This window comes from Acinetobacter sp. YH12106 (genome assembly GCF_013418995.1).
GTDB classification, from domain to species: Bacteria; Pseudomonadota; Gammaproteobacteria; order Pseudomonadales; family Moraxellaceae; genus Acinetobacter; species Acinetobacter pseudolwoffii.
Window position 1 is genome coordinate 1 of the sequence record NZ_VPAV01000005.1, and the last position, 162,705, is coordinate 162,705.

A 162,705-nucleotide genomic window follows, 5' to 3' on the forward strand; every position below is an offset into this window, starting at 1 on the left:
CTCATGAAATACGGTATTCTGATGTGACAAAACCTGAATCCTGGTCGTTAAAGTGTTTGTTTGCACTCATATTTTAACTGTTAGGACTCAGGTTTTTTTATTTAAAGCAAACTATGGGACAGCAGTGGCACTTTGGCTGCTTTTTCTACAATAAAATTTAGGATTTATACATCGGTCGATTGTCATTCAAGCGCATGATGCCACGAATCGCCCGATACACAATCCAGATCCAGGCCAGAAAGACCACCAACAAACAGAAAGCGGATGCACCAAATGCCACGCCTGCAAACAGGTTCGGATCTTCGCCAGTAAAGAACAGAAACAAAAATGGAATAAAGGCAATGATATTCCAGACCAGATACCACCAGAAACTGCGGATCTGCCAGGTGAAGTGGCTTTCAAAAATTGAACCACGCACATCGCGACGTTTGACATAGTTAATGATCAACGCCACGACAGCCAAAAGGCCAGCACTAAAAATGGCCACAATATATAGAATGTACAGTGCAAAAGTCAGTGTGCGATTTGGGTCTTTATCAATGGAATAGTTCACGTCCCCTCCCGATCTTTCCCCTAAATATTTAAACTGTTAAATGGGGAAATTAGCCATATAATCAAAATGATGTTAAAGGCTATAGTACAAAAATATATCTGTCGGAACGGTTGTTTTTGTGTTTTATGTCGCAGTTTTTGCTGGGCTAACCAGGCTGCTGGCCAACCACCTAAAAAAGCCACCAGATGCAGGGTATTTTCCGGAATACGTTGCTTACCCGATTGCGCCGCTTCCTTGTCCTGCGCATACAACCAGTAACTCAATGCATTCATCAAACTGATCAGCAACAAGACCAGTCCGCTGAGCAGACCGCCCAAAGTCAATGCGGTCAGCAACAGAATATAAACCACACAGGCAATCTGCATCGGTTGTAATTTCTGTGACTGCTGTTGCTTGGAGGGTTTGAATTTAGCCTGAGACGTTTTGGTTTGCGATGCTTTCAGATACATGACCTGCTGTGCTTTGTATCGTCCGCGCTCATCTAAAATGACCGTGTAATCTAAGGCACAGCCGACAATCGGACGCGGACCTTGCTTGGCAAAGTCCTTGATATGCAGAAATACGCGATCTTTGGCCGAATCATTGGGCTGAATAAAGCCATAACCCTTGTCATCAAACCACTCCACTAAACGCCCCTGATCGCGCATATCCCCTGTCCTTTTGTCTTTATAAATTTTAAATATTTAAGCTGTAACGAATTTTAATCGCTCAATCAACATATTACGCATCTCGACTGGATTTTTTTGCAAAATATCTTCGCCAGTACGACCCAAGGCCGCGTTACGCTGTGCCACCTGTAACCGCATCATCCAGAAGCGACCTGCGGCCATGGCCAAGTACAACTCTAAACATGATTTTTCATCTGCTGTTAAGGGGCGGACGCTTTCATAGGCATTTAAAAAGACAATGGCTTTTTCTTCGTTTAAAGTGACATCCGGATAGTTGGTGCAAAAGTCATTTAAAGTAATCGCGATATCAAATAAAAATTCATCTTTGTTTAGTTCATAAAAATCCAGAATACCGTTGAGTTGATCACCCTCAAATAAGGTATTGTCCCGGAACAGATCGGAATGAATAAAGCCACGTGGACGATCTGGATAGACTGCTGTTAAAGCGTCATACAGGCCTAAAAGCTTGCCGAGCAACACTTTATCGGCCGGACTTAAACTTGGTTTGATTTCTTGGGACACTGCCAGCCAATACGCATGATCACGCACGAAATTACGTTCTAATTTGAAGTCCTGCAATGCCACATGCATTTTTGCCTGAGCGATAGCAATCGCTTCAACTTGTGCCACGGTCGATGGCATGGGATGCTCACCCAACAGGCGCGGTGCAATCTGTGCCGGTTTATCTTTAATACTGTGAATAGCCTTGCCTGAATGCGATAAAGGCACCGGAACGGCCAAGCCTGCTTTGCCCAAATGTTGTAATACAGGCACAAGTTCCCCTGCCGCCTGTTCATCCATATCCTCAAACACCGTTAGCACATAGTGTGCGTCTTCGCAGACCAAAAAATAGTTGGTATTTTGAATACCGCCTTGAATCGGAATCAGATCAACCGCCTTTAAACCGTAGGGCGCTGCAAAATCCTGAACTTCCTTTAAAGTCAAAGTGGTATAAACCGACATAGAAAACCTGCGAAAAAACTTACATAATTTTGCTAGAATACCGTTTCCATCTGCCAAGGTGTAGCGCTTGCGTGGGTGAGTTTCATAATCGGCTGTAATAATTGGAAAAATTTATGCTAGCTAAACGTATTATTCCTTGCCTCGACGTTGATAATGGTCGTGTGGTCAAGGGTGTTCAATTCCTTGATATTCGTGATGCAGGTGACCCAGTTGAGGTCGCACGTCGTTATAACGAACAAGGTGCCGATGAAATTACTTTCCTTGATATTACCGCTACACATCATGGACGCGACACCACTTACCGTACTGTAGAACGTATGGCTGAATCGGTTTTCGTCCCCCTGACGGTCGGTGGCGGTGTGCGTAAAGTCGAAGATATCCGTTTGCTGCTCAATGCTGGTGCAGATAAAGTCAGCATCAACTCGGCAGCAGTATTTAATCCGGAATTTGTCCAGGAAGCATCACAACGTTTTGGCGCACAATGTATCGTGGTCGCCATTGATGCCAAAAAAACCGGCGAAGATAAATGGGAAATTTTCACCCACGGCGGCCGTAAACCGACCGGCATTGATGCCTTGGAATGGGCAGAACAAATGGCCAATTACGGCGCAGGTGAACTCCTGATTACCTCAATGGATGCTGACGGCACCAAAGCCGGTTATGACATCGCCCTGATGCGTGCCATCAATGACCGCGTCACTGTACCGACGATTGCTTCCGGTGGTGTGGGTAATTTACAGCATTTGGCGGACGGCATTATTCATGGTGGCGCCGATGCGGTACTGGCAGCTTCAATTTTCCATTTTGGTCAACACACCATTCCGGAAGCCAAAGCCTATATGGCAGCCCAAGGCATTGAAATGCGCCTCTAAGCCGTTTTAGATGATGATTTAATTAAAGAGTGTTTTTATAAACACTCTTTTTTATGTCGTAGATAAAACAACCAAACAAATACAGGACAAAAAAAAGGAGTCTTTCGACTCCCTATAAAACCAAGATAAGACTACAGCACTTGGTATTCAAAATAACTCATTACACCCAGAAATATATCAGTATGAGGCTTTGCTCACCGACAGGAGCAAATATAGGTGAAATCCGCAGGACAATATTGACAGTACAACAGTATTTTATTGACAAATCACGACAAAGCCCTGTTTTAGTCCATAACCTGCGTATTTAACTGCTTCATTACCGTATTTTTTGCAGTATTTTTCGTCATTTTAGTGGAAGCATTGGCCGATTTAACCGGAAAATATGCTCTGCCCAGCGGTTCAGTTTTTTCGAGATCGGTCCAGGCAATACCATACCTAAAGGGTTCTGCTCCTGTAAATCTGCGGAGGAAATCACCCGGGTACCCAGCAGATAGTCGAACCAGGGTTTGGTCACACACCAGTTGGCATCCTGATTACTATTCATGTGATGATCATAATGCCAAGGCAGCTTTTTTTTGGCCCATTCTGGCTCCAGATGGGCACGACGATGCCGATAATAATAATTGCCTGCACTATATAATACGGCCAGCGTCATCCCTTTGGAAAAAGGATAAAACGTCAATCCAAAGACTGTAGCAACCACGGCAAGAGAAGCAATTTCATTGCGGGTACGCCAGTTGTTCAGTCCTTCTACATAACCGAAATCGGAAAATTCCGTTTTACGCACAATGCGGTGATGTTCCCAATGCGAACACATGCTTTCTGGAACCGGACTATAGCGGCTCTGTCCTTGGCGGTGAATTCCATGTAACACATATTTATGCGCAAACCATTCAAATCCATTGGCAACGACGAGTCCTGCCAGAAAACCTTTCCACATGATCTTTTACCTCTTGGTCTATTTTTCAATATAGGCTAAGTAAAAGACTAGATATTGACCAAAATATTCAATATGATTGACAAAATACGACAAAATAAAAGAATTAAAAAATGCTGGTTCTAAAAAACTACGTAGGCTCGATATACGGTGGTTTAGGACATTTACTTTTGGACTATTATCAGCTGAAACAGCTCGAAGTCCCTGAGAAATTATTGGCCATTCAAAATCTGGAACGCTTTGATTTTACTCTGTGGCGTGATCTGCTGACGACACTTGATCAACAGCTGCAGCGCCCGGCTTTGGGCCTGGAAATTGCGCAACTGGTCGAGACTAAACATCTCGGGATTATCGGTTATCTGGCACTTTCCAGTGACACGCTGGGTGAAGCCTTCATGCGCTATCATGACTACCATCGCCTGATCTATGATGGCAGCCCGCTACAAATCCAGGGGCAAGGAGATCATCTTTCGATTGCCTGGGGTGAGGTTCCTTTTAAGATGAGTACGCAACTGACCGATGAAATCGCGATTGCACTCATGATCGAATTTATTAAATCGAATATTCTGGATAATAATCATCTGCATCTGCATGAAGTGCATTTTCAGCATCCAACACCCAAAAATATAGCATTGTATGAACAGTATTTCCGCTGCAAGGTTCGTTTCGGTCAAGCCAAGACTCAAGTCCTGATGCCGGTCAGCGAGCTGTCTACACCTTTAAAACAGGGTGATCAGACCCTACAAAAGCTTCTGAAACAACAAGCTGAAGCTTTACTGGAAAAATTCCCCAATTCCACCCAGGTTGACCAGCAGTTACAGCAGGCGATTCTGGTGGGCCTGCAAAAAAACCAGTTCCAGATTGAACATATTGCCCAGCAAATAAAATTCTCTGTCCGTCAGTTACAACGACATTTGCAAAAGCAGGGTAAAACCTATCAGCAACGCATGCAGGAAATCCGCTCTATGATGGCAATGCAATATCTGAAAGATCCGCATTTAAGCTTACAGGAAATTTCCATGCTGCTTGGTTACTCCGAGCAGAGTGCATTTCAGCGGGCATTTAAGCAATGGACCCAGCTGACGCCACAACAATGGCGCTTAGAATCTTTGGCTCAGACAGCTTGAGACGCTGCAATGCTGAGACTAAAAATAGTAAAAAGCCCAATAGGAATATTGGGCTTTGTGTCTGGTTCCAGATGGAACATTCTCCAACAAATGAAAAAAATCTTATAAAAATGGATTTTCGATTTCGTCCAGATCATCCCGCTGCAGCTTTTCTGGCAGATCTACAGTATTTTCCAGTTGCTGCACCACATCATTTACAAAAGCCTGCAAAACCTTGGCAGCCTTAAGACCTTCCTGATCCTTGGTGATCTGCAAGTTTCCATACAGGCTGACGCAATCCAGATCATTTTCCAAGGTCAGATCATGAATGGCATGGGATTCACTGCCATTTTCAAATGCTTTAAACATATCCTCTCCACCTGTCTTTGTTATTTTCAATAATGGGCGAGATCGATGCTACTCGAATCCCACTTTTTTCAGCAAGTTTATTTCAATAACTGCAAAATATATTGCAATAGCGCATCTATCAGCTGTTTTACAATCGTATTTTGGGTGTCGTTATCGATTGCACCACCAGTCGCTGAGGACGTCGAGGTATTTGAACCTGAAGATTTAAACTCACGTTGCAGTGCCTGCAAGTTTTCTTTAGAGACGTCTTCCGCACACTGGCTTTCTGCATCCCAGTTAGAATATTCGATTTTCTGATTGGCTTTGACCGCCTTGGCCGTCAATGGCAAACGATAGGTATTGCGCTTCTGCTCTTCGGTCAATTGTGGGAACAGGTTAATTCCGAGCTGTTCCTCCAGATAACAGACACTAACAATACGCACTTTGAGCGAATTATCATTCGGCGCATAATAAGCACCAATCGCACCGGTTTTCGGCAGGTAAACTGCCTTATACACCGCCGTCGGTACAATCACGCCATTACCAATGGTTTTTAGTTTTTTCGCCGCAAATACCGGCCCGGTAACAACATAAGCATCCTGCTTCTGTTTGGTTACAATGGCACGGGTCGCTTCTTCCAGTTCACGCCAGACCTGCTGATTGTTTTTCGGTGCTTGCGGCACCATATTGGCCAGTGAGAAACTGTCCGACTGTGCAGCCTTATTGGGCATATCCGCATTTGGCGCCATATGCCCGCGATCATAACCGGAACCACGATAATCCGCCAACGTCGCCCGATGCGCAGGTTTAACCTGGGTCTCTTCATGAAAATTATCTTGACGCGGAATTTTCTGGCTTAAGCGTGCCGGTGTGAGTGCTTCAGCCACCCAAAGTGGGGTTTTCGAAACACCGGAATAACCAACGTTAAAGCCATTAAAGCACAGTGAATAACTGTCTTTTTTCAGGCTGTCTTTCATCAGATACGGCGGAACATCACGATAAAACTGTGTCAGACAGGCGGAATTGGATGAAGATGGCAGAGACACCCATTGACTGATTTTTTCCTGACCAAAGGCGATGGCAAAACTACTCGAAGCCACCACACCCAGAATGACTTTAGTACTATTTTTACTTAAAAACTGAAAAAGAGAGTTCTTGGATTTACGCTGCTTCTTGGCCATTATTACACGTACTTTTTAGATCAATACCGATTTTTCCCGAGCTTAACAAGCTGTGTATATGAAGTATATCTTGACCCTGCCATTCGCTTAACAAATAAACAATAATGGCTTAAAAGCCACGAAAGCTGTAACAAACTGTCTATTTTTTATTTCATTTTAAATGAGGTTTCGCAGTCTTTGAGTAGCTTTGATTGGAGCTGCCGGATGAGTATGTAAAGCTAAGCGCCTATCCCAATTCGTACAATTATTAGCAGTGGTGTCAATCATGAATTCCAAACTCTCTAAAATATTAGGTTTAGGATTATTCACAAGTGTAATCAGCGCAGGCGCATTTGCCGAGCCACCGGTTCAACCGGGTGAAACACTTGAAAGCTTGTCTAAAGCTAAAATTAGTACCACGGTAAATGGTCAGGAAGGCTCTTTAGAAACTCTAGTCAACTCTGGTCAAATCCGCCTTGTCGATCCGCGTACAGCTGCGCCACAGCAACCAATGCCAAATACGCAGCCAGCGATGATGCAGGCGCCCGGTAATTCAGACATGGTTTCTCCACAACCTCCTGTGGCAGAACCGGGTATGAATCAATCAGACATGCCGGCCAATCTGGCTGAACCGGCCAACAGTACTGAAGTCGAGACAACTACATCTATGGCTGCACCAGAACAACAGCCTGTGCTTGAAGAGCAACAGCAAGCCGCTGTAGTTGAAGCCAATATGAATGCACAAACTGAAATTGCAGCTCAAGCCGATGCAGAACCAGTGCTGATGGAACAGTCTTTGAATGCTGCACCTGAAGTGCCGGCTGCCGTAGAACTTGAGCAATAATCCGAAGCTCAGTTATTTACTGTTTCTCCCATAAAAAACCAGAGTGTGTCTCTGGTTTTTTATGCTTTTTAATTTTATTCACATCTGAATCTGGGTGCCTAGCTCGACCACACGGTTGGGTGGAATCTGATAGAAATCACTGACCGGACTGGTATTGCGCTGCATGGAAATAAACAGTTTTTCCCGCCACGGTGCCATGCCCTCACCCACAGTATGCATAATCCGTTCACGTGAAATAAAGAAACTGATCTGCATCAGATCATATTCAAAACCCCATTTTCGATAAGCCTGTTGTAAAGCTACTGGAATATTGGGCTGATCCTTAAAACCATAATAGATAAATACCCGATAAAAATGCTCACTCAATTGTTCCAGTTCAACCCGATCTTGCTTAGCTACAAAGGGAACATCACGGGTAATGACCGTGAGCATAATATTACGTTCATGCAAGACTTTGTTGTGCTTGATATTATGCAGCATGGCATGCGGGACAATATTCGGTGTACCCGTCAGGAAAATGGCCTCACCTGGCACATATTTGGTACCTTCCCCCATTGAGATACTTTTAATAAACAGATCAATCGGCAAGGCATCCTGTTCCAGACGCTTCAAAACCAAAGCGCGTCCATCTTTCCAGGTCATCAAAATGGTAAACAGCACGGCACCAATCAGAATCGGCACCCAGCCACCCGAGGTGATTTTTAAAGAAGTTGAGGCTACAAAGACCAAATCCAGAGCCAAAAATGGCACAGCAAACAATGCCACTTTCCAGACCGGCCAACGCCATAAACCATAAGCCAGAATCGAGATCAGAATAGTACCGCAGAGCATGGTCATGGTCACTGCAACACCATAAGCACTGGCCAGATTGGCACTATTTTCAAACAGTAAAATCAGGATCAAGACCGAAATAAACAGCAGCCAGTTAATAAAGGGCAGATAAATCTGGCCACGTTCGACTGCCGAGGTATGCTTGACCGATAGACGCGGCAAATAACGCAGTTGAATGGCCTGATTGACCATCGAAAATACCCCGGTAATCACCGCCTGCGAGGCAATGACCGCTGCAGCCGTGGCCAGTCCAATCATCGGGAATAAAGCCCATTCTGGCAGCAGCATATAGAAAGGATTGGCCAGCGCTTCTGGACTGCGCAACAACAATGCGCCCTGTCCGGCATAATTCAGCAATAAACAGGGCAAGACAATAATAAACCAGGCCAGACGAATTGGCAGACGACCGAAATGCCCCATATCGGCATAAATTGCTTCCCCCCCGGTCATGGTCAGAATCACCGCGCCCATGGTCAGGAAAGCCACGTAGGGCTGATCAACCACAAAGTGATATGCCCAGTACGGATTCACCATCCAGAGGACAGATGGGGTCTGGATAATGCTCCACAAACCAAAACCGCCAATGGACAGGAACCAGAGCATGGTTAAAGGCCCGAAAAATTTCCCCATGGTGGCTGTACCGTGGCGCTGCACCATAAACAGCCCCGCCAGAATTCCAATCGATAGCGGTACCAGCCATTGATTGAAAATAGGTGTCGCAATACTCAAGCCTTCAATGGCAGACAGCACAGAAATTGCCGGAGTAATAATACCGTCACCAAAGAATAGCGATGCACCAATAAAACCCAAGGCAATCAGGAAAATTTTCTTTTGATCAGCAATTCGTGTGGTACGCAGATTTAATGCCAATAATGACATGATTCCGCCTTCGCCGTTGTTATCGGCACGCATGATGACCGTGACATATTTAAAGCTGATGGTGAGCATCATGCACCAGAAAATCAGCGACAGGATACCGAGTACAGAGGCCTCGCTAATGGCGAGATGTGCGGTGAGGAAGCATTGGCGCAGTGCATAGAGTGGACTGGTGCCAATATCTCCGAAAACGACCCCAAGCGCAGCCAGTGTAATCACCGGGAGAGCTGCTTTTTGTGCAGTGCTTTGCATATATTGTCTTCGTTTTTAACAAGCATTTTTGCGAATCATAGCACCACATTAAAAGTTTTTCTGCAAATCAATTGTTTCAGCTTGGCACAGCTGGTTTTTTTCGCTATTATCCTCGGCCTATGGTGAGGTGTCCGAGTGGCTGAAGGAGCACGCCTGGAAAGTGTGTAAACGTTTATAGCGTTTCGAGGGTTCGAATCCCTCTCTCACCGCCAGAATTTAAAAACCCGAATCACATGATTCGGGTTTTTTTATTGCCTGAAATTCAAATTCGCATCTGCTTAGAATCATTAAACAATCCATCACCACCATGATTAAAGTTACTATGACCTAAGGAATATGGCTGTTCTAAGACGATTATTCCACCATATTTAAATTTTTCTTAAGCTTCCGTGCTTTTCTAGGTTCAATTTAAAAACTGGCATAAAAATAGCTTAACTCTATTGTCATCAAAGCTATGTTATGGTGCCTACAGAGGTGCTGAGAGGAGAATAAAAACCATAAAATAGAAAGAAATACAGGATTGATCGAGCCATTTAAACTTAAAGCTAAATAGATACACTGCTATTCGGAGAGCGAACATGAATAACAGCGCAAACTATGCAAAACAGATCAAAAATGCAAAACGTGGCGGTTATACCCCAACCATTGCCAAAGACATCAATAAACATAAAATTCAAAAAGCTCTGAGACTCATCGAACAGTGGAGAAGCCTCGCTCAAGAACTCAAACCTCAAATGCAGTTTGATATGGCCTTTACTTTAGAGGAATGTGCACAAGAATTAGACCAGATCCTAAAAAAGCGATAATCCCTTTTAAGCGATTGACCCATACTAAACCCTGTACATTCACCCTCGCCCATATCTGCCTATATGGGCGTTTTCTTGATCTTTCGATAAAAGACAGTTTAGATAGAATGAACCGGAAAAACGGTAAATCGTACCAAAATAGCTTGAACGGTTATTTTTTGGCTTGCGTAGCGAATGAATTTCTGTAAAATGCACTCCACCATGCCGGCATAGCTCAGTTGGTAGAGCAACTGACTTGTAATCAGTAGGTCCACAGTTCGAATCCGTGTGCCGGCACCATATCTTAGCCTCGCTTTTTAGTGAGGCTTTGATGTTTCTGGGCCTTATGTTTTCAGCTAAGTATGCTGGCTTTTTCTAGTGCTTCGCTTGTGCCGTTACTTGCACATATCTCACGATCCCTTCCTGGTATAGCTTCTGGCATAGCTTCGCTGTCATTTGAATTTTAAAATGATCCAGGCTTGAACCTTGAGCATGCAGAGCAGCATGTTTTGAATTTAAAGTTTGCCCAACATAATTTGCAAAGCCTGAAAATACAGCTTCGGACAAATCCTGAATCTGAATATTTTTAAATTCAAAACGATCTAGACACTCATACAGTGCACCGACAGACATTAATTCTTTTAAATTTATATCGGCAGATTTTAATAAAAACTGATATTTGCGCCGTTGCAAGGCATTCAGATTGTGCCAGCGTTCCGATAACACCAGATGGTGAAAACCAATCCGCGCCTTTGAATTTAAAACACTGCTGATCTGTTCCAGCAGTAACGGAACCGGGCTGTGATAGGCCGCATCCAGACACAGCACCACATCAAAACGCTGAGAAAACGGCAATTCCTTTAAACGCAAGAATGAAGCCTGATAAATGGCATTCAATTCTGGCAAATGCTGCTGGATATTGGCCACACACGCTGCTTGTAGTTCGACACCGGCCAGATATTGCACCTGATACTGCTGCTGCCAGTGCAACAAACTTGCACCCTGACCACAGCCCAGATCCAGCAATTTATCTTTTGAATTTAAATTGACGCCATCTGCGAGCCGATCGGCCAGCGTACGACAGGCAGTGACATAATCCTGCTGCCCTGCCTGCCAGTAGCCCAGATTGCTCCAGGGCAATTGCGCCTGATCCCCCAGCACTGCTGCATGAATAGCATATTTATGCTGAGGAAGACGCTGACGCAGTGCCTGAAGCCATTGCATCAATTAATAACCCAGTTGCGGAGCAACCTCAACTACAGGTTTTAAACCTTGAAACGGCAAAGGCGCACCGAAAATTTCCGCAATCTTCATCGCTGAGGTCACAGCCGATTCTAGAATGGGCAAACCGTCACATGACCATGAACCGCAGAAAAAGACTTTGCGATTGGCTTCCAGATGACGCTGCTGTAATTCCTTGTTCAGCGCCACGGTATTGGCATCGACCACTGCACGCGTCAGCATGACCGAGGTAATCACCTTTTTCGGGTCAATCTCGGTCACCGGACGCCAGGTCTGGAACACTGCCGACTTGCCGACCAGAGAAGGTTCAATCGAGTTGAGCCACACTGTAAATTGCTGACGGGTAAACTTACGATCCATCATATAGCTAAGCACGGCCCAGTCTTTACGTTTTGGCGGCATCACGCTGGAGTCGGTATGAATCACCAGTTCGCCCTGTTCGAATTTGAATTTCTTCAATAATTCAATTTCGCTGGCAAACTGGGTTGGATCCAGGAATTGCTCAATTTTAGTGGTTGGCGTCGCGACAATGACCCGGTCAAACAGTTTTGAATAACCGGCCGCATTTTCAACTTTGACCTGATCGCCCTGCTCTTGAACCAGTGTAATCGCTGAACCATCTTCAATATGAATACCTTCCACCAGTTTGTCGACCAGCGCCGGTGTTCCGCCTTGCAAGCGTAGTAAGGCATCGCCATCAGTCAATTGACGCAGGAAAATCAATAAAGGTTTCGCCGGCCATTCACCAATGGTTTTCGGATTGCAGGTACAAATGGTATACAGTACCGGCATTACGGCGCCATGCCAGAACACTTCTTCAATCTCGTTACGATTGATAAATTCTGCCAGGCTGATGTCCTGATTTTTCGACTTAAAAAATTTGGTTAATGCCACTTTGAGCTGCAACAGGCCCTTGACCAGACGCCAGCCGTACTGCTGCAAGCCTTTACGGTTATTGATAATTGGAATATTGCCGATACGGCTACGCGATGTGGTCAGCCAGGTTTCAGTTTTATCTTCAAATAACCAGCTGCAGGCCATATAGGTACGCACCGGATAAGTTTTAATGCCCAGATGCGTGGCCAGACTCAGGGTATTTTTCCACAGATAAGGATTCATCACACGTAAAGGTGCATCAATCAGCCCCCCTTCAAATTCAAGGCTATGACTGTCCATGCCACGACCTGGAAGTGCTTCAAAAATCGTGATGTGATGTCCTGCATCCTGGAGAATTCTGGCTGTTGCCAGTCCGGCCATGCCACTACCAATTACTGCGATATCCAAACTGATCATCCATCATTGAAAAACTACAGAAATTATGTACCATCCGCCAATCAAACAGGTTATTAAAATCTTCCAGAATATATGTTTTTCGTAAAGGCAATTGGACGGGATAAAATCTGCTTTTCACTATTTTTTAAACATGTTACAAAATTCACCAAACTCAGGATTTTATTCATATTTTTTCCACATAACCAGAAAAATCACTTTAAAAACAAACATCTTAATTAACCATTTTTATAACCTTTGGTTGACAAACGCCCTTGAAAAATCTATGATTCACAGCATAATAAAACCATAAACCCATCAGATTCCACCAAGATGAGTTTATGCGTAAATTATTTAAAACGACAAGAAACTACAGCGCCTTATAAAATAAAAGCCTCTGCGAAAGCAGAGGCTTCTTTGTTTAACCGCTCGGTGTACTATTCAGCCTGCACCGCAATTTCACCAAATTTACCCTGATTAAAATCTTGAAATGCCTGCATAATTTCTTCCTTGCTGTTCATTACAAACGGGCCATAACCTTGAATGGGCTCATTGAGTGGCTCGCCTGTCAGTAACACAAACTGGGTATCCTGATAGGCTTGCAACTGAATCGCCGGATCTCCATCACGGGCAAACATTATAATTGAGCTGTCCAGGACTTTCTGGCTCGCATTGACCACCAGCTCACCCTTCAGCACGACTAACAGTGCATTATGCCCAGCAGGGATATGCAAGGTGGTTTCATATTCCGCTTTCAGTTCACCATCCCAGACATTGATCGGACTAAAAGTATGAGCAGGACCTTGATGACCAGCAAACTCACCTGCAATCACCCGAATATGCCCCGCCTCTTCATCCATTTCAATCCGCGGAATAGCTGCCGCAGTGATCGCCTGATAACGTGGTGTGGTCATCTTGTCTTTGGCCGGCAGATTGACCCAGAGCTGTACCATTTCAAAGAGACCACCATGTTTGGCAAAATCTGGAGAATGAAATTCTTCATGGACCACACCTGAGCCTGCGGTCATCCACTGCACATCACCTGCCTGAATCGTGCCGCCACCGCCACTTGAATCTTGATGCGTCACTGCCCCCTGATAGGCTAACGTCACTGTTTCAAAACCGCGATGTGGATGTGAACCCACGCCATGTTGTACAGTCGTCGGATCAAAATGATAGGGCGCAGCATAATCCAGCAACAAAAACGGACTGATCGCCTGACCTAAACGGTCATAGGAAAACAGATTTTTGACCGGAAAGCCATCACCGACCCAATGCATGTTTTGATTACGGTAAACACCAATTACTTTTTTCATCTTTTAACTCCTATTACGATAGGATGAACATGCAGCCATTTTATGCCGGGCCAAGATGCGTTGATAGTCCTAAGCTGGAATACAGTATCTTATATATAAGACAATCTCTGCTTTAACTTCCCGAATTCAACACAAATAAACTAAAATTTTGGTCTAAATTTTTAATTATCCTATTTTTAAGATTATTTATCCCAGAATTTGGGCTTATTTTGTCCTGTTTTTAGCTCTAATATAAAAATCACCACGTCCCGGAACAGCCTGGGTTTGATCCAAGACGGGATGCTAATTTTATAGAGAGCAACAGAGAAATGGCAAAACCTTATGTACGTTTAGACAAAGACAATGCAGCCGTATTACTTGTAGACCATCAGACTGGTTTGTTGTCACTGGTTCGTGATATTGACCCAGATAAATTCAAAAATAATGTATTGGCACTTGCGGCAGCAGCAAAATATTTCAATTTACCGACCATTTTGACCACCAGCTTCGAACAAGGCCCAAATGGTCCGTTGGTTCCTGAGCTGAAAGAGCTATTCCCGGACGCACCTTATATTGCTCGTCCAGGGCAAATTAATGCCTGGGATAATGAAGATTTTGTTAAAGCGGTAAAAGCCACGGGTAAAAAACAGTTGATCATTGCTGGCGTGGTGACTGAAGTGTGCGTTGCCTCCCCGGCGCTGTCTGCACTTGAAGAAGAATTTGACGTATTCATCGTGACAGATGCATCTGGTACCTTTAATCACCTGACACGTGATGCTGCATGGAACCGCATGTCACAGGCTGGTGCACAGCTGATGACCTGGTTTGGTCTGGCTTGTGAACTGCACCGTGACTGGCGTAATGATATCGAAGGTCTCGGCAGCTTATTCAGCAATCATATTCCTGACTACCGCAACCTGATGAATAGCTATAGCCAGAATACTGCACAGGAATAAACCATACACCTCTCTAAAATAAGCGGCCTTCGGGTCGCTTTTTGTTGGAACAATTAAATTAATCTGGCTTGGAAACAGTTTAGCCTGGCCCGGATTTCCCCTATGATGGGCATTGTATGAACGCAGGGCGATTGAGGTGAAAGGTGCATTCTTTTGATGATTATTATTATTTTTATCTGGTGGTCAAGCATGGCGGCTTTAGTGCAGCCAGTGACATCTCCGGAATCACCAAGTCCAAACTCAGCCGACGTATTTTAGAGCTGGAAGCCCGTTTCAATGTCACCCTGATTCAACGCTCAACCCGACATTTTAAGGTGACCTCACTGGGCCAGGAATTTTTTGAGGAATGCGAAAAGCTGATTCAACAGGTGGACTGTGCCCGTAATGTCTTGCTCAAGCAGAAAAGTGAACCACAAGGCCTGGTCAAGCTGAGTTGTCCTTCGGTGATAATGCGCTACCAGATCCGCAGCCTGCTGAATGAATTCCTCAAGACTTATCCCAAGGTTCAGGTAGAAATGGAAATTACCAGCCGGCGTGTCGATGTGCTGCACGATGAGATTGACCTGGCGATCCGCACCAACTTTGAAGCCAATGAAGATTCCAGCATTGTCGTTCGCGATGTGATTAAAACCACGCATTGTCTGGTTGCCAGTCCGGAGCTGTTACAAGGCCGTTCGATACACTACCCCACTGAGATCAATGACTTTCCGACCATCGTTTTAGGCACGCAGAAAAACCACTATCAATGGCATCTGCATCGTATCGACAGTCATGAACAGATGGATATCCCCCTAGAACCCCGCATCAAAAGCAATGACCTGGCCGGCGTATACTATTCTGCCCTGGATGGCCTGGGTATTGCCGATCTACCCTTGTTAACCGTGGAAGCAGATCTCAAAGCTGGTCGCCTGATCCATCTGCTGCCAGACTGGTGTTCCAATATGGGAACCGTACAACTGGTCTATGCCTCACGCAAAGGTCAGCGTCTGGTGATGGAAAAACTGATTGAGCATCTGGTCGAGGGCTTACGTGCCCGGGCAGAAGGCCATCAGGGCTATACCATTTGAATTGCGCTTTCATGTTGAGCAACCAATAAAAAAATCCAGCACTGAGTGCTGGATTTTTTGCTTTGAAATAAAGTGAGCGAATTAGATTTTACCCACTAAGTCAATTGAAGGAGCAAGAGTTGCTTCGCCTTCTTTCCATTTCGCAGGACATACTTCACCTGGGTGAGCGTGTACATATTGCGCTGCTTTCACTTTGCGAAGCAGTTCAGCTGCATCACGACCAATACCACCGGCATTGATTTCAACGATCTGGATTTTACCTTCTGGATCGATCACGAAAGTACCACGATCTGCCAGACCTTCAGCTTCAATCAATACTTCAAAGTTTTTCGCCAAAGTCCAGGTTGGGTCGCCGATCATTGGGTACTGGATTTTACCAATTACGTCAGAGGTATCATGCCAAGCTTTATGGGTGAAGTGCGTATCGGTTGATACACCATAAATTTCTACGCCCATTTTCTGGAATTCAGCATATTGATCAGCAAGATCGCCTAATTCAGTTGGACAAACAAAAGTAAAGTCAGCAGGATAGAAGAATACAACCGACCATTTACCTTTCATGTCCTGCTCGGACACTTCCACAAATTGACCCTTGTGGTAAGCAGTGGCGTTGAATGGTTTGATTTCAGTATTGATTAAACTCATGAGACCTTTCCTCGTATATTGGTGAGATTGTTCATTCGATGAAGATAGAATACGAAAATTTCTTAAATAGGTAAAACCGTAAGTTTTTATAAAAATAATCGTTTTTTTAGATTTAAGATTTCTATGAGAATTACTGATCTGATTGATTTGCTCAATATGGAACCTAGAATTTGGAACATAAGCCGAGCAGTTGAAATATAATTTTTTGCAACTTAGATTAGCAATCATAAAGCTCTGAGCTCTATCAAAACTAAACAAAGCAAATTCAAGATATAAAAAAACCCACCGGATTCAGGTGGGTCTTGGATGAAGATTTACCGTTCTGATAAGTTAAAATGGAAGATCATCATCTAAATCAGCTGCAGGCGCTGCTGTTGGTGCAGGTGCAGATTTCGGTGCAAAACCACTCGGGTTATTGTTGCCATAACCGCCACCCTGATTGTTGTTGAAACCGCCTTGCTGCGGCGCTGAACCATAACCCGACTGCGGATTATTGCCATAACCGCCACTTTGGTTGTTACTCGCCTGATTATTGTTATTAAAACGTGGCTGGTTAAAACTGTTGTCGCCCTGCTCGCCTTGTGAACGATTCGAGTCCAGCATCTGCATTTGATCACCACGGATTTCCGTTGTATAGCGCTCCTGACCATTTTGATCAGTCCACTGACGGGTACGTAATGAACCTTCAATATATACTTTAGAACCTTTACGCAGGTATTGCTGCGCAATTTCGCCTAAACGGTTATGCAACACGATACGGTGCCATTCCGTTTGTTCTTTACGTTCACCGGTACTTTTATCTGTCCACGAATCGCTGGTAGCAATCGAAAATTGAGTGAGAGAACCACCATTTGCAAAAGTTTTGGTTTCCGGATCTTTACCCAAAGTACCCACTAAAATGACTTTATTTACACCACGCATTTGCTGTTTACTTCCTATATATTTCTGTATTTTACTTTATAAGAGTTATGCTTAAATGGCTACCTCTTTACCTAACAAGTGCGTTAATTGTTGTCGCGAAGCATCATCAATCTGCTGTTTATCGACTTTTATATAGGCAACTTGCTGTTCAGCCATCACCACGACTTCTTCAATACCACGAATCGCCAAAAGCTGAGAAGTCCATTCGTCAGTTTGTCTGCTTTCCGGCAAACGCAGCACCAGTGATGAAAGATAGCGTGGCTGAGCTAGCCCGAAACTCATCAGCAGCCAAACAATCGCAATCCCGGTCAGGATACTCCAGCCCATCGAGGTATTATTGAGCAGCAACAATTGACCACCGATCATCCCACCAAAGAAGGCACCCAAAAACTGGCTGCTGGCATTCACGCCCATTGCCGTCGCTTTAGACTGGATCGGTGCAGCTTTAGACAGCCAGGAAGGCAATAAGGCCTCCATCACGTTAAAGGCAATAAAGAACAGGCCCAGGCCAATGAGCAAGATATATTTGGATTCAAAACCAAAGACCATCACCATTAAACCCAGAATAATACCGCTAATCGCCACCAGAAAAATCGCGCGCATTTTGTGGTATTTTTCTGCCAGAATGATACTCGGAAAAGCAAAGAACAGACTTAGCACCAACAGGGGTAAATAGACCAAACCATGACTAGAAAGTGGCAGATCTGCAAACTCGATCAGCTGCGAAGGCACATAAATAAACATGGCTGTGAGCAATAAATGCAGGGTAAACACAGATACATGCAGACGATTCAGATCGCCAATCTGGAGCACCTGTTTCAGTTGGGTCAGATAACCCTGTTGAAAGTTTTTATGATGGCGCGTGACTTTAGGCACCATAAACAGCATGGCAATGGCAGCCAATCCCATCACCGTGGTGACCCAGAACAATCCCGAAATGCCAACCAGACCTGTCAGCCAAGGCCCGAGACTAAATGCCACCACAAAAGACAGACCAATACTCATGCCCATGATTGCCATGGCTTTCATGCGGTTTTCTTCACGCGTGACATCGGCCAGCAAGGCCATGACGACAGCGGATACTGCGCCACCACCAGCAATGGCACGACCGATAATCACGCCATAAATGCTGTCAGACATGGCTGCAATCGCACCACCCAAGGCAAACAGCAGCAGTCCTAAAACAATCAAAGGCTTACGGCTATAGCGGTCTGCAATCAGGCTAAATGGTATCTGTAATAAGGCCTGAGTCAAACCATAGACCCCGACCGCCAAACCGATCAGTGCAGGCGTTGCATATTGATATGCCTGCCCTGCCACAGAAAACACCGGGATAATCATAAACAACCCCAGCATGCGCAGTGCAAAAATACTGCTCAGGGCAAAGGTTGAACGACGTTCTAAAGCATTCATCATAAATTATGGCGATTGGGTTAATTAATCTGGAGCCCAGATTATAGGACATTCAGCTCATGAAGAAGACATGAATTTTATTTGAAATAAAGATGATGCCAATCTAAAAATAAAAAAGCGCAGCCGGAGCTACGCTTTTTATTCAGGAACAGCGCTTTATTTGTCTAAAGCTGCCTGACGTTTTTTGTATTGAATCGAGGCGAATACTGCCCAGACAATAAAGGCTACACCGATCAGACCGGTCACCACTTCTGGTACATGCAGACCGGTTCCGCTGGCAATCATGATAAAAGCCAGTGCACCGATGGCATAATGCGCACCATGTTCCAAGTAAATATAGGCATCCAATGTGCCCTGTTCAACCAGATAAATCGTCATTGAACGGACAAAGATCGCACCAATGGCCAGACCCAGCATGATGATGACCACGTCTGAGGTAATCGCAAAGGCACCGATCACGCCATCAAAACTAAAAGAGGCATCCAGGACTTCTAAATAGAGGAAACCACCAATACCGGCTTTCACTACACCCGTCGGTACGCCATTTTCATCATGACGAATCGCATTGCCTTCTTCATCGACTTCCGGTTCACCACCGAGCATATGGCTCAAGACCTGCACCCCAATATAAATTACGATGCCCCAGATTCCCGCCATAGTCACTGCCAGACGCTTGGCTTCATCGACATTGGCTGCCATGATTAACAAGGCCACCAGTGCGATAAACACCGACATCGCTGGTACATTAGCCAGATTGGACAGACGGCGTTCCACCCGTCTGAACCAGTGCGTGTCTTTTTCTTCATCCAGGAAGAAGTTCAGGAATACCATCAACAGGAAAGCACCACCAAAAGCTGCAATTTCGGGATGATGTGCCATTAAACGTGCTGAATATTCTTTCGGATCATTCAGGGCCAGACGTACCACTTCCATAAAGCCCAGGTCTGCAGTCACTGCAACAATGACCACCGGGAAGATCAAACGCATTCCGAAGACTGCAATCAGAATACCGACTGTCAGGAACAGCATTTTCCAGAAATGATCCCAACCCCGTAGGACTGAGGCATTGACAACCGCGTTATCAAAGGACAACGACACTTCCATAATCGCCAGAATAGCGGTAATGGTCAGCGCTGTGAGCATGGTTTGCAGGCCTGCGTCAGGACCATGGGTATAACCCCAATACGCAGACAAACCAAGACACACGATCGAAAATGCAATCGAGAAACCAAAATGTTTCAACATACACAACGACCTTGGATAAATTAAATAAATGTATGGCTGCGAGAGAGCAGCAATACGAATAGGAAAAGTTAAGCTAATTATGAAACTTTTAGCGCATAAACCAAAGCACTTCCTGAGCTGTTTTATCTTATTTTCTGTTTTTAAAATTTGCCGATCTTTTAAACAGCCCGATCTTTGCTATAGTGCCGCATGGTTTAACTTGAACTGCGAAGGATTTTCAGCATGAGTTTTTCACAAGAGCTATGGCAACGCAATCTCGGACTTTATCAGAAGACCCTGGCCCTGCCCTTTAATCAGCAACTGGCGCAAGGTACTTTAAGCCGTGAAGCCTTTAGTCATTATGTGATTCAGGATGCGCATTATTTACTGGCCTATGGCCGTGCACTGGCCGTATGTGCTGCCAAAGCTTTTGAAGCGGATGATGTGATCCAGTTTGCCGAGGCAGCCAAAATTGCGATTGTGGTGGAACGTAGCCTGCATGATGGCTTTATGCAGGATTTTGGCATTAGCAAAGAGCAGTTTGAAAATACCCCGCTGACTCTGGCATGTCATCACTATACTTCTTACCTGACTTCGACCGCTTGGTCAGAAAGCTACCCAGTAGTACTGGCCTCGTTGCTGCCTTGTTTCTGGATTTATGCTGAAGTTGGTAAAGATATTGTCGACAACTCTGCGCCGAATAATCCGTATCAGGCTTGGGTGGACACCTATTCAGGAGAAGAGTTCCACACTGCGGTACGTAATGTGATTGCGACTGTTGACCGTGTTGCGGCGCGTGTTGATGCCGATACACTAGAAAAAATGCATGCAGCTTATACCCATGCTGCCCGTCTGGAATGGTTGTTCTGGGACAGTGCCTTTGAGCAACGCCAGTGGCCTGGTCTGGATGAATAAGACGAATAAAAAAAGCCCTGTTTAAGACAGGGCTTTTTGGTTATAGCCGTTTAAAAAATTTCTGCTGTCATAAACTGATCATAAAAACGGCTTAGTCTGAAAAAACAAGGATAGAACGGGCCGGTATGCTAGACCTAGCTATAAGCCCAAAATTGCCGCACAATAATTGAGAATAATTATCAATTAATAAAATCAATCCCGGAAAGAGGCAGATAATATGGACACTTTAGGCACCGAAGCGATTCGGGCATTTTTTACGGTGCAATGTTGCTGGTTGAATAATGAAGAAATTTATCTGGAACAGGGCTGTCTGGATTGTGGTTCAGCAGCAACTTACCTGATTTACCATACCAACACGCATATCCAGAAACATCTGCTGAAATTTATTGAAAAGTACCGCTGTCATCAGGCCCGTCGTAATGATTTGCTCGACCTGGATTTTTTCGAACAAGACTATGAGGGCTTTTTGCAAATTCTGGAAAATGAAGTTAATTTCTATGCGCGACTGCATCATGATATACCACGTGACACCTGCTTTGAGGATGTTGAATCGATCTTTGAACGCCGCTATGCAGCGGCTTGTTAAGAACGTCCCTCACGTCTAGTCATTCTGAACAGTGAAGCGATCTACTGTGATATTTCTCGGTATTGTGATGAATTGACCAATCACCGACATAACTTGACGTTTAAAATACTTTTATTTGCACTTGAACATTTTTCATCCGGTATCATATAAGGGTTTTTGATGAATATTCTAGGATCCTTGCATGAGCCAAAGCCACATCCGTATTCGAGGCGCACGTACCCATAACCTGAAAAATGTGAACCTTGATATACCACGCGACAAGTTTGTGGTGATTACGGGACTGTCTGGTTCAGGTAAGTCCTCGCTTGCCTTTGATACCTTATATGCCGAAGGTCAGCGCCGTTATGTGGAATCGCTGTCAGCCTATGCACGCCAGTTCCTTTCACAAATGGAAAAACCGGAAGTCGATTCGATTGAAGGTCTCAGTCCAGCCATCGCGATTGAACAGAAATCGACCAGCCATAACCCGCGTTCTACCGTGGGTACCATTACCGAAATTTATGACTACTTACGTCTGCTGTATGCACGTGTCGGTACGCCCTTCTGTCCAGAACATGACCTGCCGATGGTGGCACAAACCGTCACGGAAATGGTCGATGCAGTCAAAGTGCTGGAAGAAGGCACAGCCTTGATGCTGCTTGCCCCGGTGGTGCGTGAGCGTAAAGGTGAATATACCGCCTTATTTGAGCAGTTACAGAGTCAAGGTTTTGTCCGTGCCCGCGTCGATGGCGAGATTATGGAAATTGATCCGCCACCAGAACTGGACAAAAAGAAAAAACATACCATTGAAGTCGTGGTCGACCGCTTTAAAGTCCGTGATGATCTGGGCAACCGTATTGCAGAAAGTTTTGAAACTGCACTGCGCCTCGGTGGCGATATTGCGATTTTATCCTGGATGAAGGATGAACATGATGATCGGGTATTTTCTGCCAAGCATTCCTGCCCGGAATGTGACCGCGCTGTCGCAGAACTGGAACCGCGTTTATTCTCGTTCAATAACCCTTTTGGTGCCTGTCCGGTCTGTGATGGTCTCGGCACCCGCAGTCATTTTAGTGCCGATAAACTGATTCCCAATCCTGAAGTCAGTGTCAGTCAGGGTGCGATTCGTGGCTGGGACCGTCAGCGTCCTTATTATTACGGCATGATCCAGAAAGTCGCCGAGCATTTTGGTTTTTCTTTAGAAACGCCGTGGAATGAACTGGATGCCGACACCAAGAAAAAATTCCTGTACGGCACCGGCAAAGAAAAAATTGATCTAAGTTATATCGATGAGCGTGGCCGTCGTCATAATCGGGTGATTCCGTTTGAAGGGATTTTGCCGCATCTGGAACGCCGCTACCGTGAAACTGAAAGTAATTATGTGCGTGATGATCTGGCGCAGTATCTGTCCAATGCTGCCTGTGATGCCTGTGATGGTTCACGGCTGAATGAAATCTCGCGGAATGTGAAAATTCTGGACAAGACCATTGCCGACATTACCCGCATGTCGATTGGTGATGCCGAAAGCTATTATCAGGACATTAACCTAGAAGGCGCACGCGGAGAAATCGCCGACAAGATTTTCAAGGAAATCCGTGAACGTCTGCACTTCCTGGTCTCAGTCGGTCTGAATTATCTCAGCCTGTCGCGTTCTGCCGAAACATTGTCGGGCGGTGAAGCACAGCGTATTCGTCTGGCTTCCCAGATTGGTGCCGGCCTGATGGGCGTGATGTATGTGCTGGATGAACCCTCAATTGGTCTGCATCAGCGTGACAATGACCGTCTGCTGCAAACCCTGATCCGTCTGCGAGACTTGGGCAATACCGTCTTGGTGGTCGAGCATGATGAAGATGCAATTCGTGCCGCCGATCATATTATTGATATTGGCCCGGGTGCAGGTGTGCATGGTGGACATGTGATTGCTGAAGGAACTTATGATGAAATTCTGGCCAATCCTGACTCGCTGACCGGACAATATTTGTCTGGCAAGTTAAAAATTGAAGTGCCGAAAAAACGGATTCAGCCACCTAAACCTGAAGAACAGATCAAGCTGATGGGTGCATCTGGGCATAACCTGAAAAAAGTCGATCTGACCATTCCTTTGGGCATTATGACTTGTGTTACCGGGGTATCGGGTTCGGGTAAATCGACCTTGATTAACCGGACATTGTTACCTTTGGCGGCGACCCAACTGAATGGTGCAACCACTTTAACATCGGAAAAGTTTGAATCGATTGATGGCTTGCAGTTCCTCGACAAAGTCGTCGATATTGACCAGAGTCCGATTGGACGAACCCCACGTTCTAATCCGGCCACTTATACCGGTTTATTTACCCCCATCCGTGAACTGTTTTCACAAACTCCGGAAGCCAAAGCACGTGGTTATGCCGCGGGTCGTTTCTCGTTTAACGTGAAAGGTGGGCGCTGTGAAGCCTGTGAAGGCGACGGCATGATCAAGGTGGCGATGCATTTCCTGCCGGATATGTATGTGCCTTGCGATGCCTGTCATGGCAAACGTTATAACCGTGAAACGCTGGAAGTGAACTATAAGGGCAAGAATATTTCCGACGTGTTGCAGATGACCGTTGAAGATGCCATGCATTTCTTCGATGCCATTCCCGTCATTCACCGTCGTCTGGAAACATTGCATCAGGTCGGTTTGGGTTATATCCGTCTGGGTCAGTCTGCGACCACGCTTTCCGGTGGTGAAGCGCAGCGTGTCAAACTGGCACGTGAACTGGCCAAACGCGATACCGGTCAAACCTTGTATATTCTGGATGAACCGACCACGGGTCTGCATTTCCATGATATTGCCAAGCTGCTGGACATCCTGCATCAGCTACGTGATAAGGGTAATACCATTGTGGTGATTGAGCATAATCTGGATGTGATTAAAACTGCTGACTGGGTGGTAGATTTGGGACCTGAAGGTGGTTCGGGTGGCGGTATGATTGTCGCGGAAGGTACGCCTGAACAAGTCGTGAAAGTGAAAGCATCACATACGGGTAAATTTTTGAAGCCGTTGTTGAAGTGATTTATTTTTTTAAATCCTCCCCAACCCTCCTTTGAAAAAGGAGTGATTTTTCTTCTTTATCTGACGTCCTATAGGACTTAGGGTTAGGGAAGATTTTATCCATCTAATAAGTATGATAAAACGGTGATTTATTCACCGTTTTTTTATTTGGGAAAGTAATGTCAAAAATTAAAGATAATGAGTCCATTAAACCTTTTTTAGCTTTTAGCAAACTGATAGAAACTGGATGTAATTTTCTCGATACTATTCCTTTTATATATACAATTAATCCAAAATTAAAAGAACATCGAAATCAACTCATACAAATTGTGCAAGATAGTCGGGTCTTAACATTGCCAGATCAATTTAATGACCTTTTCTCTAAAGATGGATGGATCTGTTACGGTGGGTTAAGTCAGACTATTTTAGAAAAATGTGTATATTTAGGCTCAATCAATAAGTATGAAGAAGCAAAAGAACTACTCATAAACTATATTGATCAAAATAAAATAGATTTTATTTTGAAAAAGTGCACTTCTCGTGAACATTTCAAAGATCGTTTAGATTTGCTCAAATTATTAAAAATAGACTATTTAGATGAACGTTATCACGCTTGTATTCCTCTTTTACTCGCGCTGATAGATGGCTTAGTAAATGACATTTCAAGACACGTTGGATTCTTTGCCGAAAAGTCTGATCTAGAACTCTATGACAGTATTACATCACATGAAACAGGATTGCCTTTTCTAAAGGTAATCATGAATACGTCAAGAACAAAAACAGCAAAAGAAAGAATTCTAATTCCTTATCGAAATGGAATCCTACATGGACGAGATTTAAATTTTGCTAATAAAGAAGTAGCTTCTAAGTGTTGGTGGGTTTTGGATTGTCTAATTGATTGGGCTGATGAAAAGGTAGTAAACAAGCAACCTGTAGAGCCTATATCCTTAAAGGAATCATTAGAAAAATATCAGATGACTCAAGAACTTTCTCAACGAATAAATGAATGGAAAATGCGACCCATAAAATCCGAAAACTATTGGGAAAATCAAATGTTGGAGACTCTAGACAGTTTAACCCCTGAATATACTCTACTCATTTTCCTAAATGCTTGGAAGGAACAACAGTGGGGTAAAATGTTTCCTATACTTTTACATACCATTGGTAAGCATCAAGGTAAAACTATGCTTGAAATTAAGAATGATTACCAAAAAATTAAGCTATTAAAGTTCAGAATTAAATCTTCCGAAGATCAAACACCTTCAAGCACAAAAATCTCTACTCATCTTGAATATGTTAAAAATGATATTACTCAATCTTTATACATTGAAATAAGTTTAAATTATGCCAATGCAAAGAATGGATACCCTGAGCTCAGAGGTGAACCAAATGGAAATTGGTATATCTTACAGTTATCTCTTAGACAGATTCTTTTCAACTAAAAGTATTGAATTGTCCGACATGAGAAAAAGATATTTTAAACAATAAAAACAATCAAACCTCAGCCACCGCATTGCGTCCTTTGGCCTTTGCTTTAAACAAAGCATCATCGGCATTTGACAACAAAGCCATCCAGGAAACCGCCCCAATCGCCACCCCGATACTGACCGAAACCTGAATCTCGTCTCCTGCTGCAGTCACAATATGACGCTCAGCCACTTCAGCCCGGATTTTATCAGCCACAATCAGTGCCTGCTGCATCTGGATATTTTCAATCAATACCAGAAATTCATCGCCGCCATAACGCACCAACAAATCTGTAGCACGGACATTGGCCTGTAAACGCTCGGCCACCAGTTGAATCACCTGATCGCCAATAATATGCCCATATTGATCATTCACCTGTTTAAAATGATCAATATCAATAATCATCAAACAGGTCTGGCTCAATTGACCCGGCTGATTTTCCATAAAGCGGATATATTCTTCCAACGCAAAACGGTTGGCCAGCCCGGTCAAAGAATCGGAATGAGCAATATTTTTTAAACGGAATTCTAGCGCATCGCGTTCTTGCAACATTTGTTGCAATTTCTGAATGGCAGCGAATAAGGAATCAGAATGATTCACTTCACGCAGCCGCATATCAATTTTCTGACGACCCGAGTTTTTAGACAAACTCAACAACATGCGGCGTGCCTGAATAAGTGGCAAAAATACTTGTTTGCGTGCAAAGATCATGGTGGAAATCGCGGTCAGTAATGAAATCAACGATACCAACACGCTCCAGATCAAACGCTGCATATTGCTGTTCATTTCCTGAATAGCGGCATCTCTGCTGTATTGCAGCAGATAAGTTTGCAGGTCTACCACAGTCGCAAATTTATCTACGATCGCTTCAGTCAGCTCTGTTCCGCTCAAACGGTAGTCACGTTGTTCCAGACTGTCACTGATCAGCTCACTCACAATCGGTAAGCCTTGCTGAATAAACTCGGTTTCTACCCGCCGATGTAAACGGATGAATTCCTCAGTCTTATCTTGAACAGGTTGAATGGTATCAATCAAGGCCCACAAATAACGCACCTGATGTTGGGTCTGTAAAGAGCGGGTAATATTTTCAGTGGGAAGCGGAGCTTCAAAAGTCACATGTGCCATGATAGACGAGGCCACACGACCGGCCTGATCACGTAAATCTGATAAAAATAGAATCTGGCTAATATAGTTATTCAGAGGGGTCGATGAGCTATCTGAAGCCACCGCCACGTCACGCAAAAGTTCACGGCAACTTTCCCAGGCAGCAAACATCGCCAGAATCGCCTGATCAAGTTCCTGAGCACTGCGCAGCTGACGCGGCATCTGGGTATAAGCATCAACCTGTGCACGCCCTTTTTTCAAACTATTCTCAAGCTGTGAAAGTTGCTGACTCAGGTTGTTAAAACCGACCTCCGTCAATACATCCGCGGTCTGGGACAATTGCCGATCCACCTGTTGACGGTAGCTGATTAACTCTTGCTGATGCTGGGCAAATTCCTGCACCGAACTGGACATGGCCTTATTGGCAGGCGCACGCTCACGCGAAATTTTATTTGCCAGGTCAGCGACCTGCTGCAATGCATTCAATTGTTGATAGGTTTGTCTGGATTTTAAATAACTTTGACTGCTACTCACAATTAAGGGAATACAGATACAAAGTAAACATAAAATAATAATCGACATCGACCAGTACAAACGTTTACTGATCCACTCAGAGCGTAAGGTATTCATGCTGTTGTATTACGCCCCAATATGACAAGCAAAGCTAAATAGATTGATTATTATACAAATAAAATGAAATACTCTTAAAGTAGGTAATTCAACTTAGTTAATGTTTTTTCTATATTTTTTTGATTTTAATTTTTAAAAGCGCTACTTTTTAAATTCAGGCTAAAGTTTTATGGGTTTTATCCTACAAAAAATACAACACAAATACAGGACTTTTAAGCATTAAAAAAAATATCAAAACTTGCTTTCCGCACTATTTACACATGCAACAATTGGGTGCATAATGCACCGCATTAGGGCGAGTTAAATTATTCCTCAGCAGATATTTTAGTTTACCCGCAAATTTTGGCGAAAAAACCCCAGTTTTCTATGAAAACTGGGGTTTTTTTAGTGCTTATATTTTTAGGTCATCTATTAATGAATTAATATGCACCATTTTAGTGCTTTATTTTTACTATTTTTATTGCTGAAGTTCATTGCTACAGAACAGTTTCTATCTTAGAAGATGAATAGAAAGTAAATAAAAAATGCGGATAAAAAAAAGCCCAACCTTGGGGAAAGCTGGGCCAATAAAAAAATTGTGGAGAATCACGTTAAATCATAATGAAACATGAACTTTAACCTGATACTGATATTATGTAAAAATCTATTAACAATGTAAAGCCGATTGGCCTAGTCGAGATTAAAAAGCATCACATTTTGGTTCAAAAAAGAGACACCTATTACAATTCTAGAGGAATTCTGCATTAAATTTGTACAATTTATAATAAAGCGTGATGAATTATATAATTCATCTTATATTTTTTGACATATTTATGAATTTATCCTTAAAACATCAATTGAATTTTACGATAAAAAATCAATAATCAATTTAATTAATGAATAATAATATCCACACATTTTCTTCTTAATCTTTGACGTAGTGTTCTATTTTTAAGCTCTAGCTTTTTGTTATAAAACAAATTTTACATAAAATTCAATTTCAAGCTAAATAGATGAATATTACACAAAACTAATACATTATTTTAAGACGAAAAAATACTAAATTCGAAGTGGATTGACTTAATAAATTGTTACAATACAATATGTTCTATGTTGTACATCTTTTGTAACAAAATGGTAAATATCATGAAAAAACTAGGTTTAGCCACTGCTGTATTATTAGCGATGACCGGTGCTCAAGCATATCAATTCGAAGTTCAAGGTCAGTCAGAGTACATCGATAACACTGCAAATGACAAAGACTTCACTGGCGCTGTTCAAGGTACTTATTACTTTAAAGATGTAGATGCGTCTAAAGGTCCTTTAGCTGAAGCTGCTTTTTTAAACCAAGCATCTAATGTTTCTGCTGCTTATACATACGGCGAAGACGGACAAGAATTTGGTGATCGCACTGTGCACCATACTTTCGGTGTAAAAGGTGAAGCGTATATCCCGACTAACGTTGTTCCTGCTTATGCAAGCGCTTCTTATAGCCATACCATCGCGGATAACAAAGCGGGCGACGTAGACGGCAATGGTGACCGTTATGCATTAGAACTAGGTGCATTACTAATCCCTAACTTCTTGGTTGCTGTGGGTTATACCAGCGTTGCTGACCAAACTTCTTATGATGCTTTCAACATGTTTAACAACGGTGTTGCTAAAGCTGCTCTTGAATCTCGCACAATCAATGAAGACCAAGACGCAATCACTGCCCGCACTAAATATGTAGGCGCGATTGACGGTACTAACATGTCAATTGGTTTTGAAAGCGGTTTAGTTTATGGTGAAGATACTGCCTACAACTTAGGTACAACTCTTTTCCTTAACCCACAGTTAAGCGTTGGTGCTTCTTATATGGAATCTAGCTATGCTGGTTCTCCAGATAAAGCTTGGGGCGCAAACGTAAACTACTTCGTTACTCCAGCTGTCTCTGTTGGCGCTAGCTATGTAAATGCTAACTTTGAAGCTGTTAAAGCTGCTGAAGAAGATGCAGTTGCTTTAGACACACAAACTGTTGGCGTAAATGCTAAATTCCGTTTCTAATTTTTAATTAGATGCTGAATAGAAAAAAGGACGCTTGATGCGTCCTTTTTTATTATTGCTTGATTTTCAGATTTAGATACGCTTATTCTGGTGTACGCACCAGACTTAAAAAGTGCAAATGTCGCTCATATTGATCAATAATATCCTGGAGCAGATCTTCTTGCGTCCATTCCATCACATCATAGCCCTGCCCGCCTTCTCTTAAAAAGACTTCTGCCTGATAGGAATCTACGCCCGCATTCTCCAGTTCAGACATAAAGCTTGGACTTAAAGTCTGGGTCGCATTGACCTGATAGATAAAATTAATTTCATCCTGATGATCAACACGGAGCTGTATACCGTCTTCTAGCGGACTAATCGTCACGTGTAATCGGCGCCGTTTCAATTCACTCTGAAAGCTGAGAAATGCCTTATTCACTGTATTTTGAATATACTGCTGCACCTCTTCCTGAGTGTGCGGATAATGCATAATCAGGCCTAATCGCTGTTGCCAGCTGCGCGGATTCTGGATCGCACGCGGGGTAATCCGTGCGGCTTGCAGCGCATGCATTTTGGTGACATCCAGATGTAAGGCTTTGATTAATCCCCAGCACATCAGCAGCATAATGAAGGTAAATGGCAAAGCACTCATGATCGTGGCCGATTGCAAAGCCTCTAAGCCTCCTGCCAGTAAAAGGATGATAGCCAGTAAAGCCATGAGTACGGTCCAGAACAGACGCTGCCAGGTCGGTGAATTTTCACTTTTTGCTGTCAGATAATCAGTCACCAATGCTCCTGAATCGGCAGAAGTCACAAAGAACAGCATCACCAGTAAAGTCGCAATGATACTGGTCACTGAGCTGAAAGGCAGATTAGCTAAAAATTCGAATAGAGCCACAGAGGAATCACGTTGAACTGCTTCTAGCAAGCTGGTATTGGCTTCATGCATAATGCTATACAGCGCAGCATTGCCCATAAAGCCCATCCAGATCAGGGTAAATCCAGTCGGGATCAGCAATACACCCACGATAAATTCACGAATACTGCGCCCTTCCGAGACCCGGGCAATAAACATCCCGACAAATGGCGACCAGGAAATCCACCAGGCCCAGTACATGATGGTCCAGCCCCCAATCCAGCCACTTGGCTGATAGGCATACAGATTAAAGGTCATACTGAACAGATTTGAAACATACTGGCCGGCATTCTGAATAGTCGTCTGTAACAGATAAATACTCGGACCTGCCACAAAAACAAAAATCAGCAACAGCAGTGCAAGTACCAAATTTAGTTCAGATAAACGTTTAATTCCTTTGTCTAATCCAAAAAATACGGAAGTCGCCGCCATGGCACTGACCACAATAATCAAAATGACCTGAGTACTGGGTGCCTGTTCAATGCCAAACAAATAGTTCAAACCTGAATTGATTTGGGTCACCCCGAAACCAAGCGTGGTGGCCACACCAAATACCGTACCAATGGTGGCAAAGGTATCGACGCCATCTCCAATCGGACCATAGATCTTTTGACCAATCAGTGGATACAAGGCCGAACGGATTTTTAAAGGCAATTGATGCCGGTAAGCAAAATAAGCCAAGGATAGGCCAACAAGCGTATAAATAGCCCAGGCATGTAAGCCCCAGTGGAAAAAGGTGACCCGCATAGATTGTTGTGCAGCCAGTACAGTTTCCGGTTCACCGGCAGGTGGCGTGACATAATGCATCACCGGTTCGGCCACGCCAAAGAACATCAGTCCAATCCCCATTCCTGCGGTGAATAACATCGCAAACCAGGAGGCACTGCTATATTTCGGCTGGCTATGGTCGGGTCCCAGTTTGATTTTGCCCATATCCGATAGGGCAATATAAACCAGAAGGATGAGAAATATCGCCACCGACAATACATAGAACCAGCTAAAGGAGGTGGTAATCCACTGGTTCAGTTGCTGGGTGAAAACTGAAAAAGCATCGGGTGCAAATACGACCAACGCTAAAAATATCGCAATAATGGCGACAGTACTAATAAAAACATTTGGATTGATATTGGCAAACCAGGATGGTTTTGTGGAAGGCATACCTCCTCCATTTTTTAAAAATTGGATCGACAAACAGCGTCAAATAATTATTGGTAAGGTCAAAATGATCAGACAGATTCAGTCTATGGAAGCTAGATCTCCTGCTATTTTAGGATGTTACACAAAATAAAGCCGTTAAGTTACTGTAACCCGATCATTCCAAGGGTTGTCTCTTACTCATCCGGACTTCTATGTTGATTTTCTGCACTATTTTGTTTAGGCAGATGGGAAATATAATGTAAGGCAATCAGGCGAGAAACAATCAGGGCCAAATACATCACCCCGACAAACATCTGGATAATTGCCAGCATCCGTGCCAGCGGACTGACCGGCATCACATCCGACAAGCCCGTGGCGGACTGGACACTAAAGCTGAGAAAGATCAAATCCAACCAAGGCTGATGGGCTTGCAAGTCAGGATCTGAAAAGCTATAAGGCACCCATAACTGGCAGACACTATAAAGAAAAGCAAAGCCCCAGGCCAGTAAGGTAAATACCGCTCCAGCTGCAAAGAGTTCATCTTTGGTAAGATAGCGGTCATGAAACATATAACGCAACAGGCCATAAGCAGCACTAAAATATGCACTGGCTTCAAACAGATTCGCCGTCACATAGACCCAGGTATAGCGCAGGCCCAAAACAATCAGTGAAGAAAATAGAATTGCGCCGGCCACAAAGCTGAGTCCTAAAATGGTAAACATCGGCGTCTGGCGAATGACCTTGGCAATGACCAGTAACACCAGGACACCGAGCATCCAGGTGATTGCCCGATAGGGCAGGTTTTCATAACTCAACATGGACAAGATCAAAATCAGCAATTGTAAACAAAGCAGCCATGCTGAGGGCAGATGGGTAAAACTGTGCCAGAACTGCTGCAAAGATTGCTTCATACTGCCCTTCTTGTTGCTATTCTTGTTACTATCTTCATGTAGGGAACACATTGTTATGGTTAGCCGCTTTTAACATAGCATGCTCAAAGTCGCTTGCAGATATGCGATTTGTATGAAAATTACTGAAATAACGCTGCACAAATCCAGCCAGCTCAATTCAATACGGCGTTTATACTAAAGAAAAAACTTGATGATATCTCCATAAAAAAAGCCCCTGACGGGGCTTTTTTTAGCGTAGCGGAGATCTTAGTGATCCGATGCGCCTGAGATACCAATACCAGTTTGTGAGCGTACAAACTGCGCATCAAAGGCTTTGCGTTCTGCCTGAGCCTGTGCCGAATTATCCGTCACAGAGAACAACCAGCAGCAGAAGAATGACAATGGCATCGCGAAGATTGCAGGACCATTGAACGGGTTTACTGGCGTATCAGAAATACCCAAAGTATCGACCCATACTGCTTTAGACAGCACAATCAAGGTTACTGCTGTTACCAGACCTGCAACACCACCAATCACTGCACCACGTGTCGTCAAGCCTTTCCAGAACATAGACAATACCAGTACCGGGAAGTTGGCACATGCTGCAACCGAGAATGCCAGACCGACCATGAAGGCTACGTTTTGTTTCTCGAATAGAATCCCGAGAATCATTGCAAAGATCGCAAGACCTAAAGTCGCAATCTTAGACATACGTAGTTCAGAGGCAGGCGTAGTTTGGCCTTTCTTCAACACGTTGGCATACAAGTCATGCGAAATAGCTGAGGCACCTGACAGAGTCAAACCAGCAACGACTGCAAGAATCGTGGCAAATGCAACTGCAGAAATGAAGCCCATGAACAGGTCGCCGCCCACTGCATCAGACAGGTGCACCGCCGCCATATTGTTACCACCAACAAGCTCCAGCTTGCCAGTCACCGCCATTTTTGCAACATCAAGGAATTGCGGGTTGTTCGATACATACAGAATCGCACCGAAACCAATGATGAAAGTGAGCAGGTAGAAATAACCAATAAAACCTGTCGCAACTACGACTGATTTACGCGCTTCTTTGGCATCTTTTACCGTGAAGAAACGCATCAGGATATGTGGAAGACCTGCTGTACCAAACATCAATGCCAGACCTAAAGAAATCGCATCAATCGGATTAGACGCTAAACTACCTGGACCCATGATTTTGGTTGCATCGGCAAGACTCAGGTCATGCACTTTTGAATAAACACCAATTGCCTGTTCAAACATGTTGGTAAAGCTAAAGCCCACACCTTTCATGACCATAAATGCCATGAAGGTCGCACCGGACAATAACATGACTGCCTTGATGATCTGTACCCAAGTGGTTGCCAACATACCACCGAAGATGACATAAGCCATCATCAACAAGCCAACAATCACGACTGCAATGTTATAGTTCAGACCGAATAGAAGTTTGATCAGCTGACCTGCACCCACCATCTGTGCAATCAGGTAGAACGCCACCACAACCAGTGAACTTAAAGCAGCCAAGGTACGTACCGGTTTTTCCTGCAAGCGGAAAGATACTACGTCTGACAGGTTGTATTTACCCAGGTTACGCAGACGTTCTGCCACCAGGAACAATACGATCGGCCAACCCACCATAAAGCCCAGTGAGTAAAGTAAGCCATCAAAGCCTGACAGGAACACCATCGCGGAAATACCCAGGAAAGAAGCTGCTGACATATAGTCACCGGCAATCGCCAGGCCATTCTGAAAACCGGAAATACCGCCACCGGCCGTATAGAAGTCTTTGGTACTGGTGGTTTGTTTGGCTGCCCATTTGGTAATAAGCAATGTTGCCCCAACAAAAATCAGGAACATGATAATCGCAGGCCAGTTGGTTGCCTGCTGTTCTGCTGCACCCAGATCAGGTCCAGCCAGGGCCAGACCTGAGGTCATTGTGGTTGCAGCAAGGGCGATAAGAGAATTCCATTTCATCTTAATGTGGTCCTTTTTCATGAGCAATTGCTTCTACTTCACGTATGGCTTCTGCCGTCAGTTGGTCGAGAGTGTTATTTGCAATATAGGAATACACGCCACACAAAATGAATGACAAGACAATGATGCTCAGACCCAGCGGTATCCCCCAAGTCGTTACACCACCTGAAAGCGAAGACAATAAAAACTCTTTGTTGTAGCCGACCAGCAACATGAAACCCACATAGACAAATAGCATAATGCCGGTTAAGGTCCAGCTCAGCATACTTTTCTTGCGGACCATTTCTTTGAATTTTGGATTTTGTAGAATTCGATCTACTTGTGCCTCATCCATAGTTACACTCCTGTAGCCCAACCATGGGCTAACTATTTTTAATTCGAATTATCACTATTACAACTTAACAAGAATCCTATGTTCTTGTAATTTAGACTTTGGTCGTTAAAAAATGACCAATTTAAACTGCAGCGTTCATGATGCGCTATCATAGCGGCATGCTCAGCACACATCAGGCTATATGAACAGTTGGCTCATCATAGGGGTACTTGCCCTCTATATCGCATTGCTCTTTATCTGCGCTTTTTACGGGGAAAAACATGCCAGCCGGCTGAGTACCCGTGGGCGCATGCTATTGTTTAGTTTAACTTTAGGGGTGTACTGTTCATCCTGGACCTTTTATGGCGCTACCGGCGCTGCGGTACGGGAAGGCATTATTTTCCTGCCGATCTATCTTGGCCCGCTGTTATTCGTTGCCGTCGGTTATGATATCTGGCGCCGATTAGGACGGGTACGACAGCATCATGCGATTTCCTCAATCGCGGACTTTGTCGCGGCGCGCTATGGTAAAAGTGGCCCGCTGGCATCGCTGGTCACCATTCTGGCAGTGGTCGCGATTGTGCCTTATCTGGCTTTACAGCTACGCGCCATTGCCCTGAGTGCCGCAGTCATTCTGGAACCATCTGCCGGAATTGCCAACACCACCAATGGGGTGCTGTTTTTGACCGGTGTACTGGCCATTCTGGCGATGATCTTTGGCACCCGGCAGATTGCCAATACTGAACAGCATGGCGGTCTGATGCTGGCCGTGGCCTTTGAATCCTTTGTCAAGCTCTTTGCCCTGCTGGCAGTCGCCTGTTTCTTTATGTTTGAAGCACCAGGAAATATGGCACAGATCAGCACAGATATCAGTACCACCTTCCGTGATGTCCAGCTGTTTGGGGTTCCGCAAAGTTTCTGGGTTCAGACCTTGCTGGCAGCCCTGGCAGTTATCTGCCTGCCACGCCAGTTCCATGTGGCAGTGGTGGAGCTGCGTGATGAAAAACATATCCGCGGTGCACGGCGCTGGTTTGCGGTTTATCTGATTCTGACCACGCTGGCGATTATTCCGATTGCCAGCTGGGCATTGCATGCGGCGCCGCAATATCTGGCAATTCCAGATGTGGCGGTCCTGTCCTTACCCCTCAGCTATAATCAGGACTGGCTCACTTTATTGGCATTCTTGGGCGGCTTTTCCGCATCTACCGGGATGCTGCTGGTGTCTTCTGTGGCACTTTCCATCATGCTCAGTAATGATCTGATTATGCCAGCGCTATGGCGTTTGAAACTGATTTCCCGACATGATAAACGCTTGCCGCTGGTACTGAAATTTACCCGCCGGATCTGTATTCTGGGCGTGATGTTAATGGGCTTCCTGTTCTTCAACTTCTTTAATGATATTGATCAGCTTTCTGTTTTTGGCCTGTTGGCCTTTAGTGCGGTAGCACAATTCGCCCCTGCCCTGATCGGTGGCCTCTACTGGCGCGGTGGTAGTAAGCAGGGCGTATATGCGGGTCTGTTGACCGGTTTTGCCTTGTGGTCCTATACCCTGCTATTTCCCACCATTCTGCGCAGCCTGCCAGAAGCCTATCACCGCTTTAGCCAAAATCTGCTCACTAACGGCCCTTTTGGCTGGAACTGGTTACGTCCTGAAGCGCTGATCGGTTTCGAATCGTTTGATCCGCTGACGCATGGGGTGGTCTGGGCACTGGGCCTGAATACAATCCTATATATTTGGATCTCGCGGATTTTCCGTCCGAGTATTGCCGAACAGATTCAGGCTGAAAGTTTCTTCTATTATGAAACCAAGCCACTGCCATCGCAGAGTCCCTCAACTGAAGTCAGTTATTCGCATCAGGATGTGGCGCGTTTAAAAGTCGGCGATCTGATTACCCTGGCCAAGCGCATTACCGGTGAAGGGCCCACTACCCGCGCTTTTCAGCAATTTTGTACCCAAAACAGTGTCGAACTGAATGAAAATAGCAGCGCCAATGGCATGTGGTGGCGTTTTACCGAACAATATCTGGCCGGTACCATCGGGGCAGCTTCGGCACGTACCCTGCTGACCACGGCCATGGTCAATAATGGCCTGGCCTTGGGTCAGGTCGCCAACATTCTCGATCAGGCCTCACAATGGCAACGTTTTAACCAGAATCTGATCATGACCATGATTGATCACATGACCCAAGGGGTCAGCGTAGTCGATGAAAACATGTGTCTGGTGGCCTGGAATAATCAGTATCTGAAACTGTTCGATTATCCGACCGATATTGTCTATGTCGGCTGTCCAATCGCAGATCTGATCCGTTATAACGCCGAACGTGGTGAATGTGGGCCGGGTTCGGTCGAAGAACATGTCCGCAAGCGTATTCACTGGATGCAGGTCGGCAGTGCCCATGAATTTGAACGGATTCGTAAAGATGGCCGGGTCATTCAGATGCGTGGTAATCCGATCGAAGGGGGTGGTTTCGTTACGACTTTTGCCGATATTACTGCCTTCCGTGAAAATGAAGCCGTCTTGGAAGCCCGGGTTCAGGATCGTACCCAACAGCTGGCAGATGCCTTGTCCGAACAGCAACTGGCGCGTGAACAGGCCGACAAAGCCAATATGTCGAAAAGCCGCTTTATTGCCGCCGCCAGTCATGACCTGTTGCAGCCGATGCATGCGGCGCGTCTGTTCAGTACTGCCTTGGAACAAAGCGTCCAAAATGACGAAGACCGCAAGACCTTGCAGCAACTGGATCGTGCCCTGCATGGTGCAGAAAGCATGCTGTCTGCGCTACTGGATATTGCCCGACTGGAAGGCGGTACCATTCAGCCGAAACGTCAGGCCTATCCGCTACATGACTTGCTGAGTGATCTGGAACTGCAGTTTAAATCCATTGCGGCACAACGTGGCATTCAATTCAGTGTGCATGATGCGCAGTTCTGGATTGATACCGATCCACAGTGGATTCGCCGGATTATCCAGAACTTTGTCAGTAATGCGCTGCGTTATACCGCCAAAGGTAAAGTGATGGTCGGGGTCTTACGCTCCAGTACCAAACCGAATCATATCCGCATTGGCGTCTGGGATACCGGACCGGGGATTGCCGAAGAACAACGTATCAAGCTGTTTCAGGAGTTTGAACGTTGCGGCCATACCTCTCCATGGGGTGAACAGGGCCTTGGACTGGGTCTGGCCATCGTGCAACGCATGACCAGCATGCTGGACTATCCGGTGCATGTGTATTCGGCGCTGGGCAAAGGCTCCTGTTTTATGATTGAAGTGCCTGTCATTGCAGCACCCAAAGTCGTCGCTGCACCTGTTCAGGCCGTACCACTAAAAACCAAGGCGTTTAAAATCCTGTGTCTGGATAATGATGAAACCATTCTGGAAGGGATGGCGACCTTGTTGAGCAAATGGGGTTATCAAGTCTTTAAAGCCACCGAACCAGAGCAGGCATTGAGGCTGATTCAGCAGGAAAATATTCAGGTCTGGCTGGTCGATCAGCATCTCAATCAGAACAAGATCGGTTTAGACTTTATTCTGGAACAGCGCCGCAATGATGTTCCGGTGGCGCTGATTACTGCCGATTCCGATCCGGAATTGCCACAGCGCCTGAAAGAGCTGAATATTGTATTGCTGAAAAAACCACTGAAACCTGCATCCTTACGATCATGGTTATCCGGACTGAAAATTTCTGATTCCTAAGATTGTATTGCATTCATGAATGCCCATTTTAAAGCTTAAAATGGGCATTTTTTATACTCAACTGCCACAGAAAATCACCTAGCTTGCATAAAATTTATTCTAATGTGCTAAAAGCAGCAAATATGCCGAAAATACAGCCGAATAAATTGACCAAAATGTTCATTTTCTAATTCACCATGGCAAAAAATGACCAATCTGTACCTGTACAGCAGTACACTTATTTACAATTAATTATCTATTTGTTTTAACTCATAATTAAAGGGTAGTTTTCCAGCACTATAACTTTAGTCGTATTTTTTATCAGCTATGCTTGGCTCTAAAAATAGAGGAATAAGAAACGATCAGTTTCCATCTCATACATGCCTTGATTGTTTGGGTAGCTGATCTTTCTGCATATCGGAGTTCTTCACATGAACATAGATCAAAACCATGGCCTGAATCAGGCCCAGCAGTTCCACCGTCAATATGGCGCCAATGCCTTATTGCCAAGCATTGACTGGGCACAGATCTTTAAATACAGCAAGCTGAATGATGCCCAGTATCAGGCGCTGGAAACGCTGTATCAGAGTGCAGTCCCGCTGGCACTGCAAGTTTTTGATGAATTACATTTTGATGTCTTTGAACCTTATGCTTACAAGCCGCAAGGACTGGGTCTGTTTGAACGGATTGCCGAGCAGGAAGACAAACTGCTTCAGTCTTTAGAAGCTGAAACAGCGGATCTGCCGGCGCAAACTCGTCATCAGATCTGGAGCATGTTGCTGCGTGGTGGTGCCGTCCTGGTGTTTAAGGCCTGGCTGGGTAAAGTCAAAAACGAAGATAACTGTCTGGATACCAGCCAGTTTGACGAGCTGTCTGATTTACTATTTATTAAAACCTGCCCGCATGAGCTAGCGCAGCGTTTACATGTCGATCCGAACACGCGCGATGATCATATCTTCCTGATGTATGACAATGAAGTCTATCTGGACCGTTTTAACAGTCTGGAAACGGCTGCACTCTTTGTCGATCTGGGTGTTTATGATGCGACTTTCCTGAGCCTGCGAGATGATCGCGTGGCAGAGTATCTGAAATCCAAGGGTTATGTCACCGAAGATCAGATCGATGAATTGCAATGTGCCTTAAATCCATTATTCTGCGATGATTTCACCCGCAAGCAGGATTATATTGCTTAATATATGCATGCTTTTTCACTGAATTATTCAGATAAAAAAAGACCTCCAAGGAGGCCTTTTTCCATGCGGATATACAGAACTTACATTTTCCGGTCTTCAATATTCAGTGCATTAATGGCCAATACCGCTTGTGTCCGGTTTTGTACGCCAAGCTTACGGAAAATTGCAGTCACATGCGCTTTAATGGTCGCTTCTGACACGTCCAGTTCATAAGCAATCTGCTTATTCAGCAAGCCTTCGGCCACCATCATCAATACTCGGAACTGTTGTGGGGTCAAAGACTGGATCCGTTCCGCCAAAGCCGTTTCATCGGCAGCACGCGGGTCAAAGTTCATGTTGGCTGGCAGATTTGGCGGTAACCAGATCTCACCTTCCAGCACTTCGCGAATCGCTTCACCAATATGGCTTGGATGGGCAGATTTTGGAATATAGCCCATGGCACCATGCGCAATGGCACGCTGGATAATACTGACTTCTTCATGCGCAGACACGACAATGATCGGCAGCGACGGATATTGCGCGCGGACGTGTACCAAGGCAGAAAAACCTGATGCGCCTGGCAAATTTAAATCCAGCAGCACAAGATCAGGCTCGGGGCCATTTTCTAGACGTTCATAAAATTCATTGACTGCCGCAGTTTCATGAATCTGGGCTTGTGGCAGGCTATAACGTACAGCCTGAATCAAAGCATGACGAAATAGTGGATGATCATCAACGATTAAAATATTCATAGGCAACGTGAGAGAGATCTTGGCACGGTAGACCCTATTCTAACCACACAACCCGGTTAAGGATATGCAAGACTCTACAATTTTTAAAATAATATGCAGTTTTTCTTCAAAATCACCATTTTTCGCGGTATTTCAATAATTATTTAATTCTCATCACTTTTTTATATATAACGTATTCCTAAATTAAAAAGCTTAGCTATATTCGATATAAATCTACATATCAAAAACTTATATTAAAATTAATGCTTATAAACCAGGCTTTTTTCATATATCGAAAAATCAGATAACTTTTCAGCTTTTCGTTATTTTACAGCCCGGCACTGAATCGGGATTAATAAGGTCATTCCGAGATTATCCCTATTTTTCAGGTTCTAAATATGTCTAATTTTAATGCGCAAAAACCCTTAAATATTGTTGCCGTATCTGGCGGTTTAAATCATCCTTCAAAAACCGAAGCCTTGGTTCAGGCCATTATTGATGAACTGGGTGAAGCGACACCAATTCATGTACATTTTATTAAATTTAGTGAAATTGGTTCGCTCTTGGGTGGTGCGATTTATCGTAATCAATTACCGCAGCGCGTTCAGGATGATCTGGCCGCCGTCGAAGCTGCAGATGCACTGATTGTTGGTACACCCGTATATCGCGCTTCATTTACCGGCTTGTTTAAACATTTCTTTGATTTTGTCGAGCAGACTGCACTGGTCGATGTACCGGTACTTTTAGCGGCTTCAGGTGGTAGTGACCGACATGCGCTGGTGCTCGAACATCAATTACGTCCATTATTCAGCTTTTTCCAGGCTCAGACTTTACCGATTGGCGTGTATGCGACTGATCGTGATTTCACTCCTGAATATACCATTCACAGTGAATTGCTCCGCGATCGTATTACCCTGGCAGTAGCACGTGCCCTGCCTATTCTGGAATGGGCACCGGCCAAAGGACAACGTGCCGAAGTCATTAAAGCAAAAACCCAACAGGCCAACCAGAACTTGAGCATCAATAAACAAATCGAACAAGAAGAAGTGTTGCCCTCTGCGGCTGTACCAAGTCTGGATGCAGCAGAATCCCGCTTGCACAGTAAAAAATCAGCGCAAACGCAAGTTGCTTGATCAGCGATTTTCACTTCGAGGGTTGAAATATGTCACAACAGCAAATACAGCAAGACATCAAATTTGCATATTGGGTTCCGAATGTCAGTGGCGGTTTTGTCGTCAGTACCATCGAACAGCGTACCGACTGGAGCTATGAATATAACGTGCGTCTGGCACAAGCAGCAGAAAAAAGCGGTTTTGAATATGGCCTGACCCAGATTCGTTTTGCGTCAAGCTATGGTGCAGAAAACCAGCATGAATCTGTCAGCTTCAGTCATGCCTTGCTCGCACAAACCAGCAAGATCAAGTTAATTGCAGCAATTTTACCCGGGCCGTGGAAACCTGCGCTTGCGGCAAAACAATTGGCCAGCATTAACCAGCTCAGCAATGGCCGGATTGCGATTAACGTGGTCAGTGGCTGGTTCCGTGGCGAATTTGATGCGATTGGCGAAGCATGGCCAGAGCATGACCAGCGTTATGCCCGTTCAGAAGAGTTTATTCGCAGTTTGCGCGGAATCTGGAATACGGATCACTTTAATTTTGATGGCAAGTTCTATCAATTTAAAGACTATACCTTACGCCCACAACCGCTCCCGGATAAACCGGTCGAGATTTTTCAGGGTGGCAGTTCACGTGCGGCGCGCGATATGGCTTCACGTGTTTCAGACTGGTATTTCACCAATGGCAACACCCCTGAAGAGCTGAAAAAACAGATTGATGATATTCGCGAAAAAGCCCGGGCCAATAATCACACTGTAAAAATTGGGGTCAATGCCTTTATCATCGCACGTGATACTGAAGAACAAGCCAAAGCGGTGTTACAGGAAATTATTGATAAGGCCAATATCAAAGCAGTGAAAAATTTTGCTGAAGCGACACGTGAAGCCGGTGCCTCGACAACTGAAGGCGAAGGCAACTGGGCAAAATCAAGTTTTGAAGATTTAGTCCAGTATAACGACGGTTTCAAGACCAATTTAATTGGCACACCGCAGCAAATTGCTGAACGTATTGTAGTTTTAAAAAATATTGGAGTCGATCTGGTGCTTTCCGGTTTCTTGCACTGTGTTGAAGAAGTCGAATATTTTGGAGAAAAGGTGTTGCCATTGGTGCGTGAGCTAGAAGTACAACAACAGCAGGTTGTGCAGGCTAAATCCGCTTAAATCTAAGTGGTGCTTATGCCCAAATATTATAATAATGACGGCACATTGCAAATTTTCCCCTCAAGGCTCGGCTTGAGGGGTTTTTTATCCGGACAGAAACCAAGCAGTCCAGTAAAGCGCTAGCCGGATTTAGCTTTCCTGCCTACAATGGGATGCAATTGCAAGAATAGACGTTTTAACTATGTATACCGGTATTGTCCAAGGCCTGGAACAGGTCATCGAGATTCGCAAAGGCGATGGTTTTATTACCCTGTTGGTCAGTGATCAGCACGGCTTTTTTGCAGATGTGTTTATTGGCGCCAGTGTGGCAGTAAATGGTGTCTGTCTCACGGTGACCACGATTGACCGGGCGCAGAAACAGATTCATTTTGATATTTCCAATGTCACCTTGGCGCTTACCACCTTGAAAGCCTTAAAAATTGGTGATGAAGTGAATATTGAACGCTCTGCCAAAGTCGGTGCAGAAAACGGTGGACATAATCTGTATGGCCATATTGAAGGCAGGGCTAAGGTCATCCAGATTGAAGCTCGCGGTGAAACCCTGCATATCGATTTACAGATTCCAGAGGGTAATATCAAGTACTTCTTCCTAAAAGGCTTTATTGGGCTAAATGGCTGCAGCCTGACCGTGAACCGTGTCGATCGTGCCCACAGTGAAATTTCGATTGACCTGATTCCAGAAACCTTGCGTCTGACCACCTGGAAGCACATCCAGGTGGGCGATACAGTGAATTATGAAATTGACCAGATGACCCGTACTTTGGTGGATACTCTGGAAAATATTTATCAAGCCAAAGCTTAATGGTATAAAGAGACTGATACGTGCAAAAATCAGTCTCCTATCATATTAATATTTTAATACTATTCCATCGGTAGCAGATTGCCTAAAATGCAGGCTAACTCCCTGATTTAAGAAAGTACCATGCATCTGATCTGGTTTCGCCAAGACCTTCGAATTCAAGACCATGCCGCTTTGTGGCATGCCACTCAACAAGGCCCCTGTGTGGCTTTGGTGGTGCTTTCTCCTGAGCAATGGCAGTTACATCAAGATGCGCCGATCAAAATCGATTTTTATCTGCGACGGCTACAGGTTTTCAAACAGCAACTAGAACAACTGAATATTCCTTTAATTGTGCGAGAAGTCGGCTTGTGGCGTAATCTTGCTGATGAGATGTTAGCACTCTGCCAAAACTTGCAGATTGATAGCTTGCATGCACATATTGAAGTTGGGGTCAATGAACTACAGCGTGATTTCAAGGTTCAGCAACGACTAGAACAGCAGCAGATTCGGGTCGAGCTGTATCATGATCGCACCCTCTTTCCATTGGCGAGTATCCGCAATCAGTCCAATCAACCCTATCAAGTCTATAGTGCCTTTAAGAAAAAATGCTATGAGCGGCTGATTCTCGATGTGCCTTCTGCTTATCCTGTGATTGCGTCTCAGGACTTGCTCGAATTGCCTGCAGAGCTGACACATTTTGATCTGGAAAAGTTTGCGGGTCGCTATTCAATAGAAAATTCTGAAAAACTTTGGCCCGTAGATGAAACTCATGCCCTACAGATGCTGGATGATTTTATCGAAGACCGCTTAAGCAGCTATCAAACAGATCGTGATATTCCAGCGCTTAATGGCACCAGTCAACTCTCGCCTTATTTAAATATCGGCATTCTCTCGATCCGCCAGTGCATTCAGGCGCTGTTTAAACAACATCATGGCTATTTCCAGATCGATGATCTCGGTCAACAAACCTGGCTGGATGAACTGCTGTGGCGTGAGTTTTATCAGCATACCCTGTTCGATTTTCCCCGCGTTTCCAGACATCGCCCGTTTAAAGAAAATACCGATAAAATCCAGTGGCGGCATGCACCTGAAGATTTGGCAGCCTGGCAACAGGGCCAAACCGGGATCCCGATTGTAGATGCCGGGATGCGGCAGCTACTGGCCACCGGCTGGATGCATAATCGGGTGCGCATGATTACCGCAATGTTCCTGTGCAAAAACCTGCTGATCGATTGGCGTTTGGGAGAAAGCTGGTTCATGCAGCAGCTGATTGATGGTGATCTGGCAGCCAATAATGGCGGATGGCAATGGTGTGCTTCGACGGGTATGGATGCGGTGCCTTATTTCCGGATTTTCAATCCGGTCAGCCAGTCACAGAAGTTCGACCCGAATGGGGATTATATCCGTCAGTGGGTGCCTGAACTGGCGCATCTGGATGCCAAAAGCATTCATGAACCCTACGCCAAAAACCCTGACCATGAACTGGACTATCCAAAACCGCTTGTGGATTTAAAATCTTCCCGTGTCCGGGCAATCGAGGCTTTTAAGCAGCTTTAAAAAAGACCCGTCATCTTAAAAATAATAAAACAGCTTCTCATATAGAGGCTGTTTTATTATTAGGATCAGGAATAAAAACTTGGATCAGGCACTTTTCCGGTCAGCACCCATTCCCCCACTTCCTGATATTTATAATCCACCGGATCATGCAAGGTTTGAGTCCGAACATTACGCCAGAACCGGTCCAGATTCAGTTGCGCAGTCGTTGCCCGTGCACCCATGACCTGAAAAATATTCTGGGTGATATATAAAGAGCTATTGGTCGCGGCAATTTTGGCGGTGGCAATCGCAATCGAGACGTCACCACGCTGCTCGGCAGTCAGATCAGGGCCGATATTCCAAGCTTTCTGCAAGGTCTGAATGGCTTGATCTGCCAATAAACGCACGCTTTCCAGCTGCACATAAAACTCGGCAAAATGCTTTTGGGTAAAAGGATCATTCACTGCATGTTCAGCCAAGGATTTTGACCAGGCTTTTTGGGTTTGTACGGTCTGTTTGGCAACTTCAAAAGCCCCTTCGGCGACACCGAGAAACATATGCACAAATATCAGCTGCGCAATCAATGGACGTAAACTGGAATACGGCGTACTCAGTGGCCCCGGATTGAGCAGCAATTCATCCCGGTGAATGTTGACCTGTTCAAAATGACTGGTGCCGCTGTCAGTCTGGCGCTGACCCATATTGTTCCAGTCGCCTAGAAAGCTCACACCCTGTCGCTGGGTAGGAATCACGCCAATCAGCAATTTTCCTGCTTCGTTATAACCTGAACACAGCAACATATCCGAATCGATCGAACCAGAACAAAAGCTTTTATCACCATGGAAAATATATTCATGCTCTGAGACTTGAGTTGCCGTGGTACGACGATCCAGCGGATTGAGAGTATTGCCCCAGAACAAATTATTTTGCGCAGTCTGTGCAAACCATTTGCCATATTGCTCGGGTTGGGAAAATAGCTGTACGGTGGCAATCAATAAATGATGAAATCCATAAACATGCGCCAGAGAGCTATCGACCTGCGCCAGGGTCTGAATGGTTTTAAAAATTGTCCGCCAGTCTGCACCCTGTCCACCATAGGCAACAGGAATAGACAAGCCGAGCAGACCACTGTTACGGATCAGGTCTCGTTCATGCTTGGGATTACCGCCCTGCTTGTCTCGCACTGCGGCAGTTTGGGCAAATTGTTCTGCCAGTTTCTGGGCAATATCGACAGGAGATTGATCTAAATATGGTGATCGTACATTCATTATTTTAACTCATGTTCAGCATGTGGGCAGCTTAGCAGATCAAGACGTTGCGCTATATTCGAAAGCATGCAGAGCTTATTCCTGATCTAAAAATACCGGCTGCGTGCAGCCGGTATTTTGCTTGTGGACTTTAGCTATTTAACGAGGATTGGCTTGTACTTCTGCAATCAGATGATCCACCACTTGCGGTTCAGCCAATGTCGAGGTATCGCCCAGGCTATCCAGCTCATTGGCTGCAATCTTTCTCAAGATCCGGCGCATGATTTTCCCTGAACGGGTTTTGGGCAAAGCGGGTGCCCAGTACAGTGCATCGGGTGTCGCCACTGGCCCCAAAATCTTGCGCACCCAGCTCACCAGTTCAGCACGCAATTCATCTGAACTGGTCACGTCGGCCTGTAAGGTGACAAAGGCACAAATTCCCTGCCCTTTAATGTCATGCGGCATACCCACCACAGCAGCCTCAGCCACTGCTTCATGGGCCACCAACGCACTTTCAACTTCAGCTGTGCCTAAACGGTGTCCGGACACATTCAGCACATCATCGACCCGGCCAGTAATCCAGTAATAACCGTCTTTATCGCGACGCGCGCCATCTCCGGTAAAATAAGTACCCGGATAAGTCGAGAAATAGGCTTCGATAAAACGTTCCGGATCACCCCAGATGGTTCGCATCTGGCCCGGCCAGGAATCTTTAATCACCAGATTGCCTTCAGCTTCGCCTTCCAGCTCCTTACCATCCGCATCGACAATCGCAGGTTGTACCCCAAAGAAAGGCCGTGTTGCAGAACCCGGTTTCAAATCAGTCGCGCCTGGCAATGGCGTAATCATAAAACCGCCGGTTTCCGTCTGCCACCAGGTATCAATGACGGGACAGCGACTTTCACCGACCACGGTGTAATACCAGTTCCAGGCTTCAGGATTGATCGGCTCACCCACCGAACCTAAAATTCTCAGGCTGCTGCGGTCACTTTCCCGCACAAAGGCATCGCCTTCACGCATCATGGCGCGGATGGCTGTCGGTGCGGTATAGAGAATGGTGACGTTATGCTTATCGACAATGTGTCCGGTACGCGCCCAGCTCGGATACTGCGGAACACCCTCGAACATAAGAGTCGTGGTGCCATTCGACAATGGGCCATACAGCACATAGGAATGTCCGGTAATCCAGCCGACATCTGCGGTACACCAAAAGATATCATCCTGTTTGATGTCAAACACTTCGCGGAAACTGCAATTCACATAAGTCAGATAGCCGCCCGTGGTATGCATCACGCCCTTGGGCTTGCCGGTCGAACCTGAGGTATACAGGATAAATAGCGGATCTTCGGCATTCATCGGTTCCGGTGGGCAAATGTCATTCACCGACATGATTTCCATGTGATACCACAGGTCGCGCCCCTCTTGCATTTCAATCGGGTTGCCGGTGCGATGCACCACTATTACATTTTGAATGGAGTCTGTACCAGCCAGTTTCAGAGCTTCATCAACATTGGCTTTTAGCGGAATCGGTTTCCCGCCACGCATACCGGAATCGGCCGTAATCACCATTTTGGCCTGACAGTCTTCAATCCGGCTGGCCAGAGAATCAGGTGAAAATCCACCAAATACCACGCAATGCACCGCCCCGATGCGTGCGCAGGCCAGCATGGCAATCGCGGCTTCAGAGACCATGGGCATGTACAGCATCACCCGGTCGCCTTTAGCAATGCCATTTTTTTTCAGCACATTGGCGAAACGGCAGGTTTCGTCATGCAACTCGGCAAAAGAAATAATCTTGTGCCGTGAAGGATGATCCCCTTCCCAGATAATGGCCGGCTTATAGGGATGTTCTTTCAGATGACGGTCCAGACAGTTGGCGCTGACATTGAGCTGACCATCAGCAAACCATTCAATTTTAAAATTGTCGGGATCGAAACTGGTATTTTTGACTTGGGTAAAAGGCTTGATCCAGTCCAGACGTTGTGCCTGTTCTGTCCAGAATGCTTCTGGCTGCTCGATGGAATGTTGATAACGTTCGAAATACTGGTCTTCAAGCGTACGTGCTGTTTTTTTAAAATCTTCGGGTACTGGATAGATCTCTTGCATATTTCACTTCCTTGATTTTGTTCTATCTCATCACGAGAGGTTAATGCTGTGTTGTTGATTGTTTTTTATGCATAATGGCAGTATGGCCTGCTTATTTCGAATCCGGCAATCATGCTTTCGTCGTAGATTATTTATTCAAATTCAAACAAAATAAAGCACAACTTACAGTACAGAATATTCTGCATAACTGTGTATGATCTGTAGCAATGCCCTTTAAAAAATAGAATTTAGCTCTCGCTCTTATTTCATTTTGTTCAGTTCAGGATCATATTTATGAAATCGCCAGAATCTCCCTATTTCACCCCTCCCGCTTTAGTGGCAACGGATCATCCCTTGTCGATAAAAGGCCGTTTCGGGCGTCTGAGTTTTATTGCGTGGTCAGCATTTCTACATTTCATCTTCCTGTTTAGCAGTATTGCGCTGGGCTTAAGTATTGATATTGTGAATATTGCAGTCCATTCAATGGATTCTAACTGGCTGCTTTCACTACAAGGCTTGGCCGGTATCGGCGTGCTGATCATGATTCTGGCCTATGCCTATTTCGCTTTAGTGGTGACCGTTCGCCGTTTGCATGACATGAACCGCAGTGGCTGGTGGGCGCTGCTGCTGTTGCTGCCCTTGGTGAACATTTTTGTATGGCTTTATATCGTTTTTGGTTCGGGAGATCGCGGCATAAATGACTACGGTCCTGCGCGGATGACCCTGCTCTGGGAAAAGATGCTGGCCTGGCTGATGATTGTCCTGATACTACTGAGCCTATTTGGGTCGCTGGCTTTATTGGGTTATATGAGCGGTGGAGAACAGCCACATATCCCGCCTGAGATCATGCAAAAAACCACACAATATTTTTAACAGCCGTCTGCTTATTTTTAGGAAATATCCATTCCTGGCGGATAGCGCTTCTTAATTTTTTGCTCAACATCAGGCAAAATAGGCAAAATTTAAATGCGGGAAATTTCGTGGCAGAAAAAGAAAACACTTTGAATCAGGTCACTGAAGGCACGACTGAGCTGTTGCACGAGGCAACTGAAAAAACAGCACAGACCGTAATTGAACATACCGCCAAGTATAATGATGCTTATAGTGCCATTGACAAGATCATAGAAGGCTTTTGGGAGCGTGTGCCCTATTTCTGTATTGCGCTGGTGGTCATTGTCATCTTCTGGCTATTGTCAAAACTGTTTAAGTTTTTTGTGCGCAAAACTTTAGAGAACCGCTCTTATACCCGCCAGAATCTGGTATTGGTCCTGAACCGTGTCGGCAGTACCTTTATTATTTTCTTTGGTGTTTTGATTGGACTGGTCATTGCCGTGCCTGGCTTTACCCCGGGTCAGCTCATGAGTGCCCTCGGGATTGGTTCAGTCGCCATTGGTTTTGCCTTCAAGGATATTTTCCAGAACCTGCTTTCTGGTGTGCTGATTTTACTCGGTGAACCATTCAAGATTGGCGATGATATTATCGTCAATGGCATGGAAGGTACAGTCGAAGATATCCAGATTCGTGCGACCTTTTTGCGTTCACCGGATGGCCGCCGTATCGTGATTCCCAATGCCACGGTCTATACCAGTGCCGTGACGGTAAACACGGCCTATACCCGCCGTCGCTGTGAGTTTGTAGTGGGCATTGGCTATGAAGATGATATCCAGAAAGCCAAAGACCTGATTACCGCCATTTTAGATAAAGACCCGACCATCCTCAGTCAGCCGGGCTTTAGTGTCAATGTCACGGCGCTGGCTGATTTTTCCATTACCTTAAAAGCGCTCTGGTGGGTCGATACCACTGAGACAGGCACAGGAACCTCGATCAGTGCGGTGCAGGAACGCGTGATTCAGGCGTTTGCCGAACATCATATTTCAATTCCTTATCCGGTACAGGAAGTCAAAGTCTATCGCGGCGAAGGCAATGAAGATGCCTCAGCTCGTGCTAAACAGACGACCTAGGACGTAGGGAATCACGGTTTCAGTGCGGAGAATACGGTTGCCCAGACTCACAGCCTGACAGCCGTTTTTAACCAGTAAATCTACTTCATACGGAATGAATCCGCCTTCCGGGCCGATGATCATCGTACAAGGATGCGGAATCGCAAAAGGCATGGATTGTTCGGCATAAGGATGTGCCACATAAGCGGGTCGGTCAGCCGTAATCAAGTCCGGCAAAACATCTTCAACAAAAGGTTTAAAACGTTTATACAGCTCGATTTTCGGAGCTATTGTATCCCCGGCCTGTTCCAGTCCCAGCTCAATATAATGATTTAACTGCTGTAAAAATGGGGTTTGCCAGTAGCTTTTATCGACGCGGTAGCTATGCAGTAAAATGATTTTTTCCACGCCCAAAGTGACACTGTCCATGATCAGACGGCGCAGCACTTTCGGCCGTGGCAAGGCCACGATTAAAGTTACGGGTAATTTTTTTGGAACAGCATCCTCTTGAAGCGGTTTTAGTCGCACTGCCTTTTCAGAAATCTCGACAATCTCGGTGAGATAGCGCTGACCTTCCAGCACCCCTACTTTTAAGGTATCTCCAACTTGAATCTGCACATGCTGTTGTAAATGTTCCAGTTGACGTTTCGCTGAAATCGTCCAGAGATCCGATTGTGTTTGTCGATGGTCAAGCAGGACAATATTCATAGAAGATTTTATACCGAAGAACTGTTGAATGACCTCTATCCGCTAGAGGGTGGCGACATGGATGTCGCGCGTATCCCTGAGGGATAAGGACATCCCTTCAGTGATACAAAAGATTTTTGCTACTTTTCATCTTTGAAAAGTAGGCTAGATAAGCCAGCTTAGAAATATTGAAAAAACTTCAATCCACACAGCCTAACGACGGCATCCTTGCCGTCTTGGTAAATCCAATATCTGTTACTTATCAATATCAATTAAAGATACTGATCAATCACCTGAATATGCTTGGCAAGCGATCCCGTATTTAACTGCATAATTCTCTGCGCTGCTGTATTTAAACGTTGTGCCTTGATTTGATCTTGCAAAAGTTCCAGCAATACCTCTGCCGCCTGCTGCGCATCCTGCACAACTTCTACTGCATCTGCTTGAACGAATTCATCGACAATGGTCTGAAAATTAAAATAGTTTTTGCCTAAAACAGTCGGTACATTCAAAGCAATCGGCTCCAGAATATTATGCCCGCCACCCGGCTCATTCAGTGAGCCACCGACATAACAGGCCTGACTCAAAGCATACCAGAGCCACATTTCCCCCATCGAATCCGCCAGATAAACCTGGGTATCTGCTTCAATGTTCTGGGCCAAACTACGGCGCTGAGTTATTAAATTTAAACTCTGTGCAGCCTGAAACACCTCATCAAAACGTTCCGGATGACGGGGTACGACGATACATAAAAGTTTTGGGTTGCTATCTAAAGCCGATTTTAAAGCGCTTAGAATTTCTTTTTCTTCAGGCGCATGGGTACTGGCCAGTATCATAATTTTGCGACCTGCCAGTTGCCATTCTTGCTTCAAGTTTGCAGCATGTTCTACAAAACTTTGTGGTGCAGTAATATCAAATTTGATATTGCCCAAAACCTGGGTTTTTTCGGCGGTGATCCCCAACTCGATATAACGCTGCTGGGTGGCAGTATCTTGTGCCAAAAGCTGACTTAACTGCTGTAGCATGCTCCGGGTCAGACCTTTAACCCTGGCATAGCCCTTGGCCGACTTTTCCGAAAGACGCGCATTTAACAAAATCGTGGCTACATCAAACTCTGGTGCCTGATCCAGCAGATTCGGCCAAAGCTCGGTTTCCATCAGCAATAACAGTTTTGGCTGATACTGCTGATAAAAATCACGGATCAGTACTTTCTGATCAGCAGGTAAATAGACCGCTTGAAATAAATCCAGATAAGGTGCTTTTAAAAAAAGTGATTTGGCCCGTGCCTGACCGGTTTTGGTGGTATTGGTGACCAGCACCGGATGACCCGATTTTAAATAATGTTCGATGAGAGGCTGGGCAGCATTGGTCTCACCGACCGAGACCACATGAAACCAGATGGCATGCAGATTTTTGGGCGGCTGAAATGGGCCGAAACGTTCTGTCAGTTCTTGTTGTAATTGTTCAGGATCGGTCGCACGTTTACGAATACGCGATTGATATAAGGGTTTAATCAGAGCTAACGCTGCGTTATACCAAAATGGAGTAGCCAAATGCGCCTCGAAACAGATTCAATCGACAAAATATAACAGAGCCACATCGACATGTTAATCGATGTGGCTCATTTTTAGATTATTCTACAGTAGTTAAAGCGTCTGCTTCAGCCAATGTCGGATAATCAATATAGCCTTCTGCGACATTGGTTCCGATCATATTTTCCAGCTTTAGTTCATTTAGCGGTGCATCTTCGAGTAGGCGCTCGTATAAATCCGGATTGGCAATATAAGCCTTACCAAAAGCTACCGCATCTGCTTTGCCTGAAGCCAGCAATTCAATCGCATCGTCACGACTTAAACGCATATTGGCCATATACGGCACGCCGTTTGAACGCTGTTTCATATACTCCGAGATACTGTCTTCCGCCAGATATTCACGGGTAAAGAAGAACGCGATCTGGCGCTTGCCCAACTGTTCCATCACATAACCAAAGGTTTCACGTGGATCATTGTCGCCCATATCGTGTTCATCGCCACGCGGTGCCAAATGAATTCCGACACGGCCTGCACCCCAGACATCAATCAGTGCATCCATGACTTCCAGCAGGAAACGGGCACGGTTTTCGACTGAACCACCGTATTCATCTTCACGCTGGTTGGTCTTGGTTTGCAGGAACTGGTCAATCAGATAACCATTGGCGGCATGCAGTTCAACTCCATCAAAACCGGCAGCTTTGGCGCAAATTGCCGCCTGTTTATATTGTTCGGTAATCGCATGAATTTCAGAAATTTCCAGCGCGCGCGGCAACACATAAGGACGTTTTGGACGCAATAAACTGACATGACCGGCCTGTTGTACACTGCTCGCCGATACTGGCGTTTCACCATTTAACAGTTCTGGATCAGACACACGACCCACATGCCACAGCTGCGCCACAATCAGGCCACCTTGGTCATGTACCGCTTGAGTCACCTGCTGCCAGCCTGCTACCTGCGCATCAGTAAAGAGACCAGGAGTATTACGGTAACCATTGGCTTCTTCAGAAATCACCGTGGCTTCAGAAATGATTAAACCGGCACTTGCACGTTGTGTATAATATTCGGCCATCATTGGCGTTGGTACGCGGTCGTCAGTTGCACGACTACGCGTAAGCGGCGCCATGATGACACGGTTTTTAAGTTCTAACGCGCCAAGCGTTAAAGGAGAATTTAATTCAGCCATCGGTACTCCCACCTGTTGGATTAAAGGTGTTGTTGCATATAGTCGATATATTGCTGAATCAAAGCTTCATTACGCGAGAAATAAGACCATTGTCCGTGCTTGGTCGCGGTGATTAAACCGGCCTGCTGCAAGACAGACAAATGATTGGACATGGTGGACTGAGAGACTTGTCCTAACTTTTCAATCTGCCCTGCACAGACCCCGCGTTGAAAGCCGCCACACTCTTCCACAGACAGATATTGTTCTGGCGATTTCAACCATTCCAGAATCTGCCGACGTATCGGATTGGCTAAGGCTTTAAAAATTAGATCAAGATCCATAGGTACATCACAATCTGTGGCGTAACAAAACTTGTTTCAGCATCTAAACCGATTATATCGTATTTTATCGATTTATATATCGATAAATTTAGATATAAGAGTCACAGTCTGTACTAACTTGGTTACGCCAGCTATTTAAACGATTTCTTACAAGCCCTGTTTCAAGCTTGCTTCGATAAATTTATCCAGATCGCCATCCAGAACCGCGCCGGTATTGGAACTTTCGACACTGGTACGTAAGTCTTTAATACGTGAATCATCCAGAACGTATGAACGAATCTGGCTTCCCCAGCCGATATCAGACTTGGTATCTTCCAGCGCTTTTGCAGCATCATTACGAATTTGCATTTCACGTTCATAAAGTTTGGCGCGTAACTGCTTCCAAGCATGGTCGCGGTTGGCATGCTGTGAACGCTGGTTCTGACAGGCCACTACAATCCCGGTCGGTGCATGCGTTAAACGAACCGCAGAATCCGTTTTGTTAATATGCTGACCACCGGCACCCGATGCACGATAGGTATCGGTACGCACATCTGCCGGATTAATTTCGATCTCAATATTGTCATCGACTTCAGGCGAAACAAACACAGCCGAGAATGAGGTATGACGACGGTTGCCCGAGTCAAATGGCGATTTACGCACTAAACGATGTACGCCTGACTCGGTACGTAACCAGCCATAGGCATATTCACCGTCTACACGAATCGTCGCTGATTTAAGCCCTGCGACATCGCCGTCCGATTCTTCCATGATTTCTGCTTTAAAGCCATGGCGTTCAATCCAGCGCAGGTACATCCGCATGAGCATCGATGCCCAGTCCTGCGCTTCAGTACCACCCGAACCGGCCTGAATTTCTAAATAACAAGGATTAGGATCCATCGGATTGTTGAACATACGACGGAATTCAAGTTTAGCCAGTTCTTCTTCAGCTGTAGTCAGTTCAGCCTGTACATCTTCCAGTAAGCCTTCATCATCCGCTTCCACTGCCAGATCAAGCAAGGCCTGCGCATCTTCAAGCTGTGTGGTCAAACCATCCAGCACATTTAATACGTTCTCAAGTTCGCCTTTTTCTTTGGCCATGGCCTGGGCACGACTTTGGTCATTCCAGATGGTGGGATCTTCTAATTCACGCAGGACTTCTTCTAAACGCTCTTTTTTCAGATCGTAGTCAAAGATACCCCCGTAGTGTTTGACCACGTTCGTTTAAGTCTTTTAATTGGTTTAGATACGGATTAATTTCCACGTGAATTACTCTCAATCAAAATTAGGCACAAATTATTTAGCCCCATATTATAGCACAGTCTATTTCTGCTATTTCAGTGTGATGGATCCAGTCCAAAGCTCGAATGTCATCCCAATTTAGAGTTATGTTTTCGTCAGGAAATTTTTGACAATTGAATCGGTTATTAAATGTCATTTTGATCTGAAGCTTGATCGGATTTCGCATCTCGCATTCATTATCAAAATATAGTTTTTCATTTAATTTTATCGTCTAAAAATATCTACCAAATTGAATAAAAAATCAGCAAATTCAATACATTCCACAATATCTACACAGTTTTAATAAAACACTACATTATAAATTTAATTTTATTATTCAGTTACTTATTTAGAAAAGATTACATAAGATTACGCTATTCACATTGCTGTAACTTTCCTTTGATTGACGATCTTTGAAATTGCTCTAGACTGAAAGTTGTAACAAAAAGTGTAATGTTTTTAACTAAAGATTTGAGGGGTAGTAACCATGAAAAAATTAGCGATTGCTTCGGCACTACTTTCAGCAATAGCAATGACAGGTACAGCAGCACATGCTTACCAGGCAGAAATTGGTGCATCAGCAGGCGTATTTGATCCTGATAACGGTGGAACCAGTGGCTCTTTCGGTGTTGATGGTACATATTACTTCAATCCAGTTCAAACACGTAATGCACCATTAGCAGAGGCAGCTTTCCTTGATCGTGCCAGTAACGTAAATGCTCACTATCAATATAATGAGATTGGTGACAGTGAAGCGCATCGTTATGGTGTAGGAGCAGAGTACTTCGTTCCAAATTCTGACTTCTACTTAAGCGGTAATGTGAATGGTCATGATCTGCAAGACAACAATAATGTTGATAATGACTTAACGACTTACGGTGTAGAAGTTGGTTATTTACCAGCTCCAGGTCTATTGATTGCGGCGGGTGTAAAAGGTTGGGATAACGACAATGATGATGGTGTAGATCCAACACTTCGCGCCAAATACGTGACTACACTTAGTAATGGTAAAGATATCAACCTAGAAGCAGGTGCAGCTTTTGGTGATCTAGATGAATACAATCTGGCAGCAGATTATTTCATTGACAAAACCTTCAGTGTCGGTGCTGATTATCACAACAATGATATTACGGATCGCAGCGAATTCGGTATCAATGCACGTAAGTTCATTAACCAGCAAGTGAGCCTGGAAGGCCGTGTCGGCTTTGGTGAACAGTTCAACAATGACTATAATACTTTTGGTGTAGCAGCGAAATACCGCTTCTAATCTAAAACCACAGATTAGTCATTTATAAAAAACCCATCCTCGGATGGGTTTTTTTATTGCACTCTTAACCAGCATTTAGGTATTTTTTGCACATTGACTGAACGAATATAAACTGTACAATTTGTTACAACTGTTAATAATACAGTCATATTTTTATAACAAAGAGAGAAAATCTAAATGTTTAAGAAACTTGCTCTTGCTACAGCACTTCTTGCTGGCCTAGGAACTGCACATGCTTACCAAGCTGAAATCGGGGCTTCTCTTGATCTTATTGATCGTGACCAAGGTGGTTCAGATGTAGGTTTTGCGATTGATGGGACTTATTATTTCAATCCAGTTCAAGTGAAAAACTCTCCTTTGAATGAAGCAGCTTTTTTGAATCGCGCTAGTAATGTCAATGGTGCTTTAAGCTATAAGGATGATTCTGACACCTTTGGTATTGGTGCAGGTATTGAGTACTTTGTTCCAAATTCAGATTTTTACTTAAGTGGTAGTATTGCTCATTTTGACAATGATTTTGGTGATGAAACCAATTATAGCGCTGAAGTGGGTTATTTACCGGTTCCAGGCTTATTAGTCGCGCTTGGTCTTGTTGGTATCTCTCAAGATGATGCAGATGATGAAATTGACCCAACTTTACGTGCTAAATATGTGACTCAAGTCGGCCAATACGACATGAATTTTGAAGGTGGTGCAAGCTTCGGTGATATCGATGCATATAATTTAGGTGCAGACCTATACCTCGACAAAACTTTCAGTGTTGGCTTAGGATTCTCTGACTCAGATCTAGAAGGTAAGGATGTTTTTACTATTCGTGCCAAGAAATTCTTTAACCAACAAGTTAGCTTAGAAGGCTCAATTGATTTTGGTGACAATACTGATATCTTCGGTGTACGTGGTGCATACCGCTTCTAATCGCTCCGATTAAAAGCAAAAAACCGCTCACTTGAGCGGTTTTTTATGGTCTATTGTTCTAAATGTATAATTCGCATCTGCAAGCTGACATTACCATTAAAGACATTTTTATCCAGCTCATAGACCAAACGCGTATCTTTCATCGGATCAAATTCATATTTATCGGCTGCATTGAAGGCGATCGCATCAATCACCTGCCCATTTTCCAAAGCCACGCGTAATTTAAGATGTACATCTTTGAGCCAACGATAGTCCATAATCTTGAAGATCCCTTCAAAAATAGGTGGAGGGAATTTTTGCCCCCACGGACTTAAATGTTGCAGGATATCGACTGTTTCGATCTGGAAAGCCGAAGCGGATAGCTCCCCATCCGTCCATAAAGTCGCAGTGAATAAATCCGCGTCCATCGTAGCAATCAGTGCTTCAAAGACCTGCTTAAATTCAGCAAAATTTTCTTTTTTCAGGGTTAAACCCGCTGCTGCTGCATGCCCGCCAAAATGACTGACTAAATGTGGATATTGCTCCGCCACCTGTTCAATCGCATCACGGATATGAATCCCGTCAATCGAACGCGCTGAACCCTTGATATGTATTCCATCTTCATCTGCCGCAAAGACAATACTCGGACGATGAAATTGCTCTTTTAAACGCCCCGCCACAATACCAATGACACCTTGATGCCAATGCTGTTCAAACATGATTAATGCAGCCGGCAATTCAGTTTCGTCCAGCTGGATTTTCTCAAGTTCGTTTAAAGCGTCCTGCTTGATTTTAGCTTCGACCTGACGGCGTTCAACATTCAGTTGATTCAACTGTTCGGCCAGTGGATAGGCGTTTGCCAGATCCGGCGCCAATAGACACTCGATCCCGATGTCCATGGTTTCCATCCGTCCGGCTGCATTAATTCGCGGCCCTAAGACAAAACCGAGATCTTGCGCTTTTAGACCTGCCGGATCACGTTTTGCAATATCCAGTAGCGCACTGATCCCTGCGCGGCACTGCCCTTGCTGAATCCGTTTCAGGCCCGCATCGACTAGAATCCGGTTGTTATAGTCCAGACTGGCGACATCGGCATAAGTACCGAGTGCCACCAGATCAAGATAATGAATAATTTGAGTGGTCGATTTTCCAAGTTTTTTGCGATGGGTCGACAGATTGGCCAGCACATAAAACGCCACCCCGACCCCGGCCAAGGCTTTGCTGGGGAAATCACAACCCAGCTGATTCGGATTGACCACCGCTTCGGCTTCAGGTGTCGGCTTGGTGGTCAGGTGATGATCGGTAATAATCACCTGCATACCATGATCTTGCGCCTGTTTCACTCCTGCATGGCTGGAAATACCATTGTCCACGGTAATCAGCAGATCAGGTGTGAAATTGACGAAAGCCAGATCGGCAATGGCAGCAGTCAGACCATAGCCATATTTAAAACGGTCTGGTACCAGATACTCGACATTCGCCCCCATATCACGTAGAGTCAGCACCATGAGTGCAGTACTGGTTGCACCATCGGCATCGTAATCGCCGACAATCACGATTTTCTGCCCACGATCAATTGCCTGATCGATCAACTGAATCGCATCTGTCAGGCCTTTCATGGTCGGTGCCAGCAGATGCTTTAGTTTAAGCTCAAGTTCCTGCCCGGACTCCACCCCACGACGGGCCAGAATTTCAGCCACAAATGCTGGAACACCCTGAAAATTTTCAGGACGGGTCAGAAAGGGGCGCTGTTTGATGTCAAGTTTTGGCATGATTTTTGGCATAATCAAGGCATCAAGCGTTGCAATTGCCATGCACCGTCAATTTTCTCATAGCTTAAACGATCATGCAGACGGTTCGGACGACCCTGCCAGAATTCATAATAATCGGGTTCGAGACGATAACCGCCCCAAAACTCCGGTTTATCCAGCTGTTGCTGATTCGCCACCTGATTATGCAAATCCCAGAAACGCTGTTGCAGCTCTTCACGGCTGGCAATTACCCCACTTTGCGGGGTGCTGATATGCGCAGCAATCTGGCTGTCACGTGGGCGTTTATGATAGTAATCAGTCGACTCCTGTTCAGAAATCTTAATGACTTTACCACTCACCCGAATCTGACGTTCCTGATCCTGCCAATAGAACAATAATTCAGCATACGGATTTTCGGCCAGATCCAAACCTTTTTGGCTGTCATAATTGGTATAGAAGTCATAGCCGGCTTCAGTCGCCCCGCGCAGTAATACGGTACGCACATGCGGACGACCTTGAGCATCCGCCGTTGCCAATGACATGGCATAGGGTTCATGCAGCTTCGCTTCTAGTGCATGGTTAAACCATTGCAAGAACTGCATATGCGGATTCGGGTTGACCTGCTGTTCTTGCAGCTCGCCTTTCTGATAATTCAGGCGTAGCTCACTCAGATCTTTGATCAGATCACTCATTCTTTCTTCCTCTAAGCGGCATTGGCACGTACAGCATCAGCTAATGAATTTGCCAGTGCAGTCACTTCACTTAAATCTTCGCCTTCCACCATGACACGAATCACCGGTTCAGTGCCTGATTTACGAATCAACAAGCGGCCACGCCCTTTAAGCTGCTGTTCGGCTTTTTCAAATTCAGCGGCCAAGGCCGGTACTGAATAAGGATCAAACATGGCATCTAAACGCACATTGACCAGGACATTTGGCAACAGTTGAAAATCAGCCACCAGCTCATGCAGGGCTTTCTTCTGTTCAACCATGACTGTCAGCACTTGCAAGGCGGCAATAATCGCATCGCCGGTGGTGCTCTTGTCCAAGGTCAGAATATGCCCAGAAGGCTCGCCACCAATCGTCCAGCCGTTTTCTTCCAGACCTTGCAACACATAACGGTCGCCGACTTTGGCACGTAATAATGGCACTTGAGCTTTTTCCAGTGCCAGTTCCAGTGCCATATTGCTCATTAAGGTACCGACGATACCTGCCGGCTTTTTCGAGCTTTGCGTGGCAAGAATATACAGAATATGGTCGCCATCAATCAGCTTTCCAGACTGATCCACCAGAACTACACGGTCGGCATCGCCATCAAAAGCAACACCTAAGTCGGCCTGATGCTGGATCACGGCTTGTTGCAAGCTTTCAGGATGAGTCGAACCACAGTCTTTATTGATATTTAACCCGGTCGGTTCATTATGAATGGCAATCACACGTGCGCCCAGCTCACGGAACACAGCAGGCCCGACGTTATAGGCGGCACCATTGGCACAATCCACCACAATGGTGAGTTCATTCAAGTCCAGATGATAGGGGAAAGTCGATTTACAGAATTCAATATAGCGACCATTGGCATCTTTGACCCGGATACTTTTACCCAGGCTCGCGGTATCTTCAATGATAAAATCTTGTTCGAGTTCCTGATTGATTTCTTCTTGCAAGGCATCCGGTAATTTCTTGCCTTCCGCCGAGAAAAACTTAATACCGTTATCGAAATACGGATTATGCGAAGCAGAAATTACAATTCCCAGGCTGGCATGCAAGGCGCGGGTCAAATGGGCAATCGCCGGTGTTGGTAATGGGCCTAAAAGATGAACATAGACGCCAGCCGCATTTAAACCTGCCTGCAAGGCGGCTTCCAGAATATAGCCAGACAAACGGGTATCTTTACCCAAAACCACCAAGGGCTTGGCTTTTTTACTATGACGCTTTAAAACCTTACCGGCTGCAAACCCCAATTTCAGGGCAAACTCAGGGGTAATCGGCAATTCGCCAAACTTTCCACGAATACCATCCGTACCAAAATAACTCATCTTTATCTCACTTCTTAGCGGATGATTGATCTCACCCATTTTTTCCCTGTGCCACACTTTACACCAAAATAAAAAAGCCGTCATTTGCATGACGGCTTTTAAAAATTTTAAATCACAGGAGATTAACCCACGCGATAGTTGGGTGCTTCTTTGGTAATGGTCACATCATGCACATGTGATTCCGACATACCGGCAGAAGTGATTTTCACAAACTTGGCATTTTGACGCAGGTCTTCAATCATCGCAGAACCGGTATAACCCATCGAAGAACGTAGGCCGCCCATCATCTGATGCACGATATTACCCATTGGACCTTTGTACGGTACGCGACCTTCAATGCCTTCAGGAACCAGTTTCTCGGCACCGGCTTTAGAGTCCTGGAAGTAACGGTCAGCCGAACCGGTTGCACCCGCCATGGCACCCAACGAACCCATACCCCGGTAGGCTTTGTAGTAACGGCCCTGGAAGAATTCAACCTCACCCGGTGCTTCTTCAGTACCGGCCATCAATGAACCAACCATAATGGTACTTGCACCCGCACCAATCGCTTTGGCCATATCGCCAGAGAAACGGATACCACCATCAGCGATCAACGGAATCTGATCTTTCAGCGCATTGGCTACAGAATCGATTGCAGAAATTTGCGGCATACCAATACCGGCCACAATACGTGTGGTACAGATTGAACCCGGACCAATCCCGACTTTAACCGCATCCGCACCTGCATCAAGTAAGGCCAATGCAGCATCACCAGTTGCGATGTTACCGCCAATCACCTGAACTTGTGGATAGTTGGCTTTCACCCAACGTACCCGCTCGATCACACCCGCAGAATGACCATGTGCTGTATCGACAACAATCGCATCGACTCCAGCTTCAACCAGTGCTTCAACACGGCTTGGGGTTTCTGCACCGGTACCGACTGCAGCACCGACACGTAGACGACCTAAATCATCTTTACAGCTGTTTGGATAAAGTTCAGCTTTACGGAAATCTGTCACCGTAATCAAGCCTTTCAGCTCTTGCTGATCATTCACCACCAATACTTTTTCAATACGGTGCTGCTGTAATAAGGCTTGGATATTTTCTTTCGATTCGCCTTCGCGAACTGTTACCAGACGATCCTGACCAGTCATGATGTTGCTGACTGGCTGCTCAAGATTGGTTTCAAAGCGTGTATCGCGACCGGTGACAATACCGACCACTTTGCCATCTTTCACCACTGGTACACCACTGATATTGTTGGCTTGAGTCAAAGCAATCAATTCACGTACTGTGGTTTCAGGAGTAACTGTAATCGGGTCTTTGACCATACCCGCTTCGAATTTTTTCACACGGCGCACTTCTGCAGCCTGAACAGCGATATCCATGTTCTTGTGCAAAATACCGATACCACCGTTTTGCGCCATTGCAATTGCCATACGGGACTCAGTCACCGTATCCATCGCTGCAGACACAAGAGGAATATTCAGGTTAATGCCACGGGTCAGGCGTGTCTTTAGAGAGACATCTTTTGGGAGAACAGTAGAATAGGCAGGGAGTAATAGGACATCATCGAAGGTTAACGCGTCTTGAACGATGGTCAACATAACAGTCTCACTGGTAATTTCCGTGCACTATTATAAACAAATATCGACTTAAATTTCATTGCAATTGCAAAATTATTTTTGCATTAAAATAGTTTTGAGGGCTGGATTTTTCCAGTGAATCAATTTGAGAACTACGACATCAGAAAAGAACTGACCACAGTAGTCTGATGCTTGAACTCAATCCCGATACTTTGAAAAGCTAAAAAGCAGAGCCTAAACTCTGCTTTGGGTCGATTTAGCTGACGTATTCAAAACTGTCATCATTGTCAGCTTCATCATTTTCAATCTGAATAAAAGGCAACATATTATGTGCCAAACGGGCTTTATTGCATTGATCATCGGCGATCTGTACTTCTTTGCAGGATGAACTGCGCAGCTCGTACATACCGCAACTGACCTGCTGGCCAATGGTGCCATCCAGTGCAATACAGCGTGGATTTTTTTGATTGGTTCCAGCCATACATGAATAAACTGCTGTTACAGGTTCCGTATAATGCTCAGGCATATGAATCCCTTCTGCCCAGTAAAACGAAACCCTGAAATAGGCGCAGCACGCCCCGCAGCTTAAACATGCATCTGGTGTTGGAACTTGAGATAACATTTCTTATAAGTTCTCATGATCAAAAAAAAGTTTTTTGGAGAAGAAATATAAAAAATGTTGTTTTTCTACACAAGAAAAATTTTATTTTTCTGTGAACTATTCAGGACAGGTAAAAACAGTTTCGTCCATCAGGTCGGTGCCACATTGCAGCGTTTCAATCCAGTCCAGAAACTGGGTGATCTGCTCTTTACCCATAAAAGGCGTGCCATGCTGCGGCACAATCATCTCGATATCCATGCCCCGCACCATGTTCACCCAAAGACGAATCACCTTGTTATTGCACATATAACGCTGATGAAAGCTTTTCATTTTTGGGATATGCGCCGCAAAATTTTCCAATGGTTTGGCAGCATCATCGACCATCGATGCGCCCATATCTCCCGAAAACAGGATCTTGGCAATCGGATCATAAAACTGGAAATTGCCGACTGAATGCAGAAAATGCGCTGGTACCGCCACAATATTGGCATTACCCAGAGGAATGATCTGACCATGATCCGGGAGCTCGACCAGCCGATCTAGCCAGTTGCCTTTCATCCGGTCACTCATAAAAGCCGAGTTTAAATGTGGCAAGAAACGCGCCCAGAGCTTGGAAGCCACCACTTTGGCATCGGTATATACCAGCCAGCGTGGCATCGAAGTAATGATGTCAGGATCCTGATGCGAAGCCATGACATAATCCAGATTGGTCAACCGGGTGTATTTATTCAGTTCCATGGTTAGCGGAACATAGGTGAGATCACCACCCGGATCGAGTACCGCCGCCCGCTCGTTATCAATGATTAAAAACTGGTTTGCCTGAACGCCTTCACCTTTGACCAGACTGGTAAAACTGATGCATTTATGTGTCCCGTTATCAAACAGGACCTGCGATGTGGTGCGTTCAAAAACCATGTATATATTCCCCGATTTAAATTTAAAAGTGCTGTTTTATACCCATATAACATATAAGTATTTAGTTGAACTTACAATCAATAAAACTGGCCATATCACACTACTTATCAAAGTTTTAAGCTTATTTTAGGCATAAAAAATCCTGAGTTTTTAGCTCAGGATTCATGCAATTATTACTGCATTTTTAAAATAAATAATATTGAAGCAGAGTGGCGACACCAATCACCAGGAAAATGGCCGCGCCAATTTTATGAATCAGGCTGATCGGCAGCCTGTTCGCCAGTTTATCTCCTAGAAATACCGCAGGTGCATTGGCCAGCATCATCCCCAAAGTGGTACCGAGCATCACCCAGAATATACTATCGAAACGTGCTGCCAGCGCGACTGTGGCAATCTGGGTTTTATCGCCAATTTCTGCCAGAAAGAACAAAATGAAGGTTGCAGCAAATACCCCGAATTTTTGCCATTTATTGATACTGGCATTTTCATCTCCGAGTTCATCCGGAATCAGCATCCAGGCCGCCATCGCAATAAAACCAATCGACACAATCCACAGCAACACTTCCGGCCCAATCACCGTGGTGATCCATTGCCCCAATACCGCAGAAAGGCCATGGTTAATCAGCGTCGCCAATAAAATAGCAACTAAAATAGGAATGGGTTTGCGAAAACGTGCGGCAAGCAGCAAAGCCAGCAGTTGGGTTTTATCACCCATTTCAGCCAGTGCCACGATTGCGGTCGACAGTAAGAATTCATACATGAGGTCTTTCTCTGGCTAGCATCCAATACCAATGACTCACCGCTCCTGCTAGCCAAAATCTGCAGAGTGGTAAATCAAAGGTCTTGCCAACAAAAGAAAGCTTCGAGAAGCTCATTTGGTTCTTTGCTATGATGACCATGTCCGGTTCAGGACAAATATGTTGACCATCACCCTTCTGCTTTGCGCAAAAGGCGGCTACTCCCCAATGAAGTGCGCCAAGTATAGAATCAAATCCATTATTTTTCAATGTGGCAAAAATAAACCCCGCCGAAGCAAGGTTTATGATTGAAATGATCTGATCAGATTAGATCAATAAAGTACGAATATCTTTAAGCAGCTGGGTCAGCTTGTTGGTGAAACGCGCAGCATCTGCACCATTAATCACACGGTGATCGTATGACAAAGACAACGGTAGCATCAAGCGTGGATCAAAACCTTCACCATTCCAGACCGGTTGCATGGTGGCAGGTGAAATTCCCAGAATTGCCACTTGCGGCCAGTTGACCAACGGTGTAAATGCCGTACCACCAATTGAACCCAGGCTAGTAATAGTGAAGTTCGCGCCTTGCAGATCTTTTGGCGACAATTTCTTGTCACGCGCTTTTTGACCCAAGCTTCCCAGCTCAGTGGCAATCTGTTTAATCGACTTCTGATCGGGATGACGCAATACCGGAACCGTTAAACCATCTGGCGTTGCCACCGCAATCCCCATATGGATCTCGTTACGTAGCAGGACTGACTTGCCATCATCGGCCAAGTGACCAGCAAACTCGCGTTCTTCTTTTAACAAGTGCGCAACTGCTTTGATGATGAAGGCCATAATGGTCAGGCTCAGGCCTTCTTTCTTGAAGTTGCCTTTCAGCTCATTACGCCACGCTTCCAGTTCAGTAATATCGGCTGCATCAAACTGGGTCACTTGCGGAATGAAATTATTCAGCGACAACTGCGGAATAGACACTTGTTGCAAACGCGTCAAGGCTTTTTCTTCCACACCACCAAAAGCACTAAAATCTGGCAATTTTGGTAGACCTGTGGCTTGAGCAGCAGCGGCTACAGGAGCCGCCTGTGGCGTAGTCAGGCGCGCTTTGACATAAGCCTTCAGATCTTCTTTCATCACCCGGGCATTGGAACCTGAAGCCTGAACTTCTGACAATACTACGCCCAGTTCACGTGCCAGTTTACGTACAGCAGGGCCAGCATAGACTTTCGAGTTGGCGACATTCTGCTCTTTGGTCAGCTTGTCGGCATTGTCAGAGGTCGCCACCGCTGGAGTAGAAGATGCCGCAGGTGCTGCTTTGGTGGTCTCTACTGGTGCAACAGCTGCTTTCGGTGCTTCCGCTTTAGCCGCAACAGGTGCAGCCTCTGCTTGCGCTTCAGCTTGAATTGTCATCAGTGCAATGCCTTCAGAGACATTTTGTCCCAGCTCAACATGAATCGCCTTGATCACCCCAGCAGTTGTGCTTGGCACTTCAACCGTGGCTTTGTCTGATTCCACCACAATGATGCTCTGGTCTTTTTCAACCGTATCACCGACAGAAACCAGAATTTCAGCCACAGCTGCTTTGTCTACCCCGAGGTCAGGCACCATCACTTCAACCTCACCCGCAGGTGCTGCTGCGGCTTGAGCCACTGACTCCGCTTTAGCATCTTGAACTGGCGCAGCTTCAGCTTTTGGCGCTTCTGCTGCAACAGTCGGGGTCGATCCTGAAGTTTTCACTTTTAGAATCACCACACCTTCTTTAACCGTGTCGCCTTCTTTAATGTCGATGGATTCCACCGTGCCTGTAACCGTACTTGGCACTTCAACAGTCGCCTTGTCCGATTCCACCACCATAATGCTTTGATCCACCTCGATTTCATCACCGACAGAGACCAGAATTTCACCGACAGTGGCTTTCTCTACACCAATATCAGGGACTTGAACATCGACCACTTGTGAACTTGCTTGAGCCTCAGGCGCAGCAGAAACTTTTGGCTGATGTGATGCCAGTTCTTGCATGATTTCCTGATCAGGCAAAGACGTCGGTGTATTTTCTGAGGTTTTTTGTGAGGCATCTGCTTGCTGTGGCTCGACCACATCCGTACTGCCATCTTCAGCTTGCAGTTCAATCAGTACCGCGCCTTCAGTCACTTCATCACCCTGACTGACCAGAATGCTTTTCACCACCCCTGCTGAAGTGCTGGGCACTTCAACAGAGGCTTTATCGGATTCAAGCAACACGATGCTGTCATCAATCGCAATCGTATCACCGACTTTGACCAGAATTTCGGCCACGGTTGCCTGATCTACACCAATATCGGGAGTCGTAATTTGCATGCTTAGTTCTCCTCTTTGTAGTCAGCAACAGCATGTACAGATGGGGTGTCTTGCGGTGCCCAAGCCACCGGACGATCGGTATCCAGCTCAAACGTCGAGATCGCGTCTTTCACCAGGCGCGGATCAACTTCACCTTCATCTGCCAGTTTTTTCAGAGTTGCCACCACAATATGGGCAGCATCGACACCGAAGTAGCTACGTAAATTACCACGTGTATCTGAACGGCCATAACCATCGGTACCGAGTGCCACAAATGGGCGGCCATCTGGAAGATAGGCACGAATCTGTTCGCTATAGGCACGCATATGATCAGTTGCAGACACCACAATACCTTCGGTACCGCGTAGCTGTTTCGATATCCATGCTTCTTTCACATCCTCAGCCAGTGGATGCAGGCGGTTGTATTCTTCACATGCCATACCATCACGTGCCAGTTCATTGAAGCTGGTGACACTGTAGACATTTGAGTGAATTTGATATTCCTCACGCAGAATCTTCGCCGCCTTGATCACTTCACGCAGGATCACACCCGAGCCCAGTAACTGAACCGTGGCTTTTTCATCTTCTTCCAGTAAGTACATACCACGCTTGATGCCTTCTTCAACACCTTTTGGCATTTCCGGATGCTCGTAGTTTTCGTTCATCACGGTCAGGTAATAGAACACACGTTCCTGATTGACATACATACGTTGTAAACCGTCATGCACGATCACTGCCAGTTCATAACCAAAACATGGGTCATAAGAGACACAGTTTGGAATGGTATTGGCCAGAATATGGGAATGACCGTCCTGATGCTGCAAGCCTTCGCCGTTTAGTGTAGTACGACCTGCAGTTGCACCGAGCAAGAAACCTTGTGCCTGTGCATCACCGGCTGCCCATGCAATATCACCGATACGCTGGAAACCGAACATCGAGTAGTACATGTACATCGGGATCATTGGCAGGTTATTGGTTGAATAACTGGTGCCTAACGCGGCCCAGGCACTCATGGCGCCGGCTTCGTTAATTCCTTCTTGCAACATGTGTCCGTCTTTGGCTTCACGATAATGCATCAACTGTTCTTGGTCTTCAGGCGTATATTTCTGACCATGCGCAGCATAGATACCGAGCTGGCGGAACATGCCCTCCAAACCAAAAGTACGTGCTTCATCTGGCACAATCGGAACAACACGGTCTTTAATTGCTTTCTCTTTAAGAAGCGCAGAGATTAAACGTACCATCACCATCGTGGTCGACTGTTCTTTACCATTTGAACCCGCCAAGACCGAATCAAATACCGAAAGTTCAGGAATCGCCAGTTGCTCGCTTTCCTTCCGACGTGCAGGCAGATAACCACCCAATGCTTCACGACGTGCTTTCATGTATTTCAGCTCAGGCGAATTTTCGCTTGGACGATAGAATGGTACTTCTTCCAATTGCTCATCGGTAAATGGCAGGTTGAAGCGGTCACGCACGTATTTCAAAGAGTTGATTTGCATCTTCTTGATTTGGTGTGTTTTATTGACTGCTTCAATTTCTTCTGACAAACCATAACCTTTGACGGTTTTCGCCAGAATCACGGTCGGTTGACCTTTGGCAGTACAAGCTTCAGCATAGGCAGCAAAAACTTTGTACGGATCGTGGCCACCGCGGTTCAGATTATCAATATCTTCATCGCTTAAATCCTTGACCAGCTCTTTGGCTTCTGGATATTTACCAAAGAACTTTTCACGTGCATAGGCCCCACCTTTGACCTGGTAACGCTGGAAGTCGCCGTCAACCGCTTCTTCCATCACGGCTTTGAGTGCACCAGATTTATCTTTATCCAGTAATGGGTCCCAATGACGGCCCCACACCACTTTAATCACACGCCAGCCTGCGCCGCGGAATAGTGACTCAAGTTCCTGAATGATCTTGCCATTACCACGTACCGGACCATCCAGACGTTGCAAGTTACAGTTCACCACCCAGATCAGGTTGTCGAGTTTTTCACGACCTGCCAGCGAGATTGCACCGAGGCTTTCTGGCTCGTCCATCTCGCCATCGCCCAAATAAGCCCAGACCTTACGATCTTCTTCTTTGATCAGGCCACGGTTCATCAGGTACTTTTGAATATGCGCCTGATAAATCGACATGATTGGGCCCAAACCCATCGATACCGTTGGGAACTGCCAATAATCCGGCATCAAATAAGGATGCGGATAAGATGGCAAACCTTTGCCGCCTACTTCACGACGGAAATTATTCAGATGCTCTTCAGTCAAACGGCCTTCTAAAAATGAACGCGCGTAAATACCCGGTGCACAGTGACCTTGATAATAGATCATGTCGCCGCCAAAGCTGTCGCTGTTGGCACGGAAGAAGTGGTTAAAACCGACATCATATAAAGTTGCGGAAGAGGCAAAGCTGGCCAAGTGACCACCGAGGTCATCACCGGTTTTATTTGCGCGCAATACCATTGCCAAGGCATTCCAGCGAACCAGCGCACGAATCCGGCGTTCCATATCCTGGTCGCCCGGCATTGCCGGTTGTTCTTCAACGGAAATCGTATTTAAGTAGGGAGTATTTAAACGCTGAATAGGAACATGCTTTGCAATTGCGCGTTGATAAAGTTTTTCTAATAAAAATGCTGCACGCTCGGTACCCATGTGTTGCAAAACAGAGTCAAATGCATCTTGCCATTCTTGGGTTTCTTGCGCGTCTGTATCGCCATAAAACGCCATAATCTACAGTTCCTAAAAGCCTAATTTAATGTCTTATATGTACCATATTTGAGACCTCAGCAGGTATGGCTCTGGCTGAATGCGATTTGGCAGTACTATTTAGGAACTAAATGATTGGTGACGTTTAATTACACAACATAACAAAAAATAGTCAATATAGGAGATTTATTATACATTCATTATAATAGTTGGTGATAATATCAGACTTAAAAGCGATTATCTGAAGAACCCTTCAATGTGGGTTGAAGAGCCTTAGCTTAATCGCTTTGAAATGCTTATTGGAGAGATGCTTATGTATAAAGAGCCTAATAGAAATTCAGGTCTATACTTAAGGTAACATGGCCAAATAAGTAGATGGGTTTTTACGTTGACCGTCTTTTACAACTTCATAATGCAAGTGTGGACCGGTACAGCGGCCAGTACAGCCAACGTTGGCAATATGATCACCTGCCTGTACCTGTTCTCCCACACGTGCAATAAGACGTGAAGCATGAGCATAACGTGTTAAATAGCCATTGCCATGATTGATTTCAACATATTGACCATAACCCGTACCCCAACCTGATTTGGTTACAATACCTGGGCCTGTGGCATAAATTGGTGTACCACTTGGCGCTGCAAGATCAAGACCTGAGTGATTTTCAGCACGGCCACCCATGGTACGACCACCGTAATTTGAACTTACGCGAGAATTGGGTAAGGGATGAGCGATCAGCCAGGAATAAGCACTATTTGCAGCAGCTCGATTAGATGAGGTATTTGCATACTTCTGTGCCAGCGTGCGATTGTTAAGCTCAACTGGCTTTTCACGTAGCTGGACATTCAATTTGGTTTGCGCTGGAATATCGATATCATCTGGATGAGTATATGCACCCTGTGCCAGAGTACGCGTCAATTGCTCGATACGATCTGTTGAACCATTTTCTTGATTTAGATTGACTAAATCTGCAAACGCTACCGAAGCAGCTGAAACTGATAAAGAAAATGCCAACAAAATACGTCGCATATGCATAAAAAACCTCTCTAAACTGCTTTAATCGAGTTCCTTGAAGATCTCTATCCTTGATATCCACTAAAAGAAGCGCATAAGATTAAGACATAAACATGTAGGAATTATGTATGTCGGAACCTGTCAACGTTTTTCAACAAACCAGAAAACAGATAAAAACAGGAAACTTTTCGTTTCTCTCATCACAAGTTGCTGCCTGGCAGAAACTTACGAAACTCGTACAACCGCTATTGCCCCAACCGGAACGCTGGCAAGTTGTGTGCTATCAAAATGGTGTGTTAACGATTACCGGTGAAAACCAGGCCATGATCAGTCAATTGGCCTATCTTCAAAAGCAATACATTTCACAACTCTCTCAAATAAATGAATTAACAGATCTTACAAAACTTCAAGTTTGCTTGCGGAATCCTTCACAAACGCAACCTGTTGCAGCAACACCTGAAAGAGCCTTAAATGCAGAAACACAGGAATTACTTCGTGGTGCAGCTGACTTTATAAGCGACCCTAAGCTTAGCCAAGCTTTGCTACGTTTGGCAAGCAATAAAAAGTAACATAGCAATCAAATGTAATAAATTAGAAAAGCAGTATTATGCGACACATGTCACACTATTGACGCAATAACTAAAACATAAAGACACAAACACAATGACTTATGTCACATTCACATACATGATTGGACAATTGGCCTCGTCATCAAATGTTACAATTTCATAGCAGCTTGGATCACTTTTCACATTGCGCAACAGCTGATTATTCAAAGCATGTCCAGATTTATAACCATCAAATTTGGCAATGATCTGATGTCCAAGCAGATACAAATCCCCGACTGCATCCAAAATTTTATGGCGTACAAATTCATCAGAGAACCTTAGACCCTCTTCATTCACCACTCCGGTTTCATCCACACCAATGGCATTCTCCAAACTGGCTCCCAGTGCCAGATTATTGGCTTTGAGATAATCCAGATCTTTCATAAAACCAAAGGTACGTGCTTCACTAACCTCATAAACAAAAGTTTCAGTCGAGAAATCGATACTGGCGGACTGATGTTCTTTTTTAAAAGCAGGATGATCAAAATCAATGGTGAAATTCAGCTGGAAGCCATGGTGCGGACTAAAAATGGCACGCTTATCATCAATCAGTGCTTCAACCGGTTTAATAATCTTGACGAATTTTTTCGCAGCATCCAGTTCTTGCAGACCACCTTGCATGAGCAAATAGATAAACGGGCCTGCACTGCCATCCATAATCGGCACTTCCGAGGCAGAGACTTCGATAATCAGGTTATCAATTCCTAAACCGGCAATCGCACTCATGACATGTTCAATCGTACCGACTTTGGCATTTTCCTGAACCAGATTCGAGCACATGAAAGCTTCCTGAATCAGCATCGCATCGGCAGGAATGTCGACCGGCGGATTCAGGTCAATACGACGAAACACAATTCCCCCATCGGCATGGTGCGGCACAAAGTTAATCATGACTTTTTGCCCACTGTGAAGACCGATTCCGCTCGCTTTCACGATACGTTTCAGGGTACGTTGTTTCAACATGCTTCTTTCATCTGTTCATCAATAAAACCGCTATACGTTAGCATATTTGGCCATTGATAAAAAACAAAAAGGTGGCTTAAAAGCCACCTTTCCTGTGTAATCATGGTAAACACATGATGTTACATGTTATTTACGCTGTTGATTCTTAAGATAATCCTGAATACTCATTGGTGTTGGACGCGGGCTTGAAACTGATGCTGAAACATTCGCTGGCGTAGCGGTTTCATGCTGTTGGCGCTGAATCGCTGGTACATCATCATCTTCTACCACAGCCTGTGAAGCTGCTGCTGGGCGCGTTGCCTGTACATTGGTACGTTTGGTCGGTTCAACCGAATCCGCTGCATGACGGGTTAAACCCGTTGCAATCACGGTCACACTGATTTCATCACGTGCATCCGGATCAAATACCGTACCGTAGAACACCTGACCTTCATCCAAATCGACAATCTGGTTAACAACATCGGTGATTTCTTCAATTTCACCAAAAGTGACATCATCGCCACCCGTTACGTTAATCAGAATACCTTTGGCATTCATGATGGTTACGTTATCGAGTAATGGGCTACGAATAGCCTGTTCAGCAGCCTGACGGGCACGGTTTTCACCACGGCCTAAACCAACACCCATCATGGCATAACCACGAGTACTCATCGCTGTTTTCAAATCGGCGAAGTCAAGGTTGATATGACCCGGACGTACCACCAGATCAAAAATACTGCGTACCGCATTCAGTAGCACATCATCCGCTTTTTTATAGGCATCTTTCATTGAAATATCACGGAAGACTTTCAATAAACGCTGATTTGGAATGATGATCAATGAGTCGACATGCTGCTCAAGCGCTTCAATGCCTTTTTCCGCAGATTGTAAACGGCGCTTGCCCTCAAAGTTGAATGGCGTCGTCACCACACCAACCGTCAGGATACCCATTTCTTTGGCAATTTCAGCAACCACTGGCGCAGCACCCGTTCCGGTACCACCGCCCATACCCGCAGTGACAAAGACCATATCGGTCCCTTCAAGCTGCTGGCGGATCAGTTCACGGCTTTCTTCTGCTGCAGTCTGACCCACTTGCGGATTGGCACCTGCACCCAGACCACGGGTACTTTGCTCACCCAGCTGAATTTTAAATTCGGCTTCCATGCGATCGAGTGCCTGCTTGTCCGTATTGGCACAAACAAACTTTACGCCCTGGATATCGGACTGCAACATGTGTTGTACAGCATTACCACCCGCACCGCCTACACCAAACACAGTGAAACGGGCTTGACCATTGCTATCGCTATGATCGTCTTCGAAAAATTCAAATGAGGCCATGACCTATAAAATTCCTAATTCATAATTGGCAGTCACTAAGCCCGTACACTGCCTTAATCTTAATAAAATTGTTTTTAAGAATGCTGCTCATGCGTTAACTTGTCAAGTACAAGCCCGATTAACTACATCTTCTCAACAATATTCACAATAAAAATCGACTTAAAAGATTGATTTCAAGGTGTCATTAAAGCCAGACCAAGCCCGCTTGACGCGCTGAGTTAACGATAATCGCTCTACATCATCCTGTTCTACAATCGTGTCTTGAGTATCACTCTGACTAAACATCAGCAAACCCGCGACCGTACTATATTGCGAACGGCGTAGCGCCGCCTGATGCTGTTCATCGGCATACACCTGCGTTGGTGGATTACCCAAATGAGCTGACACACCCAAGGTACGGCGTACAAAACTCACCATACCTTCAATATGACTGGCATCACCGGTCAGGACCACACCATGATACAAGCCCTGGATCGCGCCATTTTTCACCAGTTCATCACGCACCAATCCAAGAATCTCGTCATAACGCGCCATGATAATTTCGGTCAGCTCAATCCGGCTGATGGTTTGTGGCCCATCAATCCCCTGGAACTGAATCATATGGTCAGGCTTAACCACTTTCAGGTCTACGCAGCCATACAGCAGTTTCAGGCGTTCAGCTTCTTCGGTCGTGGTCTGTAACACCGCCGCAATATCACGGGTCACATGCTCGCCACCACGCTGGAAGGTATGGGTTAAGGCCAGACGACCATCCACATATACCGCCACATTGGTGGTGCCGGCACCGATATCGACCAGACAGACGCCATATTCTTTTTCATCTTTGAGCAGACTGGCCTCAGCAGTTGCCAGACTTGAGACCACCATTTTTTCCACACCAATATTGGCGCCCTTGAGGGCACGGTCAATATTTTGCATGGTGCTAATCGGCAGCATCATCAGATGATAATGACCAGTCATGCTATGTGCAGACATGCGAATCGGATTCAGCACCCACTCTGATGAGTCATCCAGCTCGAAGCCCAGAGGCACAGCACTGACCAGATAATGGTCTGAAGTCAAATGACTGGCTTTGGCCAACTCCAGTGCACGAACCACTTCGCTGGTGGTAATCGCATGTTCGCTATTGTCGATCGAGGTTCGACCTGAAGCATAAAAGCTTTTTAATTCGGCACTTGGAATAGAAACCCAAGCAGAATGCACCCGACACTCCGCCATATCTTCTGCTTCTTGGACGGCATTTTTAATTGCGGTAATAACTTTATCGAGACTGACAATTTTCCCTTTACTCATGCCTCGGTTACGAGCGGTAGCCATACCAATCACTTGGATATTGTCTGGCGCGTGTACCTTGCCAATCAAAACTGAAACTTTGTGTGTCCCAATGTCAATCGCCACAACCGAGGGAACAGCTTCACTCATTATTCACTACTACCATTACATGTTTGTTAGATTTATGGCTTGAATGCCTCTATTTTTTAAAGCCGATCATTATGGCTTTACTGTTACATTATTCTCAACGCCCGTGTCATCAATGGTTACAATAAAATGCCCATTTACAATTTTAGGCGGAATTGAATTTTTCCACTGTATCGACAATCCATTGCGATAACGCAGGTCGATGGCCGAAATTTTAGACCAGACCGGCTTTAAGTCGCTTTGAGACAGATGGCTCAAGCGCTGTAATTTGCTCATGGTCTGATCTTTATCAACAATTATTCTTAAACCCGAATCAAACTGCATAAACCAGGTCATTCGCTCGGTGAGATAGAGTTCTTTTAGACGAATGCCGTGTGGCAAAAATAACTGATTAATTTCATTATAACGACGCATCATGGTTTCTGCATGGCTCGCTGGCCCATGTAGTAACGGTAATGCCTCATAATTCTTGGGTGTGACTTCAGTGAAAATGACACCACTGTCACTCAATAAACGTCCTGTACCCCAACGTGCAATCGCATGATGCGGCATGATCCGTACCCGAATGCCATTTGGCCAGGCTCGGGAAACCACCACCCGATCCACCCAGGACAGCTCCAGGGTACGATCGCGGATCGCTTCCAGATCCGAAGTAAAATAGTTTTCGGTCACAACCGGTGACACATATTGCATGACCTGACGCTGTTCAGCAGCCGAGCGCGTACCTAACACGCCCAGCTCTGCCACTTCGGTATTGGTCATGACTTTATATAAGCCCAATATTCCAAAGGCCAGCACCAGCACTGCAATACACAACAATAACCAGCCACCAAAATTGGACAGCTTTTCTTTGCGTGTCGGCGGCTTGTCGTGAATTGAGGTAATCGCAGCACGTTTACGGCGCATGGAAACAGGAAGTTGAGCCATATTTAGTGTGCCGACCCGATCAAGGTCTGTTCCAGAATCGCAACACACAGGTCATCAAAACTATAACCGACTGCAGCTGCCGCTTTTGGCACCAAAGAATGACTGGTCATGCCCGGTACGGTATTCACTTCCAGCAGCCAGAAGTTGCCCTGTTCATCCTGCATGGCATCAATCCGGCCCCAACCGCTGGCGCCGACTGCCTGGAACGCGCGTAAACTCAAGGCTTTTAACTGCTGCTCTTCAGCTTCGGTCAAACCACATGGAATGCCATATTGCACATCATTACGGTTATATTTGGCTTCATAATCATAGAAAGCAACATCTTGAGGTGGTTCAAGACGAATCACAGGCAGCGCCTGACCATTTAAAACCACAATGGTGAATTCACGGCCGGTAATCCATTGTTCTGCCATCACCACGGCATCATGTTCAGTTGCCTTGGCAATTGCTTCTGCAAAGTCTTCAATTTTTTCGACCTTGCTCATGCCGATACTGGAACCTTCATGTACCGGTTTGATGATCAAAGGCAGGCCTAAAGAATTGACGATATCAGCCGCATCGGAATCTTTGGTAACAATACGGTAAGGCGCTGTCGGCAATTCCGAACCCTGCCAGACCTGCTTGGTCTTGACCTTGTCCATGCCGATGGCAGAGCCTTGTACCCCCGTACCAGTATAGGGCACATTTAGCCATTCCAGTACACCCTGAATCTGACCATCTTCACCACCACGACCATGCAATACAATGAAAGCACGGTCATAATTTACCAGTTCTGTGACACTACGTTGCTGCGGGTCAAAAGCTTCCGCATTGACCCCTGAACGCACTAATGCCTCAAGTACCGCCGTACCACTGTCTAGAGAAACCTCACGCTCTGCAGATTTACCACCAAGCAACACGGCAACTTTTCCGAATTTTGAAGCATTTGACACGTTTATATCCTTAAACTTTTTTCAATCTGGTCAATTCAATTCAGTCATGCAAGATGACTATTTTATGTATAAGTGATTTTGCGCAAGTTCGACTGAGATTGCTCCAACATTACCTGCGCCCTGGGTTAATAACAAGTCATTTGCTTGCAATACTTTTCTCATGATCTGATTCAGATTACCGTCCACCGCATCGACCAGAATTGGCTCAACTTCGCCACGTAAGCGAATGCTGCGGGCTAAAGTACGGCTGTCCGCCCCGACAATCGGTTTTTCACCGGCAGGATAAACATCCAATAACAATAACTGGTCTACAGTAGAAAGTACTTCCACAAAATCATCAAAACAGTCACGGGTACGGCTATAACGGTGTGGCTGGAACATCATCACCAGACGACGATCCGGATGACTCTGACGCGCGGCTTTAATGGTGGCTTCGACTTCTTTTGGATGATGGCCATAATCATCCACCAGTTTTACATTACCACCCTCAATTTCAAATTCGCCCTGAACTTCGAAGCGACGGCCTACCCCACTGAAACCTTCCAGTGCACGGCAAATAGAAGCATCAGACACACCTTCATCGGTCGCGACACCAATCGCAGCCAAGGCATTCAGGACATTATGTAAGCCTGGCTGATTCACGGTCACACGTAATGGCTCACGCTCTTTACGCAATACGGTAAAGTGCGTTTGCATGCCGTCCTGATCGACATCTATCGCGCGAATGTCATTGTCTTCATTAAAACCATAGGTCAGCACCGGACGTGCAATTCGTGGCATGATTTCACGAATATTGGCATCATCACCACAGACCACGGCCAGGCCATAAAATGGCAGTTTTTGCAGGAACTGGATAAAGGTATCTTTCAGCACATCGAAGCTACCGCCATAAGTGTCCATATGGTCGGCATCGATATTGGTCACTACAGCAGCCATAGGTTCCAAGTGCAGGAAAGAGGCATCTGACTCATCGGCTTCGGCCACGATATAACGGCTGGCGCCCAAGGCTGCGTTCATACCGGTACGGTTCAGCAAACCACCGATCACATAGGTTGGATCCATGTTTTCTTCAGCCAGCATACAGGTGATCAGACTGGTGGTTGTGGTTTTGCCATGCGTGCCGGCAACCGCAATACCATGACGGTAACGCATCAGCTCACCCAGCATTTCTGCACGGCGAACCACAGGAATACGACTTTCAATCGCGGTTTTAATTTCCGGGTTTTCCTTGTCAATCGCAGTAGACACCACGATCACATTGGCCCCTTTAATATTATTTGCAGTGTGCCCGATATAAACCTTGATCCCATTTTCTTCCAGCTGCGCCGTGGTATTGGATGCCTTGATATCTGAACCGGAAACTTTATAGCCCTGATTTTTCAATACTTCGGCAATACCACACATGCCTGCACCGCCAATGCCCACAAAATGAATGTGTTTGATACGGCGCATTTCCGGCACTTTAATTAATTTTTTCGCTTGTTCAGCTGGGGTTACTGGAGACATAGTTTACTCGAATGATAATTCTTGAATTAAACGGACCACATGTTGAGTCGCATCGGGTTGAGCCTGTCGACGTGCTTTTACCGCCATTTCCATTAATAGCTGGCGATTCAGCATCGGCTCTAATAAGGTTTTTAAACTTTCCGGGGTCATGCTGACCTGTGGGCAAATCTTTGCCGCATTGATATTGGCCAGGAAACCGGCATTGGCCGTCTGGTGATCATCCACCGCACTTGGAAGCGGCACAAAAATCGCAGCTACGCCGGCAGTGGCAATTTCGGTCACCGTCAAAGCTCCGGCACGGCAAATCACCAGATCGGCATCAGAATAGGCTTTGGCCATATCTTCAATAAAGGGCTGTACTTCAACTTGCAAACTGGCTGGTGCATTTTCATAACGTGCCCGTGTCGACTCGGCATGGTTTTGCCCACACTGATGATAGACGCTTAATGGCACATTGAGTTGCTTTAAAGCTTCCGGAACCCGTTCATTTAAGGCTTGCGCCCCCAAAGATCCGCCAACAATCAGAATACGTAAGGGCAGTCCTGCCTTGTCACGCTCCTGATAACGCCAGGACGGATTTAAAATTTCACTAATTTCTTGTCGTACCGGATTACCTGTAGTCACGACTTTTTCTTGGGCCGGAAAGGTATTTGGAAAAGCCTGACACACCGTCTTTGCCACACGCGACAATTGGGTATTGGTAAAACCGGCGACTGCATTCTGTTCATGAATCAGCACCGGAATGCCTAGAATACGCGCAGCCAGACCACCCGGCCCTGCCACATAACCACCAAAGCCGGCTACGGCATCGACTTTTAGCTGCTTCATGTATTTCATGGCACTAAAAGTCGCTTTCATAATTTTAAAAGGGGCCAAGGCCTTACGTACAAAACCATTACCACGCACACCCTGAATATCAATTTGATAAACAGGAATATTCTGATTTTTTAATAAACGATTTTCCATGCCTGCAGGCGTAGCCAGCCAAGACACTTCAATCCCTTGTTGTTGTAAATCTTTTGCCACGGCTAACGCTGGAAACACATGTCCACCCGTACCTGCGGCCATCATCATGACATGTTTAGGCTGTTTTTGCTGAGCGTCGGTCACGGTCTAATTCTTCAATTTAAAAAATGGAACAGGAAATCTGATTTAAGTGGTCAATTGTAATCACAATTGTAGGGCCTTGAAAGTTTATTTACTTTATTTCAACAAGGCATTAATTGTTTTTTTCATACGATTTTAAAGTTTAAACTAGTTTTGTTATCAGGCAGGCATTTTTCCTTAGACTTAAGTGACATATAAACACAATTTTAACCCTCTTTCATTTAGTCTTTCCCTCACTGTATTTGTTAGATCTATTTGTTTTCCAGGATTTTCTCAACAATTTCTATTCATTCGCCAGTTTAATTGCTCTATTAACTTATGCCTAAATCATATAAATCTTAATAAAATTTTATGTTATCCATATCGCTATATACATTTTTTAGCTGTATTAGCACATTGATTGAATGGATTAAATCATTATAAATGTCAAAAATATCAATTCGTGACCTATGGATTATTTTGGCCGGCTATTTGGCGGCTATTCATGTCGGGAAACTTTCTGCGGTTATTCCCATTTTACAACAGGATTTAGGTCTCAGCTTTACGCAAGCCGGTTTTTCCCTGTCTCTGGTTCAAGGCGCGGGGATGCTGTTTGCCTTGTGTATTGGTGCATTGTCAGAAAAAGTCGGTTTAAAACGCTGCCTGATCTTGGCGTTGATCATTTTAGGCCTCAGCAGTATGGCAGGCCTCTGGATTCAGCATGTCGCGGCGTTGTATTTCTTCCGTTTTACTGAAGGGATCGGATTTTTAACTATCTCCTTATGTGCCCCTGCCATTCTCAAACGTATCAGCCGAGCTGAAACACTCAATTTTAAAATGGGACTCTGGAGTTCCTATATGGGGGTTGGTGTCAGTCTTGCTGTCTTTACCATTCCCATGTTGCTTGAATACCTGAGCTGGCAAAGCATTTGGGCCATTTTAGGGAGTCTCTGTCTGCTCATTGCAGTGATGATTAAACGGTATTTATATCTTGAAGCGGTCACACCGGTACAGCCGAATCACCCGCAAGCCGGCACAGAAAATACCTCCTTCTGGCAAATTATTAAAGTGACCCTGACTCACCCACCGATTTTGTGTTTGGCCATTATTTTTGCCTGTTATACCAGTCAGTGGATAACCGTGACTGGATTCTTGCCTACCCTGTATGTCGAACATGGGATTGACTTAAAAGTCGCAGGGGCTCTGGTCTCGATGGTGGTGCTTGCCAATTTAGGCGGTACCTTTGGCGCAGGTATGTTGCTGCAAGGTGGCTGGAAACCCAAAACCCTGTTAAGCACAGGATTTATCGCCATGCTGTGCAGCAGCTTGCTGGCTTTTGCGGCAAGCTCTTGGCTGTTATTTGAATTACAGCTTGTGAGTGCCGTACTGTTTTCACTCATTGGCGGAATGATTCCGACCACAATTTTTGCGATTACCCTGCGCTATGCACCGCATGCCAATGCCGCAGCCGCCAGTGTCGGTCTGGTTTTACAGGTTTCAGCCTGTGGGCAATTCTTTGTACCTCCTCTGAGTGCGGCACTGATATCCACGACACAACAATGGGCCCATATCGCGACAGTCACAGCCTGTCTTTCTATCTCAGGGATATTGATGACGCTGCTTTTATTTAAGCGATATGCTTAATAAAAAAAAGCCTCAGATGAGGCTCTTTTTCTGTCTGGTTTAAACCTGCTGCGAACGGCCTGCCTCTAATACAGCAAACAGATCATCGGCAATTGAGGTTCCAAACTGGTCATCAATTTCACGAATACAGGTTGGGCTGGTTACATTAATTTCAGTGACATAATTACCAATCACATCCAGTCCTACAAAAACCAGACCTTTTTCTCTAAGATAAGGGCCTACTTTTGCCGCAATGGCGCGGTCATTTTCAGTCAGTGGACGTGCTTCTCCCAGACCGCCTGCCGCCAGATTGCCGCGCACTTCACCATTTTGTGGAATACGGGCCAAGCAATATGGTACTGGCTCGCCATTAATCATCAGGATACGTTTATCGCCTTCGACAATTTCAGGAATATAACGCTGTGCCATAATCGGCTGGGTACCGTTATTGGTCAGCATTTCAATGGTTGAACCAATATTGATGCCATCCTGATACAGGCGGAAAATTCCAGTACCCCCCATGCCATCCAGCGGTTTCACAATCACATCGACCTGTTCTTTGAGAAACTCACGAATCAGGCTTTGCTGCGAAGTCACCAGTGTCGGAACTTGCAGATGCGGGAACTGGGTCGCAACCAGTTTTTCATTACAGTCACGCAGGCTTTGTGGCTTGTTAATAATCCATGCACCTTCGCGTTCTGCCTGCTCCAGAATATAAGTGGTGTAGACAAAATTCATATCAAAAGGTGGATCTTTACGCATTAACACCACATCATAAGCAGCGATGGATTCTTTCTTTTTTTCACCGAGTTCATAATAGTGATCATAGTCTTCAAACACCTGTAGCGGCGCTATCAAACCAAAAGCTTTGCCCTGCTCAATATATAAATCTTGTTGTAATGCATAACCAAGCTCATGCCCACGGCGTGCTGCTGCCCAAAGCATGGCCATGGTCGAGTCTTTCTTCAGGTTTACATTTTCGATGGGATCCATCACAACAAGTACGCGCATGTGTCTCTGCTCTTTTTCAAAAAATGACTTAGCAAGGAGTATAGCTTGTGTGGATTCTTTTGTTTATGGTGATTTTGCATGACTTGTTCTGTATAGATTTTTAGATAAGTACTGAGGCAGATTGAGCTCAAAAGGAGGTTTGCCATGCAACAGGCAATTATCGGTTTTCATTTGGATGAAGAACAGCATTGGGTTGCAGAGCTGGCCTGCGGACATGGCCAGCATGTACGGCATACCCCGCCGTGGCAAAATCGGCCCTGGGTGATGACCGAGCAAGGTCGCAAAGAAAAGCTTGGCATGCTGCTGGACTGTAAAAAATGTGAAAAGTGCGAAACTGAAACCTGAACCTATAAAAGTGTGATGTAGCTGACTAAAAATAATCTCGCACAGGATTTGCTAATTGCAGTCACTGCGTTTATGCTTTTATTGCTCAAACATGCAGCGTATTTTTTCAGGGTGGACTTTGCTCACACGGCTCGTCAAACAGATCTGGTTGGTGATGCTTATGGTTTTTGCCATAGGCTGGAGCAGTGTGTCTGTTGCTTCTGCAACAACCATGCATTTGGTCATGTCGTCTGAACAGATGAGCAGCCATTGTCTGGACATGGTAAAAGCCTCCACCTCTCATGCTATGCATGAATCTGCGCATAACTCAGATCAAGACCTGACACAGGCTGACTGTTTTCCGGATATGCCACAGCACTCACAAGACTGTCTGGATTGCAGTACGATGGCCTGTCAAAGCCAGATGAGCGGCTTGCAAATTTCGGCCCCTGAACTGACAGTATTCGACCATCATTCTCTAGAAAGAACCCTCCTCCCAACTTATCATGCCAAACACCTTGCCGGTTATTGGCAGGAAATCCTGCGCCCACCCAAAACTTAATCCTGAATATTCAATTTTTTATTAATTAAGGATTAAGTGATGTTAATTAAAATTCCCCAATGCCTATGTCTGGGCATTTGCCTGATGTCATCGTCTGCAGTTTTTGCAGCTGTTAAAGAATATCATCTGGTTATTGATGAAAGTCCGCTCAATCTCACCGGAAAGACGGTCAAACGGATTACCGTAAACGGAAAATTCCCTGCCCCCTTGCTGGAATTCGAAGAAGGTGATGATGCGGTGATTCATGTGCAAAATAACCTGAAGAATCAAGATACCTCGCTGCACTGGCATGGCCTGCTCCTGCCCGGCCTAATGGATGGTGTCCCTGGATTTAATGGTTTTCAGGGTATCAAACCGAAGCAGTCTTTTACTTATCGTTTCAAGGTTCGTCAAAACGGTACCTATTGGTATCATGCGCATTCCAAAGGCCAGGAACAGGACGGCTTATATGGTGCCTTGGTGATTTATCCTAAAGCACAAACACCGATGCCTGAGCATGAAAAAACCGAGCGGGATTATGTGGTGATGCTGTCGGATTTTCATGAACAGGACAGCCAGCAGATTCAGAATAATTTAAAAAAATCGGCTGAATATTATCAGAATCAGCGTGAAACCGTGGGCGATGTACTCCAGCAGGTAAAACGTAACGGTCTCAAGGCCACCTGGTCAGATCGCAAAATGTGGAACCAGATGCGCATGTTGAAAACCGACCTGTCTGATGTCAGCGGTTATACCTTTTTAATCAATGGCAAAACCCCGAAACAGAACTGGAGCGGCCAATTTAAACCGAATGAAAAGGTTCGTCTGCGATTCATTAATGCCTCGGCCATGTCGTTTTTCGATGTACGTATTCCCCAGCTTAAAATGACCGTGGTTAGCGCCGATGGACAAGCTGTACAGCCGGTCGCTGTAGATGAATTCCGTATCGGAACTGCTGAAACGTATGATGTGATTGTGGAACCAACTGCACCTCATTACCAGATTGAAGCCGAATCGATCGACCGTTCAGGCTTTGCCATTGGCAGCTTGCACAATGAGGCTGATCCAGCGACACATCCGATTCAATTACCGACGCCACGTCCACGTGCCTTATTGACCATGGAAGATATGGGACATGGCGAACCGCATGACATGTCTCATACCGCACACAGCAGTCAGACCACGCAATCTGCAACAGATACGCCTAAACATGATGAGCATGCCCAGCACGACATGCACGCAGGTCACAGTGCTATACCCAAGACAAATCCGTCTCATCCACCGGTTGAGGGTTGGGTCAATATGTCTACGCCTGCAGGGCATAAAGCATTGCAATATCAAGACCTCAAAGCCCTGACGCCACAAACCGATACCCGAGCCGCAGAACGTGAACTGGTGATTCGTCTGGGTGGAACCATGGAACGTTATATCTGGACCATCAATGGTAAAAAATTCAGTGATGCCGAACCATTGCAGGTGCAATATGGCGAACGGATCCGTTTGAAATTTATCAATGACAGCATGATGGCGCATCCGATGCATTTACATGGCATGTTTATGCAGTTGGAAAATGGTCAATCTGCTGCACAGATGCCAAATAAACACACCGTGATTGTGCCACCTGGAAAAACGCTCACAACCTTATTAACGGCAGATGAACTGGGAGAATGGGCGATTCACTGCCATCTGCTCTATCACATGAGTGCCGGCATGATGAATAAGCTGATTGTGGCACATGTGAATGACGATCAAGCTTCTCATGCTTCGCCGCAACAAATGCCGTCAAAGCCAGCAGTGGATCAAGGAGAAAGCCATGCACATCACTAAGCTCTTTTTAAAATCGGTATTAAGCAGTGCACTGCTCGTGGCGAGTTTCGGTATATTGGCAGCGGATCATCAGGATCATCAGGATCATCAGGATCATCAGGATCATCAGGATCATCAGGATCATCATCCTAGCAAAACCGCAGTACATCACAGCGCTCCTATTGCAGTGCCGGATCTACGCTCACATACCCAACAAGCTCGATCTTTATCTGATCAAGAATCTGTAGGGCACGAAAAACCTGTTGGCGCTACTGCGGAGCATGACCATCGGAAAGAACATGGTGCACAGATTTATAGCCAAGTCATTCTGGACCAGAAATGGCAAATCAATTCAGCTGGAAATGGCGCTTTTAAATCAGAGAATGAAGCCAGAATTGGTACTGATGAAAACAAGGTTTTTCTCAAGCTGCAGGCAGATAAATCTGAATCGAGTCAGGCTGACTATGCGGCCGAAATCCTGTATAGCCGTAATATTTCCGATTTCTGGGATGTACAAACCGGTTTGCGCTACCGTCAGGAAAATATAAGCCAGCATACAGCTTCCCTACAAAATGAACGTTTCGATGCAGTGCTTGGACTGCATGGCCTGGCCCCTTATTTTTTTGAAACCAATGCCTATCTCTATGTCGGTGAAGATGATTTTGTCGGATTCAAACTGGAAACAGAACGTGACCTGTTGCTGACTCAGAAACTGATTATGCAGCCCTTTATTGAACTGGATATCATTTTCAATGATCAAGCTGCGAGTGCGAAAAAATCTGGTCTGAGTCATGCGACATTAGGATTGGAAACCCGTTATGAGATCAGTAAAAAAGTCATGCCTTATCTGCAGGTTGGCTATGAATATAGCAAAGGAAACAAACAGGCTGTCTGGCAGCAGGCATCCGGCTCTGACCGGGTCTGGATCTATGCTTTAGGACTTAAAATGATGTTTTAAGGACGGATTATCATTTTTAAGATAAAAGGTAAGACCACGACGAAGTATGAAAAACCCATTCATACTTCGTCGGCTGTTATTAAATTGACTCAAGAGAAGGAGGCTGTGTATTGTCCAGAGAAAGCATTGCTACTGCCTGCTCTCTGTTTCTATTCCTCACTCTGTTTATCATTACTTTTGGCAATCAAGGTGCCTAACATAATCATAAAGGTGATTACCCCACCAATCACCAGACTCATCAGCCCAATTTCAAGCATAAAGTCAAGATTCCCGACTTCCCGGTGACCCCAAAGGAAATGCAGACTCTTTCCAAAGATAAAGTTGATGGCATAGATAATCAAAAAACTCATTATGGTCGAAATCAGTAAAGTGACGATCAGGTTTTTCCAGATTTTACAGCCGACTAGCAGGATAATAATCGTTAGGCCTACAACTGCAATAATGGAGATTAATAAAACACAATTCCAGTAATCCATGAGACTCACTCTTATTCTGGTTTTAAATTAAAATTAAGAAATTCTTATAGTTAATTTTTCCATGTGTTTTTAATATAGGGGCCTTTGAATAGCTGAACAATGACCAGAACTATCTTAAACAAGCCAGCTACAAATTTACCCAATGTTATAAAATACATTCACTTAGAAAAATCTTGCCGCGTACTGGTTCAGTTTTATTAACATAAAGTAACGTAAGTAAAATGTATGTTTGTTGTTTTGCTTGAGTAAATCTTTATACAGTCAGTCATACTAAAAAAATTGACCAGCACATATTTAAAAAAGAAAGATCCACCCATATTTATAAGAAAAATAAATAATAAATATAAAAAACTTGAATATTTGCTGATTTAGGTTATACTGTACTCAACTAGAAAAAAGTGTTGTTTAGTTAAACTTCTTTAAGTACCGCAGTGTTATTTTATAATCCTCAGTTTTTTCAGATCTTTATTTCAATTCTTGTTGTTTTTCAAAGTTATCCATAGTCATTTCAATGGCTAAAATTATTAAAAATTTGATAGGTTATATTATGTCTACTACAGTTACCGGTACAGTAAAATGGTTTAACGAAACTAAAGGTTTTGGTTTTATTCAACAAGAATCAGGTCCTGACGTTTTTGCTCATTTTAAAGAAATTAGCAGTTCTGGCTTCAAAACATTGTTTGAAGGCCAACGCGTTTCTTTCAGCGTAGTTGAAGGTCAAAAAGGCCCGAACGCGATCAATATCGTTGCGCTATAATTTAGCCCAGCAATAAAAAAAGCACCTTAAGGTGCTTTTTTTGGCTCTAAAGATTAACAATCTTCAAAAGCGATCGGTTGGTGATGCTCTCTAAACCTATTCCAGTCATTTAAACCAATAACTCACCTTATTTATTCTCCCCGCGCCTAAGCCTGTTACATCTGAGCCTGCATGAATCGCTAAAAATGAAAAACCCCCAGCATCCTGCCGGGGGATTTTCGTGTTGGTTCGCTGGGTATGACTCCTGTCTTACCTTACTTTCCTTGTATTTATCTCTTGTTATTCTTTTATGGAACATCCTGTTCCTGATGAATTCATTATAGGCAATGCAGCAAAGCTGCGTATAGACGCAAACGGCTTGAACTCATGTAAGCAAATGCGTACAGAATCACTGAATATTATTGTCAATTTCCAGTATTTTAAACTGTATTCATCTACATCAAGACTGAAAGTCTTTAATATTAAAAATCTTTGAATTACAGCACTTTGACTTAGTTTTTTAAGTATTCACCCTGTATTTGCATGCTTAATTTCTACATCAATTGAACTTTAAAACAAAAAAGGAAGCTGTAGCTTCCTTTACGATAAGGATCACCGCTTAGATCCCGTATTTAACTCGATAATCTTCCATTTTAGCTAAAGCTTCTTGATCGCCCTTGGTTTCCAGATAGTCCATCAAATCTTTCATGGTAATTAAGGCATGTACAGGAATCTCGAGCTCTTGCTGCACTTCCTGAATGGCTGATAAATCGCCCTGACCTTTTTCCTGACGGTCAAGTGCAACCAAAACACCTGCGATTTGTGCACCGGCATTTTTCAAGATTGTCACGACTTCACGAATCGCTGTTCCTGCCGTGATCACGTCATCAATGATCCAGACTTTTTTACCTGCTACAGAAGCACCGACTAGCACGCCACCCTCGCCATGATCTTTGGCTTCTTTGCGGTTAAAACCCCAAGGCACACTCACCCCATGATTTTGTGATAGCGCCACAGCGGTCGCTGCCACAAAAGGAATACCTTTATATGCAGGACCAAAAACCACTTCCACATGGTCACATGCCGTTAATTTTGCTGCATAGCCAGAAGCCAGCAATGTCAAGGCTTCACCATCATTCAGCAGACCTGCATTAAAAAAATAGGGACTCACACGTCCCGATTTTAAAGTAAACTCACCAAATTTAAGCACACCGCGTGATAATGCGAGTTCGATAAAAGCTTGCGGGTTAAACTGAGCTGGCGTTGGCATGAGGTGCTCCTAAATCCATTAATTAAGGTAAGACTTGCGCATGATACCAAAGAGTAGCTATCCAGGTGATCAAAAAATTCTTCGTGTCGTTTCAATTAATGTCAACGGTTTACGCTCATCGGTGAGCAAAGGCCTATTGGAATGGATGGAACAGTCGGATGCCGATGTGATCTGTATGCAGGAAAGCCGGATCACCCATGTGCAGTGGACCGATAAATTTAAACCGGAAGGCTGGTATACCCATCTATTCCCTGCCGAACGTCCAGGTTATGCCGGTACCGCGATTTATAGCCGCCTGCCCTTCGTCTCTTTAACCGATGGTCTGGGCTTTGAACTGGCAGATTCGCAAGGCCGTTTTATTGCAGCCGAATTTGATTTAGGCTTGGAGCAAACGGCCCATATCTGTTCATTGTATCTACCTTCCGGCTCATCAGGCGATGAAGCACAAGCGCGTAAAGATCACTTTCTGGAAGAATATGCCAAAATCCTGAAACAATGGCGCGATGAAAATAAATCGGTGATTGTCTGCGGTGATTACAACATCGTGCATAAACGGATTGATATTAAAAACTGGTCCGGCAACCAGAAAGCTTCCGGCTGTTTACCACATGAGCGCGCCTGGCTAGATCATATCTATGATGAACTCGGTTATGTCGATACGTTCCGCGAAGTACGCAAAGAAGCTGAACTGTATTCCTGGTGGTCAAACCGCGGACAAGCCCGAGCCAAGAACGTCGGTTGGCGGATTGATTATCAGGCCTGCTCACCAGACTGGAAAGAGCGTACCGTCAATGCCTGGGTGTATAAGGAACAATGGTTTAGCGATCATGCCCCAGTGATCATCGACTACAAACTATAAAAGATACCTATCAATTGAGTGCACACCTGTTCACTCAATTAAGGCTTATTGCTTACATGACATGACGTATTTTTTGGGTTTATCTCGATGTCATAACAGAGCATTATAGCCTCACGGCACAGGGACATGTCAGGATGACAATATAAGGACAGGACGCCGTAGGAAGAAAATAAAACAAACTAGAACATTTAGCTTGTTTTTCATGGATGTGACAATGGACGTTGAATTGAGACCCGCATGATCAGGATGATTAAATGCGGGTTTTCTATTTCCACTGCCTAAAATTATTATTTTTTTTATTGTTGTTTTTCTTGCTGATCATTTTAAAGCGCATTGATGTCATTTTGATGACGATTCTGCCTCCCTATTTTAAATTGTTTTCTAATCATTCTATTTTGCATGGTCGACTGCTGCGAATTTGGTTAAGCTAGGCCATGATTTAAGATGTGTTAGATGGCGAATATGTTAAAAATTTACGGGATTAAAAACTGCAATTCGATGAAAAAAGCTTTTGACCTACTGACTGAGCTGGGGTTGAGCTATGAATTTCATGACTATAAGAAACAGGGCATCGATGCTGATACCATTAAAGTCTGGCTGAATGCGCTGGGTCAGGATGTGGTATTAAATAAAAAAGGAACCACATGGCGCAAACTGACTGAAGAACAGCAGCAAACGGCGCTGTCCAGTGAAGATGCTTTAATTGCCGCATTAAGCACTCATACCAGTTTAATTAAACGTCCGATCTTGGCCACGCCCACAGGTTTTATTGCCGGTTTTGATGACGCGGCTTATCGCACCCTAAGTAATTAATTATTATCCTAAATAATTCATACAAAAAAGCCTGACAGCAGTCAGGCTTTTATCTTTCTATCGAACTGGATTAGTTTGCACGAACCCAAGTCTGGTTACGGCCTAATGCTGCCACACCAATAAAGCCACGAAGCTCAAGTTTCTTGCCACCATCTACCAGTTGGCCTTTCAGTTTGTAAGTTTTACCAGATTGCGGATCCAGAATTGAACCACTGTCATAGCTGGTACCACCTGAATTCTTAAGACCTTTCACAATGGTCAAGCCTTTGAGTGACTTGTTCTTGTACGGACCTTCACACTTGGTACAGGCATTTTCTTCACCTGGTGTTAACACAGATTGAATACTTGCTGACAACGTACCGTTCTTTTGTTCAGTAAATTTAACCATGGCCTTAGGCTGCTTGGTTTTATCATCAATGGTTTTCCAAACCGTGCCATTTAAAGGATCTGCGGCATTTGCCAGTACAGATAAGCCTAGTAGTCCTAACATAAGCGCTATTTTTTTCATTTTTCTTCATTTCCTTAGTCTGAAAATAGACCTCTGTAGTATTAAAAAGTCACAACAATTTTTCAATTTTTAGCTGTGACTATTTAGTGTAACCTTGTAAATATGGTTGGTAAATAATCTACATGATCAATAAAAGCACAAAAAGATGGAAGGAAAATGAAGATAAGCCCGTTAACAAAACAATTAATTACAGAAAGCATCTTAAAGACAGTCATTCGTGCCCCGAGCAGATTCAATCTTCCACCGAGTTCAATGCGCATTGCACTGGAGCAGATGTGCAAACTCTTTCCACAAGACAAAACCGTACAGATTCGTTCGCTACGTCTGGCGGGTCTGCGCGCAGAGGAAATTAAGCCGCAGCAAGAGTCGACCCAGCTGATTTTTCATATTCATGGCGGGGCATTTTATTTAGGCTCTTTAAATACCCATCGTGCCTTTATGACTCAAATTGCGGCTCGAACCCAGATGCAGGTACTGCATGTAGATTATCCGCTGTCACCGGAATCTGCCTATCCAGAGGCCTTGGAAGCCTTGTTTGATGTGTATAACTTATTGCTCGATCAAGGCGTTCAGGCCAAAGATATCATCCTGTCCGGTGATTCTTGTGGGGCCAATCTGGCGCTGGCCTTGGCGCTCAAATTACAAAAAGAAAACCTCCCACAAGTGAGTGGTTTGATTCTGTTGTCTCCTTTGCTGGATTTGACCCTGACCAGTGAATCGTTGCGCTATAACCAGAAACATGATGCCCTGCTGTCTCTGGAAACAGTTGAAACTGGCATTGAATATTATGTCCCGCGTGCCATCGATCGGGGTGATCCGGAAGTTTCGCCCTTTTTCGCCGATTTAAGCGGCTTGCCCCCAACTCATATTCAGGTCGGTTCCAAGGAAATTCTACTGGATGATGCCAGTCGTTTTAAGGAAAAAGCCGAACAGGCGGGTGTCGATGTGGAATTTAAACTGTATACCGGCATGTGGCATAACTTTCAGATGTTCAGTGCCTGGTTTGAGGAAGCCCAACAGGCGCTGAGCGATCTGGCAGCCTTCGCGCACCGTCTGGATCGAGATTAATCACTGTTCACCCATATAAAAAGGCCAGCATAGGCTGACCTTTTGAGTTATTTTTGGATATTTAGATGGCTTGAACCTGCTGCAGTGCCGTCTCTAAGGCTTGTGCCTTGATCGTTTCGCCCATGTTCACGCCTTCCGCACGAATCACTTCAATATCGGTTACGCCGGTAAAGTTAAACACGGTTTTCAAAAAAGCTTCCTGAAAATCGGCAGGACTTTGCTCCCCATAAACTCCGCCACGGCTGCTGGCAATATATACTTTTTTATTGCCAGCCAGACCGACAGGGCCTTGTTCGGTATATTTAAACGTACGTCCCGCCACACAGATCCGGTCAATCCAGGCTTTTAAGGTCGATGGCAAACCGAAGTTATACATGGCCGCGCCAATGACTACTATATCTGCCTGTAAATACTGCTGCAGGATGTCTTCGCCTAATGCAGTCTGTTCTGCATTCTGACCCATTAAAATTTCAGCCGTGAGATGTGGAATCGGCTGTGCAGCAAGATCGAGATATTCAAGCTCGATGGCCTGAGCATGTTTTTGTTGTAACTGACTCACCAACGCCTGAGTCAGCTGACGCGAAATAGAGGCATCGCCTAAAATACTGGAATCAATCTGTAAAATTTTCATGGCTTCGCTCTTTATCTTTGGTTGTTTCTAACAATGCAGCCATTTTAACGATTGACTATATTGAAATAATTAGCACAAATAAAACACATCATCCTGAATTTAGAACAAAACTGCATGCCTCTTAACCTCTTTAATTTTGCTTGGAACCCTTTGACATAGCCTAGATCACTTGTGCTATAGGCAAAGACTAAGCGGATCAGATATCAACTAAATCACAAAAATGTTTTAAATATTGTTGTTTATCAAGCATTCAAACTTATGTTATCTTGTGTAAATAAAGCTATAAATATCCAATAAGTCTTAAAAAATCTGCCATAACAATTAAAGTCAGACCGGGACCATGAAGCGAATATCGCCTGTATTAGAAAAAGTGCTAAGACACAGAATCAAGAAATATCTGGTCGAAGATGAAGTCGTGATGAACTGGCGCATCCTGAAGAAATGCATCCTGATGCTGACCTTGGGATGCGGTGTACATCTGACCTGGCTCGGCTGGGATCTCTTTGTTTTATTCAATCCTGAGTATTGGCAATATGTACAGATTGAACGGGTTCATTCACAAGTCGTGCTAAACGGCAGTTTTTTATTGATTTTAGCCGTGCTGATTTATCCCTGTTATAAATTTCAGGGCAACCGTCTGGTGGAACGTTATCTGCCCTATCTGGCAGTCGGCACCTTTGTGGTTTCGCTGTGCCGGGATGCCTATATTGTCGGCGTGATCAGTCCGGTCGCTACCACCGCTTACGTCTGCTTAATTATGGTCGGTCTGGTACTGTTTCATCGCACGCTAGTGTATAGCATGCTGATTCCTGCCTCCATTTTTCTGGGCGGATGTGCCTATTTAAGTTTCAGTCATCAATTACCTTATTCACCGCTATTTAATATCGATGACAAGCTTTTCTATAATGGTTTCTGGCTGTTATCGATGCTGTATTTCATTTTGCCAATTCTGGCCGTCTGCATGGTGTTATTCGAGATTCTGCTGAGTCAATGGCGGCATCGTGAACAACTGATCAAACAGCTGAGTCAGATTGATCCGCTCACCAACCTGTTTAACCGGCGCAGTATCAATCAATGTCTGGATCAGCTCAATGCTACGACTGTACCCCATTACGCCCTGGTTCTCTTAGATCTGGATCACTTTAAGAAAATTAATGATCTGTATGGTCATCATAAGGGCGATGAAACCTTGGTTGAAGTCAGTGCTGTATTAAGCCAACAGTTACGCGAAAGTGATGTAGTGGGCCGCTTTGGCGGTGAAGAGTTCATTTTGGTGCTGAAAAATACCAGTCTGGAAAAAGCCAAACAAGTAGCAGAACGCTGCCGCAGCGCGATTCAGCAATTACAGATGATGAGTGATGAAGGTGAGCCGATTCCGGTGACTGCCAGTTTCGGAATTGCTATTTCCAAAGCCGAGTTACGCCCACAACAGCTACTCAGTCAGGCCGATCAGGCGCTTTATCAGGCCAAAGCCGGTGGACGTAATCGGGTCAAAGCCTATGTTGAGCCGGTGACTGCACAGATGTAGGTTTCTTAAACGGGTTCAGCTTTTTCGATGATTATGAAGATTATGGAGTTGAGCTTTGAGCCAGACGTTGCAGCTGGGCCAGCAATTCTGCTTCGCTAAAAGCACCGGTCAAACGTAAACCGCGAATTTCCTGTTGCTGCTCATTCAGAAATAAATAGGTTGGTGGTCCCAGAATTTCCCATTGATTTAACAGCATTTGATGCGAGGCATTGTATTGGCTTAAATCCAGCTTGATCAGGAAATAAGGTGCCAGAGCCTGCTGTACCTGTGCAGATTTTAAAATACGATGTTCAATCGGCTGACAAGCGACACACCAGTCGGCATAGACATCAATCACGATCTTTTGCCCTTGCGGTGCTATATTCAAAATCTGCTGAAATTCTGCTGCGCTGCGTGCCACATGCCACTGGGCTTCTGTACTGGACTGCTCAACAAAAAACCGCTGACTATGCTGATATTGACTATAGCTGATATAAGGCAGCGCTATCACCAGACACAGGATATACAACCACCTCAGACTGGTACGATGCCAGAAAATCCGGAACAGTACATAGGTCACAAAGACCATGCCCAAGCCTAAGGATAACCACTGTAAAGTCGCTTCTGAAATCAGTGGGCGAATAAAATACAGTGCCAGCGCCAGCATGATAAAGGCAAAGAGCACTTTGATCTGATTCATCCAGTGCCCGGCTTTAGGTAGTACCCGTGCACCCAAAATACTGGCCAACAGTAAAGGTGTGCCCATGCCAAAACCGAGGGTAAATAGCAGCAAGGCACCTTGCCACTGGCTTTGGGTCTGGGAAATAAACAAGAGTGCACCCGCCAACGGTGCGGTCATGCATGGCCCGACCAGCAGCGCCGAGATCATGCCCATGACTCCAGCACTGACCAAACTACCACCCTGCTGCATGGCCTGAGCCCGATCCAGACGCTGAACCAGACGTTGTGGCAGTTTGATTTCAAACAGTCCAAACAGATTCAGGGCAAACAGGACAAACAACACACTAAACGCAATCAGGGTACCGGGTTGCTGCAACCAACGCTGGAAATTCAGGCCGGCAGAAGACGCAATTAAACCCAGCACCGCATAGACCGCGGCCATACTGCTGACAAAAGTCAGGGCGATCATCCAGGCTTTGACACCTTTGCTGTCCCGTACAATCAGCGAGGTCAGGATCGGCAGCATCGGCAAGGAACATGGGGTAAAAGCCAGCAAGATTCCTAAGCCAAAGAACAGTAACAGTCCATAACCCAAAGAGCGTTCAAGCAATTGAGCTGACCATTTTTGGTCTTGTGCCGCACCGACTGCGGGTTGCCCGCTAGAGGTTGCAGAAAATGCATCCGCTGTAGATTCTGAGGAAGCCGCTGTATTAAACAGGGTATTGTGTTGTAGTGATGACCCGTTTAGATCAAGTAAGCGCTTGCTTCCTGGGCCGGCAGCTTCAAATTGCACCAGACCTGACAGATCTGTCTTGAACTGAATACTTTGCGGCGGATAACAGATTCGGTCTTTGGCACAGCCCTGCCAGCTCACCTGATAGGACTGGTTGGCCTGCGTCGGAATCTGAAACTTTAACTGCTGATAATACACCTGGGTATGCCCATAGTTGTCATCATACAGATCTTTAGCAGGCGGTAATTCAAGCAATACAGGCTGATTGCCCTGCCGCACTTCAATTTTATGCTGATACAGATAATAGTTATCCGGAATCTGCCAACTCAGCTCAGCCTGTTGCTGACTGGTAGAAATCACATGAACAGGAAAAGCTTGTTCGGCAGACAAGAGCGCTGTTTCGGCCTGAGCTGGACTGCTAAACACGAGGCTTCCCAAGATGACCGGGGCAAGCATTTTGCCCCAGCTCTGGAATTGCGGGTTTCTGATCATCACGAAACTGGAGTGTCCTAGAATAAGAAGGATACGCCTAAACCTGAAAAGTAGCTTCGCTCTGCACCGTCCAGATCAACCCCCACACTGGCATCCAGCTGAACACGGTCATTAAATGCATACATTAGGCCAGTGCCAAGCGCGTATTCATTGTCGATGCTTTCAGCTTTACGGTAAATCAGTTCCGAATAGCCTGACCAGCGATCGGTGATCTGGTAGCCGATCGATGGAATCGCAGCTACGGCCCAATTGCTGTCCTGCCATTCATAACGCATAGTCAATGCGGTACTGACCAAGTCATTATATTGGTACGATACGACAGAACCCAGGCTGTAAATATCTTCTTCATTACTGAAACAGGCATTGCCTGTCGCAATGACTGCTTCGGCCAGCAAGGCCAGACTCAGTTTGTCATCATCCAGATCAATGGCTTTTTTCAGACCAATACTGACATCGCCCAGACCATCATTTTCATTCGTCTGACCGTTGGATTTGACTTGTGACCAGACAGGGCCTTCCCAGCCCAGACGCAACTCCAGACCATCACTAAGTCCGGTACGTAACAACATATCTGCATTCAGTGTCGTTACCGTTTGCTCGCCCGACTTGCTGTAGCGGGCTGTGGGTAAACCTTGCTCCCAGGCAACATTTCCGACCGGGGTAATGCCTGTACTCAGACCTTCACCTGCTCGATCAAATTCAAAATCTGCTGCGAAAAGTGATGCACTGCAACCAGTCAGTGCAATTAAACCCAAAGTTTTTAATATTGTCATCTTGGTGCTCTTTATTAAAATTTAACCCAGTTCTTTGCTCATTTTTGCGCCATGACTACGCAGGAGTTCTAGCGTCTGTTTTTCTTCATCCAAGGCTTCTGACCAGTTAATTTCATCAAAATCACAATCGAAGAACAGGTCACTAATCGAAGATAAAATGGTCATGCCATCTTCATCTTTGCTATTTGGATCAACTTTTTCATCGAGTAAACGCTGCACGGCAGGTGCACATGCGGCACTTGCAGCATCCCATAATGGGCCATAAATTTCTTCTGCATCCCAGAGATGCAAATTCACTTTGGCCTGGATCAATTCTTCCAGAATTTGTAAATGTACAGCCAATCTTGCCTGTTTTTCTTCAGCTGAAAGTGGGGTGCCGGCTTCATATAACTCGCATACCTCTTCCCACCATTTAAATAAACCATCTGACCAGACCGAAATTACCGGGCCTTTGTCATGATCAATAAAATTTGGATTGAGTCCATCTGCCAAAAGCTGCTTTACCTGATCCAGATTTAATTCTTCGAGTGCTTGCACAAAAAGCTGTTGTTGCGCAGTTAACATGATGGAGCTCACTTTCATTCGTTTTCGACTATTATGCCGAATAACGTGCGGCTTTGTTGCGCTTCTCACTATTATATTTTTATTTCATACAAAAAAAGCCCCGCAGGGCTTTTTAAAATCGGTCAGCATTACTCGTCAATCTCTGCTGCAGTATCTGTATCTGCCAGTGCTAAGGCACCAGGACGAACATTGTCTTTTTTCTCAATCACATGTTCCAGACTGCGTTTTAGCCGGTCAATCGCACCACGAATGGCGGTATCCACATTGTGAGCGCGATGATTGACGACCACGGGTTTTAACCCTGCAGGACGCGCTTCTATCATGCAGCGAATATCATCATCACCGCCTTTGGCGCCATTTTCATCACTGAGATGGACTGAAAAATGAGTAATACGCTCGCTATGGCGCTGGAATTCTTGATTTAATTCTTCACGTACATAATCAATTAAACGCTCGCTATTCTGAATGTGTTTATCTGTACGAAGTTCAATATTCATAAATTACCATCCTCAATCTTTGTAACTTTTTGAGTGCAAAAATTTTTATCTTGGCACGTTTGTAGCTTGCTGTTTCGCATCGCATTTCACTTCTTCAAATGATTGGAATCACACCCTCCATTTTGAATGATGAACACATTTTTGAGTCTGCAGAATCGTGTCCTTATATCTTGAATATCGGCTGTATCTGGGAAATATGCAAGTGATATTTTGGTTTTTTAGCAAAAGAATAATCCATTGTGACAACTGCTTACTCAGCTCAAAAATACAGGATTTTTCAAACGGAAATTTCACAACCTTTCACACGATTTAATTTGAAATGTTTTTTTGGCCAGGTAGATAAATCGCTTAAATAACATTCGACCAAGAAACCTAAAAAAAAGAAATTAAAAGTATTTTTTTATGAAAATTAGCTCACTTTTATCTAATAGTTTTTCTTATAAGATCAGCGCCTAGTCAGCCTTACAGTTCTGAATAGATCATTTGCTTTATCATTATTTAGTTGCTTTTGCAGAACCGGGAAAAATACTCTTTCGTCATTCGAAAATAATAAACTGCAAAAATGATTTTCAATTGAAATATAAGACCGATCACTCTTATTTTACGACGCTGAGAATAGGCTTATAAAACGACCGTCATTTGAGATTTTAGAACTAACCTCATTACACAAACAGAACAAAGCTATTCAGCCTCAGGCTCAAATTAATTACTAAACAATCTGTATATTCCCCTATTTTTACTGGTTTTCTAAACTCATCATCCTGAATTGAAGTGATTTTATATTTCTAGTTATACATTCAGTCTTTTAAGACGCTACATATTCAACTTTATTTAAAAAATAATAATTTAGAGAAATATCAGCAAAAGGCAATGAAAACTGAGGAAGATGATCGTCTTCATTCAACTCATGGGGGCTGAAATATATTTAAGTCAGCGATCACTTTTAACTTTATTTTTACTTATTAATCTGTATGCTTATTCTGCTTTCTCGGGGGGATAGATTTAAATGAAATTTACACAACTTGCGGCACTTTGTGCATTGGCTTCAACTGCAGCATTTGCTCAAGCAAAACCAGTTTGGCAGGACTTTAGCATTACAGGTCTTTATGGTGAAAACTATAAATCACCATTTCTCACTCAAGATGAAAAGCTTGATCAAACAACAGTTACTGCTGAATATGCGGCAGGTTTAAAATATGGTGATTTCTTTGCTTTCGCTGATCGTACTAACAATGATCCAGAAGGTAATAGTACCTATTTTGAGGTTGCACCGCGTTTAAGCTTAAGTGCAGTTTCAGGAACTAAACTTGAAGTTGGTCTAATCAAGGACGTACTCGTTGCGACAACTTGGGAAGGTGGCGAAGGCTTTAATAACTATTTGTATGGTGTTGGTTTTGCTTTAAATGTTCCATATACTCAATATGCAAACATTAACTTCTACAAAGCTGACAATGATAACACTGCAGATGATTATCAAATGACCATCACTTACGCAGTACCATTTAAGTTAGGTACTGAAGATTTCCTTGTTGATGCATTCCTGGATTGGTCAACTGCTGAAGGTTCTGATCACAAAAGCGAATTAAACTGGACCAGTCAATACAAATGGAATGTAGGTAAACACATTTCTCCAGACACTAAACTTTATGTGGGTGTTGAACATTCAGTTTGGAATAATAAATACGGTTCAAACAAAGATCAAAATGATGTTAGCGCATTGGTTAAATACCATTTCTAATTGATGTATGATCAAAAGCAGAACTCCGGTTCTGCTTTTTTTTAAACTGTGATTTCAGATCAACCTTACCAGAACAAGAATATGCCTGATTTTGATATTCGACCTGCGACCGAACATGATCTTGAAACCATCCTCGAGATTTATAATCAGGAAGTACTCTATGGTACTGCGACCTGGAACAGAACAGCCTTTGATTTGAACTATTTCAAAATCTGGTTTAAACAGCTTAAAAATCAGAATTTCCCGGTTTTTGTGGTTGAAGATACTCAAAATCAAGTCGTTGCTGGCTATACCTGTTATGATCAATTTCGTAGTATTCAGGGCTTTCAACAGACGGTAGAACATTCCATCTTTTTAAATCCGAATTATGCAGGACAAGGTTTAGGTTCTAAATTATTGCAGTATTTAATTGAACAGGCTCAAGTACAGCAATTGCATATCATGGTCGCGGCGATTGATTCTGAAAATACTTCATCGATTCGTCTGCATGAAAAACTGGGCTTCGTTCAAACTGCCTATATGCCGCAAGTCGGACAGAAGTTTGGGCAATGGCGTGATTTAGTCCTCTTACAACTCAATCTGGATCTGGCTTGATTCAGTCTTATTTTAAATTTCTCTCTTGGTCTATTTTCTTAGCGTTAGCTCATTACTAATTTGATCAAAACAGATATTCTATTTACTTATACTAGTGGCTATGTTTTATTCAGATCAAAGCCGTCCAGAGTAAAACAATGTATAAATCTCTATGTTGTATTGGTATTTTAACTTTAAGTACACTAACTTTTGCCGATTCAGATTTTGAAAAAGAACTTCGTACAAGCTGCAGCAAAGTGAAGAGCTACGCCAATAATGGCAAAAAATTCTATGATCAAAAACACTATCAACAGGCCATAGCACAATTTAAGCAACAAGCTGCCTGGTCATCTTTTTGTGAAATGAACCGGGATGAAGCTAAAACCTCTTTCTCTGAACAAGCCATTACAACAGCATTTAATAATGTGGGTTTAAGCTACAGCAAACTTGGCAAGCCTCAATGGGCACGTGCCTGGTTCTCCGTTTACCCCGATGCTAAAAGTAGTCAATTTAATTTAAAACAGCTTCCTCCACCTAAAAAGGACACTGAACTTGCAGGTACTTATGTACAGCATGCCGGTTTTGGTGCCTGGAGTACGCTGAAAATTGTCAAACAGCAGCAACATTATGCGATCGAATATGAAGGTCTCTATATGGGCTTACGCAGTTTGATTTATGGACCAAATCTAGGTGGATTTAATACCACGATGCCACTGAATAAAACACAGGCACAATATCGCTCTGAAGACTGCAAAATCGATATCTCTTTAGGCTTTGATGCCAAACTCGGAAGTCGTGCAGTGCTTAAGCAAAATAGTGGTGATTCAGGTTGTGGCTTTGGGCATAATGTTTCAGCGGCAGGAGTTTTCTTAAAAGTAGAGAATTAATCGGTTTCAGATATAAAAATATCAGCACACAGATCGAAAAAATAGGGCTTAGATTCAAGCCAGCAAAAAGCCCGCAGTTGCGGGCTCTTGATCTAAAAAAGAGTGCTATTACACAATAATATCTGCCAGATTGCCTTTTTGCTCTAACCATTCCTTACGGTCACTGGCACGTTTTTTCGCAAGTAACTTATCCAGTAAACCTGCGGTAAAATGACTATCATCCAAATCCAGCTGCACCAAACGGCGTGTATTTGGATCTAAGGTCGTTTCACGTAACTGGCTGGCATTCATCTCGCCCAGACCTTTGAATCGGGTAATTTGCGGATTTTTGCTTTTGCATTTTTTCAAAATACCATTGAGCTCGTCATCATCCAGGGCATAGTGCACGTCTTTGTTGTCATCAATCCGATACAAGGGCGGCATGGCAACGAATAAATGCCCTTCTTCCACCAAGGTCGGGAAATGCTTGACGAACAGGGCACAGAGCAAAGTTGCAATATGCAGACCGTCGGAATCGGCATCGGCCAGAATACAGATTTTGCCATAACGTAGCTCGGACAGGTCATCTGAACCCGGATCGACACCGATCGCAATCGCGATGTTATGTACTTCTTGCGATGCCAAAACTTCATCCGAAGAGACTTCCCAAGTGTTTAGAATTTTACCGCGAATGGGCATGATCGCCTGGAAGTTTTTATCACGCGCCTGTTTGGCAGAACCACCCGCAGAATCGCCTTCCACAATAAACAGTTCCGACTGATCCAGATCATGTCCAACACAGTCGGATAATTTACCCGGCAAGGTTGGACCGGCCACAATTTTTTTACGTTCTACTTTTTTCGCGGCTTTTAAACGGCGACCCGCTTTGGAAATGGCCATTTCAGCCAGTTGCATCGCGATATCAGAATTCTGGTTTAGCCAGAGTGCAAATGCATCTTTGGCAATATTCTGCACCGTACCTGAGGCTTCACGACTCGACAGACGCTCTTTGGTTTGTCCCGAGAACTGCGGCTCCTGGAATTTCAGCGACAGAATATAGTTGACACCATCCCAGACATCTTCCGCAGAGAGTTTCATATTACGCGGTAACAGATTACGCAGCTCACAGAATTCACGCATGGCATCGGTCACGCCTGAACGTAAACCATTGACATGGGTACCGCCCTGCGCGGTCGGAATCAGGTTGACATAGGACTCCTGAATGCTATCGCCGCCTTCTACATTCCAGCAAATCGCAAACTCGGCACTGGCACGCTCAGCGTCACCTGTTGCAACAAAAGCCGGTGCAGGAATGATTTCACGATCCTCAAGCTCATCCATCAAATAGTCGACCAGACCATTTTCAAACTGCCAGCTGATCTTTTCGTCATTGATCTGGTCAATATAATTGATCTGTAAGCCCGCAGCCAAAACCGCTTTGGCTTTGAGATTATGCTTTAAAGCTTTTAAGGCAAATTTGGGTGAATCGAAGTATTTGGTTTCAGGCCAGAAATGTACCGTAGTTCCCGAGGCGCGTTTAGGCGCCTTGCCTGCCAGCACTTCAAGTGGAGCCGTCGGCTCACCATTTTCAAAGGCCATTTTGTACAGGTTGCCCTGACGCTGAACTTCAACTTCTACACGGGTCGAAAGCGCATTGACGACTGAAATCCCCACGCCATGCAAACCACCGGAAAACTGGTAGTTATCGGTGCTGAACTTACCACCGGCATGCAGTTTGGTCATGATGATTTCAATACCACTTTGACCATATTCGGGATGAATATCGACTGGCATTCCACGACCGTTATCTTCGACAGATAATGAACCATCTTTACAGACCGTGACGGTAATCTTGTTGGCATGTCCGGCCAAGGCCTCATCGACAGCATTATCAATCACTTCCTGCGCCAGATGGTTCGGACGAGAGGTATCGGTATACATGCCCGGACGACGACGTACCGGATCCAGACCAGATAAAACTTCAAGAGATTGAGCCGTATATTGAGACACGTTATTCGGTTTCCTTTTTTATGCAGTCCAACAAAAACTGTAAAAGCAGCGGAATTTTCTCCGCAAAATCATCCATCCCGTGACTGCCATTTGCTTCGGTCATCAGCATTGCAGGGGGACGCGCAGCACTATAATAACGATGTGCTTCACGATAATCCAAAACTTCATCGCCTTGTTGCAGCAGAACCAGCATTTTGTCTGCATCTTGTGCAACTGGCAGGGCCAATTGTTGCAGTTGTCGAAGATCCACATCATCCAGACACCAGTTCGGATGCACCTGCAAAGGCAGTTGCTCGTCAAACAGTTCACGAAACAGTTGCCATGGTCGCATTGCCGGATTAATCAGTACAGCAGGCACAGCATGCTGTGCGACCAGATATGTCGCATAGAATCCGCCGAGACTGCTGCCCACTAGCGCCACATCTTGCATTGACTGAATCCGCTCGGAAAGCTGCTGAATCGCAGCCAGTGGCGACATATTTAAATCAGGCAAATGCACCTGAACCCCGGAGTATTTTGCACAGTAGTGTTGCAGCAATGTCCCCTTGATCGAGTAGGCATTACTTTTAAAGCCATGCAAATAAATAATATTCATGAACTACCAACAAAAAACCCATTCATCATCAAAATTTAATTTAAAAAATGTGAAGTACACTACAATATCAGACCCGTTAATTACTTAAATTGTCTGACAAAAAAGCCAGAAGTATTCTGTAATTCTCGCTATTTTAGAATGAAGGCCTCAATATCTGGAAACTCGACAAGAAAAAGAATTTATACCGCGAAGTTCTTTAAAAAGAAAGATGACAAATCATGCGGCTCATTGAAAGGACAGCATCAGATGCCAAGTTTGACACCGTTACATGAAACCTATTGTCGCTGGGACCGAACCCCACCGAGTCAGGCCGATGTACTGGAAGGTCTGGCACAGCTGGTGACGACGCGCTTTAACGACGTTATTCAGGAACTGATCAAGAGTATTCAGCGTGAAATTTTAATGAGTATTTTTGGTTTAAGTGAGAATAATTCACAAAAAATTCAGAATATTCCGTCGATTGCCCGGCTCTATCAAATGTCCTATGACATGCTGTTTCATTATGGCAATACCCTGATTGCACCCGGTCTACGCCAGATTATTGAACGTTTTCCCAAACTGCATAATAAGCCGCTGACGCCTTCCTTGCATTTTCTGGTCAGTGCCTTAAATGGCATTATTGGGGATTATCTGCTGAAATATCAAAACCCTTTGGCCTTGCCCATGGTGATCTATGATCATTATGGCTCATTGCAAAATGGTGAGCTGAGCGGACGGATTACCCTGTTTGTACATGGCTTATGCATGAACCATTTAGACTGGTCAAATCGAAAATATGAAGGGATTGGAGAAAAATTACTGGCCCAGCGCGACCGCAATACCATGCTGTATCTGAATTACAATACTGGTCGGCGAATTTCAGCCAATGGCCGCAGTCTGGCCAATACCTTGCAGGATCTGGTTGCTCGCAATCCGAGAATTACCAGTATTGACCTGATCGGGCATAGCATGGGGGGTCTAGTCTCTCGTAGTGCGCTGTTTTATGGCAAGCAGAATATGTATGGCTGGATCAATATGGTGGAGAATCTGGTCTGTCTCGGCTCACCACATCATGGTGCTGTACTGGAACGTTTTGGGTTTAGCTTGCAGGACAAACTTGGACATTTCCCGCTGATCCGGCTGATTGGTCATCTGGTCAATATTCGCAGTAATGGGATTCTGGATTTACGCCATGGCAGCGTCCGTGATGATGACTGGGAGCATAATGCGCTTCGGATCGGCTTTATGGATGACAACCGTAAACCTGCCCCGATCCCGTCGCATATCGACACCTATCTGGTTGCGGGTACGATCGAATTTGAAAACCGCAAAAACAAGACCCTGCACGTGATTGGCGACTATCTGGTCAGTATCAAAAGCGCTTTGGGCGAGCATCCCAATCCGCGTTTCCAGCTCAAAGTTCCGGATGCCCACAAGGCTATTTTCTATGGCTTGAACCATTTCGAGATTCAATATCATCCGCTGGTCGCCGAACAGGTGGCACGCTGGTTCTATCCAAGTGTAGAAGATGAAGCCTTTGATCAAATTCGTGAATATACAATTGATCTGGAAAGTCTGGAAGGTATTGCCCTGACTTAACTTTCAGCGCATTAACAAGCCCTCAATTGAGGGCTTGTTAATGCGAACTTATTAATATTTATCTCTGAGCCGTTTAACCGGTGCAGTTTTATATTTGCGCAGCAGTTGCCATAGACTGACCAGCAATAAAATACTAAAGAAGATCAGAGACCAGACCGGCAAAGATTGCCCCAAGAAAATCCAGTCAATGGTGGCACACTCGCCAGAACCATTGAGTACCTGTTGCAATACCGACTGCATTGGCAAGGTTTCCAGCCAGTATTCCAGGCCAGGACCACAGCTCGGCACCTGATCCGGTGGCAGATTCTGTAACCAGACATGCCGGGCAGCAACGCCCACAGACCATAAAATACTCAGCGAACCTAGCAAGGCATAGAGCCGCTTCATGATATTAGATTTAGGGTTATGCAGACATGCGATGAGTGAGATGATCCCCAGTCCAATTAATCCCACACGCTGAAACACACAGAGTGGACAAGGCGCCAGGCCCTGTACATGCTCAAGATATAAAGCAAATGCCATTCCAATGACAGCAGCCAAAAATAACATACCACTCACGAAGCGATAACCCCATTGCATGGTGAATCCTCTTATTTTTTATCGATATTGAGCTAAATAATCAGCAAAACTGACGCTGCTATCTTGCTCGAGTTGCTGTTGTTGCTGCAATGACTTTTGTGACATTTCTTCAAAATAAGCCAGTGTTTCCGGGCTAAGCTGGTGTGCTTCATAGACACTGCTGTGCTGCTGGGCCAGATGCTGGCCAAAGTGCCACATACTGCCTTGAGTGCGTGTATCGCCCACCACCAGGGCAGATAAAGTTGCATCAACTTCATCGACCCGGATCTGCATCATCTTCATGGCATTGCTATACAGGTCGGTTGCATAGGTCTGATTGAGCAGCTCGGCCAGAGGCTGCATGCGTTGCAGATGTATGGCACACCAGTCTTCAATCGGATAGCATTGACCATCTGCCAGAATTGCAGCATTCGGCGCACGGCCACGATTTACCACTTCGGTCTGATTCTGCTCAATGATCTCCTGCTCCTCACCGAAAAGTGCTGGACTGTCCTGCAATAAACAATACAAGGCCACCACTTCCAGGAAGCCGGCGGTGTCTTCATTGATGCCAATCGGGCTATATGGATTGACATCGACTGCCCGCAGCTCGACATAGGCAATCCCGCGATTTTCCAGCGCTTGAGATGGGGTTTCACCCTCTTGTGGCACCTGCTTCGGACGTACCAGACTGTAATATTCATTTTCGATTTGCAGCACATGATCATTGATCTGAGTCGGCTGGCCATCTGCTGCATTTAGTCCAAGACGACTAAAGGGTTTATACGGCGTTTTGACTGCTTTTTGCAGTCCTTCTAGATAGTCTTGCAAGTTATTATAGTGAATGCCGAGCTGTTTCTGGGCTGAGTTCTGGTAGCCAAATCGTCCCATACGCAATGCTGTCGCATAAGGGGTATACAGGGTGCCTTTTACCAAGGGCAATAGATGATGATCACGACCGGTCATAAAGCACTGGCAGACTGCCGGACTGGCACCGACCAGGAACATCACCAGTGGGGTCAGACGAATAAAGTTACGGATCAGCCCCATATAGCGGTGGCTGCGATAATCCTGCAGGCTTAAGTCCTTGAGTGCTTCATCCTGCTCCTGCTGCTGTAAGGCTTCGAACAGATGATCCGGGAAAGACAGGTTATAATGCACCCCTGAAATGGTCTGCATACGGCGACCATAACGCACCCCCAAGCCATGACGATACAAGGTTTTAAATAAGCCGATATTCGAGCTGCCATACTGCGCCAGCGGAATACTTTCATCGCGGCTATCCAGCATGCAGGGCATCGACATCGGCCAGAGTTTTTCCTCATTTTCCAGATGACGATGCACAATCGCGTGAATATCAGTGAGATAGTCCAAGGCTTTTTTGATCGTGTCCTGCGGCGGCGTAATGAACTCCATTAAGGCTTCAGAATAGTCTGTGGTGATATGTGGATGAGTCAAGGCTGAACCCAAGGCACGCGGATGCCCTGCCTGTGACAGGAAACCATCACTCTGCATACGTAAGCTTTCACGCTCAATACCACGCAGCATGCCTTTGATGAGTGACGACTCTACCCAGGTCGGTAACACATTTTGGGAAGTCGGTTCAGGTTGACTCATTACAATCTCGCTTAAAGGGGCTAAACTATTAAATTAAAATCATCAGTTTAATCAGTATAACGTGATTTCTGGCCGGCACATGATAGGCTGTCTAGTTTTCAGGCAAACTATTGATTTTTAATTTGGCAATTTTTTAACACAAACTTCCCCTATAAGACATGTGAAATTTGTGATTTTATAATTAAATGAGCAGAGGCAAACAATAAAGCATATGAATTATCAAGATTTTTTAGACTTCTGGTTTTCCCCGGCCGCAGAACCGAACTGGTTTGTTAAAAGCGCCGCCTTTGATGCCTTACTGGCTGAAAAGTTTAGTGTCTTGCATCGGCAGGCCGCACAAGGCGAATTATGGACCTGGCGAGAAACGCCAGCAGGCCGGGTGGCCGAAATCATTATCCTGGATCAGTTATCCCGTAATTTATATCGCAACGATCCACGTGCTTTTGCTCAAGATGGTATGGCTTTGGTCCTGGCGCAGGAAATGATCCAGCTAAAACTCGATCAAGCGCTTGATCCAGTCTACCGCCGTTTTTTATACATGCCCTTTATGCACAGTGAGTCAGCACGTATCCATGAAGTGGCATTGCAGCTGTTTGAAGCGCTGGATAATCCAACTGTATTGGACTATGAGCTAAGACATAAAGTGATTATCGACCGCTTTGGGCGCTACCCCCATCGCAACCAGACCCTGGGTCGTGACTCGACCGATGAAGAGTTAACCTTCCTGACCCAGCCCGACAGCAGTTTTTAAAGCCTGTTTTTGTGACTGGATCATTGCATCAGGAGATCGAACATGAAAAATATGCTACTGGGATTGAGTGTGATCGCTGCCATCAGCCTGAGTGGTTGTGCAACGACGCCTTCAAAACCATTAACGTTTGATCAGTTGGGCCGCTACAGTACCACGCCACTCAACAACAACACCTATCGGATTGGGTTTCAGGCCCGGCCCAATATGAGCTTTGGCACGGCTGAGGAAATTACCCTGCTCAAAGCCGCGCAGACCACTGTGCAAAATGGCTTTCAGTTCTTTAGAGTGCTGAATGATCCAAGTAATCGTACCCAGCAACCGCCACGTCAGGCGATCGTCTATCCGGCACCGAGCTATTATCCATATGGTTATTACCGTCGCTATCCGGGGTTCTGGCCAGACCCGTTCTATGACCGTCCTTATACTGTCACCCTGGATCCTGCTCAGGTGGCCTATACCATTGAATGCTTTAAAGCCGGTCAGGCACCTAGCGATGCTTTCGATGCGCGCTTGATTTTACAGTCACTTGGGACTAAATATGGTCTAAGTCCATCCGGCGCAGTGCTGCAACCGCAACCGGCCAATCCCTCTTGACAGGATGATCTATGCAGACAGAGAGTATCTCACCGAACTTACAACGCAGTAAACGTTTTGCGACCATCGCGCTGGTGGTCGCGGTACTGATCTGGTTGGCACTCATGCTTGCTGCCAAGCTGCTGCCCGAATATGTCTGGCTGATTCATATCCTGATGCTCTCTGCAGAAGCCGGTGTGGTCGGTGGTCTGGCTGACTGGTATGCGATTACCGTACTGTTCCGTAATCCTTTTGGCCGCTTGCCGATCCCGAAATTTTTACGTGACCATACCGAAATCATTCCCCGCAACAAGGCCCGTATTGCAGAGTCAATGGGCCGTTTTGTGCAGGAAAATTTTCTTTCTCCGCAAATTGTACAGCGCAGTCTGGCCAGTACCGACTTGAGTCTGGCCGCGGGGCGCTGGCTGGCCAATCCACAGAATAATGCCCAGGTCACCCAGGTGATCCAGCAAACCGTGCCTAAAGTTTTTGAATTTGTCGGGCAGGAACAGATTGCCGGATTTATCCAGAATAATAGCGTGCAATGGGTCAAGAACACCCAGATCAATACCCTGGCCAGCGAGATGCTGCGCGCCGTACTCGAAAATGATTTCCATCAGGATGTACTGCAACGCGGCCTAGACGTGGTACATGCCTGGATGAGCTCACATCCTGAAGAAACCCGGGAACTGACCCGTAACCTGTTCAAGGAAATGGGAGTCTGGAAACTGGCCAAAGGCGCGAGCTGGATCGGGATTGATGTGCAGCAACGCAGCATTGATTCTGTCATTCAGAGGGTTGAAGCGATGCTGGCCGATCCGGATCATCCTTGGCGGCTTAAAATTGAGGAAACTGGACATCACTGGATGTTGCAACTGGCCGACAACCACAGTGAAGCCAGCCAGCGTCTGAATGAAACCAAGGATGCCTTGCTCGATAGCCCGCAGGTGCTGAATTTTATCAGTGGTGCCGTGGTGATTTTATGTGATGCCATTAAAGAGGATTTGCAAAAACCGTATTCCGGTATTGCCGAGAATCTCAGAATTGCGATTCAGCAGGTCGGAGAAAATATTATCTCGAATGCTTCGGTACGTGAGCTGCTGAATAAACGTCTTAGCGGGATCGCGGTGGATCTGAGTGATCAGTACAGTGAAAAAGTGATTCGTTTCATTAGCGAGCGCATTCACGAATGGGATTCGACCGAGATGATCGACAAGATTGAAAATGAAGTCGGTGGCGACCTGCATATGATCCGGGTCAATGGTGTCGTGGTCGGTGCCTGTATCGGTCTGGTGCTCGGGATTATCCGGGCGGCGGTGGAGCATCTGATTTAAAAACCATTTTCTCTTTGATACAGCTTGGCTCTTCAACAGATTCAGGCTGTTTGGGGACAGAATAAAATCAGCCCAACCTTAAAAATAAAACCTGCCTGCCCTATTTTTCACATCGGCATTTTTAAAAGGCTGAAACCCTTACTATTGTCAGAGTTGTTTTAATCAATCACTTCGGTGCTTGAGGGCCGGACATATCCACCAATAGTCCGGTAAATTTGCGGACAAAAGGTAATAAGGTCACCACGACTGGAAAGGCAATTGCCCAGGAAATCATCCAGTTGTGAAACCAAAGTGGCATGAATCCATCAATCCAGCCTAAATTGCGCAGCATATTGATCATGGAAATGATGCCACTCATCAGGCAAGACAGGATAAAAGGCACAATAATCAAGGCCCATTTTGCAGGAAGTTTAGGAATATCACCGATAATGGTCGGATGTTGTTGCGAATCCACGGACTGCTCTTTTTCTATATTTTAAGATCACTAATATAAGCCAAATTTTATACTTCTGAAGGTGCATTTTTATTAAAATTGATGTTATTTTCACCCGATTGATCACATTCTCCCAAAGACCAGATTGTAAAAAATCTGTGGAGTGATCGTATAATTTTTATTCCCTAGAAATGCTTTTACCTAAAGAGCATGAAATTTGCTATATTTGCTGTTTTTCTGCGACATTTATTTTCGACTGATTATGAACACGGCAATCCAAGCAGCTCTAGAACATGCAGTGCAATCCCTTCAAGCTGAAGGTGTCCTCCCATCTGACTGGAAAAACAGCAGTAGTTTGACGCGTACCAAAGACCGAACACACGGTGATTTCGCCTCAAATATCGCGATGATTGCCTCTAAAGCTGCGGGTATGAAGCCGCGTGATTTAGCAGAAAAAATGCTTGCTGTTCTTCCTGAAGTGGCAGATATCAGCAAAGCGGAAATCGCAGGTCCTGGTTTTATTAACTTCTTCCTCAATGCAGACCAGCGCTTTGTGGTACTCGATCAAATTCAAGCACAGCAAGATGCTTATGGTCGCACCCAGGTCAATGCGGACAAACGCATTCAGGTTGAATTTGTCTCTGCCAATCCGACCTCTAGCCTGCACGTGGGTCATGGTCGTGGTGCCGCGTATGGCATGACCGTTGCCAATCTTTTAGAGGCGACTGGTGCCAAAGTAGATCGCGAATACTATGTCAATGATGCTGGCCGTCAAATGGACATTCTGGCCACTTCAACTTACCTGCGTTATTTAGAGTTAAATGGTCAGGAACTGGTCTTCCCGAAAAATGCTTATCAAGGCGACTATGTCAAAGAAATCGCGCAAAGCATTATTGACCAGAATGGCGATGCTTATGTCCGCCCTGTAGCGGATGTGTATAAAGATGTACCGGAAGATGTGCAATTCGCTGCTGAACTGGATGCAGATGGCAACAAAGTGGTGGTGTCTGGCGACAAAGAAAAGCACATTGATGGTTTGATCTTTAATTCTCAGGCGTTGATTGGTACAGGCTATCGTGTCTTCCTACAGGCAGCACTCAAAGCGATTCTGGACGATATTAAAGATGACCTGGGCGAATTTGGTGTCACTTTCAACCAATGGTTCAGCGAAGAATCATTAACCGACAAAATTGAAGAAGCCTTACAGACCTTAGATCAACGTGGTTTCCTGTACGAAAAAGATGGCAATATCTGGTTCAAGTCGACTGAATTTGGTGATGAAAAAGACCGTGTGGTGAAACGCCGTAACGGCCAGACTACCTACTTTGCCTCTGACATTGCCTATCACCTGAATAAATTACAACGTGGCTATACCGATATTATTGATATCTGGGGTTCCGATCACCACGGTTATATCGCACGTGTGAAAGCAGCGATTGATGCGATGGGCTATGACTCGAAGAAATTAACGGTGCTTCTGGTTCAGTTTGTCAGCCTGTGGCGCGGTGGCGAGATGGTACAAATGTCATCTCGTTCAGGTCAGTTCGTGACCTTGCGTGATCTGCGCAAAGAAGTCGGCAACGATGCTGCACGTTTCTACTATGTGATGCGTAAATCTGAACAACACATCGATTTCGATCTAGACTTAGCGGTGTCGCAAAGCAAAGACAACGCTGTATATTACATCCAGTATGCGCATGCCCGAATCTGCCGTATGTTAGAAAAAGCGGCCTCTACAGGCGTGAATTTTGACGCTGCGGCAGCGCGTACTCTGGCGGCCCGACTCGAGCTGGATGCTGAAACTGAAGTTCTGGCTAAACTGGCTGCCTATCCAGAAATTCTGGTGCGTGCTGCAAACAGCCATGAGCCACATCAAATCGGCAACTACCTGAAAGAGCTGGCAGCCTTGTTCCACGGCTGGTACAACGACAATAAAGTACTCGGTGATGATGCTGAACTGACTCAGGCGCGCTTACTGTTATCAGTGAACGTACGTCAGGTATTGCGTAATGGCTTAGAACTTTTAGGTGTGTCTGCGCCTGAGAGCATGTAAGCAAAGCACCGCTTTGCATGCTCGCAAGGCGAAAGCTTCGCTTGAGTAAGCATGTATAGATTGTTTTGCATGCTCGCAAGACAAAAGCTCTACTCGAAGCCACAACGAAAACTGTTGTTTTAGCTGTTCAAAAAATACCTGGCTAGATTCTGCCAGCTATTTGAAAAATAGCTCAAGTATAAATCTGGTGTGCAGTTTGATCTAAATAATGACATTTGGATCTTAATCACATAGGATGAAATAATAGTCAGGCATAACCACTGTTATGCCTTTTCTATGAGGCAACCCCATATAGAGGAAATCCCAAGTGTTTGGAAAAACGCAACGCGGTGTATCTGAAAGACCGAATAAGCCTAAAAAGCCACTGATTCCGACCTGGCTCGGCACACTCGTGATCATTTTAATCGTGTTGAGTTTTTTAATGGCACTGATGTTGTGGAAGCCATGGGAACCGGTTAAGCCTAAAACTCAAACGACTGCAGCATCTGTCCAGGAAGAAGACACCAATAAGGATTACCGTTTTTACGATTTGTTGCCACAACAACAAGTAACTCCGATTCCTGAACAGGCGGTACCTGAAGCTAAAAGACAGGATACTGTGGTGATTGTAGAAGCACCTCGACCTGAAGTTCCTGAAGCTGCAGCAAGCACTGAACCTGGCTTAGAAGTCAGCGAAGCACCGGTTACAGCTCCGGTCAGCTATATTCTGCAAGTACGCAGCTTTGATGATCCGGATCAGGCCGATGCCCGCCGTGCGGAAATTATTCTGAATGGCCTGTCTGCTGATGTGGTCAGAAGCGTAGAAAATGGCAAAGTCTGGTATCGCGTGGTCTCAGGCCCTTATGACTCGGCTGATGCGGCACTGATTGCCCAGCAGACCTTGCAACACAGTGGCATTGATTCGATTGTGGTGAAACGCTAAAGATTTAAATGAGAAAAAGCGCCTGATGGCGCTTTTTTTGTATCCTTCCCCCTTTGGAAAAGGGTGAAGAGCATTGCTCCGCAAGGGAGGATTTATATCATTCAGGATTAATCCCCCTCGATCCCCCTTTGAAAAAGGGGGGAGGATACAAGAGGCTAAAATCTTTAAACCGTATGCCCCAATGCTTCACCCATATTCACCAAAGAATTGGCCTTGAAAGCGGCATCCCACTGCATTTTATTTTCTTCAAATAAAATCACTGCAGTTGAACCGAGGTAGAACCGGCCCAGTTCCGCACCTTTTTCCAGGAACAGATCATGCTGGTTTAACTCGATCCGACCAGAAGGTTTAACCTTGCCAGTAGCCACCGTTTCAATACCAGCGACAATCATTGCACCAACCAAGACCACGGCCATACGGCCAATTTCAGTATCAAACAGGCAGACCATGCGTTCATTGCGGGCAAACAGACCCGGAATGTTTTCTGCTGTGACCTGATTGACCGAGAACAGCTCGCCCGGTACATACAAAGTTTCAGTCAAAGTCCCTGCAAATGGCATATGCACACGGTGATAATCACGTGGTGACAAATATACTGTCGCAAACTCGCCATTTTTGAAGGGTTCAGCCAGTTGCGGGTCAGCAATCAGCGCTTCTACAGTAAATTTTTGACCTTTGGCCTGAAACACATCGCCATTTTCAATTTTACCCAGCTGGGAAATCGCCCCATCCGCAGGTGAAACAATGCTGCTGGCATCTGGATCAACTGCACGAATCCCTTGTTTCAGGGCACGGGTAAAGAATTCATTAAATGATTTGAATTTCAAGGCATTGGCCTGTTCAGCAATCGACATATCAATGCCGTACTGTGCCTTAAAGGCAGTAATTACAGCCGTTTTGATAATCGGGTTTTCGCTGGCAGCAATTTTGCCGACCACACGAGACAGGCGATGTTGCGGTACTAATCGTTGAGCTTTAATAAAAAACTGTTGTTTTAAACGTGATGTGATGCTCAAGATGGCACCTCCCCTGTAGCGATTGGACTATTGAGGCGATTGCCCCATTCACTCCACGCACCATCATAGGCTCGAATTTTCCAGCCCAGTAAACGGCCCAGAATATAGGCCAAACCTGAGCGATGATGGGACTGGCAGTACACCACAACCGGCTGAGTCAAATCAAAGCCCAGTTGTTCCAGACGCTGCTGAGTACGTGGTAAAGGCTGCAATTTTAAATGATTTTGCCGGTTAAGGGCAGTACTCCATTCAAAATGACGTGCTCCCGGAATATGACCACCGCGGCGCGCTGCCAGACGCAGGCCAGTATATTCATCTTCAGTGCGGCAATCCCACAGTTGAACTTGTTCATTTTCAATGAGCTGGTGTAATTCATCATAGCCAATCTGAAACTCTGATTTTTGCTCGAGATTGACAGGAACTAAATGACTCACCGGGCTAAATATTTCCTGATCGGACGAGGTTGGCAAACCTGCACCTAGCCAAGCATGAATCCCGCCATTCAATAGACTGGTATTTTCAAAACCCAGACAATGCAGATTCCAGAGTAGACGCCCGGCCCACGCCCCACCCTCATCATCATAGGCCACCACATGATGCTCAGGCGAAATATTCAGATAAGCAATGAGGGCCTGCAAGCCTTCTACATCCGGCAATAGCCCCATCGTATGCTCTTCCTGACGAACCAGCAGCTTGGGTTGTAAATGCAGGGCATGTGGAATATGCAACTGCTCATACACAGAAGCCCGGCTGAGGTCGACAATACGAAGTTTTTCATGGCCCAAATAGGGAACTAAATCTTCTGCCTCGATCAGCAGACCAAAATTAAAAGCTGAAGCTATCATCGTTATCATGGCTATGATGGGTCAAATTGTTTTGATCTTAGCACAGCTCATTTTTACACTTATGCGGTTTCTTTTAAGATGATTAGCAGGATTTTAGATAAGTCATGCTAAAAAGCCATCTTGTATAAAAAAACCGCCCCTGTAGCGAAGCGGTTTTTAAAATTACTCATGTCTAAAATGTGCTTAAGCAGGTTCAGTGATCTCGAAAACCTGACGCAAATAAGCCAGGAAAGTATCATTATCAGTCATGGTTTTGCCTGGACTGTCCGAAATTTTTGCCACCGACTGACGGTTACATTCCACCAGTTTCAATACGATATTTAAGGGGGTTTGGCCCATGTCGTTGGTCAGGTTGGTGCCAATCCCGAAACTGACCTGAAAACGGTCTTTAAAGTATTGATGCAGTTTCCAGGCTTTTTCCAGATTCAGACCATCACTGAAAGTCAGCATTTTGGTTTTGCTGTCAATTTTCAGTTTTTTATAATGTGCATAGGCCTTGTCACCCCAAACATAGGGATCACCACTGTCATGACGCAGGCCGTCAAACAGTTTGGCAAAATACAGGTCAAAATCACGCAGGAAAGCATCCATACCGACCACATCAGTCAGGGCAATACCTAAATCACCACGATATTCCTGTACCCAGGTTTCCAGCGCAGATTTCTGGAAATTACGCAGACGCACGTCAAGCGCCTGGAAAGCTTGCAGGAATTCATGCGCCATGGTGCCAATCGGGGTAATTCCCAATTCTTTCGCCAATAACACATTACTGGTACCACGGAAGACATGTGGTGCAGCCTTGTTGAATTCTTCTACCACATGCTTTTGCCATTCGAAACTATAACGGCGACGTGTCCCAAAATCCGACACTAAAAATGGCGGATCATGTGGATGTTGTGATGCATCGTATTCTTTTAATAATTGTATTTTTGCCTGTAAACGGCGCTCACCTTCAGCCAGCACTTCAGGACTACGGATCCGGCTAAAATACAGTTCATTGACAATTGCCAGTACGAAGATTTCAAACATCATCGCCTGAACCATCGGGCCTTCAACTTTAATGTCTAAACGACCTTCGCTATCGATACTGGCCTGAATAAAACGGCGTTTCAGTTGAAACAGTTCCAGATAATCGACGAAATCGCTCTTGATAAAACGCAGACTTCTTAAATATTGCAACTCGTCTTCTTTGAAGTTGAGCTGACACAACAGATCAAGTTGATGATTGAGATCATCCAGAATATCCGTCAGTGGATAGACTGTATCTTCCAGATTACGACAACGGAAATGGTAGACACTATGCGTTTGCGGAAACTTGTGTAATACCACTTGTAACATGGTGAATTTGTACAAGTCAGTATCTAACAGGGAACGGATAATTGGAGCCATAACTAAGGAAATATCGCTGTGCTTATCTCAACATTAAAGCATAAAATTTTATGTAATATTGCAGGATTTACGTACAGCTAGCTGAATTCGCGACAAAAGTATCAGAGTATAATGGGTTTTATTTTGACAACTGGCCTTGGGTTTTCCCCTGTTCCTGAATGATTTTCTGCAGCTGTTTTTCCTGACCAATCACCTTGGCAAATTCGGCTGTGGTCTTTTGCCCGGTCTGCTTGGCTTGGGCATCACAGTCGACCTGACGCAGCTGTTTGGCAATCGCAAATTCCATTTTAAACAGTGCCCCCATCAATGCGGTATTACCTTTATTGTCGCGGGCGCAGCGATCAGCACCATGATTGAGCAAGGTCGTCACAATAGTTTGATGGCCATAATAGGTCGCCATCATCAGGGGGGTAAAACCGGCACTATTGCGTACATCAACCGGAAAACCATACTTGAGAAATTCATGAATCACTTCGTGATTGCCGGTTTTGGCTGCGGCAAAAAACAGCGCAACTAATTCCTGTTGTGAGCTCATCTGAATATTGTCCACAGTTTTAGCGGGGGAGATCTCCTTGGCGGTGGCCACGTTTGCGAATATGGAACCTATCGCGAGAATACTGGCTAAAACTGCATGCTGCATAGCTTTCATAATGAACTCCAACAGAAATCAAATAGAGACATGAATCGAAAATGATTCTATTCAGATTAGATAAGATGAGTAAAACGGAGTGCCTGTAGAACTCCCCCTAGGGTGCAGGAAAGGTTTGGAGTTCTACAGGACTTTGCGGAGGTGAATTCTTAAACCCTAGTCACCAATCCTGATCGACCAATCGAAATCAGTCTTTGAGTTGTGCTGCTTTGGCTTTGACCGTTGCGATGTTGCCCTTCACCGCTTTGGTCATACGTGTACCGTAGTCGGCATCTGCCTTGTAGAAATAAGACAACATGATGTGCTTGGTTTCTGAATCTTTTACTGCACCTAAGTCCGCAGCCAGGTTCATAATCAAGTCATCTTTCTCTTTGGCAGTATACGAGCGGTACAGCTCACCTGCCTGCTTGAAGTTCTGCTCTTTCACACCGATTTGCTGTACATGACCCGATAATGGTGTTTGTACCGCACGTGCTTTTGCAGTCGCAGCTTTTGGCTCTTTGCGGCTTGGCTCATAGTTCACATCCGAGTCACGCTCAGATACGTTCATATAACCTTCCTGGTTGTTGTTATTTACAGCAACCACTGGACGGTTCACCGGAAGTTGCTGGTGATTCACACCCAGACGGTACATTTGCGTATCTGAGTAAGAGAAGATACGGCCTTGTAGCAGACGGTCTTCCGATGGCTCAATACCCGGAACCAGATTACCTGGTGCAAATGCCGACTGTTCAGTCTCATTGAAGAAGTTCTTTGGCATGCGGTTCAGGGTCAATGTCCCCACTTTCACTTCTGGAACTAAGTCAGTTGGCCAGATCTTGGTGGGATCAAGTGGATCAAAATCAAACTTGCCAAGATCTTTTGGATCCAGTACCTGAATATGCAGATCCCATTTCGGGAAGTTGCCGGCATAAATATTGTTATAAAGATCATTGGTCAAGTGATTGAAGTCTTTGCCCTGTTGCACGGCAGCTTCTTTCACATTCAAACCCTTCACGCCTTGCTGCGAGCGGAAGTTGAATTTCACATATTTGTATTCGCCCTTGTCGTTATATAGCTTGTAAGCATGTACCCCGAAACCGTCCTGTTCGCGGTAGCTGGTGGGCACACCTTGTTTGCCGTACACATAAGTCAGCATGTTGGTAGCCCATGGCTGGCTCGACAGGAAGTCAAACACACGGTTGGCATCTTGTACGTTTGTCACCGGGCTTGGCTTCATTGCATGAATGAAGTCCGGGAATTTGATCGCATCACGGATGAAGAATACCGGTGTCTGGTTACCGACCAGATCCCAATTCCCTTCTTGAGTATAGAACTTGATCGCGAAACCGTGTGGGTCACGCAGGGTTTCCGGTGAACCTTTACCATGAATTACCGTAGACATACGGACAAAAACTGGAGTTTTAGTACCGGTCTTGAATAGAGAAGCAATTGTTAAATCAGACAGGTCTTTAGTTGCAACGAATTCACCATAAGCCCCTGTACCACGCGCATGTACCACACGCTCCGGAATACGCTCACGACCAAAACGTTGTAGTTTTTGTACCAATTGAACGTCTTGAAGCAAGACTGAACCATTTGGGCCTGCTGTGATTGAGTTCTGGTTATCACCGACTGGCGCACCATTGTCTTTAGTTAGAGGAGCAGCTTGTGTGGCTGTGACAGTTGCAAGCATTGCAACCAGTAATGAACGCTTAAACATTTCTAAATCTCTCAATTTATTACCTTTCCTGCAGGTGCTAAGATATATAAAAACTAAAAATTGTTAAAACAGATTATTTTTATCACTTCAATCGTTTTAATGAATTTATAAAAATTAATCAATTGATTTTCAAATATTTAAAACTCATAAAAATTAGCATCTGATACTGCTTCAGGTTTTATTCTTGCTACAATCACGCCCATCTATCGTTATCAGTCAATATGTAAAATGCGTGCCTTATTACAAAGAGTTTTAGAAGCTAAAGTCGTGGTCAAGGGTGAAACCACTGGCGAAATAAATAAAGGAATTCTGGTTTTTCTGGGTCTGGGCAAGGACGACAATCTGGAAAAAGGTAAAAAGCTGATTGATAAGATATTGAAATACCGATTCTTTGATGATGAACAGGGCAAAATGGGCTGGAATGTCGGTCAGGCCGGAGGCGGTTTACTGCTGGTTTCGCAATTTACCCTAATGGCGCAAACCCAAAAAGGTTTACGTCCAGATTTTGGCCCTGCCATGCCACCTGCTGCTGCAAAAGAGCTGTATGAGCAACTGGTTGACTATGCAAAGTCACAATTTAAACATGTACAAACTGGTATTTTTGCAGCGGATATGAAAGTACATTTGGTCAATGATGGGCCGGTGACGTTTAATTTAGAAGTTGAATAGCGACATTATTTTCCACATTAAAAAGCCCTCAGATTCAGTAATCGAGATCAGGCAGGAAACTGTCTGGTTTTTTATTATTGTTATTCATAATGATATGGGGTAGCTGGAAACCTCATCCCCAACGGTCTGGGGCATCAGGTGTATTGTACCGCAAGATTAGAAAATAATTGTTTCTGCAAAAGATTTAAAAAATTAAGGAGCTTAGATCTAAACTCCCTAACTGACTGGCATTACCCAGATTGAAACTGGCTGAATCCTGCTCTCAGCCCTCCTTGAAAAAGGAGAGGAAGTCAGGAGCAGAGTTTTATTTACCCGTTTTTTCTTTAATAAACGCCTGGGCAAATTTAATTTTTTCTTTGACCGGTTTGGGCAATTTGGGTGGAATCATCTTCGCCACCTGGTTAAACCAGACCAGCAGGCCAAAGTCACCTTCCATTTTGATGGTGCCACTTTGCATACCGGTCATGAATGCTGTCGGGTCACCTTTGACCAAGGTCTTTACACCCTGTTCACTATCAGCAAACTGCAATACAAAATCTGCTTTCTCTGCATCACCTGAAACTGTATCAATCTGGCCATTATTGACAATGATCTGACGTGCCATACCTTCATCTGTGCCAATCTGGATCCGGAATTGACGCTCATGTACCAGTTCAATAAATTTTGGGCTGGTACGTGCCAATTGCTTCATACGTAAAGCCAGACCCGCGACCAACAAGTCCAGTGGATCGGTACTCATATCAATAAGAGGAAGTTTTAACACAGGAATGGACGACAGTTTCATGGAGGATGCCTATTCTAATTGTACGAAAATTGACAAATATCCTAGCATAATTCTTGGCTAGGTTGATTAAGCAGTTTGTATCATATTTCTAAGCTAAAAAATGCACCCGTGGGTGCATTTTTTCTTTGCGATTTTTAGACTTAACGGCTCGAAAGCTGCTGCTGATCATCTTCATAGACTGGCGTATGTTCGATACAACGGCGTTTTGCCAAGGCACGCTCTGCACGACGGTCTTCACGCAATAATAAGAAAGTGACCACCATCATGACTGCTGTCAATGCACTCAGATAACTATAGGTCATTGGCAGATCAAACCAGGCTTGTGTGCCTACACGAATCATCTCAATCAAGCCCCAGACCAACATCCCGGCTGCCATAAAACTCAACCAGCGACGATAAGGCGAGAAGAACACAGCAACTACAGCTGCAGCGACTAAACTGAAGCCCACGATCGTTGCTAAATTCGCTGTTACCATATAAACCCCTCCATCCAAATAGATAGTTTGCCTGTTTGATATTGCAACGGTTCTATCTATTGAATTTCGTTCAATCAATAAAATGGAATCTGTTGATTTGTATCTCTATGCCTGCATTATGCTGAGTTTTTTGCATAAAAAAAGTCCTGTGATCTGGTCTCACGACATACTTTGTCGCGATATTATATTGTCATTACATTTTTTGCTTTTGGCATTTTTGTGGATCAATGACTGCGTCAATGTTGGCGTGTCATTACAAAATTATCAGGGCTGTTATTGACTGAAAAAATTATTTTTCCGTTTAAGATGATCGATGTTTTTATAGTCAACCTTCTCTGCTGGCTTGGTCACCTTGGTCCAAAGGCAATCAAAAAACGCGACCCTGAGGTCGCGTTTATATCTATCCAAACGAGTGTTTATGCCTGATTCAGGTCTTTATCGTGTACCCCGAGCAGATACAGCACCCCGTCCAGACCGACACTGGAAATCGCCTGCGTGGCATTTTGACGCACCAGTGGCTTGGCACGGAAAGCCACACCGAGTCCTGCAATCGATAACATTGGCAAGTCATTGGCACCATCACCGACTGCAATGGTCTGCTCCAGGGAAATTCCCATCTCTTTGGCAATTTCGCCAAGCAATAAAGCTTTACGCGCGCCATCAACAATATGACCTTTGACTTCACCCGTGACTACACCATCCTGAACATCAAGCGCATTGGCATGCACTTCATCAATATCCAGTTTGCCTTGCAGATATTCGGCAAAGTACTGAAAACCACCCGACAGAATTGCAGTACGGTAACCCAATGCTTTCAAAGTCGAAATCAGGCGTTCAGCACCCTCGGTAATGGTCAGGCGCTCGGCAATTTTCGGCAGTACCGATGCATCCATGCCTTTCAATAAAGCCACACGGGCACGGAAACTGGCCTGAAAATCAAGTTCACCTTGCATGGCGCGTTCGGTGATTTCAGCAACCTGCGCACCGACCCCTGCTTCAATCGCCAGTTCATCAATCACTTCCTGTTCGATCAGGGTCGAGTCCATATCAAAACAGACCAGACGGCGGTTACGGCGATAGGCATTGTCTTCCTGAACCGCAACATCGACATTCAGTTCACTGGACAAACGCAAACAGGCAGCACGCATGGCTGCGGCATCCAGCATTTGTCCTTTTAAACCAAATTCGATACAGGCACGTTTCGGACCGGTACTGCTGCCATCCAGGGCCGGACGGCCAGACAGACGGGTTACGGTTTCAATATTAAAACCCTGAGCCGAGACAATCTGGGTCACGGCCTGCAAATGAGAGGCATTTAATTCAGGGGCCAATGCCGTTACGATATAACGTGTGCGCCCACCCTCTTTGACCCACTGATCATATTCAGTCGCAGAGATCGGTTTAAAGCGCACAGTTAACCCGATATCATGTGCTAGAATCAGGATTTCCTTCATGGCTAATGCTGTCGCCGTCTGGTCATCAGACGCTACAACAATACCTAAGGTTAACTGATTATGAATAACCGCTTGCCCCACATCTAAAATCTGTAGGGAATGGGCGGACAAAACCTGCATTAATCGTGTAAATTGATTAGGCTGGTCAGGTCCTAAAAATGATATAAGAATGATTTCTCGCATGAATTGACTCGGGTCTGAGCTACAACTATTGTTAGAATCATAATCGAAATTGAACAGAATTGCCTTGGAAGTTTACGTTGAATGCGCCTAGACAAGGGCTATTTGCTAGCCTATTGATTGTAAGTTTTGCTCTGCATACCTTTTTACTGGTATTGGCAACCACTCACCAACTGAATGAAAACCGCACCAGTCAGGGGCAGCTGATCACCAGTCAACTGGTGACAGACAGCCTGTCCGAGCTGGAACCCGCCAATCGTGTTTCTCTGGCTTTGCTGGCAAATCGTTATGCGACCAACCCGAGTGTGGCTTCGATTCGAATTCTGGATGCGAAAGGTCAGGTTTTAGCCACCGGCGGACTGACCAAAACTCGCGATGGTGAAGTTTTTGTCCGTGATGCACTGCAAAACGAGAAAAAAGTCGGTCTGATTGAAATCACCCTGATTGAGCCAAGTATGGGTGAAATTCTGCGGACGCAATGGCTGGCGATTCTGTTCTCTTTCATTATTCATGCTTTGATTTGGGTGGCGTACCGCGCGATCGCGCGTCCTAGCCGAACCGAATATCTGGCACGCATTAACAATGAATCCCGTTTAAAATTCGAGATTCAGACCCTGACCCAAGCTCTGGAACAGGAAAAGCACAATGCTGCGCTGGCCATTGCCCAAGCCCAGCAGGCAGTAAAAAATAAAGCCAAAGAAAAAGAACATAAGCCAGCTGTACTGGAAAGCGATAGCCTGAGCTTGAATATCCAGTTCTATGATCCAAAACAGTTACTCGATAGCGTGAATAAAACCGTGTCGGTGCCTTATTTCAACCTGTGTCAGATTTTCCTGAATAAAGCCACTGAACTCTGTGTGCAGCGCTACAAACTGAATGGCAGTGATATTAGTACTGTGCATAAATTTGATGAAAAAGGTGCCACTATCAGCATTGCGGCAGACAAGCCAAATGCCTTGGCCTGCCTGACCATGATCAGTGCGGTATTCCAGTTACTCTCGGAGGTACTGTATAAACGCTATCGTGAAGAAAAACGTTTTGTACTGCAAACCCGTAGTGCAATTGCGTCTAAAGTCGAGGAGATGCAGCTCAGCTCGGTGCAGGCCTCTGAGCGTCTTAGCCAGCACCTGGTCGCAAAAGAAAGTGCCTTACATGTCCCGAATAGCTTGCTGAAAGATGTGAGCGAACATTTCCAGCTGGTCAGTATGCCGAATCCAACCAATGTCCTGACCCGTCATGCCTTTGTGGTAAATGGCATGGATGCAGAAACGGCTGAACTGGCACAGACTTTTAGAACCGAGATTTTAAAATCCAAACAGTCCAAAGCCTCATAAAGGTTGTACAGTACAAAGCCCGACTTTAAATCGGGCTTTTTTATGCGCAGAATTTTTAAGCTGTTACTCGTCAAGTTCTATTATTCAGCGCCTTGCAGCAATTAAAATCACTGCCGCATTTTAAAACTCTAGCTGTCTGTATCCAGATTTTGCTTTGGCTCTAATGTCGTTACCCTGCTTTTGGCTGCCCAATAGGTGGCCAGAGCTGGCCCTGAAATATTGTGCCATAAGCTAAAGATTGCACTGGGCAAAGCCGTAAGTGGAGAAGCTGCAAAATGGGTCGCAGCCAAAGCCACACCCAGACCCGAATTCTGCATTCCCACCTCAATCGATACCGCACGACAGTCTATTTCCGCCAGCTTAAAGATACGACTGGCCCAATAACCCAGCAAATAACCGAGACCATTATGCAAGGCCACAATCCCCAAGATCAGTAGTCCAGATTGCAAAATCTGAGCTTTGCTGCCGGCAATAATCGCTGCCACAATCGCGACAATGGCAATCACAGAAATCAGCGGCATCACCTGAATATAGGCATTTACTTTTTGCTTGAGCAGACTCCGTACAATCAAGCCCAGAAGAATTGGAAATAGCACCACTTGTAGAATCGACACCAGCATGGATAAGGCATTGATCTCGATCCATTGGCTGGCCAAGAGATAAAAAATCGCAGGGGTCAGAATCGGAGCCAATAAGGTTGAGACGGAAGTACAGGCCACAGACAGAGCAGTATTGCCTTTGGCCATATAGGTAATGACATTGGAGGCAGTACCACCCGGACAGCAACCGACCAGTATCACCCCGATCGCAATTTCCGGCGGCAACTGGAACAATTGACACAAGAGAAAAGCCAGACCCGGCATCACTACAAACTGGGCCACGACCCCAATCCCGACAGCTTTCGGACTTTGTAGCACACTTTTAAAATCGCCTACGGTCATGGTCATGCCCATACCAAACATGATGATGCCCAGCATCCATGGAATATAAGCGCGTAACCAGACAAAGCCCTCGGGCAGCATTAAGGCAATGCCGGAAAACAGCAGCACCCATAAAGCAAAGGTTTTTTGGACAAATTGGCTAAACTGGAGCAAGGCTGACATGGGGTTCATCCAGGGGTACAAAGGCAGAATAATAACAAGATAAAACAGGCATCTCTCAATACCAGAAATCTGAAGATTTAAATGCGCCGAAGATCAAAGAAATATCCGAAGCGCATCATGATAAAATTTTAAACCGGCTGAACGATATCTTTGGTATAGATGCGTTTTACCCCATGCGCCAGCATATCTTGCCAGGCATGTTGCAAGGAACCATTGAGATCAATGCCCTTGCTGGCATCGGCAATGACATAGGTCTTAAAGCCCAGTTTGCAGGCATCGATGGCGGTCCAAGCCACACAGAAATCGGTAGCAATCCCAACCACAAATACCGTATCAATACCACGTTCACGCAGATAGCCGGCCAAACCGGTTGTGGTTTTCTGATCTGCTTCCATAAAGGCGGAATAACTGTCAATCCGGGAATCAAAACCCTTGCGGATAATCAGTTGCGCTTGCGGTAAATTTAAATCCGGATGCAACTCGGCATCTACTGTCCCCTGCACACAATGCTTTGGCCATAAAACCTGAGTGCCATAATCCAGCTGAATGCTGTCATAAGCCGCTTTAGCGGGGTGATTGTCTGCAAAAGAAATATGGTTTTCTGGATGCCAGTCCTGCGTCAGGATAATATTTTGAAAATACTGCCCCAATAAATTGATATTGGGGATAATCTGGTCAGCATTGGCCACTGCCAGATTACCCCCTGGGGTAAATCCTCTTTGTACATCTACGACCAGCAAAGCGATATTATTTTGCATGTATTTTCATCCATTGAAATCTCGATTTATGTCCAAGCATAGCGCAAATTGTTATCGGATTTTTAGAGCGGCTGCTAAAAACCCTGTGACTGCATATTCTGATTCTACCTGTTTTTAACCGCACTGCGGATCTGATTCCTTGAATTTTAAACACAAAAAAGCCTGCAAAAGCAGGCTTTTTCAAATCTTGGCCTATTACACTTTGGTACGGTTCACCAGGAATAGCATACACAGTGCAGAGATGATGATACATGGGATTGCGGCTGTAATTACCCCTGCGGCACCAAAACCTGCCACCAGGAGCTGACCTGCGATGACTGGGCCTAGCATGGCACCAATACGACCGACTGCAGAAGCAACACCGACACCGGTACCGCGCACTTCTGTTGGATACACGATACTACCGAAGGCATAAAGTACACCCTGACAGCCAATTACGAAGGCACCTGCCAATGCTGCTGCCATATACATCTGGTTCAGTGAGCTTGCACCATTTAGTGCCAATAGACCTGCAAGAATACCGCCGTACATCAACAGGATCACATACGCTTTTTTCCAGCGATCGGTCAGCATACCCAGGATAATTGTACCAATCGTCGCCGTGACCATGAAGTAGAACTGTGCGGTTGAACCATCCTTACGGCTAAAGCCAAGTTCCATAAACAATGAGGGTAACCAGCTCAACATGATGTAAACCACCATCAGCGTAAAGAAGTAGCTGATCCAGATGCACATGGTACGTAACAGGTTGTCCGAATTAAACAGGTCCTTAAATGAACCTTGTGGTGCAACGGCAAGTTTTGCTGCAGTTTTGTTCTGTGTTTTCAGGTATTCCTTCGATTCAGGCAAAAATAGCATCATCAATGGAATTGCAAAAATCGGTAACAAGCCGCCCAGATAGAAAACATTTTTCCAGTTGGCACCAAATTCAGTCGCAGCAATTAAAGATAAAATCGCAGCACCCACAGGCATACCGCAATACATCAAGCCGACTGCACGACCACGATTTTGCGGCGATACCGCTTCAGAAGCGAGTGTGATGAGAATCGGCATCGCACCGCCCAGACCTGCTCCGGCCAGAAAACGTACTGCCAGCAGACTGTTAAAGCTATTGACCCAGACTGTACATAAAGTGAATATGGCAAATGTTGCTGTCGACCAGATCAACACTTTCTTACGGCCGATACGGTCTGCAAATCGACCGCCGATCAGTGCACCGGGTAATAAACCCAGAATCCCTGCACTAAAAAACACACCCAACTGGGAACTATCGAGACCGAAGTGCTCACGCACACCGGCTGCAGCAATACCAGCAGCCTGAATATCCAAGCCTTCAATCACCGCTATCAGAAAACAGATCGCGACCGTGACGATAGCATGCTTATTGTCTGATTTTTCCATTGGATTATCCTTGTTCAATCAGCGTTACAAAAGAAAGACCATCATCTATGAGCCTGAGCGCAGAAATAACTATCAATAAGTTGAACGTTTTACTTGGATATCCCCACAGCAGCTGAAGCAGCTCCATCTAACAGACCTTGCGATAAAGTCGCAAAAGCAATTAATCAAAAAGTTTTAAAATTCAAAATTTATACTTTAAGACTTATACATCAAGTTAAAAAACCAACCGATTAGAAAAATATCATGCAATTCATTGATATTAAAAAAAGATTAATCGATTCAATTTTTTAATCTGTTTACATCAGCTTAGCCCCCAGACAAAGATGTTTTACATATAGGTTCATTCAATAAAAATATTAATTTAGCAGCTAAAAACAACGAAATTCACGACTTGGCCGAGATTTTTACTCAAATCGAGCTAATTTTGCAGACAAAATTCCATAATATCTTGCTGAGCCGGGACTTAAGTCGCAGTTTGACCACAGTATTTCGCCGGATAAATCATCTAATTTATTACTTGATTGTTTTCAAAAGGCTTTGTATAAAGAATTGAGTGGCTTTGACTAAAGCATATTGTTCTTATGCGTTTGATCAGTCATAATTTGCATAAGCAATCTTCAATTCAGCGCAAGTCCATTGAATTTGCTATAAATCAAAATACAAATCCATCCCAATTTATGTTTTCTCATTCCTTTCGGATGGACAAATAGGATAGTTTTTTAAAATGACTCAGCAAGCACAGACCATTCAAGGTTCCATAGTCGCAATCGTCACCCCTATGTTTGAAGATGGCAGCGTAGATTGGAAGGGTCTCGAGAAGCTGGTTGAATGGCATATTGCAGAGGGCACCAACAGTATTGTTGCCGTTGGAACGACAGGCGAAGCCTCGACCCTGAGCATGAGTGAACACACCCAGGTGATCAAAGAAATCATTCGTGTGGCCAACAAACGTATTCCTATTATTGCCGGCACAGGCGCAAACTCGACCCGTGAAGCCATCCAACTTACCCGTGAAGCCAAAGAGCTCGGCGCCGATGCTGCTCTTCTGGTGACGCCTTATTATAACAAACCGACCCAGGAAGGCTTGTACCAGCATTATAAAGCTGTGGCTGAAGCGGTCGATCTTCCGCAGATTCTGTATAATGTCCCTGGCCGTACCGGTGTCGACATGCTGAATGAAACCGTGATTCGTCTGGCCGATATTCCACAAATCGTCGGGATTAAAGATGCGACGGGTGATGTACCGCGTGGTGCTGAACTCTTGCAAGGTCTGAAAGACAAAGACATGGTGGTCTACTCAGGTGATGATGCAACGGCATATCAGCTGATGGGTCATGGCGCCAAAGGCAATATCTCGGTCACAGCGAATGTGGCTCCGAAAGCCATGAGTGAAGTGTGTGCCGCTGCCATTACAGGTAATGCTACAGACGCTGAACAGTTAAATGCTCAGGTTGCAAATTTACACAATATTTTATTTTGCGAATCAAACCCAATTCCTGTGAAATGGGCACTCCATGACATGGGCTTAATTGGTACTGGCATTCGCCTTCCATTAACACCACTTGCAGAACAATATCGCGCTCCGCTTCATGAAGCACTGGTCGAAGCGGGCGTTATTAAATAAAAGAGCACAAGATTATGCAATTACGTTTAGGACTTAGCCTTACACTTTCAGTATTCAGTTTGGCAGGTTGTAGTTCAATGGCCTTTAATAACGGCACTTTAGACTATAAAGAAACTACAACTCTGGACGCTTTACAATATCCTGAAGGCGCCATGGTACGTCCTGCAACGCCATTGTATCCTGCTCCAACAGTCGATCCGCTTGCAATTGAAAATGCACCGAAGCTTGAAAACCAGCGTGGCAACCGTTTTGCCTTGCCACGCCCTCAGGCCCAGACTGAAAACACCACTCAAGCTGAGCTGACTGAAAGCAATGCTGTTGGTAAACCACAGTTGGTCACAGACGGAAATCTTAATCCGCTGCTTAAAATTGACGGAAATTCTGCTACAATTTGGCAATATACGCTTGCCACCCTCAGCAGCCTGAATCATAGCATCGTTGCGCAGAATAAAAACCGTTACGAAGTCACGATTCGGGTCGACCAGCAAACCTATGTATTAAGATTATCTTCTGTCGGTTCAAGTAATAACCTCGCTGTGTTCAATGCCGATAACAGTTTTGCCGACCGTGAAAAAGCCGCAGAACTGCTCAACCAGATTTACCAAAATTGGCCAGCCTAGACATTTCTAGGCATTTTTTTTTGTAAAAGGTTCCCTCATGTTAAAACAAACCTTGCTCTATACTGGTAAAGCGAAATCTGTCTACACCACAGACAGTTCAGACCATCTGATTTTAGTCTTTCGAGATGATGCCTCTGCATTCAATGGCGAAAAAATCGAGCAACTAGATCGTAAAGGCAAGGTGAACAACCGTTTTAACGCCTTCATCATGGAAAAGCTGGCAGAAGCGGGTATTGAAACTCACTTTGAAAAGCTGCTGACTCCAAATGAAGTGCTGGTGAAAAAACTGGATATGATCCCGGTTGAATGTGTGATTCGTAACTATGCAGCAGGTTCTTTATGCCGCCGTTTAGGTGTTGAAGAAGGTAAAGAACTGACTCCATCTACATTCGAATTGTTCTTTAAAGACGATGCGCTTGGCGATCCAATGGTCAATGAATCGCAAGCGATTGCTTTAGGTTGGGCGACTACTGAGCAACTGGAAAAAATGAAAGAATTGACTTACCAAGTCAATGACGTGCTAAAAGCATTGTTTGATGCCGGCAACATGATTCTGGTCGACTTCAAACTTGAATTCGGTGTATTCCATGACCGTATCGTTTTGGGTGATGAATTCTCTCCAGACGGTTGCCGTCTATGGGACAAAGACACCAAGAAAAAACTGGACAAAGATCGTTTCCGTCAAGGTTTAGGCGGTGTGGTTGAAGCCTATGAAGAAGTGGCGGGTCGTTTAGGTATTAACCTCGACAACATCTAATGGCATAGTCCATTGCTTCAAAAAAACCGAGCTCAACAGCTCGGTTTTTTATCCCTGATTTTTTGGCTGGGCCAGATTAACCTTTTAAGCTTTAATCGAAAAAATAAATATTACAGATAAAAATGATCGCTTTTACATTGGCAAGCCTATGGTCTAATATCATCACATACCAGGCAAATCAGTGAGCTGATTGATTTAACTCAAGGTTTGCCGACCAGATTGATCGCCTACCCTCTAGGATGTTCTCTCCTTGAAAAAACATCCTAATTTATGCCCAATTCGCCTTGAATTGGGCTTTTTTTTGCCTGAGTTTAATCTATTTGTGTACTGATATTATTGCTGCTGTTGCTGTTGTTGCCAACGGCGTTGCTGTAAGCGCTCTCCTTCAACTTCACGTTTATTGCGTGCCGACTCATACAGTTTGGTATCTTTCAGTTCTGGCGGCATATAGTCTTGCAGCACAAAATGCTCAGGATAATGATGCGGATACAGATAATCCACCCCGTAGCCCTGTTCTTTCATCAGCTTGGTCGGTGCATTTCTCAAATGCAAAGGCACCGGCAAATTCGAGGTTTTATCTGCAAGCTCCATCGCCTTGTTAATTGCCAGATAGGTGCTGTTACTTTTGGCACTGGTGGCTAAATACACCGCACATTGCCCTAAAATAATCCGGCATTCCGGCATTCCGACGGCCTGCACCGAACGGAAACATTCACCCACCAGCAATAAGGCATTCGGATTGGAATTACCGATATCTTCAGAAGCTGCAATCAGCATACGGCGGGCAATAAATACCGGATCTTCACCGCCTTTGAGCATGCGTGCCATCCAGTACAGCGCTGCATCGGGATCACTGCCGCGAATTGATTTTATAAAAGCCGAGACCAGATCATAATGCTGTTCACCGGACTTGTCATAACGGGCAATATTTTGCTGTGCCACTTTCACCACCCCTGCATTGGTGATGATATTTTCCATATCCGGTTCAAAAGTACTGGCAATCAGATCAAGTAAATTCAATGCTTTACGGGCATCACCTGCTGCGAACTGCACCAAGGCATCAAATTCTTCAATCAGGATATGTCGTTCCTGCAAAAAACGGTCATTTTGCAAGGCTTGTGTGAGCAGAGTCTGAATCGATTCCGCACTCAACGCATTCAGGCTATACACCTGACAACGTGACAATAAGGCACTATTCACTTCAAAAGACGGGTTTTCGGTAGTGGCACCAATTAAGGTAATTTTCCCTTTTTCGACTGCATTTAACAGTGCATCCTGCTGGGATTTATTAAAGCGGTGAATTTCATCAATAAACACCACTGGCGTCAGCAGATCACCACCATCGGCAATCACTTCACGCAGCTCTTTCACTCCGGTATTCAGGGCAGACAGACTGATAAAAGGCCGATCTACCGCTTGTGCCAACAGTAAGGCAATGGTGGTTTTTCCAACGCCGGGTGGTCCCCAGAAAATAATCGACGGTAGATGACCCTGATCAATCATCTGGCGTAAGGGCGCCTGTTCCCCCAGCAAATGTTCCTGCCCGATAATCTCTGCAAGGTCACGTGGTCTTAAGCGTTCTGGAAGCGGGATATGACTATCTGACATGTTATTATTGGCTCAAACTAAATTCTGATCTCATTCTAACACCAGCAGTTTTGATTCCAAGATTGCAAACATAAAGCATAAAAAATTAATTTATGTAGAAATCCTCTATTTTTTTAATTCTGAATGAATTAATCTTCATAAAAGCAAGTAATTTGAACATGATTAATTGTGAATTAATTACAGTGTAATTTTCATATTGTTTATTTTAATTAAAAGAAACTTATGTCGCCCCCTTGGGCATTTTTGGGTTGTATTGGTGAATGCATGAAGCATGATAAATTTGAACAGGGAGCTGTGAGCCAGTCGCAACCTCTGCTGGCAACATCACTGAGTTCAACCCCTGTTCATCTGTCTGAATTAATTCAGCTTCAAAAACTGATTGATGCCTTACCCCAACCTCTCTGGGTCAGTAGCAAAACACATCTGCACTATTTTAACGCCGCCATGACCGATTATCTTGGTGTGAACCTGAATGAACCGGGCAATATATCGTGGCAGAGTTTCATTCATACCGAGGACTTACAGCTGTTTTCGAAGCTGTGGCATGCGGCACTGGATCAGCATCAGAATTTTGAAACCCAATGCCGGATTAAACGCAGCGATACACATTATCGCATGTGTACGCTGGCGGTAAAATTTCATCATGAACCTGAACATCTGTTGCAGTGGGCGGTTTCACTGACCGATGTGCATGATTATTTTGAAATCCAGCAACAACTGTCCCAAATCGTTTCAACCCAGGAAAATATGCTGGATGCCAGCGCAGACTGCATCCATATTATCAGTCCTGAAGGTCAAATTCGGCATAGTAACCAGTGCTGTGGCCTGATTGCGGAAACCGAAACCGTCGCGCAGGCTCAGGAAAGCTCATTGTCCTGGTTGAACCGTTTAGCACCTGAAGCCCGAAAATCCGGACAACGCGCACTGAAACAGGCAGCCCTAGGCTTAAATAGCCGTTTTTCTAGTAAAACTCAGAGCAAAGACCAGCCGATCCAATATTGGGATCATCTGCTGACCCCAATTCTGGATCAGCACAATATTACCCAAAGCATCCTCTGTGTCTCACGCAATATCAGTCAGCAAAAAATTGCAGAAACCCGCTTAAAAGAAGCCATTAAACGAGATGAACTGACTGGTCTGTATAATCGCAGTACCTTCTATAAAACCTTTAAACAGGTGCTATTGAAAGCGCAACAACAGCAGACCAAGGCGGGTCTACTGCTGATTGATCTGGATTATTTCCGGCACATCAATGACACCTTGGGCCATATTGCTGGCGATCATCTACTCCATGTTCTGGGTCAGCGTTTCCAGGCCTGTTTCGGCCCGAATACCATTGTGGCCCGTTTGGGTGGAGATGAATTTGCGGTTCTGGTGAAAAATCTGGAAAGTGAAGAACAGCTGCTGGCCACGGCACAACTGGCCTATAGCCAGCTGGATCAACCGATCAATTATATTGGCGACAGTATCAGCAGTGCTATGAGTATTGGCTGTGCCATCTATCCACGTGATGCCCTGAACACCTCGAATCTGTTGAAGTGTGCCGACATTGCCTTAAATGATCTGAAAAATAGTGGACGTGGCGGCATTCGCATGTTTAGTCAGGACATGTGTGGTTCGCTGGAAAATATGACCAAGCAGCTGACTTTGGCCCGTAAGATTATTCTGGCCGATCAGATCATTCCCTACTATCAACCCAAAGTTCGTCTGTCTGATGGTGTGGTGATTGGTTTTGAAGCGCTGTTACGCTGGCAAGATCAGGATCAGCAGGTGCAACTGCCTTCCGAGATTTTTGGTGCCTTTCAGGACTATGAGCTGGCCTCACGTATCAGTGAAACCATGCAGCTGAAAGTCTTTGCCGATATGAGTCGCTGGCAGGCCCAAGGACTGGATCTGTTGCCGATTTCAATCAATGCTGCACCGGTTGAATTTTTGCGCGATGACTATGCTGAAAAAATGTTGGCCCGCCTGTCCAATTTTGATATTCCTGCGCATAAGGTGGAACTGGAAATTACCGAACAGAGTCTGTCCGAGCATGGTGCCAATTATGTAATCCGGGCCCTGAACCTGCTGAAACAGGCCGGAATCCAGATCTCACTGGATGATTTCGGCACCGGGCATTCTTCACTAACCCGTTTACAAGACTATCCGGTGGATTGCATCAAAATTGACCGCAACTTCGTCGAGCGTATGAACAGTGACCCGTCCGCCTTGGCGATTGTCAAAGCCATTACCCAGATTGGTTCCAGTATTGCTTTGGATGTTCTGGTCGAAGGCATCGAAAATACCGAACAACTCGATACCCTGATCCATTGTGACTGTCAGATTGGACAAGGCTTTTATTTCTATCGTCCGATGGCCGGTGCTTCGGCTCAGGCCCTACTGCAGCCGGCAAATCAATAGGTACTTATCGCGGCAAATTAACGCACCCAACGCACGATATAGTCTTCGATGTCGTCTTCAGGAATGTCGGCTTCACTCAGGCAGCGCCCTGCTGCCGACTTGCGTGCCTGAATCACACTTTCCCGTGAACCGCTGATCAGATAATGCCAGGATGGCAGGCTTTTGCCCTGCTCGACCCGGCGATAAGCACAGCTTGAAGGCAACCAGTGAATCGTTTCCAATTTTTCTGGCGTGAGCTGAATACAGTCTGGCACATAGTGCAAACGCTCTGGATAATTGGAGCAACGCGCAGTCGTACAATCCAGCAGTTTGCAGGCCACTTTGGTATAAGCGACTTCCTGGGTATCTTCATCTTCCAGTTTAATCAGGCAACAGAGTCCGCAACCATCACACAAGGCTTCCCACTCGGCTTGCGTGAGTTCGGCAAGGCCATAGTTTTTCCAAAATTCGGGACGTAAAGTATCGGTCATGATCAGGTCGGCGCACTCAAAAATCAGCTGATTATAGCAGCCCAAACCGCGCAGACCTACCGCTCAAATTCTTATTACCATCACGTAAACTATTGTTAAATCATAGACAGTTCGTCAACAAAACACTAACAGTCGCTGGAATCGTTTATTTCTATACTAAATTTGAAAATAAAAACACATGGAGAATATATATGTTTCGCTGGGCTATTATTTTTGCTGTTATTGCATTAATTGCGAGTCTACTTGGTTTCGGTGGAGTAGCAGGCTTATCTAAGGATTTTGCAATTATCTTGTTAGTAATTGCGGTGATTCTTGCGATCGTTGGATTTCTTTCCCGCGGTAAGGTCTAGATTCAGTTTAGATTGAGTCGAAGCAAGTATGATCCTTCGAAAAAAACAAGAGCCTTCTGGCTCTTGTTTTTTTATGGCTTTATTAAGCGAATATCAAGTTCAATATTCACTTAAGGTTTTAAATGACGCGGTCTAAAACCTGCCACCAGCAAGGCCGCCAGATAGGCCACCACACCAATGACACACAAGATGAGTACTTCTGCGACACGCATCCATTGCGACACATCGGCATTGTACCAACTTAAGGCATAAGCCAAAGCTGCGATCATCACCACATTGGCAAACATGAATTGCAGGAAGATTTTTTTCCAGTGCGGGCCGAAGCGGAAAATATGACGCTTATGCAGATAGTAATAAAGCAGGCCGGCATTCACCATGGCTGAACCGGTCGATGCCAGTGCCAGTGCCATATGTTCTGCTTCCCAGTCAATCAGCTTGAAAATACCAATAAAAATCACGTTCAGGATTGCATTGGCAGCCACAGCCATCAGACCGACACGCACCGGTGTTTTGGTATCCTGCTGTGCATAGAAACCCGGGGCAAAGACTTTAATCAACATAAAGGCAATCACACCACCGCTCATACATTGCAGCGCCAGAGCCGTCATTTGGGTATCTTCAAAGCTGAACTGACCACGTTCAAACAGGGCCTGAATGATCGGGGTCGACAGCATAAACAAGGCAATACTGGCCGGTAAACCTGCCATTACAATCACTTTAGCAGCCCAGTCCATCATGCCGCGGAATTTTTCCGGATTCTGCTCGGTATGTCGTGCCGATAAAGATGGCAAAATGACAGTACCAATCGCTACACCAATCAGGCCAAGCGGCAACTCGGTCATGCGCTCGGCACTATACAGCCAGGACACCGAACCATCCTGCATAAATGAAGCCCAGATGGTATTCAGCAGCAGGTTAATCTGCGTGACGGATACACCAAATAAAGCCGGCAGCATCAACTTCATGATGCGATCCACGCCTTCATGCTTGAAGTCAATTTTAGGTGGAATCAGCAGGTTTTTACGCCACAGTTCAGGAATCTGAATCGCCAGCTGTAAAATACCGGCAATGATGACTGCCCAGCCCAGTGCCATAATCGGCTCTGCCATATGCGGAGTCAGCCAGAGCGCGCCAGCAATCATGGCCACATTGAGCAAGACCGGTGCAAAGGCCGGTGTACTAAAAGAACCATAACTGTTCAGAATACTGCTGGCAAAAGCCGTCAGTGACATGAACAGTAAATAAGGAATGGTCAGGCGGAACATGTCAGTCGCCAAGGCAAATTTTTCAGGATCGCTATGGAAACCGGGCGCATAGATATACATGATCAACGGTGCAGCAATCACTGCGAACATGGTCAGCAGACTCATTACCGTTGCCAGACAGCCAAATACCCGGCTAATCAGAATCTGCACTTCGGCATGGGTACGACTGGTTTTGTATTCGGTCAAAACCGGAATAAAGGCCTGTGAAAATGCCCCTTCGGCAAATAATCGCCTGAAAAAGTTTGGAATACGAAATGCGACCACGAAGGTATCGAAGTCCTTACCCGCACCAAAGACATTCAGTAAAACAATATCTCGAACCAATCCCAGTACACGTGACAACATGGTCATCGCACTGACAATGACGGTCGAACGCCAAAGCGCCATCCTATTCACCTAATGTATAAATTTGTGGCTATTGTAATGAAACCTCTGTCAGAAGTTCATTGCTTAATTTCATCCCTCAAGCGAGGTTGAGGTATTTTTATAATGCTGTAACTGGCGACGAAAATCAGCCCAGTTAAAATACGGTCCCGGATCGGTCTTACGGCCTGGGGCAATATCCGAATGTCCGGCAATATGCTGCTGAATCTTAGAATAATGCTGTTGCAGACAGGCCGTGACTTTCACCAAGGCCTGATATTGTTCAGCTGCAAAAGGCAAGTCATCACTGCCTTCCAGCTCGATCCCGATAGAATAATCATTACATTCTTTTTTGCCTAAATAGGTCGAGCGGCCGGCATGCCAGGCACGATCATTAAAATTGACAAATTGCAGTACTTCGCCAGACCGTAAAATCAGTAAATGAGTCGATACCTGCATCCCTTCAATGCTTTGAAAATAGGGATGGACTGACCAATCCAGTTGATTTTGAAAAAACTGTTCAATATAACCGCCGCCAAACTGTGAGGGTGGCAGACTGATGTTATGCACCACAATGAGCTGAATCTCGGTATTGTCCGGACGCTGGTTAAAATTGGGAGAGGGAATGTGACGTGCGCCCATCAGTTGTCCATTCTTAACCTGAAACTCGGCTGCCTGTTGCATAAAACCATTCTCTCCAAAAATAAAATCTGCACGATCAGGGTTGCAGCCGGCTTCATGCTAAAACTTTCAGGCACAAATCTCAATTCATCCCGGCAGACTGTAGGAAAAATCGCTCATTTTTTATGTAACAGTGCTAAGATAATGCGCAATTTTCACGGCTTAAAAGATACGGAAATACTCATGCGCATATCTCAAGCGTTGCTAGACCAGTCGATTCAGATCAATATCCAACAGGCACTTTCAGAAGATATTGGTGACGGTGATATTACTGCCCTACTGACCCCTGAAGATGAACAGGCCACTGCCACGATCATCAGCCGTGAAGATATGATACTGGCCGGGCAACCTTGGGTGAATGCCTTGATTCAGGCCTATGATCCAAGTGTTGAAGTGATCTGGCTAAAAAATGAGGGTGATCAGGTTCAAGCCAATGAAACTTTCCTGAAACTGGCCGGTTCTGCACGCAGTTTATTGACTGTGGAACGTCCTGCGCTGAATTTTGTCCAGACACTGTCTGCCGTTGCGACGAAAACAGCGCATTATGTCAAACAATTGGATGGCTTAAATACCAAGCTGCTGGATACCCGTAAAACCCTTCCTGGCCTGCGTATTGCACAAAAATATGCCGTTGCCATTGGTGGTGGGCAGAATCATCGTCTGGGTTTATTCGATGCCTTTTTGATTAAAGAAAATCATATTATGGCCGCTGGCGGAATTGTTCAGGCGATTGCCAAGGCACACCAGATTGCGCCGGGCAAACCGGTCGAAGTGGAAGTGGAAACCTGGGATGAACTGAATCAGGCCTTAGAGGCCAATGCGGATATCGTGATGCTGGATAATTTCAGCCAGCAGCAAATGATTGAGGCAGTACAGCATGTGGCCGGACGTTGCAAACTGGAAGCATCTGGCAATATCACGATTGATAATTTACGTGAAGTTGCCAGTAGCGGTGTCGATTATATTTCGATGGGTGTCTTGACCAAAGATGTCAAAGCTGTGGATTTATCGATGCGATTTAATGCTGAAGCCTAAATTCGATAGATGACCATTGAGGGTGCGAAGCACCCTTTTTTTATTTTTGGATTTTTTTTGCATATATTTTGTTCAATTCTCTATTTTAAGTCTTAATCATCATCATCGCGGTCACCTCGACGATCGCGGTCATCATCGTCACCATCACGGTCGTTATATCTTCCGTTATCCTCATCACGATCCTGATTTAACACTGAACGCTCGTCATCCTCCCGCTGATTGCCCCAGTCACAGGCGCTTAGTCCAAACATGCCCAGCAAAGACATTGCACAAATCCACTGTTTCATCTCGCATTCCTCATGGTGATATCGTTTGAATATCGGGGCAAAATAGATCTGGATCTAGCCGATTCATGTCGGAATTTTGTCAGGAAGTTTTGTGCTGCATTTTCAATGGGCTGTATTCTGAAATTTCCGGCATAAAAAAACGCATCCGGAGATGCGTTTTATATTTGGCAGTAATGAATTACCAGCCCAAAGCTTGTTGCTGCTTTTTCACCAGCTCCTGAATGCCTTTCTCGGCCATTTCCAGCATGGCATCCGATTGGGCACGGGTAAATGGTTTGTCTTCCGCAGTGCCCTGAATTTCAATAAATTCACCGACCTGTGTCATCACCACGTTCAAATCGGTTTGACAGTTCGAATCTTCTTCATAGCAAAGATCCAGTAATACTTCATCTTTGAAAATACCGACAGATACTGCTGCAACCAGACCCTTTAATGGATCATGTTTGATTTTCTTTCTTTCCAGCAAAACATTCATGGCATCGACCAGCGCCACCGCAGCACCGGTAATCGCTGCAGTACGGGTACCGCCATCAGCCTGAATCACATCACAGTCAATGGTAATGGTATTTTCACCCAGCTTTTTCAGGTCAACCATTGAGCGCAAGCTACGACCGATCAGACGCTGGATTTCCTGGGTACGGCCACTCTGTTTGCCACGTGCCGCTTCGCGGTCGCTACGGGTATGGGTTGAACGTGGCAACATGCCATATTCAGCCGTCACCCAGCCCTGGCCCTGACCTTTCAGGAAACGTGGAACAGAACTCTCTACACTGGCAGTGCACAGTACTTTGGTATGACCAAACTCAACCAATACCGAGCCTTCCGCATAACGTGTATAGTTACGGGTAATTTTCACTTCACGTAATTGATCTAATGCTCGTTGGTCGATACGCATGATAAGTCCTGTATAGGCTAAAAATAATTGCGGCTCAGTATAACAGAAGCCTTTGCCAAGATTGGTCAGCCGGATGATTGATTTACAAAATCGATGCATCAGAGTGCGGTTAAATATCGAAATTCTGCCGACCTGTGGCGCTACGATTTGCCTTAATTTTTGCTAGACTAAATCTCCCCTTGAGGAAACCCATTTATGTCCTTACGTGAAGATCGCAAGCAGCAAAGCCATCAGGCGCTACTGGATGCCACACTGGCCTTGAGCAGTCAGGGTCGCGCTTTTAGCACCATCAGTCTGCGTGAAGTCGCGCATGCCGTTGGACTGGTGCCCACGGCATTTTATCGGCATTTTCAGGATATGGAGCAGTTGGGACTAGAGCTGCTGGATCAGGTCGCGATTCATCTCAAGGGAGTGCTGAATCAACTGGGACAGGCCTATCTGTATCAGCCCAATACCCGGACTAAAACCGGAATTGAGCTATTTTTTCAGGCAGTCGAATATCACCCTGAACCCTGGATTTTTTTTGTTGCAGAACGCTGGGGGGGCTCGGCAGTGTTACGTGCAGGAATAGAACGGGAAATTCGTTTTTTGACTGAAGATGTCATGCATGAACTGGAAAAAATGCAAGCCGCCCAGCATATCCAGTCTTCGCAAGATTTGCAGGCACTGGCACAGATGCTGATTGATCTGTCGCTGAACTGGGCCATGGGCTGGATTCATCTGCAACATCAGGCTGATCCAGAGCTACGCCGCACCCTATCCAATGTCTTTAAAACCCAAAGCGTGCTACAGATGCAGCTTTTATTGCGAGGGATTTTGCACTGGCATCGAATTCCGACAAAAACAGCAGATCCCTCAATCAGTACAGAAACAAGTACTCCCCCCATCTGAATAAAAAAACCTGCATTATTGATGCAGGTTTTTTACGGATACTCGGTTATTTCTTATTTGGCTTTACGCTCTTTTTCAATCAGGTAATTCACCACCTGAATTACTTTGGCATCATTGCCCTGCACAATATATTTACCATTGACAGTCACCGCCGGTACGCCGCTTAACTGATATTGAGCAGCCAGATTTTTGGCCTGCGCAATTTTCGATGAAATCGGGAATGATTTATAAGTCGTGTTAAATTTTGCTTCAGAAATACCATAACGGGTATAGAACTTGGCCAGTTGTGCCTGTTCTAAAATTGGGCGCTGCTTGTCATGAATATCATGGAATAACTGCAAATGGGCTTTTTGGCGCACACCCAAGGCTTCAGACACATAATAAGCACGTGCCGCCTGTTCCCAGAGTGGATTCATCGCAGCAGGTGTACGTACAAAACGAACATCTTTAGGTAATTTTTTCAACCAGCCCTGCATATGTGGTTCCAGCATGAAACAGTGACCACAGCCATACCAGAAGAATTCACGTACTTCAATTTTGCCCGGTTTTTCGACTTTGACTGGTTGTGCGACCACCTGATAGTCCTGACCTGCCACAAAATTGGCCATAGCACTGCCGGAAAAGGCCAAAACAGATGCGGCAACAGCGCCTAAAAGGAATTTTTTCATTGGGATTATCGTCCTCTAAATCATTATGCTTAGTGTATGGGTTCACTATAAATCAATTATGCCGATTTCGTTTTCATTCTGTGAACTTTTTTGCTGCTTTTATCGCTTTTTCTGCCAGAAACGCTACACTAAAGCAGAGGACTGATTTTCAAGGTTTTAAGTCAGTCACTCTGGCCATTCGGCCCCTATGTATTTTTAGATAATCACGACTGATTGAGGTGACACCGATGTCGCAATTGAATGTTGATCCACAAGAAATTGCCAAGTTTGAAGCATTTGCAGCTATATGGTGGGATCAGCATTCCGAGTTCCGCCCCTTGCACATGATTAATCCACTACGTTTAAACTGGATTGATGAACATGCCGGTGGCCTGAGCGGCAAGAAAATCCTAGATGTCGGCTGTGGTGGCGGCATTCTGGCCGAAAGTATGGCGCGCCGTGGTGCCGATGTACTTGGCATTGATATGGGTGCTGCCCCGCTGAATGTGGCGCGGATTCATGCCGAACAGGAAGGTGTCAGCAATATCGAATACCGTCAGGTGCCAGTCGAGCAACTGGCAGAGGAACAGGCTGGCCAATATGACATCGTGACCTGCATGGAAATGCTAGAGCATGTGCCAGATCCGGCATCGATTATTCAGGCCTGTCACAAGCTGGTCAAGCCAGGTGGCCATGTGTTCTTCTCGACCATTAACCGCAATCCGAAGTCCTATTTATTCGCCATTATCGGGGCAGAATATGTCTTGCGCATGCTGGCCAAAGGCACCCATGATTACAGCAAATTTATCAAGCCATCCGAGCTGGCACATGACATTCGTAATGCCGGTTTAAAACTCAAAGATATGACCGGTCTGCACTATAATCCGCTGACCAAGCGTTATTGGCTGGCACCGAATGTTGATGTGAACTATATGGTGTATACCGTGAAAGACAGCGCAGCAGAGACCACAGCATGAAAGCCGTTTTATTTGACCTCGATGGAACCCTGATTGATACCGCTGCCGATTTTATCCGGATTATCCAGCAGATGTGCCGTGAAGAAGGCCGGATGCCGGTCGAGCCCAAGCTGATTCGCACCCAGGTCTCCGAAGGCGCTCGTGCCATGGTGAAACTGGTCTATCCGGAACTTCAACTGGAAGATCCGGTCTTTCTGCAACACCGTCAGCGCTTTCTGGACATGTACGGCGCAGACATTGCAGTCGATACCGATCTGTTTGACGGCATGTATCCTTTACTGGAACAACTGGAAGCACAGGATATTCCCTGGGGTATCGTCACCAATAAACCACGCTGGCTCAGTGAGGCTTTACTGAAAGCACTGAATTTAAGTGAACGCTGTGCCGTGCTGGTCTGTCCGGAAGATGTCACCCGAACCAAGCCTGATCCTGAACCGATGTATCTGGCTGCCAAGCAACTGAATCTTGCGGCTGAAGACTGTATTTATATCGGCGATCATCCGCGCGATATTGATGCGGGGCGTCATGCCAAGATGCCAACCGTTCTGGCAGCTTATGGTTATTTACCACTGCAATACAAAGATGACTTAACAGCCTGGCAAGCCGACCATATCGTGCATACTGTTGCAGAATTACATCAGCTGATTCAGACCTTGCTACTCAAACAGCCGACTGCGGTATCTTAAAAGCTTAAAACTGAACAATAAAAAATGAGGAGGTAGATAGTGAAATATTCAGCATATCAACCTCGCCCCGATCTGCTCAAAGATCGTATTATCCTGATCACAGGTGCGGGCGATGGCATTGGACGTGCAGCAGCAATCAGTTATGCCTTGCATGGCGCAACTGTGGTGCTGCATGGACGTACCTTAAACAAACTCGAAGTCATCTATGATGAAATTGAAAGTTTAGGTGCGCCGCAACCTGCCATCTTGCCGCTACAGCTTTCTAGCGCCTCGGAACGTGATTATGAACTTTTGCTGGATACCCTGGATCGTCAGTTTGGCCGTCTGGACGGAATTCTGCATAATGCCGGGATTTTAGGTGAACGGGTTCCGCTGGCGGATTATCCGGTGAATGTCTGGGATGATGTCATGGCGGTCAATCTGCGGGCACCTTTTATCATGACCCAGGCGCTGTTGCCCTTATTAGAAAAATCCGAGCATGCTTCGGTGGTGTTTGCCAGTTCAGGTGTAGGCCGCGAAGCCCGCGAACGCTGGGGCGCTTATTCGGTGTCTAAAATTGCCATTGAAGCGGTGAACCAGTTATTTGCCAAAGAGCAGGTGCATCCGAATATCCGCTATAACTGCATCAATCCCGGGGCAACACGTACTGCCATGCGCGCCAAGGCCTATCCCAATGAAGATCCAAAGACCCTGCCTACACCCGATTCCATTATGCCGGCTTATCTATATTTGATGGGTAATGACAGCCTGCATATGAATGGTCAGAGTATTGATGCACAGGATTAAAATCATCTTGGTTTAATATCAGCAAGTGCCTGCTGTTGCTGTCCCACAATTGCATTGAGTTGATTTTGGATACGCGAGTGTGACAGGAATGTCACACCTTAGCCATCACGACAAGGATGTTGGGTATGGCGAACAAAAGACTTTTGCCTACTTTGGGGCTGTCAAAAGTAGGATTTCGCCGACACAAGCCATTTAAATATTTGAAGAAAAGATGATGAGACAGCAGTGCAGTAATCGCTGCCTTTTCATTTCCGTTTGAGCTTCGCACAGTGAATAAATCTTCCGCAGCCTGATACGGCCAGCCTTGAGTTCCACTCAAATTACAGCATACTAAGCTCCAACAAATTTCACTCGAGTGCACCATGACTGAATTAAACAACATGACCGTAAGCAACCTGGAAGATGGCATGGTTTCACTGTTGATCGATCAACAGCCGATTTCAGAAAAATATGACACCAAGTTTGAAGCCAGTATTGTGGATGACATCAAGGCACTCGAAAATGGTCAGAAACTGAAATTATTCGATCAGTTTGTTTTTTCACATAGTGATCTGAATTTTGAACATGCGTATTATTATGTGACCGGCATTGAAAAACTGGACGATCGCTACCGCCTGGCCAAGCATTTTGTTTATCGCATTAAAATCGAAGGACAACCGGAAATCGAACATATCATCAGTAATCAGGGCAAAGCCATGACTACCGAAGACGTGCGTAACTTTATCCAGGCACATGTACAGAAAGCCCTGAATGATTATACCGATCTGAATTACGCATATTAAAAGCCACGCAATTTATATCTATGAGGGCACTTCCTAAAAGTGCCTTTTTTTAGCCTGTGTTTTATCAGCCTGACAATCAATCGATTTTTTATATCAAATTTATAAAATTATTCGGTTTTTTAAATAAATTGTTCTGAGCTATGCTTTTCTGATCCCATACACCAAGATCAGGAGCACAGCATGGCTGACCATAAACGTAAAATTGACACCATTCGCCGGATTGAGCATTTGCAATTGTCCGAAGCCTTGATTGTGGCGCTAGATGATGCAGTTCAAGCTGAATCGGTGGCTGCAGCGATTCAGTCCTTGCAAGGTTTGACCGAGCAATGGAATTAAGCTTAAAAGCTCTTTAACATGGTCTGCGCTTTAAGCGGGGCATCCATATTTTGCTGGCGGTCTCAATGCTGCTTTTTTGAGCGATATCATCGATTTTAGCTTGCATGTTGAGCCTCACTTTGATGAGATAAGAACCAAGCTCGGCATGCCGGGCCATAAGGTACATGCATAGTCTAAGGTCATGTAAAATCATGACATAATCATAATATCTCTGCATTTGTTATAAAAATTGTGCCTGTTCTTCACAGTTTCTCTGTAATCTTTCCGTATATTGGATACAGTAGAAATTGAACAATTTAATGAGGGTTCAACATGAAAAAGGTTTTGGTGGCATTGGCGATCTCCTGCAGTACATTCATGCTGAGTCAGGTTGCAATCGCGGCCCCTTATTTCCATGATGAATCACAAATGGATAGCCGTCAGGGACATGGCAAGAAAGGCCGTGAGTTCCGCGAAAAGGATCAGGACCAACACGATAATCGCCGTATGCGTGAGGAACGTGGAGTGAAGCGCCTGCAACAGCTCAGATGGCAGCCGGGCTATGTGATGCCGCAGCATTATCGGGGTAATGGCTATAAAGTCGAATACAAAGAACATAGCCTGCCTCGACCTGACCGCAAACAGCAATGGTATAAAGTCAATAATGACTATATTCTGGTTAATTCTGAAACCAATAGTATTATCCGCATTGTCGGCGATTAATTTGTCCGCCTCTTTACCGACCTGAAGCCCTGATAGACTCAACCCTGGTTGAGTCTTTTTTATTTAAATCATCAAAAATTCGCCAAGTGCAGCGCTGGCTGCTATTCCAGTTTTTAATTGAAGTGATGCATCTTCTAAATTTCTTCATAAATTTAACAATTTAACTAAATAGCCCCCACGCTTTCTATCTACTTATTGGCTAATTTAGTCTCATCAAATACAGATCTACATTTTAGGTGAGAGCCATGAAAAAAGTCCTAACTACAATTGCGTTATCCCTAAGTGCTTTGTTGGCTACTTCTGCCATGGCAGCGCCACAGCATGATCCACGCTATAACCATAATCCGCATAAACCGGCACCGCACTGGAATGCCAAAGATAGTAAAAAATGGAATGATGACCGTCGTCATAACAACCGTGAGGTCAATCCAAGCCGTGACTGGCGCTCAGGACAAGTTCTGCCGGGTCAATACGATAACAAACGTTTTAAAGTGAGTGATCGCGAAGCACGCCGTTTACCAAATACCGGCCGTTTCCAGCAATGGTACAAAGTCAACAATGACTACGTTCTGGTCAATGATCGTACCAATAAAATTGTACGCATCATGAACTAAGCTTTCTCCATTACTGCTCGTCTTGCAGACACCTGAAGTCCCCTTCAGGTGTTTTTTTATATCTGCACTTCCACTTGCGTTTTTTTTCATTAGAATCAAAGCTGGATCTCCAATCATTGAAATAGGCACAGCATGACTTCAGCAGAAACGTCACAAAGCACAACCTTGCAATATGTGCACTGGTTTCGCCATTCTGCGCCTTATATCAATGCGCACCGCAACAAAACCTTTGTCATCATGTTTGATGGTGAAGCCGTATTAAATGACAACTTTCAGCATATTATTCACGATATCGCCTTATTGCATTCTTTGGGCATTCGGCTGATTCTGGTACATGGTGCACGTCCGCAAATTAACCAGAATCTGGCTCAAAGCCAGATTACGACGCCTTTTTACCAGCAGCGCCGGGTGACCACACGTGAATCTTTAAGCTGTGTGATGAATGCCGTCGGCTCAATCCGCCTGCAAATTGAAGCACTGCTGTCTATGGGACTGGCCAACTCGCCGATGTATGGTGCCAGGATTGATACCGTTTCAGGGAATTTTATCACTGCAAAACCTTATGGCATTCGTGATGGGGTTGATTTTCAGCTCACCGGCGAAGTCCGTGCGGTCGATACTGACGCCATTCAGCGCCATCTGGACAGTCATAATATTGTGGTGCTTGGTCCGACCGGTTATTCCACTACCGGAGAAGTCTTTAATCTGCTGGCTGAAGAAGTCGCGACCAAAACTGCGATTCGCCTCAAGGCAGATAAACTGATTTTCCTGGGCAAGCAGCATGGTCTGATGGACAGTAACGGTCAGCTCAAACGTGAAGTGACACCGCAACAACTGGATAATTTTATTCCGGTCGAGCAAGATGCACTGGAAAGAGGACTACAGTTAAAAGCCGCACAGGAAGCCTCAATGAACGGCGTACATCGGGTGCATCTGATTTCTTATACCTATGATGGTGCCCTGCTGGAAGAACTGTTCACCCGGGATGGTTCCGGCACTCTAGTCACCGATGCACATTATGAAGAAGTGCGGATGGCCGACATTCAGGATGTAGGCGGCCTGATCGGTTTGCTGCGTCCACTGGAAGAAGAAGGCATTCTGGTCTATCGTTCCCGTGAACGTCTGGAAAATGAAATCAACCAGTTTGCGGTGATCGAACGGGATGGCATGATTCTGGCCTGTGCCGCCCTTTATCCGATTCCGACCACAGGGGATGAATTGCGTTCTGCAGAAATTGCCTGTGTTGCGGTCCATCCAAGTTATCGCAAGTCTAATCGGGGCAGCCAGATCCTGCATTATCTAGAAGAAAAAGCCAAAAGCATGCAGATTCAGCAACTGTTTATTTTAACCACGCGCACCGCGCACTGGTTTCTGGAACAAGGCTTTGAACCGGCTTCAGTCGATGACCTGCCGGATGCGCGTCAGGCTTTTTATAATTATCAACGTAATTCAATTGTTTGCAAAAAGTCACTTTAAAGTGGCTTTTTCTTTCAGTGCTTTAGCTTAATTTTAGATAAAGATATCTGGCAATCTCGATTTAACTTTTAAAATTCTATTACTCGTTTTTAGCTAAACATATCAGCAGATTAGATTTAAAAAAATAATTATAAATTTCATAAGTTTGATTAATTTAAATAGTAAATATTCATTTTTATATAAATCACTTTTTCGCATAAGTTTTGCGCTTTTTCATTTATCTTTTTTCTTCATTAGAAATTCCTGAATAGTTATTTTTTTAGAAAAACAAAAACGATTAGCGTGTGTCTAGGTTTTATTCGCTAGTTTTCACTTTCGGGAGTTTTGATTCATGCGCCAATCTCATGTTCAGTTTTTAGCAAAGACTGCGGTACTCGGTACTGCGATGGCGGGTGTCATGATGCTTTCAGGCTGCTCGAAAAAAGAAGAGACCATTACCCTGAATATCGGTTTCCAAAAATACGGCGTATTACCGATTTTAAAAGAACGCGGCACGCTGGAAACCAGCTTAAAACAGCAAGGGGTCAATGTGAAATGGGTAGAATTTCCCGCTGGCCCGCAACTGCTTGAAGGCCTAAATGTCGGCAGCGTCTCTTTTGGTGAAGCCGGTGAAGCACCTCCAATTTTTGCCCAGGCGGCCAACTCAAACCTGGTCTATGTGGCCAATCAGCCGCAAGCACCTAAGGCCGAAGCCTTAATTGTACCGAAAGATTCACCAATCCAGTCCATTCAGGATCTGAAAGGCAAACGGGTGGCCTTGAACAAAGGTTCAAACGTGCATTACCTGCTGCTAAAAGTTCTGGAGTCCAACAAGCTTGCACTCGATGATATCGAAGTGATCTATCTACCACCTTCCGATGCACGTGCTGCATTTGAACGTGGTGCAGTCGACGCTTGGGTGATTTGGGATCCATTCTTTGCCGCTGCTGAACATCAAATTGGCGCGCGTGTGATTGCCACGGGTGAGAACATCGTGAGCAATCACCAATTTTATCTGGCAGATCGCAAGTTTGCAGAAAGCCATCCTCAGGTGGTACAGGCAGTCGTCAATGAACTGAATCTGACCACGGACTGGGTTGCAAAAAACCAGGATGCAGCAGCCAAACTTCTGCAACAACCGACCGGTCTGGCCGTTGATGTCTTAAAAACCTCGATTTCCCGTATGGGCTTTGGCGTTAAACCCCTCACTCCTGACGTGATTCAAAAACAGCAACAGGTGGCAGATGCGTTTTATGCGCAGCAGCTGATTCCACAAAAGCTGAATATTGATGCAGCGATTATTAAATAACAACAGAATAATTCGAGAATAAAGATGAGTAATTTAAAAACGGTTTCCTCTATCAGTTTAGCGTTATTGGGCTTTGCTTTGATCGGTTGCCAAAAACAGGAGCCACAGCAAAACACTGCTGCAGAAACTGCAGTACCACCACAGGTTCAAACTATTGCCATTGGTTTTCAAAAATCGGCTTTAAATCTGCTGGTTGCGCGTGATGAAAAACTGATGGAACAGCAGTTTCCAAATACCAAAATTGAATGGAAGGAATTTCCTGCCGGTCCGCAAATGCTGGAAGCTCTAGCAGTGGGTGCGGTCGATTATGGTTATGTCGGCAATACCCCACCCATCTTTGCTCAAGCGGCAGATAAATCCCTGAACTACGTGGCATTTGAAAAAGTGGCTGGCAACTCCTCAGCTGTGATCTTACCCCATGACAGTGATATTCAGACCATCCAGCAGTTGAAAGGTAAACGCATTGCCGTTCAGAAAGGTTCAAGTGCACATGAACTTCTGGCAAAAACTTTAGAAAAAGCCGGATTAAGCTGGTCAGAGATTCAAGCGGTCTGGTTACCACCTGCAGATGCTCGTGCTGCTTTTGATAAAAAAGCTATTGATGCCTGGGCGATTTGGGATCCGTTTCTGGGTGCAGCTGAAGTCGACAGCAACGTAAAAGTGCTGATTGAATCCAGTGTCTTTCCACAGACTTATGCCTTTTATATTGGCAATCCAGAATTTATTCAGAAGTATCCAGACAGCCCGGAAAAGTTTATTCAGGCTTTAAATGCATCAGATCAATGGATTATTAAAAATCAGTCCTTAGCTTTAGATGTTTATCAGAAAAGTACCGGTCTCAAACCAGAAGTGGCAAAGATTGCCTTTGAACGTCGCCTTAAACCCTCCCCTGTACTGCCATTAACTGCAGAAGTGGTCGAAGCGCAACAGCATATTGCTGACCTGTTCCAGCGGGTTCAATTAATTCCTAATCACATTAGCGTCCAGGAACAGATTTGGTCGCCTACTACTCCACATTAATTTCTGAGCAATTTAATTTTAAGGATATCGAGCATGAAAATTTTCTGGTTTATCCCAACACATGGTGACAGTCGCTACTTGGGCACCAGCAAAGGTGCACGCCAAGTCGATCATGCCTATATGAAGCAGATTGCAGTTGCGGTCGATAATTTAGGTTATGAAGGTGTCCTGATTCCCACAGGCCGTTCATGTGAAGATCCTTGGTTAACAGCAGCAAGTTTGATTGATGCAACGAAAAAATTAAAATTTCTGGTGGCACTTCGTCCCGGGGTGACCACACCTGCGCTGGCGGCACGTATGGCTGCAACCTTTGACCGTTTATCCAATGGCCGGGTGCTGCTAAATCTAGTTACTGGTGGTGATGAGCAGGAACTAAAAGGTGACGGCGTCTATGAAGATCACAAAACCCGCTATAAAACGGCCACTGAATACACCACCATCTGGCGTGAAATTTTAAAACGTTCCCATACTGGTGAAAGCTTCACTTTCCACGGCGAACGCTTAAGTGTCGATGATGCCAAACTCCTCTATCCACCTGTACAACAGCCACATCCGCCGCTCTGGTTCGGTGGCTCTTCGGATGATGCGGTTGAGCTGGCCACCGATCAGGTGGACACTTACCTGACCTGGGGTGAACCACCAGCAGCAGTCAAAGAAAAAATTGAAAATGTCCGTGCCAAGGCAGCCGCTAAGGGTCGTGAACTGAGCTACGGTATCCGTCTGCACGTGATTGTGCGTGAAACCAATGAACAGGCTTGGGCGGCAGCGGAAGAACTGATTCAATATGTCGATGATGCCACCATCGCTGCGGCCCAAGCCAAGTTCAAATCTATGGATTCGGTCGGTCAGCGTCGTATGGCTGAATTGCACAACGGCGACCGTAGCAAGCTGGAAGTATCGCCAAACCTCTGGGCCGGTGTAGGACTGGTGCGTGGTGGCGCAGGGACTGCATTGGTCGGTGACCCAGCAACTGTCGCAGCACGTATTCAGGAATATGCGGATTTAGGAATTGATACTTTCATTTTCTCTGGCTACCCGCATCTGGAAGAATCCATCCGTTTTGCTGAACTGGTGTTCCCATTCCTTCCACTGGAAACCCAGAAAAAATTGGCTCAACCGAACTTGACGGGTCCATTCGGTGAAATCGTAGCGAATAACTACACACCGGATGAGAACAAGCAGGCTGAGAAAATTCAGGAGTCTGCTTAATGTCGAAAGTCGTTTCCGTTGAAACCCTCTCAAAAAAGCAGGTTTCACGTGGAACAATTCTGGGGCGGCATTTGCTGCCCTGGCTGGTTCCAGTTGTATTGATTGCCATTTGGCAAATTGCTTCCAGCACAGGTCTACTGGAAAGCCGGATTTTGCCTGCACCCACTGCAGTAATTTTGGCCTTCTGGAATTTATTGCTCAGCGGCGAACTCCAGACTCATGTACAAGTCAGCGCAGGACGTGCCATCAGCGGCTTATTGGTCGGTGGTGGTTTAGGTCTGTTATTGGGTCTGTTAAATGGTTCATCCAAAATCGCCTCTACCCTGCTCGATACCACTTTGCAGATGATCCGCAACATTCCGGCGCTCGCGCTGATTCCATTGGTGATTCTCTGGTTCGGCATTGATGAATCCGCCAAACTGTTTTTAGTCGCGATCGGGGTATTTTTCCCGATTTATATCAATACCTATCACGGAATTCGCTCAGTCGATCCACAATTGATCGAGATGGGTAAAAGCTATGGCCTCACGCGTTGGCAGCTGTATAAAGAGATTATTCTCCCGGGAGCAATGCCTTCCATTTTAGTCGGGCTACGCTTTTCTCTAGGGCTGGTCTGGGTGCTTTTGATTGTTGCCGAAACGATTTCTGCCCAGTCCGGTATTGGCTATATGACCATGAATGCACGCGAATTCCTGCAAACGGATATCGTCCTGGTCGGTATTTTACTCTATGCCCTGCTCGGTAAACTGGCCGATGTGCTGGCAGTCGCCTTAGAACGATTCCTGCTGCGCTGGCATGCCGGCTATCAAAAATAAATTGAAATGAGGAGCATGTAATGACTGATCTGAGTTTAGGGCGTCATGTCAATGACCCGATTGCACCACCCGAGCAACCTGCGAAAGATATCAATCCGAATGCAGCCCTTGGTGCCGAAATCATTATTGAACAATTGCACAAATTTTATGGTTCAGTCAAAGTTCTGGAAGATCTGGATCTGCATATTCAACCGGGCGAATTTCTAGCGATTGTCGGTCGTAGTGGTTGTGGTAAAAGTACCCTTTTGCGCCTGATTGCTGATCTGGAAAAACAGAGTTATGGCGAAATCAAGTTTAAATCCGCACGGCATATCCGTGAAGGAATTACTGCAGATGATATTCGGGTGATGTTTCAAGACCCGCGCCTGCTGCCATGGCGTAGCATCGAACAGAATGTACAATTAGGCCTCGGCAAAGAGCAACATGCCAAAGCTTCACACATGCTGGAAAAAGTGGGCTTAAAAGAAAAAGCCGGGCTGTGGCCATCACAGTTGTCTGGCGGTCAACGTCAACGGACTGCCCTAGCACGTGCATTATCGCATCAGCCCCGTATTCTGCTGCTGGATGAACCACTCGGCGCCCTGGATGCCCTGACACGTCTGGAGATGCAAAACCTGATCGAACGCTTATGGACCGAGCAAGGCTTTACCGCGATTCTGGTGACTCATGATGTCAGTGAGGCAGTGCAACTGGCAGACCGGATTATCCTGCTGGATAAGGGTCATATTGCCAAAGAGTTTCGGGTTGGCTTGCCACGTCCACGGCAAAAAAGTCTGAAATTTGCAGAACTGGAACAGCAAGTCTTACAGGCGGTTTTGGCCACCTAAATATCCGATGAAGCCCAGAATAGGCGAGTTTTGGGTTTCATCTTCAAGCCAAGTCCTGAGCTGAATTTAAAACTGCAGGCTAATCTGGGTCATAAAAGCATTCATTTTCTGACTCTATTTCAAAATAAAAATATTTCAATAATTTAAGTATTTTCATAAACTTGCATTTTTTGCTCTGGCTTGATGCATTTAAGCCATTTTAAATATTGATCTAGAGAATAAATCATCATTATTCAAAAAATTAGCCATGGACTGTGTGCACAAATCTGATGATTTGCCGTACAATTGAGGATTCCCATTTTTTCATTGTTTTTTATATTTGCTAATGGAACAAAAAAAGAGTACTCAAAAACGCAACCAGCTGCTGAATGCTGCACTAGATGTATTTTCCCTGTACGGTTTTAATGGGGCAAGTCTAGATGAAATTGCACAGATTGCAGAAATGCATAAGTCGAATATTTTCTATTATTATGAAAATAAAGAAGCCCTCTATGTAGAGGTATTGACCACCGTTCTACAAAAATGGCTGGCACCTTTACAAACCCTTGAGGCCGAACTTGAGCCTGAAGAAGCGATTACCAACTATTTAATGCAAAAAATTGAAGTATCGCGTACCCAGCCTAAAGCATCTCGTTTGTTTGCTTTAGAGGTGATCCAAGGCGCACCGCATATACTGGAAATTTTAAAAGGCCCACTAAAGAAACTGGTGAAGCGTAAAGCCAAAGTCATTTCTAACTGGCAGGAACAGGGCAAGATTTCAGCAGATATCGATCCTGAATTGCTGATTCTGAATATTTGGGCCCTTACCCAGAACTATGCAGACTTTTCGACCCAGATGGAAATGGTGACAGGGAAAACCTTGCGTAACCGCAGTATGCAGCAACGCATTATCCAGCATACGGTCAATATGATGTTATACGGCGTGATTCCACGTACGGATAAATAAGCAAGCGCTTCTGATTGGCATACGACCATAGCTGCTATGGTCGCCGAGCAAACTTACCCTTCTCTCTTATTTTACCATTCGATATAAATCTAATAACTTTTTCGCACCCAGTAACAGGTTTTCTTCCCAGTCCAGATGCGCAGTCTCATTGGCCCCATCCGTAATATACTTGACTGAAATCAGGCGAACACCGAGCTTCTTACACACTTTTGCCAAGGCATAACCTTCCATATCGACCAGATGACATGGCACTTTCGCACTACCGGTTTCAAAACTGTCGCCTGTCCCGCAAATTCCTTTGGGTAAATGTTCAAAGAAAGCCTCCAGTTCAATCGCGGCAGGATAATCCTGATCCATGGGTGTTACGCCGACTTCAAAACCGAGTGGTGAAACATCCATATCACGCTGTACAAACTGACTGACTTCAATCAGGTCATGAGCATTAAAATGCGAACTGCCGGCTGTACCCAAATTCAGCAAGGTTTTGCAGCCCGTTTTTTGAATCACCTCGAAGGCTTTAAAGGCTGCGTTCACTTTACCAATTCCGCTGTAATGCACATTTATGCCTTGAGCTTCAAACAAGCCTTTTGATTCATTGGGTAGCGCCATGATGAGTGCCAGATTGGACATTTGAAATACCTGATACAAAGAAAAATACAAAGAAAAGCGCTGACATTAGAAAGCAAAATTCGCTGAATGAAAAGCAGGAATGCGCTGATCGGATCCATTTAAAGCGTCGAAAAACAATCTGATTTGATATTCAGGAAAATGAATTTTCAAGAAAAATATTGCATAAAAACACAACAACAAGACGAAACGGCGAGATTATGGCAATATATAGCCTCTCGATATTTCCAAGCACTTGATTTGCCCATGCAGCTGCTCCGTCTAAATGCTTTAGCATCTCATTCTGAACTACCCAAAACGGCCTTGACGATCGGCAATTTTGACGGCGTGCATTTAGGTCATCAGGCGATGATCCGTCAGCTGCAACAGGTGGCTGAAGCACAGGGTTTAAAATCTGTTGTAATGATTTTTGAGCCGCAACCTCTTGAATATTTTAAGGGTTATGAAGCCCCACCGCGGATTTCATCCTTACGTGAAAAAGTCGAATACCTGACTGAACTCGGTGTGGACTATATTGCGGTGGCGAAATTCGATCATACTTTTCGCAGCCTGACCGCAGAAGCCTTTGCCGATATTTTAAAAGACAAACTCAATGCACAGCATCTGGTACTCGGTGATGACTTTCACTTCGGTAAAAACCGTCAGGGCAATAGCGAATTCCTGCGCAATTATGGTTTCCAAGTCACCAATTTAAGCACCATTGCTTTAGAGGGTGAACGGGTCAGTTCAACCCGGATTCGTCAAACTTTACAAGCAGGCGATTTAGCCCTTGCTGCCAAATTACTCGGCCGGCCTTATAGTATTACCGGACGGGTGCAATACGGCGATCAGATTGGCCGAACCATTGATTTCCCAACCATTAATGTACGACTGAACCGGCATAAGCCCTGTCTGAATGGCATTTATGGGGTTGAAGTCATCTGTGAAACTGAATCCCTCAGGGATAAAGTAAAACATGATCATGCTACTAAAACAGGCATTGCGGGTTATGACCCCACTGCCCTGTTTGGTGCGGGTCATGTGGGAACACGCCCAGCCATCAAACAAGCCCATCCAGAATGGCGATTAGAAGTACATTTTCCGGATGTTTCTGCTAATCTGTATGGCCTGTTAATGCGGGTGACGTTCTTAAACTATTTACATGGCGAAAAGGACTATCCTTCGCTTGAAGCGCTAAAAGCCGGAATTGATGATGATGTCGAGAAACTGCTGGAGTTTCGTCGAAATCATCCTACATTTCCCTTTTAATATCCCATATTTTTATTGTAAAACGTGTCAGTAACATAACTGATTAGATTGGAAGACGACTTGCATGAGCGATAAGCAAACTCCTGAAAATGCAGTGGACTATAAAGCCACGCTAAACCTCCCAGGTACTGAATTTGCAATGAAAGCAAATTTGGCAGTACGTGAAGCGAAATGGTTAGAAGAGTGGTATGCCGACAACATTTATCAGCAGATTCGTGCGTCGCGTATTGGCAAGAAAAAATATGTACTTCATGACGGCCCTCCCTATGCAAATGGTCAAATCCATTTGGGTCATGCGGTCAATAAAGTATTAAAAGACATCATCATCAAAAGCCGCGTGATGGATGGTTTTGATGCACCCTATGTACCGGGCTGGGACTGTCACGGTCTGCCAATCGAACTCAAAGTTGAAGAAAAAGTCGGTAAAGTCGGCGTCAAGGTAGATGCCTCTACCTTCCGTAAAGCCTGCCGTGAATATGCCTACACCCAAGTTGAACTGCAAAAGAAAGACTTCGTGCGTATGGGTGTATTCGGTGATTGGAACAACCCTTACCTGACCATGAACTTCAAACAGGAAGCGGACATCGTACGTTCATTGGGTGCGATTGCCAAAGCCGGTCATATCGAGCCGGGTCTGAAACCGGTGAACTGGTGTCTGGACTGTGGTTCATCTTTGGCTGAAGCTGAAGTTGAATATGAAGATAAAAAATCAGATGCCATTGATGTCGGTTTTACGGTGGTTGATTTAGCGGATTTATCTGCACGTTTGGGTGTAACTGTTAGTGATTCAACAGACATCGTCATCTGGACCACCACGCCTTGGACACTACCTGCCAACCAGGCCGTTGCCGTACATGCCGAAATTGAGTATCAACTGGTTAAAGCACGTGGTGACGAAAAAGCAGCACAAAACTTTATCCTAGCCAAAGATCTGGTGGAATCTGCAACTGAGCGTTATGGTTTTACTTCATTCGAAGTAATTGCAGGCTTTAGCGGTAGCAAACTTGAACACCTTGTTCTGCAACATCCTTTAATTAGCGATCGTCAGGTACCGGTCATTTTGGGCGAGCACGTGATTGCCACCAGTGGTACCGGTGCAGTACATACGGCTCCGGGTCATGGTGTGGACGACTATAAAGTGGGCTTATTGTACAACTTGAAGGTTGACAATCCAGTCGGCGGAAATGGGGTATATTTACCGACTTCGCCACTGTTTGCGGGTGAGCACATTTATAAAGCCAATCCACAAATTATTGCGGCGCTGGGTGAAGCCAATAAGCTGTGGGCACATAAGCCAATCAAGCATAGCTACCCACATTGCTGGCGTCATAAAACCCCGATTATCTTCCGTGCCACACCACAATGGTTTATCAGCATGGATGCCAAAGGCCTGCGTCAGGGCGCGTTGAATGCGATTGAAAATGACATCCAATTCGTTCCAGATTGGGGTAAAAACCGAATTCAGGCCATGATCGAAGGTCGTCCGGACTGGTGTATTTCACGTCAACGTACTTGGGGCGTGCCAATTCCGTTCTTCGTACATAAAGACACCAATGAATTGCACCCACGTACACCTGAATTAATCGAAATCGTAGCAAAACTGATTGAACAAGAAGGCATTGATGGTTGGTACAACCGTGATGCATCTGAATTCATCGGTGCGGACGCGGAGCAATACAATGCTGTACGCGATACGCTAGACGTTTGGTTCGACTCTGGTACCACCCATTATGCGGTACTGCGTGAACGTGAAGACTTAACTGATCCTGCTGATTTGTATCTTGAAGGTTCAGACCAGCACCGTGGCTGGTTCCAGTCATCGTTATTGACCTCGATTGCCATCAATGAACGCGCACCGTATAAAGGCTTGCTGACTCACGGTTTCGTGGTCGATGAAAAAGGCCGCAAGATGTCGAAATCAATCGGTAATGTAATCACACCGCAAGACATCATTAAAGATATGGGTGCAGACGGCTTACGTTTCTGGATCGCCTCTGCGGATTACCGTTATGAAATGACCGCGGGTAAAGAAATCTTCAGCCGTGCATCCGATGGTTATCGTCGTATCCGTAACACCTTGCGTTTCTTGTTAGCGAACTTGAATGGCTTCAAACCTTCAACAGATGCATTACCAGTCGACCAACTGATTGCACTGGATCAATACATCCTGCAACGTGCAGCGGAAGTTCAGAAAACCGTTCAGCAAGCTTATGAAGATATGAACTTCCATATCGTCACCAGCGCCTTAACCAACTTCTGTATTAATGACCTTGGTGGTTTCTATCTCGACATCATCAAAGACCGTCAGTACACCACCAAAGCGGACTCAAAAGCGCGTCATTCGGCTCAAACTGCGTTGTATCATCTGGTACAGGCTTTTGTCCGCTGGATGGCACCAATCCTGAGCTTTACCGCTCAAGAAGCCTGGCCACTGATTCCTGAGCAGTCAGAGAAATATGTCTTTACTGCGGAATGGTATGACATTCCAGTGGCTTCAACCGCCAATGTAATTTCAGAAGCAGAATGGCAAACTCTGATTAACGTGAAATCTGCGGTGAACAAGTTCATTGAAACTGCACGTGGTGCCAAAACAGTTGGCTCAAACCTGTCGGCGAAAGTTGAACTTTGGGCCACAGCCGAACTGAAAACTGTTCTCGACCGCCTTGATGACGAATTACGTTTCGTACTGATCACTTCACAAGTGATCGTGAATGACTTTGATGCAGCACAAGGTGAAGCTTCGGATCTTGAAGGTCTGAATGTGAAAGTTTCTGCGGCAGATGGCGAAAAATGTGTACGCTGCTGGCATGTGCTTCCGGATGTGAATACACATGCATCACATCCAGGACTTTGTGGCCGTTGTATTATTAACCTTCCTACAGGCCAAGGCGAAGAGAGAAAATATGCCTAATCCCAACACTAAAAAGGGCTTATTCCAGTTCTATCCACATAATTTATGGTGGATTGGGCTGGCCATTGTGGCGATCATTCTGGATCAATGGACCAAATGGATTGCAGTGACGAATCTGAACTATGCAGATCCTGTCCCTGTGCTGCCCTTTTTAAATTGGACACTGCTGCATAACTATGGCGCTGCCTTTAGTTTTCTGTCCGATGCGGGTGGTTGGCAACGCTATTTCTTTACTTCACTGGCAGGTTTAGTGTCGCTAATTTTTGTCTTTTGGCTGATGCGTATGCCAAAAGACATCAAGATTTTACCGCTAGCAATTGCCCTGATTTTGGGCGGTGCAATCGGTAATTTAATCGACCGGGTCAGTCTCGGCTATGTGGTCGATTTTATTCATGTGTATTATCAGAACAGCCACTTCCCTGCTTTCAATATCGCAGACAGTGCCATCACGCTTGGCACTATTCTGATGCTGATTGATACTTTTTTCCTAGAAAAACATCGAATTCAACGGGCGCAAGCACAACATGACTGATTTTATTCATCCTAACGAAGAAACCCGGGTTGCAGACGGTTCTAAAGTCGAGCTGCACTTTTCTGTCGCGATCGAAAATGGCGTAGAAATTGACAATACCCGTAGCCGTGAAGCACCAGTCAGCCTCACGATTGGCGATGGCAATTTATTACCGGGCTTTGAAAAAGCCCTGTTTGGCCTGCGTGCCGGTGACCGCCGTACCGTGAGCCTGCCTCCTGAAGATGCTTTTGGTCCGTGGAATCCGGAAAATATCCAGAAATTTGACACGGTAAAGTTCGGAGAACGTCCGATCGAGGGTCACATGATCGAGTTTGAAGACAAAGCCAAGGCGACCTTGTATGGTGTGGTACGTTCAGTCAATGATGACATCACCGAAGTGGACTTTAACCATCCACTGGCAGGCAAGAACATCACCTTTGAAGTAGAAATCTTTAAAGTCACCCCTGCCGGTCAGCAAGGCATTAAACTGATGTAAAGCATCCGCTAATTGCCTGATTTTAAAAAAGCTCCTTCGGGAGCTTTTTTATATTCCGGATACAAATCATGTCTAGTCACCTCTCTGAAATCTGATTAATTTAATTTGATGATAAGACCTGAACAAAGGATAAAACATGAAAATTTATATTGTGGTGGGCAGTATACGTGAGGGGCGTACTGCACTCAAAGTGGCCCACTGGGTTCTGCAGGAAATTAAAAGCTATGCTTTTAGTACACTCGAAATTGAAATTGTTGATTTAAAAGAGTGGGATCTGCCACTTTTTAGCGGTGCTCATCCGCCATTAACCGGGATTTATGATCAGCCCAAACAGCAAGACTGGGCAGACAAGATTGCGCTGGGCGATGCCTTTATTTTTATTACCCCTGAATATAATCATGGCTACAGCCCTGCCCTGAAAAATGCCCTGGATTATTTGGGCAAAGAATGGCAAGGCAAACCGGCAGCTTATATTGGCTATGGTGCAACCAACGGTTCACGTTCGATTGACCAGATTCGTCAAGTGGGGACTCAACTTGGATTAGTAGATACCAATGCCGTGATTGAAATTCGGGACATTTTTGCACGTAACCAAGATTATTCTTTCCAGGGTAATGAATTTGATAATAAAAATTTAAAAACTGTGGTGGATAGACTGATTCAATATGTCAGTGCTTAATGGCTAGATGACAGCCGTGTAGGTTTTAGCCTACATGGAGCGCAGAGTTTAGCCGCTATGCGTTATTTTTCTACCAGGCTATAGTAAGTGCATAGACAGACAGGAAGTCTGCAAAGCGATACGACAACAATAAAAAGCGCAAATCGACAGGACGTTGACAGATTAGACAGGAGTCAGATCTGAGAAGCAAATCCAGAAAAGCCTCAACAGGATGTTGAGGCTTTTTTGTTTTAAAGCTTAGATCCTGCTCAAACTAAAATATTCAGGTTGGGTTTAATGATTGATTTAATAAAAACGATGGACTGCTGCTTTGGTTAAATAGTCATTCTTTCACTGCTATTTTTGAAATTCACCTGTCAGCTTTGACCTACAATCGATGCAGTCAAATGCCCTATTGGACTACACTACTTCGGGCTATATTCGAGTCATACCAAGACAGGCAGTCTTGTCAGAAAAATAAAAAGATTCACCAAGCAGGATGCTCATCGGTATAATAGACATTATATTGTCAGAATATGAAAAGGCCTTCACAGGATGTCGAGGCCTTTTTCTTTCATATCAGGATCATCTTAAAAAAAATTTATTCAGATCGTCAGCAGATCATGAGCATTCTGCCTCGCTCGATATTTCATGTTCAAATGCAGCTTTTCAAACAAAGGATTAAGGTGCGGTCATTTTTAATAACTTGGCTTGTGGGCCATCCTGAATTATCCAAAGCGTACCATCACTGGCCTGAATCGCGCCACGAATCCGCTCCTTCATATCCACACGCTGGACTTCTTTGACCGGATTCTGTGTCGTATCCACAATCACAAGCGCCTTGGAAGACAAACCAGTCGTGATCGCTTTATTTTTCCATTGTGGAAATACATTTCCTGTATAAAACAACAGATCTGAAGGAGAAATGACCGGCGTCCAATCCAGTGCTGGAGCTTCAAATTCCGGGCGGGTAGCATGGTCGGGAATTGGCTTGCCATCATAATGATCACCATTTGACACCACTGGATAGCCATAATTTTTAGCTTTGATGATCTTATTCAGCTCATCCCCACCTTTGGGACCCATTTCAATCACCCAGAACTGCCCCTGTGGATCAAAAGCCATGCCTAAAGGATTGCGGTGTCCAAGACTCCAGATCTGCTGGGCAATTTTACCCTGATTCATAAAAGGATTATCAGCAGGAATTGAACCGTCATCATTTAAACGAATAATTTTACCGGCATTAGACTGCATATCCTGTGCTGGAGTAAATTGCTGCCGTTCCCCTGAACCGATCCAGAGCTTACCATCCGGTCCAAATACAATCCGGTGTGCATAATGTCCCTGCCCTGAAAATTTAGGGACTTGAGTCCAGATCCGTTCAATTTGAGTCAATTGAGGGGCAGTCTGGTTTAAATCCAGTTTGCTACGGATCACCACTGCGCCATAGCCACCCTGACCTTGTTCAGCATAGCTGAGATAGACCCACTGGTTGTTTGCAAAATCCGGATGTAAAGCGACTTCACCCAAGCCTCCTTGGCCACCATAGGCAACTTGAGGAATACCTTTAACTTCGACTTTCTGCTTGGTACGTGGATCAAAAAGTTGTAATTTTCCTTTACGTTCGGTAATCAGTAAACGGCCATCTTTGAGTGATACAATTGCCCACGGCTCATTAAATTGTGCCACCTGTGCGATCTTATATTTTTGTAAATTTGAGGCTATAGCTTCAGATTTAGAAGATGAGGCGGAAGCCTCTTGAATACTGCCAGAAGGTGAGTTATCGGCATGACAAGCAGTCAATGCCAAAGCACAAAAACTGAGTAAAATTTTTATTTTAAATTGCGCTACCATCATTTTCTCCACGCTTCTTTCTTCTCTAAATTAATATTACAATATAGAAGTCTTCACAGAAATTCAGCATAGAAAAGTAAACAGATATATTTGAGCAACAGCAGAGACTCGTTTTATAGTATTTAAATGACTTTGATTTTACTTTTGGATCTAGAATTTAAATACCTGCCCCAATTTCATCTACTTATAATATTATCCCGCGCACAAAAAAACACCCCCAACTGTTAAGTTGGGGGTGTTTCGAATAATGAGCTGGCGATGACTTACTCTCACATGGGTAACCCCACACTACCATCAGCGCAAAGAGGTTTCACTTCTGAGTTCGGGAAGGGATCAGGTGGTTCACTCTTGCTATTGTCGCCAGCACAACTGTTTATGGACTTGTTCGGGTCTTATAGATCATCTTCTCTTACGAAACGATGTTTCTCATGCCTTACTTCGTACCAAATAGAATACATTAACAGGTATATCTGAGTTGAACATTGTCTTACTAACGGTCTTCTGAATCAAGCTATTTTGCTGAATATCGAATCAATCGAGCTTTATACAACAACTGTTTGGGTGTTGTATAGTCAAGCCTCACGAGCAATTAGTATTGGTCAGCTTCACATATCACTATGCTTCCACATCCAACCTATCAACGTCGTAGTCTTCAACGGCTCTTTA

Annotated in this window: 147 protein-coding genes, 2 tRNA genes, 2 rRNA genes and 1 riboswitch; of the genes, 71 read left to right on the forward strand and 80 right to left on the reverse strand. The window is 45.1% G+C overall.

The features are described from left to right. Positions 1–157 precede the first annotated feature (157 nt). Genes FTU45_RS06065 through FTU45_RS06075 form a run of 3 tightly spaced genes read right to left on the reverse strand, consistent with a single transcriptional unit; the run spans position 158 to position 2,184 of the window. Positions 158–553, reverse strand: a complete 396-nt coding sequence (locus FTU45_RS06065) for a hypothetical protein (protein ID WP_005095179.1) — start codon at positions 551–553, stop codon at positions 158–160. Positions 554–573: 20 nt separating this feature from the next. Next, positions 574–1,200, reverse strand: coding sequence for a DUF1294 domain-containing protein (locus FTU45_RS06070; RefSeq protein ID WP_100329475.1), 627 nt, complete (start codon positions 1,198–1,200; stop codon positions 574–576). A 36-nt stretch (positions 1,201–1,236) separates the two neighbouring features. Further along, positions 1,237–2,184: a homoserine kinase gene (locus tag FTU45_RS06075; protein ID WP_180076130.1), complete on the reverse strand. Its 948-nt coding sequence runs from the start codon at positions 2,182–2,184 to the stop codon at positions 1,237–1,239. Between the two features lie 113 nt (positions 2,185–2,297). Here FTU45_RS06075 and hisF point away from each other — a divergent pair, with 113 nt between their 5' ends. After that, complete coding sequence (gene hisF, locus FTU45_RS06080) at positions 2,298–3,056, forward strand: imidazole glycerol phosphate synthase subunit HisF (RefSeq protein WP_005095173.1); 759 nt, start codon at positions 2,298–2,300, stop codon at positions 3,054–3,056. Positions 3,057–3,399: 343 nt separating this feature from the next. Here the strand turns inward: hisF and FTU45_RS06085 are convergent, their stop codons facing one another. Beyond that, positions 3,400–3,996, reverse strand: coding sequence for a hypothetical protein (locus tag FTU45_RS06085; protein WP_180076131.1), 597 nt, complete (start codon positions 3,994–3,996; stop codon positions 3,400–3,402). A gap of 110 nt (positions 3,997–4,106) precedes the next feature. On the opposite strand from FTU45_RS06085, the gene FTU45_RS06090 reads away from it, so the two are divergent. Continuing rightward, positions 4,107–5,120 (forward strand): AraC family transcriptional regulator, encoded by a 1,014-nt coding sequence (locus FTU45_RS06090; RefSeq protein WP_180076132.1) that lies wholly within the window; start codon positions 4,107–4,109, stop codon positions 5,118–5,120. Positions 5,121–5,222: 102 nt separating this feature from the next. On the opposite strand, the gene FTU45_RS06095 is transcribed toward FTU45_RS06090, so the two are convergent. After that, on the reverse strand, positions 5,223–5,468 hold the full coding sequence (locus FTU45_RS06095) for a hypothetical protein (RefSeq protein ID WP_005095167.1): 246 nt from the start codon (positions 5,466–5,468) through the stop codon (positions 5,223–5,225). Between the two features lie 77 nt (positions 5,469–5,545). After that, entirely contained in the window at positions 5,546–6,628 is a 1,083-nt protein-coding gene (locus tag FTU45_RS06100; protein WP_180076133.1) for a DNA/RNA non-specific endonuclease, read from the reverse strand. 265 nt (positions 6,629–6,893) lie between these two features. Between FTU45_RS06100 and FTU45_RS06105 the strand changes: the two genes are divergently transcribed. Next, positions 6,894–7,451 (forward strand): hypothetical protein, encoded by a 558-nt coding sequence (locus FTU45_RS06105; protein ID WP_180076134.1) that lies wholly within the window; start codon positions 6,894–6,896, stop codon positions 7,449–7,451. A gap of 78 nt (positions 7,452–7,529) precedes the next feature. Here FTU45_RS06105 and FTU45_RS06110 read toward each other — a convergent pair whose 3' ends face one another. Next, positions 7,530–9,410: a potassium transporter Kup gene (locus tag FTU45_RS06110; RefSeq protein ID WP_005095159.1), complete on the reverse strand. Its 1,881-nt coding sequence runs from the start codon at positions 9,408–9,410 to the stop codon at positions 7,530–7,532. A 121-nt stretch (positions 9,411–9,531) separates the two neighbouring features. On the opposite strand from FTU45_RS06110, the gene FTU45_RS06115 reads away from it, so the two are divergent. The 3 genes from FTU45_RS06115 (at position 9,532) to FTU45_RS06125 (ending at position 10,495) form a co-directional block, all read left to right on the forward strand. Beyond that, a tRNA-Ser gene (locus FTU45_RS06115) sits at positions 9,532–9,622 on the forward strand. A 366-nt stretch (positions 9,623–9,988) separates the two neighbouring features. After that, a complete protein-coding gene (locus FTU45_RS06120) occupies positions 9,989–10,216 on the forward strand; it encodes a hypothetical protein (protein WP_005095157.1) in 228 nt (75 codons plus the stop codon). A gap of 203 nt (positions 10,217–10,419) precedes the next feature. Continuing rightward, positions 10,420–10,495 (forward strand) — tRNA-Thr (locus FTU45_RS06125). Positions 10,496–10,570: 75 nt separating this feature from the next. On the opposite strand, the gene FTU45_RS06130 is transcribed toward FTU45_RS06125, so the two are convergent. The 3 genes from FTU45_RS06130 to FTU45_RS06140 all read right to left on the reverse strand — a co-directional run bounded on the left by FTU45_RS06130 (position 10,571) and on the right by FTU45_RS06140 (position 14,022). Beyond that, on the reverse strand, positions 10,571–11,419 hold the full coding sequence (locus FTU45_RS06130; RefSeq protein ID WP_074383895.1) for a cyclopropane-fatty-acyl-phospholipid synthase family protein: 849 nt from the start codon (positions 11,417–11,419) through the stop codon (positions 10,571–10,573). Positions 11,420–11,422: 3 nt separating this feature from the next. Beyond that, the gene (locus FTU45_RS06135; protein WP_100329486.1) at positions 11,423–12,730 is read right to left on the reverse strand and encodes an FAD-dependent oxidoreductase; all 1,308 of its coding nucleotides are present in this window, start codon (positions 12,728–12,730) and stop codon (positions 11,423–11,425) included. A 413-nt stretch (positions 12,731–13,143) separates the two neighbouring features. After that, positions 13,144–14,022 carry a pirin family protein gene (locus tag FTU45_RS06140; protein ID WP_100329487.1) on the reverse strand — a complete coding sequence of 293 codons (879 nt, stop codon included), beginning with the start codon at positions 14,020–14,022 and terminating at the stop codon, positions 13,144–13,146. A 308-nt stretch (positions 14,023–14,330) separates the two neighbouring features. Here FTU45_RS06140 and ycaC point away from each other — a divergent pair, with 308 nt between their 5' ends. Both ycaC and FTU45_RS06150 read left to right on the forward strand, forming a co-directional pair. Further along, the gene (gene ycaC / locus FTU45_RS06145; protein ID WP_180076135.1) at positions 14,331–14,957 is read left to right on the forward strand and encodes an isochorismate family cysteine hydrolase YcaC; all 627 of its coding nucleotides are present in this window, start codon (positions 14,331–14,333) and stop codon (positions 14,955–14,957) included. 143 nt (positions 14,958–15,100) lie between these two features. Further along, positions 15,101–16,024, forward strand: coding sequence for a LysR substrate-binding domain-containing protein (locus FTU45_RS06150; RefSeq protein WP_074383892.1), 924 nt, complete (start codon positions 15,101–15,103; stop codon positions 16,022–16,024). An 81-nt stretch (positions 16,025–16,105) separates the two neighbouring features. On the opposite strand, the gene ahpC is transcribed toward FTU45_RS06150, so the two are convergent. From ahpC to FTU45_RS06170, 4 genes are all read right to left on the reverse strand, one after another. After that, on the reverse strand, positions 16,106–16,669 hold the full coding sequence (gene ahpC, locus FTU45_RS06155) for an alkyl hydroperoxide reductase subunit C (protein WP_005095146.1): 564 nt from the start codon (positions 16,667–16,669) through the stop codon (positions 16,106–16,108). A gap of 330 nt (positions 16,670–16,999) precedes the next feature. Continuing rightward, positions 17,000–17,590, reverse strand: coding sequence for a single-stranded DNA-binding protein (ssb, locus tag FTU45_RS06160; RefSeq protein WP_005095120.1), 591 nt, complete (start codon positions 17,588–17,590; stop codon positions 17,000–17,002). Between the two features lie 51 nt (positions 17,591–17,641). Further along, the gene (locus FTU45_RS06165; protein ID WP_100534512.1) at positions 17,642–19,006 is read right to left on the reverse strand and encodes an MFS transporter; all 1,365 of its coding nucleotides are present in this window, start codon (positions 19,004–19,006) and stop codon (positions 17,642–17,644) included. A gap of 153 nt (positions 19,007–19,159) precedes the next feature. After that, complete coding sequence (locus tag FTU45_RS06170; protein ID WP_004647275.1) at positions 19,160–20,248, reverse strand: DUF475 domain-containing protein; 1,089 nt, start codon at positions 20,246–20,248, stop codon at positions 19,160–19,162. A gap of 222 nt (positions 20,249–20,470) precedes the next feature. Here FTU45_RS06170 and tenA point away from each other — a divergent pair, with 222 nt between their 5' ends. From tenA to FTU45_RS06190, 4 genes are all read left to right on the forward strand, one after another. After that, positions 20,471–21,142 carry a thiaminase II gene (gene tenA / locus FTU45_RS06175; RefSeq protein ID WP_159138373.1) on the forward strand — a complete coding sequence of 224 codons (672 nt, stop codon included), beginning with the start codon at positions 20,471–20,473 and terminating at the stop codon, positions 21,140–21,142. A gap of 217 nt (positions 21,143–21,359) precedes the next feature. Continuing rightward, positions 21,360–21,728, forward strand: a complete 369-nt coding sequence (locus FTU45_RS06180) for a hypothetical protein (protein ID WP_005095110.1) — start codon at positions 21,360–21,362, stop codon at positions 21,726–21,728. A 181-nt stretch (positions 21,729–21,909) separates the two neighbouring features. Further along, positions 21,910–24,741: an excinuclease ABC subunit UvrA gene (uvrA, locus tag FTU45_RS06185; protein WP_180076136.1), complete on the forward strand. Its 2,832-nt coding sequence runs from the start codon at positions 21,910–21,912 to the stop codon at positions 24,739–24,741. 158 nt (positions 24,742–24,899) lie between these two features. Further along, entirely contained in the window at positions 24,900–26,162 is a 1,263-nt protein-coding gene (locus FTU45_RS06190; protein ID WP_180076137.1) for a hypothetical protein, read from the forward strand. Positions 26,163–26,214: 52 nt separating this feature from the next. On the opposite strand, the gene FTU45_RS06195 is transcribed toward FTU45_RS06190, so the two are convergent. Continuing rightward, positions 26,215–27,921: a diguanylate cyclase gene (locus FTU45_RS06195; protein WP_180076138.1), complete on the reverse strand. Its 1,707-nt coding sequence runs from the start codon at positions 27,919–27,921 to the stop codon at positions 26,215–26,217. 1,113 nt (positions 27,922–29,034) lie between these two features. On the opposite strand from FTU45_RS06195, the gene omp33-36 reads away from it, so the two are divergent. Further along, positions 29,035–29,946, forward strand: a complete 912-nt coding sequence (gene omp33-36, locus FTU45_RS06200) for a porin Omp33-36 (RefSeq protein WP_257223955.1) — start codon at positions 29,035–29,037, stop codon at positions 29,944–29,946. A gap of 82 nt (positions 29,947–30,028) precedes the next feature. Here the strand turns inward: omp33-36 and FTU45_RS06205 are convergent, their stop codons facing one another. From FTU45_RS06205 to FTU45_RS06220, 4 genes are all read right to left on the reverse strand, one after another. Next, positions 30,029–31,999, reverse strand: a complete 1,971-nt coding sequence (locus tag FTU45_RS06205; protein WP_159516472.1) for a choline BCCT transporter BetT — start codon at positions 31,997–31,999, stop codon at positions 30,029–30,031. A 173-nt stretch (positions 32,000–32,172) separates the two neighbouring features. Next, positions 32,173–32,889 carry a two pore domain potassium channel family protein gene (locus FTU45_RS06210; protein ID WP_180076140.1) on the reverse strand — a complete coding sequence of 239 codons (717 nt, stop codon included), beginning with the start codon at positions 32,887–32,889 and terminating at the stop codon, positions 32,173–32,175. A gap of 246 nt (positions 32,890–33,135) precedes the next feature. Beyond that, positions 33,136–34,842, reverse strand: coding sequence for a cation acetate symporter (locus FTU45_RS06215; RefSeq protein ID WP_180076141.1), 1,707 nt, complete (start codon positions 34,840–34,842; stop codon positions 33,136–33,138). 1 nt (position 34,843) lies between these two features. After that, complete coding sequence (locus FTU45_RS06220) at positions 34,844–35,176, reverse strand: DUF485 domain-containing protein (protein WP_005095096.1); 333 nt, start codon at positions 35,174–35,176, stop codon at positions 34,844–34,846. Between the two features lie 181 nt (positions 35,177–35,357). Between FTU45_RS06220 and FTU45_RS06225 the strand changes: the two genes are divergently transcribed. Further along, complete coding sequence (locus FTU45_RS06225; protein WP_074383882.1) at positions 35,358–38,849, forward strand: PAS domain-containing hybrid sensor histidine kinase/response regulator; 3,492 nt, start codon at positions 35,358–35,360, stop codon at positions 38,847–38,849. A 410-nt stretch (positions 38,850–39,259) separates the two neighbouring features. Next, entirely contained in the window at positions 39,260–40,021 is a 762-nt protein-coding gene (locus tag FTU45_RS06230) for a hypothetical protein (RefSeq protein WP_005095093.1), read from the forward strand. Positions 40,022–40,101: 80 nt separating this feature from the next. On the opposite strand, the gene FTU45_RS06235 is transcribed toward FTU45_RS06230, so the two are convergent. Continuing rightward, positions 40,102–40,752, reverse strand: coding sequence for a response regulator transcription factor (locus FTU45_RS06235; RefSeq protein ID WP_004281370.1), 651 nt, complete (start codon positions 40,750–40,752; stop codon positions 40,102–40,104). 377 nt (positions 40,753–41,129) lie between these two features. On the opposite strand from FTU45_RS06235, the gene msuE reads away from it, so the two are divergent. The 4 genes from msuE to FTU45_RS06255 all read left to right on the forward strand — a co-directional run bounded on the left by msuE (position 41,130) and on the right by FTU45_RS06255 (position 45,344). Continuing rightward, positions 41,130–41,864, forward strand: coding sequence for an FMN reductase (gene msuE / locus FTU45_RS06240; RefSeq protein ID WP_005095088.1), 735 nt, complete (start codon positions 41,130–41,132; stop codon positions 41,862–41,864). Positions 41,865–41,893: 29 nt separating this feature from the next. Then, positions 41,894–43,006 carry a dimethylsulfone monooxygenase SfnG gene (sfnG, locus tag FTU45_RS06245; protein ID WP_180041153.1) on the forward strand — a complete coding sequence of 371 codons (1,113 nt, stop codon included), beginning with the start codon at positions 41,894–41,896 and terminating at the stop codon, positions 43,004–43,006. Positions 43,007–43,187: 181 nt separating this feature from the next. Continuing rightward, positions 43,188–43,808: a riboflavin synthase subunit alpha gene (locus FTU45_RS06250; RefSeq protein ID WP_100329499.1), complete on the forward strand. Its 621-nt coding sequence runs from the start codon at positions 43,188–43,190 to the stop codon at positions 43,806–43,808. 120 nt (positions 43,809–43,928) lie between these two features. After that, positions 43,929–45,344 (forward strand): deoxyribodipyrimidine photo-lyase, encoded by a 1,416-nt coding sequence (locus FTU45_RS06255; RefSeq protein ID WP_180076142.1) that lies wholly within the window; start codon positions 43,929–43,931, stop codon positions 45,342–45,344. Positions 45,345–45,409: 65 nt separating this feature from the next. Here FTU45_RS06255 and FTU45_RS06260 read toward each other — a convergent pair whose 3' ends face one another. Next, positions 45,410–46,591: an acyl-CoA dehydrogenase family protein gene (locus FTU45_RS06260; RefSeq protein ID WP_100354927.1), complete on the reverse strand. Its 1,182-nt coding sequence runs from the start codon at positions 46,589–46,591 to the stop codon at positions 45,410–45,412. Between the two features lie 138 nt (positions 46,592–46,729). After that, entirely contained in the window at positions 46,730–48,676 is a 1,947-nt protein-coding gene (acs, locus tag FTU45_RS06265; protein WP_074383876.1) for an acetate--CoA ligase, read from the reverse strand. Between the two features lie 273 nt (positions 48,677–48,949). Between acs and FTU45_RS06270 the strand changes: the two genes are divergently transcribed. Then, complete coding sequence (locus FTU45_RS06270) at positions 48,950–49,528, forward strand: DUF805 domain-containing protein (RefSeq protein WP_005173205.1); 579 nt, start codon at positions 48,950–48,952, stop codon at positions 49,526–49,528. Positions 49,529–49,635: 107 nt separating this feature from the next. Further along, positions 49,636–50,616, forward strand: coding sequence for a mechanosensitive ion channel domain-containing protein (locus tag FTU45_RS06275; RefSeq protein WP_180076143.1), 981 nt, complete (start codon positions 49,636–49,638; stop codon positions 50,614–50,616). Here FTU45_RS06275 and FTU45_RS06280 read toward each other — a convergent pair. The 5 genes from FTU45_RS06280 to prfB form a co-directional block, all read right to left on the reverse strand. Continuing rightward, on the reverse strand, positions 50,590–51,303 hold the full coding sequence (locus tag FTU45_RS06280; RefSeq protein WP_180076144.1) for a 16S rRNA (uracil(1498)-N(3))-methyltransferase: 714 nt from the start codon (positions 51,301–51,303) through the stop codon (positions 50,590–50,592). The genes FTU45_RS06275 and FTU45_RS06280 overlap by 27 nt on opposite strands. Positions 51,304–51,554: 251 nt before the next feature. Beyond that, the gene (locus FTU45_RS06285; RefSeq protein ID WP_180050220.1) at positions 51,555–52,835 is read right to left on the reverse strand and encodes a 3-deoxy-D-manno-octulosonic acid transferase; all 1,281 of its coding nucleotides are present in this window, start codon (positions 52,833–52,835) and stop codon (positions 51,555–51,557) included. A gap of 79 nt (positions 52,836–52,914) precedes the next feature. Next, the gene (locus tag FTU45_RS06290; RefSeq protein ID WP_180076145.1) at positions 52,915–54,000 is read right to left on the reverse strand and encodes an alkene reductase; all 1,086 of its coding nucleotides are present in this window, start codon (positions 53,998–54,000) and stop codon (positions 52,915–52,917) included. A 20-nt stretch (positions 54,001–54,020) separates the two neighbouring features. Then, the gene (locus FTU45_RS06295) at positions 54,021–54,320 is read right to left on the reverse strand and encodes a helix-turn-helix transcriptional regulator (RefSeq protein WP_005173210.1); all 300 of its coding nucleotides are present in this window, start codon (positions 54,318–54,320) and stop codon (positions 54,021–54,023) included. Between the two features lie 147 nt (positions 54,321–54,467). After that, positions 54,468–55,563 (reverse strand): peptide chain release factor 2 gene (gene prfB / locus FTU45_RS06300; protein WP_100329506.1). Its coding sequence is split into 2 segments (ribosomal slippage): positions 54,468–55,490 and positions 55,492–55,563, totalling 1,095 coding nucleotides; the frame shifts between segments, so codons are not numbered across the junction. A gap of 504 nt (positions 55,564–56,067) precedes the next feature. Here prfB and FTU45_RS06305 point away from each other — a divergent pair. Together FTU45_RS06305 and FTU45_RS06310 are read left to right on the forward strand one after the other, a co-directional pair. Then, positions 56,068–56,847 carry a putative porin gene (locus FTU45_RS06305; RefSeq protein ID WP_180076146.1) on the forward strand — a complete coding sequence of 260 codons (780 nt, stop codon included), beginning with the start codon at positions 56,068–56,070 and terminating at the stop codon, positions 56,845–56,847. Positions 56,848–57,024: 177 nt separating this feature from the next. Beyond that, on the forward strand, positions 57,025–57,762 hold the full coding sequence (locus FTU45_RS06310) for a putative porin (protein WP_180076147.1): 738 nt from the start codon (positions 57,025–57,027) through the stop codon (positions 57,760–57,762). Positions 57,763–57,812: 50 nt separating this feature from the next. Here the strand turns inward: FTU45_RS06310 and recJ are convergent, their stop codons facing one another. The 10 genes from recJ to FTU45_RS06360 all read right to left on the reverse strand — a co-directional run bounded on the left by recJ (position 57,813) and on the right by FTU45_RS06360 (position 71,405). Beyond that, positions 57,813–59,513, reverse strand: a complete 1,701-nt coding sequence (gene recJ, locus FTU45_RS06315) for a single-stranded-DNA-specific exonuclease RecJ (RefSeq protein WP_180076178.1) — start codon at positions 59,511–59,513, stop codon at positions 57,813–57,815. A gap of 14 nt (positions 59,514–59,527) precedes the next feature. Further along, complete coding sequence (gene pdxH / locus FTU45_RS06320; RefSeq protein WP_005173224.1) at positions 59,528–60,184, reverse strand: pyridoxamine 5'-phosphate oxidase; 657 nt, start codon at positions 60,182–60,184, stop codon at positions 59,528–59,530. An 11-nt stretch (positions 60,185–60,195) separates the two neighbouring features. Continuing rightward, positions 60,196–61,527, reverse strand: a complete 1,332-nt coding sequence (gene glmM / locus FTU45_RS06325) for a phosphoglucosamine mutase (RefSeq protein ID WP_074383868.1) — start codon at positions 61,525–61,527, stop codon at positions 60,196–60,198. Positions 61,528–61,649: 122 nt separating this feature from the next. Then, on the reverse strand, positions 61,650–63,116 hold the full coding sequence (guaB, locus tag FTU45_RS06330; protein WP_180000222.1) for an IMP dehydrogenase: 1,467 nt from the start codon (positions 63,114–63,116) through the stop codon (positions 61,650–61,652). A gap of 235 nt (positions 63,117–63,351) precedes the next feature. Then, positions 63,352–63,717 carry a YkgJ family cysteine cluster protein gene (locus FTU45_RS06335; protein ID WP_074383866.1) on the reverse strand — a complete coding sequence of 122 codons (366 nt, stop codon included), beginning with the start codon at positions 63,715–63,717 and terminating at the stop codon, positions 63,352–63,354. 96 nt (positions 63,718–63,813) lie between these two features. Continuing rightward, on the reverse strand, positions 63,814–64,611 hold the full coding sequence (locus tag FTU45_RS06340) for an MBL fold metallo-hydrolase (RefSeq protein WP_074383865.1): 798 nt from the start codon (positions 64,609–64,611) through the stop codon (positions 63,814–63,816). Between the two features lie 184 nt (positions 64,612–64,795). Further along, positions 64,796–65,371, reverse strand: a complete 576-nt coding sequence (locus tag FTU45_RS06345; protein WP_159516485.1) for a TMEM165/GDT1 family protein — start codon at positions 65,369–65,371, stop codon at positions 64,796–64,798. Positions 65,372–65,444: 73 nt separating this feature from the next. Further along, a riboswitch (yybP-ykoY riboswitch) is annotated at positions 65,445–65,587 on the reverse strand. A gap of 88 nt (positions 65,588–65,675) precedes the next feature. Then, positions 65,676–67,688, reverse strand: coding sequence for a 2-oxo acid dehydrogenase subunit E2 (locus tag FTU45_RS06350; protein WP_180076148.1), 2,013 nt, complete (start codon positions 67,686–67,688; stop codon positions 65,676–65,678). Positions 67,689–67,690: 2 nt separating this feature from the next. Further along, positions 67,691–70,393, reverse strand: a complete 2,703-nt coding sequence (gene aceE / locus FTU45_RS06355; protein WP_074383863.1) for a pyruvate dehydrogenase (acetyl-transferring), homodimeric type — start codon at positions 70,391–70,393, stop codon at positions 67,691–67,693. A 328-nt stretch (positions 70,394–70,721) separates the two neighbouring features. Continuing rightward, on the reverse strand, positions 70,722–71,405 hold the full coding sequence (locus FTU45_RS06360; protein ID WP_005173245.1) for a M23 family metallopeptidase: 684 nt from the start codon (positions 71,403–71,405) through the stop codon (positions 70,722–70,724). Positions 71,406–71,512: 107 nt separating this feature from the next. On the opposite strand from FTU45_RS06360, the gene FTU45_RS06365 reads away from it, so the two are divergent. Continuing rightward, on the forward strand, positions 71,513–71,953 hold the full coding sequence (locus FTU45_RS06365) for a DciA family protein (RefSeq protein WP_005095034.1): 441 nt from the start codon (positions 71,513–71,515) through the stop codon (positions 71,951–71,953). 99 nt (positions 71,954–72,052) lie between these two features. On the opposite strand, the gene lpxC is transcribed toward FTU45_RS06365, so the two are convergent. The 7 genes from lpxC to murG all read right to left on the reverse strand — a co-directional run bounded on the left by lpxC (position 72,053) and on the right by murG (position 80,166). Further along, positions 72,053–72,955, reverse strand: a complete 903-nt coding sequence (gene lpxC / locus FTU45_RS06370; protein ID WP_005095032.1) for a UDP-3-O-acyl-N-acetylglucosamine deacetylase — start codon at positions 72,953–72,955, stop codon at positions 72,053–72,055. A gap of 126 nt (positions 72,956–73,081) precedes the next feature. Continuing rightward, on the reverse strand, positions 73,082–74,272 hold the full coding sequence (gene ftsZ, locus FTU45_RS06375; protein WP_074383861.1) for a cell division protein FtsZ: 1,191 nt from the start codon (positions 74,270–74,272) through the stop codon (positions 73,082–73,084). A 159-nt stretch (positions 74,273–74,431) separates the two neighbouring features. After that, on the reverse strand, positions 74,432–75,694 hold the full coding sequence (gene ftsA / locus FTU45_RS06380; protein ID WP_005173256.1) for a cell division protein FtsA: 1,263 nt from the start codon (positions 75,692–75,694) through the stop codon (positions 74,432–74,434). 69 nt (positions 75,695–75,763) lie between these two features. Then, positions 75,764–76,618 (reverse strand): cell division protein FtsQ/DivIB, encoded by an 855-nt coding sequence (locus FTU45_RS06385; RefSeq protein WP_074383860.1) that lies wholly within the window; start codon positions 76,616–76,618, stop codon positions 75,764–75,766. Between the two features lie 2 nt (positions 76,619–76,620). Then, positions 76,621–77,550, reverse strand: coding sequence for a D-alanine--D-alanine ligase (locus FTU45_RS06390; protein ID WP_074383859.1), 930 nt, complete (start codon positions 77,548–77,550; stop codon positions 76,621–76,623). 57 nt (positions 77,551–77,607) lie between these two features. Next, positions 77,608–79,056 carry a UDP-N-acetylmuramate--L-alanine ligase gene (murC, locus tag FTU45_RS06395; protein WP_100354938.1) on the reverse strand — a complete coding sequence of 483 codons (1,449 nt, stop codon included), beginning with the start codon at positions 79,054–79,056 and terminating at the stop codon, positions 77,608–77,610. 3 nt (positions 79,057–79,059) lie between these two features. Further along, the gene (gene murG / locus FTU45_RS06400; protein WP_180076149.1) at positions 79,060–80,166 is read right to left on the reverse strand and encodes an undecaprenyldiphospho-muramoylpentapeptide beta-N-acetylglucosaminyltransferase; all 1,107 of its coding nucleotides are present in this window, start codon (positions 80,164–80,166) and stop codon (positions 79,060–79,062) included. A gap of 420 nt (positions 80,167–80,586) precedes the next feature. Between murG and FTU45_RS06405 the strand changes: the two genes are divergently transcribed. Further along, the gene (locus tag FTU45_RS06405; protein WP_180076150.1) at positions 80,587–81,786 is read left to right on the forward strand and encodes a CynX/NimT family MFS transporter; all 1,200 of its coding nucleotides are present in this window, start codon (positions 80,587–80,589) and stop codon (positions 81,784–81,786) included. A gap of 39 nt (positions 81,787–81,825) precedes the next feature. Here FTU45_RS06405 and gshB read toward each other — a convergent pair whose 3' ends face one another. Further along, entirely contained in the window at positions 81,826–82,776 is a 951-nt protein-coding gene (gene gshB / locus FTU45_RS06410) for a glutathione synthase (protein ID WP_180040778.1), read from the reverse strand. 144 nt (positions 82,777–82,920) lie between these two features. Between gshB and FTU45_RS06415 the strand changes: the two genes are divergently transcribed. The 4 genes from FTU45_RS06415 (at position 82,921) to FTU45_RS06430 (ending at position 86,405) form a co-directional block, all read left to right on the forward strand. Next, positions 82,921–83,121, forward strand: coding sequence for a DUF3565 domain-containing protein (locus FTU45_RS06415; RefSeq protein WP_004281307.1), 201 nt, complete (start codon positions 82,921–82,923; stop codon positions 83,119–83,121). A 160-nt stretch (positions 83,122–83,281) separates the two neighbouring features. Further along, on the forward strand, positions 83,282–83,662 hold the full coding sequence (locus FTU45_RS06420) for a hypothetical protein (protein WP_227523614.1): 381 nt from the start codon (positions 83,282–83,284) through the stop codon (positions 83,660–83,662). Positions 83,663–83,701: 39 nt separating this feature from the next. Further along, positions 83,702–85,468: a copper resistance system multicopper oxidase gene (locus FTU45_RS06425; RefSeq protein ID WP_180076151.1), complete on the forward strand. Its 1,767-nt coding sequence runs from the start codon at positions 83,702–83,704 to the stop codon at positions 85,466–85,468. After that, complete coding sequence (locus FTU45_RS06430; RefSeq protein WP_180076152.1) at positions 85,455–86,405, forward strand: copper resistance protein B; 951 nt, start codon at positions 85,455–85,457, stop codon at positions 86,403–86,405. The genes FTU45_RS06425 and FTU45_RS06430 overlap by 14 nt, the downstream gene beginning before the upstream one ends. A 149-nt stretch (positions 86,406–86,554) precedes the next feature. Here the strand turns inward: FTU45_RS06430 and FTU45_RS06435 are convergent, their stop codons facing one another. Further along, on the reverse strand, positions 86,555–86,881 hold the full coding sequence (locus tag FTU45_RS06435; protein ID WP_005095001.1) for a hypothetical protein: 327 nt from the start codon (positions 86,879–86,881) through the stop codon (positions 86,555–86,557). A gap of 547 nt (positions 86,882–87,428) precedes the next feature. Between FTU45_RS06435 and FTU45_RS06440 the strand changes: the two genes are divergently transcribed. Further along, entirely contained in the window at positions 87,429–87,638 is a 210-nt protein-coding gene (locus tag FTU45_RS06440) for a cold-shock protein (protein WP_005094999.1), read from the forward strand. 598 nt (positions 87,639–88,236) lie between these two features. Here the strand turns inward: FTU45_RS06440 and pyrE are convergent. Further along, positions 88,237–88,887, reverse strand: coding sequence for an orotate phosphoribosyltransferase (gene pyrE, locus FTU45_RS06445; protein WP_005094997.1), 651 nt, complete (start codon positions 88,885–88,887; stop codon positions 88,237–88,239). Between the two features lie 40 nt (positions 88,888–88,927). Between pyrE and FTU45_RS06450 the strand changes: the two genes are divergently transcribed. Beyond that, positions 88,928–89,746 carry an exodeoxyribonuclease III gene (locus tag FTU45_RS06450; protein WP_005094995.1) on the forward strand — a complete coding sequence of 273 codons (819 nt, stop codon included), beginning with the start codon at positions 88,928–88,930 and terminating at the stop codon, positions 89,744–89,746. 462 nt (positions 89,747–90,208) lie between these two features. After that, the gene (locus FTU45_RS06455) at positions 90,209–90,559 is read left to right on the forward strand and encodes a Spx/MgsR family RNA polymerase-binding regulatory protein (protein WP_034609159.1); all 351 of its coding nucleotides are present in this window, start codon (positions 90,209–90,211) and stop codon (positions 90,557–90,559) included. 70 nt (positions 90,560–90,629) lie between these two features. On the opposite strand, the gene FTU45_RS06460 is transcribed toward FTU45_RS06455, so the two are convergent. Beyond that, positions 90,630–91,067 carry a DUF2147 domain-containing protein gene (locus FTU45_RS06460; protein WP_180076153.1) on the reverse strand — a complete coding sequence of 146 codons (438 nt, stop codon included), beginning with the start codon at positions 91,065–91,067 and terminating at the stop codon, positions 90,630–90,632. Positions 91,068–91,223: 156 nt separating this feature from the next. On the opposite strand from FTU45_RS06460, the gene FTU45_RS06465 reads away from it, so the two are divergent. Continuing rightward, positions 91,224–92,135 carry an alpha/beta hydrolase gene (locus FTU45_RS06465; protein ID WP_005173280.1) on the forward strand — a complete coding sequence of 304 codons (912 nt, stop codon included), beginning with the start codon at positions 91,224–91,226 and terminating at the stop codon, positions 92,133–92,135. A gap of 61 nt (positions 92,136–92,196) precedes the next feature. Here the strand turns inward: FTU45_RS06465 and FTU45_RS06470 are convergent, their stop codons facing one another. Then, positions 92,197–92,766, reverse strand: coding sequence for an FMN-dependent NADH-azoreductase (locus tag FTU45_RS06470; RefSeq protein ID WP_180076154.1), 570 nt, complete (start codon positions 92,764–92,766; stop codon positions 92,197–92,199). Positions 92,767–93,106: 340 nt separating this feature from the next. Here FTU45_RS06470 and FTU45_RS06475 point away from each other — a divergent pair, with 340 nt between their 5' ends. Next, entirely contained in the window at positions 93,107–94,294 is a 1,188-nt protein-coding gene (locus FTU45_RS06475) for a GGDEF domain-containing protein (RefSeq protein WP_180076155.1), read from the forward strand. 40 nt (positions 94,295–94,334) lie between these two features. Here FTU45_RS06475 and dsbD read toward each other — a convergent pair whose 3' ends face one another. The 4 genes from dsbD to FTU45_RS06495 all read right to left on the reverse strand — a co-directional run bounded on the left by dsbD (position 94,335) and on the right by FTU45_RS06495 (position 98,013). Further along, positions 94,335–96,143, reverse strand: coding sequence for a protein-disulfide reductase DsbD (dsbD, locus tag FTU45_RS06480; RefSeq protein ID WP_257223956.1), 1,809 nt, complete (start codon positions 96,141–96,143; stop codon positions 94,335–94,337). Between the two features lie 53 nt (positions 96,144–96,196). Further along, positions 96,197–96,952, reverse strand: coding sequence for a transporter (locus tag FTU45_RS06485; protein WP_180076156.1), 756 nt, complete (start codon positions 96,950–96,952; stop codon positions 96,197–96,199). A gap of 21 nt (positions 96,953–96,973) precedes the next feature. Continuing rightward, positions 96,974–97,516 (reverse strand): hypothetical protein, encoded by a 543-nt coding sequence (locus FTU45_RS06490; protein ID WP_005094976.1) that lies wholly within the window; start codon positions 97,514–97,516, stop codon positions 96,974–96,976. A gap of 128 nt (positions 97,517–97,644) precedes the next feature. Further along, positions 97,645–98,013 carry an HPF/RaiA family ribosome-associated protein gene (locus FTU45_RS06495; RefSeq protein WP_005094974.1) on the reverse strand — a complete coding sequence of 123 codons (369 nt, stop codon included), beginning with the start codon at positions 98,011–98,013 and terminating at the stop codon, positions 97,645–97,647. 1,006 nt (positions 98,014–99,019) lie between these two features. Between FTU45_RS06495 and FTU45_RS06500 the strand changes: the two genes are divergently transcribed. The 3 genes from FTU45_RS06500 to FTU45_RS06510 all read left to right on the forward strand — a co-directional run bounded on the left by FTU45_RS06500 (position 99,020) and on the right by FTU45_RS06510 (position 101,211). Further along, positions 99,020–99,751, forward strand: a complete 732-nt coding sequence (locus FTU45_RS06500) for an outer membrane protein OmpK (protein WP_180076157.1) — start codon at positions 99,020–99,022, stop codon at positions 99,749–99,751. A gap of 81 nt (positions 99,752–99,832) precedes the next feature. Continuing rightward, positions 99,833–100,345 carry a GNAT family N-acetyltransferase gene (locus FTU45_RS06505; protein WP_180076158.1) on the forward strand — a complete coding sequence of 171 codons (513 nt, stop codon included), beginning with the start codon at positions 99,833–99,835 and terminating at the stop codon, positions 100,343–100,345. Between the two features lie 137 nt (positions 100,346–100,482). Further along, complete coding sequence (locus FTU45_RS06510; RefSeq protein ID WP_074383844.1) at positions 100,483–101,211, forward strand: hypothetical protein; 729 nt, start codon at positions 100,483–100,485, stop codon at positions 101,209–101,211. Between the two features lie 108 nt (positions 101,212–101,319). On the opposite strand, the gene parE is transcribed toward FTU45_RS06510, so the two are convergent. Both parE and FTU45_RS06520 read right to left on the reverse strand, forming a co-directional pair. Continuing rightward, on the reverse strand, positions 101,320–103,200 hold the full coding sequence (parE, locus tag FTU45_RS06515) for a DNA topoisomerase IV subunit B (RefSeq protein WP_005173295.1): 1,881 nt from the start codon (positions 103,198–103,200) through the stop codon (positions 101,320–101,322). A 1-nt stretch (position 103,201) separates the two neighbouring features. Then, positions 103,202–103,795 (reverse strand): YqiA/YcfP family alpha/beta fold hydrolase, encoded by a 594-nt coding sequence (locus tag FTU45_RS06520; protein WP_180076159.1) that lies wholly within the window; start codon positions 103,793–103,795, stop codon positions 103,202–103,204. Between the two features lie 246 nt (positions 103,796–104,041). On the opposite strand from FTU45_RS06520, the gene FTU45_RS06525 reads away from it, so the two are divergent. Continuing rightward, positions 104,042–105,373 carry a hypothetical protein gene (locus FTU45_RS06525; RefSeq protein WP_005173301.1) on the forward strand — a complete coding sequence of 444 codons (1,332 nt, stop codon included), beginning with the start codon at positions 104,042–104,044 and terminating at the stop codon, positions 105,371–105,373. Positions 105,374–105,424: 51 nt separating this feature from the next. On the opposite strand, the gene FTU45_RS06530 is transcribed toward FTU45_RS06525, so the two are convergent. Both FTU45_RS06530 and gshA read right to left on the reverse strand, forming a co-directional pair. After that, complete coding sequence (locus FTU45_RS06530; RefSeq protein WP_159138399.1) at positions 105,425–105,952, reverse strand: disulfide bond formation protein B; 528 nt, start codon at positions 105,950–105,952, stop codon at positions 105,425–105,427. An 18-nt stretch (positions 105,953–105,970) separates the two neighbouring features. Continuing rightward, complete coding sequence (gene gshA, locus FTU45_RS06535) at positions 105,971–107,548, reverse strand: glutamate--cysteine ligase (protein ID WP_074383841.1); 1,578 nt, start codon at positions 107,546–107,548, stop codon at positions 105,971–105,973. A gap of 211 nt (positions 107,549–107,759) precedes the next feature. On the opposite strand from gshA, the gene FTU45_RS06540 reads away from it, so the two are divergent. The 3 genes from FTU45_RS06540 to FTU45_RS06550 are packed head-to-tail and all read left to right on the forward strand — an operon-like array spanning position 107,760 to position 110,206. Further along, entirely contained in the window at positions 107,760–108,299 is a 540-nt protein-coding gene (locus FTU45_RS06540) for a DUF924 family protein (protein ID WP_180076160.1), read from the forward strand. Positions 108,300–108,341: 42 nt separating this feature from the next. Then, complete coding sequence (locus tag FTU45_RS06545) at positions 108,342–108,893, forward strand: hypothetical protein (RefSeq protein ID WP_180076161.1); 552 nt, start codon at positions 108,342–108,344, stop codon at positions 108,891–108,893. Positions 108,894–108,904: 11 nt separating this feature from the next. After that, a complete protein-coding gene (locus tag FTU45_RS06550; protein WP_180076162.1) occupies positions 108,905–110,206 on the forward strand; it encodes a DUF445 domain-containing protein in 1,302 nt (433 codons plus the stop codon). Positions 110,207–110,372: 166 nt separating this feature from the next. Here the strand turns inward: FTU45_RS06550 and FTU45_RS06555 are convergent, their stop codons facing one another. Next, positions 110,373–110,660, reverse strand: a complete 288-nt coding sequence (locus FTU45_RS06555; RefSeq protein ID WP_180076163.1) for a DUF2798 domain-containing protein — start codon at positions 110,658–110,660, stop codon at positions 110,373–110,375. Between the two features lie 241 nt (positions 110,661–110,901). Here FTU45_RS06555 and argS point away from each other — a divergent pair, with 241 nt between their 5' ends. Next, a complete protein-coding gene (gene argS, locus FTU45_RS06560) occupies positions 110,902–112,692 on the forward strand; it encodes an arginine--tRNA ligase (protein WP_100356999.1) in 1,791 nt (596 codons plus the stop codon). Positions 112,693–112,999: 307 nt separating this feature from the next. After that, complete coding sequence (locus FTU45_RS06565; protein ID WP_074383835.1) at positions 113,000–113,614, forward strand: SPOR domain-containing protein; 615 nt, start codon at positions 113,000–113,002, stop codon at positions 113,612–113,614. Between the two features lie 164 nt (positions 113,615–113,778). Here the strand turns inward: FTU45_RS06565 and asd are convergent, their stop codons facing one another. The 5 genes from asd to FTU45_RS06590 form a co-directional block, all read right to left on the reverse strand. Next, positions 113,779–114,630, reverse strand: coding sequence for an archaetidylserine decarboxylase (gene asd / locus FTU45_RS06570; RefSeq protein ID WP_180001037.1), 852 nt, complete (start codon positions 114,628–114,630; stop codon positions 113,779–113,781). Then, positions 114,627–115,475 carry a sulfurtransferase gene (locus tag FTU45_RS06575; protein WP_180076164.1) on the reverse strand — a complete coding sequence of 283 codons (849 nt, stop codon included), beginning with the start codon at positions 115,473–115,475 and terminating at the stop codon, positions 114,627–114,629. The genes asd and FTU45_RS06575 overlap by 4 nt, the downstream gene beginning before the upstream one ends. Before the next feature lie 183 nt (positions 115,476–115,658). Beyond that, complete coding sequence (gene pncB / locus FTU45_RS06580) at positions 115,659–116,864, reverse strand: nicotinate phosphoribosyltransferase (protein WP_074383833.1); 1,206 nt, start codon at positions 116,862–116,864, stop codon at positions 115,659–115,661. Between the two features lie 118 nt (positions 116,865–116,982). Further along, positions 116,983–117,513 carry an ankyrin repeat domain-containing protein gene (locus FTU45_RS06585; protein WP_100534548.1) on the reverse strand — a complete coding sequence of 177 codons (531 nt, stop codon included), beginning with the start codon at positions 117,511–117,513 and terminating at the stop codon, positions 116,983–116,985. Between the two features lie 187 nt (positions 117,514–117,700). Then, positions 117,701–119,215, reverse strand: a complete 1,515-nt coding sequence (locus FTU45_RS06590) for a catalase (RefSeq protein WP_180076180.1) — start codon at positions 119,213–119,215, stop codon at positions 117,701–117,703. 228 nt (positions 119,216–119,443) lie between these two features. On the opposite strand from FTU45_RS06590, the gene dtd reads away from it, so the two are divergent. Then, positions 119,444–119,884 (forward strand): D-aminoacyl-tRNA deacylase, encoded by a 441-nt coding sequence (gene dtd / locus FTU45_RS06595; RefSeq protein WP_100357004.1) that lies wholly within the window; start codon positions 119,444–119,446, stop codon positions 119,882–119,884. A 304-nt stretch (positions 119,885–120,188) separates the two neighbouring features. On the opposite strand, the gene FTU45_RS06600 is transcribed toward dtd, so the two are convergent. From FTU45_RS06600 to serB, 3 genes are all read right to left on the reverse strand, one after another. Further along, positions 120,189–120,668, reverse strand: a complete 480-nt coding sequence (locus FTU45_RS06600; RefSeq protein ID WP_180076165.1) for an SCP2 sterol-binding domain-containing protein — start codon at positions 120,666–120,668, stop codon at positions 120,189–120,191. A gap of 140 nt (positions 120,669–120,808) precedes the next feature. After that, complete coding sequence (gene aciT, locus FTU45_RS06605; protein ID WP_074383829.1) at positions 120,809–121,144, reverse strand: ciprofloxacin tolerance protein AciT; 336 nt, start codon at positions 121,142–121,144, stop codon at positions 120,809–120,811. A gap of 416 nt (positions 121,145–121,560) precedes the next feature. Next, positions 121,561–122,781 (reverse strand): phosphoserine phosphatase SerB, encoded by a 1,221-nt coding sequence (gene serB / locus FTU45_RS06610; protein ID WP_074383828.1) that lies wholly within the window; start codon positions 122,779–122,781, stop codon positions 121,561–121,563. A gap of 77 nt (positions 122,782–122,858) precedes the next feature. On the opposite strand from serB, the gene FTU45_RS06615 reads away from it, so the two are divergent. Then, a complete protein-coding gene (locus FTU45_RS06615; protein WP_005173336.1) occupies positions 122,859–124,112 on the forward strand; it encodes a hypothetical protein in 1,254 nt (417 codons plus the stop codon). Positions 124,113–124,240: 128 nt separating this feature from the next. On the opposite strand, the gene FTU45_RS06620 is transcribed toward FTU45_RS06615, so the two are convergent. The 3 genes from FTU45_RS06620 to mhpT all read right to left on the reverse strand — a co-directional run bounded on the left by FTU45_RS06620 (position 124,241) and on the right by mhpT (position 127,374). Next, complete coding sequence (locus FTU45_RS06620; RefSeq protein WP_074383826.1) at positions 124,241–125,215, reverse strand: bile acid:sodium symporter family protein; 975 nt, start codon at positions 125,213–125,215, stop codon at positions 124,241–124,243. A gap of 128 nt (positions 125,216–125,343) precedes the next feature. Further along, the gene (gene pncA / locus FTU45_RS06625) at positions 125,344–125,973 is read right to left on the reverse strand and encodes a bifunctional nicotinamidase/pyrazinamidase (RefSeq protein ID WP_005173338.1); all 630 of its coding nucleotides are present in this window, start codon (positions 125,971–125,973) and stop codon (positions 125,344–125,346) included. A 195-nt stretch (positions 125,974–126,168) separates the two neighbouring features. After that, on the reverse strand, positions 126,169–127,374 hold the full coding sequence (mhpT, locus tag FTU45_RS06630; RefSeq protein WP_180076166.1) for a 3-(3-hydroxy-phenyl)propionate transporter MhpT: 1,206 nt from the start codon (positions 127,372–127,374) through the stop codon (positions 126,169–126,171). A gap of 724 nt (positions 127,375–128,098) precedes the next feature. On the opposite strand from mhpT, the gene dapA reads away from it, so the two are divergent. From dapA to purC, 3 genes are read left to right on the forward strand one after another with little or no spacing between them, the layout of a single operon-like run. Continuing rightward, a complete protein-coding gene (gene dapA / locus FTU45_RS06635; RefSeq protein WP_005173340.1) occupies positions 128,099–128,998 on the forward strand; it encodes a 4-hydroxy-tetrahydrodipicolinate synthase in 900 nt (299 codons plus the stop codon). 14 nt (positions 128,999–129,012) lie between these two features. Further along, positions 129,013–129,618 carry a lipoprotein-34 precursor (NlpB) gene (locus FTU45_RS06640; RefSeq protein WP_074383825.1) on the forward strand — a complete coding sequence of 202 codons (606 nt, stop codon included), beginning with the start codon at positions 129,013–129,015 and terminating at the stop codon, positions 129,616–129,618. A gap of 37 nt (positions 129,619–129,655) precedes the next feature. After that, the gene (gene purC, locus FTU45_RS06645; RefSeq protein ID WP_180076167.1) at positions 129,656–130,375 is read left to right on the forward strand and encodes a phosphoribosylaminoimidazolesuccinocarboxamide synthase; all 720 of its coding nucleotides are present in this window, start codon (positions 129,656–129,658) and stop codon (positions 130,373–130,375) included. Between the two features lie 333 nt (positions 130,376–130,708). On the opposite strand, the gene FTU45_RS06650 is transcribed toward purC, so the two are convergent. Beyond that, complete coding sequence (locus FTU45_RS06650; protein ID WP_180076168.1) at positions 130,709–131,983, reverse strand: replication-associated recombination protein A; 1,275 nt, start codon at positions 131,981–131,983, stop codon at positions 130,709–130,711. A 264-nt stretch (positions 131,984–132,247) separates the two neighbouring features. On the opposite strand from FTU45_RS06650, the gene FTU45_RS06655 reads away from it, so the two are divergent. Continuing rightward, complete coding sequence (locus FTU45_RS06655) at positions 132,248–134,386, forward strand: EAL domain-containing protein (RefSeq protein ID WP_180076181.1); 2,139 nt, start codon at positions 132,248–132,250, stop codon at positions 134,384–134,386. A gap of 17 nt (positions 134,387–134,403) precedes the next feature. Here FTU45_RS06655 and FTU45_RS06660 read toward each other — a convergent pair whose 3' ends face one another. Then, positions 134,404–134,859, reverse strand: a complete 456-nt coding sequence (locus FTU45_RS06660) for a YcgN family cysteine cluster protein (protein ID WP_171063370.1) — start codon at positions 134,857–134,859, stop codon at positions 134,404–134,406. A 188-nt stretch (positions 134,860–135,047) separates the two neighbouring features. On the opposite strand from FTU45_RS06660, the gene FTU45_RS06665 reads away from it, so the two are divergent. Beyond that, positions 135,048–135,206 (forward strand): DUF1328 domain-containing protein, encoded by a 159-nt coding sequence (locus FTU45_RS06665; protein ID WP_004647174.1) that lies wholly within the window; start codon positions 135,048–135,050, stop codon positions 135,204–135,206. A gap of 110 nt (positions 135,207–135,316) precedes the next feature. On the opposite strand, the gene murJ is transcribed toward FTU45_RS06665, so the two are convergent. Together murJ and ampD are read right to left on the reverse strand one after the other, a co-directional pair. Beyond that, positions 135,317–136,867, reverse strand: coding sequence for a murein biosynthesis integral membrane protein MurJ (gene murJ / locus FTU45_RS06670; RefSeq protein ID WP_171063337.1), 1,551 nt, complete (start codon positions 136,865–136,867; stop codon positions 135,317–135,319). A gap of 60 nt (positions 136,868–136,927) precedes the next feature. Next, positions 136,928–137,518: a 1,6-anhydro-N-acetylmuramyl-L-alanine amidase AmpD gene (gene ampD, locus FTU45_RS06675; RefSeq protein ID WP_180076169.1), complete on the reverse strand. Its 591-nt coding sequence runs from the start codon at positions 137,516–137,518 to the stop codon at positions 136,928–136,930. A gap of 180 nt (positions 137,519–137,698) precedes the next feature. Between ampD and nadC the strand changes: the two genes are divergently transcribed. Further along, positions 137,699–138,550, forward strand: coding sequence for a carboxylating nicotinate-nucleotide diphosphorylase (gene nadC, locus FTU45_RS06680; RefSeq protein ID WP_179999536.1), 852 nt, complete (start codon positions 137,699–137,701; stop codon positions 138,548–138,550). A 92-nt stretch (positions 138,551–138,642) separates the two neighbouring features. Here nadC and FTU45_RS06685 read toward each other — a convergent pair whose 3' ends face one another. Continuing rightward, entirely contained in the window at positions 138,643–138,801 is a 159-nt protein-coding gene (locus FTU45_RS06685) for a hypothetical protein (protein WP_180076170.1), read from the reverse strand. A gap of 214 nt (positions 138,802–139,015) precedes the next feature. Next, a complete protein-coding gene (gene rph, locus FTU45_RS06690; protein ID WP_159516508.1) occupies positions 139,016–139,732 on the reverse strand; it encodes a ribonuclease PH in 717 nt (238 codons plus the stop codon). Positions 139,733–139,927: 195 nt separating this feature from the next. Here rph and FTU45_RS06695 point away from each other — a divergent pair, with 195 nt between their 5' ends. After that, positions 139,928–140,623, forward strand: a complete 696-nt coding sequence (locus FTU45_RS06695) for a TetR family transcriptional regulator (RefSeq protein WP_159516509.1) — start codon at positions 139,928–139,930, stop codon at positions 140,621–140,623. A gap of 53 nt (positions 140,624–140,676) precedes the next feature. On the opposite strand, the gene FTU45_RS06700 is transcribed toward FTU45_RS06695, so the two are convergent. Beyond that, complete coding sequence (locus FTU45_RS06700) at positions 140,677–141,291, reverse strand: thiol:disulfide interchange protein DsbA/DsbL (protein WP_005173368.1); 615 nt, start codon at positions 141,289–141,291, stop codon at positions 140,677–140,679. Between the two features lie 227 nt (positions 141,292–141,518). Between FTU45_RS06700 and ubiG the strand changes: the two genes are divergently transcribed. The 14 genes from ubiG (at position 141,519) to FTU45_RS06770 (ending at position 153,734) form a co-directional block, all read left to right on the forward strand. Then, positions 141,519–142,247 carry a bifunctional 2-polyprenyl-6-hydroxyphenol methylase/3-demethylubiquinol 3-O-methyltransferase UbiG gene (ubiG, locus tag FTU45_RS06705; RefSeq protein WP_074383819.1) on the forward strand — a complete coding sequence of 243 codons (729 nt, stop codon included), beginning with the start codon at positions 141,519–141,521 and terminating at the stop codon, positions 142,245–142,247. Then, positions 142,244–142,933, forward strand: coding sequence for an HAD family hydrolase (locus FTU45_RS06710; protein WP_180076171.1), 690 nt, complete (start codon positions 142,244–142,246; stop codon positions 142,931–142,933). The genes ubiG and FTU45_RS06710 overlap by 4 nt, the downstream gene beginning before the upstream one ends. 39 nt (positions 142,934–142,972) lie before the next feature. After that, on the forward strand, positions 142,973–143,719 hold the full coding sequence (locus FTU45_RS06715) for a YciK family oxidoreductase (RefSeq protein ID WP_180076172.1): 747 nt from the start codon (positions 142,973–142,975) through the stop codon (positions 143,717–143,719). Positions 143,720–144,081: 362 nt separating this feature from the next. Then, positions 144,082–144,501, forward strand: coding sequence for a hypothetical protein (locus FTU45_RS06720; RefSeq protein ID WP_180076173.1), 420 nt, complete (start codon positions 144,082–144,084; stop codon positions 144,499–144,501). A 180-nt stretch (positions 144,502–144,681) separates the two neighbouring features. Further along, positions 144,682–144,837 carry a hypothetical protein gene (locus FTU45_RS06725; RefSeq protein WP_179999540.1) on the forward strand — a complete coding sequence of 52 codons (156 nt, stop codon included), beginning with the start codon at positions 144,682–144,684 and terminating at the stop codon, positions 144,835–144,837. Between the two features lie 312 nt (positions 144,838–145,149). Further along, the gene (locus FTU45_RS06730) at positions 145,150–145,539 is read left to right on the forward strand and encodes an RcnB family protein (RefSeq protein ID WP_074383816.1); all 390 of its coding nucleotides are present in this window, start codon (positions 145,150–145,152) and stop codon (positions 145,537–145,539) included. A gap of 245 nt (positions 145,540–145,784) precedes the next feature. Then, positions 145,785–146,153 carry an RcnB family protein gene (locus FTU45_RS06735; RefSeq protein WP_074383815.1) on the forward strand — a complete coding sequence of 123 codons (369 nt, stop codon included), beginning with the start codon at positions 145,785–145,787 and terminating at the stop codon, positions 146,151–146,153. 132 nt (positions 146,154–146,285) lie between these two features. Then, the gene (gene argA / locus FTU45_RS06740; protein ID WP_180076174.1) at positions 146,286–147,629 is read left to right on the forward strand and encodes an amino-acid N-acetyltransferase; all 1,344 of its coding nucleotides are present in this window, start codon (positions 146,286–146,288) and stop codon (positions 147,627–147,629) included. A 331-nt stretch (positions 147,630–147,960) separates the two neighbouring features. After that, positions 147,961–148,917, forward strand: a complete 957-nt coding sequence (locus tag FTU45_RS06745; protein ID WP_180076175.1) for a sulfonate ABC transporter substrate-binding protein — start codon at positions 147,961–147,963, stop codon at positions 148,915–148,917. Positions 148,918–148,941: 24 nt separating this feature from the next. Beyond that, on the forward strand, positions 148,942–149,937 hold the full coding sequence (locus tag FTU45_RS06750; RefSeq protein WP_180076176.1) for an aliphatic sulfonate ABC transporter substrate-binding protein: 996 nt from the start codon (positions 148,942–148,944) through the stop codon (positions 149,935–149,937). Positions 149,938–149,970: 33 nt separating this feature from the next. Next, positions 149,971–151,146, forward strand: a complete 1,176-nt coding sequence (ssuD, locus tag FTU45_RS06755) for an FMNH2-dependent alkanesulfonate monooxygenase (RefSeq protein WP_005173394.1) — start codon at positions 149,971–149,973, stop codon at positions 151,144–151,146. Beyond that, the gene (gene ssuC / locus FTU45_RS06760; protein ID WP_005173397.1) at positions 151,146–151,961 is read left to right on the forward strand and encodes an aliphatic sulfonate ABC transporter permease SsuC; all 816 of its coding nucleotides are present in this window, start codon (positions 151,146–151,148) and stop codon (positions 151,959–151,961) included. Before ssuD ends, ssuC begins: the two co-directional genes overlap by 1 nt. Before the next feature lie 20 nt (positions 151,962–151,981). Beyond that, positions 151,982–152,788: an ABC transporter ATP-binding protein gene (locus FTU45_RS06765; protein ID WP_100329557.1), complete on the forward strand. Its 807-nt coding sequence runs from the start codon at positions 151,982–151,984 to the stop codon at positions 152,786–152,788. A gap of 325 nt (positions 152,789–153,113) precedes the next feature. Continuing rightward, a complete protein-coding gene (locus FTU45_RS06770; RefSeq protein ID WP_005173402.1) occupies positions 153,114–153,734 on the forward strand; it encodes a TetR family transcriptional regulator C-terminal domain-containing protein in 621 nt (206 codons plus the stop codon). Between the two features lie 66 nt (positions 153,735–153,800). Here FTU45_RS06770 and FTU45_RS06775 read toward each other — a convergent pair whose 3' ends face one another. Continuing rightward, positions 153,801–154,364, reverse strand: coding sequence for a 5'-methylthioadenosine/S-adenosylhomocysteine nucleosidase (locus FTU45_RS06775; RefSeq protein ID WP_005173404.1), 564 nt, complete (start codon positions 154,362–154,364; stop codon positions 153,801–153,803). Positions 154,365–154,607: 243 nt separating this feature from the next. On the opposite strand from FTU45_RS06775, the gene ribF reads away from it, so the two are divergent. The 5 genes from ribF to FTU45_RS06800 all read left to right on the forward strand — a co-directional run bounded on the left by ribF (position 154,608) and on the right by FTU45_RS06800 (position 160,206). Next, complete coding sequence (ribF, locus tag FTU45_RS06780; protein ID WP_180000678.1) at positions 154,608–155,609, forward strand: bifunctional riboflavin kinase/FAD synthetase; 1,002 nt, start codon at positions 154,608–154,610, stop codon at positions 155,607–155,609. A gap of 64 nt (positions 155,610–155,673) precedes the next feature. Then, positions 155,674–158,520 carry an isoleucine--tRNA ligase gene (ileS, locus tag FTU45_RS06785; RefSeq protein WP_180076177.1) on the forward strand — a complete coding sequence of 949 codons (2,847 nt, stop codon included), beginning with the start codon at positions 155,674–155,676 and terminating at the stop codon, positions 158,518–158,520. Beyond that, a complete protein-coding gene (lspA, locus tag FTU45_RS06790) occupies positions 158,513–159,052 on the forward strand; it encodes a signal peptidase II (protein ID WP_159138951.1) in 540 nt (179 codons plus the stop codon). The genes ileS and lspA overlap by 8 nt, the downstream gene beginning before the upstream one ends. Further along, entirely contained in the window at positions 159,045–159,527 is a 483-nt protein-coding gene (locus tag FTU45_RS06795; protein ID WP_074383806.1) for a peptidylprolyl isomerase, read from the forward strand. The genes lspA and FTU45_RS06795 overlap by 8 nt, the downstream gene beginning before the upstream one ends. Positions 159,528–159,663: 136 nt before the next feature. Further along, positions 159,664–160,206: an NADPH-dependent FMN reductase gene (locus FTU45_RS06800; protein ID WP_074383805.1), complete on the forward strand. Its 543-nt coding sequence runs from the start codon at positions 159,664–159,666 to the stop codon at positions 160,204–160,206. 660 nt (positions 160,207–160,866) lie between these two features. Here the strand turns inward: FTU45_RS06800 and FTU45_RS06805 are convergent. The 3 genes from FTU45_RS06805 to FTU45_RS06815 all read right to left on the reverse strand — a co-directional run. Continuing rightward, complete coding sequence (locus tag FTU45_RS06805; protein ID WP_180076182.1) at positions 160,867–162,039, reverse strand: PQQ-dependent sugar dehydrogenase; 1,173 nt, start codon at positions 162,037–162,039, stop codon at positions 160,867–160,869. Positions 162,040–162,289: 250 nt separating this feature from the next. Next, a 5S ribosomal RNA gene (gene rrf / locus FTU45_RS06810) occupies positions 162,290–162,404 on the reverse strand. Positions 162,405–162,607: 203 nt separating this feature from the next. Next, a 23S ribosomal RNA gene (locus tag FTU45_RS06815) occupies positions 162,608–162,705 on the reverse strand; the annotation flags it as partial.

Coding starts and splice junctions, on each gene's coding strand:
- FTU45_RS06070 (WP_100329475.1), bottom strand. CDS start 1,200: ATGCGCGATCAGGGGCGTTTAGTGGAGTGGTTTGATGACAAGGGTTAT.
- FTU45_RS06075 (WP_180076130.1), bottom strand. CDS start 2,184: ATGTCGGTTTATACCACTTTGACTTTAAAGGAAGTTCAGGATTTTGCA.
- hisF (WP_005095173.1), top strand. CDS start 2,298: ATGCTAGCTAAACGTATTATTCCTTGCCTCGACGTTGATAATGGTCGT.
- FTU45_RS06085 (WP_180076131.1), bottom strand. CDS start 3,996: ATGTGGAAAGGTTTTCTGGCAGGACTCGTCGTTGCCAATGGATTTGAA.
- FTU45_RS06090 (WP_180076132.1), top strand. CDS start 4,107: ATGCTGGTTCTAAAAAACTACGTAGGCTCGATATACGGTGGTTTAGGA.
- FTU45_RS06095 (WP_005095167.1), bottom strand. CDS start 5,468: ATGTTTAAAGCATTTGAAAATGGCAGTGAATCCCATGCCATTCATGAT.
- FTU45_RS06100 (WP_180076133.1), bottom strand. CDS start 6,628: ATGGCCAAGAAGCAGCGTAAATCCAAGAACTCTCTTTTTCAGTTTTTA.
- FTU45_RS06105 (WP_180076134.1), top strand. CDS start 6,894: ATGAATTCCAAACTCTCTAAAATATTAGGTTTAGGATTATTCACAAGT.
- FTU45_RS06110 (WP_005095159.1), bottom strand. CDS start 9,410: ATGCAAAGCACTGCACAAAAAGCAGCTCTCCCGGTGATTACACTGGCT.
- FTU45_RS06120 (WP_005095157.1), top strand. CDS start 9,989: ATGAATAACAGCGCAAACTATGCAAAACAGATCAAAAATGCAAAACGT.
- FTU45_RS06130 (WP_074383895.1), bottom strand. CDS start 11,419: ATGCAATGGCTTCAGGCACTGCGTCAGCGTCTTCCTCAGCATAAATAT.
- FTU45_RS06135 (WP_100329486.1), bottom strand. CDS start 12,730: ATGATCAGTTTGGATATCGCAGTAATTGGTAGTGGCATGGCCGGACTG.
- FTU45_RS06140 (WP_100329487.1), bottom strand. CDS start 14,022: ATGAAAAAAGTAATTGGTGTTTACCGTAATCAAAACATGCATTGGGTC.
- ycaC (WP_180076135.1), top strand. CDS start 14,331: ATGGCAAAACCTTATGTACGTTTAGACAAAGACAATGCAGCCGTATTA.
- ahpC (WP_005095146.1), bottom strand. CDS start 16,669: ATGAGTTTAATCAATACTGAAATCAAACCATTCAACGCCACTGCTTAC.
- ssb (WP_005095120.1), bottom strand. CDS start 17,590: ATGCGTGGTGTAAATAAAGTCATTTTAGTGGGTACTTTGGGTAAAGAT.
- FTU45_RS06165 (WP_100534512.1), bottom strand. CDS start 19,006: ATGATGAATGCTTTAGAACGTCGTTCAACCTTTGCCCTGAGCAGTATT.
- FTU45_RS06170 (WP_004647275.1), bottom strand. CDS start 20,248: ATGTTGAAACATTTTGGTTTCTCGATTGCATTTTCGATCGTGTGTCTT.
- tenA (WP_159138373.1), top strand. CDS start 20,471: ATGAGTTTTTCACAAGAGCTATGGCAACGCAATCTCGGACTTTATCAG.
- FTU45_RS06180 (WP_005095110.1), top strand. CDS start 21,360: ATGGACACTTTAGGCACCGAAGCGATTCGGGCATTTTTTACGGTGCAA.
- uvrA (WP_180076136.1), top strand. CDS start 21,910: ATGAGCCAAAGCCACATCCGTATTCGAGGCGCACGTACCCATAACCTG.
- FTU45_RS06190 (WP_180076137.1), top strand. CDS start 24,900: ATGTCAAAAATTAAAGATAATGAGTCCATTAAACCTTTTTTAGCTTTT.
- FTU45_RS06195 (WP_180076138.1), bottom strand. CDS start 27,921: ATGAATACCTTACGCTCTGAGTGGATCAGTAAACGTTTGTACTGGTCG.
- omp33-36 (WP_257223955.1), top strand. CDS start 29,035: ATGGTAAATATCATGAAAAAACTAGGTTTAGCCACTGCTGTATTATTA.
- FTU45_RS06205 (WP_159516472.1), bottom strand. CDS start 31,999: ATGCCTTCCACAAAACCATCCTGGTTTGCCAATATCAATCCAAATGTT.
- FTU45_RS06210 (WP_180076140.1), bottom strand. CDS start 32,889: ATGAAGCAATCTTTGCAGCAGTTCTGGCACAGTTTTACCCATCTGCCC.
- FTU45_RS06215 (WP_180076141.1), bottom strand. CDS start 34,842: ATGAAATGGAATTCTCTTATCGCCCTTGCTGCAACCACAATGACCTCA.
- FTU45_RS06220 (WP_005095096.1), bottom strand. CDS start 35,176: ATGGATGAGGCACAAGTAGATCGAATTCTACAAAATCCAAAATTCAAA.
- FTU45_RS06225 (WP_074383882.1), top strand. CDS start 35,358: ATGAACAGTTGGCTCATCATAGGGGTACTTGCCCTCTATATCGCATTG.
- FTU45_RS06230 (WP_005095093.1), top strand. CDS start 39,260: ATGAACATAGATCAAAACCATGGCCTGAATCAGGCCCAGCAGTTCCAC.
- FTU45_RS06235 (WP_004281370.1), bottom strand. CDS start 40,752: ATGAATATTTTAATCGTTGATGATCATCCACTATTTCGTCATGCTTTG.
- msuE (WP_005095088.1), top strand. CDS start 41,130: ATGTCTAATTTTAATGCGCAAAAACCCTTAAATATTGTTGCCGTATCT.
- sfnG (WP_180041153.1), top strand. CDS start 41,894: ATGTCACAACAGCAAATACAGCAAGACATCAAATTTGCATATTGGGTT.
- FTU45_RS06250 (WP_100329499.1), top strand. CDS start 43,188: ATGTATACCGGTATTGTCCAAGGCCTGGAACAGGTCATCGAGATTCGC.
- FTU45_RS06255 (WP_180076142.1), top strand. CDS start 43,929: ATGCATCTGATCTGGTTTCGCCAAGACCTTCGAATTCAAGACCATGCC.
- FTU45_RS06260 (WP_100354927.1), bottom strand. CDS start 46,591: ATGAATGTACGATCACCATATTTAGATCAATCTCCTGTCGATATTGCC.
- acs (WP_074383876.1), bottom strand. CDS start 48,676: ATGCAAGAGATCTATCCAGTACCCGAAGATTTTAAAAAAACAGCACGT.
- FTU45_RS06270 (WP_005173205.1), top strand. CDS start 48,950: ATGAAATCGCCAGAATCTCCCTATTTCACCCCTCCCGCTTTAGTGGCA.
- FTU45_RS06280 (WP_180076144.1), bottom strand. CDS start 51,303: ATGAATATTGTCCTGCTTGACCATCGACAAACACAATCGGATCTCTGG.
- FTU45_RS06290 (WP_180076145.1), bottom strand. CDS start 54,000: ATGGCTGAATTAAATTCTCCTTTAACGCTTGGCGCGTTAGAACTTAAA.
- FTU45_RS06295 (WP_005173210.1), bottom strand. CDS start 54,320: ATGGATCTTGATCTAATTTTTAAAGCCTTAGCCAATCCGATACGTCGG.
- FTU45_RS06305 (WP_180076146.1), top strand. CDS start 56,068: ATGAAAAAATTAGCGATTGCTTCGGCACTACTTTCAGCAATAGCAATG.
- FTU45_RS06310 (WP_180076147.1), top strand. CDS start 57,025: ATGTTTAAGAAACTTGCTCTTGCTACAGCACTTCTTGCTGGCCTAGGA.
- recJ (WP_180076178.1), bottom strand. CDS start 59,513: ATGCCAAAACTTGACATCAAACAGCGCCCCTTTCTGACCCGTCCTGAA.
- pdxH (WP_005173224.1), bottom strand. CDS start 60,184: ATGAGTGATCTGATCAAAGATCTGAGTGAGCTACGCCTGAATTATCAG.
- glmM (WP_074383868.1), bottom strand. CDS start 61,527: ATGAGTTATTTTGGTACGGATGGTATTCGTGGAAAGTTTGGCGAATTG.
- guaB (WP_180000222.1), bottom strand. CDS start 63,116: ATGTTGACCATCGTTCAAGACGCGTTAACCTTCGATGATGTCCTATTA.
- FTU45_RS06335 (WP_074383866.1), bottom strand. CDS start 63,717: ATGTTATCTCAAGTTCCAACACCAGATGCATGTTTAAGCTGCGGGGCG.
- FTU45_RS06340 (WP_074383865.1), bottom strand. CDS start 64,611: ATGGTTTTTGAACGCACCACATCGCAGGTCCTGTTTGATAACGGGACA.
- FTU45_RS06345 (WP_159516485.1), bottom strand. CDS start 65,371: ATGTATGAATTCTTACTGTCGACCGCAATCGTGGCACTGGCTGAAATG.
- FTU45_RS06350 (WP_180076148.1), bottom strand. CDS start 67,688: ATGCAAATTACGACTCCCGATATTGGTGTAGATCAGGCAACCGTGGCC.
- aceE (WP_074383863.1), bottom strand. CDS start 70,393: ATGGCGTTTTATGGCGATACAGACGCGCAAGAAACCCAAGAATGGCAA.
- FTU45_RS06360 (WP_005173245.1), bottom strand. CDS start 71,405: ATGCATATGCGACGTATTTTGTTGGCATTTTCTTTATCAGTTTCAGCT.
- FTU45_RS06365 (WP_005095034.1), top strand. CDS start 71,513: ATGTCGGAACCTGTCAACGTTTTTCAACAAACCAGAAAACAGATAAAA.
- lpxC (WP_005095032.1), bottom strand. CDS start 72,955: ATGTTGAAACAACGTACCCTGAAACGTATCGTGAAAGCGAGCGGAATC.
- ftsZ (WP_074383861.1), bottom strand. CDS start 74,272: ATGGCCTCATTTGAATTTTTCGAAGACGATCATAGCGATAGCAATGGT.
- ftsA (WP_005173256.1), bottom strand. CDS start 75,694: ATGAGTGAAGCTGTTCCCTCGGTTGTGGCGATTGACATTGGGACACAC.
- FTU45_RS06385 (WP_074383860.1), bottom strand. CDS start 76,618: ATGGCTCAACTTCCTGTTTCCATGCGCCGTAAACGTGCTGCGATTACC.
- murC (WP_100354938.1), bottom strand. CDS start 79,056: ATGTCTCCAGTAACCCCAGCTGAACAAGCGAAAAAATTAATTAAAGTG.
- FTU45_RS06405 (WP_180076150.1), top strand. CDS start 80,587: ATGTCAAAAATATCAATTCGTGACCTATGGATTATTTTGGCCGGCTAT.
- gshB (WP_180040778.1), bottom strand. CDS start 82,776: ATGCGCGTACTTGTTGTGATGGATCCCATCGAAAATGTAAACCTGAAG.
- FTU45_RS06415 (WP_004281307.1), top strand. CDS start 82,921: ATGCAACAGGCAATTATCGGTTTTCATTTGGATGAAGAACAGCATTGG.
- FTU45_RS06420 (WP_227523614.1), top strand. CDS start 83,282: ATGGTTTTTGCCATAGGCTGGAGCAGTGTGTCTGTTGCTTCTGCAACA.
- FTU45_RS06425 (WP_180076151.1), top strand. CDS start 83,702: ATGTTAATTAAAATTCCCCAATGCCTATGTCTGGGCATTTGCCTGATG.
- FTU45_RS06430 (WP_180076152.1), top strand. CDS start 85,455: ATGCACATCACTAAGCTCTTTTTAAAATCGGTATTAAGCAGTGCACTG.
- FTU45_RS06435 (WP_005095001.1), bottom strand. CDS start 86,881: ATGGATTACTGGAATTGTGTTTTATTAATCTCCATTATTGCAGTTGTA.
- FTU45_RS06440 (WP_005094999.1), top strand. CDS start 87,429: ATGTCTACTACAGTTACCGGTACAGTAAAATGGTTTAACGAAACTAAA.
- pyrE (WP_005094997.1), bottom strand. CDS start 88,887: ATGCCAACGCCAGCTCAGTTTAACCCGCAAGCTTTTATCGAACTCGCA.
- FTU45_RS06450 (WP_005094995.1), top strand. CDS start 88,928: ATGATACCAAAGAGTAGCTATCCAGGTGATCAAAAAATTCTTCGTGTC.
- FTU45_RS06455 (WP_034609159.1), top strand. CDS start 90,209: ATGTTAAAAATTTACGGGATTAAAAACTGCAATTCGATGAAAAAAGCT.
- FTU45_RS06460 (WP_180076153.1), bottom strand. CDS start 91,067: ATGAAAAAAATAGCGCTTATGTTAGGACTACTAGGCTTATCTGTACTG.
- FTU45_RS06465 (WP_005173280.1), top strand. CDS start 91,224: ATGAAGATAAGCCCGTTAACAAAACAATTAATTACAGAAAGCATCTTA.
- FTU45_RS06470 (WP_180076154.1), bottom strand. CDS start 92,766: ATGAAAATTTTACAGATTGATTCCAGTATTTTAGGCGATGCCTCTATT.
- FTU45_RS06475 (WP_180076155.1), top strand. CDS start 93,107: ATGAAGCGAATATCGCCTGTATTAGAAAAAGTGCTAAGACACAGAATC.
- dsbD (WP_257223956.1), bottom strand. CDS start 96,143: ATGCTTGCCCCGGTCATCTTGGGAAGCCTCGTGTTTAGCAGTCCAGCT.
- FTU45_RS06485 (WP_180076156.1), bottom strand. CDS start 96,952: ATGACAATATTAAAAACTTTGGGTTTAATTGCACTGACTGGTTGCAGT.
- FTU45_RS06490 (WP_005094976.1), bottom strand. CDS start 97,516: ATGTTAACTGCGCAACAACAGCTTTTTGTGCAAGCACTCGAAGAATTA.
- FTU45_RS06495 (WP_005094974.1), bottom strand. CDS start 98,013: ATGAATATTGAACTTCGTACAGATAAACACATTCAGAATAGCGAGCGT.
- FTU45_RS06500 (WP_180076157.1), top strand. CDS start 99,020: ATGAAATTTACACAACTTGCGGCACTTTGTGCATTGGCTTCAACTGCA.
- FTU45_RS06505 (WP_180076158.1), top strand. CDS start 99,833: ATGCCTGATTTTGATATTCGACCTGCGACCGAACATGATCTTGAAACC.
- FTU45_RS06510 (WP_074383844.1), top strand. CDS start 100,483: ATGTATAAATCTCTATGTTGTATTGGTATTTTAACTTTAAGTACACTA.
- FTU45_RS06520 (WP_180076159.1), bottom strand. CDS start 103,795: ATGAATATTATTTATTTGCATGGCTTTAAAAGTAATGCCTACTCGATC.
- FTU45_RS06525 (WP_005173301.1), top strand. CDS start 104,042: ATGCCAAGTTTGACACCGTTACATGAAACCTATTGTCGCTGGGACCGA.
- FTU45_RS06530 (WP_159138399.1), bottom strand. CDS start 105,952: ATGCAATGGGGTTATCGCTTCGTGAGTGGTATGTTATTTTTGGCTGCT.
- gshA (WP_074383841.1), bottom strand. CDS start 107,548: ATGAGTCAACCTGAACCGACTTCCCAAAATGTGTTACCGACCTGGGTA.
- FTU45_RS06540 (WP_180076160.1), top strand. CDS start 107,760: ATGAATTATCAAGATTTTTTAGACTTCTGGTTTTCCCCGGCCGCAGAA.
- FTU45_RS06545 (WP_180076161.1), top strand. CDS start 108,342: ATGAAAAATATGCTACTGGGATTGAGTGTGATCGCTGCCATCAGCCTG.
- FTU45_RS06550 (WP_180076162.1), top strand. CDS start 108,905: ATGCAGACAGAGAGTATCTCACCGAACTTACAACGCAGTAAACGTTTT.
- argS (WP_100356999.1), top strand. CDS start 110,902: ATGAACACGGCAATCCAAGCAGCTCTAGAACATGCAGTGCAATCCCTT.
- FTU45_RS06575 (WP_180076164.1), bottom strand. CDS start 115,475: ATGATAGCTTCAGCTTTTAATTTTGGTCTGCTGATCGAGGCAGAAGAT.
- pncB (WP_074383833.1), bottom strand. CDS start 116,864: ATGGCTCCAATTATCCGTTCCCTGTTAGATACTGACTTGTACAAATTC.
- FTU45_RS06585 (WP_100534548.1), bottom strand. CDS start 117,513: ATGAAAGCTATGCAGCATGCAGTTTTAGCCAGTATTCTCGCGATAGGT.
- FTU45_RS06590 (WP_180076180.1), bottom strand. CDS start 119,215: ATGTTTAAGCGTTCATTACTGGTTGCAATGCTTGCAACTGTCACAGCC.
- dtd (WP_100357004.1), top strand. CDS start 119,444: ATGCGTGCCTTATTACAAAGAGTTTTAGAAGCTAAAGTCGTGGTCAAG.
- FTU45_RS06600 (WP_180076165.1), bottom strand. CDS start 120,668: ATGAAACTGTCGTCCATTCCTGTGTTAAAACTTCCTCTTATTGATATG.
- aciT (WP_074383829.1), bottom strand. CDS start 121,144: ATGGTAACAGCGAATTTAGCAACGATCGTGGGCTTCAGTTTAGTCGCT.
- serB (WP_074383828.1), bottom strand. CDS start 122,781: ATGCGAGAAATCATTCTTATATCATTTTTAGGACCTGACCAGCCTAAT.
- FTU45_RS06620 (WP_074383826.1), bottom strand. CDS start 125,215: ATGTCAGCCTTGCTCCAGTTTAGCCAATTTGTCCAAAAAACCTTTGCT.
- pncA (WP_005173338.1), bottom strand. CDS start 125,973: ATGCAAAATAATATCGCTTTGCTGGTCGTAGATGTACAAAGAGGATTT.
- mhpT (WP_180076166.1), bottom strand. CDS start 127,374: ATGGAAAAATCAGACAATAAGCATGCTATCGTCACGGTCGCGATCTGT.
- dapA (WP_005173340.1), top strand. CDS start 128,099: ATGACTCAGCAAGCACAGACCATTCAAGGTTCCATAGTCGCAATCGTC.
- FTU45_RS06640 (WP_074383825.1), top strand. CDS start 129,013: ATGCAATTACGTTTAGGACTTAGCCTTACACTTTCAGTATTCAGTTTG.
- purC (WP_180076167.1), top strand. CDS start 129,656: ATGTTAAAACAAACCTTGCTCTATACTGGTAAAGCGAAATCTGTCTAC.
- FTU45_RS06650 (WP_180076168.1), bottom strand. CDS start 131,983: ATGTCAGATAGTCATATCCCGCTTCCAGAACGCTTAAGACCACGTGAC.
- FTU45_RS06655 (WP_180076181.1), top strand. CDS start 132,248: ATGAAGCATGATAAATTTGAACAGGGAGCTGTGAGCCAGTCGCAACCT.
- FTU45_RS06665 (WP_004647174.1), top strand. CDS start 135,048: ATGTTTCGCTGGGCTATTATTTTTGCTGTTATTGCATTAATTGCGAGT.
- ampD (WP_180076169.1), bottom strand. CDS start 137,518: ATGCAACAGGCAGCCGAGTTTCAGGTTAAGAATGGACAACTGATGGGC.
- nadC (WP_179999536.1), top strand. CDS start 137,699: ATGCGCATATCTCAAGCGTTGCTAGACCAGTCGATTCAGATCAATATC.
- FTU45_RS06685 (WP_180076170.1), bottom strand. CDS start 138,801: ATGTTTGGACTAAGCGCCTGTGACTGGGGCAATCAGCGGGAGGATGAC.
- rph (WP_159516508.1), bottom strand. CDS start 139,732: ATGCGTATCGACCAACGAGCATTAGATCAATTACGTGAAGTGAAAATT.
- FTU45_RS06695 (WP_159516509.1), top strand. CDS start 139,928: ATGTCCTTACGTGAAGATCGCAAGCAGCAAAGCCATCAGGCGCTACTG.
- FTU45_RS06700 (WP_005173368.1), bottom strand. CDS start 141,291: ATGAAAAAATTCCTTTTAGGCGCTGTTGCCGCATCTGTTTTGGCCTTT.
- ubiG (WP_074383819.1), top strand. CDS start 141,519: ATGTCGCAATTGAATGTTGATCCACAAGAAATTGCCAAGTTTGAAGCA.
- FTU45_RS06710 (WP_180076171.1), top strand. CDS start 142,244: ATGAAAGCCGTTTTATTTGACCTCGATGGAACCCTGATTGATACCGCT.
- FTU45_RS06720 (WP_180076173.1), top strand. CDS start 144,082: ATGACTGAATTAAACAACATGACCGTAAGCAACCTGGAAGATGGCATG.
- FTU45_RS06725 (WP_179999540.1), top strand. CDS start 144,682: ATGGCTGACCATAAACGTAAAATTGACACCATTCGCCGGATTGAGCAT.
- FTU45_RS06730 (WP_074383816.1), top strand. CDS start 145,150: ATGAAAAAGGTTTTGGTGGCATTGGCGATCTCCTGCAGTACATTCATG.
- FTU45_RS06735 (WP_074383815.1), top strand. CDS start 145,785: ATGAAAAAAGTCCTAACTACAATTGCGTTATCCCTAAGTGCTTTGTTG.
- argA (WP_180076174.1), top strand. CDS start 146,286: ATGACTTCAGCAGAAACGTCACAAAGCACAACCTTGCAATATGTGCAC.
- FTU45_RS06745 (WP_180076175.1), top strand. CDS start 147,961: ATGCGCCAATCTCATGTTCAGTTTTTAGCAAAGACTGCGGTACTCGGT.
- FTU45_RS06750 (WP_180076176.1), top strand. CDS start 148,942: ATGAGTAATTTAAAAACGGTTTCCTCTATCAGTTTAGCGTTATTGGGC.
- ssuD (WP_005173394.1), top strand. CDS start 149,971: ATGAAAATTTTCTGGTTTATCCCAACACATGGTGACAGTCGCTACTTG.
- ssuC (WP_005173397.1), top strand. CDS start 151,146: ATGTCGAAAGTCGTTTCCGTTGAAACCCTCTCAAAAAAGCAGGTTTCA.
- FTU45_RS06765 (WP_100329557.1), top strand. CDS start 151,982: ATGACTGATCTGAGTTTAGGGCGTCATGTCAATGACCCGATTGCACCA.
- FTU45_RS06770 (WP_005173402.1), top strand. CDS start 153,114: ATGGAACAAAAAAAGAGTACTCAAAAACGCAACCAGCTGCTGAATGCT.
- FTU45_RS06775 (WP_005173404.1), bottom strand. CDS start 154,364: ATGTCCAATCTGGCACTCATCATGGCGCTACCCAATGAATCAAAAGGC.
- ribF (WP_180000678.1), top strand. CDS start 154,608: ATGCAGCTGCTCCGTCTAAATGCTTTAGCATCTCATTCTGAACTACCC.
- ileS (WP_180076177.1), top strand. CDS start 155,674: ATGAGCGATAAGCAAACTCCTGAAAATGCAGTGGACTATAAAGCCACG.
- lspA (WP_159138951.1), top strand. CDS start 158,513: ATGCCTAATCCCAACACTAAAAAGGGCTTATTCCAGTTCTATCCACAT.
- FTU45_RS06795 (WP_074383806.1), top strand. CDS start 159,045: ATGACTGATTTTATTCATCCTAACGAAGAAACCCGGGTTGCAGACGGT.
- FTU45_RS06800 (WP_074383805.1), top strand. CDS start 159,664: ATGAAAATTTATATTGTGGTGGGCAGTATACGTGAGGGGCGTACTGCA.
- FTU45_RS06805 (WP_180076182.1), bottom strand. CDS start 162,039: ATGGTAGCGCAATTTAAAATAAAAATTTTACTCAGTTTTTGTGCTTTG.